We start from the raw sequence: 230,686 nt of genomic DNA on the forward strand, positions 1-230,686 counted from the left end.
AGTTGGGCAAGTCGCTAAATTTAAAAAATGATCAAAGCTAGCACAGCGTTCTGAAATATCTTCGCCGCGCATATTGCTATAACGTTGGGCGGCATTAAAGCCTGGGCGCTCAATTGCAATTATTAATTCTGGCGCTAGGTGAGTTAAGGCGTGCTGGGCTATATCGGTTAAGGCCTGATACTGATTTACCTCAAGTTGATAACAATGATAATCAGCTTCTAATTGGCTAAAAAGCGGATCACCACAAACAATAATAGGCTTGGCGCCTAGCTGTTGTAATAATTGATATAAGGCAATAGCGCCAACCGGACCATCGGTTTCAAAGGTGTCTAGTACCGGAAAACCCGTGCCAATTAATACCGCACCGCGGCATTGCACAATTAACTGAGCCGCGCGTAAGATATAGCCAGGTTTAAGTAAAGGTTGTAACTGGGCCATTCCGCGCAAATTTTTGCGCACTAATAGCCTTTCAATGTGCTGGCTTAAGGCTAAATGATTTTGGTTTAAGTTCTGAGGTAAAGTGTCCATTTAAGCTTGAGCCCAAGCTGCTGTGAGCCGCTTAAAATGGGCATCGGCTAAGCATAAAGCATTATGCGCTTGTTCAATAGAAATAGGTGTAAAATAAACTTTAGTGCCAGGGCTAGCTTGGGCGAGTAAAGCGCAATCTAAAGATAATACTGAGCCTATTTTTGGATAGCCGCCTAAAGTTTGGCGGTCATTAAGCAAGACAATAGGTTGGCCATCAGGCGGAATTTGTACCGCACCGTAACTAATACCTTCTGACAATAAGCTTTGTTGCTGGCAATGGATAGCGGCGCCGGTTAATTTGTAACCCATTCGATCCGACTGTGGCGTTACCGTATAAGGCTGTAGATAGAAGCGTTGTCGCTCAGACGTTGAAAATTGCTCAGCTTGATAACCTTCAACTAAACGCAGGGTTAAGCTGTTATTAAATTGCCGCCAATGCTGTTTAGCTAAACTATGCGACGTTGCACGACTGACACTAGTAATAGCTAAAGTATCGCCAGCTTGTAATTTATCGCCATTTAAACCGCCAATTTTTTCCCGTAATACAGTAGCGGTACTAGAAAATTGTGGTTTAACCTTAAAGCCTTGAGCAACTGCGACATAAGCGCGTAAACCGGCACTGGCCATACCTAGTTCAATAATATCTCCTGCACTAACGGCTAGACTCGTCCACATGGCTGCAGCTTGGCCGTTAATCGTTAAACTAAGTTCAGCGCCAGTAACCGCAATAAAGCTGGCGCAATGGGCTTCTAATTGTAAGCCGCCAATGCTGCACTCAATTAAGGTTGCGTTGCTATTATTATTTAATAGGGCGTTTGCCATCGCCGCAGAGTAGGGATCCGCCGGGCCACCCGTGGTTAAGCCTAAATGACTTTGGCCAAAACGACCGCGATCTTGCAATAAGCTAAGAATACCGGCAGAACGCACAGTAAAACTATTGCTATCACTAACACTAGCCATTTTGTGACTCATAGCTCACCACCTAAGCGGATAAATTCGGCTTTATCAATAGCGACAAATTGCACTTCATCGCCTACTGCAACTGGCATAGCGGGTGTTGCTTCTGGTGTAAACATGGGGCTTGGGCATAGGCCTATTAAATTCCAGCCACCAGGTGATGCAGCAGGGTAGATGGCAGTTTGTCTATCCGCAATCGCCACCGCACCTTTAGGCACCTTGGCTCTAGGAGAATTTAAGCGGGGCATCTGTAAAATGGGATCAATTTGGCCTAAATAAGCAAAGCCGGGGGCAAAGCCAATAGCATAAACCCGATATACTACAGCTTGGTGCAGTTGAATAACCTGACTAATGCTTATTTGTTTAGTTTTAGCAATTAAGGCTAAGTCGGGGCCACTTTCTTCACTGTAATAGACAGGAAGCTCAACTCGCTTGCCGCTGCGGCTTTGTGCGCTAAAAGGCTGAGCTAAACAGCGCTTAATGTTAGCGCTGACAATAAAGTGATTGGTTGTCAGCGGATTAAAAACAACTAATACAGAAGCATAAGAAGGTAAGAGATCAATTAAATCATCAGCTAAGGCAAGACGAATTTGCTCAGTGGCCCATTGTACTTGGCCTGATATCTCTGCTGACATTTGCTGCTGAAAATAGACTATAAACGCATTCTCACTGGCAATGTCTAATTGATACTCTAGCTGCTGCGGCTTCATAGTTGCTGACTCATAAAAACTGTCTGCTAGCAGTTATATCTATTTTCATACTAGTAGCTGACGTATTTTGGCTATTTGTAAAATAGCCGCAGAATTATCACCATGCACGCATAGCGTATCTGCTTTTAAGGCTAATTTTTGGCCAGACTGGGTGGTGACAGTGCCCGACTGCACGAGCTGTTGCACTTGTTGCAACATCTCAGTTTCTGATAGCACAGCACCGGCTTGGCTGCGTGGGGTTAGTTTGCCCTCGTCGGTATAGCGGCGATCAGCAAAAGCTTCAAATAATAAGCTAACGCCGGCTTGTTTTGCCAAGTGTTGATAATGATCCTGCTCAGCGGTAGCTAAAATCATTAATTTTAACGGCTGATGGTAACTGGCAATCGCTGTTAATACGGCATTAAAAATCTGCGGGTTACTCATCATATCGTTATACAAAGCACCGTGTGGCTTAACGTATTCAAGGGGTAAGCCTTGCGTTTTAGCCATGCCTTCTAAAGCGGCAATTTGATAATGGATAGCATTAATAATTTCACTATCAGATAAAACCATACTACGCCGACCAAAGCCCTGTAGATCAGGATAAGCAGGATGAGCACCAATGCTAACATGATATTGTTTAGCCAGTGCTAAGGTGCTGGCTATTACATCTGGATCACCGGCATGAAAACCACAAGCAATATTCGCCATATCGATATGAGGCATGGCGCTGGCATCTAAGCCCATTTGCCAACTGCCAAAACTTTCGCCTAAATCACAGTTTAATTTCATTTTTTTACCTTTTCCAAGCGAGACAAACAGTGTGCGATATGGCCGAAATTAAGTCCAGCCGATCTAGCTTATTGGCTTAGTATTTTGTCGTAATTGCTTAAAATTAATGATGGATGTTTAGATGGCTCTATATAGCTAATTTGAATTAATAAGCTTTATTTGTTACTTATTGTTATAGTTGATTCAGCCTAATATAGCTGTATTGATGATTAATGTTAGGTGGAAAAATGGCTCAATTAAATTTGCCGGTGTTAGATCTTAGCTTATGGTTCGCAAAAGGACAGTCTCGGCAGCGTTTCTTACAGCAGTTAGCAGAAGCATCACGCGAGGTCGGCTTTTTTTATTTAACCGGTCATGGCGTAGCAATAGAGCAGCAACAGCATATTCTAGACTTAGCAAAAACATTTTTTGCTTTACCCGATGCCGATAAGCAAGCAGTACAAATGGTTAAATCACCGCACTTTCGTGGTTATACCCGTTTAGGTGGCGAATTAACTCAAGGCCAAATTGATCAACGTGAGCAATTCGACATTATGAATGAGCAACAGGTATTGCCTGCGAGTACTGAAATGCCAGCTTGGCAAGGTTTAGTTGGGCCTAATCAATGGCCTGCGGCTTTACCTATGATGCAATCAACCTTACTTAACTGGCAGCAACAATTATCTGATCTTACTGTTACCTTGCTTGAAGCTTTTGCTGCGGTGTTACAGCAACCTGAAAATGCCTTTGCTGATACCGTAGCAGATGGCCCTTATACGCATATGAAACTGATTCGTTACCCAGGCTCTGATACAGCACAAAAGCAAGGAGTGGGTGCGCATAAAGATCCGGGTTATTTAACCTTAGTATTGCAAGATCAGCATTCTGGTTTAGAAGTATTAACCGATAAAGGCTGGGTAGGCGCGGCACCTTTAGCTGGGGCATTTGTGGTTAACATAGGTGAGCTGTTAGAATTAGCCTCAAATGGTTATTTAAAGGCTACCTTACATAGAGTTGTTAGCCCGCCTGCTGGTATAGAGCGATTATCCTGTGCTTTTTTTATGGCAGCCCAGCTTGATGCAACAGTGCCTTTATTAAACTTGCCTGAAGCTTTAGCAGCAGAGGCAAAAGGGCCGGCCAGTGATCCTAATAATCCATTATTTTATCAAGTGGGTGAAAATGTACTAAAAGGCCGCTTACGCTCACATCCGGATGTAGCCCAGCAGCATTACGCCACTTTAAAAAAGATAGCCTAACAGCGCGACGATAACGGAGCCCAAAGATGAAGTTTAAAACCCAATTGTTGCATAGCAACGGCGGTGCTGATGCGCAAACCGGCGCCTTAACTACCCCAATCTATCAAAGTAGTACTTTTACTTACGGTACGGCAGAACAAGGCCGGGCCCGTTTTGCCGGTGAACAACCTGGTTTTATTTATAGTCGTATGGGTAATCCAACAGTGCAAGCCTTAGAGCAGCAATTCGCTAAATTAGAAGGTGCTGATGAGGCTCTGGTTGTAGCCAGTGGTATGGCGGCAGTGAGCAGCATTTTTTATGCTTTAGCTAGCCAAGGTGATGAAATTGCATTTATTGATCCTGTCTATGGTGGTACAGCCGCTTTTTTAATTAATACCCTAACCCGAGCGGGCATTAAAGTAAGCCGTTATCAAAGCGATGATGATTTACTAGAGTATATTAATTCAGCCACCAAAGTTATTTTATTTGAGCCTATTACTAACCCTAATCTACGAGTGAATGATTATCGCAAAATTAAGGCCGCAGCAGAAAAATCTGGTGCTATTACCGTGTGTGATAATACCTTTTTAACCCCGTATTTATTTAAGCCTTTAGAGCATGGTATTGATATTGTTATGCACAGCGGTACTAAGTACCTAAGTGGTCATGGTGATATTATTGCTGGTGTAGTGGCGGGGCGCACTGAACTGATGCAACCTATTCGCACTATAGCGTTAAAGCATATAGGGGCGCCAATAGGGCCACAAGAAGCCTATTTGTTACAGCGCGGTATGCGAACACTGGCATTACGAATGGATGCGCATTTAGCTGGCGCAATGCAAGTGGCCGAGTTCTTAGCTAAGCATCCTAAGGTTGATAAGGTTATTTTCCCAGGCTTAGCCAGTGATGCCGGCCATTCGGTGTTAGCAGAAACTGTCGGCGCCTTTGGCGGCATGATAAGCATAGAGTTAGAAGGCGGTTTTAGCCGCGCTGCCCGCTTTTTAGATCAATTACAACTATTTACCCAAGCGGTGAGTTTAGGTGATTTAGAGAGTCTAGCTTGTCATCCTGCTAGTACAACGCATGCTGCCATGGATAAGCCTAGCCGCTTAGCCGCAGGTGTTACAGATGACTTAATTCGTTTTAGTATAGGTGTTGAAGATCCGGCCGATTTAATTGCTGATTTAAAACAGGCATTAGAATACTAAATAAGTCGCTAAGCCGTATTTAAAGCACTAGGGGCATGGCTAAATTAAACAGCTGCAGTAAGGTTAACAATTCTGTTAATAATAGCTGCAGCTGTTTATTGGCGTTAAAGCAGCGACAACTTACTATTGGCTAAATCGGTTACTAACATATAGCCTGGGCTATGGGTAATACAAATAGCTAATTTAGCGTTAGCAATTGCCACTTGCGGAGTCACGCCACAGGCCCAAAATACCGGGACTTCACCGGCTTTAATGCTAACAGCATCGCCAAAATCGGGTTTATTAATATCAGTAATACCAATAGCGGCCGGATCAGCAAAGTGCACCGGCGCACCATGCACTTGCGGAAAACGTGAACATATTTGGATAGCCCGTATTGCATCCGCTGGCTTCATAGGGCGCATACTTACAACCATGTTGCCAGAAAATACGCCTGCGGGCTGACAAGCAATATTAGTTTTATACATAGGCACATTAACCTGCTCGGTAATATTGCGAATTTCTAAGCCATCGGCAATTAACGCTTCCTCAAATGAAAATGAGCAACCAATAGCAAAGCTAACAAAATCATCCTGCCAAAAAGGCGTAATATCACTCACTTCTTCGGTTAATTGGCCTTGTTTAAATACCCGATATTTAGGGATATCGGTTCTAATATCTAAGTCTGCTGCCAGTTGCGGCATATCGACAGCACCTGCTGTAGCCGACATAGCTAACAGAGGGCAAGGTTTAGGATTAAAATGGCAAAACTGTAAAAAATCTGCCGCATATTGCTTGGGCATAATGGCTAAATTGGCTTGAACAAAGCCCGGTGCCTGGCCAGAGGTATGAGCGGTAAATTGATTTAAGCGAATTTGCTGGCGCAATTGTAATGGCGATAAGATCGGACTTGCAGACATAGCGACACCTTGATAATTAGTTGATGTTAAGCATTACCGTATATTTCTTTATTAGCCAGCCAGCGCTGAATTAAGGCTTCACATTTGCTTGGCTGCTGTTGCCACAGTGTAGTAGCAATTTGCTGCGCCTGAGGGATCAGCTCAGCGTCACGGCTTAAATCGGCAATTTTAAATTGTAATATGCCTGTTTGCCTTGTGCCAAGTAACTCGCCAGGGCCGCGTATTTCTAAATCACGCTGGGCAATAACAAAACCATCATTGCTGTCACGCAGCACGGCTAAGCGGGCTTGGGCCGTTTTTGATAAAGGCGCATGGTATAGCAAAACACAGTGCGATGCCGTGCTTCCTCTACCGACTCGACCTCGAAGTTGGTGCAGCTGGGCTAGGCCTAACCGCTCTGGGTTTTCAATAATCATTAAACTGGCATTAGGTACATCAACCCCGACTTCTATTACCGTAGTAGCCACTAGCAGATCTAATTTAGCTTGGCTAAATTGTTCCATTACAGCTTGTTTTTCTGCAGGTTTTAACCGGCCGTGAATTAAGCCCACTTTTAAATTAGGTAAAGCTTGTTGCAAGTTTTGCCAAGTATCTTCAGCAGCTTGGCATTGCAAGGTTTCCGACTCTTCAATTAAGGTGCATACCCAATAAGCTTGACGCTGTTCTTGGCTAACAACATGCTCAACCCGAGCGATAACATCATCACGCCGCGAGTCGGGTAGGGCAACAGTAGTAACGGGGGTTCGTCCCGGTGGTAGCTCATCAATAATAGAGGTATCTAAGTCGGCATAGGCTGTCATGGCTAAGGTGCGAGGAATAGGTGTCGCTGTCATCACGAGCTGATGCGGGTAAAGGTTTTTAATACCGCCTTTTTCGCGTAGCGCTAAGCGTTGATGAACACCAAAGCGGTGTTGCTCATCAATAATAATTAAACTTAAAGCATGAAATTCAACTTGTTGCTGAAATAAAGCATGGGTGCCCACCACCATTTGGGCGCTGCCATCGGCTATTGCCGCTAAGGTGCTTTGTCTTGCTTTACCTTTCGTTTTGCCTCCTAGCCATGCCACACTAATATTCAGCGGGGTAAACCAAGTAGCAAAGTTAGCGGCATGTTGCTCGGCCAGTAATTCAGTCGGGGCCATAAGTGCCACTTGATAGCCATTACTAATAGCGGTTAAAGCAGCAAAAGCAGCAACTAAAGTTTTACCTGAGCCAACATCACCTTGTACTAGCCTTAACATAGGTAAAGCTTTAGCCATATCATGGCTAATTTCAGCACTTACTCGTTGCTGTGCTTTAGTTGGCGTGAAAGGTAAAGCCGCTAAAAATTGCTGTAATAAATCTGGATTAATTTTAAGCGGTAAGCCCTGCTGCTGTTGGCTTTGGTTGCGCAGTTTAATCATACTTATTTGCTGGGCAACTAATTCTTCAATAATTAATCGTTGCTGGGCAGGGTGTTTGCCTTGCTCTAACAAGGCTAAGCTAGCGTCAGGTGGTGGTCGATGAATATAGTGTAAAGCTTCGCTTAGCGACCAAGTTTGGCTTAAGTTATTGCCGCATAATAACTCTTCTGGCGCTATTTGGTTTAAGTAACTTAATGCCGCATCGGTTAAATTACGCCAAGTGGCTTGGCGTAGACCTTCAGTTGTGGGGTACACCGCTGTTAGCGTTTCAGCAACTTCAATTATAGGTTGGTCAGCTTGTAAACGGTATTCAGGATGAAGCATTTCTAAACCGCGAGGGCCGCGTTTAGCTTCACCAAAACAGCGTATAATAGCGCCTGGTGTTACCGCATTTTTTTGCGCGGCACTAAAATGAAAAAAACGTAAGGTTAAAAAACCACTACTATCTTTTACTTTAACTAACCAGCTGCGTCTTTTACCAAATTGCACCTCACTAGACACAACTTCAGCAACAATAGTGGCATGCATTAAGGGCATAAGATCGGCAATGGCATAGATACGGGTGCGATCTTCATAGCGCAGTGGTAAGTGAAATAGAACATCTTGGATATTAAAGATATTTAATTTCGCTAGCTTTTCAGCTACTTTAGCGCCAACGCCTTTAATTGAGGCGATGGCAACTTGATGCAGTGCGGTGCTAGACATTAGTAAGTTGAGGGCACTTCCATAACACCATCAATTTCAACTTGGCTGGCTTTAGGTAAGGCGCTCACTTGAACGGCGGCTCGGGCAGGGTAAGGTTGAGTAAAATATTGACTCATAATCTCATTTACCGTAGCAAATTGGCTTAAGTCAATCATATAAATATTAACTTTAACCATATCGTTTAAAGTGCCGCCAGCCGCTTCACACACTGCTCGTAAATTTTTAAACACTTGATGGGTTTGCTCAGCAAAGTCTTCTGATACCATCTGCATAGTGCTAGGTACTAAAGGAATTTGCCCAGAAATATAAACTGTATTTTGAATCTTAACAGCTTGGCTATAAGTACCAATGGCAGCAGGTGCGGCCTCAGTGTTAATGATGACTTTTGACATGTCGCGCTATCTCCTTCTATAAACTTTTTGTACGTCTGGCATAACCCTAATTTTTCGCATAACGTTGGCTAAATGAACGCGGTCTCGCACTGACAGGGTAATTTTAATCACATATTCGCCAGTATCGCGATCGTCAGTAACTAGATTTTGAATATTGGAACCTTGAGCAGCAATAAGGGTAGTTAATTTGGCTAATAAGCCATGGCGATTTAAAATAAAAATTCGAATATCACATAAAAATTGCTGATCAACAGTTTTGTCCCATTTCACTGGGAAAAATTTACCCGGCTCTTTATCCCAGCTTTTTATGTTTCTGCAATCAGAGCGGTGTACGTACAGACCTTTACCTGGTGTAGCACTAGCTACTATTTCATCACCGTGAATAGGGCGACAGCACTTAGCAAAAGTGATAAGCATGCCATCAGAACCAACGATAAAAGCTTTACTCTTCAACTTGCTATCAGAGTTTTCGGTTTTAGCGCTTGAATTTGGCTCGGGTGAATCAAACTCACCTAGTAAGCGTCTTGCTACAGCTATAGCCAGTTGATTACCTAAGCCTATCTCGCTACATAATTCATCTAAACTTTGCTGTTTACTATTTTTTAAAACTGGCTCTAGGCGTTCAGGTGGAATATCTTCTAGTTTAATATCACCCAGCGCTGAGCTTAATAAGCGTTTACCTAAATTAACAGCTTCAGCTTGTTTTTGCTTTTTAAGGTAATTACGAATGCCCAATATAGCCCTGCTAGTTACCACATAATTTAGCCAGTTAGCATTTGGCTTACCGCCTGGGCTGGTAATAATTTCTACCGTTTGACCAGTTTCTAAAGGCTTGTTTAATGGATAAGGGCGACGATCTATTTTGGCACCAACACAACGATTACCAATGTCTGTATGCACTGCGTAAGCAAAATCGACAGGCGTTGCCCCTATTGGCAATTCAACAATGCGGCCTTTTGGCGAGAAGACATATAATTCATCAGGATAGAGTTCAGATTTAACATTCTCAACAAATTCAGCACTATTGCCAGCATGTTGTTGTAGCTCTAATAAACTTTGCATCCATCGCCGAGCGCGCACTTGGGCGGTAGTGTCTTGATGCTCACCATTGGCTTTATACATCCAATGGGCTGCAATGCCATTATCCGCTGTTTCATTCATCTCATGGGTACGCATTTGAATTTCGATTGGAATCCCGTGCGGGCCTATTAATGAAGTATGTAATGATTGGTAGCCATTTTGTTTTGGCATGGCTATATAATCTTTAAAGCGAATTTCAATCGGCTTATATAAGTTATGCACTACACCTAAGGTGCGATAGCATTGATCAATGCTATCAACCACAACTCTAAAAGCATAAATATCCATTACATCATTAAACATCAGCTCTTTATTTTTCATCTTGGTATAAATGCTATACAGATGTTTTTCGCGGCCTGTGACTTCAGCAATAATTCCCACTGTTGTTAGGCGATCGAGAATTTCATGTCTAATTTTTTCTAATAATTCTCGACGATTTCCTCGCGCTTGGCGTACTGCTGTGGATAAAGCGCGATAGCGCATGGGATATAAGGCTTGAAAACCGCAATCTTCTAATTCATTTTTTATATTGTGAATACCCAAACGATTAGCAATTGGCGCATAAAGCTCTAAAGTTTCTTTGGCTATGCGGCGGCGTTTTTCAGGTCTAAGTGCACCTAAAGTACGCATATTGTGGGTACGGTCAGCTAACTTAATTAATATCACTCTAATGTCTTGGGTCATGGCCATAAACATTTTTTGCAAGTTAGTGACTTCAAATTCGTGATAGTCTTTAAACTTTACTTTATCTAACTTACTTACGCCTTGAACTAGTTCGGCGACTGTCTCGCCAAAGAGTTCAGCTAAGTCTTTTTTATCATAAGGCGTGTCTTCAATAACATCGTGCAGCAAAGCGGCCATTAAGGTTTCATGGTCCATGCGCATTTCTGCCAAAATGCTACTGACTGCAACGGGGTGAGTAATATAAGGCTCGCCACTAGAGCGGGTTTGCGGGGCGTGTGCATCCCGTGCCACTACATAAGCTTGTTGCACTAAGGCAACTTGCTCGGGTGGTAGGTAAGCGCTAATTTGTTTTTTTAGACCTTCAAATAAATACACTGGTGCTCCCAAACGGTGACAGCAAACAATAAAACGCCGGAAAGCGCGGGATCTATTATGAATATACGTCTATTTTACGAAGTTGCCAACGGCTAATATACCGCTGGCATACAGATATGGGGAATTTTTATTGATCAGAGCCGATAATAGCAGCAACTGCGGCCATTTCTGTCGCTTCTTGCTGAATTTGATCACGACGTTCTTGCGCGTCTAACGAAGTGCTAGTGATCAAGCCTTTTTCAATTTCACGTAAAGCAATAACTGTTGGTTTATCATTTTCGATATCAACTAATGCTTCTTTACCCTCAACCGCTAACTGACGAGCACGACGAGATGCTACTAAAATCAAATCAAACCGGTTACCAATTTTATCTACTGCATCTTGAACTGTTACGCGAGCCATTTACCACTCCAGTGTGTTTTCACAAGACTAGACAGTTTACGCTATTTTGTTGCTTTGGCCAACAACTCTGTGAGTAAAGCTGGATGTTTACTCAATTGCGAGTCAAAGCTATTACGCTGTGCTAACACTATTTGGCTAAATTCACGCTGAGCCTGAGCAAAATCATCATTAATAATTAAATACTCGTACTCATTGGCATGGCTCATTTCGCTGTAGGCTTCCGCCATTCGCTTAGCAATAACTTCAGCACTATCTTGGCCACGATTAGTTAATCTATTCTCTAATTCTGCAAGACTTGGCGGTAGGATGAAAATACCAATAGCAGTATTAGTTTGCTGACGAATTTGCCGTGCACCTTGCCAATCGATATCTAAAAATACATCTATGCCTTGCTCTAAACTTTGTTGAATACTGTGTTTAGATGTACCGTAATAGTTACCAAAGACTTCAGCCCATTCAAAAAAAGCATCTTGTTTAATTAGCGCTTTAAACTCTTCAATACTAATGAAGTGATAGTGAACACCATCAACTTCACCTGGTCTAGGTGCTCTTGTAGTATGAGATATGCTGACCTGCATATCTTTATGTTGCTTTAAAAGCGCTTGGATCAGGCTAGATTTCCCCGCACCACTCGGTGCAGAGATAATAAATAGATTACCGCTAAGTTGCTGCATAGTTTTCAGTATTAAAGTAGCTAATAGACTGGCAGATTCTAATCGTTGTCATCGTTAGGTGCAAACCGCTAGCCTTTACGTTTTTTGGCTTTTACTGAGAGTGTTAAGGTAAATGTCGCCATAGCTTCAGAGCCATGTAAGCTAGGGCAAGTGACAACAACTGAAACTGGACGGTTAATTCGCTCGCCACTGGCTAATGACTCATCAATCATCTGGTCGATAATATCACCATCGTGGCTAGTAAAATGCACTTTAGCTTCAGGTCGCTTTAAAAATTGCCCTTGCACATCTTTAAATGCAAAGTTAGCGTTCACACCGCGGTTTTGAGCCTTAGTAAATACCAGAAAAGCACCGGCTAAGTCAGCGCCAATGGCTAAGGCGCCAAAATAGACACTGCCTAAATGGTTCTTGGTTCGCCAACCATGAGGGATAGTTACTTCAAGGGTTTTATTGTCCATATGAACAATTTTAGGTGAACAAAAACCTATTAATGGAATATAGCGCCAAGCAAAAAACTTTAAAGCCCAGTTAGCTTTACGTAATGATAATGCCATTTATTTAATTCCGTTTGATTACTTAATCAAAGCTTATACTGGTACGACCATTACTGCAAGGTGGCCGTTTAAGTATTAAAACAGACCGTTCGTCGGTGAAAATTTTTGTTTGTTAATCATTTTATAGTAGAGTCAGTACATAAAGAGAGCAAAGGTAGATCCTAATTGGCAAGATTTCAGTTAATTTTTTGGCTGCTTCTATTTAGTTGCTTTAGTGTGACGCAAGCTCAGGCTAGTTTAGATAAGCAAGAAGAATATTTATACCGCTTTTGGTCGGTAGAGGCTGGCCTTCCCCAGATTTCAGTTACTGCAATCGAACAAGATGATGCAGGCTATCTTTGGGTCGGTACGCAAAATGGTTTAGCTCGTTTTGATGGTGTAAATTTTACGGTTTTCAATACTGCGAATAGCCCTGCTTTTTCATCCAACTTTATTACAGCTATCCATTTTGATAAGCAACAGCGCTTATGGATCGGTACAGCTAATGGCCTTATTCGTTATCAAGATAATAAATTTTCTGCTTTAGACAAGGTGCGACTCCATAATGGTATTAGTGATATTGTCGAACAAGAAGATGGCGCTATTTATATAGGAGCGGGTGATTTATATCAATGGAATGAGCAGCTAGAGTCATTACAGCGGGTATTAGCTCATCAAGGAGTGGTCACTTCACTACTTAACCACCAAGATATTTTATATATTGGTGGTCAGTCAGGATTTGCAGTATTAAATCAAGATGGATATCAATGGTATACGGCACCAGATAATTTGGGTGAGTTGCAAGTTTTACAATTAGGTTTGCAAGAAGGAGATTTATATTTAGGCACCACAAATGGCTTGATACGCTGGCATAATCATCGGTGGTATCCTATGTCTTTGCCAGATCACCCTGATGGCAAGCAGCTCGAAATGTTCTATTCAGATCCAGAGCAGCGACTCTGGGTTGCTAGTTATAAAAACTTATATCAAATTTTTCAGCGTGAAGTCTTTACTGCCCAGCAAGTCCAAGGCAAATTCGAAGAGTTTTCTTGGATTGAAGCCATGCTGCGGGATAAGTTCGGTAACTTGTGGCTAGGTAGCCATGCTTATGGCTTAAAACGGCTACGCAAGCCACAAACCCAGAGGTACAGCACTAAACAAGGTATAGCGGATCCTTTTGTTTGGTCACTTCAGCCGTGGCGAGAGCATATGCTAGTGGGTACTAATAATGGTTTATCTTTATTGAATGATGGCCAGTTTGAAACAGTACCTGCTAATAAACACATACCTAACCCTTTAGTCTATAGCATGTTTTTGGATAGCAAACATAGGTTATGGCTTGGTTTACGCGGTGGTTTAAGCCGACTTGATGGCAATACTTTAGTGTGGCAACAAAATTATGATTCCATTTCGCATTTAATGGTCTCGTCTTTTGCGGAAGAAAATGAGCGGGTGTGGGTAGGCACAAATCGTGGATTATACTTTGTTAAAGAAAATAAGTTACAGCTACAACTAGAGCCAGAGGTATTACAAGAGGCTCAAGTGCGCACTGTGGCACTTGATAGTAAGCATCGATTATGGGTTGGAACCGAAAATGGTCTTTATTTACGAGAAGGAGATAGTTTTACTGAACTCAAGGACCTACCTATATCTGGTGGCTTTATCAGTGTGGTAAAAGAGTTTTCTGATGGCAATATACTGATTGGCAGCCTTAATTATGGTTTTGTTTTTGGCCAACCCGGAGAATGGTACTGGTTTAATCAAAATAATGGCTTGCCAGGTAATGGTATTATCTATGTTGAAAAAGTAGCAAATCACTTGATAGTTACTAATTTAGAAGGCGCTTATCGGCTGAATTATGCAGCGCTTAGCCAAGGTAAAGCTGAGCAAGTATATATGATGCTAGATGATCGTAGGCCTGAATCAGTGACTGACTCACGTCGATGTTGTAATGGCGCAGGTAGTAGCAAAGGTGCTTTATATGCTAACCAATTATGGTTCCCTACCTTAGATGGTGTACTGGCTTTTCCTGTCGAACAATTAGAGCAATATGGGCCTATACCTCAACCAGTATTAGAAAGTTTAACGGCAAGTGGTCAGCAGTACTTTAACCATAAAACAATATTGACACCTGAACAAAGAGACTGGCACTTCCGCTTTACCGCACCATTTTATACCTTGCCATCGTCTTTAATGTTTAGGTATCAGTTAGAAGGTTATGATAATAGCTGGATTGATGCCGGTAGTCGCCGCGAAGCCTTTTACACTAATTTACCACCAGGTCAGTACCGTTTTACTGTGCAATCCCGTTTAGCATCAGATTACCGCTGGAGTGATGCTGTGAGTATGGATATTAATTTACAGTATTATTGGTATGAAACAAACACAGCACGCATTGTAGTGTTATTGCTATTTATATTATTATTTTGGCTATTATATCGCTGGCGATTAATGAACTTAGCCAGTGCTAAGCAGAAACTAGAAATATTAGTACAAGAACGTACTAACGAGCTACATCAAGCTAACCAAAAGTTACAGCGTTTAAGTATGCAGGATGCGCTTACAGGATTGGCTAACCGGCACTATTTAGATACCAATATTAAACAAATAATTTCTCGTTCTGATCGTAGTAGCAGGCCACTGATTTGGGCTTTGCTTGATTTAGACCATTTTAAACAGATTAATGATACTTTTGGTCACCAAGTAGGTGACAATGTTATTAAAGTGGTAGCAGAGTTGTTGCAAACAAATAGTCGGCAGTCTGATCATATAATCCGTTGGGGTGGCGAAGAGTTTTTACTTTTGTTAGAACATAGTGCAGATGCTTTGTTAGTTTTAAAACGCATCCATCAAGCTATAGGTTGCTATCCATGGCAGCAAGAGATGGGTTTAAAGCAGCCGTTAACCTGTTCAATAGGCGCAATAACACAGCTAAAAGATTGGGATTGGCAGCATAGTTTACGTTTAGCTGACCACGCATTATATTGGGTAAAAGAGCATGGTCGTAATGGCTATATGTTATTGGAAGTAAGCTCGCCGCCCCAGAGTGAACTGTTGGCAGAAACCCTTAATATTAGCCAACTTTTGGTAGAAGGTAAGCTAAAGGCTAACACTAATCTAAAGTTTGCTAGTAATTAATAATTAAGTTAGTTAAATGAAAGGGATAGGTATAGAAGAGGATTTCTTAGGCTAGCTACAGTGAATTAGTAGCTTTTCTTTACATAATATGATTAATATAGTTTTATCACATTTTTGAGAAGAGTAACTATGAACGGAATTAAACAGCTGTCTATAAAACAAAAGTTTCTATTTAGCATAGCTTCAGTTATTACTATTTTATCCGTACTAACCTCTTGGTTTACAGTAAATCATATAAGTAACCTGACTCTTGATAGAGTAAAAACAGAAGTTAGCAGTAAAGTAGAAGCTGGTGCTATCGATGCATTAAAATTCTTTTCTGAATATGCTCAGGTATCACGTACCTTTATTGAAAGTCCGCAATTTATAAAGTGGTTTGCTGAGTATCCGGGCCGAGGTGTTGATCTAAGCACAGTGCCAGGCTATGACGATATTAATAATACCTTTAAAAGCATAAGTGAGCGAGATCCGGTAATTTTATCGGCATTTTTAGCTTTTGGCCCATCAGATGAATATTTCCGCGAAGATGAACGTACAGGAGTCGATACAGAAGGCCCAGATGCAGGTAAGTTGGATAAAGGCTACTTTGTAACAAGAAGACCTTGGTACCAAGAAATGATGAAAGAAACTACCTATGTCGTTCGCTCACCACACGAAGACTTTCAAACCGGTCGCATTTCAGGTGTAGTTCAAGGTCCAGTTTATCTACCCGATGGCACCTTAATGGGCTTTGGTGGGGTAGATTTATACATGAATAAAATAGGCGAGCAAGTTGACCGAGTGCAATATGAGGGTGAAGGTTTTGCTTTTTTACTCGATGAGCAAGGCAACTTAGTCCACTTAGCAACTCAAGCAGGTATTGAAGCTATAAAGGTTAATGATAGCTTTAGTAAATTAAATGACTTACCAGACTCCTCAGGATTTCATTTACTGGTTGAAGCGGCCAAAAATCAAACCTCAGGCTTTATTCCCGTTAAGCTGCAAGGTCAAAATTATTATGCTTCATTTCAGCCGGTAGCAGCGGATTTTCCTAAAATTGCTTGGTTAACCGGTTTGTTAGTGCCGGAATATATGATTGAAGAGCCTATTCAACAGGCTGCAAACTGGGCTATTGTCTTCACTATTATCTTTATTACTGCCATGGTTATCGTGGTGTTACTGTTAATCCGCATTATTCTAAAACCATTATCTGAATTAGAAATAGCGCTTCGTGGTATTGCTAGTGGTGATGGTGATTTAACTCGAACTATCCAAGTTAAAAACCAGGATGAAGTAGGAATATTAGCAAACCACTTTAATGCCTTTGTAGCTAAGCTTCGTCAGTCATTGCAAAACACTGCTAGCCAAGCTGATAAAGTTCAGTATTCTAGTCAGCATCTTACTGCAGTTGCAACTAACACTAACAATGAAATTCAAGCGAGCAAACAACAAATAGATTCTGTTTCAACAGCAGTAAATGAAATGGCCGCGACGGTACAGGAAATTAGCTACAATGCCCACGAAACTAGCGATGCCGCTATTATTGCTCAGCAGCAAGCAGATGAAGGTACTAAGCTGTCTAATCATTCTGTATCTGATATGGATATGTTAGCCCAAACAATGTTAGATAGTGTGGAAGTTATTGCAGGTTTGGCTAAAGAATCTGAGAATATAGGTACTGTTATTGATGTGATTGAATCCATTGCCGACCAAACTAACTTATTGGCACTTAATGCCGCTATAGAGGCAGCCCGAGCGGGGGACCAAGGCAGAGGCTTTGCTGTAGTAGCTGATGAAGTGAGATCGTTAGCGGGTCGTACTAGCGATAGCACTGAGCATATTCGAGTAATGGTAGAAAAGTTACAGAATATCGCTAAGCATGCAGAAAATAAAATGGAGCAGGGTAAAAAACAAACAGACCAAAGTGCTGATAGAGCCAAAGCTATCCAAAGTGCCTTAACTAAAATTAGTGCCGCTATTGATAAAGTGCAGCAGCAAAGTAGTGAAATTGCCGGAGCAACCTCACAGCAGCAAGTGGTGGCTGAAGATATTAATCAGCGCCTAACTGAAGTGAATGATCTAGTGAATAGTACTGCTAAACATGCGGATGCATTATCTTTAGAAGCTATTTCGTTAGATAAGTCAGCTACTGAACTTAATAAAATAGTTCAGCAATTTAAAATTTAATCCTACTTAAACCTAGATGCTGTTAACCGTTTTGGTTAGCAGCATCTAGCCGAAACTATTTTATTCTGGAGATCCTTCCATGCAAACAATAACTAAAGTTCTTAGCGTCTCTTTGTTAAGTGCACTAATATCCGCTTGTAGTTCTACTGTTACTAGCCCTGAACAGAGTAATATTGCTTTAGACCAAAAAATTCGCCAAACAGCACAAGCAAGTTTGCAAGCATTTAATATTCCAGGTATTGCCGTAGTTGCAGTACAAGATGGCAAAGTTGTTTTAGCTGAAGGTTTTGGTATTCGCGACCTTGCCAACCAAGAACTGGTAACGGCGGATACGTTGTTTGGTATTGCTTCCCATACTAAGGCCTTTACTGCTGCGGCTATCGGCCAACTGGTTGCACAAGGGAAAGTGAACTGGGATGATAAAGTTATTCAACATTTACCTGAATTTCGCTTAGCGGATGCAAGCTTAACGCAAAAAGTGACTATTAGAGATTTATTAAGTCATCGCACAGGCTTAGGCTTAGGTGCAGGTGACTTAATGATTTGGCCAAATACAGATAAAACCTCAGAGCAACTCTTAGCTGGTGTTGCCCACTTGCCGATAGAGCAAGATTTACGCCAAGGGTTTGCCTATAACAACCTAATGTTTGTAACCGCAGGGCTAGTAATAGAACGAGTAACCGGCATGCCTTATGCGCAGTATATTGCAGAGCACTTTTTCCAGCCGTTACAAATGGATAACAGCGTTGTAGGCTTTGATAACTTAAAGCCAGATAACAGCAATATCGCTATTGGTAATATCGACTATAAAGGCGAAGTACATCGCTTCCCGCTTGATTATTTACAAGATTTTGCAGCTGCAGGTGCCACCCTATCTAGTGTCGATGACATGGGGAACTGGCTATTGACGTTATTAAATGAAGGTAAAAGCCCAAGCGGTGCGCAAATAATAGCGCCTGAACAATTAGCGCAAATGTGGCAGCTAACTACACCATTGCCGGTGCGGCATAAGTCGGGCCAGCAAAGCACTCATTTTAGAGGCTACGGCATGGGCTGGTTTGTAAAAGACTATCATGGTGTAAAACATATCTCTCATAGCGGTGGTATCTTAGGCATGCTGTCGTTAACAACGCTAATTCCAGAGAAAAATTTCGCCATTACAGTGCTGTCTAATCAACAGGCTTTTCAAGGTTTAACAACAGTAACAGAAGAAGCCTTAGAGCAAGTGCTTAACTTGCCTGACACTGATTGGTTAGCATTGCAAACTAAACAATATCAAGAATTTATGCAGCATAAAAATAGCTTTGAGTTAAAGCCTGCTGATAATAAAACTGCTGCATTACCGTTAAAGCATTATGCCGGTAAATATCAAGACAATTGGTATGGTGAAGTGACCGTTCAGCAACAGGCTGAGCAATTGCATATTAGCTTTGACCATACTGAAATTCTAAAAGGAGTATTAGAGCACTATGATGGCAATACCTTTGTTGTACGCTGGAATGAACCTTTATTAGAAGCTGACGCTTTTATCCGCTTTACTGCGGCTGATAACGGTAAAATTAACAGCGCAACAATGGAAGCTATAGCCGACTTTACTGACTTTAGCTTTGATTTTCATAATTTAAACTTAGTTAAAAAGCAGTAACGAATAACGTATGCAGCGGCGTAAGTTTATCCAATACGCTCTTGCCGTTCCATTAGCAACCTTATTAGGTACTAAGGTTGTTGCTATGGTGCGGCATTATCCGTTATTTGATTTGCTGCAACAGCTTAAACGTTATCCAGCAAATAAGTTAATTAGCCACGGCGACTGGCCTGTCAGTCAGATATTGCAGCACTTAGCGCAAAGTGTCCGTTATTCTCGCCTTGGTTATCCTGAGCATAAATCAACCTTGTTTCATTATACTACTGGCAGCATTGCATTTAATGCTTTTGCTGCCAGCGGTAGCATGCATCATGCTTTAAATGAACCTATACCTGGAGCACCGAGTTTAGTGAACAAGGTGCCTAATGATGTCGCGTTGGCTGAGTTGATACAAGAGCTAGAAATATTTATTGCTTGGCAAGGCGATTTAGCGCCGCACTTTGCTTATGGCCACCTAACTAAACAGCAATATTATACTGCGCATTATTTGCATATTCAGGGGCATTTAATTGAGATCAGTCTCAGTTGATACCAATGCACTGAATGAAAAAATTGCTAGGCTTAATCAAGATGGCTGGATGGTAAAATCTATAACCCCAAATGCATCATTAATGGGTAATGTTATTTCTTATACCTTATTTATAGAATTAAAAGTCTAATGCACCAGTGATAAAGGCAGCCTTAGGTCAAGTATGAAACTAAAAAGCCCAAATTAGAAATTTCTGGTTTGGGCTTTTTAGTAGCCAGGGCTAACTAGCTTGCAAAACGTTGCTGTAAATATTCAAACACGGCACGAAGACCAAAGGCTTCACCGCCTATAGGCCGGCCAGGTAGGGCGCGATTATTCCAAGCCATTATATCAAAATGACTCCAGCTAATACCTTCGTCAACAAAAGCTTCTAGGTATAAAGCGGCTGTTATCGCCCCGCCAAAAGGTGTTTTGCCGCAGTTAGCTAAATCGGCGATATCACTGCCGGTTAAGTCATAATAAGGCTTATATAGCGGCATGCGCCAAACCGGATCTTCAACCTTTAAGCCCGCGGCGGTTATCTCTGCGGCAACGGTATCATCATTACTGAAAAAACCGGGTAATTCAGTGCCTAAGGCTACCCGCATAGCACCGGTTAAGGTCGCAAAATCAATCAGTAAGTCAGGCTTATCGTTACTGGCTTCTGCTAAGGCGTCACATAATACTAAGCGGCCTTCGGCGTCGGTATTATCTATTTCAACGGTTAAGCCTTTGCGCGTTTTAATTACATCGCCAGGCCTAAAGGCATTCGCCGACACCGCATTTTCAACCGCAGGCACTAATACCCGCAGGCGCACGGGGAGCTTTGCCGCCATAATCTGGTGAGCAAGGCCAATAACATGAGCAGCACCGCCCATGTCTTTTTTCATTAAGCGCATGCCAGAGCCCGGCTTTAAATCTAAACCGCCAGAGTCAAAGCAAACACCTTTACCTACTAGGGTGACTTTAGGTGCATTTTCATCGCCCCACGTTAGGTCAATTAAGCGCGGTAAATTATCACTAGCACGGCCAACCATATGAATAGTAGGGTAGTTTTGCTTTAATAAATCATCACCAACAATTTGCTGAACCTTGCCACCAAATTCGTCGGCTAATTGCTGCATAACCTCGGCTAAGTGTTGCGGCATCATGTCTGCTGCAGGCGTATTAACAAGATCACGTACTATCGACACCGAGCGAACTAATTGTAAAGTACTGGCTACGATATCGGCGTTATCAATAACCAGTTGCGGATACTGCTTATCGTTTTTCTTATAACGATCAAATTTATAAGCACCTAAAGCCCAACCAAAAGCAGCAACACGACACTGGGCATCACTGGCTGATAGTAAATATTGATTTGCTGGCAACTGATTAACAATATCACCACATACCCAATAAGCATCAGGCTTATCGGTAACATAAATAACTTGGCTAATTTGGCCATCGCTATCAGGAATAAGGCTTAAGCCTTTAGCTGAAAATTGAGTGGCCTTAAGCCAGTTTTGTAGCGAAGAGGCTTGTTTAGAAAGCCATTGCTCAAAGTCTTGCTTAGCAATAATAGTTAAAGGAATTCCGGCTGAGCCGTTAATAAGTAATGGGGTCATATAAAGTCAACTTTGTCTGATAGAAATAAAACTAACTAAGATTAGCATGAAGCGAAGATAAGATGAATCGAGCGACAGGAGACTCCTAGTTAAGTTGGTAACGAAGGGGCAAAGTATTTGCCCCTGTAGTGCAGTTATATACCAAAGTTAATAGTTAAATACGGTTGCAACACCTCTTGAGCGTGGATCGGCAACAGCTTCAACTTTACCCTTGGAGACTTTAATCGCCTGAATGTCCCCTAGGTTCCAGCTTTGGGTTACTAGCTTATAGCCTTTATCTTCTAATGCTTGCTGCACATCTTTTGGTGGCTGGGCATAGGGCTCCATAGTGATTTGATCTTTAGGTAATAGTTGGTGGTGAAAGCGGGGCGCCGCTACGGCGTCGGCTAAGGGCATTTTATAATCGTAGAGATTATTAATTACCTGAAAAATAGAAGTGAAAATGGTCGAGCCGCCGGGGGTGCCAATAACTAACTCTATTTGTTTGTCTTTAAGTAGTAAACTCGGTGCCATTGACGACAACATACGCTTACCTGGGGCTATGGCATTAGCGTCACTGCCTACCACGCCAAAGGCATTAGGCACACCTGCTTTGGCAGAGAAGTCATCCATTTCGTTATTTAGTAAAAAGCCAGCGCCTTCAACAACAACTCCGCTGCCAAAGTCTAGGTTTAAGGTGTAGGTATTAGATACCGCATTGCCGTCTTTATCTAAAATAGAAAAGTGCGTGGTGTGATAGCCTTCTAAGCCGGGTTTAACATCAGCTGTTACTGAGATGTGTTTTGGGTTTATTTCGTTGGCGCGTTTGTCTAAATAGCTGGGGGCAACTAATTGCGCTTGGGGGACTTCAGTAAAGCTAGGATCACCTAAGTAATCGGCTCTGTCGGCAAATACCCGTTTTTCAATTTCTGCGATTAAATGAACATATTGGCTGCTATTTAACGCCACGCCATCAAAATGACTCGCTAAACGCTGCTTTAGGCCTAGTAATTGGCTTAACGCAATGCCGCCCGAGCTAGGCGGTGGCGCTGTAACTACTTGATAGCCTTGCCAGTCGGTAATAACAGGCTGGCGCCATACGCTTTGGTAAGAGGCTAAATCGGCTAAGCTGATAAGGCCACCGCTGCGTTGCATTTGTGCCACTAACAACCTAGCGGTTTCACCTTGATAAAAGTCTTTCGGGCCTTCTTGTGCTATACGTTGCAAGGTTGCGGCAAGCTCGGGTTGTTTAAAGTTTGTGTTGGCAATCATATCGCTAAAGTACTGCGCAAAGTTGGTTTTACCTTCTAATTGCTGCAGTAAGTCTTCCCGATATTGAAACTGGTTTTCAGCAACGGTAAAGCCCATTTTAGCGTAGACAATGGCAGGCTGTATTAAGTCGGCCCAAGGTAAGTTGCCAAATTTCTGGTGCGCCTCCCATAAGCCCATTACTGTGCCGGGTACGCCACTGGCTTTAGCGCCAATTAAGCTTAAGTCGGCAATAACTTCTTTGTTCTCATCTAGATACATATCTTTATCTGCGGCAGCAGGGGCGGTTTCGCGGTAATCTAAAAAGTAGGCCTTGCCGTCAAACCAAATGGTCATAAAACCACCACCACCAATATTACCCGCTTCGGGATAAGTGACCGCTAGGGTAAAAGCGGTGGCTACAGCTGCATCTACCGCGTTGCCGCCTTTGCGCAGAATTTGTTCGGCAACAAGGGCACCGTATTGATCGGGGGAGGCGACTGCGCCGGTGTTGCTTGGTTTAACTGATTCTGCAGGTTTGGGTGAGCAGCCAAAGCTAACAATTAGGTATAAGCAGATAATGAATAAGCGAAAGACCATGATGTCAGTGTTCTCTAATAGCAATTTGCTGTAGTTTTAACTCTTAGTATCTGGAATTACAAGAGGTAAAAAAAGCGGTTTGAGATAAGTCAGTTACATAATATTCACCTTAATGTATAGTAAGCGGCTGTATTTGCACCAAAAGGAGTAAGGTGTTGCAAACAAATCAGTTACTTATTCAGTTGATGCTTTATGTTTATCTACCGCTATGGGGGATAGCCGGTTTTGTTGACTGGTGCTGCCATCGCGCTACTCGTATTGAACATACCTCTGGCTTGAAAGAATCATTAGTGCATTCATTAATGGGCATACAAATGGCTGTGCCTATTTTGTTGTGTCTGTTGTTTAAAGTGAATGTGCTTATTTTATTAATTTGCATCGCGGCTTGGCTGGCGCATGAGGCGGTTGCCCATTATGACGTGCATTATGCTGCGCCTAAACGGCATATTAGTGTTTGGGAAATGCATGCCCACAATTATTTAGCTACCTTGCCGTTATATATGCTGCTGTTAATTATTGTTATTAATTATCAGGTGTTTATAAAGCTGATTACCTTTAATTGGCAGGGCGAGTTTAGTTTAAACCGCATGCCTTATGCGCATGGCGGTGACGGTTATTTGCCTTATTATCTTGGTTTTATGGCCGTGGTATGTGTGTTGCCTTATATGGAAGAAAACTTACGCTGCTTAGTGGTGGCATTAAAGAATAAGACGAGTACAGCATGAGTGTGTTTATTACCAGTAGTGGCCGGCATTTGCCTGGGCCGCCAATTAACAACGAGCAAATAGAGCCTTTATTAGGCTTAGTGCATGGTAAGGCTAGCCGGTTAAAACGACGTATTTTGCAGTCTAACGGCATTCATACTCGGCATTATGCAATAGATGCTAATCATAATACGCTAATAACTAATAGTGCTATGGCTGCACAGGCGGCTGAACAGTGTTTACACGATAGCTTTTTAAACAAAAGACAAGTAAAGATGCTAAGTGCGGCCACTAGCCAAGGTGATATTGTGTTGCCGGGCTTTGGCTCTATGGTGCAAGCCGAATTAGGCTTAAGTGATATAGAGTTACATAGCAGTCATGGTATTTGCTCTAGTAGCATGATGGCATTAAAGACGGCTTATACCAATATAAAAGCCGGTGAGCAAAACAATGCCTTAGTGGTTGCCAGTGAGCTAACTTCGCGTTTATTTAAAGCCAGCCGTTATGAAGCCGCTGGCGCTGCAATAGATTTTAATGCTGAGTTTTTACGCTGGATGTTATCTGATGGTGCCGGTGCTTTATTGTTAGAGCAACAGCCGCGTGGCCAGTGTTTTCGTATCGATTGGATCCGCAGTTTTTCACATGCCGATGCTTATCCGGTATGTATGAGCGTCGGCTTCCCTAGCGAGCAAAATGGCGATAGAAGCTGGCAAGATTACCCCACTTACGCTGAGGCAGAAGCTGCTGGCGCCTTACTTATTCGCCAAGACGTTAGGTTATTAGAAAACATTGTTAAGTTAGGTGTTGATGGTTATTTGCGTCTTATCGCTGAAAGCCGAGTGCAGCCCGAGAAAGTAGACCATGTATTATGCCATTATTCGTCGCATTACTTTCGCGGTAAAATTTTCGACATGATGCAGCGTGCTGGAGTCGGTATTGCTGAAGAAAAGTGGTACAGCAATTTATACAGTCGGGGCAATACTGGCTGTGCCTCAATTTTTATTATGCTTGATGAGTTTAAGCGCACCCAATCTTATAAAACCGGTGACACTATTTTATGTATGGTGCCAGAAAGTGGCCGTTTTAATAATGCGTATATGCAGTTAACTGTGGTTGAAGCTTAGTTACACTCTTTGATGCCAAGGAAACAATTTAATGTCTGAAAATACATCTGAACATATTTTAACGCCGCAAGGCCAGCAGTGCTTGCAAGCCTTAATGAGAACCTGGTTTGAGTTTGAGCGTCAGTTAGGCCGAGTGCCATTAATTCAACGTTTAGAGCGTGGCCAATTTAGCCAAGCCGATTACCGCCAGTTACTGCTTAACTGGCGCCAGCAAGTTATTGAAGGGTCGCGCTGGATCAGCCGTTGTGCCTCTAGTTTCGACCGTGATTATAGTGATGTACGCTCTGTTATTATTGGCCATGCCCGTGAAGAGCACCGTGATTATGAAATGCTAGAGCAAGACTTCGTTGCCGCAGGGGGCGAGTTAACCGCTATTCAGCAAGCTAGCAGGAATGTGGGCACTGAAGCTTTGCATGGTTTTTTAATGTATCGCGCCAGCCAAACAAACCCAGCAGACTTAATAGGCGCTATGTGGATTATTGAAGGTTTAGGCCAAAAAATGGCCTCAAGCTGGGCCGAGCAAATTGATAAAAGTACTAAGAGCGATGGCAGCTTTACTCGGTTTATGCGCTATCACGGCGCTAATGATGATGACCATATGCAAAAGCTGTATCAGTTAATTGACCGTTTATGCCAAAGCCCAGATCAGCTTAGTGCCATAGTGCGCACGGCGCGCGTTACCGCTCGGTTGTATTGCCTGCAATTAGAAGAGGTAGACAATGAGTACTGATTTTAACAATGGCAATACTCATTCTAGCAAGCAAAGCGCTAACTCTAGTAAGGCTAGTGCTTATTTAAAGGCGATTGCTCAAGACAATTCGTTGCCAATAGAGCAGTCGGCGTTAGATTTATGGTTAAAAGACTTACAAAATCCCCTGCGCTGGGGCATTCGGCCATTGTTGCAGTTTATCTTTGCTGTATTACTGCACATTGTTTGGTTTTTTAAGCGACTGCCGTTACCGCAATTTAGTGCTCATGTTAGTTTACAAAAGCTTATTTGCTGGTTTTGCACCCATTTTGTTAGTCGTGAAGCTAACCTGCTGATATTGCGTCATTATGCGACGGAATCAAATATTCTTAACTTTTTAGCGGCTAATAGCCCTGATGCTAACTTTAAACCCGTGCAGCTATATCCTAAAAGTATCGCTCAAATGCAACAGGCAAGTTTTGTCGACCATGATCAAGAGCTATTTCGATTGTTCGCAGAGCTAGGGCCTTGGCATCATCCGGCCAAGCCATTAGCTAAAGCTGAGCTTAATTGGCAGCATTGGCAGCCTATAGATATGGCAGAGTTTCAGTTTACTGAAAAGCGCCGTCAGTGGCTTGATTTTGAAAGTGCCCACGCGTTATTTATGTGTTTATTCTGCTTGCTGTTAACTCGAGAAGAATATCGTGATGCCATTAATGGTTTTAATTTAGATCAGTCTATTGCTAAGCGTATTGGCGATTTGGTGGGCAATCCTAATTTAACCGAAATGGCTTATAACAAGTACCCTCATTATTTAGTCGGGCCATGGAACTTAGGTCAGCGCTTTTTAATGCACGGCTTTTTTACCGAGCATTTATACACTTATTTAGACCAGCTGCGACAAAGTAGTAAGGATAGTGGCGAAAAAGACACTAGTACCATTTAATTTTTGTTACATATTATTAATGTGCACCGACCCCATATTATATTTTACTACTTGCTTTCTTTAATACTTATGCTAGAAAAGTAAGGTCAAAATAATAATAAAAATGATAAAACAACAATAAAAAAAAGGTGATGAAACAAAGCAGCCTTCGGCTTATTTGGTGGAGCTAAATTCTCAGCCAACGAGTTATGCCTTATCAGGTAAAAGCTTTGACAGACAACGTGCTCAGCAGTTAACTATGCAAATAGAGCAGGCTCAGCAACAAGTCGCTGGCTATTTACAACAGCTAGATAAAGATGCCCAAGTTTTAACAACCACTAAGCATCTAGCCGTATCTCTAGTAGTTAAAGCCACGCCTGAGGCATTAGTTAAATTAGCAAAAAATCCTGCAGTTAAACAAATTCTTCCTGTATTTGATAGCAAGCCAATGGTCGCTGCTAGCCAGGAGTATATTAATGCGAAATCTGTTGTTGAGTCGGGTACGGCAACAGGTGCGGGTATTAAAGTTGCTATTTTAGACTCGGGTGTCGACTATACACATGCTGCCCTAGGTGGCGAGGGTACTGAAGAGGCTTATGCAGCAGCCTTCGCTAACCAAACAGCGGTTACCTGGCCGCAAGGTAAGGTAATTGGTGGTTATGATTTTATTAATGATGATCCAAACCCAATTGATCCTTTAAGTGGCGGCCATGGTACATCGGTTGCTAACTCGGTTAATGGTATTGCTCCTGAAGTTGAATTTTATGCCTATACAGTGTGTACTGGCACTTGTCCGGGTGTAGCACAAATTAATGCCTTAGAAAGTGCGATGGACCCAAATGGTGATGGCGATTTATCTGATCGTGTAGACGTTATTAATATGTCGCTAGGTGGCGATTTTGGCTCAACAAATGCCAGTGGTGGCGCGCCGTTTTTAATCCAAAATGCAGTAAACCTAGGGGTTAACGTTGTTATTTCTGCCGGTAATGATGGCCCGAATCCGTTTATCATTATCACCAGAAGTATCATTAACTGATGAAGCGGGCGAGATGTTAACTGAGTTAGCTCCTGGTCAATCAGGTATTTTAAACTGGAACACAACGTCAGGTTTTGTATTACTCTCTGATGTTGGTGATGGCATGGTAGTAGCTGATATAAATGCAGGTGATCAAGCGCCTGTAATTACAGCTAACCAGGTGTTTAGCGTTGAGGAAAACACGGCTAATGGCACTGTGATTGGTAAGGTAGATGCTGAAGTTGACTTCTTATCACCTGTGTCAGAGTTCTTGTTAGTAGGAAGTAGCTCAAATGCAGTATCAGTAGCAAGTAATGGTGATATTGTGGTTATGAATAGCAACTTGCTTGATTACGATGCGTGATTAACTTCAGTTCAGTTAGAAGTTATTGCGCTTGATATTCAAGGTAATACGTCAACTCCTGTTGAGGTGGTTGTTAATGTAGCTAATATTGCTGATGAAGCGCCTATGGTAACAGCAACAATGAGTAAAACCTCAGTTGATGTTGGTACTAATGGTGGCACAGTGCTTGGTACTGTTGCAGTTCAAGTGAAAGAAGCTGATGCTACTTTAGTTAGTGTAAGCACAAATAACTCACTATTTAATGTGGTTAATAACAATTTAGTGTTAACGCGTATGCCGACTAAAGCAGATGCTAAATCACACAGTGTTGTTATTACGGCTACTGACTCTTCTGGTATGACTGGAACATCAACAGTAACTGTAACGGTTAACAAAACATCAAGCGGTACTTTTGGCTGGTTTAGTTTATTAGCTTTACCCTTGTTGTTATTACGTCGTAAGCGTGATTAATAGCTAAGTTAATCGCAAAGTAAAACCATCTAAAAAGCAGAGCCTAGTGCTCTGCTTTTTTATTGCCTTAAAAGACATAGCAAGTTATTCAACTTAAATTTATTACACTAAGCCGATAGCCGTTTGCACCTGAGGCTTGAACATGGATAATCCAGATAAACATTTATATCTATTGCAATAAATTTAGATTGTTAAGTAAAAATAACCAGTTGAGAAAAGTATGAAAGCTATTTACCTATTAAGTGCTGTTGCGTTAAGCCTCAGCTTTAGTATTAAGGCCGATGAAGGTCAATGGCAGCCGCATCAAATGCCACAATTACAGCAGCAACTTACTGCTAAAGGTATCCAAATTTCAGGAAAGCAGTTAGCTGATTTAAGCCAATACCCAATGAATGCTATTGTCGGTTTAGGCTATTGCTCGGCCTCTTTTGTCTCTCCGCAAGGGTTAGTGGTGACAAATCATCATTGTGCTTATAACGCTATACAGAATAATTCCACTCAAGAGAATAACCTTATCACCAAAGGCTTTTTAGCTAAAACGTTGGCTGAGGAATTACCTGCAGGGCAGCAAGAACGCTTATATATTACTGAGTCGGTAACTGACGTGACGGCCAACGTGATTGGAGATTTAGCGGCGGATCTGTCAGGAGAGGCACGCTTTAGCGCTATTGAAGCTAACCGTAAAGCATTAATAAAAAACTGTGAGGCAGATCCTAATTACCGCTGCTCTGTAGTGAGCTTTCATCATGGATTAGAATATTTTCAAATTAAACAATTAATGTTACAAGATGTGCGCTTAGTCTATGCACCAGCAGAAGCTATTGGTAACTTTGGTGGTAGTATCGATAATTTTGAATACCCACGCCACACCGGCGACTATACTTTTTTACGTGCTTATGTCAGCAAAGAAGGTAAGCCAGCGCCTTATTCTATAGACAACGTGCCTTATCAAAGTAAAAACTATTTAAAAGTAAATGCCAGTGGCGTGCGGCAAAATGACGGCATTATCTTGGCAGGTTATCCAGGTAGTACTAGCCGCTACCGCTTAGCTGATGAAATAGCATTTGCTGCCAATTGGCAATATCCGGCGCAAGTAAAAACCTATCAACAGATTATTAGCACTATAAATCGTTTAAGTGAGCAAAACCCTGACTTACAAGTAAAGTATGCAGCAACGGTTAAAAGTTTAGATAATCGGATGAAAAAACTAGAAGGGTTACTAGATGGCTTTAAGGTTACGGATATTCATGGCATTAAATCTACAAGTGAACGGGAGTTATTAAACTGGATTAACACCGATAGCAGCCGTAAACAGTATCAACAAAGCATTAACTCATTGCAAAGCGTAATTGATGCTCAGCATGCCTTTAGTCAGCAAGTTTATTATTTTGAAACGGCGAAACGTAGTGACTTACTTAATACTGCTATTTTACTTTATCGGCTAGCTCAAGAAAGCCAAAAGCCTGATGCTGAAAGAGAAATGGGCTTTCAGCAGCGGGATATAAGCATGATAAAAAGTCGCTTAGCTAGGATGGAAAGAAGCTTTGATCCAAAAATGGATTTAGCTATTTGGTCCGAACAAGTGGCTGAGTACTTAGCTCAACTTGATGCAGTACGAGTGCCAGAATTAGATGCAGCCTTAGGCGTTAAGCCAGGTATGAGTCAAGCTGAAGTAAGTGCTAAACTTGCTGGTTTATATGTAAAAAGCCAGCTTACTAGTACTGCAGGGCGGGAAAGCTGGTTAGGGAAAACACCTGCAGATTTTGCTACTAGCCAAGAGCCCTTTATTCGTATTGCTCTTGCTATTGCTGATAAAAATAAAGCCCTAGAACAACAAGAGAAAGAATTAAAAGGCCAGTTACTGGCTGTACGGCCTGCGTATATGCAAGCGATTATTGCATATAATAAAACCTTAGGTAAGCCAGTGTACCCAGATGCTAATAGAACTTTGCGTATTACTTATGGCTCTGTTGATGGTTATCCGGCTAAAGATGGCGTTTATAAGACACCATTTACATCGGTACGAGGAATCATTGCTAAACATACTGGCAAAGAGCCATTTAATGCGCCACAGCCATTGATGGCAGCGTACCAAGCAGGGAAAACTAAAGGCTATTTTTATCAAGATTTGGCAGCTAAACCTCAGCAGCCGTGGTCATGTAAACTATTTAGCTGCCCTAAACCAGAAGTAAAAGCCTTTAACTCAGTGCCGGTTAACTTTTTATCCAGCGCTGATACTACAGGTGGCAATTCTGGTTCTGCGGTGATGAATGGTAAAGGCGAGTTAGTAGGCTTAAACTTTGACTCTACTTATGAATCTATTACCAAAGACTGGTATTTTAATCCAGAAATTACCCGTGCCATTCATGTCGATATCCGTTATGTATTATGGTTGATGCAATACGTAGACGGTGCACAGAACTTGCTTGCTGAAATGGACATCGTCCAATAGAATAGCCGGACAGGGCATTAACATTATAGACTTAATGCCCTATTCCTACCCTAACTGATAATTCGAGACAATATGCGCTGGTTTAGTCGTTTTGCTCTAGTGTGTTATTTGTGCCTACTGTGTACGCCGCAAGCTTTTGCCGTACAAGATTTGCGCTTATCGCCGTTAGCAGAAAATCAACTACAAGCACTGTTATCAAATGTTGCTAGTGCAAACCATGACCAGTCAACGCAAACGGATAATCAACCGCCAACTGGGTCACCAGCTAATGATTTAATTGTTTTAATACCAGCCTGTTATGGTAGCAGTATTGCACTAGTGCCATGCTATCAATTTATACCTTTTCAGCCGCAGCAAGCGCGTGCCCCACCTTTAACTACTTAACTTATTTAATTTCGAACTTATTGTAAATAAGTTGTTGATTTTTATGCTGTTGCGGCTGTGCTGTAGCAATATTAGTTTATAGATAACGGCTGTGCTTGGTTTAGGCTAAGCGCGGGCGAGGTAGTGTTATGCAAGTATTTAATTTTTCTCAACCATTAAATTTTATGGGTTATAAAGGGGTTGCCGTATCGTTATCGGCAGTATTAATAATAGCGGCATTATTATGTATTGCTATAAAAGGGGTAAATTGGGGTTTAGATTTTACCGGTGGTACTGTTATTGAAGTGAATTTTCAGCAAGCAGCCGATTTGCCGCAAGTTAGGCAAACATTGAGTCAGGCTGGCTATACGGATGCTATAGTGCAGCTATTTGGCACTAGCCGCGATGTGCTAATCCGTATTCCACTACAGCTAGATAAAGAGCAAGCAGAAGTTGGCCAAGCTATCTTAGCTGCGCTTAATGTAGATGGTGCAGCGCAAGTAGAAATGCGCCGGATTGAGTTTGTTGGCCCCAGTGTGGGTGATGAGCTAAAAAATGAAGGCGGCTTAGCCATGTTGATCGCGCTATTAGGTATTTTAGCTTATGTTGCTATGCGCTTTGAATGGCGGCTATCAGTAGGCGCAGTTGTAGCATTAATACACGATGTGATTTTAACAGTGGGTCTGTTCTCATGGTTACAAATAGAGTTCGATTTAACGGTTTTAGCGGCAATATTAGCTTTAATCGGCTATTCAATAAATGACACTATAGTGGTGTTTGATCGTATTAGAGAGCAGTTTCGTAAGTTACGTGATACCAGTCCTGCAGAAGTGATTAACGATGCCATAACTTCTACCTTAAATCGAACTGTAATAACGTCGTTAACAACGGCTTTAGTATTAGTGGTTTTATACTTTAAAGGCGGTGCTTTAATTCATGGTTTTGCCACCGCGCTTTTATTTGGCATTGCGGTAGGTACTTATTCTTCAATTTATATTGCCAGTGCTATAGCTTATATATTGGGTATAAGTCGTGAAGACATGTTGCCGCCGGCGATACCTAGTGATGAAGTAGATAATGATGGTGCTGTATTATAGTTTTCTTATGTAAATTTTAGGCTGTAACTAAGGCTGCAGCCTAAAATGTTAAATGAATTCAATATCTAAGTAAGCATTTAGCTATAAGCTAAGCTACAATAAGTTTATACCCACCTGTTTTAACTCAGTAAAAGGACATCTTTATGTCGCTAGATGCAACATTGCAGTTTGTTGGGGCAGCTCAGCAAGTTACCGGCTCTTGTTATCTTATCAAACATAACAATAAACAGATTTTACTCGATTGCGGCATGGTACAAGGCGGCGATCAGGTGCGGGAGTGGCATAGTTTTCAGTTTAGTTTTAAGCCCAAAGATATTGATATTGTTATCCTATCTCATGTGCACATCGACCATAGCGGTCTGTTACCTTTATTGGTTGCCCGTGGTTTTAATGGCAAAGTTTTCTGTACGCCTAGTTCGGCAGAGTTATTGCCTATTTTATTAAAAGATTCGGTCCATTTATATTTAAAAGATTTGGAGTGGAAAAATAAAAAGGCAGCAAGAGCAGGCAAGAAAATTCAACCAGCTCAATTAACGCTACAAGATGCTGAACGAGTTGAGAAGCTTTGCCAACCGGTTCCTTATAAAAAACGGCTAGTTCCTATGCCCGGTTTAGAGCTAGAATTTGCCGATGCCGGGCATATCTTAGGCTCGGCAATAGTACAACTATGGCTAAAAGGTCATAAGAGTATGCGTAAACTCGTATTTTCAGGCGACTTAGGTAACCCAACCACAGTATTAATGTACGATCCTGCTGAAATAGGTCTGGCCGATGTAGTCTTAATGGAAAGCACTTATGGTGATCGTGATCATAAGAATATTGAAAATACAGTCCAAGAATTGACCGACGTTTTAGCACAAGCCCATCGTGATGGTGGCAATGTGTTTATTCCTGCTTTTGCTTTAGGCCGCACCCAAGAAATATTATATTATTTAGCACTTTTACATCATCAAGGTAAATTGCCGCAGCGACTTATCTTTTTAGATAGCCCTATGGCTATTAGAGTGACAGAAGTTTACAACAAATATTTAACTCGGTTAGAGCAGAAAGATTTAGCCGCTATAGGCTTTAAACCAGGTATGCAGTTACAAGACTTACTGCCTATGCTGCGCCTGACTGAAAAAGTTGAGGATTCAATGGCAATTAATCGGATTAGCCAAGGCGCCATTATTATTGCTGGCAGTGGTATGTGTAATGGCGGTCGAATTGTTCATCACTTAAAGCATAATTTGTGGAAAAACTCGAATCACCTAATATTTGTTGGTTTTCAGGTTAATGGCACCTTAGGGCGACGACTAGTAAATGGTGAGAAGCGTATCAAGCTATTTGGTCAAGATATTGTAGTTAAAGCACAAATACACACTTTAGGTGGCTTTTCAGCTCATGCTGGGCAGTCTGAATTATTAGCATGGGCCAAAGCCATTGGTGGCCAACCACAGTTTTATTTAGTCCATGGTGAAATTGAAGCCCAACAAGCATTACAAGTTAAGTTAGAGGAGTTAGGAATATCAGCTGAGATCCCTGCTAAGGGTGATGTTATTACCTTATAGTTAGCCGAGGTTTCTTTTTCGAATTTTGTGCTTCGAAGTATCATACTTTATATTGTAGAAGGTAAAAAAACTGTTGCTAGGAGTTTAAATAGCCGTAGAATATGCAGCCTCTTGGCGTTAGGTAAAGATGACAACAAAACATGAAACTAACAAAAACTTGCCGTAAGCTTGATGGCTATACCCAAAAAGCAGTAGCACTGGTAGAGGAGCAAGCTAAGGTTAACATTGCTGGTTTTGTGTCACTGACTTATACCGCTAGCTTTAATAACTTTCCTGCAAGTTTACGGGTAGTTTGTCTTTTTACTGACGATATTGCATTAGGGGTTGCTAAAGCCGCTGGGGCAGAGCAACTATTACAAAAGCTGCTGCACAAACAAATGTTTAAAGTAGGCTTTATACTGAAAGATGCCCGTCACAATGTTATATTGCAAAGTGTCACGCCTGCAATTATTGCAAATTAAAATTTCTAAGTTGTCTGATGCTTAATATATATATAATTTATCGTGCTATGTTTGACGCTAAAGGTAACATGCACACCATTGGCGGTATTGAAAACTACCTATTAAATTTATGCGCTATCTTTAACAGCCAAGGCTGGCATTGTCATATTGTTCAGCCAGCTAAAAAAGCATTTTCACTAACTCAACATAACTTTACATTACACGGTGTTACTACTGGTTTATATCGAGGTAATTTAAAAAAATATGCATTAGCAAACTGGGTCCGAAAGCAGATTGATTGTGAAAACAGTAATCAAAATCGTAATAACTCTATTGTAATATTTGCTACCGACTCTTACTCAGTGAAAATGGTTAACTATAACAGTTTAGCTATTCAGCATGGCGTGTCTTGGGATAAGCCAACTAATTCAACACAATCTTTATCGCAATATTTTTTCTCGTCAATTAAACAGTATAAGTACTTATCATATATTAAAGCAGATAGTCGTTTAGTTTGTGTTGATCATAATTTTGTAAATTGGTATCGCACTTGGTTTAATACTGCAGGGCAAGATATAAAGGTTATTTATAATTTTTATGATAACAAAATTAGCGAAGCTGAGTTTGCAGAAAAATGGTCTGATACTAAGTCTATTACCAATATTATTATTGCTCGGCGCTTTGTTGACTATCGCGGTATTAAATTGATAGCCCCTATTATTAAGCAGCTATTACCTAAGTACAATATTCAAGTAAGTTTTGCTGGTGACGGGCCTTTAAAACCGTATTTGACTGAAATGTTTTCCCAGCAACCGCAGGTTAAACTTATCGAGTATGGTGTTGATGACAGTTTTAACGTCCATAAAAGCCAGCATATCGCTATTATTCCAACTTTAGGCTCTGAAGGTACTTCGCTGTCAATGATAGAAGCTATGGCAGCAGGTTGCCTAGTTATAAGTAGTAATGTCGGCGGTTTATCTAATATTATTATTGATGGCTGTAATGGTCGACTATTAATGCCAAGTAGCCAGCAATTTAGCCAAGCGCTAACTGCTAGTTTAAATAACCCTGAGCAAAGTAAAGCCATGGCTTATAACGGCTTAAAATCTATTGAACATTCTTGCTCAAAAGAAAACTGGACAAGGCAGTGGCTTGATACTATAAAAACATTGTCTGAAACTAGTTTATAACTATTTAGCCATTGTTTATTCTGTTAAGACTATGATGCAAAAAGCATTGCTTACTATGGCTATTAATTAAACCGCAGGCTTGTAAGTAAGCGTAGCAAATAGTAGAGCCAAAAAAGGTAAAGCCGCGCTGCTTTAAGTCGGCACTTATTTTATCTGATAGGGCAGAGGTCGCAGGGGCTACTGTTGTGTCATCAACCTGATTCATTATTGGTTTATTACCAACAAAATCCCAAATGTACTGGCTAAAACTGCCAAACTGCTGTTGAATGGCAATAAAAGCTTGCGCATTATTGATAGCGGCTTTTATTTTTGCTCTGTGGCGAATAATAGTGTCATTTTGCATTAGCTGTTCAACTTTAGCGGCATTAAATTGGGCAACTTGATTCACATCAAAATTAGCGAAAGCCTTCCTATAACCATCACGTCTTTTTAATATGGTGTACCAGTTTAAGCCGGCTTGGGCAGACTCTAGTATAATAAATTCAAACAGCTTGTGATCATCATAAACCGGTACTGCCCATTCTTCATCATGGTACTTAACGTAATCGGCTTTAGTGCAATCTAACCATGCGCAACGTGTAGGGCGAACAGAATTTATCGTCATAACGTTTTCCTTGTAAGGACTCTATTTAAGCATAGTAAAAGTTAGCTAACTAGTTTGCTAAACATAACGGCTGTTATATTTGCTTGCAATTGATTGATATCGCAAATTCACAAAAATGATAAGATAACAAAAAGTAAATAAATAGGGATTATCAATGCAGTTAATTGTTACCGCAATTAGTAAGGCTTACGCTACCGTTCAGGCGGTGCAGCAAGTCAGTTTTCAAATTAATAGTGGCGAAATATTTGCATTATTAGGGCCAAATGGCGCCGGTAAGTCATCCATTATTCGCATGTTAGTGGGAATGACCCAGCCTGATAGTGGCAGTATTATGATTAGCTACCAAGATCAGCATTATGATCATGTGCCACGGCGGTTGCTAGGTTATTTACCTGAGGATCGCGGGCTTTATGCGGATAAAAGTATTGAAAAAAATCTGCTGTATTTAGCGCAGCTACATGGCATCTCTAAGTCTGAAGCGCTTAACGAGATGGAGCAATGGCTAGAGGTGTTTGAATTAACCGATCGGCGCCATGATGAATTAAAGCAGCTGTCTAAAGGTAACCAACAAAAAGTGCAATTAATAGCGGCTGTGCTGCATAAGCCTGCACTAGTGATTTTAGATGAGCCTTTTTCCGGTTTAGATCCAGTTAATCAAGAAAAAGTGGTTGAGTTTTTACGCCAACTTAAAGCTCGAGGTATGACGGTTATTTTAAGTGCTCACCAAATGGCATTAGTTGAAAAACTGGCTGATCACATGCTGTTAATGGCGCAAGGCCAAGTTATTTTAGCCGGTACATTAGAGAAGATTAAAAGCCAAAGCCAAGAGCAAAAACAAATGAAAGTCGCCTTTAGTACAAAGGTCGCTCAAGAGCAGCTAGAAGCCTTATCTGCGGTAGAGCAGGTTGCCTCTATTAATGCTCAGCAATGGCTGCTAACCCTAAACCAAGCGGTTGGCGTATCTGACTGCCTAGAGCAGTTATTACAAGTTGCTGAATTAACGCAGGTGGAAATGGTTACGACTGACTTACATCAATTGTATTTAGCTGCCATGGCTAAGCATCAGCACTCTGGAACTGAGGGGGTAGTATGATTTCTCGGCAAAGTTTAGTTGTTGCACGTTGGGAGTTCTTGCGATTTTTCAAATGGAAACAGCAGCTTATCTCTTATTTGTTGATGTTAGGTATCTTTGCTGCTGTGGCATCATGGAGTTATTTCACTGATGAAAGTCGTCAGCAGTATCGCATAGCCGTGCCTGCCGATTTTGCTATTGAAAACACCGAGCAATTTCAGTTTCAGCGCCCTAGCATTGATTTTTCTGCTCAGTTAGAACAAATGCAAGCAGATGATTCTTGGCATGCCATTTTGACAAAGCAAGAAGATAAAGTGAGCATTCATACCTTAACCGGAAAAAAATGGTTAAGTCAGTTAGAGCAAGTGTTGTTGCAGCATTACCGTAAAGATACAGCCAATAAGTTAGGGCTTACAGCCGAGCAACTGCTGCAATTAGAACAGCCGATTAGCATTAAAACCGAATTTTTAGATCAATCTTATAAAGGCAAAGATGCACCTGAAAAAATGGTCGCTATTGGTATGCTGATTTTGCTGTTTGTAGGTTTAACCACCGTATTTGGTTATATGCTTACTAGTATAACGGCAGAAAAGCAGCAGCGGGTTACTGAACAGCTTTATGCCATATTAACACCACAACAATGGATGGATGGCAAGGTGTTAGGCCATAGCTTTAGTGCCTTAAAATCTATGCTGACGTCAGGCTTAATTATGTTAGTAAGCACGATTGTTATTAGCGTCTTTTCTAAAAATCAGTTTGATTTAAGCTGGCTAGATGTCAGTGTCATACTTTGGTTGTTGCCGTTTTCATTATTAGGTGTCGTGCTATGTGCAAGCTTTATGGGCGCTATTGCAGCCTCGATTGATGATCCTAATACCAGCGGTAAAAGTGCGGTGATGATGCTGACTTGGCTACCTATGGTATTTACCTTTTTTGTTATCGACAGCCCTGCAGGTTGGGCCATGACGCTATTGAGCTTTTTTCCTTTAACCTCATTTGCGGCTATGCCTGTAAAAATGACAATGGTAGATATCAGTTGGTGGCAGCCGCTGCTATCCTTAGTATTACTCTTTGCTTCAGTTTGGTGGATGCGTCGTGTTGCGGGGCGAGTATTTCTTCGAGGAATGCAGCTATATGGCAAAGAGCCAAGCTGGACAGAGATAGTGCGCTGGGCGCTTAGTAATAAAACCGATTAAGCGGTAAAGGCCGCTAGCTTGAGATTATTTTCAATGTCAGGCTAGCGGTGTGTTTCTTTGTAATTAACTTTCTGGCTCATACACTAAGATATCGCCGGGCTGGCAATTCAATACTTTGCATATCGCCGATAACGTACTAAAACGAATCGCTTTTACCTTGCCATTTTTAAGCAAAGATAAATTAGTCATTGATACATTAACCTGCATAGAGAGCTCGGTTAATGACATCTTGTTTTTAGCTAACTCTATATCAAGATTAATTCGAATAGACATTTGCAACGTACTCCGCTTTATTCTGCACTTAGCATGACTTAAACAAGGTCAATGCTATGGTCATTGCGAAAAAACTGGATAGCTAACAACACCAATAAGATAGGAAAAAGCACAATATTACTGGCCGCAAAAATAATGCTCAGCTGTAACAAGCACATTAATAACAAACCTATAGCGAAGGCTTTCATAATAGTGGTTAGCTCACTAAAGCGGGTTAACAGTAAAATGGCAAAGACGCCAGCAACAAGGCTGTATAAAACCAGTAAACTTATACCGATAATGCTGCCGCTAGTTATCCAGCTATCTATGGCAGTAGTCACTATTCCGGTTGCTAGCAGCACATCAATAACAACAGTGCTGTGAAACAGAGCAATTATCGCTGTCATTATTAATATCAGTATTGCTGCTGCACCGCCATTTAGCTGCTCACGGCATAACTGGTACAAGCCAAGATAGACCACAATCTCAAGCAAACCTATGATAACAAATAGCAGATCCCACGCATTCAGGGTGCTAAAGTCGGTAGCCATCAAGCTAATAGCATCTTCGCTAAAAACACCAGTAACAGCGTAAATCCAGTAAATGGGGAATAAAACAGCTAGGCATACTGCGGCCATACCTGATATTAGGTTTAATTTTATATTCATCACTTCTGTCCTTGTATGCACTAATAGATAAGGCTTATTAATTTAGCTGGTAAATTAGCTTTTATCAATAACTATTTTATGTTTATCATAAAATAGTTATTGATGAACATTGTTATAGATGAGTAGGTAACCCCCCGCCCGGCCGCTTGCTTTGCTGTCATAAATTTGTCATGAGCTGTAACTAAACTGCTTCGCAAATTAAGCTTTGTGGAAGTACTGTTTTGTCAAAGTTGAAAGGGTTGTCGAAGTTAAATATATCCAGTCGGATCTTGTTGCTGGGGGGCTTACCTGTATTAATGTTGTTATTAGTATTGGTAGCGGCTTATGGCTCTGCTCAGAAAAAAGATAAGTTGTTTAATCAGTTGTATGACAACCATTTAGCGGTATTGTCAGATGTGATGGCAGTACAGCAAATTTTACAGCAAAGTGTGCTGCAGAATGTGCGCAAGTATCGCACCGGTTGGATGTCAGCACAAAACACCGAGCAATTAATTAAGCAGCATTTAACAACAGCACAGCAACATTGGGCGGCCTTTGGGAAAATTCGGCCGCAGCAGCTAGAGCCAGAGTACTATACTGATCTAGACAACAGCTTTACCGCGGCCATAAAGCTTTATCAACAATGGCTAGAATATGCCGGCAGTGATGCCTTACAGGTTAAAATACTGAATGAGTCGACGGTAAATAACCAGGTTGAATTACATATTGCTCACTTTGTTCAGCTAACAGATACTTTTATTCAACAGCAATTAAGTGCTGCAGATACCGTGCGTGATACTGCACAAGATTTCACCAACAAATTAATCCGCACCTATTGGTTTGGCGGGGTATTTTTATTGCTGGTTACGGTGCTATTAATATGGGCAATACAGCGTTCGATACGGCTACCACTTTGGGCATTGCGCGATATGTTAAATAAAGTGTCAACCACCTCTGATTTAAGGTTACGTGCCGATGAAAATGGCAGTGATGAATTGTCACAAGCGGCAAAAGCGCTTAACCACATGCTGCAGCATTTTGAGCATTTGATCACTAAGCTTGGCATTAGCGCGGCTTCATTAAGCCAGCAAGCAGTGCAAGTGTATGATACGAGTGCTGCAGTGCAGCAAAGTGCTTCAGTACAAGCAAGCCAAGCACAGCGACTATCTACGGCAGCAGAGCAGATGAGCACCAGTGTGCAACAAGTGTCTTTCAATGCTAGTCAAGCAGCAGATGCGGCATTACAAGCTGAGAAACTTTGCACAAGTGGTTTAGGCGTCGCCAGCAGCAGTGCCCAAGGCATAACCGAATTAGCCTTACAGTTAGAGCAAAGTGCCAAGGTGGTGAGTTGCTTAGAGCAGGAGTCTGGGCAAATAACCACTGTGCTAGATGTAATACGTAAGATTTCTGATCAAACTAACTTGCTGGCCTTAAACGCAGCGATTGAAGCTGCCCGAGCGGGAGAAGCAGGGCGCGGTTTTTCTGTTGTAGCCGATGAAGTGCGAACACTGTCGTCGAATACTAAACAGGCTACTGAATCTATTCATACTATGATTAGTCAGTTGCAACAGCAAGCTGTCAGTGCTGTAGAGGCGATGCAGCAAGCACATAGCCAAGCAAATGCTAATGTGGCATTAGCTCAAGATACTGGAGCGCGTTTTCAGCAATTGGCAACGGCGGTAGAGCATATCAGTGTCTCAAATAGGCAAATTTATGCTGCTGCAGCGGAACAACAGCAAGTAGCTGAAAATATTAATCAGTCTATACAGCAGTTAAATGAAGAAGTTGCTCAGTTAAATCAAGGCGCTTCTTGTTCAGCTAAAGCGAGTGAACAATTAAGCGCCGTTGCTGTTCAGTTAGATGACGACTGTAAGGTATTTACTACTCGCTAGGGCCTAAAGTATTAGGCTAAACACCGTTTTAATTTAGGCCCTAGCGCAGAAGCAGACTGATTATTAGGGTGAATCTTCCCTTGCAGCTTAGGCCTCTTTATTGGCAAAAAGAGGCTGTTGTTTTAGCGCGCTTTCAAGGTTTTTCTCTTGCTGAGATGGCTGCATTAGCTTGCTGGTGATCACGCCTGATGTCATCGCACCTGATACGTTTAATGCGGTTCTGGCCATATCTATAAGTGGCTCTATCGATATTAACAAGGCCACTATTTCTATGGGTAGGCCCATTGTAGGCAGCACCACTAAAGCGGCAAAAGTAGCACCACCACCGACACCGGCAATACCAAAAGAGCTAATAACCACAATGCCAACTAAAGAGGCAATAAACTCGAATGTCATAGGGTCAATACCCACGCTAGGCGCCACCATCATAGCTAGCATAGCGGGGTAAATGCCGGCACAGCCGTTTTGGCCAATAGTGGCACCAAATGACGCCGATAAATTCGCAATAGCAGAAGGCACCTTTAGCTGATTAACTTGCACATTTATATTAAGCGGTATAGTGGCGGCTGAACTGCGCGAGCTAAAGGCAAAGGTTAATACTGGCCAAATCTTTTTAAAATAAGCTGTTGGGCTAACACCGGCTAAGCTTAGCAAGGCACCATGAACAATAAACATTAAGAATATCGCCACATAAGAGGCAACAATAAAGGCAAGTAAATTAACAATATCACTGCCGCTCGATTGCGCTATAACGTTTGCCATTAAGCCGGCAACGCCATAAGGCGTTAATGCAATAACCATTTTAACTAAACTCATTACAATGGCTTGTAAGGCATTAACACCATTGCGGATAGGTTCTGCTAGTTCAGCTTGTTCTAGCATTACCTTACGGGCGGCAATACCCACTAGCACACCAAAAATAACCACCGCTATAATTGAGCTAGAGCGCAGATTGCTTAAATCAGCAAAAGGGTTTTGCGGAATAAAACTTAGCAACATCTGAGGTACAGATAAGTCAGCCACGTTTGCGGCTTTATTTTGTAAAGTGCTTATTTGCGCGGCTTCACGAGTTCCTGCGATTAAGCCGTTAATATTTAAGTCAAAGCCATAAGTTACGGCAATAGCCACTAACGCTGAAAGGGCAGTGGTGAAAAGCAAAATAGAAATGCTGATAAAGGAAATTTTGCCTAACGAGCCTTGCTGCTCTAGCTTGACTACAGCGGCAATCATGAAAATAAACACCAACGGCATTATTAGCATTTTTAATAGGCCAACATAGCCTTTGCCTACTAGGGCAACCCAGCTTAAAACTTGGTTAATTACTTGCGGTTGCTCGGCAAATAAAAACTGTAGCAGCAAGCCAAAGGCGCTGCCTAGCACTAAACCCAAAAGCACTCGTTTAGATAAGGTGTTTTTCTGTTTCGAGTGTTGTTTGGAAAATAAATAAATCGCGAACAATAAGCCAACAAAAATTGCTAACATAAAATATGCAGCAACTGACGCTGTAACTGGCATAGTATCCTCATCAAAATAACTAGGTAGCAGGATACTCTAGCGCTTAGCGAAAATTTAAGACAATACGCTTTAGCTATGACTTAGATGAAATAGTTATGCTTATATAAAAGTTATCCATTTTATGGATAGTTGCTGTGTTATCACCTAGTACAGCAAGTTAACTGTGCTCGCGATAAAGTTTACTTACTTGATCGGACTCTGCAAAATCAATGCATTTCATTAGGTTGTTCTGTATTCCTGAGTGTGAGGCATAGTCTTTCTTTAGCCATAGCTGCATCGGAGCAATTAATGCTTCATATGCTTCTAGCGGCATTGCACCAAACTCACGGTAGCCATTTAAAGCAGTTACAGCCTGTTGATAGATGGCACCTTGTGTAAAAGCTGTGGCTACACAACTAGTCAGTGCATAGTGTTGATACAGCTTTAAATCATTCTTGTGCTTGAACGCCATATCAGCTTGAGCAGAACAAGCAGCCAAACTATAAACTGATATTGCTAATGTTATTATTTGCTTCATCTAATTTCCTTTTAGGCTAAATTTTTTATCTAATAATAGCGAGGTTAATCGTTTTAAGCCCTTGCCTTTATTGGTTAGTTTCCAAGCGAGATATAGATCTTCCGTTGGTCTTGGCTCAGTGAGTTCTATTATCACCAGCTCGCCCGAGCTTAGCTGATTTTGAATTAAATACTTTGGTAGATAGCCAATACCAATACCGGCGCTAATAGCGGCAACTTTCTGGCTGACAGAGCTAACAAAAAAATGCTGGCTGCCTTCGATAATATTAGCTGACCAGGGAATTTCATTTTTTGCAGAGTCATGCACTATGATGCTTCTATAGCAGCTTAACTCGCTTGGCTGCATAGTTTTGTTGATGCTAGCCAGTGGGTGCGATTTATGGGCAACTAAAACACTAGCAAGCTCGGTTAATTTAACGGCCCTTATGCCTTTTTGGTTAGGCACAGGCCCAGGGGCGCCGATAACTAAATCTACCTTATCTTCTATTAACACCTCCCAAGTTCCACTCATTACTTGTTCTTGAATATCTATTTCTACGTTTTGATGCTCAGTTAAAAACTGGTTTATCTGTTGCAACACCGGCTGTATATCAATTATGGCATCGCAGGCAATGCGAATTCGTGGCTCCCAACCATTAGCAATGGTCTGGGTTTGTTCAGACAGGGCGTTAATGGCATACAGAATTTTTCGGCCTTCGGCCAATAAATGTTTGCCAGCAGGGGTGAGCACGGCACGGCGACCTTGGCGTTGAAATAAGGTGACTTGCAGCTGCTCTTCTAACTTTTGCACCACATAAGATAGCGCTGACGGCACTTTATTTAATTGCTCTGCGGCTGCAGCGTAACTACCACGATACTCAATAGCGTCTAAAATCACTAAGGCTTCTATACTAATAAGGTTTTGAGTCATTACTGATCACCTAAAACAACTGTTCAAATTATTTGAACAAATTACGCAAATTTTAGGGGTTATTCAATAGCTAAGTAATGCTTACAATGGCTACATACTTAATTAATCACAAACTAAGGTGAACAAAATGACTATGAAGAACATTATCAATACAATCACAAAAACTGAACAGTCTGTAGCAGCCTTACCATTACGACTTGTTGCAGGTATTTTATTCGTTGCCCATGGTGCCCAAAAACTCTTTGCTTGGTTTGGTGGCTATGGTCTTGAAGGTACTGGCCAATGGATGGAATCAATAGGCTTAGCGCCAGGTTTTTTAATGGCATTAATGGCAGGTAGTGCAGAGTTTTTTGGTGGCTTACTATTAATTATTGGTTTTTTAACTAGACCAACCAGTTTTGTGCTAGCCATTACCATGATTGTTGCTATCTTTACGGTGCATATTAATAATGGCTTATTTATGAGCAACAACGGTTATGAGTTTGGTTTATCACTATTAGCTATTACTGTTGCTTTATTAGTGCAAGGTGGTGGTAAATTCTCTGTAGATAACCAAATTCAGCATGCTTTAAATACAAGTAAATAATTCACGTCTAACTTATTAAAGGACCATCAATGAATGGCCCTTTTTCTATGCTAAGGAGGCTGTAATGGGCTTAATAGTAAACGGTAAATGGGTTAACGAATGGTACGACACCAAAAAGAGCGACGGTAAGTTTGTACGCCAAGCTAGTGTATTTAAAAATCAAATTTCAGCAGAGGCTAATAGCAAGTTTACGCCAGAAGCGGGGCGTTACCATCTGTATATATCTTTAGCTTGTCCTTGGGCGCATCGTACTATGATATTTCGCAAGCTAAAGCAACTTGAAGACGTCATTTCTTATAGTGTAGTAAAGCCAGAGATGTTAGATAAGGGCTGGGAGTTTGGCGCTGATGGCGATCCTCTCTACCATTTAGATTATGCTTATCAATTGTATTTAAAAGCCGACCCTAGCTACGAGGGGCGAGTGACAGTGCCTATTTTGTGGGATAAAAAAACACAAACTATCGTGAATAACGAATCTGTTGATATTATTCGCATGTTTAATAGCGCCTTTAATGAATTAACCGGCAATAACGACGATTATTATCCAGCTGCACTGCAAGCTGAAATTGACCAGGTGAATGCACGTATTTACGATACGGTAAATAATGGCGTATATAAAGCCGGTTTCGCCACCTTACAAAGTGCCTATAATGAAGCCTACCTAGCCTTGTTCGATAGCTTAGATTGGTTAGAGCAGCGCTTATCTAAGCAACGTTATTTAGTTGGTGAGCAAATTACAGAAGCCGATTGGCGCTTATTTACCACTCTTATTCGCTTCGATGCTGTTTATCATGGTCATTTTAAATGTAATAGACAAAAACTTAGCGAGTTTCATAACCTAAGAAACTATGTAAACGAGCTATACCAAGTGCCTGGCATTAAAGAAACCGTGGATTTGGAATACACAAAAATTCATTACTACGCCAGCCATACCAGCATTAACCCAACCCAAATAGTGCCCCTAGGCTGTGATCAGCACTTCGACGCCCCACACGATCGTGATCGGCAATATAATTAAAAGAGTTTAGCGGTAACCAAAGCCTCGGAATGGGGCTTTTTAATCAGGGTTATGGCTAATAATGCAGGTGTGGGAGTCATTATTAAAAGCTATTTCAATAACTATTCAAAAGCTAAATAGAAAAAAGAAAAATATCAGCGCATGAAATTAGTAAGTATTGTTCAAGTCTAAGTATATAACCGTTTTGCAATCAGAGGCCGATGGCTAGTTACAAAGCTAGTTATCGGGGAATATATGGGGCAATTACTAGGTTTTAAGCTGTTAAGCAAAATCTGGAAAATCCAATTTAGCAATTTAGGTTAACATAGAACTCTGAGCGCCCTCTGGGATTCAGCTTTAGTGATTGTATTAAAAATACTTTCAGCTACAGCTTCAATCACTTTTACGCATACTGAATTCCCAAATTGCTTGTAAATTTGCCCCTGAGAAACAGCATCAACTATAAATTGCTCTGGAAATCCTTGAAGCCTTGCGCACTCTCTTGGTGTAAGTTTTCTTGGATTTTTATTTAAGTTAGATTGATCAATAAGAATTTCAGAACCATCTTTGTAATATCGAGCACTAATAGTATTTGTATATTCGCTATCTGCGTTAAATAGAGAGTAACCAAAGCCATTCCCTTTGTTCTGGTGCTCTAATTTTCGTTTTTGGTGACCTTCCCATAATTTATCTGAAATAGTAAATTTATCTTCTTCTGCTGGAATACTTGATAAATCTTCTAAAATATCTGCAACTTTAGTAGGTGACATTGGTGGAATAGGCCAATCATACAAATCTTCGAAATTAACTTTTGGGCCAAAGTAGTCTTTATCAAAACCCACAATAAACACTCTTTCTCTATTTTGCGGAACCCCAAAATCACCGGCTCTTAAGACGCGTACATCAACCCAATAATTTAATTTCTGTTCAAGTGCTGCACGTGACTTGTCATTCATAGGAATATCTTGAGGGATTTCTTGCTTATGCTCACCGCGCAAGATTTCCAGAATTGTTTTTAATGTGCGGCCTTTATCGTGGCCTTGTAGCTGCTTTACGTTTTCTAACAGAAAAGCTTTAGGACGTTTTTTTGTTAAAATTCTTTGGATTTCAAAAAACATTGTACCACGGGTGTCACTAAACCCCTGCTTTAATCCTGCTTGTGAAAATGCTTGGCATGGAAATCCAGCTAACAAAATATCGTGGTCAGGTATATTCAATTCATCAATTTTTGTAATATCGCCACTAGGCATTTCTCCAAAATTCGCTAAGTAAGTTTTTTGTGCAAACTTATCTATTTCAGAAGTAAAAACACATTTCCCACCAAGTTGTTGGAACGGTAGCCTTATGCCACCTACTCCAGCAAATAGGTCAATAAACTTAAACTTAGGCTGGATAGATTCATCATAAGCGAATGGTGCTTTTTTTCGATATGATTCTAGTGTGGCTTCCAGTTCTTCGAGCGCTTTCAGTTTAGATCTAGTTGGCTTTTTTTCACCGTCCTCCCAAGCAGTTATCGTGTCAACGGCAGCGCCATTCAAATTTATTAGATGCCCTAATTCAGCTTTATCTAAATTAAGTTTAGTTCTCACTGATTTTATGAAATCAGCAATTGAATCTATTTTTAAATTTTGTTGCACAATTCTTACCTAAGAATATAGTTTATTGCTGTATTTATACACAGTACTCTTAAGTAATTCAACTATAAATAGTAATTATGTATTGTTAAATTGCCCTAGGTAGAGATACCCTATTGATTAGTTTGGATATTTAAATAGGGAAAGTTTTATGGATGTAAATAAAAAAACTATTATAGAACGTTTTCGGGCTAACGTTAAAGGAAGAAAAAACGGAGCTGGGGGGAATGTTAGGCATGACGGTAGAGATGGCTATTGGTTAGAGCAGCAGATGGGAATACTTAATAACGGTAACAATGCCCCAGACTTGTTAGGTTACGAAATGAAAAACGTTACAACTTCTGGTAAGACAACTTTCGGCGATTGGTCACCCGATAAATCTTTGTGGGGACGGCAGAGAGTGGATCCAAGTATTCCAAAGTTAGACAAAGATAGTGAATTTCTTGAATGGTTTGGAACACCAAATCCAGCCAAGAATAATAGAAAGTCTTGGTCAGGTGCAGTGGTACCTAAAATTGGCGCTTTTAATCAATATGGCCAAAGGTTAGAAATAACAGCTAACGAAGATATTCAAGCTGTTTATTCTTTTCAACATGATCAAAGGCATGATAAAAATCAGCTAATACCACATTACCTTCAGAAAAGAGTTGTGTTAGGGCAGTGGTCTAAAAATGTTATTAAAAATAAGTTAGAGCGTAAATTTAATAATAAAGGTTGGTTTAAATGCTTAAAAGATTGCAATGGGTATTACAATGAAATAGTTTTTGGAGCACCAATTAATTATTCAACATGGCTTCCTTTGGTTAGAACTGGTGTAGTTTATTTTGACTGTGGTATGTATCAGACTAACCCGCGACCTTATTCTCAATGGCGTGCTAATAACATTTATTGGGATTCGTTAATTATAGATAGGTATTAATAAGTTAAATTGTGGCTAGTGGGCTTATTTCAAAAGTCCACTACTCTCTATTTATAGTTAAATAAGCTATCAGATAGCTTATGTTCCCCTTATCTGCATCAAACTGAGTGTCGATCATATAATAATTGGTATAACCAGCCTCTGGCTGGTAATATCCAGGTTCTGCTTTGCAGAGCCAAGCACTTTCTTCAGCCAGCCCTTTGTCAGAGTGCTTGAGGCACCAAGTAAATCAGAAATCAGCTTCTTCATATTGGCATTGCACTTCGTGCCAGCTTCAATCATATCTTCAACAACTGCAACTGTCTTTTCATTGAAGCCGCTTTTATAGGCTTTTATAGAGCTGTCTTCACCAATCATCGCGATGATGACTTCGTACAGCCGATCCTTTTCGTTAGTTTTTAGCATTTAATCCTCCTTTAATTAAACCAGTGAATTCCTTTTTGCTCATACCCATTGCATGAACAGTTAAAATAAAATCGGTGTTGGTGGGTTTAACCACAAAAGCCAAGCAGTTTGTTTCTTTGCATAAGCTGTATAGTTTCCCGCTATTGACGTCGTGTATTTCCAATGCTGAGAGGTCATAGCTGTAATTCACCTCCTCGCTACTATTCTCGAATAGCTTTGCAGTTTCGGGGGGGCAAGTTTGTCAGTGGGGTGCGTTTTAACAAGTAATCAGGATACTGCTGGATATTTAAACTCTGTGGCAGATTCTCTGAATCAACAGACAGCAACCTACCTGATATCAGTTGATTATTAGCAGTTTTTACGGATAACTCGTCGCTTGAGAACATCGTTGCTCCATCCATCAGCGACTGCCGTAGAGTGAGTTTAAAATCCGCGCCAAATGATAAAGTGGTATCAGCATTTGCTGAGCAAGCGCTCAATAGCACCGCCAGTATCCCTGTGATATATGTTTTCATAATGCATCCTTATCTGAATGCCTTATGATGCATTACAGTAAATTAAATGTAAACTTAATTCTGGCTTTTTTGGCTTGTTAGAAAACGAATGTCATTTTCGCCAGATTAGCCAGGATGAAACGCCTATAAACACAACAAAGGCAATACCAAACCAGGTGAAGTGCTGATGAAAGTCTTTATCAACAGTCACTGTGTTTTGTTTTGCTTCGTTAGACGGGTTAGAGGGGCGGTAGTATACACAGGCATTGTTTCATAGTGGGGCTGCTGTTGAATATCAATTGGGGTCATGAATATCAATTGGGGTCAGGTCCTGAGGGATCCCCACGAATTTAGCTCCAACACAATCCATACTCTGCGGTTTTCTGCCTGAAGTAAAGAACGCCGGATAGCCAATGTTTCAAGGTTATTGTCAACAACAATCCAATAGTGATCCACCCCAACAATTTAAAAGTGATCCACTACTCCTTGGGTTTATCCATTAATCCGGCTTGTTTCTTTTCCTTAATTCGGTAACTATCTCCTTTAATTTGTAAGATATGAGAGTGATGTAAAACTCTGTCTAACATGGCTGATGTAAGCGCAGTGTCATTTGCAAACACTTGTCCCCACTGACCAAAGGGTAAGTTGCTTGTTAATATTACTGAGCCTTTTTCATAGCGTTTTGCTATCACATCAAACAGCAATTTAGCTTCATGTGCATTGAACGGCAGATAACCGATTTCATCGATAATAAGCAATCTTGGCGCAATGACTGAGCGCTGCATAACCTGCTTATAGTTTTCTTGCCGCTGTGCTGTGGCAAGTTGCAGGATTAAATCTGATGCACTGATAAAGCGGGTTTTGATACCAGCTTGTACGGCTTTATAACCCAAGGCAATGGCGATATGCGTTTTGCCAACGCCTGATGGCCCCAGCATGACAACGTTCTCTTGTCGTTCAATAAAGGACAGCGAGGCTAATTCTGTTACCTGTTTTTTAGGTACACCGGTGGCGAAGCTAAAATCAAAGCCCTCTAATGTTTTGTTTCCAGGAAAACCGGCCATTCGAGTAAACATATGTTGTTTGCGTTGATGGCGTGAGCGCTTTTCACATAAAAGCGCTTGCTCTAAAAAGCTCAGATAATCCCACTCTTCTTTGGCGGCTTGCTGAGCTAAATCACAGGCATTAGTATCAATGCCGGCGAGTTGTAACTCTGCACTAAGCGCACTAATTCGCGATAATTGTAGGTTCATATGGCCTCCATCAGCTGGTCATAAACACTAAGGTCATGATGTAGTGGTTGCTGATTAAATACCCTTAGTGATGGCAAGGGGACGCTCGTATCCAGTGAAGCAACAAGGGGTAATATTAACGGCGGTAACGCCTGTAATACCTTGCGCTCTTCAATGAGCCGCTCAGCAGGTTTTTGTTTAGTGGTGTCATGAATACGCTGATGCGCCACCGTTTCAAGCCATATCACAACCTCTTCATTCGCACTCTGCACATCTAATGTTTGCCCTAATGCCATTAACTTTGTATTGAACGGCCTAAAAAAGTTATCACGGACATAACGTACCATTCGTTCAACTTTGCCCTTGGTTTGTGGTCGGTAGGTATGGCACAGTTTGGGAATAAACCCCATGCTTTTAGCAAACTGATAAAATGCCTGATTAAGCTTGTGCTGGCCTTCTCCATAGGCATTGCGCTCAACGACAACCGTTTTCATATTGTCGTACCATACTTCGCGGGGAATACCTTGGAAGTAGTCAAATGTTAAGCGATGACAATGTTCAAGTGTGTCGTAGCGCATGTTATCGGTGAAGACCACCATCATCGCACGACTAAAGCCTAAAACGGCGATAAACGCATGAATGGGCTGCTTGCCACCTCGCATTTGCCCCCAGTCTACCTGCATTTGTTTACCGACTTCGGTTTCAAACCGCACAACCGGCTCTGGTATGGGCTTACCACGGTATTGATATAAATATTGTCTCAATAAAGACAAACTACCGGTATAACCGAGTTCTTTGACTTCACGAAATAATACTTCACCAGAAAGGTGTACCGGTTTAGCTTGCGTAATACGCGAATGTAAGAATGATTTATAGGGTTCAAGCAATGAACGGCCTTTAGCTCGCGCTGTGTAAACGGGCGTATCTAATGCGGCTCGAAGGTAGCGCTTAACCGTGTTACGCGAGATGCCAAGTTGTTTAGCAATAGCACGTTGGGACAGGCCTTGTTGGTGCAAAATCTGAATTTTCATGAGCTCTTCTTTTGTGATCAAGGTGCCTCCGAAAAAGCACCATAGTGAAAACAAGTGGATCAGATTTCAATTGTTATAGTGGATCAGTTTTGCATTGTTGGTAACAATTCGCCAAAAGATTCCTTTTACAACCGATGGAGTACGCCTGAGGGCAAGTTGCTTTGCTTTATCTTTAATGTCAATAAAACTCATAATGAGCCTAACTAATATAAAAATCTTTTATGATTAGTAGCGTAAGAAGCTACACAAGCAGTGTTAAAGCTTTTCTTGGAAGAAAGATAAATATTTCGTTAGGATATCTGTAGCGTAGAGGTAGAATCGGGCTATCTTCAGAAAGTAGTTAAAGCGAAAAGCCTTTAAAAATGGTGGCCCCAGCTGGACTCGAACCAGCGACCGATCGATTATGAGTCGAGCGCTCTAACCAACTGAGCTATGGGGCCATGTGAAACTTTTGTAGCAGCTTTTTAGAAAGCGAGGGCAGTATAAAAACTTTTAACTGCTTTGTCATCTGCCTTGTGTGTTTAAAGTGGTTTGACTGCTTACTTTTTAAGCTTTTACGCTAAATAAATAATAAAGGCGCCTGTGGCGCCTTTATTTTAGCGGGTTTTATTCGTCTAAGAAGCTTTTTAAAACTTCTGAGCGTGAAGGGTGGCGGAGCTTACGCAGCGCTTTTGCTTCAATTTGACGAATACGTTCTCGGGTTACGTCGAATTGCTTACCTACTTCTTCTAAGGTGTGGTCGGTATTCATATCAATACCAAAACGCATACGTAGTACTTTAGCTTCACGCGGGGTTAAGCCGGCCAGTACTTCATTAGTGGCATTTTTTAAGCTTTCGATAGTTGCAGAGTCTAATGGTGACTCGCCACCTGAGTCTTCAATAAAGTCACCTAAGTGGGAATCATCGTCATCACCAATAGGGGTTTCCATTGAAATAGGCTCTTTAGCGATTTTTAACACTTTTAGGATCTTATCTTCTGGCATTAACATGCGTTCTGATAACTCTTCTGGTGTGGCTTCGCGTCCCATTTCTTGCAGCATTTGCCGTGAGATTCGGTTTAGCTTGTTAATAGTTTCAATCATATGCACTGGAATACGGATAGTGCGCGCTTGGTCTGCGATTGAGCGCGTAATAGCTTGGCGTATCCACCAGGTAGCATAAGTTGAGAACTTATAACCACGACGGTATTCAAATTTATCTACGGCCTTCATTAAGCCGATATTACCTTCTTGGATTAAATCTAAGAATTGTAAACCACGGTTAGTGTATTTTTTAGCGATAGAAATAACTAAACGTAAGTTGGCTTCAACCATTTCTTTTTTAGCACGGCGTGCTTTAGCTTCACCGATAGACATACGACGGTTGATATCTTTAATGCTAGCAATGCTTAAACCGGTTTCTTCTTCAACTTTTTTAAGTTTTTCGATACAACGAAACAGTTCTTCCTGCATTTCTTGCAATTTAGCTGAGTAAGGTTTACCCGCTGCAAGTTCAGCATCTAACCAAGCGGTTGATGATTCAGTGCCGGTAAAAGCTTTAACAAAGGCTTTTTTCGGCATTTTTGCATACTCAACACAATGCTTTAAGATTAACCGCTCTTGTACTCGAACATGGCCCATCATTTCGCGCATGCTTTTAACAAGACGATCAAACTGTTTAGGTACTAAACGGAAACAGCGGAATATTTCGCTTAAGGCTTCAATTTCAGTTTTAGTTGTTGGATGTTCACGGCCATTTTTTTCAATAGAATTTCTGGTTATCTCATATTGAGCGCGTAATTCCGTGAATTTTTCCCGAGCTAGCTCAGGATCTGGACCGGTATCAACTTCTTCCTCTTCTTCTTCCTCTTCGTCGTCGTCTTCGTCGTCGTCTTTATCTTTGTCGTCACGCTTGTTTTGTGGTACTTCTGAACCAATATTGGTGCCAATAACAGGCGCGTCTTCAATTTCATTAGGGTCAATAAAGCCGCTAACAATGTCACTTAAACGAATTTCTTCAGCTTCATACTTATCCCACTGCTCTAGTAAATAGGTAATCGCTTCTGGGTATTCTGCAACCGAAGACTGTACGGTATTAATACCTTCTTCAATACGTTTTGCGATAACGATTTCGCCTTCGCGGGTTAACAGTTCAACTGTGCCCATTTCACGCATGTACATTCGTACTGGGTCCGTTGTCCGACCCAATTCTTTATCAACGCTAACTAATGCTTGTGCGGCTTCTTCAACTGCATCTTCATCAGTATTAGCATCTGCCATGATTAAATCATCGGCATCAGGGGCGCTTTCAAATACTTGAATGCCCATATCGTTGATCATGCGGATGATATCTTCAATCTGATCCGAATCGATAATATCTTGTGGAAGGTGATCGTTAACTTCAGCAAAAGTTAGATAACCTTGCTCTTTACCTTTCACGATCAGGAGTTTTAACTGCGACTGAGGATTTTGATCCATAGAGACGTATCTTCCACCAATTTGATTAATGTAAAATTGCGAACTAGTGATTATAACAAACTGCGGCTTTTCTAGCCAGCAGCATTAATTCGCAAGCTTTGGTTTTTTGCTTTTCAGCGCTTGTAATAATAATTTATATTCATGCCACTCTACTTTTGATAGCTGTTCTAGCTTATCTTTACGCTCAAGGGCTTCAAGCCTTTGTTGTAGATATTGGTCTTCTATTGAATGGAACGTGTCGACAAATTCTTGCGACAATTGCTCCGGTTCAATTTGGTGTTGCCATGATGCAAGTTTTAGCAAAATATTATGCTCAGGTAAATCTCGCCAGCATTCTAGTAATTGTGCCGTGGTTTGTGACGGCTGCTGTTGTAACCTTTGTTGTAAAGCAAGTAAGAGGCCTATACCTGGTATATTGCTGTGTGCAAGCTCAGGTGCGTTAGGCATTATATTTACTAAGTTGGGGTACTGTAGCAATAAACCAATAGCTCTGCGCATTGGCGTGATTTTAATTTTAGCAGGTTTTAATTTATTCGCTGATTTAAAGCTGGTTTTTTTTTGCTGCTGTCTGGTTTGGCCTAGTAAATTTGCTAGCTTATCTAATAAAGTATCTCGGTAAAAATCACTGGGTATTTGTTTAATTAATTCCGTAGCTTGTACTGATAAAGCTGATTTCCCCGCGTCGGTTGCCGGGTTATGCTCTTGCATTAAACGCTGGAAAAAATATTGGGTTAATGGCACTGCATCTTGGATGCGTTGTAAAAAGGCTATTTTGCCTTCTTTTTGTACTAATGAGTCTGGGTCTTCACCTTCTGGTAAAAACACAAAGTTTAACTCTACGCCATCTTTTAACTTTGGCAGTGCGCTTTGCAGTGCTCGCCAAGCGGCATCTAACCCCGCGCGGTCGCCGTCATAACAACAAACTACTCGTGGTGTATAGCGAAATAGGGTGTGCATATGTTCGCTAGTTGTGGCTGTGCCTAAACAAGCAACAGCGAAGCGAATATCTTGCTCGGCTAAAGCGACAACATCCATATAGCCTTCAACCACTAATACTTGCTCTAAATGGCCAGGTTGCTGACGTGCTTCATATAAGCCATATAATTCACGGCCTTTATGAAACAAGCGACTTTCAGGTGAATTTAAATATTTAGGTGTGCCATCACCTAAAATTCGGCCACCAAAAGCAATAACACGACCACGACGATCACGAATAGGAAACATTAACCGCTGGCGGAAAAAGTCATATTCACGACCATTGTCGCTGCGATTAATTAACCGCAGTTCAATTAATTGTTCACGCAACGCTTTATTATTGCTAGGGCTTAGCCGTTTTAATAAGTTGTCCCAGCCATCTGGTGCATAGCCTATGGCAAAGTCGCTAATAGTTTGTTGGCTAAGACCACGCTTCGCTAAATAATCTTTCACGCTCGCACTGTTAGGGTGCTGTTGTAACTGTTGTTGATAAAAGTCTGTAGCTTGTTGCATTAGGCTGTAATCATCAGCTTGAGCAGTAGGGCGTTGCGGGTGCAAACTTTGCTCACGTGGCACTTCAAGATGATGAATTTGTGCAAGCTCTTCAATGCTTTCAACAAACTCTAGTTGTTCAAATTCCATTAAAAAAGTAATGGCATTGCCGTTAGCACCACAGCCAAAGCAATGATAAAATTGTTTATCAGGGCTTACCGTAAAAGAGGGGGATTTTTCATTATGAAAAGGACAACAGGCAGCATAATTTCTACCGGTTTTTTTTAACGGTACACGGCTATCTATAAGTTCGACTATATCGGTGCGGGCTAGTAAGTCATCGATAAATTGTCTGGGAATTTGTCCGGCCACCTTTTTCCTTCACAGTTATTCAGAAAAAGACAAACCGTGCCTTGCGAGCACGGTATGCAGATGTCGGCTTGTGCAATACTAACTTTTTCTTGCTAATGTATTAATAATAACTATTTAGCAGTATTAAGCTTATATAAGCTTAAATTTAGTAGGTACGCGCAGCTTTACTAGTGAAATCTTAGTAAAGCTTGATACGACGTGAGTTTTCGCGTGACAGTTTTTTAGCATGACGCTTAACTGCTGCTGCTTTCTTACGTTTACGGATCCAAGTAGGCTTCTCGTAGAATTCTTTTGCACGTACGTCTGCTAATACGCCAGCTTTTTCACATGAGCGTTTAAAGCGACGTAAGGCTACGTCAAAGGGTTCGTTCTCTTTTACTTTAACTACAGGCATTAAATTTCTCACCTCAGGCCAAATTGGTTATCATTGAACCAATAGTATTAAAAATGGTGCAGCATTTTACGCAAAAAGGTAGGCCGATGTAAAGCCATTCCGCGATCTAAATCTCATCTCTAGCTCTAGAGCCAGAGAAACGCTACAATATGCGGCTATTCTAACAAAATTGAGACGTAGATGCGAGTTTTAGGTATTGAGACTTCTTGTGATGAAACCGGTATTGCTATTTATGATGGTGAAAAAGGTTTACTCAGTCATGTGTTGTATAGCCAAATTCCTATTCATGCTGATTATGGCGGTGTAGTGCCAGAGCTGGCATCTCGTGATCATATTCGTAAAACAATTCCTTTAATCAAACAAGCATTAGCAGAAGCTAATTGTGATGCAGCTAGTATTGATGGCGTAGCTTACACGGCAGGCCCTGGCTTAGCTGGTGCCTTATTAGTGGGTGCGACTATAGGCCGTTCTTTAGCTATGGCGTGGCAAAAACCAGCATTAGCTGTGCACCATATGGAAGGGCATTTATTAGCCCCTATGCTAGAAGACAATGCGCCGCAGTTTCCGTTTTTAGCCTTGCTAGTGTCGGGGGGCCACACTCAGTTAGTAGCGGTAGAAGGTATAGGCCAGTATCAGTTATTAGGTGAGTCTATTGACGATGCTGCTGGCGAAGCCTTTGATAAAACAGCAAAATTAATGGGTTTAGATTATCCTGGTGGCCCTTTGTTAGCAAAATTAGCCCTGCAAGGTGATGCTAAAAAATATCGTTTTCCACGACCAATGACAGATCGTCCAGGTTTAGACTTTAGCTTTAGTGGTTTAAAAACCTCAGCGGCTAATGTGATTGCTAAAGAAGGCAACAGCCCAGAAGTACAAGCTAATATTGCAGCGTCATTTCAGCAAGCGGTAGTTGATACCTTAGTGATTAAGTGTAAACGTGCCTTAGAGCAAACGGGCTATAAGCGTCTGGTTATTGCCGGTGGTGTTAGTGCTAATACCTCTTTACGTGCGCAGTTAACGGTATTATTAAGGCGTTTTGGCGGTGAAGTGTTTTATCCGCGCAAAGAGTTTTGTACTGATAATGGCGCCATGATTGCTTATGCTGGTTATCAGCGACTAGCGGCTGGCCAGCAGCAAGATTTAACCATAGGTGTAACACCTCGTTGGCCAATGCAGGAATTACCGGCTATTTAGTTTTGTCCCACACTTTACTTTCTTTGCCGCGCCATAAGCGGACAATATTTTCATGATGGCGCAAAATAATTAACAGGCTAAGCATAGATACTGGCAAGGTATATAAAGGCTTAATAAACCAAGTAAATAATGGTGCTAAGCTAACAGTTACAATAGCCGCAAGCGAAGAGTAACCGGTTATTGCTACGAGTAACATCCAGCTAGCCAGTAATAAACCGCCTAGATCTAAGCCGATAGGCAGCATGGCACCAAAAGCGGTTGCTACTGCTTTGCCGCCTTGAAAGTTAAAGAAAATAGGGAAAATATGGCCAATACAGGCGCTAACGGCGATTAGTCCTAGGTATAAAGGTTCGATATTTAAAAAATATGAGCCCCAAACTGGAATAGTACCTTTAAGTAAATCAAAAACTAGAACAAGACTGGCGGGAAATTTACCGCCTAAGCGCAAAACATTAGTGGCACCAGGGTTGCAAGAACCGTGAGTTCTAGGATCAGGTAACCGGAATAGTTGACTAACCAGTACTGCAGATGAGATGGAACCGCACAGGTAAGCACTTAGCAGCATAATTCCTATTAGCAGGGTCATTAATTGCGGTTCCTCAACACCAGTTTTTACGTTAAGATTATACCTTGCTTTTCGGCTAGCACAGAACAGGGTTTTAACGCTTTTATCTACCCGACCAGCCTACCTGAAACCAGAAATAACGCAATGCGGATTAACCAAATGGACATAGTTTTTATAAAGCAGCTACAAATTAATACGGTAATTGGCGTTTATGAGTGGGAAAAAAGTATTCAACAGCGCTTGTTAATTGACTTAGAGCTAAGTACTGATATTCGTAGCGCAGCAGCGGATGATGATATTCGTCAGGCGTTAGATTATGCGGTTATTAGCCAGCGTGTACAGCAATTTATAACAGCTAAACCGATAGAATTAATTGAAACAGTAGCAGAGCAAGTTGCTGATTTGTTACTGACGGAGTTTGCGACTAGCTTAGTTAAAGTGACTGTGTGTAAACCAGATGCTTTAGCAAATGCAGAAACCGTAGGTGTTAGCATTATGCGCAGTAAAAACGGCCGAGGTAACAGCTAATGGCACTAATTTATATTAGTGTTGGCAGTAATATGGATCGTGACCGTCATATTCGTCAGGGTGTGAAGGCTTTAGAGCAACATTTAGGTGCTTTACAATTATCTTCTGTTTATGAAAGTGAAGCCGTCGGTTTTTGCGGAGATAGTTTTTATAACTTAGTGGTCGGTGCTAATACAGGCTTATCGATACTAGAATGTAAAAGTTTATTTAAGCAGATTGAAGATAAGTATGGCCGTGACCGAACAGCAGAGCGCTTTAGCGGACGAACCTTAGATTTAGATTTGCTAACTTATGATGATTTAATTTGCCAACAACCGGTACAATTACCGCGGGCAGAGATAACGGAAAATGCTTTTGTGCTATGGCCATTAGCTGAAATTGCCCCGCAGCAAATTCACCCTATAACTAAGAAAAGCTATGCTGAGTTATGGCGTAATTATGCAAAACAACAAAAGTTATGGCCAGTGCCGTTTGATTGGAGTTAATCTTAGTGAGTACAATTGAAGTTATTATCTTAGCTATTATTCAAGGCTTAACCGAGTTCTTACCTATTTCTTCGTCTGCTCATCTTATTTTGCCATCGGCAATTTTGGGTTGGCAAGATCAAGGTATCGTATTTGATGTCGCGGTTCATGTTGGGACCTTATTCGCGGTAATGTTGTATTTTCGTCAAGATATTGCCAATTTAACCTTAGGCTGGGTCAAGTCCTTAGCTGGCCAGCATAGTACCGAAAGCAAATTAGCGTGGTGGGTAATTTTAGCTACTATTCCAGCTGGGTTAGCTGGCTTGTTTGCAGCCGATTTAATTGAGCTTTATTTACGCTCACCTTATGTTATAGCGGTAACAACTATCGTCTTTGGCTTAGCCTTGTGGTTAGCGGATGCTAAAGCCAAGCAAATTCAAAGCATGGAAAGCATAACTTGGCGCCAAGCCTTGCTTATAGGCATAGCGCAAGCTGTAGCTTTAATTCCAGGTACTTCACGCTCTGGTATAACAATGACAGCGGCTTTAATGTTAGGCCTAGATCGGGTAAACGCCGCTAGGTTTTCATTTTTATTATCTATTCCTATTATTATTTTAAGCGGCGGCTACCAAGGCTTAAAGCTAGTATCAACGCCAACTAACTATGACGTAAATGCTATTTTACTAGGCACTGGACTATCTTTTGTTAGCGCTTTAATTTGTATTCACTTATTTTTAAAAGTTATTAATCGCATGGGCATGTTGCCCTTTGTTATTTATCGTTTAGTGTTAGGCGCTGTTCTTTTTATTGTCCTAAGCCAATCTGTCAGCTAAGTCGCCTGTATACTGCGAGTTATTGTAAATTTAACCATTTTTGTTTGGCGGTTGTTAATACATCTAAACGCCGCTGCTGTAAGGCGGCTTTAATGTCGGGACCACTAACCCCTTCTGCTATTACTTCTTGGGCATTAACTTGACGCGCAGCCTCAGCTAAACAGGTTAAATAGTCGGCTTGTGGATATTCTGCTTGCTCAAAGCCGGTGCGACCACGCATATCTGCAGTACAAGCAAGCAAGATGGCATTTAAGCGCTCTGGCTTGCGCCATAAATCAATGTTGTTAAACATTTTTAAGACAGTGGCCGGCTTTAGCTCAAAGGCCTGGTGAATTATTTGATGATACTGACAAACCAAAAGTGCTAAGTCTTTGCAGTCATTAGGTACACGTAGGCGCTGGCACAGTGCTTCTATTAACTTTAAACCACTATGGTCATGGCCATGATGGGCTGGCCAATTAATAGGATTAGTTGCGCCTTTACCTACATCATGCACTAAAGCGGCAAAGCGTATATCTAACCGCGGGCTTAATTTTGCCGCTTGTTCTAACACTAATAAGGTATGAATGCCGGTATCTATTTCTGGGTGCCACTTTTCAGGTTGCGGCACACCCCAGAGTGCCGCTACTTCAGGCATTAACTGGCTTAAAGCAGAGGTTTGCTGTAACAGCTGAATAAAAGCTTCCGGGTTACGTTCTTGTAGGGCTTTAGCAGTTTCAACCCAGATCCGCTCAGGGCTAATAGTGTTTAGCTCACCACTTTGGCTTATATCAGCCATTAAAGCTAAGGTTTCATCCGCAACGGTAAAACCTAAATGAGCATAACGAGCATAGAAGCGAGCAACCCGTAGCACACGCAGGGGATCTTCACTAAAGGCGGGGGAAACATGGCGCAATACTTTGTTTTTAATATCTTCAAGGCCAGAGAAAGGATCAACTAACTGGCCATTTTCGTGTTTAGCAATAGCATTGATTGTTAGATCTCTACGCATTAGATCTTGTTCTAGTGTAACATCGCTATCAGCATAAACGGCAAAACCGGTATAGCCTTGACCATTTTTACGCTCAGTACGAGCCAGTGCATATTCTTCTTTAGTTTTAGGGTGCAGAAACACAGGAAAGTCTTTACCAACTTGCTGGTAGCCTAAATCTAACAGTTGTTGCGGCGTCGCGCCTACTACCACCCAATCTCGTTCTGTAAAGGGGTAGTTTAAAAGTGTATCGCGTACTGCGCCACCAACTAGATAAATTTGCATTAGCTTTCCTGTTTGCTATTTTTTTGCCATTATAGCGCTGTTGTAACAAATTGCAGTGACTTAACCGCTAGGAAGCATCATGTATACCGGATTTTTCGGCTTAATCAGCGCACCTTTTTCAATTGCGCCTAACCCTGACTTTCTTTATTTAAGCCCGCGCCATGCTGAAGCTTTAGCACATTTGCGCTATGGCTTAGGTGATGCCGGTGGCTTTGTATTATTAACCGGTGAAGTAGGCACTGGTAAAACCACGGTATCTCGCTGCTTATTGCAAGAGTTAGACGAAAATGCCCAAGTGGCGTTTATATTAAACCCGACCTTGTCCGAGCTAGAACTATTGGCTGCTATTTGTGATGAATTAAAAATACGCTATAAAAAATCAGATGCGAGTCTCAAGCTGCTTGGTGATAAAATTAAGCAGCGTTTATTAAAAAATCATCAGCAAGGAAAACAAACCTTATTGATTATTGATGAGGCTCAGCACTTACAGCCTGCAGTGTTAGAGCAGTTACGTCTATTGACCAATTTAGAAACTAATACCCGAAAACTATTACAAGTTATTTTAATTGGCCAGCCAGAATTGCAGCAGTTGTTAAAACGTAATGATTTACGCCAGCTAGCTCAGCGTATTACGGCAAGATATCATTTGTTACCATTAAACCAGCATGAAGTGCAGCAATATTTAAGTTATAGGTTAAAAGTGGCAGGTTGCGAAAGGCCAATTTTTAATGCTGCCGCTATTAAAAAGCTGTATCAACTAAGTGGCGGTATTCCGCGGTTAGTTAACTTAATGGCAGACCGAGCATTGCTAGCGGCTTATAGTCAGCAACAAGCCTTAGTTAATGATAAATTAGTGTTACGTGCGGCGAGTGAGATTTTACCGCTGTCTGATAGCGCTAAAACAGCTACTTTACCTAGTTGGTTTTGGCCATTAGTTGGGACGGCGGCTGTAGTACTTGGTTTTAGTTTAGCCTTAATACTGATGACCATTCTGCAGTAATAGTTAAATACTGTTGATAAGCAAAAATAATAAAGCAGAGACCACTATGTCAATTTTAATGGATGCGTTAAAACAGCAGCAACCGGCTACAGTTGTACCGCCTAGCAGTAATATGTGGCGCAATATTGCTATTATATTAGGTGTGTTGTTAGCCTTACTAATAGGGGCAACAGTCGGCTATTTTTTACAACCAAAGTTAACCGCCAGCCCAGTCATAGTGAGTGAAGAGGTGAGTGTTAAAGCAAAACCAGAGCAAATACTGCTAGCACTTGATAGTGTAAAAGTAGTGCCAGAAACTAATAGCTTAGTAGAATTAGCACCAAAAGAACCGATAGCCGTTTTTACAGGACAGGATCCGGTTGTAACCGTAACTGTAACCGATAATCCAGCAGCAAGCGCAACTGTAACTGAGGAGTTGATTGAGGCTGAACGTGCAGTAAATGATAATATTGTTGAGACAACGCCGGTAGAGATTTCAGCCGAACTTCGAGATAAATTTGCCTCAGCACTACAAGCGACAGAGCATGCTAGCTCAGTACCGTCACGGCGAAGTAAAGAGGCTCCTGCGGCTGATATTAGTGAGTTAGCGCTAGAAATTAGGCAAACTATACCTCGTATAAGTTTTGAAGCTCATGTGTATGCTACTTCGTCTGCACAGCGCTGGGTGAAGGTGAATGGTAAAACTTTACAAGAAAACCAGTGGCTAACCGCAGATATTAAAATTAAACAGATTACGGCACAATTTGTGTTACTAGATTATAACAACACCTTATTTAGTATGGCTGCTTTATCAAGCTGGACGCCTAATTAAAGGTAGTTTTTAATATCTAAACCATAACTACTTAGGTTGATGCAGGCATCTATGCTTTCTTCGTGCTGTTTAGCTAAATCTAGTATTTTTACTGGAATATGATGCTGATGAACACTGTGATAAAACAGCTTAACTTTAGGTAATAAAGGCTTTTTAACATTGTTTTCTAACACTAAGGCTAGCTTGCCACTACTTAATTTGACCACTGAGCCTGGTGGGTAGATGCCTATACATTTAATAAACTGCTGCAATAGTGTTTCATCTAATTGTTTAGGTGCCAGTTGTAACAATTGCCTAGAAGCGGCTAAGGGGTCTAACTTACCTTGCTGGGTCGAAGTCAGCTTCTCATAATTATTAACAATAGCTAACATTCTGCTGCCAGGGTCAATGTGCAAAGCCGTAATTTTGGGGTAACCTGAACCATCTATATGGGCACAATGCTGACCAATCCATAATGAGATCCCGCCTGCCAGTTGAGGATGTTTGTGTAATAACTTTAAACTTGCAGAAACACTAAGGTGATCGGCTTGTTGCATAGGATCCGCAAAATTGGCTTTAGCAATGTCATGCAGTAATGCTGCAGTGATTAGGGCTTGAATTTTATCTATAGGTAAATTGAGATAACGAGCAAAAGCAGCAATGTAAATAGCACAATTAATACTATGTTGTAACAAGGCGTCACTTTGTTCTGCTATGCGCATTAAAAATAATAATACGTCTTGATTGCGGGTAATAGAATCTGATATCCCAGCACTAACTTCATGCACTAGGCTAAGATCTATCTTTTTTTCATGCTGAGCAGCATCCAATATATGACGTTGTACTTGATGTGCCTGCTTAATGATTCGCTCTGCTCGAGGTTGCTCATCGGCAAACAATACCGGCTCAACCACAGCTTCTTTACTGGGAGAAGCTTCAGCATCAGTTTTGGCCTGTTCTGCAGGCATAAGGTGCTTACTGGGGTCAACAAGAACAACTTGTACCCCTTTACTTCGTAACAGCTCAATAGCAGAGTTTGTTCTTACCCAGCCTGCGTGTTTTACCGCAATATCACCACTTTGCTCTAAAACTTGCACCACAAAGCTACCGGGTGATAATTCAGAAATAGTAACGGGTGTAAATGCCATAGACCGCCTAAAAGCAGATTGATTATAAGATAACTATATAACGGTAGTGACCGTTTAATTTAACATCATTCTAACTTCTTTAGTTATGAAATGCCATATTAAGAATAATTCAGAGCAGGAATAGATATAATTATAGCGCTAAATTAGGCGGAGAAAGGTGTTATTAGAAAATAAAGCTGCCAGCCGCAATAAAGTAGGCTGGCAGCTTTATATAGACTTAGCCTAGGCTAAGTTGTCTTCCATGGTCATTAAGGTTGCATTACCGCCTGCAGCCGTAGTGTTAATGGTGATAGTTTTTTCAGTTACTAAGCGTTGTAATAAGCGAGGACCTGCTGGTGACGTTATTAAAGGTAATATAGCCCCTTCACGGCTTGCTAGTAACTCAGCACATAAAGGCTTAACTGCGCTACTTACTTCCACCATGGCCCCTGCTAAATCAACATGAGCTAATAAGGTAGTTAAGCAGTCTATGCGAACAGCAGCCACTAAATGCATAGGCATGCCGGCTTGAATTAGGGCTTTTATACAGGCTTCGGCTTCTAGTAAGTCTTGCTCTTCTACGGCTGTTATTACGGCATTACCTGTTGCTAAAGCGGTAATAATAGCTAATAACCAATGTTGAAATGAACTGGTTTCATCACGAATTAAAGCCACAGTACCACGGGGATCTAAGGTTAATTGATTAGATTCACCTGTTGGCCCTGGTAAGGTGATCGGCTTTTGTAATTCACGTTCAACACGTTGAAGCTTTTTCTGTGCTAGGGTTAAAATCTTTTCTAGGTCTGGTTCATTTTTATTCACTACAGTATTAGAGGCGAGTAAAGCTAAAAACTGCCTTAATACAGAAGTGCGCTGATTAATATTAATTTGTGACCATTGCTGTTGTGCTATAGCGGCAACAGGCATAGCATAAGCAACGGCACTACTGGTTGTTTCGCTTAATAAACGTAGCCTAGTCTCAGGTGCTAACTCAGGGCAATCTGTATTATCGTTATCTTTAACTAAACGAGTGATATACAGCGGGCCACCTGCTTTGGGGCCTGTACCTGATAAAGCCCGACCACCAAAAGGTTGGACACCTACAACAGCACCAATCATATTACGGTTAACGTAAATATTACCTGCTTTAATATCGCGAGTAATTTGCTTAGTAAACTGATCAATACGGCTATGAACACCCATAGTTAAGCCATAACCAGTAGCGTTAATTTGCTGAATAACCTTATCTACTTCTTCAGCTTTAAAACGAATGATATGTACTACAGGGCCAAAAACTTCGCGCTCTAGCACTGTTAAATCGCTGATCTCATATAGATGAGGGGCAAAGAAATAATGATTATCACCTGCGGGTATTTCACAGCTGTAATGTAAAGTTGCTTTATCATGCAAGTACTGAACATGGCTGGTTAAACGCTCGTGCGCTTTAGCATCAATTACTGGGCCAAGGTCGGTGTCTAAGTAAGCAGGATCAGCTACTTTTAGCTCAGCCATGGCACCTTTAAGCATAGTAATAATGTTGTCAGCGACATCTTCTTGTAAAAAAAGCACTCTAAGAGCAGAACAGCGTTGGCCGGCACTTTGGAAGCCTGAAGAAATAACATCATCAACCACTTGTTCTGGTAAAGCCGTAGAGTCAACTATCATGCAGTTTTGACCGCCAGTTTCTGCAATCAAAGGTACTGGTTCGCCACCGCGCTCAGCTAGCTTGCGGGCAATCCAACACCCTGTTTCGGTTGAGCCGGTAAACATGACGCCTTGAATGCGCAAATCAGGCACAATATGTTCACCTACGGCACGGCCAGGTGCAATAACGAGTTGTACTACATGTTCTGGCATGCTGCACTCAAGCATAAGCTCTAAAGTGCGCATAGCGACTAAACTTGTTTGCTCTGCTGGCTTAGCAACAACAGTGTTACCTACAACTATAGCTGCAGCTACTTGGCCTAAGAAAATAGCTAAAGGGAAGTTCCAAGGGCTTATGCATAAAAATACGCCGCGGGCTTGCTGTGGTTCAGCAAATAGCAGCTCAGCACGGGCGGCATAATAGCGACAAAAGTCGATAGCTTCTCGTACTTCAGCAATACTGTCTAATGCTGTTTTACCGGCTTCTTTGATACATAGTGCTAAAAGCTCATCACGGTGTTGTTCTAGAGAATCACCGACGCGGCGTAATAGATTGGCTCGCTCAGTAACCTCTGTCTGTGACCAGTCCTGAAAAGCTGCATCAGCTTGGCTAATAATTTGCTGCATCTCTTCTGCATCTGCATGGCGGATATAGCCAATAACTTCATCTAAATTAGCAGGATTCGTTACAGCAGTGGCATTTTCTTGCACAGGCATATTATGTAAGGTGGGTAGCCATTGATCCATAACGTTTTTTACAGCCGTTATTTCATCAACATCAGTAAGATCTAAACCGTTGGAGTTTAAACGTTCTGCACCATATAAATGGGCGGCTTGTGGAATACTTTTATTCGCTTTATGTTGCCAACCAGACACTACTTCAACCGGATCGGTCAGGAGAGACTCAACCGGAATTGTCTCATCAATAATGTTATTAACAAAAGAGCTATTTGCACCATTTTCTAATAAGCGACGAACTAAATAAGCTAATAAATCAGCATGTTCACCCACAGGAGCATAGATACGACAAGGAATTTTATCATCATTTACAATAGTGTCGTATAAAGCATCGCCCATACCGTGTAAACACTGGAACTCAAAGCCTGTATAGTCTTTGGTCATTTCCATAATGGTGGCAACAGTGTAAGCATTATGGGTGGCAAATTGTGGATAAATAGTATCGCGATATTCTAATAATTTTTTAGCACAAGCCTGATATGACACATCGGTAGAAGGTTTACGAGTGAAGACCGGGAAACCAGCAAAGCCTTCAACTTGGCAAACTTTAATTTCGCTATCCCAATAGGCACCTTTAACTAGGCGAACCATCATCTTACGGCCAACACGAACAGTTAAGTCACGTAGCCATTCAATAACGTGGAAACCTCGCTTTTGGTATGCCTGTACAGCTAAACCAAAGCCTTGCCAATCGCCTAAATCTGGATCACTAAATACCGCTTCAATAATATCTAAAGAAAAATCTAGCCGGTCGGCTTCTTCGGCATCGATAGTAAAATTAATATCATAAGCCTTTGCTGCTAGCACTAAAGATTTTAAACGTGGCACTAGTTCAGCCATTACACGATCGCGTTTGGCAAACTCATAGCGGGGATGAATAGCTGATAATTTTACTGAGATGCCAGGGCTACTAAAAGGACCACGACCTCTTGCAGCTTTACCAATAGTGTCAATGGCGTTCATATAGCTGGCAAAATAGCGGTCGGCATCGGCCATAGTACGAGCGCCTTCGCCTAACATATCATAAGAATAACGGAAGCCTTTGCTTTCTAATTTGGTTGCTCGCTCTAGTGCCGCAGTAATGTTAGTACCCATAACAAACTGCTCGCCCATTATCTGCATAGCATAACGTACAGCTTGGCGAATGACCGGCTCACCTAAACGGCCACAAGTACGTTTAAGGACGTTAAATTGCTGCTTTTTGTCTTCATCACTGTAATTAACTAACTTACCAGTTAGTAGTAGACCCCAAGCAGAGATATTAACAAAAATAGATTTACTATTGCCGATATGGGCGCCCCAGTCACCGTTAGCTAACTTATCTCGGATCAGGCGATCTGCGGTAATATTATCTGGAACCCGCAATAGTGCTTCGGCTAAGCACATTAGTACTAAGCCTTCTTCAGTAGAGAGTGAAAACTCATTTAATAATGCATCAACGCCACCTTTACCCACCTGGGCTTGGCGAATACCCAGTACTAGCTGGCGTGCGCGCTCCCAAGCCCGGCTACGAGCATTAACACCAATATTAGCGATAGGCAGTAAAAACTCTAGCACCTTATCTTCATCGGCACGGTAATTATTACGAATTGTTTGACGCAGCGGTTGGGTAGCAACCAGGGAACCATTAAACATCATAGTACTAAGCTTCCTGACATTGGGTAAGAATGCGGCATTCTATTGAAAACTCCGCAGTATAGGGTAGTTATTTTTGTTGTTTAACGCTATAAAATGCTGTTAAATGCATTAAAAACCATAAAAGTAACGGCCATGACAGTTTCAGTTAAAACTAAAATTCTTGATCGCATTGATATTAACATACTTGAGACCTTACAACGCGATGGCAGAATCTCTAATGTTGAGCTAGCAAAAAAAGTAAATTTAAGCGCTAGCCCTTGTATAGATCGTGTTAAACGGCTGGAAAAAGAAGGTTACATTGATGGCTATGGTGCCCGACTTAATGCCGCTAAACTAGGTTGTGGTACCGCAGTTTTTATCCAAGTGACCTTAGATAGAACTACTAGCGATGTTTTTAATCAATTTCGTGACGCAGTTGTTAAAATCCCTCAAGTTGCTGAGTGCCATATGGTCGCAGGTGGCTTTGATTATTTATTAAAATTGAGACTAGCTAATATGGACGCTTATCGCAGTATGCTGGCTAAGATTGTTGACTTACCAGGCGTTGCGCAAACTCATACTTATGTGGTGATTGAAGCGGTTAAGCAAGATCAAGGTTTACCACTTAAGCCAACTGGTGAAAATCCAGTTGGCTAGAGCTAGTTATTATACCATGATACTCAAAGCCCTATTACATCCAGCGATCTTTGTTTTTGCGACTAGGTATAATAATAGGCAATAATAAGCCAAAAATTAATCCTATTATTAAAATTAAAGAACCAAGTACCATAGGTTGTTGCCAAATAGAACTTTGGGTAGTATCTAAACGTTCTTTTAATAAAGTATAAGTATGTTGAGTTTGCTCAAGTTGCTCTTGGGCTAGTTGTCGCTCGTTAATAGCAATACTTAATTCAGCACTTAGGCTATCGCGCTGCTGCTGTAACTTTGCGACAATATCACTATGATTGGCATAGTCAGTTTTTAGCTGTTCTAACTGGTTAGCTAAACTTGGTGTAAAGCTAACGTATTCTTTAGGTAACCACGCAGTTTTATCATCATCGTACTTAATTTGTGCATAGCCTGATTCATCATCTTGTTTAATGTAAGTTATACTTTTACCGGCATTTATAGTGCCGACAATACGATATTGCTTACCTGGTCCTGAGTGGATATAAGCAAATAATGAATCACTAATAAAAGCCGATGTACCTGCTTGGTTATCAGCTGTTTGCTGTGAAAATACAGAGAATGGCAATAAAAATAATACCAGCAATATGCTTTTATTTAATGTGAACATAGGTATCCTGAGCTAGTTTACGAAGGCAGTTTTGCAACCGATGTTTTCGATGATAGGCAGTTGTGCTGTATTTGACAAGACCTAATCTTCGAGTCTGCTGTGATTATCCGTTAGCAATATTAGAGAGTAAAGCATGACAACTGAACTGGAACTGAAATTTTCAATCTCAACTGAGGCCGCAGAACAGTTACCTGCTTTAGCGTCAGAAATAGCAACAATAGTGCAAACAGATGAAGCTAAGTTAGTTAATGCGTATTTTGATACGAAAGAAAACTGGTTTCGCCAACATGATTTTGGCTTACGCACTCGTAAAAAAAATGCTAACTATGAGCAAACCATTAAATTAGCTGGCAAGCATCATGGCGCTTTACAAATGAGGCCAGAATATAACTTAGCTTGTTCCGGAGTGATACCTCAATTAGCCGCATTTCCAATAGAAGTGTGGCCTGAAGAGACAGCTAATAAGACGGCTATTGCTCAATTACAACAGAGTTTAATTAAACTATTTAGTACTAACTTTATTCGTAAGCGATGGTTATTACAGCTAGATGATAATACTAAAGTTGAATTAGTTTTTGATCTAGGAGAGGTCATCGCTGAGGGTAAAAGCCAACCTATTTCGGAAGTAGAACTAGAGCTTATTTCTGGTGAGGCTAAACATTTATTTATTATCGCTCGGTATTTAATGCGTCACTTAGCTATGCGAACGGGCTGGTTAAGTAAAGCGGCTCGTGGTTATTTGCTATATCAGGATCAAGCGCTAACTTTACCTACCACTATTGGTAATAGCTTATTGCAACAAATCACTGCTTTGCAGCAAGCAGAAGCTTGTTTTTTACAGTTGCAATCAAGCTCAGCGCTGCAGTTTATTCAACAAGCATTAACGGCAGTAGCAGGTTCAGTGCATAATATTAAAGCGTTACAGCAATGGTATGACGTGGCAATGGCTTTAGCCAAGATGGTGCAGGATGATGCAAGTGTTTTAGAGAGTAAGCAGTATAATTTATTGCTTTTAGCGATAAGTGAGTACTTATTTACTAACGCTTAATTGGAGAGGGCTATGATTGAGAGTGGCATGACAGATAAAGGAATTAATACTAGCACTGGTGTAACTTTGTCATCTCAAGCTTTAGCTAATTTAACTAAATTAACTGCGGCTAGCACTTTTATTCAACAGATACTGCAACAGCAGCCTGCTTTGCTGACAACTTTAACCGATACTGCTGCTTTGCAGCAGTATATTGAACTAGGCCTTAAATCTATAACCTTGACCTCTAGTGATGAAACTGAGGTGTTTAAGCAACTACGGCAGCAGCGCAATGCCATGTTAAGTGCCATTTTAGCCGCCGATATTTTGCAGCTGCAAGACATTACAGCTAGCTTAGCTCAAGTATCTGCCTTGGCTGATAGTTTAATTAACACAGCTTATGACTGGGCTTATCAGCAACTAGCGTTGCAATGGGGCACACCACAAGATAAAGATGGTAAAGCCTTACCGCTATTAATACTTGGTATGGGTAAACTAGGCGGTAAAGAGCTTAACTTTTCGTCGGATATCGATCTTATTTTTACCTATCCATGCCATGGCGAAACAGCTGGGGCTAAGCGCAGCATTGAAAACCAACTGTTTTTTACTAAATTAGGCCAAAAACTAATAGCTGTATTGCACCAAGTAACAGCTGATGGGTTTGTCTATCGCGTTGATATGCGCTTACGCCCTTTTGGTGATAGCGGGCCTTTGGTACTTAGCTTTGCTGCTATGGAGGATTATTATCAAGAGCAAGGCCGGGAGTGGGAACGCTATGCCATGCTTAAGGCTAGAGTAATTAATGCTGATAGCTATTATACACCTGAGCTACAGCAGTTATTACGGCCTTTTATTTATCGGCGTTACATAGATTTTTCTGCTATTGAATCATTGCGGCGCATGAAACAGCAGATTGAGCAAGAAAATCGGCGTTTAAATCGTAAACATAATATTAAACTTGGTGTCGGTGGTATTAGAGAGGTTGAATTTGTTGTTCAAACGTTGCAGTTAATTCGTGGTGGCAGGATCCCAGCATTACAGCAAACCTCGTTATTAACCGCCTTAGCTGCTTTAGTCAGTGAAGACATACTCACTAAGCAAGAAGCGGCAGAGCTGCAAGCTGATTACTTATTTTTACGCAAGGTTGAGCAAGCATTGCAAGGTATTAATGATCAGCAAACTCAAACTTTGCCACAAGAGCAAGCTATACAACAGCAATTGTTAGCATCCTTATCTGTGGCCGACTGGTCAAGCCTGACTGTAGCAATAGAGCAAGCTATGCAACGGGTGCATCAGCATTTTTGTCAAGTAATAGATATAGAAGAAGATGTAGAAGAGCAGGATATTACACTTGGCCGCTTACTTTGGGATAGCGATCAGGATGCGGCTGAACTTGCAGAGTTAATAGATTGGCTTGAGCCGGCAGATGCCAAGCAGACCATAGTGTTATTGCAGCACTTTAAACAGGATTGTCAAAAACGTAGTTTAGGCGTTCGTGGTCGACAATATCTGGCTAAGTTAATGCCACATTTATTATTTATGTTACAGCAACAACAATCCGCGCCAGTAGTATTAGAGCAAGTGTTAGTGGTGTTTAAACAAATAGTTACGCGAACGGCTTATTTAGAATTATTGTATGAAAACTTAGCAGCCTTGCAACAGTTAGTCACTTTATGTACCGAAAGTGGCTGGTTAGCACGCCATTTATCGCGGTTTCCGATGTTGTTAGATGAACTTATTGATCCAGCGCAGTTATATCAAGTATCTAGCAAAAAAGATTACGCCGACCGTTTACGACAGCTATTACTGCGGGTACCAACAGATGATCTTGAACTGTTAATGGAAACCTTGCGTCAGTATAAACAAACTCAGCAACTGCGGATTGCCGCAGCGGATATTCGTGGTGTCTTGCCATTAATGCAAGTTAGTGATCACTTAACTTGGTTGGCTGAGGTAATTCTAGAGCAAGTGGTAGATATTGCTTGGCAGCAAATGGCTGCGCGTTATGGTGAGCCAGACGGCTTTACTGCACAAGACAAAGGCTTAGCTGTTATTGCATATGGTAAGCTTGGAGGCATAGAGTTAGGTTATGGCTCAGATCTAGATGTGGTTTTTGTCCATCAATGTCAGAGTCAGGCTGCGACTAGTGGCCAACGGCAAATAGACTCTAGGCAGTTCTATTTAAAGTTGGTGCAACGGATATTGCATTTATGCAGCACTAGAACCAATAGTGGTGTCTTGTATGAGGTAGACACTAGGCTTAGACCCTCAGGTAATTCAGGGCTATTGGCTATTCATATTAATACTTATGCTGAATATTTGTTACAACAAGCTTGGACATGGGAGCATCAAGCTTTAGTGCGAGCTAGGCTGGTGTATTCTAGTGGCAACTTAACGGAGAAGTTTAGTCAAATACGGCAGCAAATTTTAACCTTGCCGCGTGACCAAAATAAGCTAGCAGCAGAAGTACAGCAAATGCGCCAGAAATTGCGCCAACACCATAATGCCGAGCGGTTCGACTTAAAGCATAGTGTGGGCGGTATTATTGATTTAGAGTTTATTAGCCAGTATCTCGTCTTAGCCTATGCCGCGCGCTACCCTGAATTATATCGTTATAGTGATAATATCCGTATTTTAGATGCCGTGGCTGCAGTGGGTTTATTATCAGCGCCACAAGTGGAAGCATTACAGCAAGCCTATCAAACATTAAGAAATATGGGGCATAGACAAACTTTATTGCCGGCAACTTTACCGCTTGTAGATGCCGCAGAGCAAGCACTGCAGCAAGTGGCTGAAGTTTGGTTGCAACTATTTAAAACAGACATTTAAAACAGTTAATTTAAGCTCAATCTAGCTGTCTAGAAAGAGCTATCTTGTTGCATAAGTATGCAACGTTGTTGCACGTAATTATTGGCTTTATCGGTGATAACAGCTGCTCGCTCATGTGGGCAAAAATAAGCTAATACGGGTGAAGCAAAATCAGGCGCTATGGCTCGGCTGATATCATAGATAGTACCAATTAAACTGCTATTAGTTTGAAAGTAGTTCTTTACCACATAGTCGCGAGGCAAGGTCCAATATAATTGAACATCTTGCTCAGAAGCATAGCGTTCTAAAACTGTTTTTACTGTTTCGCCATCACGAAAGCGGCGGTCTGTAACTTGGCCGCGCCAATTTGTTTCCAAAGGCATGACTGTTACTACACGCTGTTGTAATTGCGAGGTTAAATCTGCACTTGTATCTGGTAGTGTTAATTTAAATTTAGATAACTTATTAGCGCTGTTACTAATAGAACTACGAATACTACTATAAAAATTACTAAAACCTTCAGCTGCTTGGTTGGTTCTGCTAGAAAAATCTACTAAATCAGGCCGTACTAATAAGACATAGCCAATACTACTTAAAATTAGCAATAAGACGGTGTTTCTTATCCAAAACCACATGTGATACCTCTTGACAGCTATTAGGCTATACACTTATTTATATAATGAAGCATCCTCAGGCTTAGGTCGAGTTTTAAACCGTCTATGTAGCCACATATATTGTTCAGGGTTTTGTAATACAACTTGCTCTACCCATTGGTTCACTCGAGTAACATCCGCTTTATTATCTCCAGAAGGGAAAGATTGTAGTGCGGGTAAAATACGTATTTCATAGCCTTTATTATTAGGCAAACGGCTAGGGATTACCGGTATAACAACACAATTGGCAGCATTAGCAAATAATAAAGTACCAGTGGTAGTGGCGGTGTGCTGTACGGCAAAGAAAGGTACAAATTCCGCGCGTTGTCGGCCATAGTCTTGATCTGGTAAGTAGAAACAGACTTCTGCTTGATTTAACGCCGCAATTAAACCTTTTACATCACGCTTGCCTATCATATATTTATTCGCTCGGCTGCGACCATGATACTGCAAGTAATCTAGCAGAGGATTGTTGTTAGGCCGATAGAAACCGATGCTGGGATGAGTTAAGCCAAAAATACGCCCTGCAGCCTCTAAGTGTAATACATGAGGGGCTAGCATTAAGATGCCTTTACCTTCAGCAATGGCTGCTGCAACATGCTCATAACCGTGAATATGGGCTAATTTACGTAAACGCCAACTAGGCCACCACCAGCCAATAACGGTATCAAATAAAGCTCGCCCTGTTTCAACCGCATTTTTCTGCACCAGTTGTTGCTGTTCATTCGCGGGCATATCAGGAAAACAGAGTTGAATATTGCGTAAGGCTACTTTGCGGCGCGACTTAAGCAACTTAAACAGTAATTTACCAAAGCCAGCACCTAACCACATTAAAACAGAATAGGGCAGCCAGCTGATTAACCATAATAATCCAGCGCCGAGCCAGAGTAACCAATACTTAGGCCGTAAAAAGTACCAGCTAAATTGAGGGGCGTTAACCACAGCATAACCTCAGTAATTAATAATGGGATAATGTACTAAAACATGAGTATAAGCGACTAAAGGGCTACCAGCTTCAGATTGAAGCTGGTATTTATAGCAGATTATTGATTGGTTAGCGCTTGATTAATAGCTAATAAATCTTGCTCAGATAAACTTCCTGCAGCCTGCTTTAATTGCAGCATAGTAACAATGTAGTTATAACGAGCACCGGATAAATTACGGCGAGCTTCAAATAGATTACGGGTGCTTAGTAGCACGTCAACAATAGTACGAGTACCGACTTCAAAGCCAGCTTCAGTGGCATTAAGTGCACTTTCAGCAGAGACAACGGCTTGCTCTAAGGCTTTAATCGACGATATTTGCGCATTTACACCGTTAAATGAGTTACGTACTTGGCGGATAACTGCACGATGATTTAACTCTAAAGTTTGGCTAACTTCAACGTAGTTTGATTGGGCTACGGCAACGCCAGCTTGCACACCACCACCGCTATAAATAGGTACGTCTAGGTTAATACCAATAGAGCTATCATCATTTCTATCAAAACCAGAGGTTTTGTTGACACCAAGCCTAGCGGTTAAGTTTAACGTTGGGTAATGGCCGGCTTTAGCTAAATCGATATCTTGATTAGCAATGTCTAGTAAGACTCTTTGGCTTTTTAGCACTAAGTTGTCTTGTTGGGCTAAGTTAACCCAATCTTGCACTTTTTCAGGGCTTGGCAGACCAGGTGCAAATTTGTCGGTATTAAGTTCAGCTAAATCTTGGTGGTATTGGCCAGTTATTTCACGCAGAAACTCGCGCATGTTTTCTAGTTTATTAACGGCGCCAATTTCACGAGCTACGGCACTGTCAAACTGAGCTTGCGCTTCATGAACGTCGGTAATAGCGGTTAAACCGACGGCAAAGCGTTGTTTAGTTTGCTCTAATTGGCGTTCTATAGAACGTTTTTCTGCTTGAGCAAAGCCTAAGTCGTCAGAGGCACCTAATACATTAAAATAGGCTTCAGTCACCCTAACAATTAAATTTTGTACTTCACTGTCATAAGCGGTTTGCACTTGAAGTGCTACTTTTTCGGCGCGATCAAGCTTGCCCCAATTAGACCAACTAAATAAACTTTGATTCAAAGTCACGTTAGCCGACAAAGTGTTAGGGCCATCAAAGTCAAAGCTGTCTTGGCTGCTGCGATTAAAACCAGCGCGACCAGTAACACTTGGTAATAAAGCTGCACGTGATACATCAATGCTAGCTACAGCACGGTCACGCGATGCAGCAGAACGCAATACCGTTGGATCTTTTTGCGTTGCTAACTGATAAATATCTTGTAAGTCATTAGCAGCGAATGTTTGCCAGCTAAGTAAGCCTATCGTTGAGGCTAATAAAGTGCTTAATAACGTTTTTTTCATTTTACCAATTCCTAGCCAGATAAATGGAGACTGCACAAATGATACTCTGATACGGTAAACTAAGTAATCATTAAAAAGTAAAGTTACGCTCAATAGTGTAACAGAATGTGAGTATAACTATGTCAAATTCTAATGCTGCACAGTATCCCTCATTTAACAGCAAAGATCTCGAAATACTCGATAAAACTACGGTTTTTCAAGGCTTTTTTCGTATTGAACTCTATACTTTACGCCACAGGTTATTTGCTGGTGGCTGGAGTGAGCCTATGCAGCGAGAAATATTTGAACGCGGCCATGCAGCAGCAGTCTTGCCATATAATCCTGTAACCGATGAGGTGGTTTTAATAGAGCAAATCCGAATCGGCGCTGCTGCGTCAAGTGCTAGCCCTTGGCTATTAGAAATTATCGCCGGTATGATTGATACAAATGAAACGGCCATGCAAGTTGCTATTCGTGAAGCGGAAGAGGAAGCCGGCATTGTCCTAACTGAACTATTGCCAATGTTAAATTACTTGTCTAGCCCAGGTGGAACGACTGAGCGGATCCAGCTTTATGTTGGCAAGTTAACTCAAGCCGTAACAAGCGGTGTTTTTGGTTTGGCCCAAGAGCATGAAGATATTAAAGTTCATGTTATGCCGCGGACTAAGGCGTTACAATTACTTGCAGAGCAAAAAATAGACAATGCGGCAACGGTAATTGCGTTACAATGGTTGGCGCTAAATCTAGATAAGGTTAAACAAGCTTGGGTTAATAATTAATGGATTATGTTTTTCCAGCACAACGGCAGTATAGACTTGCGCAAATTACGGATTGTCATTTACTGCCTACGGTTGATCAATATTATCAGCAGATCCAACCGGCGAAATATTTACAAGCTATAGTGGCGCAGTTATGTCTTGAATTACCGGATGCGGTAATTTTAACCGGTGATTTAGTGCAAAATGCCAGTGCAGCTTCTTATCAGTTGTTAGCGGAAATTTGTCAGCCCTTAGCTTGCCCGGTTTTTTACTTGCCTGGCAACCATGATGATTTACAGCAGCTAGAGTTATTAAATAAAATTGCACCGTTTCAAGCGGCTAAAAGTTTACGTTTAGCAAGTTGGCAGCTGCTGTTGCTTAATACTAAAGGCGAAACGCCTAGCGGTGTTTTTGGCGTTGAGCAACAACATTGGCTGCAACAGCAGTTAAAGCAAAGTGACGCTACAGCAGTTTGGTTATTTTGCCATCATCATCCGCGGCCTATAGGTAGTTCTATTGATAATCATGGCCAACTTGATGCCGCTATATTATGGCAGCACATTTTTGCTGAGCCAAGGATCCAAGGCATTGGCCATGGCCATAGTCATTATGCTTATAGTGGCCAGTTTGGTAAGGTAAATATAGTGGGCTGTCCAGCAAGCTCAGTGCAGTTTTTACCAACGCCAGAGTGGCAGACAATTGATCAAGGGCCGCAGTGGTGTGATTGGCTATTTAATGCTGACCAAACAGTGCAATGGCAGTTTAGAGTAATTGATTGGGATCTGAATGACTAAAACAGTAGTATATTTACATGGCTTTGCCAGTTCATCACTATCAGAAAAAGCTCAGCTAACCCAGACTTACTTTAGACATCATTACCCACAGTTAGACTTTACTGCGTTAGATGTACCTTACGAACCTGTTGCAGCCTTGGCGACAATAAAGCAACATTTAGAGCAAAGAGATATTACTACTGACAATGCAAAGGCGAAGCAGCTGGTATTAATAGGTAGTTCTTTAGGTGGGTTTTTAGCAACCTGTATTGCCGAGCAGTACGGCTGTCGCGCTTGCCTAATTAACCCAGCTGTTGCACCGCACTTAGTATTATCTGCACATCTAGGTGAGTATTTTCATCCGGTTTTACAACAAACTTATCAGGTAACGCTTGATCATATGGCAAGCCTTAAACAGCTGATGCCCAAGACTTTGCGCCAACCAGAGAATTATTTAGTGTTATTGCAAACAGGTGATGAAGTGTTAGATTACCGTTTAGCAGTAGATTATTATCAAGGCGCCACCCTGATAATTGAGCAAGGTGGTAATCATAGCTTTGTTGATTATCAGCAACAATTAAGCACTATTACTGAATTTTGCCAACTTAACTAGCGTTTTGGTAACCTACTTAATATCGTACTGAAATTAAGTATAAATACGCTGACGTTTTCCGCTAAAGACTGAGACTATGACGACACAAATATATAATGCCGATTCAATTGAAGTTTTAACAGGTTTAGAACCGGTACAACGCCGTCCAGGTATGTATACCGACACTACTAGGCCTAATCACTTAGCCCAAGAGGTGATCGACAATAGTGTAGACGAAGCTTTAGCCGGTCATGCCGATAAAGTGCAGGTAATATTGCATAACGATCAGTCATTAGAGGTGATAGATAATGGCCGTGGTATGCCGGTTGATATCCACCCAGAAGAAGGCGTAAGTGGTGTAGAGCTAATTTTTTGTCGCCTTCATGCTGGTGGTAAGTTTTCTAATAAAAACTATCAATTTTCAGGTGGCTTACACGGGGTAGGTATTTCAGTGGTGAATGCCTTATCCAGCAGAGTTGATGTGACAGTTCGTCGTGATAGTAATATATATGAAATGGCGTTTGAGCATGGCGAAAAAGTGAGTGAGCTCACCATTACCGGTACTGTAGGTAAACGTAATACCGGCACCCGAGTGCGTTTTTGGCCAACGGCCACCTATTTTGATTCAGCCAAGTTTTCCGTTAGTCGCTTATTGCATGTGTTAAAAGCTAAAGCTGTTCTGTGCCCAGGGTTAACGGTAAGTTTTGATGACCAAGTTAATAAACAGCAATATGAGTGGTGCTATCAGGCTGGGATTGAAGATTATTTAATTGAAGCAGTGCAAGGCTATGTTTGCTTACCAGAAACGCCTTTTGTTGGTAAATTTGCCGCCAGTAATGAAGCGGTTGAATGGGCACTATTGTGGTTACCTGAAGGCGGCGACTTAGTAACAGAGAGCTATGTCAATTTAATTCCAACTCCGCAAGGCGGTACTCATGTTAATGGTTTACGTCAAGGTTTATTAGAAGCTTTACGTGAATTTTGTGAGTTCAGAAATCTATTACCGCGCGGGGTTAAATTATCAGCAGATGATATCTGGGATCGTTGTGGCTATATTTTATCGACTAAAATGCAAGATCCGCAATTTGCCGGCCAAATTAAAGAACGCTTATCGTCTCGCCAGTCGGTGGCTTTTGTTAGTGGTGTAGTAAAAGATGCCTTTAGCTTATGGCTAAACGAGCATACAGTAGTGGCTGAGCAGTTAGCAGAGTTTTGTATTAATAATGCCCAAAAACGCTTAAAAGCAGCTAAAAAAGTAGTTAGGAAAAAAGTGACTTCTGGTCCTGCTTTACCCGGTAAACTAGCCGACTGTTCTGCTCAAGATTTAAAACAAACCGAACTATTTTTAGTAGAAGGGGACTCAGCAGGTGGTAGTGCTAAACAAGCACGAGATCGTGAGTTTCAAGCCGTGATGCCACTAAGAGGTAAAATTCTTAATACTTGGGAAGTAGATTCAGGGCAAATATTAGCATCGCAAGAAGTCCACGATATTTCAGTTGCTATTGGCATCGACCCTGATAGCGAAGATTTAACAGCATTACGTTATGGTAAAATATGTATTTTAGCCGATGCTGACTCAGATGGCTTACACATTGCTACCTTATTATGCGCGCTATTTTTACGTCACTTTCGCAGCTTAGTGGCTGCCGGCCATGTTTATGTGGCCATGCCACCTTTATATCGTATAGATATAGGCAAAGATGTTTATTATGCCTTAGATGAAACAGAAAAAGATGCGGTCTTAGATAGAATAGAAGCGGAAAAAAAGCGCGGTAAAGTCAATGTCCAACGGTTTAAAGGTTTGGGTGAAATGAATCCGTTGCAATTACGCGAAACCACTATGGACCCAAATACCCGTCGTTTAGTGCAGTTAACTATAGATGATAACGAACAGACCTTTGAGCTAATGGATATGTTATTGGCTAAAAAGCGGGCATCTGATAGACGCGCTTGGTTAGAGTTAAAAGGTGATAAAGCGGTTGTTGCTTAACTAGCATAAAACAATGTCGGTTAATGGTACAAACAGTTAACAGGAATAAGCATGACAGAAACGGTAATTTCTCAAGACGGCATTGAACAACTGCCATTAAGACGTTTTACAGAAGACGCCTACTTGAACTATTCAATGTACGTGATTATGGATCGTGCATTACCGCATATTGGCGATGGTTTAAAACCGGTGCAAAGACGAATTATTTATGCCATGTCTGAATTAGGCCTATCGCATTTAGCTAAATATAAAAAGTCAGCCCGTACTGTGGGTGATGTATTAGGTAAGTTTCATCCTCATGGTGACTCTGCCTGTTATGAAGCTATGGTATTAATGGCCCAGCCGTTTTCATATCGATATCCGTTAGTTGACGGTCAAGGTAACTGGGGTGCACCTGATGATCCTAAGTCTTTTGCCGCTATGCGTTATACCGAGTCAAAGCTATCGCGTTTTGCTGAAGTATTATTATCTGAGCTAGGAGCCGGTACAACAGATTGGCTACCTAACTTTGATGGCACTATGGAAGAGCCTAAGGTATTGCCAGCCCGGCTACCACATATATTACTTAATGGTATTACTGGCATTGCGGTAGGTATGGCGACAGATATACCGCCACATAATGCCCGTGAGGTGGCGCAAGCCTGTGCTTTATTGTTAGATAAACCAAAGAGTACAGTCAGTGATTTAATGCAGTATATTAAAGGCCCTGATTACCCAACAGATGCCGAAATAATTAGCCCCAGCCATGAGCTTGCTGCTATTTATGAAACTGGGCGTGGCAGTGTAAGAATGCGGGCACTATATCAACTTGAAGATGGCGATATTGTTATTACCGCTTTACCGCACCAAACATCTGGCTCTAAGGTATTAGAGCAAATTGCTAGCCAAATGCAGGCAAAAAAGTTGCCTATGGTAACTGATTTGCGTGATGAATCGGATCATGAAAGCCCCACACGCATAGTAATAGTGCCGCGCTCTAATCGCGTGGACATTGAGCAGTTAATGCAGCATTTGTTTGCTACAACTGATCTTGAAAAAAGTTATAGAGTGAATATAAACATTTTAGGACTGGATCAGCGACCACGAGTGAAAAACTTAGTTGAAATATTAACGGAATGGTTAGCATTTCGCCGTGATACTGTCCGCCGTCGCTTGCAGCACCGTTTAGACAAAGTTCTAGATAGATTGCATGTATTAGAAGGCTTATTAATCGCTTTTCTAAACATTGATGAAGTTATTCGGATTGTTCGTAATTCTGACAAACCAAAACCAGAATTAATGGCTGCTTTTAATATTACTGATCGCCAAGCTGAAGCTATTTTAGAGTTAAAATTACGTCAGCTAGCTAAATTAGAAGAAATTAAAATTCGTGCCGAGCTAGATGAATTGAGTAAAGAGCGAGATAAGTTGCAGGCAATTTTAGCTTCAGAGAAAAAATTAACAAAATTAATTCGTGATGAATTATTAGCTGATGCTGAAAAATATGGTGATGATCGCCGCAGCCCAATAGTACAACGCGGTGAAGCTAAAGCGCTAAGTGAAAGAGAATTGTTACCCAGCGAGCCAGTAACGGTAGTGTTGTCGGAAAAAGGCTGGGTACGTTGCGCAAAAGGTCATGATGTTGATGGTAATGCCTTAAGTTATCGAGCAGGTGATGCCTTTAAGGCTATGGTCAGTGGCCGTTCCAATCAGCAAACTGTATTTATTGATTCATCAGGCCGTAGCTATGCTACTGAAGCTCATGAACTGCCTTCTGCACGAGGCCAAGGTGAGCCCTTAAGTGGTCGTTTTGGTATAGTTGCAGGTGAAAGTTTTGAACATATATTGATGGGTGAAGATAAAGAAGCGCTGCTATTAGCCTCAGATGCGGGCTATGGCTTTGTAGCCGAGTTTGCCGACTTACTTAGCCGCAATAAAGCAGGTAAAGCAGTCTTAAACCTACCAAAAGGTTCGAAAGTATTAGCCCCTGTGGTAGTTAATCAGCCTGAAACTGACTTAGTGTTATCCATCTCTAATGAAGGCCGGATGTTAGTCTTTCCTGTAGCAGATTTACCCAAACTGAGTAAAGGTAAAGGTAATAAGATTATGTCTATTCCTACTGCTAGAGCAGCCAGCCGTGAAGAGTTTATTTGCCAATTAACTATAGTACCAGTTGATGGAAGCGTGACACTGATAGCGGGTAAGCGTAAACTGACCTTAAAACCAGATGATTTACAGCATTATCATGGTGAACGAGGTCGTCGCGGCAATAAATTACCAAGAGGCTTACAGCGAATTGACGCTGTGCAGCTAAATAGTGATCCAACCAGCACAGATAGTTAGACTCGTTATACTAGGCGCCTTTTCGGCGCTTTTTTAATTCGCTTGTAGTGTCAAGGGAGAATGTAGTGATAGCGGTTTTACGAATAATATTATTAATTTTGTTTTTTTTCTTTAGCACCATAGCCGGTTTGTTAATTTGTATAGTGCGGCCATTTCATGCTGATAACGTGCGTATATTTTCACATTGGTATGGTAGTGTATCCAAAATATTAGGTATTAAAGTTGAAGTGCGCGGCCTTGAGCATATTGATTATACTCAGCCTTATGTTTATGTGGCTAATCATCAAAATAATTTAGACTTATTTACTATTAGTAATGCGGTGCAACCTAGAACCGTAACCTTAGGTAAAAAGAGTTTAAAGTATGTGCCTTTTTTTGGTCAGCTGTATTGGCTTAGCGGCAATATTTTAATTGATCGCACTAATAGAACTCGGGCTTTATCCACTATGCTCGCCGCGGCACAGCGCATTAGCCGTGAGAATATTTCTGTGTGGATGTTTCCTGAAGGCACCCGCAGTTATGGCAGAGGCTTACTGCCTTTTAAAGCCGGTGCTTTTCATATTGCCTTAGAAGCAAAAGTGCCCTTAATGCCCGTATGTATGAGTACGACACATCAGCAGTTTAAGTTAAATCGCTGGAATAACGGCAAAGTAATTATTCAAATATTAGCGCCTATTAGCTTACCTGAAACTAAACCTAATATCCGCCAATTTTCTGAAAATTTACATCAGAAGATGGCAGAGCAAATTATGATGCTTGATACCGAACTTAGCAAAGATTACACTGCAGACAAAATTACCGCTGAGGGGTAGAGCTATGGAAAACTGGCAAGAATTTACTGAAGAAACAATTAATGCGTTATTAGAGGACGGTAGCGATCCTGATGCGGAATATACCATTGAACATCACTTTTATGATAAAGATTTTGCTAAATTAGAAAAGCTGGCTGTGGCGTTATTTAAACTAGGCTATGAAGTTACAGATGCTGAGGAAGTTGAGTTTGAAGAAGGTGATAGCGCATGGGTTTTTGACGCTATACGTGAGCAATCACTGGTAACAGAAACTATTATTGCCGATGCTATAAAACTAGAAGCTTTAGCTAAAAAGTATGGGGTTGAATATGATGGCTGGGGCACTTACTTTGAGGGTGACGCAGCTGATTATAATGACGATGATATGGATGACAACGACGAAGACTTCATCAGTCATTAACTAGGTATCTTAAAAATAGTCTGCTAGACCTAAAACCAGTTGCTAATCACAACTGGTTTTTTAATTACTGTATTAGTTGTAAAGTTTTATGGCGGCTATTAATTCAGTAAAAATAATTAACATGTTCTGCCCTTTTATTAAGGCATGATGCTATTATTTAGAGATTCCACTTTAATCGGCTTAAGTAAAGATGGGGTTCTTAAAGGCAATAGCGTCAATACTAAAAGGTTGTAGATGATTGACAGTAATGAAAAAGGCCAGAGCAAAACTAAAGTAACTAGCAGGCAATTATTGCAATACTTTTTCACTTTACTGGCAATCGTAAGTTTGACTTCAGCTGGCCTTTTGCTTTGGCAGCTGCCTGCATTAGCGACTAACTTTTCTTGGTTATTTTTTTTCCCTGCCATTATTGCTATTAGCTTGTATGCCGGTTTTTATGCAGGAATAATTACCACAATACTCGCCTGTTTAACTGTTATGTTTTTATGGCCATTATTACTTAACTTGCCATATATAAATAATGACATTGAGCTTTTAAAGATAGTGATCTTTGTCGTGACTAGCTGTTTGCTTTCTTATTATATTGAGTCTATGCAGCAGTTCCAAAAAACGCTTACTCAGGCTAACTCCATCGCGGCGGCTAGTAATAAGACTGAGCAGTTTATACACTCCATTATTGATAACACACCTAATATGATGGGGTATTGGGATAGAGACTTGCGTTGTTGTTATGCTAATCGTGCTTATAGTGAGTGGTTTGGTATGCCAGCCTCAGAAATTATTGGTATGACTTTTCAGCAATTAGTAGGTGAGCAATTATTTAAGTTAAACGAACCTTATATTAAAAAAGCACTAGCGGGTGAAGCACAGCGTTTTGAACGTACATTACGCAAAGCTAATGCTAATGTTGGTTATATTATTGGCCACTACATTCCTGACTTTGATGATAATGGTGTGGTTAAAGGCTTTTCTATTCAAGCTAATGAAGTTACACAATTAAAAGAAACAGAAGCTAAGCTAAAACTGGCTGCTTGTGTTTTTGACAACACCTTAGACGGGGTGTTAATAACCGATGCTGAAGGGGTAATTTTATCGGTCAATCCTAGCTTTACCGATATAACAGGTTTTAGCAAGCAAGAGGCCTTAGGGCAAACCCCGCGTATTTTACAATCAAAGCAGCATGACCAAGCTTTCTATGCTTTGATGTGGCACGAGTTAACTACAAAAAGTCGTTGGCATGGTGAAATATGGAATAGACGAAAAGATGGTACCCTTTATTTGCAGCGCATGCATATTAGCATGGTGCGTAATGACGAGGGTGAAGCGGTGCGATATGTTTCAGTATTTAGCGATATTACAGAGTTTAGGCGTAAAGACGAGCAGATCAAGCATTTGGCTTTTCATGATGCCTTAACAGACTTACCCAATAGAACCTTGCTAATGGATAGAATTAGTCAAAAGTTACTTAATTTTAATCGTGATCAATGCAAGTTAGCATTAATGTTTTTGGATTTAGACGGTTTTAAACAAGTTAATGATCAATTTGGCCATAATGTAGGGGATATACTGTTAAAGGAGATGGCAAAGAGATTAGTGGCACTAGTGCGGCAGTCTGACACTGTTGCCAGAGTCGGCGGTGATGAGTTTATTTTTATCTTAAATAACCCTTTAAATAAAATTGAAATAAGTGAAGTAGCAGAGCGCATAATTAACTCTATCAACCAACCTTTAGTGATTCAAAATAATGAGTTTAAAGTAGGTGTTTCTGTAGGTGTAGCTATGTTCCCTGAAGATGCTAACTCTGCTGAAGGTTTAATTAGAAATGCCGATACTGCTATGTATATGGCAAAAAGTTTAGGTAAAAATAAAGCCTATTTTTACAACTCTGCAGATACGGTAATAAAAGTGTAATAATAAGGCCGTTAGTGTTTATCTAAAACGGCCTTATCATTTTACTCACAACTAATTTCCGCTGCCTAATTTATTCTTTAACCGATCTTTTAGTTTATCTTTTGCTTGGTCTTTAATATCATCTAGCTTAGCGGCTAACAACTGCTCTACATTACCACTAGCATCTTCCGTGCTAGTAAGCTGCTGGTTTAATAATGCCGACCAATCTTCTTGCCCTGCTAAGCCAGACTGCAATTGGCCATCTAGTTTAGTTTTTAAATCAGACTGTAAAGCGGCTATTTTTTGTTTAGCTTCGCCTAATAAGGCATCACCTAATACCTGATCTAAAGATGAACGAATGCTTACATTAGGTGCACTAATTAAGCCGCTGGCATCAATAGTCAATGGAATACTGCTTTGCTGATTTAGAATGTCGGCTAATTGTTGCAAATACTTATTACCTATACTTGTAAAGTTAGCTTTATTTAAGGCTAAACTAGCATGCTGCATTAGTTGTTTATTAGTTAAGCTTACTTTACCGCTAGAGCTAACTAAGCTACTTGCTAGGGTGAGTGCGTTATCCCCTTTACCTAACAAGACTTCTTCTACTTTTAAGCCATCTAATTGCCAATTAAGGTTAGTGATCATCTGCTGTAAAATAGCAAAATCACCTTTAAGGTTAATTTGTTTTAATTGCGGCAAATCAGTTGCAGCTAAAGCAAACTTAGTTGCCTTATTAATAATGCTATGTTGAGCAGTAATATCTTGTAGTGACATGGCAACATTACCGCCGCCGATTAACCAATTAACTTGAGCGTTTTTCACCCAAAAATTAGGGTAAGGTTGGCTGGGTAAGGGCAATACTCTATTTGGTAATCTAATCTGGGTTTCAGCTGCAGTCTCAGATTTTTCTGGAATGTATGGCTTGATAAACTCATACAGATCATTAAGTTGGCTTAAACGATCTGCCCATTCTTGGCCAAGTAAAATTTGGCTAATACCGGCTAAACCACCGTCAGATAAATTAGCCAATTGTTGGGCTTTTTGCCAGTCGGCTTTACTAGCTTGTTGTAAGTCAGTTACGGCAATTTGCAGTTTGTCTTTACTTTGTTCTAGTTGATTTTTTACTTGCTCTATCCGCTCTTTTTCTAGCATTAACTGCTGTTTTAGTTGCTGTAGTTGGCCAGTTTTTGTTGCCAAATCTGCGGCATTTTCAATCTTACTATCAGTGAGGGCTTTAATATCAGCTTGATATTTAGCTAAAGTGGCTTTATTGGGTAATTGCTCAGGTAGCTTTTTCAGCGCAATTTGCTCGCTAGCGGCTAGCTTTTGTAAAGCTTCGGCTTTGGCTGGGCTTTGTAAATCGACTCTGGCTAACAGCTCATCTGCTGAGGGTAACTCCGATTTTAATAAGTCGGCTAGTGAAGCTTCTTCACCCTCAACATTAGGCAGGCGATAAACCTGACCCGTTTTAGCGCGTTTAGTGCCGTAAGCGGCATCATTAACTTCTAAGTCATTAATAACGTAATAGCCAAGCATAGCGGGCCAGACCTCTATAGCTGCAATGGCGTAATTAAAGCTAAAACTATTATATTCAGGAGCAGCAGGATCTGTTAGCTCAAGTTTATTAATTTTTACAGCTAAAGGTGCTAGTTGTACTGAGACTTTAGCAATATTAACTTCAGCGCCAGTCACTTTTTCTAAGCTATAGATCATGCCAATACGCAATGCTGGCCCTATAAATAAGTAGATTAAAGCTAAGAGTGCAGCACTAATAGCAATGAAAATAAGCCAACCCGATTTACGAATCATAGTCTGCTCCTTATTGAATTTTTTGATACAAAGAAAATAACTTACTGGCTTTTAGCATTTGAGTTAGTTTCCATTTTTCAACTTTGCTCATTACTTTAGCCCGATATTGCTTAACTAGGCTGCTACTTAACCATGCCACAGGCACCAGTAAGATTAAGCCGAGAACAAAGCTGCCTAGGGTTAAGGTATGGTGTAAGTGTAATAACTGTAAGGTTTCACCTTCTGCTAATAACTGTAGTAACTGTTTGTTTTGGGCCAGTTGCCAAGTAAGGTTTTCTAGTGGGGTGGCAAACAGCAGCATCAGGCCTTTTGTTAAGCCCCAAGTAACCAAAAAGATGGAGAGATTGACGGTAAATAAGCAGACTATCAATAGTAAAATAAAAGTTAATAAACCTAAGGGTAAAATACCAATAAATAATCCTAATGCAACTGCCCAACCAATTTGCCAAGTTGAAGTTTGCGAATTAAGCACTTTGAGGATCTTTGCTAGTAACGTCAACATTATGCTCACCTAAATATTGAATGATTTTAATGCATTAAGGTTACCAGCGAATGAACCATTTGTCAGGAAAAAATGAGTTTTTACTAAGGATGCAAGTTAAGGTTAAAGGAAGATTAGTAGAGTAGTAAGCCAACACCGACTAATGCTAAGGCTGTCCACCGCCAACTACCACTTGGGATAGGCTCTTTAGCTAGCTTAGCTAGTAATAAAGATAAAATAACACTGGTTGCCAGTAAGGTTTGCACTACTGCCGCTTTAGCATAGCTAAAAGCAACCATTTGTAAATATAAAGAAGCGGTAGTGCCAATTAGTGTTGCGATTAATAGCAATAGCCAAGGCTTGATACTATTAGTCGCCTGAGGCAGCCAACGACTGCGTTTACATAGCATTAAAATAATGATTAATACCATGCCACCGAGTAAGCGCCAACTACTAGCACTAAGCGCGTCCATTTGGCTGTTAACCAACACATCGCGACTAATAACGGCACCCAGGGCCTGACATAAGGCGGCTAAGGCAGCAAAACTAATCCCGCTAAGCTCTTGCTTAACTGGCGGTATAGACGAGCTGCGATGGCCCAGCATAAAGCAGTGGTTAATGCGGCGATAATGCCTATCATAATAGCCTATATAAGATAGGCGTTAACCAAAGGCTAACGCCATAGTCGCAATAACAGTAAAGTATTATGCGATAACTATAAAACCAACAAAAGCTAAGGTTGCGGCTATTAAGGCGTAAGGCAACTGAGTAATAGCATGTGACACTAAGTTACAGCCTGAGCCTTGGGCTGCAAGCACGGTTGAGTCGCTATAAAAACAGGCCTGACTACCAAAAGAGCTGGCTGACATTAAAGCGCCAATTATTAGCGGAATATTAGCATCAACTGCATAAGCTAATGGCATCACAATAGGAATACTAACTGCAAAAATACCCCAACTAGAGCCAGTTGCAAAAGCTAATATCGCCATAGATAAAAACACCATGGCCGGTAATAATTGTGCTGTCATATAAGGTGCTAAGTTGTTGATAATATATTGTGGTAGCATCAACTTGTCACAGACATCTTTAAAAATAAAGGCGGCAATAACAGTGCCAATAGCAGGTAGCATGGTTTTAAAGCCATTAATCATGGTTTCCATCATGTCAGCTAAAGACATTAATCGTTGAATAGCATAAAACGGTAAGGTGATTAATAAGGTCACTATTAAGCCTTTCCAGACATCAATATCAAAATAAACTGTAAATAGCACCAACATAACCATTGGGATTAAAAAGTTATGTAAGCGACCTTTAGTTTGGGCATCATCGAACTCTTCCTCAAAGGCTTTTACTGCATATTTGTCTGCGGCTAAGTTATCTGGGTGAGTATCGGCAAAGCTAACTGCTTCTGGTTGATGCTGTGCTGCAGCTAATTCGGCTTTTTTCATCGGGCCAAATGCTGGGATCACGCCAATAATAACCAAGAACACTACTAACAGTGCTAGCCATGCATATAGCATGTAAGGAATAGCTTGCATATAAACATGAATACCTTCGCCAACACCAGCCACATTGTTATTTTCTAGTAGGCCACCAAAAAAGATAGCCCAAGTTGATAGTGGTACTAATACGCAGACTGGTGCGGCGGTAGAGTCAACTACATAGGCTAACATTTCCCGCGATACTTTAAATTTGTCGGTGACACGTTGCATAGTTTCACCCACGCTTAAGGCGTTAAGGTAGTCATCAACAAAAATCACTAAACCTAGGATAAAGGTCATAAATAATGATGACTTTTTACCTTTAGCAAACCGCTGTGCTTTAATGCCAAAAGCTAAAGCACCGCCGGTATGAACTAAAAGCCCAATTAAAGCACCAAAGCCACCACAGACTAAGATAAGCCAGCCTATGGTTTCATCTTGCATCACTTTTAGCGAGGTATCGGCAAAATTCTCTAACGCATTGTGTGGGGCATAGAGCAATAAGCCGACAGTAGCACCGATAATGAGTGCTAATATTGGTCGTTTTAACCAAATAGCTAAGGTTATAACAACTAAGGGTGGAATTAAACTAAGTGCGGTAGGAGACGCTGCGGCCGCTTCGGCCGCAGCCGCAACAGGTTCGGCGATCTCAACTAAGCTATCTGCTGACATCATGTTTAATACTCTTCTGTTTTCCGATGAGCCGGAATAAGGTTATTGGAACCGTTGCAGCAGATAAGCCAACTCAACGGTACGCTTGTGCTTGTGACAGTTGGCGGTAGCGCCTTAAAAAAATTAAGGCTAAACCATTAGCTGAATAGCCTGAATAAGCTATGCAAGCATTATTTCAGCATTATTCTGTAGAAGAGTGCTGAAATAGCGCGCAATAATAGCAAAACTATTTTAATTAACAACTGTATTATGAGACTGAAGAATTAACATTATAGTAGAGGAAGCAGCTGGGTAATTAGTTGTAAATAACATCAAGCCAAGAGTTACCTTGGCTTGATGTTTTATACTGGTTACTGTTAGCGAAAACTATAGCGCGGTAATTTCAGCTTGTTGCTGCTGTAGTTTCAGTAGTCCTTGTTCTAGTTCGGCTTGTTTGGCTTGCTCTTTAGCTAATACAGCTTCAGGGGCTTTAGCTACAAAACCTGGGTTAGCAAGCTTGCCAGAGACACGAGCTAATTCTTGTTGAGTTTTTTCTAATTGCTTACCAATACGGCTTAACTCCGCATCTTTATCAATCAAACCGGCCATAGGGATTAATAAATCCATACTACCAATTGATTGAATGGCGCTGACAGGTGCGATTTGGTCGTTAGCTAAAATATTAATACTATCTAGCTTAGCTAAGTTTTGTAAAAAGTTTTGGTTTTCACTTAATCGGCGCTGCTCTTGAGCGTTAAGATTACGCAGTAAGATATTTAAGCCTTTACTAGGGGCAATGTTCATTTCGCCGCGAATATTACGAATAGCTGTGATAACGGCTTTTAACCATTCTAAGTCTGCGGTGGCAGTTTCGTTGATTAAAGCGCTGTTATGCTCTGGGTAAGGCTGCAACATAATGCTGTCTGCTGCAATACCGGCTATTGGCTTAACAGATTGCCAGATGGTCTCAGTAATATACGGCATAATAGGGTGCATTAAGCGTAATAAGCTTTCTAGCACAGTAATTAAGGTATGACGAGTGCCACGTTGTTCTGCTTCTGTGCCTTTAAATAGCACAGGTTTAGTTAGCTCTAAATACCAGTCACAGAACTGATTCCACGTAAACTCATATAAGGTTGAAGCCGCTAAATCAAAGCGATAGCTGTCGAAATACTGGCGAACCTGAGTAACGGTTTGTTGATACTGAGCTAGGATCCATTTATCTGCTAAAGATAATTGGCGTTGCTCGGCGCTGTCGTTAAAACCGCAGTCTTTATCTTCAGTATGCATTAACACGTAGCGGCTAGCATTCCATAATTTATTACAGAAGTTGCGATAGCCTTCTAAGCGTTTCATATCCCAGTTAATATCACGACCGGTTGAAGCTAAAGCGGCGAGGGTAAAGCGCACCGCATCAGTACCACTGGCACTAATACCTTCTGGGAATTGTTCTTTAGTGGCATTAGCAATTTTTTCAGCCAATTTAGGCTGCATCATATTACTAGTACGTTTAGCCAGTAAGTCCTCTAAACTAATGCCGTCAATCATGTCTAAAGGATCGACCACATTACCTTTAGATTTTGACATTTTATCGCCGTTTTCGTCACGGATAAGGCCGGTAACATAAACAGTTTTAAAGGGCACTTGTGGCTTGCCGTTTTCATCTTTAATAAAGTGCATGGTCATCATGATCATGCGGGCAACCCAGAAGAAGATAATATCAAAGCCGGTCACTAAGACATCAGTAGGATGAAAAGTGCGTAGCTCTTGGGTATCTTCAGGCCAGCCTAAGGTTGAGAAAGTCCAAAGCGCAGAGCTAAACCAGGTATCAAGTACGTCATCGTCTTGGCGTAAGCTAACATCATTAGCTAAAGCATATTTAGTGCGTACTTCTGCTTCATCACGGCCAACATAGACTTTACCGTCATTGTCATACCATGCAGGAATGCGGTGCCCCCACCAAAGTTGCCGTGAAATACACCAATCTTGAATATCACGCATCCAGCTGTAATACATGTTTTCGTATTGCTTAGGTACAAATTCAATTTGGCCGCTTTCAACAGCTTCAGTTGCTGTTTTAGCCAAAGGGGCAACCCGAACATACCATTGGTCGGTTAAAAACGGTTCAATAACAACACCGCTACGATCGCCATAAGGTACTTTTAATTCATGATCATCAATTTTTTCTAATAAACCTGCTTGATCAAAGGCGGCTACAATGGCTTTACGGGCTGCAAAGCGTTCCATGCCAGCGAATTCGGCTGGTAATTGATTGTTTAATTCGTTGTTAGCGCTACCATCGATATTATAAATTTCGGCAGTGGCTAATATTATGGCGTCATACGATAAAATATTGTACAACGGCAGCTGATGACGTTTACCCATTTCATAGTCATTAAAATCATGGGCTGGAGTAATTTTAACGCAACCAGTACCAAACTCTTTATCTACATACTTATCTGCAATAATAGGAATGCGTCTGTTAACTAAGGGTAATTGAATAAATTTACCAATTAAAGCTTGATACCGCTCGTCATCAGGATCAACAGCAACAGCGCTATCGCCAAGCATAGTTTCTGGCCTAGTGGTAGCAACCACTAAATAGTCTTTGCCTTCTGCCGTTTTAGCGCCATCTGCTAATGGGTAGCGTAAATACCACAAGTGACCTTTTTGTTCTTTGTTTTCTACTTCAAGATCAGAAATCGCTGTGTGTAATTTTGGATCCCAGTTAACTAAGCGTTTACCACGGTAAATTAAGTCGTCTTCATATAAGCGAACAAAAACCTCTTGCACTGCGGCAGATAAACCTTCGTCCATGGTGAAGCGTTCGCGGGTCCAATCCACTGAGTTGCCTAAGCGGCGCATTTGGTCTGAAATAGTGCCGCCAGATTCTTCTTTCCATTGCCAAATTTTATCAATAAAAGCATCACGGCCAAGCTGATGGCGGTTAGGTGAGTTCTCAGCCGCTAGCTTGCGTTCAACTACCATCTGGGTAGCAATACCGGCATGGTCACTACCAACTTGCCATAAAGTGTTTTTGCCTTGCATCCGCTTATAACGGGTTAGGGCATCCATAATAGTTTGCTGAAAGGCATGCCCCATATGGAGGCTGCCAGTAACATTTGGCGGTGGGATCATAATGCAATAATTGCCGTTACTTTGATCACCGCTGGGCTGAAAATAGCCTTTGGCTTCCCATGCGTTATACATGGCTTGTTCAATTTCGCTAGGATTAAAGGTTTTTTCCATGATAGTACCTGTTTGTCAGTCGATGGTTATCGTGCTTGGCGTGATACCATGCTGACGATATTGCTTATATCGTTCTCTGGCTTGGGCTTTTAAGTGCTCTTCTGCAGGAACGAATTCGATAATTTGTTTAAAGCGTTGTGCAAAGTCTGGCACTTGCTCGGTTAGGTTAATTAATACTGGACGGTTCTGCTTTGGTGTTTGCCAGCCAATCTCTACGGCAGCGCCATAGCTTGGGCCTTCACCGCTTAAGTTATGGGGGACAAAGCGCTCGGCATCAAATTGCCACAGCTGCTGGTCAAATGCTTCAGCTTGTTCTTGGTCGGCAGTATAAACGAAAACCCGTTGCTTTGCCCGATACAGATCGGCACAAAGCTGACAGGCTAAACCAAAATGAGCTGGCGAAGTGCGCAGCTCATTTTGGTTGCTTGGCAAAGCAGTTAATATATAAAAAGTAACTGCCATTAACTTTCCTGTTGTTGGTTAGCGCGGTTAATTAAAAACTGCGTTAACATGGGTACAGGCCGCCCAGTTGCCCCTTTATCTTTACCACCACTGCGCCAGGCAGTCCCAGCAATATCTAAATGGGCCCAGTTATATTTACGGGTAAAGCGAGACAAGAAACAGGCTGCGGTAATAGTGCCAGCGGCACGGCCACCTAAGTTACTAAAGTCTGCAAAAGGGCTTTCTAATTGGTCTTGATAATCGTCCCATAAGGGTAAGCGCCATGCCCGATCGCCGCTTTGATCTGAGGCATTTAATATTTCGTGCGCTAAAGGGTTATGGTTACTGAGTAAACCAGTGGCATGTTTACCTAAGGCAACAACGCAAGCGCCAGTTAAGGTGGCGACATCAATAACGAGCTCAGGATCAAAACGTTCCACATAAGTTAAGGCATCACATAATACTAAGCGGCCTTCGGCATCGGTGTTTAATACTTCTACGGTTTGTCCTGACATAGTCGTTAAGATATCACCAGGCCGATAAGCGTTAGCATCTGGCATGTTTTCAGCTGCAGCAAGTACTACAATAAGATTAATAGGTAATTGTAGCTCTAACACAGCACGCATAGTGCCAAGTACTGAAGCTGCACCACACATGTCGTATTTCATTTCGTCCATGGCTTCGCCAGGCTTAATACTAATACCGCCAGAGTCAAAGGTTAAGCCTTTGCCCACTAATACTACAGGTGCTGAGTCATTATCGGCACCGCGATAATTAATCACTGACATTCGCGGGCCGTTAACAGAGCCACGGCCAACTGCTAAATAAGAATGCATACCTAGCTTGTCTAGCTCTTCTGGGCCTAAAATCTCAACACTTACTTTGTTAGATAGCTGACATAGCGCTTGGGCTTGCTCGGCTAAGTATTGCGGAGTACAAATATTAGGTGGCATATTGCCGACATCTTTAGTTAATTTGCTACCGGTAGCGATAGCTAAACCGTGCTCAACCGCTTTTTCGCCAATAGGCAGGTCACGGCGTGTTGGTACGTTAAATACCATTTTACGAAGTGGCCGACGGGTTTCATCTTTTTTGCTTTTTAGTTGATCAAATACATATAAGCTATCTAAAGTTGTTTCTACCGCTTGGCGTACTTTCCAATAGGTATCACGGCCTTTAACATGTAGTTCAGATAAAAAGCATACTGCTTCCATAGAGCCGGTTTCATTTAAAGTACTAATAGCTTTGGCAATAATCTGTTTATATTGACGCTCATCTAATTCGCGCTCTTTACCGCAGCCAACAAGTAGAACTCGCTCACTTAAAATATTAGGCACGTGATGTAATAACAGCATTTGCCCCGATTTACCTTCTAAATCGCCGCGGCGTAATAAGTTGCTAAGGTAGCCATCACTAATCTTATCTAGTTGCTCGGCAACTGCAGATAAGCGTCTAGGTTCATATACACCAACAACAATACAAGCACTGCGTTGTTTTTCGGGACTGCCACTTTTTACACTGAACTCCATGCTTACTCCTGATTCTAACAGACGGTATAAACGTCACGTGGTACATTAATAACCAAATTCTACCGTGAATATATAAAAAAGCTCGGTTTTCTGTGTCGTTTAGTCGATAATAATTACTATAGGCATTAAGTTTACTGAAAAATCGCCAAGCTTCCAGTAAAAAGGTCGGTTTTAGGGGGCGTATTGATCATTTTTCGTTATTTGTTAGGTGAAGTCTTAAAATCTCAGCTAACAGTATTTGTTATTTTGATGACCATAATTATAAGCCAGCGCTTTGTAAAAATTTTGGCTGATGCCTCAGAGGGCGAATTACCAGGTCAATTAGTGATGAGTATAGTGGCACTTAAATTACCGCAATTAGCGGTAATTATATTGCCGTTAAGTGCTTTTGTTGGCGTTTTGGTGGCCTATGGCCGAATTTATGCTGACAGTGAGATGACAGTGCTGCACTCTACTGGTGTTAGTGAGTGGTATGTTGCGCGAATAACGATAATATTATCGTTATTGTTAGCTATGTTAGCTGGAACTGTCACCCTTTATATTAGCCCTTGGGCAACAGAGCAAGAGTATCAGTTATTAGAAAAAGCCGATGCTAGCGCGGGGCTATTCTCATTAATGCCTGGCCGTTTTCAGCATACATCAAATGAAAAAGCAGTTATTTTTGTTCATGATATCAACCGCACTGGTGAATTAAGTAAGGTATTTGTTGCACAAAACAATAGTCAAAGCGGTCAAGATACTAACCCAACCCATGCTATTGTTTATGCACAACTTGGTAAAGTTACCGAAGACGCTACAGGCGCACAGCAATTAGAATTAGCGCAAGGGCGCCGTTATGCGGGTGAAGGTAAAACAGCTGCCTTTGAAATTACTGAGTTTGGCCGTTATCAAATTCAAATACGTGAACAAGAAGTCGAGCAGCGACGCCGCAAACTAGGCAGTTTAGCAACAGCAGAGCTAATCCAGCTAGATAGCAGTGAAGCCTTAGCCGAGTGGCATTGGCGTATTGCTATTCCCTTGTCTATTCCGCTGTTGACGCTAATAGCGGTGCCGCTAAGTCGAGTGAATCCACGCCAAGGTAAGTTTGGTCGATTAATGCCAGCCTTGCTATTGTATTTAGGCTATTACGCTATGCTGATTATTGCTCGTTCTGCCCTAGAAGATGAAACTATCCCAGCCATCTTAGGCATGTGGTGGATCCATGGCTCAGCTTTATTACTAGGCATGGTTTTAATTATGCGCAATAGAACAGGTGCGCAACGGTTCCAAGCTTGGCTTGTGGGGCGCAGTTAAGATGTTAAAAATAGTAGATATTTATATAGGCCGCACTATTTTAAGCACATCAATGCTTACCTTAAGCGTGTTATTGGTCATATCGGCCATGTTTAAGTTTATAGACCAAATGCGCTCTATAGGCCGTGGTTATTACGATATGGTTCATGCTGCACTTTATACGCTGTATACAGTACCTGGTGATTTAGTAACCTTTTTTCCTATGGCGGTGTTAATAGGCGGCTTAATTGGTTTAGGTATGTTAGCCAGTAATAGTGAGCTAGTGGTAATGCAGGCGGCAGGTATGTCCCGCTTCAATATAGTTAGTTCAGTTATGAAAACCGCTGTTGTAATGGTGCTAATTGTTATGGCGGTTGCTGAGTGGGGAGCGCCTATTAGCGATAGAGTAGCCCGCGAGCTGCGAATAAAAGCTATTTCAGATGGTAATTTATTTGCATCACAGCAAGGTGTATGGGCTAAAGATGCTGATCAATTTGTTAATATTAAACAAGTTGATGACTTTGGTAATTTAAATAATATTATTATTTATCAATTTGATGATGATTTAAAGCTAGTGTCTATTGTTAATGCTGAAACTGCAGTATTTAAGAATGACGCTTGGTTGTTACAACAAGTACAGCAACAGCAATTTACCGAACAAAAAATTGACCAGCAACAGCTAACAAGACTGCGTTGGCGCTCTTCATTAACGCCGGAAAAGCTAGGTGTGGTGACCATTAAGCCTGAAATGCTGTCTATTACAGGACTGGCAGATTATGTCGATTATTTAGAACAGAATGGCCAAGATGCTAGCCGGTATCAGTTAGCTTTTTGGCGTAAAGTATTACAGCCATTAACCATCATTGCTATGCTATTAATGGCGTTGTCTTTTATTTTTGGGCCGCTACGTAGTGTTACTATGGGCGCCAGAGTCTTAATGGGTATTTTAACTGGCTTTGCATTTTACATGAGCAATGAAGTCTTTGGCCCTATAGCATTGGTCTATCAACTGCCATCTATTGCTGGCGCGGCATTACCCAGTGTATTATTTATAGTGTTATCTATATATTTGATGCGTAAAAAGGTATAAGCCTGCTTATACCTTAGCCAGTTAGTCGGGGTTGTAGTTAGGCAAGTTTAAACACTCTAAATGAAAGGTGATTTTGCGCAGTTGCTTTTGCTCGCTTTGCAAATAAGCAGCTAATAAGCTTTGTTGTTCTAACCAATTGGTTTCTATATACAACTGTAATTGTTGCTCACTGCCACTAATGCGAATATCAGGCAAAAAGTTGTCACGACGTTTTTGATTAAGCAAGACAGCAAGTCTTAATAAGACTATTAAATTAACCACTTGTGATAGCTGATATAAGCTAAAGTGTGGGATCTCTTCCGCTCGAATTTTTCGCCGATGAAAACGAACTAAAGTTGCAACTAGCAGTTGTTGCTCTTGGTTAAAACCAGGTAGATTAGCGTGCTGTAAAATATAGGCAGAGTGTTTTTGCACACTTGACGAATTAATATGTAAACCCACTTCAAATAAGTTTGCTGCCCAGATTAAAGCTTTGCCATGTTCAGGTTCTAATTGCCAGCTAGCACTGACTTGGTTAAATAAGGCTAAGGCAGTACTGCTAACACGGTTTGCCTGTGCGATATCAATATCATAACGGCGTTGCATACTAGCTACGCTTTGTTGGCGAATATCATGATGCTGTAAGCGGTCGCTCATTTCATAGAGTATGCCTTCACGTAAAGCGGCATCTATATAAGAAAGCTGTTGGATTTGCAGCTGTTTAAAAGCGGCTATTAATATCGCTAAACCAGAACAAATAAGCAGTTTACGATCTTCATTTAAGCCAGGGATAACTAATTCACTGCAATTTTCAAATTGTAATAAGTAGCTTTTTAAGGTTTCTAGATGACAAGCTTCGATGCTGTCGTTACTAAAACCTAAAGCAACAATAATATCGCGTACAGCTTTAACAGTGCCAGATGTGCCAAGTGCTTTTTGCCAGCCAATATTTTTAAAGTTATTAGCAATATGCTCTAATTCTTGTTCGGCATGTAAAATCGCTCTATTAAAACGTTTTGCACTAATACGACCTTGGCTAAAATAATCTTTGCCATAACTAACACAGCCTATATTACGACTGCTAAGGCAAAGAGGCTGTTGACCGCAGCCAATAACAAACTCAGTGCTACCGCCACCTATATCAATAACTAATCTTTTATCGTCAAAATGTTCATAGTGGGCGACGCCTTGATAAATTATTCGCGCTTCTTCTTGACCTGAGACTACTTCTATTGGAAAAGGAAAAACCGCTTTAGCACGGCGAATAAAGGTGGCTGCATTTTTAGCTCGGCGTAAAGTGAAAGTAGCAATAACCCGTACAGAACCTAGTGCAAAAGGGGCTAATGTATCAGAAAACTGTGCTAAGGCTTTTAAACCGCGCTCTATAGCCTCTTCACTGAGTATAAAATGATCATTTAAACCTTGAGCTAAATGAACTTTTTGCTTTTCACGATGCAGTAGCTGAATGTCGCCATCGATGATCCGTGCAACTACGAGGTGAAAGGAGTTTGAGCCTAAATCAACAGCAGCTATATAAGGTTGATGTTCTGTTTGCTCGAGCTTTGATCGAGAAGAGTTCATTCAGTTTCAGTGTCTAGTTGCGGCCGCGCTTGGCGAGCCCAATAATTATAAATCTGCTGCTGCGAGCGGATCTTACGTTTATTGCCACGTTTAACATAAGCGTTATCATGGCAAGGGCCAATAATACGTGCCTTTACGTTGTCGCGCCACTGAATATCTAAAATGTCTAACATATTTTGTTTTAATCGAGGGTCTAAGATTGGTACGCCGACTTCAACCCGCTGATCAATATTGCGGGTCATCCAGTCGGCAGAAGATAAATAGACTTCGGTATCGCCAGCGTTATGAAAGACATAGATGCGGGCATGTTCTAAAAAGCGGTCTAAAATACTAATCACTTTTATATTGTCACTTTTACCTGGAATACCGGAAACTAATGAGCACATACCACGGACAATTAAGCGTATTTTCACCCCAGCTTGGCTAGCAAGATAGAGTAAATTAATAATTTCATCATCAGCTAAGTTATTTACCTTAAGTAGGATCTCAGACTTTTTACCCGAGTTAGCTAGATCAATTTCGCGTTGAATTAATTGCAATAATTTAGGCCTAGCCCAAGTTGGTGAGACAATTAAGTGCTTAAATATATAAGGGCGGTAGCTATGTTCAATAAACTCAAATACTTGCTCTAGTTCGGTGGTAATCTCAGACTGACAAGTAAATAAGCTAAAGTCGGTGTAGACTAAGGCTGTTTTTTCATTAAAGTTGCCTGTTCCTATATGGCCATAATGTACAGCTTTGCCTTTTTCCTGCCGGGTAATCAGACACAATTTAGCGTGCACTTTTAAACTGGTTAAGCCAAAGATAACCTGAATGCCGCCTTCGGTCATTTTTCGGGCCCAGTTAATATTGTTTTCCTCATCGAATCGAGCTTTTAACTCCATAACAACGCTAACTTTTTTACCGTTACGAACGGCATCTAGTAAAGAATGAATAACCCGCGAATGCTTAGCTACCCGATACATTGTAATTCTGATCTGGCTGACTTTAGGATCAAAAGATGCTTGGCGTACCCACTCAGTAAAGTAATTAAAGCTATGATAGGGGTAATGCAACAAGATATCGCTATGGTTAATAGCATCAAAACTAGTGGTGTGACGTTCAAATGCTGCACTAGCTAAGGTAGTTAATGGTGGGAAGGCTAAACTAGCATGACCAAAGTTAGGAAAATTAATAAAGTCTTTAAAGTTACGGTAACGGCCGCCAGAAACTAAAGAGTCGTTGGAGCTGGTGCCTAATTGTTTATTTAGCACTTTGAGCATTTGCTCTGGCATAGCTGCATCATAAACTAAGCGGACAGGTTCTGATTGTAAGCGCTGGCGAATACCTTTAGACATTTTATCTATCAAGCTTTGGTCTAAAGTGTCACTAATATTATATTCCGCATCACGAGTAAGTTTTAATGAATAGGCTTGAATTTGTTCAAACTGAAAAAAACCACTGAATAAATCAGCGATGCAGTGCACGATGACATCGTCCAATAATAAAATTTGCCGCCGATAGTGACCATTTTTCTTACGGGTATTTAAGTCTAGCGGTAATTCTATAAAACGTGACAGTTCTGCGGTTGGTACTTGGACTATGGCATATTCTGGTTTACTGTTACCTAACATTTCAACCATTAGGTAAGTGGTATTATCTTCTAAAGCTTTAGTTAATTTAACCTCATCACCGGATAAAATCATCGGCGAAATATGCTTAAGCACATTTTGCCTAAAGTACTGTTTTACCCAGTCGCTTTGCAACTCGGTTAATTTGAAATGATCTATTAACTCAATATTATGTTTACGCAGCTCTAGCTGGATCTCTAAGTAAATAGCATTAAAGCGTTGGCCTAGTTGCTGTACTTGTTGTTGAATTTTAGTTAGCAGTTCTTCGGCATCTTCTTGTTCACTAGTCTGGTATTTTTTTAACAGGATCCGTCGTTTAACATCAGCAACGCGGACTCGAAAGAACTCATCCATATTGTTGGAGTAAATACCAAGAAAACGTAATCGCTCTATAGCCGGATTACGTTCATCAGCTGCTTCTTGTAGCACTCTGCCATTAAAGTCTAGCCAACTTAATTCTCGAGGATAGCAGGGAAAGTCTAGGTTATTAGTTAAGCTGTGCTGCGGCATTGTATTACTACTCCAAACACGAATAGGCATCAGCATAAGTTGTAATAATGAAGTCTAACTGAATTCAGCGGCAAATTACCGCTATATTCAGTTAAAAAATAGTTTAAACATCAGTATCAATATCAACAACAATATCTGTAGCTATAGCCTCTAATGCTTTTACAACCTCACTACGGCTAACATTAGCAGGCAGCTCAACTGTAGCTACTGCGGTAAATAGCGGCACGCCCCAATTAGGTGCACCTTGTTTACTACTTTCAAAATGAATAATGTTAGTGCCTTTATGTTTAATAACAGATGATAACTCGCGGACAATACCTGGCCTATCATTACCTGTTATCACAAAGCGTAAATGTTGTTGTTCATTTAAAGTATGCTCAATACCATGCTGAATTTTGACTTCTAGATCGCTCATTTGCTCAAGCGCTTGGGTTAATTTGGGTAAGTCTTGCTCTGAAACCTCAAGTTGTAAGATACCGGCAAAGTAACCGGCTAAATGACTTAAATTACTGGCTGTCCAGTTACCATTGTTTTCATTAACTACAGTGGCAAGATTATCGACTAATCCAGGCTTATCTTGTCCTATTAGCGTAAGTACTAACTGCTTCATTATGTATTCCTATTCAGAGCTACTGTTAAAGCTAGGCTAACGACTAGTTGTTGTTGCCAAGCTAATGCAATTTAATTTTAATCTATTATCAGTGTAGCGCTATGTTTTTACTTTGGAAAATATAACAGTAAAAATTAATATTTAAACAAGGTTTGTGCCTTGCTTAGCTCATTAGTAAAACAGGTGTTTAATGCTTTAACTCATTGAGTTGGCAGTTTTATACCAGTACTAAATTTAATATTTTAACCACTTCAGTTAAATATAGAACTGAACAAATGATTACTAGCAGGTGATTTTTTTATAGAAAACGGTAAAATTCAACTCCATATGCAGTCTTTTAGCTTAAAAGCACAGTGCAGAATATGTAAAGCCAGAGACTAAAACCAAATTATGACCTAAAGTGACTACGTAATGACTACAAATAAAGCTTTTTTAGGGTTATTTTCATTTTGTGTTCACTTTTCATTTTTCTTGCGCTTTGAATATCGTTACAATGCGCCCCGACTACCGTCAAATAAATATACGAGGCCAGGCTATGCCAGCTAGTACTTTTTTATCCGTGTTTGCTAAATCACCTATTAAGCCGATAGAGGAACATATCCGCAAGGTGCATGAAACAAGCGAACAGTTATTGCCATTTTTTGAAGCTGTGTACCAAAAAGATTGGGCCATGGCGACAGAAGTGCGGAAGAAAATCGTTATGTTGGAAAAGGAAGCTGACATTTTAAAGCGGGAAATTAGGGTTAATTTACCCCGAGGTTTATTTTTACCTGTCGATCGTGCCGATATTCTGGAGCTGGTTTCACAGCAAGATAAAATTGCCAATAAGACCAAAGATATTTCTGGGCGTATTTTAGGCCGAGAACTATTAATCCCGGCTGAGTTACAACAAGACTTTAAACAATATGTTCAGCGCTGTATTGATGCTACTCAATTAGCTAGCGATGTGATAAATGAGTTTGAAGAACTGCTGGAAACTGGCTTCCGAGGCCGTGCAGTAGATCTGGTTGTTAAAATGATTGGACGCTTAGACCGGATTGAAAAAGATACCGATGACATGCAAATAAAATTACGTAGAGCTTTACGTTTATTGGAGCAAGATTTAAATCCAATTGATGTTATGTTTTTATACCGTACGTTAGAGTGGGTTGGCGACTTAGCCGATATCGCGCTGCGAGTGGGTTCACGGCTCGAAATAATGCTAGGTCGCTAAAAAAGGTTTATTCTGATGGATATTATACAATCGTACGGTTTAATTTTAATTTTTATTGCAGTAGTGTTTGGTTTTTTAATGGCTTATGGCGTTGGTGCAAATGATGTTGCCAATGCGATGGGCACTTCTGTTGGTTCTAAAGCGTTAAGTATTAAACAAGCGATATTTATTGCAGCAATCTTTGAGTTTGCTGGTGCTTACCTCGCAGGTGGCTCTGTTACATCAACAATACGGGGAGGGATTACTGATCCTTCCTTCTTTATAGATGCACCTGAGCTGATGGCCTACGGCATGATTGCAGCATTATTAGCTGCAGCAACTTGGTTAATAGTGGCTTCTTATTTTGGTTGGCCAGTATCAACCACTCACTCTATAGTTGGTGCTATTATTGGCTTTGCCGCAGTTGGTGTAGGGGTAGACTCAGTAAACTGGGGTAAGGTTGGCGGTATAGTGGGCAGTTGGGTTATTACACCCATTCTAGCCGGTGTCTTGGCTTATATGTTCTTTATGAGCGCGCAAAAACTAATATTTAATACTGAACAGCCGTTAGAAAATGCCAAGAAATATGTCCCTTTCTATATGGCATTTGCTGCTTTTATGATGTCTTTAGTGACTATTCAAAAAGGTTTAAAGCACGTTGGTTTAGGCCTAGGCAGCACTGCTAATGGTTATTATTTAGCCATTGCCATCGCCATTGTGGTTGGCGTCATAGGTAAAGTTGTTATTTCACGCTTAAAGTTTGATCCAGCCGCAGATAAACGGATGCAGTTTAATAATGTAGAGCGTATTTTTGGTATATTAATGATAACAACAGCTTGCTGTATGGCATTTGCTCATGGCTCTAACGATGTAGCTAACGCCATAGGCCCATTAGCAGCAGTAGTTAGCGTTGTCACTTCAGGTGGTGAAATTAATAGTACAGCAGCCTTAGCTTGGTGGATTTTACCTCTAGGTGCTATTGGTATTGTAATTGGTTTAGCCACTTTAGGGGCAAGAGTTATTAGAACCGTGGGTACAGCTATCACCCATTTGACACCAAGTCGTGGTTTTGCTGCAGAACTATCAGCAGCTTCTACAGTGGTAATAGCCTCGGGTACAGGCTTACCTATTTCAACCACACAAACCTTAGTTGGGGCTGTGTTAGGAGTAGGCTTAGCACGCGGTATTGCAGCGCTTAACTTAGGGGTTGTACGTAATATCTTTATTTCTTGGATTATTACCTTACCTGTTGGTGCAGGGCTAGCTATAGTGTTATTTTATATTTTAAAGCTGATTTTTGGTTGATTTGAACTAGCTTAAAGGTCACTAAAACTGCTATCGATTGCTGATAACAGCCGATGGCGGTTTTGCATTTTATTCCTACTATGTTTGATTGAAGACTTGGAAATTGTTATGAAACACTTGCCTAGTTTAAAGCAGTTACAATATTTATTAGCTTTGCATGAGCATCAGCATTTTGGTCGAGCAGCTGAAGCCTGTTATATCGGCCAATCCACACTAAGTGCTGCTGTGGCAAACTTGGAGCAAACCTTAGATGCTCAGTTATTAGAACGAGATCATAAAACCTTTATTTTTACAGCTGTTGGCGAAGAGGTTGTGCGTCAAGCCAGACATATTGTTAGTCAATGCGAATCTTTAGCAGACTTTGCCCGTTATCAGGGTAAACCTATGGCTGGTCCTTTTCGGCTAGGGTGTATTCCTACCATAGCACCTTTTGTGTTAAGTGAAGTGATGCAAGCCTGTCGGCAACAGTATCCTGAATTAAAATTACTGCTGCGCGAAGACACCTCAGATAATTCACTTCAAGCTTTAGCAGACGGCCGTTTAGATATGGTGTTGTTAGCACTACCTTATGAAACCTTAGGCATGCATAGCCGTACCTTAGCGCAAGATCCGTTTAAACTGGTCTTACATAAAGACTGGGAAAAGCGCGGTTATAATCAAGATGTCAGTCAGTGGCCAGACGAAAGTATTTTTTTATTAGAGCGGGAACATTGTTTAACAGGGCACGCTGTTACTGCTTGCGAACTTGCTGATAGCCGTAAAGTAAACCCATTTTTTGCCACTAGCTTACATACCTTAACCCAGATGGTGAATAATAAACTAGGGGTAACCTTTATGCCGCAAATGGCCATTAATAGTGGCTTATTAACGGGTACAGAGTTAATTGTTAAAACACCCGCAGCAGAAAATGCTTATAGAGAAATTGGCGTAGTTTGGCGGCCAACATCCAATAAAATAGCAAGTTATCAGTTAATGGCAGATTTAATTGCAACCGTTTTACAGCAAAAATGCCAATAATTGCTGGTTTCTGCTAATATCGCCGCTGTTTTCAGCTTTGCGCCTTGTGTCGGTAAAGTGTGGTCGGTAAAGCCAACTAGGATCTTAGTTATGCAAGTGAGTGATTTTTCTTTTCAACTACCCGAGCAACTTATTGCTCGTCATCCTAAAGCAGAACGTTCATCTAGCCGTTTGTTAGCTATGAATAAGAAAAATGGTGCTTTAAGTCATCATATTTTTAAACAAATTATCGACTTTATTCATCCTGATGACTTAGTGGTATTTAATAACACTAAAGTTATTCCCGCGCGTTTGTTCGGTCAAAAAGCCTCTGGTGGTAAAGTTGAGGTATTAGTAGAGCGAGTATTAGATCAAAAACGATTTTTAGCCCATGTTCGCGCCAGTAAAGCCCCTAAGCCAGGTACAAAGTTAATTTTAGAGCAATCGGCTGAAGTTGAAATGCTGCAACGCCATGATGAGCTGTTTGAATTGGCGGTGTGTTCTACTGAGCCCGTATTAGAGATGTTAGAGCGTTTAGGCCATATGCCTTTACCCCCTTATATTGACCGCCCAGATACAGCAGAGGACAAAGCCCGTTATCAAACAGTATATAGCGAAACTCCTGGTGCCGTAGCCGCACCGACAGCTGGCTTACACTTTGATGCCCCTTTGTTACAGCAGTTAACCGATAAAGGTGTCGAGTTTGCTTATGTCACTTTGCATGTTGGGGCAGGTACCTTTCAACCAGTACGAGTTGATAATGTGTTAGAGCATAAAATGCATGCCGAATATATAGATATACCGCAGAGCACAGTTGATGCCATTGCTGCTTGTAAAGCTCGGGGTGGCAGGGTTATAGCCGTTGGTACTACGTCGGTTCGTTCATTAGAATCTGCTGCTCAACAAGGTAATGGCGAATTAATTGCTTATAAAGGTGATACCCAAATATTTATTTATCCAGGCTATGAATTTAAAGTAGTAGATGCCTTAATTACCAACTTTCATTTGCCGGAATCAACCTTAATTATGTTGGTGTCTGCTTTTAGCCAGCGTGAATATGTAATGCAAGCTTATGCCACGGCAATAGCAGAGCAATACCGATTCTATTCCTATGGCGATGCTATGTTTATTAGTTAGGCTATATTAGCAGGTGTTTATTGCTTAGCTTTGGCGCATTTGCTGTTATAATCGCGACGAAAATTAGCCAGACTGTTTATCTGGCGTATAAAGGATAACAATGAAATTTGAATTAGATACAACTGATGGTAAGGCACGGCGCGGCAGGTTGATTTTTGAGCGAGGGGTAGTTGAAACGCCCGCTTTTATGCCTGTAGGCACTTATGGCACGGTAAAAGGCATGACGCCAGAAGAGTTAGAAGCAACTGGCGCTCAAATATGTTTAGGCAATACCTTTCATTTAATGTTACGCCCAGGCACAGAGATTATTTGCAAGCACGGTGATTTGCATGATTTTATGCATTGGCATAAACCTATTTTAACCGACTCTGGTGGCTTTCAAGTTTTTAGTTTAGGTGAGCTGCGTAAAATTACAGAAGAAGGCGTTAAGTTTCGTTCACCACTAAATGGTGAGCGCATTATGTTAACTCCAGAGCGCTCTATGGAAGTGCAACGCGCTTTAGGCTCTGACATTGTCATGATTTTTGATGAATGCACGCCTTACCCCGCCACTGAACAGCAAGCTAAAAAATCAATGGAATTGTCATTGCGTTGGGCTAAGCGCAGTAAAGATGCTCATGGTGATAACCCGTCGGCATTGTTTGGTATTATTCAAGGTGGCATGTACCCGAACTTACGCGATGTATCGTTGCAAGGCCTTGAAGAAATTGGCTTTGATGGTTATGCCATTGGCGGCTTATCAGTAGGTGAGCCTAAAGATGATATGATCAATATTTTAAACCATACCACAGATCAAATGCCGGCTTTTAAACCGCGTTATTTAATGGGCGTAGGTAAGCCGGAAGATATAGTTGAAGCGGTGCGCCGTGGAATTGATATGTTTGACTGTGTTATGCCAACTCGAAATGCTCGTAACGGCCATTTATTTGTAAGTACAGGTGTAGTGAAAATTCGCAATGCGAAATACAAAGACGATATTACGCCATTAGACCCAGAATGTGATTGTTACACTTGTAAAAATTATTCTCGGTCATATCTACATCATCTAGACCGTTGTAATGAAATTTTAGGTGCTAGGCTAAATACCATGCATAATTTGCGACATTACCAAGTGTTAATGCAAGGATTGCGTGACGCTATCGCTGCTGGTAACTTGGAGCAGTTTGTTGAACAGTTTTATACCAAGCGCGATTTACCAGTACCAACATTAGAAACTTCGCTAATCAAGACAGAACAAAATTAATTATAATTAAGGGGATATCCATGAGTTTATTTATAAATAAAGCATACGCAGACGTAGCAGGCCAAGCTACACCACAAGGTGGTGGTTGGGATTTGATTATTATGCTAGTGGCGTTTGGTTTGATTTTTTACTTTTTAATTTATCGCCCTCAAGCGAAAAGAGTAAAAGAACACCGTAATTTAATGTCGGCTTTGGGCAAAGGCGATGAAGTCTTAACTCAAGGCGGTATTGTTGGTCGAATTAATAAAATTGCTGATGATAAAGACTATGTAGTAGTAGCGATTAACGATAATACAGAAGTAACGCTACAAAAGTCTGCTATTAGCGCAGTATTACCAAAAGGCACGCTTAAATCGCTGTAAGCCGACAGAAAGGATAAACAGGTGTTAAATAAAAACCCTTTATGGCGATATTTGCTAGTTATTGGCGTGCTGTTACTGGCGCTAGTCTATGCTTTGCCAAATTTGTACCCGGAAGATCCGGCATTAAATATTAGCGCTACCCGAGGTGGTGTTGTTTCTGAGCAAGCTCGTGCTGAATTAGAACGCAGCTTTGACCAAGCCAATATAAGTGCGAAATCAGTAGTGCTTGAAGAAGGCCAAGTATTAGCGCGTTTTAATACTACAGAAGACCAACTACAAGCCCGTGAAATTGCAGCTGAAAAGTTAGGCGCTAATTATGTTACCGCTTTAAATTTAGCCCCAGCAACGCCGGCTTGGCTAAATGCTATAGGCGCGTCACCAATGAAGTTGGGCTTAGACTTACGCGGCGGGGTGCATTTTTTAATGGCGGTTGATATGAAAGCTGCCTTAAACAAAAACCTAAACGATATGGAAGAAACGTTCCGAGCTGATTTGCGTGAGGATAGAGTTCGCTACCGTAATATACAAGCGGATCTCGCTAAAGGTTATGTAACTATTACTATGCGTAGTGCTGAAGATGTGGCCGCAGCCCAAGCAGCATTAAAGAAGCGGGATCGTGAACTAGTCTTTAGCCCAGGTGCTGAAGAGTTTAGCTTTAATACTAGTATCAGCGAACTGCGTTTAAAAGAAATTCAAGAATATGCTTTAGAACAAAATATTACGATTATTCGTAATAGGGTCAATGAAATTGGTGTTGCTGAGCCTATAGTGCAACGCCAAGGAGCAGATCGCATAGTGGTGCAATTGCCAGGTGTGCAAGATACCGCTAAAGCCAAAGAAATTTTAGGCGCAACGGCAACCTTAGAGTTTAGGTTAGTTGATACGGATGCTGACTTAGCAGCAGCCCTAGAAGGCAGAATACCACCAGGCACAGAGTTGTTTTATAGTCGCGATGGGCGCCCTGTGCTGCTGGAAAAGAAAATCATGTTAACCGGTGAGCATATTACTGGTGCTAGCTCTAGCTTTGATGAGTATAGCCGGCCACAAGTGAGCATTAAACTGGATGCTAAAGGCGGTAATAAGCTATCTGAGTCTACCCGCACCGCCATAGGTCGTCGCATGGCATCAGTGTTTATTGAATATAAACCAAGCGAAGAGTTAGATGAGAAAGGTAATCCTATCTTAGTTAAAAACCAAGAAGTGATTAACGATGCGACTATTCAAGCTAGGTTAGGCCGTGATTTTCGTATCACCGGTATAGACTCGCCAGGTGAAGCACAAAATTTAGCCACCTTGCTGCGAGCGGGTGCCTTATTAGCACCTATTCAAATTATTGAAGAGCGCACTATAGGCCCAAGCTTAGGTAAAGAGAATATTCAGCTAGGTACCACAGCAATTATGTGGGGTATGGTAACAGTATTAATCTTTATGGTTATTTACTATAAAGCCTTTGGTTTAGTGGCTAACTTAGCATTGGTTGCCAATCTAGTCTTAATTGTCGGCGTAATGTCTATGATACCAGGGGCAACGTTAACCTTACCAGGTATGGCAGGTATTGTATTAACCGTAGGTATGGCAGTTGATGCTAACGTACTCATATTTGAACGTATTCGTGAAGAATTAGCTGATGGCCGCTCGGTGCAGCAAGCTATACATCATGGTTATGATCGTGCCTTTGCCACTATTACCGACTCTAATATTACCACCTTATTAGTAGCGTTAATTTTATTTGGTATAGGTACAGGGCCAGTAAAAGGTTTTGCGGTTACTTTAGCTATTGGTATTTTAACCTCAATATTCACTGCTGTAGTAGGTACGCGTTTATTGGTCAATTTATTCTGGGGTGGCCGCCGCGTGCAGTCATTACCAATATAAGGATTACGGCATGCAAATTTTTAATTTTAAACAGCCGTTAAACTTTATGCGGTTAAAGTGGGCAGCGATAATACTGTCTTCAATTATGCTAATTGCCTCAGTGGCATCTATTAGCATTAAAGGTATTAACTGGGGCTTAGATTTTACTGGTGGTACTGTTATAGAGGCAGGTTTTGCCCAGCCGGCCGATTTACCGGCAGTGAGACAAACATTAGCTGTGGCGGGTTATTCAGATGCTGTAGTGCAGCTGTTTGGTACCAGCCGAGATGTATTAATTCGTATACCTTTACGTGAAGATATAGAGCAAGCTACCTTAGGTGATGAGGTAATGGCTATCTTAAATCAAAACAATGCCAATGGCGTAACTATGCGCCGGATTGAGTTTGTAGGGCCAAGCGTTGGTGAAGAGTTAAAACAAGATGGTGGCCTTGCTATGCTAGTGGCATTAATTGGTATTTTACTTTATGTCACTATGCGCTTTGAATGGCGATTATCGGTAGGTGCAGTAATTTCATTGGCGCATGATGCGATAATTACTATGGGGTTATTTTCAATTCTAGGTTTAGAGTTTGATTTAACGGTATTAGCGGCAATTCTAGCCCTAATAGGTTACTCGATAAACGATACTATAGTGGTCTTTGACCGTATCCGTGAGAGCTTCCGTAAGTTACGTGATACAAGTGTTACAGAAACGATTAATGATGCTATTACGTCAACACTCAACCGGACCGTTATCACCTCCTTAACTACAGTATTAGTGTTAATAGTGCTGTTTTATATGGGTGGGGCACTTATTCATGGCTTTGCCACAGCCTTATTGTTTGGCGTTGCTATAGGTACCTATTCTTCTATTTATGTTGCCAGCTCAGTGGCAGAAATTCTCGGCATTAGCCGTGAAGACATGCTACCGCCGCCACCGATAGAAAAAGAAGGCGAAAATACCGAAGCCTTACTGTAATTTAGATTAAATAGTGTTAATAATGCCAGTCAATGACTGGCATTTTATTTAGGGAGTTCTGCTTATGACACAGCATGCACCTGCATTTTTAGCCTTAGTAAATAAGGTTAAATTACGGATTAAAGAAATCACTATTCCTGAATTACAGCTACTGCAACAGCCGTATCTGTTACTGGATATACGTGAGGATCATGAATGGCAAAAAGGCCATCTTCCGCATGCTCAGCACTTAGGTAAAGGCATTATAGAGCGAGATATAGAGCAACTAGTGCCTGATAAAACGCAGGTGATTATCTTATATTGTGGTGGTGGTTACCGCTCTGCTTTAGCTGCCGACAACTTACAGCTGATGGGCTACAGCCAAGTTTTTAGCTTAGATGGTGGCTATAGAGATTGGTGTCAACGTGGGCTAGACGTAGCCGCTTCTGACAGCTAGTACAGAGTGTAGTTAATAATAGCAAAGGGATATTTAAAGATGATTCGTCGTGTTTTATTGGTTATTTTATTACTTATTTGCGGTAGCGCTTTTGCACAAACTTCGGTGTTTGAAGTAAGTAAAGGTGAGCATAAACTTTATATAGCTGGCACTGTGCATATATTACCGAGTTCGGCATTTCCGTTACCAGAAGCCTTTAATTATGCCTATGACAATAGCAGTATTGTGGTATTTGAAGCGGATATCAGGCAGCTAGAAACAGCTGCGGGTATGCAATTATTAATGCAGCATGCTAGGTATCAAGATGGTAATAGCTTAACAAAAGTATTAAGCCCTGCCAGTTATAAAGCTCTATGCCAATATGCTGCTAGTTTAGGCTTAAGTGTATTAGGTTTAGATAGCTTTAAACCGGATTTTGTTATTGTTAATTTAATGCAACTAGCACTCACAAAAGCAAACTTAGCTGGTACAGGTGTGGATAAATTCTATTTAGATAAAGCCCAGCAAGATAAGCGAGAATTAGCATTTTTAGAAACTATTGAGCAACAGTTAGCGCTATTATTTAATGTATCGACGGGTAATGAAGACTTTTTTATTGAGCAATCTTTAAAAGATTTACAACGTATTGAAGCTCAGTTGACCAGCATTATAAAAGCGTGGCGAGAGGGCAACTTAAACAGTTTAGCTGAGTTAGCTATGGAACATGCAGATACGGCTATAGGCAAGCAGTTTTACGATAAGATGTTAACGCAGCGCAATAAAGCTTGGCTACCACAGTTAGAAGCTATGTTAGCCACAGCAGAAGTTGAGATGGTATTAGTTGGAGCTTTACATTTAGCCGGTGAACATAATCTATTACAGTTACTGCAACAGCAAGGCTATCAAATTACTCAATTATAAGCTTTATCGTTAAACAAAAATAAAGCCCTTTGGTCGCTTTATAAATTACAAAGCGACTAAAGGGCGGTAAGCCTGCTGGCTTAACGGGAAAGGCTATCGGTTAAATGTGGCCGAATATGCTTAAGCATACCTGCTAGCACTTTCGGGCTAGCGGCAACGATATTGCCGCTGCGAAGTTGATTATTACCACCGACAAAATCACTGACTAAGCCACCAGCTTCGCGAATAATTAACTCGCCTGCTGCTATATCCCAAGGCTTTAAGCCAATTTCAAAAAAACCATCAAAACGACCTGCGGCTACATAGGCTAAGTCTAAAGCGGCAGAGCCTGTGCGGCGTATGTCTGCTGCATCATTAAATATTGAGCTTAACATGCCTGTATAAGCTGGCATATGGGTTTTGTTTTTAAATGGAAAACCGGTAGCGATAATACTACCAGACATATCTGGTAAATTAACAACCCGAATACGAGTGCCATTTAACTGGGCGCCACGGCCGCGTGATGCGGTAAATAGTTCACCGCGCAGGGGATCAAAGATCACTGCTTGGTCTAATTTACCTTGATGTTTTAATGCAATAGAAACGGCAAAATGAGGGATGCCTTTAATAAAGTTGGCAGTACCATCAAGCGGGTCAATTATCCATTGAAACTCGCTATCGTTATTGCCGTAATCACCATGCTCTTCACCGACAATACCATGATTGGGAAATGATTTTTGTAATATATGAACAATGGCTTGTTCGGCTTCTTTGTCGACATTAGTGACAAAGTCATTAGTGCCTTTTTGGAGTTTCTGGACCATATCAAGTTGGCCACAGGCACGAGCGATCACGTTACCCGCACTGCGAGCAGCACGAACCGCGATGTTTAACATCGGATGCATAGCGATTACCTTATTTTAAAAAGAGCAGTATAAATATTGTTCAAAACAGCGGCGCAAATTATAACGACTAAGCTAGGAAAGTAAAGTAAAAACTAGTCCGTTTGCTGCTAGGCAATGCTTTGAGCTAAACTTAATAGCTGTAATAGGATATTGCTGTGGTCTTGTCTGTATTCATTAATGGTTCAGGCATAAGCACTAAATTAGCTGCAATAACCGAAAGTGGGGGAGTAAAATGAATAAGCTTACCAGTCTAGTAGTGTTAGGGTTAGTGATTGCTTTGGGCGGCTGTGGTGCTTTACATACTTCAGTGGCAAAACGTAATTTAGATGTCCAAACCAAGATGAGTTCAAGTATTTTCCTTGACCCGGTGGATCCTGAATTCAGAACTATTTTTGTTGATATTCGTAATACCTCAGATAAGCCAGAGTTTGATTTAAAACCACAAGTTATTGCTAGTTTAATTAGCCGTGGTTATCAAGTCATAGACAGTCCTAGCCGTGCCCATTATTGGTTGCAAGCTAATGTGTTGCAAGTGGGGCGTACTAATGGCCGTGATGTTAATACAGCTATGCGTATGGGGCATGGAGTAGCAGGTGGTGCCGTTTCGGGCTATGCTTTGCACAGAGCAACTGGTGGCTCTTCAGGTGGTGCTGCAGTGGGAGCAGCGGTGGGCGGGGCTATAGTCGGCACTGTAGTAGATGCTTTAGTTGAAGATGTTTATTATAGCGTTATTACTGATATTCAGATCATGGAACGCTTTGACGGCACTGTGCGTGAGAGTTCGCAGCATCAATTGTTACAAGGTGACAGTGGTAGTACAACCTCCAGCTATAATCGCAATACCGATATGCGGAAATACCAAACCCGTGTGGTCAGTTATGCTAATCAGGCCAACTTAAAATGGTATGAAGCCGAGCCAACCTTAACCCAAGGTTTAACCCGTGCTGTAGCAGGCTTATTTTAGATGCGTATTTGGCTGCTTTTGATATTAGTCTGTTTAACGGGTTGCTCGGCGATACATACATCGGTAGCCAAGCGGCAGTTAGATGTGCAAACTCGGATCAGCCAAACGGTTTACCTTGATCCTGTAGAGCCAGAGCAGCGTAGTATTTTTCTTGATATACGCAATACCAGTGCGAAATATCAGCTGCCGCTGGCGCAGGATCTGCGTAGCTTTTTATTTAGCCGAGGCTACAATATAGTGGACTCACCCTTACAAGCCCAGTATTGGCTACAAGTGAATGTTCGTGCAGTATTAAAAGAAAAACCAGCAAAAGTATTAGCCCAAGAATATGGTATGACAGCACAAGAAACCCATGCCTTATTACATCCGGATAGAGCACCATTAGTTAACACTGAATATAAGCCTCACTATACAACTAGGAATAGTGCTGTTTATGTTGATGCTGGCGTGACAACGCATGTTGACGGTAAAGATATTGTTAGAGGCTTAGTGGTGCTTGCGGCATTTGCTGGTGCTGAATATGTTGGTAATCAGCTAGTTAAAGATAAATATTATACTATGCTAACGGATATTCAAATTGCTGAGCGGATAAACCCAGACTCAATAGCGTTAGTTCATGAAACTAGCCGTCATCAATTAATTCAAGGAGATAGCGGTAGTTTTGAGCAATTGTGGCAGCGTGATACGGATATGCGAAAATATCAAATTAAAGTAGTCAGTTTTGCTAATAAGTCTAATCTTAAATGGCAAGAGGCAGAGTTGCCTTTACACCAAGGCCTGTTGCGATCTTTAGCTGGTATATTTTAAGCGAGTAATTTTTACTAACGTTTTAGTTGAAATTCAAGCACTAAGCCTCCATATAGCTGCTATATTATCTCTTATCTTCAATTAAGCTTAGCTGTGTCGTTAGATTTAAGCTAAGTATGAGAATCATCCATGTTTATTATTGACCACATTATTTTGTTGGCTGCGGTGTTGATCTTACTGGGCATAATGTCGAGTAAATTATCGGCTAGATTAGGCTTACCGGTATTAGTACTATTTTTATTAGTCGGTATGCTAGCCGGTGAAGATGGCCCTGGCGGTATAGTGTTTGACAACGCAGGTGCGGCTCATGCTCTAGGTACCTTAGCCTTAGCCATGATCTTATTTGATGGTGGTTTACAAACGCCCTTACGCGCTATTAAAAAAGTGTGGCGACCCGCTGCTACTTTAGCCACAGTTGGTGTTCTAATTACAGCTACAGTAACAGGGGTAGCAGCGGCTTATATACTTGAGATCCCTTTATTACAAGGCATGTTACTAGGGGCTATTGTTGGCTCTACCGATGCAGCTGCTGTTTTTTCTTTATTAAGAAATGCCGGTATTCATTTAAATAAAAAGTTAAAAGCGACCTTAGAGATTGAAAGTGCTTCTAATGATCCTATGGCAATATTTTTAACCGTAGGCTTGTTAGAAATTTTAATGCATGACATGCAACCCGGAACTGGGTTGTTAATGATGTTTGTGTCGCAAATGGGTTTAGGGGCTTTAGTTGGTTTAGCGGTAGGCTGGTTATCAGTCAAAATGATTAATAAAATTCAACTCGTTGCTTCAGGGCTTTATCCAGTTATGGTAGCAGCTTGTGGTTTATTATCTTTTGGTATTACGGCTAATATTGGCGGCAGTGGCTTTTTAGCTATTTTTATTACCGGCGTGGTAATAGGCAACAGCCGTTTTGTTTTTCAGCGCAGTACATTTTTATTTCATGATGGCTTAGCTTGGTTAAGCCAAATTGCCATGTTTGTGGTGTTGGGCTTATTGATTAACCCATCCTCTTTAATGGATGTATGGTTTGAAGGCTTGTTGATTGCGTTAGTTTTAACCTTTGTGGCTCGGCCTTTAGCGGTTGTACCATTTTTAGCTTTATTTGGCTTTAACCGGCGCGAAATCACCTTAGTATCTTGGGTGGGATTACGAGGCTCAGTACCTATAATTTTAGCTATTTTCCCTTTGTTATTTGAGTTACCAGGTGCTGCGCTAATTTTTAATGTAGTATTTTTTGTGGTACTAATATCTGCCACTATTCAAGGTTCTACTTTGCCTTGGGCTGCCAGAAAACTAAAGCTAACTATAGCACCACCGGCCTCACCGGCAGCTACTCTGGAAATAACAGCTTTAGGTGAAGTGGATGCTGATATTGTTGAATATACCTTAGGCGCAACATCACGGGCTGTAGGTCGGCGGTTATCACAAATGGCGTTACCTGACACAACAGTGGTTGCCATGATAACGCGTGCCAGTACTGTTATTACACCCCGCGGCTCAACCTTGCTTTGTGCAGATGATCATTTATTTATAGTGCTAAAGCCAGGTACTCGTAGCTTTGTTGATTGTGTGTTTTCGGCAACAGTTGATGATTATGAGAGTAATGAGTTGCCAATGCGCGAGCTGACAATTAAAGGTAATACTAGAGTTGCAGATTTAGAGCGCTCTTATGGGATTAAATTAGCTGCAGATAATGATGACAGTTTAGAGCAAGTATTAAGAAAGGCCCTAAACTCGACACCACAGCTTGATGCTAAGGTAGAGTTGGGTGATGTTCAGTTATATGTACGTGAAATGGTGGGCCAGCGTATTATAACGGTAGGTGTAATGCTGTTAATTGACGATGATTACGATAGCACTGACGGTTAAGCTAAGCTTTTAGCTAACTTAAGCGTTAATACCTACAAGGTTAGCGGTATTAACGCTAGTTGGTTATTACTTCCAATATTGTTCAACCGTAATATTGCCTGGTTTACGGCGTAAATTTTTTATTAAGCCTAAGGCTTCAAGTTGGGCTCTAGTGTCAGTAATCATAGCTGGATTGCCACAGAGCATAACCTGTGAGCGATTATCAAGCTTTTGCTTACAGGCTGCTTGTAATTCACCTGTACGGATAAGCTCGGGTATGCGCTTACTAAGCGCACCACTATGAGCTTCACGGGTTACTATAGGCTGGTAGTGCAGCATGCCGGGGTATTGTGCTTGCTTTTGCTCTATAAAGTCTCGATAGACTAAGTCGGCGACAGTACGCACGCTATGCACTAAAACAATATGCTCAAAACGTTGCCAAAGATTATGGGTGCCTAACATAGATAAATAAGGGCCTATGCCGGTTCCGCTAGAAATAAGCCATAAATTATCGCCATCTGGTATTTCATCTAAGATAAAAAAGCCTGAAGCCGGTTGGCTAACTTGCAGCGTATCGCCCATAGTTAGCTGTTGTAAAAGTGGCGACAAGCTGCCATCAGGTACAGTGTTTATTAAAAACTCTTGTTCGGTTACCCCAGGGCTATTAACTATTGAATAGGCACGTTGTTTACGACCATCTGCGGTATCCATAGCTAAGCGTACAAACTGGCCGGCGATAAAATCAAAAGCAGCGGTTTTAACTTTTAAACTAAATAAGTTAGGGTGCCAGTGTTTGTTTTCTAAAACTGTCGCGTCCAACCAATTTGCCATTTGTATATCTCCAAATTAGTAATATACCTCAGCCATACTACGTAAAGTTGCTGTTAAACACGCTTTATTGCAGTTAGGCAAACCCACTCTTCTTGTTCAGTGATAGGGTTAAAAGTGAACTCGTCGGCATAAGCTGCGATAACACTCTGGGCTTGACTTGTTAAGATGCCCGATAATGCCAATAAGCCGCCTGGTTTAACATAACCACTGATAACTGTTTTTAACTCTGCTAAAGGCCCGGCTAAAATATTAGCAACCACCACATCGGCTGTTAAGCTAGGTTGGTCTTTAGGTAAGTATAGCTCTATTTGTCCGGCCACATTATTACGTTTAGCATTATTAGTACTGGCTTCAATTGCTTGCGGGTCGATATCTATACCAATAACGCGTTTAGCGCCAAGTTTAAGCGCTGCTATACCTAAAATGCCTGAACCACAGCCAAAATCAACCACAGTTTGATCCGGCTGAATTACCTGATCTAGCCATTGCATACATAAAGCTGTGGTAGGGTGAGTGCCAGTACCAAAGGCTAAGCCAGGATCTAGCATTACATTGACAGCAGATGGGTCGGGAATATCCCGCCAGCTTGGGCATACCCACAGCCTGTTACCAAATTTAATGGGATGAAAGTTATCCATCCACTCCCGTTCCCAATCTTTGTCTTCTAACTGTTCTAATTTATATTCTAAGCTATTTTTAAAAAAGGAAACATTTTGTAATTGGCTAATAACCTCTGCCATTGGATGCTCAGCATCAAATAAACCTACCACTATAGTATTAGTCCAATAAATCACCTCACCAGGCATAGGTTCGTATATAGGGGTGTCATGGGCATCAACAAAGCTAACGGCTTGTGCGCCCCAACCCATAAGCATATCACTGACTTGCTCAGCTTTTTCTTCGGTAGTGTTAACGCGCAGTTGGATCCAAGGCATAATGTGTCTCGTGGCTATTTATAATTTGCGTATTATAACAAAAAGGCCGCAAATAGCGGCCTTTAATCTTACAAGAAACTTAGTTATGACAACCCCAGCTTTTTCTCTAAATAGTGGATGTTAGTTCCACCTTTACAGAATTCAGCATCATTCATAATAATTTTATGTAAATCAATATTAGTTTTTATACCTTCGATTAATAACTCATCTAAGGCATTGCGCATTCTGGCTAAAGCAATTTCGCGGTTTTCACCATAAGTAATTAACTTACCTATCATAGAGTCGTAATTTGGTGGAACCGTATAGTTGGAATAGATATGAGAATCCCAACGAATACCATTACCACCTGGCGGGTGAAAACGAGTAATAGTGCCAGGTGAAGGCATAAAGGTTTTTGCATCTTCAGCATTAATACGGCATTCAATAGAATGGCCACGAATAACAATGTCTTGTTGTTTAATGCTTAATGGCATGCCAGAGGCAATGCGTAGTTGCTCTTTGATTAAATCAACACCGGTAATCATTTCGGTAATAGGGTGTTCTACTTGGATCCGGGTGTTCATCTCGATAAAGAAGAACTCACCGTTTTCAAATAAAAACTCAAAGGTACCGGCGCCGCGATAATTCATCACTTTACAGGCCGCCACACAACGCTCACCAATAAAGCTACGTAACTCTTCAGTTATACCAGGCGCGGGTGCTTCTTCTACTACTTTCTGATGACGACGTTGCATGGAGCAATCGCGCTCACCTAAGTGGATAGCGTTACCTTGACCATCAGCTAAAATTTGAATCTCAATATGGCGAGGGTTTTCTAAAAACTTCTCCATATAGACCATATCGTTACCAAATACAGCTTTGGCTTCGTTTTTAGTAGCGGCAATAGAGTCTACTAAGTCTTCTTCGCTGCGCACTACGCGCATACCGCGACCACCGCCGCCGCCAGATGCTTTAACAATAAGCGGGTAACCAATACGTTTAGCTATAGCTATATTAGTTTCGGCGTCATCGCCGACAGCGCCATCAGAGCCTGGTACACAAGGAACGCCAGACATTTTCATCGCTTCAATAGCAGCAACTTTATCACCCATAGTGCGGATAGAGTCTGCACGAGGACCAATAAACACTAAACCACTTTCTTCTACTTGCTGGGCAAAGTCTGCACGCTCAGCTAAAAAACCATAGCCAGGGTGAATAGCTTGGGCATTAGTGACTTCGGCTGCAGCAATTAAAGCTGGAATATTTAAATAGCTTAGTGGCGACGGTCCAGGACCAATACAAATGGTTTCGTCGGCCAGTAAAACGTGCTTTAAGTTGCGATCCACTGTGGAGTGTACCGCTACCGTTTTTATGCCAAGCTCTTTGCAAGCACGTAATATACGTAGTGCAATTTCGCCACGGTTGGCAATCAGTACTTTTTCTAGCATCAGTCTGCCTTTTGTATTATTCGATCACAAAGAGGGGTTGATCAAACTCAACCGGCTCGCCGTTTTGCAGTAAAATTTCTTTAACCACGCCCGCTTTATCAGATTGGATTTGGTTCATCATTTTCATCGCTTCAACAATACATAAAGTATCACCTACTTGTACGGTTTGGCCTATTTCTACAAAAGCTTTAGCGGTTGGTGATGAGGCGCAATAAAAAGAACCCACCATAGGAGATTTAACAACATGGCCACTGCTAGCTTTAGGTGCTTCTGCTGCTGGTGCGGCTGCAGGAGTAGGGGCCAAAGGGTGCTGTTGTTGCTGAGGTTGCGCTGGTGCATATTGCACAGGTGCATGTTGTGGAGCTGCAGCATGGCGGCTAATACGAACCGACTCTTCACCTTCAGTGATTTCAAGCTCAGAGATACCAGAGTCCTCTAGTAGCTCGATAAGTTTTTTGATTTTTCTAATATCCATTTCATTTGCCTGATTTTAGTTATGACTATTTGGTTGTGTTTAACAGTGATACTGCTGCGTCTAGTGCGTAGTGATAACCTTTGGCACCAAGGCCACAAATTACCCCTTTTGCAATATCAGATAAATATGAATGCTGACGAAAATTTTCACGAGCATGCACATTAGATAAATGAATCTCAATAAACGGCACTGCAACAGCGAGTAAAGCATCACGTAAGGCAATGCTTGTATGGGTATAAGCACCAGGATTAAACAAAATAAAATCTTGTTGGCCCAGGCTTTGCTGAATAGCAGTAACTAATTCATGCTCTGCATTTGACTGCATATGGGTCAGTTTGACACCAAGCACGCTCGCCCGTTCCATCAGGTCGTTGATAATTTCTGTTAAGGTTGCGCTGCCATACACTGCTGGCTCACGAACACCAAGCATGTTTAAGTTAGGCCCATTTAAAACTAATATATTAAATTGTGCTGCCCTTGATTCTAGTGGCATAGCTGCGACTTTCCCGCTTATTTTTATTTGACACCATTTTGCCAAAACTTGGTTGCAATTGCATCTATTGTCAATTGGCTTAGCAAAAATGACGTCTGAACGGTGCAGTTAGCTTAACAATAGCGCCTTATTATAGTGAATTCGTAACAAATGGCAGCAAAATACTGGTCTTATCAGCCAGAACTTAGCTAGAAGTAGGCGGCGTTGCAAATAAAACACCACCTAAACTTTAGTTTTGTATTTGCTGCAAGTGGCTAGCGAACTCGGCTGCAGCCATAAAACCGGTTACCCGAGCTTGGCTTAGCTCTTGCTCATCAGGGGCAAAAAATAAAATTGTTGGCAAGCCTAAAACATTGAATTTATCTAGCACAGCTTGGTCTTTTCGGGTCATTTTTGTGACATCTACCTTAATTAATTGCATTTTTTGCATTTGTTGCTGCACTTCAGGCTTAGGGAAAGTAAGGTGCTCAAACTCTTTACAGGCAATACACCAATCGGCATATAAATCTACCATAGTGTAGCGACCATCAGCTTGCTTAAGTTGCTGCTGCAGCTCCTCTAAGGTTGCTACTGTTATAAATTCGCTGCTGCTTTGGCTGCTAGCATTGGCTGTAACTGCTGTTGCTGGCCACCAATATTGAATATTTAACCATAAGCCGGCTATAAGTAAGCCTTGTCCTATCAGCAGTAAAATAGCTTTAGCGTTAACACTGTTTAAGCTAAACATAACCCGATAAATATAAATTAAAAAGCCTAGGGTTAAAATTGAGCCTGCAATCAGAACATAACTAAACGGCAGCATTCGCTCTAATAATACTAAAGGTACCGCTAATAATAAAAAACCAAAGCTAGTTTTAACGGCATTCATCCACTGACCCGCTTTAGGTAATAAAGTACCACCTGAACTGCCTAATAATAAAAGAGGTAAGCCCATGCCTAAACTTAATACATATAAAGTAATAGCCCCAACCAATAGATCACCACTTTGCGCGACATACAACAGAGCGGCGGACAAAGGGGCTGTGGTACAAGGTGAGGCAATTAAACCAGATAAGGCACCCATAACAAAAGCGCCTTTTAAAGAACCGCCTTTTTGTTTATTGCTAATACTGCTTACTTTCTCTTGCCAGCTAGCGGGTAAGGTTAAATTAAATAGGCCAAACATAGATAAGGCTAATAATACAAAGATAATACTAGCAACAATTAATACCGCAGGGTGCTGCATATAACCTTGAAACTTTACACCTAAACTAGCAATAACTAAGCCTAAAGCTGAGTAAGTGATGGCCATACCTTGGACATAGGAAAAAGATAAACTAAAAGCGCGTTTATTAGAGAGCTGTTTGCCCTGCCCGACGATAATACTGGTTAAAATAGGGTACATAGGAAAGACGCAAGGCGTAAAAGCTAAGCCCAAACCAAGCAAAAAGAAGCCAAACAGGGTGGCTAAACTGGCGCCGTCTGTCAGTTTGTCTGCTAGCGTATTTTGGCTAGAAACTGGCGTTTGCTTAGCATCATTAGTCAGTGCCTTGCTTATATCTGCACTGCTACCATTTTTAGCCATTGAAATAGGCAGTTCTTTAGTTACCGGTGGGTAGCACAAACCTGCTTCAGCACAGCCTTGGTATTGAATTTTAAATACGGCATCTTCACTAATATCAGCCAAGGGAATACGTAAAATTAACTGATGGAAATAAACATCAGTTACTCCAAAAAACTCATCTTCAATTTGGATGCTAGCTGGATAAGAAGGATGGGAAAAGCTAACGGCAATACCGCCCAGTTTTATTTTGTCTTTATATAGATAGTAGCCATCGGCAATAGTCCAGCTAACAATAAGCTGCTCATCTTGCTGATTAAAGTCAAACTCAAATGCTTGCTCAACGGGTAAAAATGTTTCTTGAGTATTAAACAAACTATCTAGAACAAAACTATTACTTTGGGCTTGCAATAATCCACACCAAAGAATGAATGGCAGTAAAAACAGCTTATACATAGCTTACAACTTCCTATATATCGTAGAGGGTTGCCATTAAGACCTGTGCATACCCAATCCTATTTCAAGGTAATGGTTTAAGTCTATCAGGCTTTAACTAAAAGATGCCTAGTTAATTTTAAGCAACGCGATGAAGCTGGATAAAAATGCGCTTGAAGAATTTTTTAGCCTTAAGCCTTGGGTTTTATCTTAACTTGCCCCATATACAGCTCAGTCAATTTAACAGCCTTGTTAAACAACAATAACTCGCTTTAGGAGATAGAGCATGAATATTCGTCCATTACATGACCGTGTGATTATTAAACGTTTAGAAGCTGAAACAAAATCAGCTGGTGGCATTGTGCTTACAGGTGCTTCAGCCGAAAAATCTACACGCGGTGAAGTTGTCGCTGTTGGCAATGGTCGTTTGTTAGATAACGGAAATGTAAAACCATTAGATGTAAAAGTAGGTGATAAGGTGTTGTTCGGCAGTTATGTAGAACGCACTGAAAAAATTGAAGGTCAAGAATATGTAATTACTAAAGAAGACAATATCTTAGGCGTCATTATAGACTAATTACAGCAACAATTTATTATTTTGATACTAGATTAACTACTTTAATAAGGATTAGATAACATGGCAGCAAAAGACGTACGTTTTGGTGATGATGCACGCAATAAAATGCTAAAAGGTGTTAATACTTTAGCAAATGCAGTGCGCGTAACTTTAGGCCCGAAAGGCCGTAACGTAATTTTAGATAAATCTTACGGCGCTCCTATGATCACCAAAGATGGTGTTTCAGTAGCTAAAGAAATTGAGTTAGAAGATAAATTTGAAAACATGGGCGCACAAATGGTGAAAGAGGTTGCCTCTAAAGCCAATGATGAAGCCGGTGATGGTACTACTACTGCTACTGTTTTAGCGCAGAATATTATTGCTGAAGGCGTGAAAGCTGTTGCTGCTGGTATGAACCCAATGGATTTAAAGCGCGGTATCGATAAAGCGGTTCAGGCTGCAGTTGAAGGCTTAAAGTCTTTATCACAACCTTGTGCCGACAGCAAAGCTATTGCTCAAGTAGGTACTATTTCAGCTAACTCTGACGAAGAGATTGGTAATATTATTGCCGAAGCTATGGGTAAAGTGGGTAAAGAAGGCGTTATTACTGTTGAAGAAGGCCAAGGCTTAGCCAACGAGCTAGATGTAGTTGAAGGTATGCAGTTTGACCGTGGTTACTTATCACCATACTTTATTACTAACCAAGAAGCTGGCCAAGTAGAATTAGACAGCCCGTATATCTTGGCTATTGATAAGAAAATCACTAATATCCGTGAGTTATTACCAGTATTAGAAGCAGTAGCTAAATCAGGTAAGCCATTGTTTATTATTGCTGAAGATGTTGAAGGCGAAGCCTTAGCTACTTTAGTAGTAAACAATATGCGCGGTATCGTTAAAGTATCAGCGGTTAAAGCCCCAGGCTTTGGTGACCGTCGTAAAGCTATGTTGCAAGACATTGCTACATTAACAGGTGCTACTGTTATTTCTGAAGAAATTGGCATGGAATTAGAAAAAGCCGGTTTAGAAGAATTAGGTACAGCTAAGCGCGTGGTTATCACTAAAGATAACACTACTATTATTGACGGTGCTGGCGAACAAGATGCTATTAATGGTCGCGTTAATCAAATTCGTCAACAAGTTGAAGAAGCAACTTCAGATTACGACAAAGAAAAACTGCAAGAGCGTTTAGCTAAGTTATCTGGCGGTGTTGCTGTAATTAAAGTAGGCGCTTCAACTGAAATTGAAATGAAAGAGAAAAAAGCTCGGGTTGAAGATGCTTTACATGCAACTCGTGCCGCAGTTGAAGAAGGTGTAGTACCTGGTGGTGGTGTTGCTTTAGTTCGCGTTGCAGCTAGCTTAGCTGATTTAAAAGGCGCTAATGAAGATCAAACCCACGGTATTAAAATTGCCCTGCGCGCAATGGAATCACCACTGCGTCAAATTGTTGAAAACGCAGGCGAAGAAGGCTCTGTCGTTATCAATAAGGTTAAAGAAGGCAAAGGTAACTACGGTTACAACGCAGCAACTGATGTCTACGGCGATATGTTAGAAATGGGTATTTTAGATCCAACTAAAGTAACGCGTTCAGCATTACAGTTTGCAGCTTCTATAGGCTCATTAATGATCACAACAGAAGCTATGATCACTGATAAACCAGCCCCAGAATCAGCACCAGCAATGCCTGATATGGGCGGCATGGGCGGAATGGGCGGCATGATGTAATATGTCGACATAAAGTTATAAGGCTTTATCAAGAGTAAAACAAAAGCCCCAGAAATTTATTTCTGGGGCTTTTGTTTTTAAAGGGGTCTATAAACGGAGCGGATATAAGTTATAATTATTTATTTAGCCGTCTAAATGGCTATATTTAATTGGTTGTTTTAGTATGAGCTCATTGACAATAATTAACCTACACATAATAAAGGAAACCTTATGAGCTCTTATATATTAGAAGTTGCTGCCCACAGTGAATGGCAATCAGGCGTACAAACCCATAGCCAAATTCGTGATTTTAAACCGGTGATCATGGATGAACCTGCTATTTTAGGTGGCGCGAATCAAGGCCCAAATCCTTTAGAATATTTAGTTGCTTCGCTTAATGGTTGTAAAGGCGTTATGATTCCACTAATAGCAAAAGAATTGAGTTTTCAATTTACAGCGTTATCTTTTGCTACTAAAGGAGTAATTGATCTACGAGGATTATTAGGTCAGCCAGAGGTGTCCACGCATTTTCAAAGTTTGCACTTTACTGTAACGATACAAACAGAAGAATCTGCAGAGAGGTTACAAGAGTTGCAAGATACCGTTTCTCGGCGTTGCCCTATTTACAACTTGTTGCAAGAGGCAAAGGTTAATTTACATAGCCAATGGCTGCGGCAGTAAAGGCAAGGCAGTGCAGCAAGGGTAAAGCAGGGATAAAGTAGACTTGCTACAAATTTAAACAATTTATTGCATTATATAATCTACAATAGCGTTATAGTAACTTAGTCGCTCCCTAATGGAGTGGCTATAATTAAGTTTAAATAGTTAAGTTTAAACTAACTTAGACCAGGAGATAAAGTATGCGTAAATTTGCGTTAGTCTGTAGTCTGGCTAGTTTAGCCTGTATTGGCAGCAGTGCTTTTGCAGCTGAAGTAGAAGTAAATTGGCATCAACCAGAAAAATTTACTGATATTAAGCCTGCGAATGAATCTCACAAGGCTTATCGGGAACGAGTATTAAAACACTTTGATGGCCTCTTTGCTGATTTAGCAAACAAGTTGCCAGAAGGTTATAGCTGGACAGTCACTGTTAATGACTTAGATTTAGCAGGTGATATTGATCCTTTTGCTGGCAGATCGGGCCAAGGTATAAGAATAGTGAAAGAGCTCTATTCACCGGCAATAAAGTTTCACCATATTCTTCAAGATAAGTATGGTGAGCAAATTATTAATCAAGATGAACAGTTACGCGATCTGGGGTTTATGCAAACAATTCACAGCCCTCAGATTAATAAAGAGTTTTATTATGAACAGCAGATGCTAGAGCAATGGTTTGAACGAAATGTGCTACCAAAGGTTGCCGCCGCACAATCTGCAGCAGCAAAAGTTAGTTCTAATTAATAAGCAACAGTACTAGCAATAAAGGCTGTTAACTCGCCTTAACCGCTTGGCGGAAATCGGCTAAGGTTTTATGTAATAGTTGCAATTGCTTTACAACACGCTCTAAGGTAGCAGTATTAAATTGCTGGCTTAAGCGCATAGCGGCAACTTGCTCTGCTGTTTCGGTAAGATAGGGCATAAAGCGATTGCTGGTGCTTTGAAAAGTGCTGTTATCAACAAAGATACGCTGATGTTTTGCATGCCCTTGTTGGCTTAATTGCTCAAGCATGGCGTCAGCGTCTACCGCTTTACGATAGAGCTCTTTTAAGTTGCCATCGAGTTGATCTAATAACTTATCCATAACTACTGCCTATAAAACGATTGCTAACAATTAAATTTGTATTATTATGCCACACTCTTCAGTGATTCGCTGCTGGCATAGCGTAGGATTAATTTATTTTCGTTGTAGCATTCCTATCCTAATTGATTTGTTATATTATATCGTTTCATCAATTTTAGTGTGAGAATTATCACAGTGTTAGCTAGTTTTAGAAGTATATTTGATAAGGTCGGTATCACTATAACGTCGTTATGTGCCATCCATTGCATTATGTTGCCTGTGTTATTGCCGGTATTACCTTTGTTTGGTTTAAGTGCAATGCATAATCATGCTTTTGAACGTATCGTTCTATTAACGACTATGGTATTAGGTTTTATTACGCTATTTATCGGCTTTCATCGTTACCATCGCAAGTTGTACCCATTTTACTCACTTTTTTTGGGTGGTTTTATTTATTGGCAAAAAGATGCGTGGGGCACAGAGCATGAACACGTTATTTTAATTATAGGTGCCTCTTTAGTGGTATTGGCTCATTTAATGAATATGCGTTTGTGTAGTCAGTGCACTAGCTGTGAAGACGAACACTAGTGCTTGTTTATTGCAATACTTTAGGCTTACTTTGAGCTTAAAGTGCGACTTTTTGCCGGATAATTAGTAAAAATACCGTCCACCCCATACTGAGCCATTTGCGCTATATCATCTGCTTGATCAACAGTATAAACATAAACTTTCAAATTACGCTTTTTAGCATCATCGACAAAAGCTTGGTTAATAAAGTTAACATCACAGTTTACAGCATAGGCATTTAGGGCACTAGCAAAAGCAGCATAGTGCTTTGGCAAGCTTGCTGTTAAAGCTGCTAGCTTGATATTTGGCCGTTTAAGGGCTAGCTCTGTTAACAGATGATGGTTAAAAGATGAGATAAGTAAGCGGTTACAATCAAACTGTAACTCTTGCTCAGCACGAGTTAACAACTCAATTAAAGGTCTAACAGTGTCGGCACCTTTTAATTCAATATTTAGCCACAGTGAACTTGACTGCAGTAGTTGCAATACTTGCCATAGTGTTGGGATGGTTTGACCAAGGCCGGCATCGAACTGTTGTAATTGGGCTAAGCTATACTGATAAATACTGCCTTTACCATTAGTAGTGCGCTCTAGATGATGGTCATGAATAACAATTAATTGGCCGTCAACAGCAAAGACATCAATTTCTATAGCGTCAGCTGCCTGCTTTATAGCTTGCTCTAAAGCTAATAAAGTGTTTTCAGGAAACTCACCGCTAGCGCCGCGGTGAGCTATTATTTCTAGTTTAGTATTAGTCTGCATCTTGTTGGTATCGTGTAGCAAAAGGTGCGCCCATGCGAGTTACACTGCCTGGCTCTAGTTCTGGTAAAAATTGTAATGCATTGGCAGCAAAGGCTAGTACTACAGTAGAGCCTAGCTTAAAGCGGCCCATTTCTTGGCCTTTTTCAAGCTTGATAGCAGTTTTACCATGAGCAGGATAAGACCAACGGAAAATATGTTTACCCGCTGGTGGCGTGACTGTACCGGCCCAAACGGTTTCTATACTAGCGACGATAGTGGCGCCAACTAACACTAGTGCCATAGGGCCAAGAACGGTATCAAAGATAGTGACTACGCGCTCGTTACGGGCAAATAAACCAGGCACATTAGCTGCTGTTAAAGGGTTAACTGAAAATAGTTCGCCTGGAACATAAATCATTTGCCGTAAAGTGCCGGCAACGGGCATATGAATGCGGTGATAGTCTTTAGGTGCTAAGTAAATAGTGGCAAAATCACCGCCCATAAAAGGTAGCGCCTCATGAATATCGCCACCAAGTAAGTTTTGTAATGAATAGTTATGATTTTTAGCTTGTACCAACTGGCCATCAACTATAGGCCCCAGTTGGCTGATGCAGCCATCTACAGGGTGGGCAATAACATCTTCATCTGTCGCTAGAGGTCTAATGCCTTCTTTTAATGGCCGAGTAAAAAACTCGTTAAAACTGGCATAATCTTTCGCATGTTCAAACTTGGCCTCTTGCATATTAATCTTATAAGCACTAATAAAGCGATTGATTAAAAAGTGGCTAAACCAGCCTAGTTTTGCAGCAGCAAGTTTGCCGATTAACCGTGATACTAAATGCTTAGGCAGCAAATATTGCAAAGATATTTTCAAGTTATCCATATGACACTCAATAAAAGTTAAAAATGATTAGGTTTGTCTTGGGCCATGCTGACCAGAATTTTTAAGTAACTATCATAACGTTCTGCGCTGATCTGGCCAATTTCAACAGCATGCTGAATTGCACAGCCAGGATCGCTAATATGTTTACAGTCACGAAACTTACAACGACCTAGCCAAGGAATAAATTCATTAAAGCCGCGAGTGACTTCTTCGGCTGTTAAATGCCATAAAGCAAATTCACGAATACCAGGCGAATCTATTAAGTTACCACCATCTGCTAGATGATATAAGCGCGATACGGTGGTTGTATGCTGACCTAGGCCAGAATTAGTTGATACATCTTGGGTTTGTACATCTAAACCTGGCATTAAGGTGTTCATTAAAGAAGATTTACCCACACCTGATTGACCGACAAAGATGCTAGTACCACTTTGAATATAAGCTAATAGTTCAGTCATGCCTTGGTTAGTTTTAGCGCTTACCAGTAAATATGGATAACCTAGGTTTTGGTATATCGCCAATTTACGTGCAATGGCTGCTTGTTCATCAGTTGTTAATAAGTCTATTTTATTAATGACTAATAGTGGTTTAATGCCCGTGATTTCGGCTGCGACTAAATAGCGATCAATAATATTAAGTGATAGAGTGGGCAAAATGGCAGAGACAATAATCATTAAATCAATATTAGCCGCAACAGGTTTTAAGCCATCATAAAAGTCAGGCCGCAATAATACCGAACTTCTTGATTCAACGGCATCTATAACACCATCAATACCGCCAGTAGGTTGTAAGGCTCGCCGCCAAATCACCTTATCGCCGGTTACTAATGAAGCGATAGACCGGCGCATATTACAGCGTACGACTTGGCCATCGCTAGCTTCAACATCAGCATGTTGGCCAAACCGGCTTAATATTAAGCCGGTTTCTGCACCGGCAAAAGCGTCATCATCAACACTCTCTAGTTGCTTATTTTTATGTTGGCGTAGCCGTTTTTCAGCGTTATCAGAAATACGCTGTTTTTGGCGTTGGGTTAAATGTTTTTTCTTTGTCACTTATTTTTAGTCACTGTTTTAATCACTGCTTTATTAACTAGGGTTTGCATTGTAAAGCTAAAGTTGGCTATCAATCTTTAGCTTTAGCCGTGTATGATACCTGTATTCTGCGAATGAACAAAGAGACAACGATGATAGGGGCAACTAATGAATGTAAATGATAATAATTTAATTTGGTTAGATTTAGAAATGACCGGATTAGAGCCTAAAACTGATGTGATTTTAGAAATTGCGACTATTGTTACGGACAGCCAATTAAATATTTTGGCAGAAGGCCCAGTATTTGCCATTAAGCAACCAGATGACGTTTTAGATAATATGGACCCTTGGTGTGTAGAGCAGCATGGTAAAAGTGGTTTAACAGCACGCTGTCGTGCCAGCACTGTAAGTTTAGCTGAAGCTGAAAAACAAACTATAGCTTTTTTACAAGGCTATAGTGCTGCAGGTAAGTCGCCAATGTGTGGCAATAGTATTGGTCAAGATAGACGCTTTTTAGCGGAATACGCGCCCAGTTTAGAGGCTTTTTTTCATTACCGTAATATTGATGTTAGTACCGTTAAAGAGTTAGCAAAACGTTGGAACCCTGAAGTCGCTACTTTAGTTAAAAAATCGGGCACACACTTAGCTTTGGATGATATTCGAGAGTCAATTGCTGAATTAGTAGTCTATCAGCATAATTTTTTCAAAATATCGTAAAAAGTACTTGCAATAGTAAGCCGATTTTGTAAAATGCGCGCCATCACCACGAAAGATTGTTGGTCGATGCGAGTATAGCTCAGTTGGTAGAGCGCTACCTTGCCAAGGTCGAGGTCACGAGTTCGAATCTCGTTACTCGCTCCAAATTAACAAAAAAGCCGCTTTTATAGCGGCTTTTTTGTGTCTGTTATTTTTATATATAAGTTCCTGTTCTATGCTTACTATAGGTTCAACAAGATTAGCTAGCACCGCAGTTTTAGGGCTGTACTGGTTAAGTTAGAAATAGGCCTATTATGTTAAAGTCACCCTGTGTTAGAAACTGTTGCTTAGATCAGCAGGATTGTTGCCTTGGCTGTGGCAGGATATTGTCAGAAATAACCGGCTGGGCAGCGGCGAGTGACCAGCAACAACAAATTTTAGTGCTAGCAAAAATGCGTAAGCAGCAAAGAGAAGCACGACTTAATTTAAGCGTCTCTAGGCAGGCCTTTTTCAATAATACGGACTAAGCGAGCTGTTTGCCGCGGTAGTATAGATTGTTGTTGCCAACCTTTTTGTTTTTGCTGCTGTAACGCCCATTGAATATGTTCAGCTACTAAAGCGCTTGCATTTGTTAGCTGCTGTTGTAAAGCGGCTATAACAGCTTCGCTATAGGGGGCATTGCCTAAGGCAACCGCAATGTTACGTTGCCAGCGCTGAAAGCCAATTCGTCTTATAGCACTGCCTTCAGTATTATTTAAAAACTCTTGTTCTGACCAAGCAAATAAGGCGAGCAAGGATTGATCTTGCCATTGTTTGCGGCGTTGAAAGTCATTTTCTTGACTAAGCGGGGCTTGGCGGTTTTCAGGGCAAACTAGCTGGCAGTCATCGCAGCCATAAATTCTATTACCTAGCAAGCTGCGAAATTCTTCTGGGATCGCATCTTTTAGCTCAATAGTTAAATAAGAAATACAGCGCCGTGCATCTACAATATAAGGGGCAACAATAGCACCGGTTGGACAGCTGGTGATGCAGGCTACGCAGCTACCGCAGTCACCTTGATGTGGTTGATCAATAGGTAGTGGAATATCAACTAGTAATTCGCCTAGAAAAAACCATGAGCCTTGCTCTGAGTTTAGCAGTAAGCTATGTTTACCCACCCAGCCTAATCCAGCTTTTTGGGCTAAAGGGCGCTCTAATATAGGGGCAGAATCAACAAAAGGTCTAAAGCCCAGGGCGCTCACCTGCTGTTTAATTTTCTCACCTAATTGCTTAAGCCTATTACGCATTAACTTATGATAATCACGACCTAAGGCATAGCGACTGATATAAGCTAGGTTAGGGTCGGCTAAGTTAGTGGCAAAAGCCGCTGCAGTTGGTAAGTAGTTTAAGCGGACACTTAATACTCTTAAGGTACCAGGAAGCAACTCAGCAGGGCGCGCTCGCATCATGCCATGGCTAGCCATATAATCCATTTCGCCATGAAAACCTGCGTCTAACCAACGCTGTAAATGCGGCTCTGCATCTGCTAGGTCAACGTCAGTAATGCCGAGCTCGGCAAAACCTAATTCTTTGGCCCATTGTTTAATTTGTTGGGCTAAATGTTGATAATCAATGTCCATAAGCGCTGCCGATGAGAAACACCTGCGTAATTTAGCATAAATGTTAACATAACAACTAGCCGAGATTAAATTGAGCCTAATCATGATATTCTGAGATAGCTTGTAGTTTAACTGGTTACCTTTGGCGTTAATTTGTTAATATAGTTGGCTTGTTAGCCTAAACAGAGAGTATAAATTGTGGCAATATTTTACGCAGAGCTAAAAGATGAAGCAGCAACACTACAATTAGCAGCTAAGATTGCCCAGTATGTGCGTGGTGGCCAAACACTATTTTTACAAGGGACTCTTGGTGCAGGTAAAACGACTTTTAGTCGAGGTGTGCTGCAAGCTTTAGGGCATAATGGCAATGTTAAAAGCCCTACCTATACTTTAGTAGAGCCATATCAGTTAGCTGGGTTAGCAATATATCACTTTGACTTATATAGGCTTAACGATGCAGAAGAGTTAGAGTTTATGGGGATACGTGATTATTTTCGTTCCGATAGCTTATGTTTAATTGAATGGCCAGAGCGAGGTCATGACTGTTTACCTGCGCCTGATCTCGACATACACTTAATTTATGTAGATCAACAGCGTCGTGTAGAAATACGAGCGGCCACTTCAGCCGGACAGACTATAATAAATGCGCTAAATGATAATGAAAAATAATAACATCTTATGCAAATTGTTTATTTTATGCTTAGCTTGGTTGGCCTTACCACTATTTGCAGCTAATCAAGTGCAAGGTATTCGTATCTGGCCATCCCCTGATAGCACTAGGGTAGTGTTTGATTTAAAAGAGCCAGCCGATCACAAAAGCTTTAGTTTAGATAATCCCGATCGTTTAGTTATAGATTTAACTAATACTAGCGGCGGTAGCCAATTACCAAACATAGTAGGTGATTCTGCTTTAATTAAAGCTATTCGTAGTAGTGGTGATAACAATAGCATGCGTGTTGTGCTTGACTTGACAAAAGCGAGTAAGGCCAATGTGTTTACTTTGCCTCCCACAGCGCCTTATGGCCATCGCTTAGTGGTAGATTTGCCTGATAGCCTAGCCGCTGAGTTTGTGCCACCGCCAGCAATCCGCGCTGCTCGCGATATTATTATTGCCATTGACGCAGGGCATGGTGGTGAAGATCCGGGCTCTATAGGACCTAGTGGTTTTTATGAAAAAAATATTACCTTGCCCATAGCACAGCGGTTATTAACACTTATCAATCAACAAGACGGCATGCAGGCTATGCTAGTGCGAACCAATGATTATTATGTTCATGTTAATAGGCGTACTGAAATAGCTCGAAGCCAAAAAGCAGATTTATTGATTTCAGTTCATGCTGATGCCTTTACTTCTGCCCAGCCACGAGGAGCCTCAGTCTGGGTATTATCGCAAAAGCGCGCTACTACTGAAGTGGGCCGTATGTTAGAGCAAACCGAGCGTCATTCAGAATTATTAGGTGGGGTAGCTGAAATTATAAAAGATTCAGCCAATGAGCGTTATTTAGCGCAAACGGTATTAGATTTATCGATGCATCATTCTATGACTACCGCGCACCAAGTAGCTGATCATGTATTAGCAGAGTTAGGTAAAGTGGCGCACTTGCATCAGTCTAAACCACAAAAAGCCAGTTTAGGGGTGTTAAAGGCGACAGATATTCCTTCAATTTTAGTTGAAGTGGGTTTTATCTCTAATCCGCAAGAAGAAAAGCTTCTGCGCTCATCTTCACATCAATCTAAACTAGCTAAAGCAATGTTTAATGCTGTAAATAGTTACTTTAGACAATCACCTCCGGCAGATTCAAAATATGCCCTCTATAGGGCTAAAGAGCATAAAGTTAGCGTTGGAGAGTCTTTGTCTGTGCTAGCACAACGCTACAAAGTGTCAGTGGCTGATTTGCGTCAATATAATCAGCTAAGTAGTGATAATATTCATGTTGGCCAGGTGTTACGGATCCCATAATCATGTCTATCCAAATCTTATCACCGCAGCTGGCTAATCAGATTGCTGCCGGTGAGGTAGTGGAGCGGCCGGCTTCTGTTGTTAAAGAGTTGGTGGAAAACAGTCTTGATGCTGGCGCTTTACATATTGAAATTGATATTGAAAAAGGTGGCAGTAAGTTAATCCGAGTGCGTGATAACGGCAGTGGTATTGCAGAGCACGATTTAGTGTTAGCACTTAGTCGCCATGCCACTAGTAAAATTACTAACTTAGATGATTTAGAAGCCATTAGCAGCTTAGGTTTTCGTGGTGAGGCCTTAGCGAGTATTAGCTCTGTATCACGTCTAACCTTAACTTCACGTACCGAGCAACAAACGGCTGCTTGGCAAGCTAGTGCAGCCGGTCGGGATATGCAGGTAGATATTCGTCCAGCAGCGCATCCAGTTGGTACCAGCATAGAAGTAGTAGATTTATTTTTTAATACGCCAGCTAGGCGTAAATTCTTACGGACTGATAAAACAGAATTTGGCCATATTGATGAGCTAATTAAACGTTTAGCCTTAAGTCGATACGATGTTAGTTGGTTATTAACTCATAATGGTCAACGTATTAGGCAATTAAAACCTGCGCTAACAGCAGAACAAAGGCAACAAAGAGTAGCCGCTTTATGTAGTAAGGCCTTTGCTGAACATGCTGCAGAAATTGAAAATAGCTATCAAGGCATCAAGCTGTGGGGCTGGATTTTGCACCCAGATGCCTGTCAGCCACAATTAAACTGTCAATATAGTTATGTTAATGGCCGGATGATGCGGGATAAATTGCTTAACCATGCTATTAGGCAAGCTTATGGTGAGCGTTTAAGTGATGATAAAGTGCCGGCTTTTGTGTTGTATTTAGAAATAGATCCACGTCAAGTTGATGTTAACGTCCATCCAGCAAAGCATGAAGTTCGTTTTCATCAATCACGGTTAATTCATGATTTTGTAGTTTCAGCTTTAGCTGATGCACTTAGGCAATTAGAACCAGAGCAACAATCTATCACCAGTTGGCCACAAAGGGATAAAGCAACTGCAGCACAAATGCAGCCAAGTTATTCAGCTAGCGAGACTAGGCTTACAGAAGCTAATGAGGCTCAACCACAAACTAGAGCCAGCCGTTCTTATTCATATGCTATGCCTACTTATGCTAAAGCAAAACCAGGCATAGCTCAGTTACAGCAACAGCATCATTATTTATCCTCAACAGCAGAAACAGCTGCAGCAAGCTTATCCACAATGACTGCAGAACTGATAGCAGATAACCGCTATTGGATACGTCAGCATCAAGGACAGATTATGCTGATAGACTTGCTAATAACTTTGATTGATAACCATGGCTTAACTCAGGCTAAAACAGCTAATCTGTTATTGCCATTACGTTTTAATATTACTGATGAGCAAATTGCTATTTTGACTACAAATGCTACTGCCATTAAGCAATATGGTTTTGATAGCGTCATAACTGACAAATTATTAATTATTAAAGCGGTGCCAGTATGGCTAAGGCATACTAATATCAATCAATGGTTTCCTGAGATTTTGCAGCAGTTGGCTGAAGATGAAAGATTATCTGCGACCGATAGTCAAAGTAAAAGCAATAATAGCCTTGGTTATAACTTGTTGTTTATGTTGCTAGATGGCGATTGGTTGGATGCCAAAGTATTGTTAGAAAATTTTTCGATACAGCTTAATAAGCCTGAACTATGGCATGCTGTACCTTTACAACTACAAGACAGCATAAAGCTGTTATCGAAGCAGAATACATGACTATAAATTCTAGTTTAGCTAAAAATAGCGTCATCTTTTTGATGGGCCCAACCGCATCGGGTAAAACTGCTTTAGCCTCTGCATTGTGCCAACAATTACCGGTGGAGTTAATTAGTGTTGATAGCGCTTTAATATACCGTGGTATGGATATTGGCACAGCCAAACCAACCACATTAGAGTTAAGCCAAGCGCCGCACTTTTTAATTGATATTTTAGACCCTGTGCAAAGTTATTCTGCCGCAGATTTCCGTCATGATGCGTTACAGCTAATTACCGAGATCCAACAGCGTGGTAATATTCCGTTATTAGTTGGTGGTACTATGTTGTATTTTAAAGCCTTACTAGAAGGAATTTCTCCCTTACCTGAAGCTGATGCCGCTATAAGGTTGCAACTAGAGCAAGAGGCAGCAGAGAAAGGTTGGCAACACTTACATGCTGAATTAGCGATAGTTGATCCAGTTGCAGCAGCACGTATTCATGCTAATGATCCACAACGAATTAACCGTGCACTTGAGGTATTTCGTCTTACCGGTAGTACCATGACAGAATTAACTGCAATAAAAGGTGAACCTTTACCTTTTTCTGTACACCAATTTGCTATAGCGCCAAGTGATCGAGCGTTATTACATCAGCGTATAGCAATAAGGTTTGAGAAAATGTTAGCTGATGGTTTTGCCGCAGAGGTTACTAAGTTAATGCAAAGAGCAGATTTGCATCTTGACTTGCCCTCTATGCGTTGCGTGGGGTATCGACAAATGTGGCAGTATTTAAGTGGCGATTGCAGCGAAAGTGAAATGAAAGAGCGTGCTATTGCAGCTACTAGGCAATTAGCTAAACGGCAGTTAACCTGGTTAAGAAGTTGGCCAAATTTACAGCGTTTAGATAGCGAGCAAGATCTTGCTAAAAATATTCAAGCAGTGTTATCGACACTAAGCTAAACTTTACAGTAATTTATTAACTTAATTAATTAATACAGCTTGAAATACAAAAACCTAGACCAATATAAGACATACTAATAACAAAAGGAAAGCGGCACATGGCAAAGGGCCAATCACTACAAGATCCATTTTTAAATACCTTAAGACGGGAGCGGATCCCAGTTTCAATTTATTTAGTGAATGGAATTAAATTGCAAGGTCAAATAGAATCATTTGATCAATTCGTTATTTTGTTAAAAAACACTGTGAGCCAGATGGTCTATAAACATGCCATTTCTACTGTAGTACCAGCACGAGCGGTAAATACCAGTATGCATCACAGTGCAACACAAGATGACCAAGAGGATGTAGAATAATCGCTGGAGGTTGTTCGCTTGTCTGAAATAAACTTAAGTCTTGAACAAGCAATACTTGTTCATGTGAATTTTCCACAGCAGCATAATAGTGAAGATTTAACAGAGTTACAGCTATTGGTTTCATCTGCTGGAGTTCAGGCATTACAGACGATTAGCCTTAATCGTAGTGCCCCCGACACTAAGTATTTTGTCGGTACAGGTAAGGCGGCTGAAATTGCCGGTTTGATTGAACAAGCACAAGCTAATCTTGTGATTTTTAATCATGCCTTAACGCCAGCCCAAACCCGAAATCTAGAGCGGTTATGCCAAACCCGAGTAATAGATCGTACCACCCTTATTTTAGATATTTTTGCTCAGCGTGCTCGTACTTACGAAGGTAAATTGCAAGTCGAATTAGCACAACTGCAACATTTAGCATCGCGATTAGTTCGAGGCTGGGATGGTTTAGATAGGCAAAAAGGTGGTATTGGTATGCGCGGGCCAGGTGAAGCGCAGCTAGAAACAGATCGCCGTTTATTGCGGGCACGAGTTAAAGCGTTACAAGCTAGATTAGAAAAGCTAACAGTGCAGCGTGAACAAAGTCGGCGAGCAAGACAAAAAGCGGCAACACCGGTTATCTCATTAGTGGGCTACACTAATGCTGGCAAATCTAGTTTATTTAATCGTATGACCGATTCTGATGTCTATGCTGCTGATAAATTATTTGCTACCCTTGACCCTACATTACGGCAATTAAATTTACCTCTAGTTGGCAAAGTAGTGCTAGCTGATACGGTTGGTTTTATTCGCCATTTACCGCATAACTTAGTTGCTGCGTTTAAATCTACCTTGCAAGAAACCCGAGAAGCCGATTTACAATTACATGTTGTTGATGCGGCAGATCCGCGTAAAACAGATAATATGCAGCAAGTTGCTGCCGTATTAGAAGAAATAGCTGCAGACCAAATTGTACAGTTAACAGTGTATAATAAAATTGATCTGTTAGACCAGGCGCCAAGAATAGAATATAACGAATATGATTTACCTGTAGCAGTTTATGTTTCTGCCAACACAGGACAGGGCATAGACCTGCTAATTAAAGCTATAGCACAGCTTTTATCGCAAAAGCATTTATATCTAAAATTGGCGCTACCACCTGAGCAAGCAGTATGGCGTGCCCGTTGCCATGAGCAGCATTGTATTGAAGATGAATACTTTGATGATGACGGTAATTGTCATTTAACTCTCAGTATTGCTGAGGCAGTTTGGCAGCGTTGGTTAAAGCAAAGTAATGGTGAATTAGAAAACTATGTCGTCAACACCGCAGATATTTGATACATTAACCCTCAACAAGTAACTTTTAACGGAGTACAGCATGGCTTGGAATGAGCCGGGTAACAATGGTAAAAAAAACGATCCTTGGAAACAAGGCGGTCGTGACCAGGGCCCACCAGATTTAGATGAAGTGTTTCGCAACTTTGGTAAAAAGTTTGGCGGGATCTTTGGCGGCGGTAAGTCGTCTAATAATAACTCAGGCGGCGCATATGCGGCCTTACTTTTAATTGTAGTAGTAGCTGCGATAGTTTGGGCGCTAAGTGGTTTTTATACCATTAAAGAATCAGAGCGCGGGGTAGTGTTGCGTTTTGGTCAGTACAATAGTGAAGTTGAGCCAGGTATCCATTGGAAGCCAACCTTCATTGACCAAATTATCCCAGTTGATATTACCAGCGTGCGTTCATTACGTACTGATGGCTTTATGTTAACTCAAGATCAAAATTTAGTTCGGGTTACATTTGAAGTTCAATATCGGGTATATAATGCACGGGACTACAAGTTCTCGGTAGTGGATGCTGATCGCAGTTTACATGAAGCGACAGATGCAGCATTACGTTACGTAATAGGTCATTCAATAATGGATGATGTATTAACCCGTGGCCGTGAAGTGGTTAGACAAGATACACGCCAAGAACTGGAATCTATCATTGAACCTTATAAATTAGGTTTAGCCATAGTTGATGTTAACTTCCGTGATGCAAGGCCGCCAGAAGAAGTACGAGATGCCTTTGATGATGCGATAAAAGCCCAAGAAGACCAAGAACGCTTTATTAAAGAAGCAGAAGCCTATGCCCTTGAAATAGAGCCTCGTGCCCGTGGTCAAGTTAACCGTATCATGCAAGAAGCTGACGCTTATAAACAACAAATTGTGTTAAAAGCACAAGGTGAAGTTGCTCGCTTTGAAAAACTATTGCCAGAGTATATAGCGGCACCAAAAGTAACGCGTGATCGTATGTATATAGAAACAATGGAATATGTTTATAGTAATACGTCTAAAGTTATGGTTGATGTTAAAAATGGTAATAACATTATGTACTTACCGCTTGATAAAATGATTAATTCATCATCTTCTACAACTAGAGATACTGGCTCTGCTAGTGGTATGCCAGTAATACCAGCACGTAGTCGCTCAGATAGCCAAGCAGCACAAGATCGTAGAGATCCGATACGCAGTACATCAACACGCAGTAGTGGCCGGGGGTAAATGATGAAAAACTTATTAGTAGCCATAATTGCGGTAGCAGCTTTTATATTAATTTCTGCTCTGTTTGTAGTACCAGAAGGCCAGCGCGGTATAGTTATACAGTTTGGTAAAATTCAACGTGATGCAGATCAGCAAGTGGTTGTGTATGAGCCAGGCTTGCACTTGAAAATTCCATTTATCGAATCAGTGCGTAAACTTGATGCGCGGATCCAAACTTTAGACGATGCAGCCGATCGTTTTGTAACAGCTGAGAAAAAAGACTTATTAGTGGATAGTTATGTTAAGTGGCGAATTAAAGATTTTGCTGCTTACTTTTTATCTACAGGTGGTAATACTGCTCAAGCTGAGGTTTTATTAAAGCAGTATATTAATAACGGTTTGCGCACCGAGTTTGGTACTCGCACTATCCAAGAGATAGTTTCAGGTGAGCGTACCGAGCTAATGGAGCGGGCACTGCAGCAAGCCGGCGAAGCAGCTAAAGAGCTAGGTATAGGTGTGGTTGACGTGCGAGTTAAGCAAATAAACCTACCCGACGAAGTCAGCAGCTCTATCTTTGCTCGAATGGAAGCAGAGCGTCATGCTGTGGCTCGTGAGCATCGCTCTAAAGGTCGTGAGAAGGCGGAAGTTATTAAAGCTGATGTAGATGCTAGAGTAACTGTTATGGTAGCTGATGCCGAGCGTAACTCGCGTACTGTTCGCGGTGATGGTGATGCATTAGCTGCAAAAGTCTATGCTGATGCTTACAACAAGAACGCAGAGTTTTTCTCTTTTGTTCGGAGTATGGAAGCCTACCGTAATAGCTTTAATAGTAAAGATGATATATTAGTTGTGCAGCCAGATAATGATTTCTTTAAATATATGAAGTCAGACAAGGTACAAAACTAATAACAAATCTTATCTAAAAAAGGCCCGAAAGGGCCTTTTTTATAGCAAAATAAGGGTGGCAGCATGTATAAACAATTCTATCAACGTTTTTTAAGCGCAAACCAAGGCAAGCAGCACTTTGCCTGTCATTCACATCATTATTGGCCAGATATAACCCGTGATGCCATGTTAGAGTATTGGGATGACAGCGCCCGCTTGGTTGATGATAAATGGCGCTATATTTTTAGCGAGAAACTACCCGAAACCCAACAGTTAATTGCTGACATTCTGCAACTGCCCCAACCTGAGCAATTGGTATTTGCGCCTAATACTCATGAATTAGTGATGCGTTTAATCAGTTGTTTTGATCTACGTCAGTCGCTTAAAATTTTAAGTTCTGATAGTGAGTTTTATAGCTTTAGCCGTCAAGTTAAGCGTTTAGCTGAATACGACAATGTGCAAGTAGACAGCATTGAAACAGAGCCTTTTGCTAGTTTTGAGCAAAGGTTTATCCAAGCCGCAGCGGCAGAGCAGTACGATATGATTTTTGTTAGTCAGGTGTTTTTTAATTCTGGCTATGCTATTGCGGATCTAGGCAAATTTGTCCAGCAATTAGCAGCGCAAACTCAGGCTATGATTGTTATTGATGGCTATCATGGCTTTATGGCGTTACCAACAGATTTGTCTAGTATTGCCGAGCGGATATTTTATGTTGCCGGCAGCTATAAGTATGCTCAAGGCGGCGAAGGATGCTGCTTTATGGCGGTACCGTTAAGCAGCGAGCATAGACCTATGTATACCGGTTGGTTTGCAGAGTTTGGAACTTTAACTGCTGAAAGGTCAGCAGCAGCTTTGTACAGTGAAGATGGTTTTCGCTTTGCGGGTTCAACTATGGATTTTAGCGGCCTATATCGTTTAAATGCCGTGTTACGTTTTTTTAAACAACAAGGTATTAGTGTGGGCCGTAGCCATAAATATGTTCAAGAGCTGCAGCAAGTATTTTTAGCTAAGCTCGATGCTCTAGCTCATGAAAAACTCAATAGAACCAACTTATTACAGCATGATTTAAACCATCATGGTCATTTTTTTACCTTTATTTTAAACAGTACCGCTGAAGCAGCAGAGCTAGCCAGCCAGTTAAAGCGAGCGGGTATTGAAACAGATTATCGCGGCGAACGGTTACGGTTTGGCTTTGGACTTTACCATAATAGTGCTGATTACGATTTAAGTTGCTTAAATCAAAATGATTAAATGTTGTTGTTTATCAATACGTTATTAAATATACGGTTTTTTTTCGTCGGGATGGCTGAAACTTAGGAAACGATTTGGTAGAATTCTCACCTAATTTTTTCCATGATGTAGGAACCATGGCCAAAAACGTTGTAGTGCTCGGCACCCAATGGGGTGACGAAGGAAAAGGTAAAATCGTTGACTTACTAACAGAGAAAGCTAGCTATGTGGTGCGCTATCAAGGCGGGCACAATGCGGGGCATACTCTAGTGATAGACGGTGAAAAAACTGTATTGCATTTGATCCCATCAGGTATTTTGCGTGCAAATGTAAAATGCGTAATAGGAAATGGTGTTGTGCTGTCGCCAGAGGCGTTCTTAAAAGAAATGACCATGCTAGAACAGCGTGGCGTTCCAGTTAAAGAACGTTTACTACTTAGCGAAGCGTGTCCTTTGATCCTGCCATTTCATGTTGAGCTAGATAAAGCACGAGAACTAGCACGTGGTGATAAGCCAATAGGTACAACCGGTCGCGGCATAGGCCCAGCCTATGAAGATAAAGTTGCCCGTCGTGGTCTACGCGTTGGTGACTTATTTAATCCAGAGCGATTTGCTAAAAAACTGAAAGAAGTAATGGAGTTACATAACTTCACTTTAACTCAGTTTTATAAAGTGCCGGCTGTTGATTACCAAAAAACCTTAGATGATGCTTTAGCAATCGCGGATATTTTAAAGCCACTGATTGTTGATGTCACTGACTTACTGGATCGTGCACGTTTAGCGGGTAAAAAGATCATGTTTGAAGGTGCTCAAGGCACCCTATTAGATATTGATCACGGTACTTACCCTTATGTCACCTCGTCTAATACAACAGCGGGTGGTGTTGCGACAGGCACGGGTTTTGGCCCGCGTCATTTAGACTATATTTTAGGTATAGTTAAAGCCTATACAACACGGGTGGGTGAAGGCCCATTCCCAACAGAGCTAAGCTGTGCAGCTGGTGAACACTTAGGTGTTAAAGGTCATGAGTTTGGTGCCACTACAGGTCGTAAGCGTCGTACGGGTTGGTTTGATGCGGTTGCTGTAAAGCGTGCCGTTCAACTTAATAGTATTTCAGGTTTTTGTTTAACTAAGCTAGATGTGTTAGATGGCTTGGATAGTATAAAAATTTGTATTGGCTATAAAGATGCTGCAGGTAACATCAGTGATGTGCCGCCGTTAGCAGCTGAATGCTATGATATTGTTACTCCTGTATATGAAGAAATGCCAGGTTGGACCGATGTTACTTATGGTGTACAGCAAGTAGATAAGCTACCAGCAGCCGCTCGTAACTATATCGCTAGGTTAGAGCAATTAACGGGTGTGCCTATTGATATTATTTCAACTGGCCCTGATCGTAATGAAACCATAGTGTTACGAGATCCATTTGACGCTTAAAAGCTCAATACAATACTATATTGAAAAACGCTACCATTTGGTGGCGTTTTTTATTATGTAGTTACTAATAAAATCAAAGCAACGTTTTAGTTTATAACAATAAGACGACAGTAGTACCTTTATGCGGGTTAGTTGCTTGAGTGGTAAAGCATATTTCACAAGCCTTAGCCTTGTGTTAATGTTAAGCATCTTGTAAAAAACATTATCACAACGATAAAGTTACTATAGAATAACTAGGCTTGGCCGATAACAGGTAATGTCGCAATATTTAGGCGTTGTCATGATAAAACTGCGTATTTTTTTTCTATTTTTCTTACTCCTAGTCCCTACATTTGCTGTTAGCCAAGAGCTGGAAGCGGTACAGTTATATACCCAAGATGAGTTATTAGGTTTAATTCGCACTAATAGTCATTTGCAGCGGGTATTAAAAGACGATTGTCAGTTAGTCAAAGATATTGAAGCTCGAGCTGATATTATGCAGTTACCGGCTTATCAGTACTTGTTTGGCGATATGTTAGCCTATGCTATTTGTGTACCGCGTAATGTTGAGCGAGGCTGGGATTTAATGTTGCAGTCTGCTGCCCAAGGCTTACCTGAAGGACTAGAGCAAGTAGGCCGTTATTACCATATAGGCCGTTTTGTGCAACCCGATACCGATAAAGCTATTATTTATTTACGTGAAGCTGCAGCTTTGGGTAATTTAAAAGCCCAGTTGCGTTTAGCGCAATTATTAATATCTGGTAAAGGTAGCCCAGTAGATTTTGAGCAAAGCTATCGCTGGTTACATTATGCGGTTACGGCCGATCCGGCACAGCATAATCAAATTAAACAAACACTCGCCAAGTTAGCCAGTAAAATGCCACCAAGCGTGGTAGCAAGAGCTAAACGGCCAATTAAATGAATACAGACAATAGATACGCAATATTGTGTATCACTGTTACACTTAACATAATTTAGGAAGACAAAGATAACTTAATGACGGTAAATGATCCGCATCTTGCGCGTGAGCAGGAAAAATATGAAAACCCTATCCCAAGTCGCGAATTTATTCTGCAACATATTGAAAAGCGTAATGAACCTGCCTATTTTGAAGAATTAGTCCAAGAGTTAGGTTTAGCGGATGATGAGGCTATTTTCGCACTAAAAAAACGGTTACGCGCTATGGAGCGTGATGGCCAGCTTATTTTCACTAGAAACCGACGTTACGGTTTAGTGGATAATATGGATTTGGTAAAAGGCACAGTGTTAGGGCATCGTGATGGCTTTGGTTTTTTAAAGCTAGACCAAGGTGGCCCAGATTGGTTTTTGCCGCAGTTTGAAATGCGTCGGCTTTTGCCCGGTGATAAAGTGCTAGCTACGGCACAAAATATAAAAAGTAAAGATAAGATCGAAGCTAGGATAGTACGAATTTTAGATGCACGACCTGAGCCTATAGTGGGCCGCTACTTTAAAGACTTTGCTTTAGGTGTAGTGGTTCCTGAAGACCCACGTATTACCCAAGATATTGTTATACCTGATGGTGAGCAAGGCGCAGCTCGACATGGTCAAGTTGTCTTAGTTGAAGTGACAAAGCGGCCATCGAAACGGGTTAATGCTATAGGTAAAATAACTGAAGTATTAGGTGAGCATTTAGCGCCTGGTATGGAAATTGAAGTAGCCATTCGTAATCATCAAATCCCCCATGAGTTCTCTAATGCTGTGCTTGAACAAGTAGCCGTCTATGGTGAAGAGGTTTCAGAGCAGTCAAAGCAAGGCCGAGTTGATTTAACTAAACTAGGCTTAATTACTATTGACGGTGAAGATGCCCGTGACTTTGATGATGCTGTTTATGCTGAAACTAAAAAGGGTGGAGGCTGGCGCTTATATGTGGCTATTGCCGACGTTAGTGCTTATGTGCAACCTAATACTGCTCTAGATGCTAGCGCCCTAGAGCGAGGTAACTCGGTCTATTTCCCAGATCATGTAGTGCCTATGTTGCCAGAAGCTTTATCTAATGGCTTATGTTCGTTAAATCCCCATGTCGATCGCTTATGTTTAGTCGCCGATATGCATATCAATAGTAGTGGTGAATTAGAGAGTTATCAGTTTTATCAAGCTGTAATGAATTCTAGTGCCCGCTTAACTTATAATCGGGTGCATAAAATTATTCAGGGTGATGAAGAACTTCGCCAGCAATATGCAGCAAACCTAAGCAATATTACTGCTTTGCAGCAGTTGTATACTAAGTTAGCTGAAGTGCGAACTAAACGCGGCGCTCTAGAGTTTGATACGGTAGAAACACGCTTTATTTTTAATAGTCACCGTAAAATTGAACAAATAGTACCAGTGCATCGCGTAGAGTCACATAAGCTCATTGAAGAATGTATGATAATGGCCAACGTGGCAGCCGCTCGTTTTATTGAAAAACACCAAGCTCATGCCTTGTTCCGGGTTCACGAGCGGCCAGATGCCGACCGATTTGCCAATTTTCGTCGCTTTTTAGCTGAACTTGGCATAGAGGCTAATTTATCAGCCGAACCTTCACCTTTAGAATTAACCCAAGCTTTAGCCAGCCTGGGTGACCGACCAGATCGTGAGCTAATTGAAACCACTATGCTGCGCTCAATGAAGCAAGCTGTGTATCAAGGTGACAATCAAGGCCATTTTGGCTTAGCCCTTGAAGCTTATGCCCATTTTACATCACCAATACGGCGTTATCCTGATTTAGTGTTACATCGCAGTATTAAAGCTATTTTAGCTAAGCAAGGCCAACAGGTAACAGGTTCTCGCTATTACAGTGCAGAAGAAATAGTCCCTTTAGGTGAGCAATGCTCTATGACAGAGCGTCGAGCCGATGATGCTACTCGTGAAGTAGCTGACTGGCTGAAGTGTGAATATATGCAAGATCATATAGGTGCCGAGTTTGCTGGTGTAGTGGCAACGGTAACTAACTTTGGTTTATTTGTTCGCTTAACCGAGCTGTATATTGAAGGCTTAGTGCATATTTCGTCATTAAAAAATGATTACTATCATTATGATGCCGAGCGCCAAGCGTTAATTGGTAAGCAGGGTAATAATAGTTACCGTATGGGCGATGTATTAAGGGTAAAAGTAGCAGCGGTAAACTTAGAAGCTCGTAAAATTGATTTAGTCTTAGCGGATGCGGGCCAAGATAGAGTTAGAAAAAAGCCCAGTAAAAAGAGTAAAGGCGTTAGTGCGGATAAAAAGTTAGGGACTAAGCCAGCAAAAGCTAAAGGTGCCCGCAATATTACGGCAGCCAAAAAGCCTAAAGCTAAACCTAAGGCTAAAAAAGTAAAAAAAGCGAAAAAGAGCACTTGATTGCTTTAACCATGAATAATAAAACATATAGTGTAAAAGGTGTTAAATGAGTGCAGATTTAGTATTTGGTATCCATGCCGTTACTGCTTTATTACAGCGAGCGCCACAAGATGTGCTGGAACTGTTTGTAATGAAAGAGCGAGAAGATAAGCGGATGCAGCCAATTGTCCAGCAAGCACGACAGCATGGTATATCAGTGCAGTTTTGTAATCGTAAAACCTTAGATAATCTGGTTAATGGCCAACATCAGGGCGTGGTCGCCAAAGCGCGGCCACAAAGTACCGGCACAGAAGCTGATTTAGATGACATTATTGCTAAACAAGCTAAGCCTTTTATCTTAGTCTTAGATGGTGTAACCGATCCGCATAACCTTGGCGCTATTTTACGCAGTGCCGATGCAGCAGGGGTGCATGCAGTTGTTTCACCTAAAGATCGCTCTGTTAAGCTAACCTCAGTAGTACGCAAGGTAGCTTGTGGTGCCGCTGAAACAGTGCCTTTTATTACTGTGACTAACTTGGCACGAACTTTACGTCAGTTACAGGATGCAGGTTTATGGATAGTAGGCACGGCTGGAGAAACAGATACCTTGCTTTATGAGGCAGACCTTAAAGGGCCAATTGCTTTAGTGTTAGGGGCTGAAGGTGAAGGTATGCGGCGGTTAACGCGTGAAACCTGTGACAGTTTAGTCAAAATACCCATGCTGGGCAGTGTTTCTAGCTTAAATGTCTCGGTAGCCGCTGGAATTTGTTTATTTGAAACGGTTCGGCAACGGCAATAAAATAATTAACTAAATTCAATTCTACTCATAAAAACCCCAAGCTATCTTGGGGTTTTTATTAAGTTCTATTTAGTCATTAAAGATCTTTTGGCTGCTCTAAAGGCAGTGCGGCACTAGCCTCTGCATCTGCTTGTGGGCTAGCTAAGGTTGCTTGGTCAGGGCTGACAGGCATAGCACGAGATTGCTGGTTAATTTGATGAATTTGATTAGTGTTCGCCAAGTCTTGTTCATTCTTAATGCTGGCTATAGTTTCCCTATCAGAAAAGAAGCTACGAATATCATCAATAATAGACTGCATTTCTTGCGGGTTTTCTTTCATCTCTAAAATATGTCTTGGGTGCTCAACATTTTTAGCGCCACTGTCGGCAAAAGTACTGGTCATAATACGTGAGCTAATAATCCAAGGCGTTAACGATGAGCGCATCACATAGTTTTCAGAAGCTGTGGAATCGTAAATACCTTTACCCGTAGTTAATTTACTCTCGGTATAAGTACCTTCACATTTTAAATAAACTAATAGCGAATTAAAGTTAAGCTCACCCCAAAAGGTGTGGCTATAGTTCTGTAATAAACGGCCAAAACTATGACAAATTAGCCAGCTAAATAATAAGCTTATTATAAACTGGCTTTCATTGAACAGTTGTACTGCTAGCTGCTGGGCTGCTGCGCTGTTGTCTAAGCTATTAGAAAAGCTAGTAATTAAGGTTATAACTTCTTTAGCTTCAAACATTAAGTAGAATAAAATAATTGGCCCTACTAATAGCAATACTTGGCCAAGGGCGGTTGCAATAATACGTAATTGCTTAAATAACGGGGTATGGGCTAAAGGTGCATATTCGGGTTGAGTTTCAATCATTACCTCACCGCTAAAATTACCTTTGCTTTCTGATTGTTCGTTTAAGTTTGGATTTAACTCTCGATAAACGCGGTTAGGGATCTCTTTATAGCGTCGATTAGCCATAACAATATTATCAATATTAACAAACAGTTCCCGAGGGTGAATATTTTCTTGCCAATTAGCTCGGTACTCGGCAACTTTGGTCTGCGCCTGTACTTGTGCTGTTCTTTGCTTTAAAAGAATAAAAATGATGCTGCCGCTAATTATTGCAAACACTAGTACTAACAGTAATTGTGGCAGTACGGCGAAGCTTTCTAAATTAGAATGTTCCAGTTCTGCTACAAACTGAGCAATATCTCGCTGTTGTAATAAGTAATTAATAATTAGGCCTAAGATTACGGGTGCTAAAATTGCAAAGGTCATTATTTTTGCAAGTTTTAAAGTACCTTGAGTTTCAATAGTGCGCTCAGCATGGCGATAAACTGTACTAGCTGCACGCCAAGTTAAAATTAAATATACTACTAAAACAAATGAAAAAATGGGCAATAAAATATCGCCTGTTGTGCCAACTAAACCCGTTAAGCAAACAAAAGCAGTTAAGGCATAAGCAATTAATGCAACTAAGGTAGCAATAAGAGCACCAGAAAAGCGTTGGGCAAGATTTCGCAGTGGGTATGGTAAGAAGATTAATTTAGTGACTAAAGTATGAACAAAGCGAGAAATAAAACCATCAGGTTCAACAAAGGTTTTATTTTTACGGCCCATCAGCATTTCTTCTAAATCAATGCTTTTATAATGCGGCCTTTCAAGTTTAGCCGTTTCACGTTCAGACTTACTGAAGTTAGGTGCCAGCGAAGTAGGGACGCTGCGACCAACAAAGAAGCGCAGCATTTGAAAAACTCCACCACCTAAAGCGCGCAAGCCACCGGCTAATAAAATAAAACCCACAGCGGCAAAGATCCAAGCTAGTGTTTTATCTTCTTGTACTAAGCTTACTACTTGTAAAAGCGGGTATATGCCCAGTAAAGTTACCAGTAAGCCTCTAATGGCTCTAAAAAGTCCTTCTACTTTAAAAGGGTTACGGATCCCTAAAGATTCACTGCCATAATCATAGGCCATTACTGCTTCCTTATGTATTTAACTAATCGTTTAGTATTTTGCCGTAATGGACTCATATTGCAATAATTTTTGTTAACGATGAATCGTATCAATTTAGAAAAGCAGCAATTTTATCCGCAACCATAAGAACGCGGCGGAAGCTGCAATTTCATCAATTAGCCTGCTGCTGTAAGTCGGCAATAACCACCTGATGTTGTTGCTTAGCAAAATGCTCTGCAATGGCAAAGCCTATACCACCGGTACCACCGGTCACTACTATGCGCATAAGAGGCTCCAATTATTATATCAATGTAAATAAACTATGCTAGGTGGGTCTTAATGCAACAGCAACGCTACTTTAGTGCTATGCGGTGTGGTTGAAAATTAAGCCAATTAACTAAGTCGATTAAAATAGTAAGCTGCTTTTTATCGTTATTTCAGCTGTATTGCTCTCACTAATAGCTAAAAATAGCCTTTGGAAGCTTTTTAGCGTTAGTAATTTATGCTAAGTTGCGGTCGCTTAAAAATTACCTAGGTTTAAAGGTATTTAACATTTAAAGGAAATAACATGTCCGAACATCAGAATAACCAGGTGGCTAACGGCAAAAGAAGTGGTTTTACCCGCTTTTTAGATACCGTTGAGTGGCTAGGTAACTTATTGCCCCATCCTGTCACTTTATTTGCCATGTTTGCTGTTGCAGTGGTTTTAGGTAGTGGTATAGCAGCCTATTTTGATGTTAATGCGATTGACCCTCGCCCAGAAGGCGCAGCAGGCCGTGCCGCTGACGGCGTTATCCGCGTGGTTAATTTAGTTAGTGTGGATGGTTTACAGCGCATAATATCCAATTTAGTGACAAATTTTACTAATTTCCCTCCCTTAGGTGTGGTGCTGGTGGCTTTATTAGGGGTCAGTATAGCTGAGCATTCGGGTTTAATTTCTGCCGCTATGCGGGGCTTAGTTATGGGGGCATCAAAACGTGCTGTTACTATTACTATAGTCTTTGCCGGTATTATTTCTAACACAGCATCAGAGTTAGGCTATGTGGTATTAATTCCGATGGCGGCAGTAATATTCCATTCTTTAGGTCGGCACCCTCTAGCTGGTTTAGCCGCTGCCTTTGCTGGTGTTTCAGGTGGCTATAGCGCTAACTTATTTATTGGTACTGTCGATCCCTTATTAGCCGGCTTTACACAGCAAGCTGCAAACTTAATTGACCCCAATTATACCGTAGGTCCAGAAGCAAACTGGTTTTTTATGATTGCCAGTACTTTTGTTATTTCAATCTTAGGCGCTTTTGTCACTGAAAAACTAGTTGAACCTAAGCTAGGTAAATACAATGTTAATGAAGCAGCTATAGATTTGGGCAGTCCAACCTTAGACCCGCTTACTAAGGCTGAAAAGTTTGGCTTGAAAATGGCAGGCTTAGCTTTTGTTGGTTTAGGTATTTTACTGGTATTAAGCGTATTGCCAGAGTGGGGGCCATTACGCCATCCAGAAACAGGAGAAGTTGCGGGGTCACCATTTTTAAAAGGTATAGTAGTGTTTATTTTTATTACCTTTGCTATCCCAGGTTTTGTTTATGGCCGCATTGTCGGCACTATGCGCACTGATCGTGATGTGATTGACGCTATGGCTAAAAGTATCAGCTCTATGGGCTTATATATCGTTTTAGTCTTTTTTGCTGCTCAGTTTGTGGCCTTTTTTGGTTGGTCAAATTTAGGGGCTATAATTGCTGTCAATGGAGCCACTGCGCTACAAAATGTTGGTTTAACCGGCCCTGAGTTATTTTTCTTCTTTATTGCTATGTGTGCCATTATTAATTTGTCACTAGGTTCGGCATCCGCACAGTGGGCTATTTTTGCGCCTATTTTTGTACCTATGCTAATGATAGTGGGGTATTCACCAGAAGTGATTCAAGCGGCTTATCGCATAGGAGATTCAGTGACTAACTTAATTACGCCTATGATGAGTTATTTTGGTTTGATTTTAGCGGTTGCAGCTCGGTATAAAAAAGATTTAGGTATAGGCACTTTAATAGCCACTATGCTGCCTTATACCCTAGTATTCTTTATTGGTTGGACTGCTCTATTCTATATCTGGGTCTTTTTGCTCGGTTTACCTGTAGGCCCAGGCTCACCAACTTACTATCAGTTTACCGGTTAAAAATAAAGATGTTTTGATGTTAGCTAGGGAGTTGATCCGCTAGCTGACTTAGCGCATGATAAGTGCGAACTGTGGCATAAAACTAAAGTGCCAGCCTAATTTAATGAAAGTAAAAGAGCTATTTTATGACTTCAACTCCAAAAATGATGCCGTTAAACAAAGAGATACATGGCGCATTAAAAATAAATAATGATAATGCTTATGCTCATATAGCTGATGAGCATTTATTACCTCTTACCGTCCATGAGTTTGTATTTGCAGGGGCTGAATACCCAATCATTTTCATTAAAAATGAAAAGGAAAACATTTATCAATCTGTATTAATGCTAGGATTAACGCAAAAACAAAACTTATTTGTAAAAGATGGTAATTGGCAGGGTAGTTATATTCCTGTATCTGCACGTAATTATCCGCTGGCATTAGTAAAAGAAAGCCTTGAAAGTGACCGCTTACTGATTGCAATTGACGAGGCCTCTTCACGGGTTGGCACTGAGACAGGTGAGCCTTTATTTAATGAAGATGGCTCTGAAAGTGAGCATCTAGCTAAGCGTAAAGAACATATGGCTGAGTATTTAGAACTGGGCCAAGTTACAGTAAAATTTATTGAAAAGCTGCAAAGTTTAGATTTGCTTAAACAACAAGTTTTAACCTTAGAAATACAAGGTGAAGAACTGCGAATTAATGGTATTTATATCGTTGACGAGCAAAAGTTAAATGAAATAGATGAGGCAGTATTGGTAGATTTGCATAAAAATGGCTATTTAAAAGTGATTTATGCTCACTTATTGTCACTACAGCAAACGCCAAGATTAGTGCGAAGAGCTGAGCAAGAAGCTAGCTAAAACAATTATTGAGTTATGTTTAGTACTGTCTTTAACAAAACCAGCTAAAGTTACTTTAGCTGGTTTTGTTTTTAGCACTAGATAAATTTAATTGGCCATTTTACACTGACCAATTAGGTTGCAGTCGACCGAAGATTAACATCTGTATAGTCAGCAGTTGGGTGTGAGAACGCACGGTAGGTGCAAATATTCATAAGATAAGGTAGTAAATGAATCACAGTACTATTATGGCAATGGAAGCTAGAGAAGCACCTAGTCGCATTAAAGAACAGTTAATGGCAAATGCAGAAAAAGTACAACAAGTTGTCGGGGTTATTAACACTAAAAAACCTAAATTTGTTTATATTGTTGGCCGGGGTTCATCTGGCCATGCTGGTATTTTTGCTAAATATCTAATTGAAATTGAAATTGGCTTGCCTGTGGTGTCTGCGGCGCCTTCTGTTGCTAGTATTTATCACAAGTCATTACAGTTAGCAGATGCTTTCGTTATTGTTATTTCACAATCGGGACGTAGCCCAGATCTGTTAGCGCAAGCTGATATGGCCAAAAAAAGTGGTGCTGTGGTGTTGGCTCTAGTTAATGATATTAGCTCTCCTTTAGCAAGCATGGCGGACTATAGTTTACCGCTAAATGTTGGTGAAGAAAAAGCTGTAGCTGCCACTAAAAGTTACTTAGCCACCTTAAGCGCAATTTTGCATTTAGTCTCTGTTTGGTCAGCTAAGCCTTCGTTGATGGATGCTGTGCAACAATTACCAGCATTGATGCAGCAAGCTGTTGATTTACCGGTGCAACTGAATACTGCCGCCTTAATTAATGTTAAGCACCTAGTCGTTTTAGGTCGAGGTTTAGGTTATGCCGTATCGCGTGAAATTGCTTTAAAGCTTAAAGAAGTCTGTGGCATTCAGGCCGAAGCTTTTTCCAGTGCTGAGTTTTTACACGGCCCCGTGACCTTAATTAAAGATAGCTTTACTATCATTGATGTCAGTATTAATGATGAAACTATTGCTGCTCATAGCCAACAAATTACCGACACAACAAGTCGTGGCGCTGCCGTTTTACAATTGCATCACCAGCCAATTGTCGCACATCAACGGTTATTACCCTTATTAGTATTGCAACGCTTTTATATAGATGTAGAAGTAGTAGCACGAGATTTAGGAATTGATCCAGATGCGCCTGTAGGTCTAAATAAAGTAACAAAAACACTATAGCGCAATCAGAACACAAAAGTAGGGGACTCGTTATGACAGAGCAAATAAGCGTAAGCAGGTTATTTGATGGTACCTATTGGTTAGAAAATATTACAGTCACTATTGCTGAAGGTATCATTCAAGCTATTACCCCAGCAAGAGCTGACATTACAGATGGCATCTTAGTACCAGGCTTTATTGATGTTCAAGTCAATGGCGGTGGTGGTGTTTTATTTAATACGGCACCTAACTTACAAACCTTAGCAACTATGCAGCAGGCGCATGCTCGCTTTGGTACTACTGCTTTTTTACCAACGGTCATTACAGATAACCTAGAGTTGATGCAGCAAGCAGCAGAAACTGTGGCGCAAGCAGTAGCCACGGAGCACTCAGGTGTGCTTGGTATTCATTTTGAAGGGCCGCACTTAGCGGTAGCTAAAAAAGGTATCCATTCAGAACAGTATATTCGGCCTATATCTGCAGCTGAAATGGCTATTTATAGTCGGACAGATTTAGGTATTAAATTACTAACAGTAGCGCCTGAAACAGTTAGCCCAGAGCAAATTGCTGAGCTTGTCGCTTTAAATGTGATTGTTTGTTTAGGTCACTCTAATGCTGATGTCGAAACTGTTCAGGCCGCCTTAGCCGCTGGAGCAAGTGGCTTTACCCATTTATATAATGCTATGTCAGGCTTAGCTTCTCGTGCTCCAGGCATGGTAGGTGCTGCTTTGGCTGATGAGAACTCATGGTGTGGCCTAATTTTAGATGGTCAGCATTTGCATCCGGTTGCGGCTAAAGTTGCATTAGCAGCTAAGCCAAAAGGGAAGGTTTTTTTAGTCACAGATGCCATGTCACCTGTGGGGAGTGCAGAAACTGAGTTCACTTTTTTTGCAGATTTAATTAGCCGTGAGGGTAATAAGCTTAGTAACACTCAAGGTCAACTTGCAGGTTCAGTGCTGGATATGATTTCAGCGGTCAATTATGCAATTAATGTTTTAGGGTTATCAAAAGAAGAAGCGCTAAATATGGCTTCTCTTTATCCAGCACAATTGCTACAAAGCCAGCAGCATGGTCGAATTGAAGTAGGCTATCGGGCTGACTTATTATTAATTGATGAGAAAAATACCGTGTTAACCAACTGGGTAGGTGGCAAGGTGGTATATCAGCACAGCTCAAGCTAAGCGGTGTTATTAAGTATGCTTAGCTGCGAGTGTTAAGCTTAATTTTTTGCTTGCAGTAAGCGTGCTTTCAGGGCAATTTCAACATGTGAAGGAACAAAACTAGACACATCACCGCCATGACGACAAACTTCTTTGACTAAGGTAGAAGAAATAAAAGTGTTTTTCTCTGATGGCGTCATAAATAAGCTATCTAATGCTGGGTTCAGTTGGCGGTTCATACTAGCAAGTTGAAATTCGTACTCAAAATCTGCCACTGCGCGGACACCCCGTAATAATACTTGGGCATTTTGTTCATGTGCAAACTGGGCTAATAAGCCAGAAAAGCCAATTACAGCTACATTTTTAATATCAACAAATTCTTGTTTCGCTAAAGCGACACGGTCTTCTAAGCTAAAAAGTGGCTGTTTGCTAGGGTTAGAGGCAACACCAACAATAACTTGATCAAACATACGGGCGGCTCGTTGCACAATATCAATATGGCCATTAGTTAAAGGATCAAAAGTGCCGGGATAAATTGCTTTTATTTTCATAAAGGGTCGCTTTTTAGTTTAAGCTTTAGCATCAGCTATATTCTGGTACTAGAGTTTATAGTCTATTTAGCGGTACTATAACAAAATTGTAATCCAATAAGTAAGCCTGTTGAGCCGATGGAAAAAAAGTTAAGAACCAAAGATAAGATATTGCACGCTAGTATTGAATTGTTTAATCAAGTTGGCGAGCGGCAAGTCACCACTAATCATATAGCGGCTCATCTTGGTATTAGCCCAGGTAACCTTTATTATCACTTTCGCAATAAAGAAGATATTGTTCGGCAAATATTCAAAGAATATACCAAACTATTAGAAAGTCGTATTCAACCACCGTTAGCAGATGAATCTGCACTAGACTCTTTAGCTTCCTATTTAGATGTGGTGTTTGAGTTGATGTGGCGTTTTCATTTTTTTTATGCCAATTTGCCAGACATTTTGGCACGCGACCCCGCACTACAACAAGATTATATGCGGGTGCAGCAAGGTGTGTTAGCCAAAGTTACAGTTGTACTGACAGCGTTAAAAAAGTCAGGTGTCATTGCAATAGAAGATAACGATATTAACAGTTTGGCGCATAACATTAAATTATTAGTTACCTTTTGGATTAGCTATTTAAAAACACAAGCACCAGCTAAAACTATTGATAAAGCTAGTGTTTATGAAGGGGTATTGAAAGTTATTTCTTTATTTAAACCTTATGCAACAGCAGCAGCGCTGAATAAAATTCAACATTTAGAGCAGCAATATCAAGTCTTAGCCAGTGAGGTAAGCTAGCTTAGTAAGCTTATTTTTATAATTTAAGCTGTTAGAAGCAGTTATCATATTAAAAAGCACAGCAGTAGTGACTTATAAGCATTACAATAAGTCACTTTGTAATTCCCGTCATTTTTGCTTTAGGAGGCGTTATGCGCAGCAACCGTTTTTTGCAACATATCCAACAACAAATAGATGAAGTTAAAGCCGAGGGCTTATATAAGGCAGAGCGAGTTATTACGTCGCAGCAGCAAACAGATGTCACTGTTGCTGGTGAGCAAGTCATAAACTTTTGTGCTAATAACTATCTTGGCTTAGCAAATCATCCTGATTTAATTGCAGCTGCTCAGCAAGGTTTAGACAGCCATGGTTTTGGTGTGGCGTCGGTGCGTTTTATTTGTGGTACTCAAGATATTCATAAAACCTTAGAGCAAAAGCTTAGTAAGTTCTTAGGCACAGAAGACACAATTTTATATTCTTCTTGTTTTGATGCTAATACCGGTTTATTTGAAACCTTATTAGGCGCAGAAGATGCCATTATTTCTGATGAATTAAATCATGCATCTATTATTGATGGTGTTCGCTTATGTAAAGCTAAGCGTTATCGTTATGCTAATAATGATATGGCAGCATTAGAAGCTCAATTAAAGCAAGCTGATGCTGATGGTGCACGCTTTAAGTTAATTGCAACTGATGGTGTGTTTTCAATGGACGGCGTTATTGCCGATTTAAAAGGTATTTGTGACTTAGCCGATAAATACGATGCTATGGTAATGGTTGATGATAGCCATGCTGTCGGCTTTGTGGGTAAAGACGGTCGCGGTACCCATGAGTATTGTGATGTTATTGAAAGAGTCGACATTATAACCGGTACCTTAGGTAAAGCTTTAGGTGGTGCGTCAGGGGGTTATACCTCAGGTAAGAAAGAAGTTATTGAATGGCTACGTCAGCGCTCACGGCCTTACTTGTTTTCAAACTCTTTAGCGCCTTCAATTGTTGCCGCGTCTATCAGTGTGTTAGATAAGTTACAAAATGGCGGTGAGTTAAGAGCCAAGTTATGGCAGAACGCCAGTTATTTCAGAGAAAAGATGACCGCAGCAGGCTTTACGCTAGCCGGTAATGATCATGCTATTATTCCTGTCATGCTAGGCGATGCTAAAGTGGCAGCAGAAATGGCGAAACGTATGTTAGCTGAAGGTATTTATGTTATTGGTTTCTCTTTTCCTGTGGTGCCTAAAGGCCAAGCTAGAATTAGAACTCAAATTTCAGCAGCTCATACAACAGAGCAATTAGATAAAGCTATTGCCGCCTTTATTCGTATTGGTAAAGACATGGGCGTGATTGCATAGTTTTAAACTAGCATTAAACCCGATTATAGCGAGTGTTAAGCGAGAGCAGAAATGAAAGCATTAGCAAAACTTAAAGCGGAACCAGGAATTTGGCAAACTGAAGTTGAAAAGCCAGAAGTAGGTCCGAATGATGTATTAATCCGAATTAAAAAAACTGCCATTTGTGGTACTGATGTCCATATTTATAAATGGGACGATTGGGCTAAAGAGACTATTCCGCATGGCATGGTAGTTGGTCATGAATATGTCGGTATTATTGAAGGCATGGGTTCAGAGGTTAAAGGCTTTAAAGTTGGTGATCGTGTCTCTGGAGAGGGGCATATCACCTGTGGCCACTGCCGGAACTGTCGTGCTGGTCGGGTGCATTTATGCCGTAATACCTTTGGCGTTGGTGTTAACCGAGCTGGAGCTTTTGCTGAGTATTTAGTGATCCCTGCCTACAATGCTTTTAAAATTGCAGATAATATTCCAGATAATATTGCTGCTATTTTCGACCCATTCGGTAACGCTGTTCATACTGCTTTATCTTTTGACTTAGTGGGGGAAGATGTCTTAATTACTGGTGCTGGACCTATTGGCATTATGGCTGCAGCGGTAGCGCGCCATGTCGGAGCCCGCCATGTTGTGATAACAGACGTTAACCCTTATCGTTTAGAGCTTGCTTTAAAAATGGGCGCAACTCGTGCAGTAGATGTTAGTAAGCAAGATTTAAAACAAGTGATGAAAGAACTTGGCATGACTGAAGGCTTTGATGTCGGCTTAGAAATGTCAGGTGTACCAGCGGCCTTTAATAGTATGCTAGAAACCATTAACCATGGTGGCAAAATTGCTATGCTAGGTATACCACCTAGTGATATGGCAGTAGATTGGAATAAAGTTATTTTTAAAGGCCTAATAATAAAAGGCATTTATGGTCGTGAAATGTTTGAAACCTGGTACAAAATGGCCAGTTTAATTCAATCAGGCCTAGATTTAACGCCAATGATCACTCATGAAATGCCGGTAGATCAATTCCAAGCGGGCTTTGATATTATGTGCTCAGGTCAATCGGGTAAAGTGATCTTAAACTGGTCTTAGTACTAAAACTTTAAATAAACATTAATTAATAGCTGTATTTTTAATGAAATTAGGCAAGTTTTTATTGCCAATTATCATTTTAAGTACAGCTTTTTTATTTGTGTTGGCTACTTTTCAGTCTAATTTTGTTAAAGGTGTCAGCTAATTTAACACTATTAACCTTAAAAGCTATTCTCTCTCTACTGTTTTACCCTAACTTATTGAAATTATTTATTTAACTTTAATGGTTCACTTAATGCATAGTCCGATTCGTGCAAGTAGTTGCACCTAAAAATATAAATAATAATAATTTGGGGTTTAATATGATTCAAAAGTCTATTTTTATCTTAATGCTAACGATATTTAGTTTTGCATTAATGCCGCAAAGTGCTCAAGCAGGGCCAATTTTAAGTCAAGAGTTACTTATTGATGATCCTGATGGTCCTGTTTCTATTGGTTTTTTATCAATAGATATTGATCATATTATCGACGGTGAAGTAATGCAGTGGCAAACGTTTAATCTGTTTGGCATAGATATAGTTAATAGTTTTGGTTTTTTTGCTGATTATAATGAGTTTGACCTTAATACTGGGTTTACTTTTTTAAACTTTGATGTTAGCGATTTTTCTAACTCTATTGCATTCCAAGGCTTTTGGGATCTAGATCTTGGTTTAGGCTTTCTTGATGTCTTTACAGCAGATGCTGACTTTTTATTTGCCGATTCGTTTTTCTTAGGCCCTGTAACAGCTGCATCGCCAGTTTCTGAGCCGGCAACAGCTTTTTTATTCCTAATTGCTGCTGGTGGCTTATTAATGCGTCGTCGCTTTAACTCATAAGTGTCAGGTTTTTATACAACAAAGTTAACGTTAACTTAACGGTAAGTTAAATTTATTAACTTGGGTGATTAGCGTTAAGCACTAATAAAATAAAAATATAATAAAATGGAGACACCTATGCGTTTTAATAGATTTATTTCCCCAACCGCTTTAGCGGTTGCTTTAGCAATTGGTAACGCACAAGCAGCGTTAGTACCAAGCCAACACGAAGTTGACATTGACTTGTCGTTATTGCAATTGGCTGCAGATGACCAACAGCTACACACTTACATTGTAGAGATTAAAGGTAAGACTGGGATTGAAAAGGCTGCAGAGTTGGGGGAGCTATTACCGGCTCGACAAAATGTTACTCAAGGCTTAAATCGTTACAATTCAACTTCTGCCAACTTACAGCAGTACACTAATAAATTAACTGAATTTCATCAGCAGTTAGCTAACCAAGCTGGCAGCGAGAAAGTACTTTATTCTTATACTCATACTTTTAATGGTTTTTCTGCCAAAATGACTGCGTATCAAGCAGAGATGTTAAAGCATCATGCTAATGTGGTAGGAGTATGGCGTGACGAAGCGCAGCAATTAACGACAGCTAATACACCTGCATTTTTGGGATTAACTGGGCCAGAAGGTCAGCACACCTTAGGTATTAAAGGTGATGATGTTGTTATTGGTATTGTTGATAGCGGTATTTGGCCTGAACATCCTAGCTTTGCCGATGATGGTAGCTATGCGCCATTAGCCGGTTGGAGTGGTGCTTGTGATGCGGGTGAAGATGCGGCTTTTAGCTGTAACAATAAACTCATTGGTGCTCGCTATTTTAAAAATAGCTTTGAATCTACTTATACCATTCAACCTGGCGAGTTTATTTCACCACGTGATGCTGACAATCATGGTACCCATACAGCATCTACAGCTGGTGGTAATGAAAATGTTACGGCAATCTTTAATGGTGTGCCAGTAGCCACTATATCTGGTATTGCTCCGCGCGCACGTATAGCTGCTTATAAAGCCTGTTGGAACAGTAGCTATGTTAGCCCAGAAGGCGCTAATGAGCGTGGTTGTTTTTACGGCGACACTATGGCCGCGATAGATCAAGCCGTTGCAGATGGTGTTGACGTATTAAACTATTCGATTGGTGGTAGCTTAACCGATTTAACAACTGTAGCAGCTGCAGCTAAATTACGCGCTGCACAAGCGGGTGTCTTTGTTGCTGTATCAGCTGGCAACAGTGGTCCTACGGCCGAAACTGTAGGTACACCTGCACCTTGGGTAACGACTGTTGCTGCTTCTTCTTACACCGGTTTTAGCATTACCAATGGTATTGAGGTTACATCAGGACCGCTTAGCGGCGTGTACCGTGCAGTTGAAGGTGCGCAATCAAGGCCTTTAAGCGTAACAGGAGATATCACTGCTAATGTGGCGATAGGTGTGCCGCTTGATGGTTGTACAGCGTTAACTAACGCTACGGAAATTAGTGGCCAGTTTGCACTAATTCAACGTGGTACTTGTAGCTTTGATATTAAACTCACTAACGCCCAAGCTGCAGGCGCGGTAGGTGTTATTGTTTATAATAACTCTGATGTTGCACCTAGCATTATGGGCGGTTCAGTAACAGACCTTGTTATTCCTGCTGTTATGATTACTCAAGCTACAGGGAACGCCATCAATAGTGCAGTGTCGGCAGGCGGTACGGTCGAAATGAAAATGAGTCCGAACGTTTTTGTTGATGATGTGCCTGAAGTTGGTAACATTATGGCAAGCTTTTCATCACGCGGGCCTAACCAAGCCAGCTACGATGTTATTAAGCCAGATATTACTGCGCCAGGTATGAAAATATTGGCAGGTGCGTCGTCAAAACCTATGCTTACTCCTCCTGGACGTGACTTTATGTACTTACAAGGTACCTCAATGTCTAGTCCGCATATTGCTGGTATGGCAGCTTTACTAAAAGGCGAGCATAACGATTGGACACCCGCGATGATTAAATCAGCGTTGATGACCACGGCAAGACAAAACGTCACTAAAGAGAATGGTACTACACCAGCGGATCCTTTTGATTTTGGTGCCGGTCATGCGGTTCCTGGGCAAGCGAATAATCCAGGTTTAACTTATGATATTGAAAACTTAGATTACTATGCTTTCTTATGTGGTCTTGGTAAAAATAGTTTTGTGCAAAATGCCAGTGGTATTAGTTGTGCAACGTATGAGTCCTCAGGTTATTTAACTGATCCTAGTCAGCTAAACTTACCATCCATTGCTATTTCAGAGTTAGCGGCGGCAAAAGTTATCTATCGTACAGTAACTGATGTTAGTGGTTCGGCATCTAGTTATACGGTGTCAGTTAATGCTCCAGCTGGTACTACAGTATCAGTACTGACTGAAGACGGTAGTGGTAATTTAGTGCCAGGTTCACTGATGAATATTGCTGCAAATGGTAAGGCTAATTATGCTTTAGTATTTAAACCTGTATCGGGTGCAACATTAGAGCAGTGGAGTTTTGGCTCAGTGACCTTAAGCAATGGGATTAATAATGTTCGCAGCCCTATAGCAATCAAAATGATAGCGCCAGAGCTAATTACAGCGCCGGCAAATGTAGCGGGTACTTTAAAAGCTAATCGTGGTCGTTATACTTTCCCTGTGTTAATGAATTACACAGGCAGTACTAGCACCAGTATTGCCGGCTTAAGTGCCCCATATGGCTCTAACGGTACTGTTACTCAGGATCCAGATGGTACCTTTAGCTTTAATGAAGCCGGTATGGGTGCTCATAGGTTAGCGATACCAGAAGGCGTGAGCGCAGTACGCTTTAGTCTAAAATCAGCGTTAAGCAGTGTGCCAGAAGCTGACTTAGACTTATATGTGTACCGTTGTATTGCCTTATCTTGTACCCAAGTAGGAATCTCGTTACGAGTAGGTGGTAATGAAGAAGTAACTTTACTTAACCCGTTACCGGCAAATGATGCAGCTGCAGGTAGCTTTTATATGGTATGGGTACATGGTTATAATCTAAAAGGTGCTGCTTCAGCTGACTATATACTGCCATATTGGATAGTATCAGGTGATGAAGCTAATACGCGTATTGCTGCTAGTAGTCGTGCCATTGAAACTCGTTATAACAATATAACGATAACAAGCAATGGTTTAACTGCAAGCCCATTCCCATATCTTGGTGTCGTTAAATTCCATGATAATGAAGGTACAGAGCAAGCTACAACTTTAGTTGAATTAACGGCAAACTAAGTTTGCTATCTAAAAAGCTCAGTCTTTAGGCTGAGCTTTTTTTTATAGTATGGTTTATTGCAAATTGTCATATCAGTGTCATAAACCCCTAGCATACTGTAGGTGTTACTTCATTAACAGTTGGAAACTTGATATGACATTGCAAACACTTTCTAAAATAGCTTTAGCCGCTTCACTTGTTGTTGGCATTAATACGGCACAGGCAGCAAGCCGCGATACCATTCAAATTGCTGGTTCATCAACCGTATTGCCTTTTTCATCAATAGTGGCTGAGGAGTTTGGCCAAAGCTTTGCTCAGTTTCGTACTCCGGTAGTGGGTTCGGGGGGATCATCAGGTGGTTTACGCCAGTTTTGCCAAGGAGTAGGGGCTAATACCATTGATATTGCAAACTCTTCACGAAAAATTCGTTCAAGCGAAATTAGCGCTTGTCATAGCAATGGCGTGAAGCAAATTATTGAAGTGAAAATTGGCTATGACGGCATTGTTTTCGCCTCTCGTAACGATGCAGCAATTTTTGCTTTACAGCCTTTACATGTGTTTTTAGCTCAAGCAGCAAAAGTGCCTGTAAACGGTAAAATGATAGCTAACCCTTATAGCCGTTGGTCACAAATTGATAAAGCCTTACCCGATCAAGAAATTTTATTAGCGATACCGGGTTCTAACCATGGTACTCGTGAAGTGTATGAAGAAAAAGTTGTATTACCAGGCTGTAAAACCTTACCTATTGTAAAAGCCTTAGCAAAATCAGAGCAAAAAAGTTTTTGTACCGCTATGCGCACTGATGGCAAGGTAGTAGAAATTGCTGGGGATTACACTGAAACCTTAGCCAGATTAACTGCGCAAAAAGATGCACTAGGTGTCTTTGGTTTAAGTTTCTATGAAGCCAACCGTGACCGGATTAAAGTGGCAACGGTATCAGGGGTTGAGCCTAATTTAGAGAGTATTCTAAGCGGGGAGTATCCGGTATCAAGGCCTTTATACTTCTATATTAAAGGCGAGCATATAGGGATTATTCCAGGCTTAGAGGAATTTGCTCAGTACTTTGTCAGTGATGCTGTCTCTGGTTTTGATAGCCAATTAGAACAAGCAGGCTTGATACCCTTATCTGAAGAAGAGCGAAGTACTATTAGCCGCAACATTAGACAAAAAGTGGCGTTATAACCACCATTTTAATGAGTTGCACTAACTATACAGGCTCAGCATTATGCTGGGCCTGTATAGTTATAACACAAGTAAAGCAAGGTGCCGTAGTATAAAATGTAGCATTAAAAAACACTGTCATAAAACTGAAATAATCGGGCTTTATACTGCAGCAATAAACAACTAAACAGGCGCAGAGTTTTAGCACTGGCCATGCAAACAAGCAGTAACCACTTAGGTACCCCTGCTAAGGAACCAGAATATTAATGAGTAACCTTACACTACTTACGCTGTTGTTAATCTTGATGGCAATAGGCTACCAGCTGGGTATAAGCCGCAGTCGCAAAGTAGCTAGCCTAGATCAAAGGCAAAAAATGTCTGCTCGTCATCATCATTATGGTGTCATGGTGGGGCTATGGGCTGTACTACCGGCTTTTTTATTACTGTTGTTGTGGTTGTGGCTTGCCCCTTTGGCAATAAATGGCCTAATGCTGGCGCAGTTGCCTGCCGAAATTGCCAGCTTACCGGCTGATCAGCTAAAGGTGGTGTCGCAGCGCATTAGCAATTTAGCCAGCAACTTTGCTATTGCCGGTGATGCTCAAGAATGGGAGCTAAAGGCTGCTAGCCATTTACAGCAATTGCGCACCAATAGCGCCTTGGTTCTAACTGCCCTTATTGCGGTTATTGCCGCTATGGGCTTATTGCTTAGCTTATATAAAATAACACCTAGATTACAGGCGAGGCAGCAAGTTGAGTCTGTGGTTAAAGTGTTACTTATTTTGTGCTCGGCCGTAGCGGTATTAACTACCATAGGCATAGTGTTATCTATGGTGGGTGAAACCCTTAAATTCTTTAGCTTTATTAATCCGGTCGACTTCTTCTTTGGTACTACTTGGAACCCGCGCTTCTCTACTGTGGGCTCGGCTGATCAAGGCAGCTTTGGTATTTTACCGTTATTATCGGGCACTTTTTTAATCGCTATTATTGCCATGTTAGTGGCTATTCCATTGGGCTTATTGGTCGCGGTGTATTTAGCTGAATATGCGCCCTTAAAGTTACGCAATACAGCTAAACCGTTAATCGAGGTGTTAGCGGGGATCCCTACTATTGTTTATGGCTTTTTTGCCTTAGTAACCGTAGGGCCATTTTTAAACCAATTTGGTACCTTGGTAGGCTTAGATATTCGTGCAACCTCAGCTCTGACTGCAGGTGTGGTGATGGGGATTATGATTATTCCGTTTATTTCATCACTTACCGACGACATTATTGTGCAAATACCGAAATCTTTGCGCGATGCCTCTTTAGGCTTAGGCGCAACTAAGTCTGAAACTATTATTAAGGTTGTTCTGCCCGCGGCCTTGCCAGGCATTGTTGGTGCTGTGTTGTTAGCTGCCAGTCGTGCCATTGGCGAAACGATGATAGTAGTACTAGCGGCGGGTAATAGCCCAGCGTTAACGGCAGATCCTTTTCAAGCTGTCTCCACCGTGACTGTGACTATTGTTAACCAGTTAACCGGCGATAATGACTTCTCTAGCCCGCAATCGTTAGTTGCCTTCGCCTTAGGTTTAACCCTATTTGTGATTACGCTACTACTAAATATCTTCGCCTTAATTATTGTGCGTAAGTACCGTGAACAATACGAGTAAGCTATGACTATGCCTTCAGCCAATACTACAGCCGCAAGCAGCAATGCTGCTAAACAGCAGCAACAGAAGCAATTAAAAGCGCAGCAGCTTGTGCAGCAAAAAATACAAGCTTCGTTAGCCAAACGGCATTTTAAAGAAAAGCTATTTCGCCGCTTAGGTTTATCAGCGGTGCTTATTAGCCTAGCCTTAGTGGCGATTTTATTTATTAATATTTTTGCTAAAGGCTTACCGGCTTTTTGGCAATCTAGTATTACCTTAGATATCTACTTTGATCCTGCCATTGTAAACATTAGCAAAATGCCAGAGCGGCAAAAAGAGGAAACAGAGCAAGCCTTTGCTCAGCGTTATCTAGAATGGCAAACAGAGCTGGGTTTTATTAACTTTAATCGGTTAATTACCAATAGCTTAAAGCAAGTGCTGCCCGATGCGAATAAGCACAGACGAGAACTCAGTCGCATTGTGACGTCGGGTGAGCGTTATGCACTGCGTGACTTAGTAATGGCCGATCCCTCTATAATAGGCCAAACCAAACAGCTTAACCTATTAACCGATGCCAATATTGATGTCTGGTTAAAGGGCAATATTGACCGCAGCTTACCTGATGAGCAGCAACAGCTAAGCCCAGTATTACAGCGTTGGGCCGAGCAGCTAGCAGAGCAGGGCATTATTGAAAATCGTTTTAGTTTTGCCTTATTTATGAACCCAGACTCACGCAGCTCTTTGGCTTCAGCCGGTTTAGCCGGTGCTTTTATGGGGTCGTTTTATATGCTGTTAGTGGTGATATTACTGGCAGTCCCCATGGGCGTAGCCGCGGCGATTTATTTAGAAGAGTTTGCGCCGCAAAACCGCTTTACCGACTTAGTTGAAGTGAATATTAATAACTTAGCCGCCGTACCTTCTATTGTATTTGGCTTGCTTGGCGCATCGGTATTAATAGGTTGGTTTAACCTGCCTATGTCGGCACCGATTGTCGGCGGTATTGTATTGTCATTAATGACCTTGCCCACGGTCATCATTGCTACGCGCTCTACCTTAAAAGCCATTCCGGCTTCTATTAGGCAAGCAGCGCTTGGGTTAGGTGCCTCAAAAATGCAGTCGGTGTTTCATCATGTGCTGCCCTTGGCTATTCCAGGCATTTTAACTGGCGCTATTTTAGGTGTTGCCCAAGCCTTAGGTGAAACCGCGCCCTTGTTATTAATTGGTATGAAGTCGTTTGTCGCTTCGGTGCCTGCCTCACCTTTTGAACAGTCGACTGCACTGCCAGTGCAAATTTTCTTATGGCAAGGTAATGAGCTGCGTAACTTTTTTGAAGCCCGAACCTCTGCTGCCATTATAGTGTTGTTAGTGATGATGCTAAGTTTAAACGGCATTGCGATTTACTTACGAAAAAAATTCCAACGCAATTGGTAATGTTTTACCAAGACGCAGTTAATTGTAAAAATGGATAGCCTAATGATTAAAAATGCACTTAAAAACGAAGATAAGCCCGCTAACGTAAAAATAGCCACTAAAGGCGTTAAAGTGTTTTATGGCCAAAACCAAGTGCTGCATGGCATTGATATGGATATTTATGCCAACGAGGTTATTTCGTTTATTGGCCCTTCAGGTTGCGGTAAGTCGAGCTTTTTACGTTGTATGAACCGAATGAATGACACTATTGAGCATTGCCGTGTTGAAGGGCAAATTATGCTAGAGCAGCGTGATATTAATGCCGCCAACATTGATGTGGTGCAATTAAGAGCCCAAGTGGGCATGGTGTTTCAAAAGCCCAATCCTTTTCCTAAGTCTATTTACGAAAATATTGCTTATGGCCCTAAGTTGCATGGTTTGGCCGAGCGTAAAGCCGACTTAGACGATATTGTTGAATCTAGCCTACGTCGCGCAGGTTTATGGGATGAAGTAAAAGATCGCTTAGATCAACCCGGCACTGGCTTATCTGGCGGCCAACAACAACGCTTGTGTATTGCTCGCAGTATTGCCGTTAGCCCAGAAGTGATTTTAATGGATGAACCATGCTCGGCGCTGGACCCCATTGCTACCGCTATTATTGAAGAGCTAATTGATGAGTTAAAACAAAATTTCACTATTGTTATTGTTACCCACAATATGCAGCAAGCAGCACGAGTCTCTGATCGCACAGCATTTTTTCATTTAGGCCAAGTGGTAGAGCTAGGCTATACCAATGAGTTATTTGCTAACCCTAAGCAAAAACGAACGGAAGACTATATAACGGGTAGGTATGGTTAATGGGCTATTTTAGTGCCGTGAAATTCATTTTTATCTAATACCGATAGGAGCGTCAGATTATGTCTAATAAAATTGGTGGCCATTACTCACAGGCTTTTGATGCAGAGTTACAACAAGCAGTTGATCGCTTACTACAAATGGCTGCTTTAACTCAGCAACAATTAACTGATGCTATAGCCGCTTTTGTAGAAGCAGATTATCAGCGTGCTGAACTAGTGGTAGCAAGTGACTTTCGAGTTAATGACTTCGAAGTTGATATAGACGAGCACTGTTTAGATATTCTGGTGCGCCGTCAGCCAGCAGCTAGTGATTTACGTTTAGTATTAACTATATTAAAAAGCATTAACGATATTGAACGTATTGGTGATTTAGCAAAAAGAGTGGCTAAAACTTTATTACAGCAACCGGCAACACAGCGGCCTACTCAGGCGCAAATAGATGATATAGATGTGATGGGCCACCGGGTATTACAAATGTTGCAAAGTGCTATTGCCAGTTTTGAACGGATGGATGCAAGTGAAGCGCTTAAGGTATTACGAACAGATATCGCTATAGATCAAGATTATGATCGTATTGTAGGCCAAAGTATAAGTATAATGAGCGCTGACAGTAGCCAAGTAGGGCCTAGCATGCTGCTATTTGTTATTGCTAGGGCGTTAGAGCGAATTGGTGATCACAGTCGCAATATTTGTCAGCATGTTATTTTTCTGTGTAAAGGCCGTAATGTTGCTCACTTTACTGATGCAGAATTACAACAAATAATCGAAAAATAGCACGGAAGGTTTAAGATTACCGTTTCATAAAACTGTCACATTATGCAGCGATACTAAGCCGTAACACAGTAATACCGTAACAGTATTACCGTAACAGAATTTAAGACTATTTGAGGACGCTAATGTCTAGACGTGTATTGATTGTTGAAGATGAAGCTGCAATTCGTGATATGTTAAGTTTTGTGTTAGAGCAAAATGGCTTTCAAGTCATTATGGCGGCCGATTACCCAGCAGCACTAGAGGCCTTAGTTGAACCTTACCCCGATTTAATCTTACTAGATTGGATGCTGCCAGGCGGCAGCGGTATTCAAATCGCTAAAAAAATGAAGCAACACGACATTACCCGTAATATTCCTATTATTATGCTGACCGCTCGCGGTGAAGAAGAAGATAAAATTCGCGGCTTAGATGTAGGGGCTGATGATTATGTTACCAAGCCATTTTCACCTAAAGAACTAATGGCCAGAATTAAAGCTGTGATTCGCAGAGTGTCACCAACCAGCTTAGACGACATTATAGACATTCAAGGTTTAAATTTAGATCCAGTAAGCCATCGTGTAACTGCGAATGGTAAAGCACTAGAGATGGGGCCAACTGAGTTTAGGCTGTTACATTTTTTTATGACCCATACCGAGCGGGTTTACAGCCGTGAACAATTATTAGATCATGTATGGGGCACTAATGTTTATGTAGAAGATAGAACCGTAGACGTGCATATTCGCCGTTTGCGCTTAGCTATTTCGCATGGCGGGCATGATAAACTCATTCAAACCGTACGGGGCTCAGGTTACCGTTTTTCAGTTAAATAAGGTTAATTACCAGCATGCGCCAATTGCTGTCTAAAAAGAAAGTGTACAGCAAAATAGCATTATTATTTTGTGTTATGGCTGTAGTTGGTTTCATTTCTAATAGCCTCTTGCCAGCATTACTTATTTTAAGTGTGGCACTTTTGCTGTGGCACTATCATCACTTATTTATTTTAGATAAATGGCTCTGGCAAGATAGAAAGTTATCGCCTCCTTTAACCGAAGGAATATGGGGTAAGTTATTTGAAGCTATTTATTATCAGCAACGCAAAGAGCGGCGCAAACAAGCCCAGCTATACCAAGTAATAAGGCGCTTTCGTGATGGTGCCGAAGCCTTGTCACAAGCGATTATAGTGCTTAATAAAGACTGGAGCTTGGTGTGGAGCAATAAACTGGCACAACATTTTATTGGCATAAGTTGGCCCCAAGATGAAGGCCAGCGCCTACATAATTTAATCCGCCATCCTAATTTTTTACTCTTTATACAACAGCACAACTTTACTAAGACCTTAGAGCTAGTCTCGCCAGTTAATGAACAGTTGATGCTAGAGTTTACTGTTAGCGCTTATGGTACAGAGCAGTATTTATTAACAATACGCGATATCAGCCAGATAAAGCTGTTAGAGCAAGTGCGTAAAGACTTTGTGGCTAATGTTTCTCATGAATTACGTACACCATTAACAGTGCTGCGCGGCTATTTAGAGTTAATGGACGATAATAGCGCAACCAACACCAAAGTATGGCAGCAAGCGCAGAGTGTTATGCTAGAACAAACCAAACGGATGGATGGCTTAGTACAGCAATTATTAACCTTGTCGCAAATAGAAGCGACAACTAAAGTCCAATTTGAACCTAAAGTAGATGTACCGGCTATGCTAGCGCAATTAAAGCTAGAAGCGACTAGCTTAAATAGTGAAAAACAGCATAAGCTTAGTTTTAGCATTGATAATAGTTTAATGGTGATGGCAATTAGCGAAGAGCTACGCAGTGCTTTTGCTAATTTGGTCAGTAACGCCATTAAATACACCCCAGCCGGCGGTGATATTCAGGTGAGTTGGCAACGAGATAATTTAAGTGCCACTTTTAGTGTTATCGATAATGGTGAAGGCATAGCACCACAACATGTAAAACGTTTAACCGAGCGCTTTTATCGAGTAGATCAAGCAAGAGCAAGAAACACTGGCGGTACAGGGCTAGGGCTAGCTATTGTTAAACATATTTTATCACGCCACAAGAGCCGGTTAATTATTGCCAGCGAGCGCGGTAAAGGTAGCTGCTTTAGTTTTACCTTACCGGCTGAGTTAGTTTTGAGTGATTAGTGCTTAATGGTGAGTGTTAAATGCTTAATGTTGAGTTTTTAGTGAAGTTAACAACTTAACATTCATAACTAAACACTCAACATTAAAAATGTTTAGTTCGCTCATCTGGCATTTCTATAGAGGTTTAAGGCGCTACTTTGTTGCTTGGTTAATACAATCACCTGAGTCTTGCTTAGTTGATCTTGCAAGGCTAAGTCTTTACCCCAGCGTATTAATAGCCATAAATTACCTAAGCCTAGTAATGCTGTACTGGCGCGAATAGCGGCTTGTTTTAAGGTTATCGGTTTACCATTTTGTTGCACTAATAAAATACGCCAGCTACGCATGCCCAAGGTTTGGCCTCCTTTGCACCAAAAATACAAATAAAAGCCAATAAATAAGGCTAAAGAATACAGCTGAAACCAAATTTTATGAGCAGCAATATAAGCTGCAGGATCAGCATAGCCAGCAAAAGAAATCAGCCCCGCGCTATTAAGTAATGCCACTACGCCTAGGCCTAAAGCCATGGCTAGCATCCATAAGGCAATTAAAATTAACCAATCATAAAATAAAGCCGCTAAACGGCGCCATAAACCGGCCTGTGGCGCTGTAGCAAATTCAGAACTAGGCTGTGAAAGTGATTCAGAGTTAGACATAGCAAAATCCATATTAAAAGGCGCGGCAAGTGTAACACTAAGCCCGCATATTTCGAAGCTGCTGTAATTTTATGCAAATAAAAAAATAAGCCAATAAATTATCTTGCGCTACAGCATATGCATCGTATAATGCCAGCGTTTACTGCAAAAAATCCCTCAATGCCTGGGTGGCGAAATTGGTAGACGCAGTGGATTCAAAATCCACCGTTGGCGACAACGTGCCGGTTCGAGTCCGGCCCTAGGCACCATAATTAAATTAGCATTATTTTCTAATATAAATCTTTATTCTCAATGATGTCTGACGTCAAAATTTGACCCTTTGGGCCTTGTTATCTCTCAAAAATCTGCTGTACCTATAACTTATTGTATAAAATAATGAACCGTTGTAACCTTCTAAATATTAAGTTTACAAAGGTGGAAAGGCCGAATTTAACTATGAATTACTCTGCCTAATAAGCGTTATGTGAAAAAGCTACTCAAGGTAAATTATGGAGTATATTGATTGGGCTGACTTTCAAAAAGTCGATATCCGTGTTGGAACTATTGTTGAGGTTGAAGACTTCCCAGAGGCTCGTCGACCAGCTTACAAACTAAAGGTAGATTTTGGACAAGAAATCGGTATTAAAAAGTCTAGCGCTCAAATCACTGATTTATATGCGAAAGAACAACTTCTCGGTAAGCAGGTGCTAGCAGTAGTGAATTTCCCCGCAAAACAAATTGGTCCTATTATGTCAGAGTGTTTAGTCACTGGTCTGCATCGGCCTGACGGTTCTGTAGTGCTATCAACTGTGGATATGGAACTACCCAATGGAACACGGCTGGCATAACATATATGAGCCATCTCGGAGCAATAGGTAAAACCGTTCTTTTTACCGAGTTATCGGCCTGATTCCCCTGCTAGGTTAAGAAAGTACGGTTAATTTATTGAGTAATAATTGTTGTTGCTCAGGAACGGCTTTTATTCAGCCTTATGAGGTGACAAGGGGGATATTCTGAATGTTATGAGTGGCAGGTGTTTGTTTTAGGAGCGCTTATTATCGAATTTGCAGAAGAGTTTTCAAAAGTAGAGAAAGTAAAAAGAGTTATCCTCTACGTTTTATTAGGTGCTTTCATTGTGATTAGCCATCAAAAGTGGTTGCTTCCTTATATTAGTTGGTATGCGAATACAGCATATTGTCATACACCTTTTGGTTATTCTGGGGTAACGGTACTTTGGTATGGGCTATTTGTTGGCTTACCTATATTTTGTGCAATATTAGTGGCTGCCTATTCAGTTCCAAATGGGATTAAAGGGCTCAGGGATGGTCAATTTCCTCCCAAAGGAGTGAAAGTATATAAGCCAACTAAAATAATAAGAGGACGGCCGTCAAAAGTTAAATCATTAGGCCATTTAATTGCACCGTTATTATTTGTTGTAATTGGAATATGGGGGAGTTTTCAAGTGGAGAATTTACCAAATGATCCTGATAGTTTTGATTACAGTGTCTGTGAAAGTGAATAAGCAGCTAGCTATTTAAATGATGCTTTTGGGCTCTTGCTACATTATTGATAATAATGTAGCAAGAGCCTAATTGACTAAAGCAGAGGGAGTTATTGATTTACCGGTGACCAGTTTGGTAATGCGGGTTCTATAGGTGTATATAACTCTGGGTAACTGGCTTTATTGGCAAATTTCACCTTGCCATCAACTACCGTTAACTCTGATTTTGTTTGTAATACAGTAGTTATAACAATAGTCATTCTACATCTTTTTGTGAATAGCTGCTGCTCTATTCAAGACGAATCAAGACGAATATTAAGCTAGTAGCTTGCGAATACATCATTACCTCTAACAGTCGGTCCATTTAACTGCTTTTCAGTTAATCATTTGATTTTATTATGGTTAAAACTGCTGATTACCTGTCAGGTAATTTTACACTCTATAAGATTAAATCATAATTTATGATTTATTAATCAAATGCTTAATCTTTGGCTTAATCTGTGCTTAAGCCTGCCCGCTAAAAATAATATAACTATAATATTTAAAAGGAAGTGGGATGAAGCAGTTTTTAGTTAATGTAACCTTGAGTAGCGCGTTAATGTTTAGCGCCGTTTCAAATGCCGCTATTATTGACTTTGCCGGTGGCACTGCACATTTAGCCAACGGTGGAGCTTGTGCAGCATCAGATACAAGTTCGTGTGGTAATGTTGATTATTATGAAGAAGATGGCTTTATTTTCGACTTTATAGGCAGTAATGAGTTTATTGGTAATTATTACGGGGCATCAAATGCAGTTGTGCATGCTCACTGGAATCGCGGCTTATCGGCGATGGAAATTAAAAAAGCTGGTGGTGGCTTATTTGATTTAAATTATTTTATTTTAACCAGTAATACTATCGTTGGTGGCGGTTGGGCTTCAGGTGTTGAAGAAACTTACGTTGAAGCTTGGAATGGCGGCGTGCTGCTAGAGCGGATGTTATTAACGCCAGATTCTTGGGGTTTTGTTGGCATTAATAACGTAGGAAGCCCATTACAAAATGATCCGCAAATATTCTTAAGCGCAAATTTTGATGCTGTAGATACTGTTAAATTTACATCAGCTAGCACTGTTCATGGCCAACCTGGCCATGTCCATGATGCATATTGCTTTGGTATGGATATGTTTTATATAGACCAAGCAGCTCCTATCGCAGAAGGCGTGCCAGCTCCTGCCACACTCGCACTATTTGGCTTAGGGTTTATGGGCTTATTTAGTCGTGTTTTTCGTAAAGGCTAAGCTATTTACGTTAGTGTTAACCCCAAGTGCAGTAACAAGTGCTTGGGGTTTTTAATAGTTACAGTTTTTAAACTAATCTACCTGATATAAATCTCTGCTTAATATTACTCTTCCTTTTACAGTTAACTGGTTTATGCTTAATTCATTACAACACATTGTGCTTTAAAAGCTGATGGAGAAAATATGAAACCATTAACTATGACTTTCTTGCTGCTAAGTCTTGGCCTAATAAGCTTAACGAGCCATGCCGACTCGGATATCCTTAAAACCCGCTGGGCGGATGTTAAAGTAGACACAGTCACCAGTGGCCTTAACCACCCTTGGGGTTTGGCTTTTTTAGGCGATGGCCGAATGCTGGTAACTGAACGCGCGGGTAATTTACGTATTGTTGCAGCGGATGGCACTATTGGCGAGCCAATTAGTGGCTTACCAGAAATAAAAGTACGTGGTCAAGGTGGCTTGTTTGATCTTAGGCTCAGCCCTAATTTTAGCCAAGATAACATAATTTATTTTTCTTACTCTGAACCCGAAACTGCCGGCAGCGAAATAACCAGTACGGCAGTTGCAAGAGCTCGGCTTGAGAATAATAAGCTACATGATCTTAAAGTAATTTTTAGTCAGCAGCCAAAAGTAATGGGCGGTCGTCATTATGGTGGTCGACTAGCATTTTCTGCCGATGGTGAGTTTTTGTTTATCGGCTTAGGTGACCACGGCCATCGCCAAGAGGATGTACAAAATTTAAGTAACCACACTGGTAAATTAGTGCGTATTCATCCAGATGGCAGCGTGCCAAAAACTAACCCGTTTGTTCATCAAGCGGATGCAAAGCCAGAGATTTGGTCGTATGGTCATCGTAATATTCAAGGTATGGATATTCAACCGACAACAGGAAAACTGTGGACAGTAGAACATGGCCCACAGGGGGGGGATGAAGTTAACATGCCACAACCCGGTCTTAACTATGGTTGGCCCGTGATTACTCATGGCGAGCAATATGGTGGTGGCGAAGTGGGTATTGGCTTTAAAAAAGACGGTATGGAACAACCTATTTGGCACTGGACGCCGTCTATTGCCGTATCTGGGGTTGCGTTTTATCAGGGTGACCAGTTTCCACAATGGCAAGGTAACTTATTAGCTACCGGGCTTAAAGGTCAACAAGTTGCACGGTTAGAAGTGAATGGTGATCATGTTATTCATCAAGAAACATTGAACCTAGAACGACGGATACGTGAGGTTAAAATTGCCTCAGACGGCAGTATTTATTTGCTAACAGATGAACCCAAAGGCGCAATTTTACGTCTTTTAGCAGCCAAATAAGTGCAACGTAAAACGACGTTTAGGCTCGCGCTTTTAGCGAGCCTTTTTATTACCGCCAGTCTTACGAAAGTAAGTGCTTCAAGCCCCGATTTAACAAATACAGCAAGCCAAGCCGAACTTGATACTCATGCTGCTCAAACAGAGGCAGAATTGATAGAGCGTATTGTTGTTACTGCCACTCGCACTGAACAACCTTGGCTTTCTAGCCCTGCGTCTATAGACACTCTATTAGTAACCGAGCAGCAACCAGGCATGCGAACGGACATGGCTGAAATATTAGCCGGTATTCCGGGTGTGCAAATAGACACCCGTTATAACTTTGCTCAAGATACTCGGATTATTTTACGCGGTTTTGGTGCTCGGGCGGCATTTGGGGTGCGGGGCATTCTAATGCGCTTAGATGGTGTGCCGTTATCCATGCCTGACGGCCAAGCTCAAACCTCGAGTATCTTTATTGATGAACCTAGCCAGGTTGAAGTATTGCGCGGGCCTATCGCCGCCGTTTATGGTAATGCCGCCGGTGGCATTATTAACCTACAAAGCCAACCCGCCGCCAGCAGCTATATGGCGTTAAGCCATGCCATAGGTGCTAATGATCGTCAACGCAGTCGTTTAGATGCCGCTATGGTCAAAGATACATTTAGTGTAAGTGGCCACTATGCGCGCTTTAGAACGGACGGTGATCGAGATCATGCTAGTGCCGAGCGCGATCAGTATGCACTGCGTGGCACTTATCAGCTGGCTAATAATATCGAATTAATTGCCCGCGTAGATGACAACAACGCACCTTTATTACAAGATCCAGGATCATTAACCTCAGAGCAATGGCAACAAAACAGCGAACAAACATTTGCTGGTGCCAGTAAATTTAATACCCGCAAAAGTATTCGCCATCGGCAACAATCACTGACGGTTAATCAGCAATTAAGCCACTCTGATTGGCAAATGGCGGCATGGAGCGGCGTGCGTGCAATAGAACAATTTTTGCCTTTTCGAGGTAATGATGTCACGTCATCGGGTGGCGTTATTGATTTAAAGCGTGACTTTCATGGTGTGCATGGTCAATTTAATTGGCGACCGCAAGCTTTTGCATCGCGTTGGCAGCTAAGTTTAGGCACGGATATTGAGCGACAAAAAGATACACGGCAAGGCTTTGTCAATAACTTCGGTGCAGCAGGTGAGCTACGCCGTGATGAAACCGGTCGGGTTGAAAAAAATGATATTTATACTTTAAGCACTTTAGCACTAACAGATAAATTAACCTGGTTAGCAGGTTTACGCTTATCTCATTTATCGTTTAATGTTAGCGACCGCTACATTATACAAGGCGTTGTGCCAGACGATAGCGGCCAAACTAGCTACCAAGAAACCTCTTGGACTAGCGGTTTAAATTATCAATTAACCAGCCAATGGGCGCTATTTACTGCTGTTGGTAATGGCTTTGAAACGCCTACGTTAACAGAGCTGGCTTATCGCAACCAAGGCACTGGCTTAAACCCCAATCTTGGGCCAGCGTTGATCTCCCAATACGAAGCAGGTGTTAAATGGCTCAGTGTTAATGGTAATGGCCAAGCGCAATTAAGCCTGTTTCGAATAGATAGCAATAATGAAATTGTGGTTGATCAATCTATTGATGGCCGTACAACTTATCGTAATGCAGCACAAACGGAACGAGAAGGGGCAGAGTTAAGTTGGCGTTATCAGTTGCATCCCGCGCTACAGCTACGTGGTGCTGCAACACTGATGAAAGCCCGCTATCGCGATGAAGAGCTGAATTATTCACTCAACGGACTGCGTATACCGGGTATCGCTGACAGCAATGTGTTTATACAAGCTAATTATCGGCCTTGGCATAACGACAAAATACAGGCTTCAATCGTGGTCCAATATCGCTCACGCGTGGCCACATCCGATAGCAATGATGAGTTTGCGCCAGCTTATATGCTGTGGCATGCCAGCCTAGATGCTAAGCAAAAAAGCGCCGATTGGCATTTCAGTCAGTGGTTACGGCTAGATAATATATTAGATAAAAACTACGTTGGTTCGGTAGTGGTTAACCAATCGAATGGCCGCTCGTTTGAACCCGCACCCGGTCGACAGCTTAGCGCAGGCATAGGGGTAGAGCGTCGTTTCTAATATAGTATGCAGTTTGTCACCGCACTATCAACTTGGTTAAAAACGTCATACTTAACACCTTTTGTTATCGTTATTTCATACTAGCAGGCCTGTTTAAGCAGCTTCAAACATACACGGCTATCTCAAAATTTCACAATTTATTCTCTAACTAGTTAACTTATAAGCTTATTCTTATCAGCGATACAATATTCCAATTTTAAATATAGACGTCTAGACATTTAGCTGTCTTTAATTATTTTTGCATGCTAGTATCCCTTTCCTACGCAAAATATTGTTTTTATATTCAACTGATGAATATGTAATGAGGCTTAACATGAGATCGAAGAAGAATATCCCTGCATTCGTTTTAGCACCTATTAGTGTTTTTTTAAGCACGGTATTGTTCGCTCAAGAATCGCAGCAACTGGAAAAGGTTGAACGAATTGCAGTAACAGGTTCACACATAAAACGGATACATAATGAAGATGCCACACCGGTTTTGCAGGTAACAGCTGAAGAAATTGCTGTTAGCGGTAAGGTGACATTAACGGAAGTATTGCGCGATCTGACTATTAACACTGGCAATAGTCATAACGAACAAGCGACTAACAGTTTTTCTGCAGGTTCTGCATCAATTGGCTTGCGTGGTTTAAGCCCAAAAAACACCTTAGTTCTGGTTAATGGTCAGCGTATTTCTAATAATGGTTTTGCCCAAAATACCCAAGATACTTTTGTTGATTTGAATGCCTTACCATTAAGTGCAGTAGAGCGAATAGAAGTTTTAAAAGACGGTGCATCTTCGGTTTATGGTTCTGATGCTATTGCCGGCGTAGTTAATATTATTTTACGTCGCGGATATCAAGGTACAGAGGTTAAGTTATCAGCAGGTGATGCTACTGAAGGCGGCCTGAAGCAAGTGGGCGCGGGTTTAGTAACAGGGATCGGTGATATTTACCGTGATGGCTATAACATTACTGCCTCAGTAGACTATTTTCACCGTGAAAGACTAGATGCTAATGAGCGAAAATTAACCCGTTCGGGTGACTTTAGACACTTACCTGGTGGCAAACTATCAGGTTGGAGTTCACAGGGTGGTAATTATTTAGCTGCAGCTAATAATCCGCAAGCATTTGAAAACTGCCCTACCGGTTCTGAATTACGTGCCGGTAGCGACTTTAATGCCGGCTACAGCAATGATGTATGTGCCTTTAATACTCAAGAGTATACTACGCTGCAGCCAGAAATTACTCGACGTCAGTTCTCGTTATTAGGCACTTATCAGCTAACTGAAAAACTGCAAAGTAGAGCAGAATTTTTGTATAGCTATAATGATGCGTCTCAGATTTTTGGAACACCGTTAACGGTCGGTGCTGGTTTAAGAGCTTATGATCAAACCAGCGGTGGCTTAGTGGATATTCCAGTGCGGTTTCCAGTAGGGCATCCGAATAACCCGACTGCTGAAGCCTTACCGTTTGAAGTGACACTATTTGAATTAGGTCCACGTTTAAAAGACAGTAATCAAATTTTTAAGCGTGTAATAGGTAGCTTTAATTATGAAGGTGATAATTGGGATTGGAACTTTACAGCGCTAAATTCTTCAAGTAAACAGCGCGAGGAAGTCGATAATTTTGTCAATCGTTATGTTTTTGAGCGAGTGTTAGCAGACGGTAGCTATGATTTTGTGAATGGTAATAATCCACAAAGTTTAGTTGATGAATTACGTATTCAAACATTGCGTCCTGGCAGCTATGAAATTTCTGCCGCAAACTTCACTGCAAGTACCATTTTAGCTAACTTAAGCAGTGGTGAATTAGCTGTTGCTGGTGGGGTTGATTTTCGTCATGAAAAAATGAACGCGGGTACTTCAGAGCAAGTGCTATCCGGTACCGAATTAAGGCCCGCTATTAATCTGGTTGATGGTAAGCGTGCAGTATGGGCTGCATTTGCCGAATTGTCCGTGCCAATTATTGACAATTTAACCGCAGATTTAGCCGGTCGATATGATCATTATGATGATTTTGGTAGCGCTTTTTCGCCTAAATTGGGTGTGCATTACGTGTTTAATGATGAATGGTTATTACGAGGCTCTTGGTCAAGAGGTTTTCGTGCACCGTCATTACCAGAAATTGCTAATAGTAATACTGTAAGTTATGCCAGTGCCAATGATCCTGATGATCCGGTAAATGCAGGTAGACGTGTCGGTTTTACTCAGTTTCGTGCTGGCAACCCAGATTTACAAGCTGAGCGCTCAAAGAATATTAATGCCGGCATAATCTGGTCGCCTAGCCGTCGGTTGAGTTTAGGCTTTGATGTTTATCGTATTGAACAAGACAAAATAATTGCCTCAGATAATGTGCAGTTTATTCTTGATAACCCACAGTTGTATGGTGATCGAATTATTCGTGATGCAGAAGGAAGATTGCAGATAATCACTAACCAATTTCGTAACCAAGGCGTGCGTTCAACATCTGGGTTTGATTTAGATTATAGCTATAATATAGAGTTAGGCGACGGTCATCAGATCCATTTTAATAGCATATTATCTCATTTATTAAGCTATAAACAGGCACTCGTTGTAGGCCAGCATAAAGTAGACGGCGCAGGCAATAACCAGTTTGGTGTGTTACCAGAATGGAAAAATAATACCAGTATCAGCTGGCGCTATAATGATTGGCAAACAGTAGTAAGCGGCGCTTTTACGAGTGGTTATAAACAAAAAATTGCTAACCAGACCAGTAATCCAGGCTTAAACAGTAAAATAGCCAGTAATTTTAGAGTTAACTCGCAGTTAAGTTATGCTGGTTTTGCTAATACTCGAATTGCATTATCGGTAAATAACTTACTAGATAGAGACCCGCCATTTGATCCTAATGCTGGTGCAACTTATGCTAACATTTCTCAATATAATGTTATAGGCAGGACAATTAGTTTGTCTGTTAGCTATCAGTTATAATTGATTAACTGACTACCGGTGGGCAACTGGTAGTCAGTTTTATCCATACTGAAACTGCAAAATATCAATGATTATTAATAGCCAGTATTTATGTTCAGTATTATCCTCGCCATTTTACGACATCTTTATCGCCATCTTTTAATGCTTGTGTACTCTTGTCTGCGAGGTGTGGATAGCATTATACTGGTTAATTGTTAACAGCAGAGCATAGCCGGTTTATTTCAAGCTATCATATTACAGGACTGTTTTATGACAACTCCACATTCTTGGTCATTCTCGCGCATAGGCGGTTTTGATCAGGTTTTACTAACAAGCGCAGCAGACTTATTAAACTTAGATCAATTAGATCCAAAATTGTGGACAGCATTAGCTTGTCCAACAACAGGATTACATTTTGATAAGAAAACACTACAACTGATTGATAAAGATAACGATGGCCGTGTTAGAGTGCCTGAAGTACTTGATGCAGTGCGTTGGGCTAGCACTATTCTTAAAAATCCTGAATTATTATTAGAACCAGCAAGCTTTTTGCCGTTGGCTGAATTTAATACCAAAACGACAGAAGGCGCAGCCTTACATTATGCAGCGCAATGTTTATTGGCATTATTAAATAAACCAGAAGCTGACCACGTATCGTTGGAAGATGTAACTAACCAACAACAAGCTTTAGCAAGTGCCCGCTTTAATGGTGATGGCATTATCACCCCAGAAACAATAGATGCTGCTGACCGTGACGTTATTGATAAGGTAATGAGCGGGGTAACGGCTGTTATTGACGCTTCGGGTAAAGCAGGCATTAATCAAGCGGGTGTTAGTGCTTTTTATGACGCGATAGCGGCTAGAAAAAATTGGTTAGCTAGCGCAGAAACAGCCTGGCTGCCAGACGGTGTCGACGGTGCAGCGGTTGCAGGCTCATTGGCTGCTGTTCGGACTAAAATTGATGATTACTTTAGCCGTTGCCGTGCCAGTCAGTATGACTTACGTGCTGCAGAGCAGTTAAATCGCTCAGTAGATGATTGGCAAGCGATAAACAGCAGTATTTTGTCTGCTGATTGCGCGGAAATAGCTGACTTCCCGTTAGCGATGATTAGCCCTGAAGCTGAATTACCATTAACAAAAGATTTAAACCCAGCGTGGGAAAGTCGGATTAATACTCTGTATACGGCAGTGATTAAGCCAGTTTGTGGTGAAACCGACACGTTAACTTACCCAGTATGGCAACAGTTAAAAGCTCGTTTTGATGACTATCATGGTTGGTTAACAGCTGAAGCCGGTAAAAATGTGGCGCATTTAAGCCCTGAGCAACTCGATAGCATACTAACTGATGGCAGCAGAGACAAACTAGAGGCTTTAATCGCAGAAGATTTAGCGCTTAAGCCCCAAGTGGATTCTTTGGTTCAAGTTGAAACAATACTACGTTACCGTATGTATTTAAAAACGCTGCTTAATAACTTTGTAAACCTGACTGATTTCTACTCACCCGATATCCGCTCAATTTTTGAAGCGGGTACCCTGTATTTAGACGGCAGAGCTTGCGAATTATGTATTGAAGTACATGATATGGCTAAACATGCGACTTTAGCTGGGTTGAGTAAATGCTTTTTAGCCTACTGTTTGTGTACCCGTAAAGATGGCGCTAAGAAAACGATTGTCGCGGCCTTTACTGGCGGCTCACAAGATTATTTATTGGTCGGGCGGAACGGGGTTTTTTATGATCGTGATGGTCTAGATTGGGATGTGACTATTACTAAATTGGTAGAAAACCCTATTAGTATTCCGCAGGCATTCTTTTCGCCTTACAAACGTTTGGTGCGTTTTTTAGAAGAACAAGCAGCAAAAAGTGCAGCGGCTGCTGAAGCATCTAGTCAATCATCATTAGAAAATAAAACTTCAGAAACACTGGCTAATCGTGAAACTGAAGCGAGTAAAGTAACCTCTAAACCTAAGTTTGATATTAGCATTATTGCTGCTATGGGTGTTGCTGTCGGTGGTATTGCTACAGCTATGGGTATGTTATTACAAGCATTTTTTGGGCTGGGTTGGTTGATGCCAGTGGGTATGTTTGCGTTAGTGCTGTTAGTCAGTGGCCCATCAATGTTTATTGCATGGTTAAAATTACGCCAACGTAATCTAGGTCCTATTTTAGATGCGTCGGGGTGGGCGATTAATGGTCAAGTGAAAATTAATGTGCCCTTTGGTAGTAAGTTAACCCAAATTGCTAAACTGCCTACAGGGTCTCGTCGTAGTTTAAAGGATCCTTATCAACAGCGTTCTATTTGGCCTAAAGTTATTACCATTAGCTTACTTGTAGTGGCTATAGCAGCGGGTTACCTATACTGGAAAAATAAATCAGACGATTCTAGCCAACCTATCATTATAGAATCAGCTACTGTGATAGAGGTACCAGAGCAAAAATAGGGCCAAAGTAAAGCTAAAGCTCTGCTATACCAGCAATAGATAAAATACACTGCCAATGAACAGCGAGTTTATTGGCAGTGTTAGCTATTGATAGGCATGTTCAACATTTTATTAAGCGGGTGAAAATAGTCATTTAACCTGGCTCGCCTCTCTCAAGTGACCATTCCAGATATTTTACCCGTTCAAACTAAGCAAAGGCCCAGCAAGTGCTAAGACACGGATAGGATTATCGTTGCATTGCCTAGCTTAGTCGGCCTGAATATGCTCGGCACCTGTTTGTGACCAACCAGCGGGATAGCGCATTAGAATAGAACAAGCACCATCTTCAGGGTTACGACTGAGCATTTTGTACTCAACATTAGGCCTAGCTAAGCCACCACCAATACGCTGCCACGGCAATTGCTGTGACTGAATAAATTCAATATAACCGCGTTGTGGCATAATATATGTCCCTAATAAATTACTGACAATTTAGTGTACAAGTAACTAAGGTAGTTTCATTGATAAGAATCAAATAAGTTATATTTAACTAAGTGAATTTCTCTATTGGCCGATTAGCAGAGCGTTTAAACGTAATGAATTTAATAAGATAAGAATGTAAAAAGAAATACCTCAATATTAACGCGGATATTTCTTTTTATAGTTGATTAGGGGTGGCTATTCTGCATTTTTGCTATCATTTTGCGGTGGATTGGCTGCCAGCTCTAACATTTTTTCACGAAAGCTACTTAGACCTTTCATCACTAAACCATAGGTTTTGTCTACGCCGCTTTCAACTTCGCCTTCATAGACTTGTAAGCCTTTTAGAATATCTTTTGCATCGGCAAAACCTTTTTCAATGCCACCGCCAATAACTTTCAAAAAGTTATCTAGATTTTCTTCTTCAGATTTGCCCGGGTTTTGCTCTTTATATTTGCCATAAAATGCAGTAGCAAAGCCAACAATACGCTCTGCCGTGGCTTCGGGTGAAGTATCAATGCCAGAGTCATATATTTTTTGCGCAGCATTAGGCCCCAATATCGGTTCAAGTTCAGCATTAATACCTTCTAATGCTGTTTTGTATAACAAGCTTAATGAGTCGTTGTTACTACTTAATGATACTTTTTCAGCTGCACGCATTATTCCTAGGTTATTAGCCTGTTTTAATTGATCAGCTTGATATTTAATTTGTTTGTTTTCATCGGCTTTAACGGGGGTTGCGTTAGGTTTTGTTGCGCCGATAGTGGATGTATTACTACCTGAAGTAATAGACATAATTTAGCTCCTGCAAAGCCGAGATTAGTTTAGTATTAATCAGGTTATCGGTTGCATGAAATAAAACTTTAATTTTTATTTAGATTAATTTTCATTAAATCACCCATCATTCACATTTATTCCACTAAGCTATTAATTGAGTAGACTAAATATACAGTGCTTATATAAATTCTAGCCAATTAAAAATTAAAAAAAGAGGAACTCATCATGGATAAAGTTTTATTAATTGTACTGGCACTTTTATTGCCACCGGTTGCTGTTTTATTAAAGGAAGGCGTTGGTAAGCAACTCTTAATTAATATTGTTTTGTGCCTGCTATTTCTGTTTCCAGGAATAGTGCATGCGCTTTGGGTCACAACAAAATAGTCTTAATTGACCAAAATTAAAAAGTAAACGAAAGGTCTGATATCGAGAATTTTTTAGCGCTTAAATTCATCCTTGTTAATGTATCTAGCCCTATACTAGGGCTAGTGTTTGCCTATTACGTTTAAAGTTATGGTTCAAATTAGCGTACAGGTGAGGCGTGTGCTGCTCCTCGGAAAATAGCGTTTAACAATAAAACAAATTGGCCATGTTGGTAAGCGCGTAAATTTGGCTCCTGAGTAAAGCTAATGACTAGTCCTTTATGTTCTGGTTGAACCAATAAGTATGGACGACCTGCCAATTGCTGACGATTTTCTGCCCATAAATGACCGCTAGCGACTAAGTTATCTGCATCAGCAAAGTTAATAACATTACGTCCTTTAGAGATAGGCAAAGCGGCATAAGTCTCTGTGCCAATATAGTTGGTGAAAAGTTGCTCTGGTACACCTGCAGTTAGCCAATGTTCTTGATCTACCGTGCTGCGTGCAATGATGCCAGGCACGCGATCAAAAGTGTTTTCTTTAGCTTCGTTTAGGGTGCTGATTAAGCTACTTTGTAACAAAGGTTTTTTACCTGACACGGCGAAGCCGGTTGCATTGCCAAGGGTAATGATTACACCACCTTTTTTCACCCAATCCCGCAGGTTTTCTCGGCCTGGTTCGCCTAATGCTTTTTCATAGGCTCCAGCTTGATTCGTTGCTGGCAAAATAATGACTTGATAAGCCGATAAGTCTGCATTTTGTAGCTGACTAGAGCGAATAGCGGTTGTTGGGTAGTTAAATTCACGCTCGATAATGAAACGTGTGCTGCCGGCACTAAGAACACTCGTGGGCTCATCCCATAAAACGGCCACTTTAGGAGCCAATACTGGAGTAAATGCACGCGAGCCAATACTAGGTCCGCTTGTAATCCAGCTATTCGCTAATGGCTCGATATTAGCGCCAGACTGTTCTGCTAACTTGGTTAAGCGCTCGGTTAAATTTGCCGGATTTGCGGCTCGTGAAAACACTAATGTGCCGGCTGGGAATTCTCTGCCGTCTTGGTGTTTAAAGCTACTGTCCGCGCTGCGTAATGACAAACCTTCGCGTAAGGCTGCGGTTAATAACCGACCAGCATTCATATCGCCCCAACGAACAATATAACCATAAGTTGCATCACCTGGTTGAATAGTGCCCGACAGAATACGTTTGCTACCTACTAAATCAGCACTAACACTCACGGTTTTGGTGCAGGTTACTAAATCTAAGTTATACAAATGCGGTAATGACCAAGCGGTAACATCGTAAATTTGTGGCCGTAAGTTATTCGCTCGCAAACGCTCTTGTTCAGCCAAAAATTTAGGATCTAAAGGTACGTCTGCATCAAGTAACGCGCGTACTAAGTGATGGCTTGGTTGAGCGGCGTCAATAACATAAGCACCGGCTTGGTATTGTTTGCCGCAGGCTTGGAAATCTTTACTGGTCTGGCGTACTTCAATGCCTTGCTCGGTTAAAATGGCGGCTAAACGCTGGTGCCCAGCAGCATCACGCTGATTCGGTAAGATGTAAGACTGTACGGCTTGACGTTGACCACCTTTATCTAACGCGCTACGGCGATAGTCATAAAAGTTTTCTAATAATGCTTGGCGATTATTGGCAACATTTTCAATACTGGATAAATAAGCAACGAAATTACGTTGTACGCCATCAGCATAAGTTAAAACATCACCTCTTTGGGTGGTAAAGTGATGGCCCCGCGCCGACGCCATTTCATAAGTAGTAGCTAAACTGCCAGAGTAGTTTGGCCAGTTGCCACCATAGCCTGGATAAAACAGATCAAAAATTTCCGCGGTAAAGTAATCATAGCCAAAGCGATCAAACCAACGGCCATTATTCTTACCTAACCTAGTTAAACTATTGCGTTGATTGGGAGTAACCAGCGGATTTAAAGGCTCGGCTGATGGAGCAAAAAAGAAAGTGGAGTCGCCACCCATTTCATGTGAATCAATAAAGTGTAAAGGTAAGGCTTTTAGAAAAGCAGCGACTTTGCCACGCGTTTCTGGTTGGGTTAATGCAAACCAATCACGGTTTAAATCAAATAAATAATGGTTAGTACGGCCATTGGGCCAAGCTTCATTATGCTCTGCTGATAAGCGGTCAGATGAAGGTTCTATTCCTACTGTTGAATAATAACGGCTAACAAAGCGGGCGCGGCCATCGGGATTTTGCAGTGGGTCTAGATAAATAAGAGTATTGTTTAATAACTGCTGGTTTTCTGTTGCTTGGCTAGCCAGTAAATGCCAAGCCGTCACTAAAGTGGCTTCTGCTGGTGAAATTTCATTACCATGAACACTGGCACCAATCCAAATGCTACCTGGTAACTCTGTAATTAGCTTTTTCGCTGTACTTGCGTTAGTCACTCTAGGATCGGCTAATGCGGCTATTGATTGTTGATGGTCAGCAAGTTTTGCGATGTTGTCTGCAGAAGAAATTACCGCATAAAATAAACGCCGACCTTCCCATGTTTTACCATAATCAAACAGCTTAATTTTATCAGGATGAGCCGCAGCTAAGCTTTCAAAATAGGTGACGATTTGTTCAGGGCTACTGACACGGCTCGCTGCTGGATAGCCTAATATATCTTCTACAGTTGGCGTAGAGTCATATTGTGTGTGCGGCCAATGTGGCACTTCAAGTTGAGGCGTGATTGCCGAATTGTCAGCAAGTGCCAAGTAACTTGTTGACAATAAAGCCAACGTTACTAAAGTGACACTAAAAAACTTACTACCTTGCATATTATTTCCCTTATAAATTTTAAAAAACTAATTGAGCGCCTAGACGTCTAGATGGATGTATCTCATAAAGTAGTAATAAAAGCAAGCAAGTTTATTAAACTTGTCTAGGTCAAAGTGCTTTATGGGCTTTTTAAAAGCTTATTAAATAATCGGTAGTTAATTAATAGGTTAATGGAATAATGACTGTTAACTTATAGCCTAAGACCTAAGTAGAACACTGTTGTTGATTTATTGTTTAGGTTTGGCTTTTATAATAAGTGTTGGTACGGATCAAATGTACTGGATAAAGACTATGTCGGCTCGGTAGTGGTAAATCAGGCAAACGGCCGCTCTTTTGAACCAGCAGCTGGCCGTCAACTTAATTTAGGCTTTAGTGTAGAGCGTTATTTTTAGCCTAAGTTACTGTCTTCTTGTCCAGACTTAGCTGCTTGCTCTAACATTTTTTCTCTGAAACTTGCTAAACCATCCATGACTAAGCCATAGGTTTTATCTACGCCGCTTTCTACTTCACCTTCATAAACTTGCAAGCCTTTAAGAATATTTTTGGCATCAGCAAAGCCTTTTTCAATGCCGCCACCTATCACTTTTAAAAAGCTCTCTAGATTTTCTTCTTCTGATTTACCCGGATTTTGCTCTTTGTATTTACCGTAAAATGCAGTAGCAAAGCTAACGATACGCTCAGCAGTTGCTTCTGGCGAAGTATCAATGCCAGAATCATATATTTTTTGTGCTGCGTTAGTGCCCATTATTGGTTCAAGTTCAGCATTAATACCTTCTAATGCTGTTTTGTATAACAAGCTTAAAGAGTCATTATTACTACTTAACGATACCTTCTCTGCAGCGCGCAAGATCCCCAAATTGTTAGCTTGCTTTAATTCTGCCGCTTGATTTTTAATTGTTTGGCCATTATCAGCTTTATTAGGGGGGGTAGTCTGTTTAGTTACGCCAGTTATTGGTGTATTGCCTGTTGTTATTGCCATAATTTGCTCCTGAAAATCTGATATTAGTATCATACTAGTCATGTTATCGGTTGCTGTGGCTGAAACTTTAATTGTTTATTTTTCGTGCAAATAAAATAATCATGTACACTCGTTAAAACACTAGGTTGTTAGCGTTATTATTAATGTAGGAATAAGATGAATAAATCAGTTAAAGCCCTATTATTATCGGCTTTTTTGTATCCAGGCGCTGGCCACTTTTTTCTTAAAAAATATGTTATGTCAGCAATTTTTGTAGTAGCTTTTTCAATACCCTTGCTGTTTATCTTCAGCAGTATTATAAGTAAAGCCCAACAGATTGCTGAGCAATTGAGCAGTGGGCAAATTCCTTTTGACAGTGCAGCCATTGTCGCGGCCGCAACAGATGCCACAACAGAGCTGGTTAGCAAAGAATTAAGCTTTAATCTGTATATGTTAATAATAATATGGGTTATAGCTATTATTGATGCCTATAGACTTGGCAGCAAAGAAATGAAAAAGCATGCATAAAGTAGGTTAAGTTAATAATGATCAAAAAAGCCTTAGCAACAGAGTGGTGTTTACTACAAAACCAATACGATAGTTATGAAAAACACTCATTATATATAAAAATGCTTAGCATAGTGGTGATGCTAGTGGCTGTGACATTACAGGCTTCAAGTTTTTTTATCGTGCTACTGTTACTGGTATTGTGGTTACAAGACGCGATATGGAAAACCTTTCAGTCAAGAATAGAGCCACGTTTGTTACAGTTGGAACTTTATCTTAAGCTGCCAAGTGAATTAGAACCTAGCCAATTATCAACTAAGGCAGTTTGTGTATTTCAATTTAATAGTGAATACCAAAAAGTTAAGTTAACCGGTTTATTACTTATTAAAGAGTATATTGCTCAATCTGTTCGACCAACAGTGGCTTTTCCTCACTTAGTGTTAATATTACTTTTACTGATTACAAGTGTGTTTTAGCCAAAATAAATTAACTACGGAGCCTTTCATTGAGTGTTGTCATTACAGAAATTAGCCCACAATATGACGCTAAAATTGCTGAGGTAATTAAGCAGGTAGGTGCCGAGTTTGGTGCTATAGGCGAGGGGTTTGGCCCTTCAGATCCGGAAGTAGAAGCCATGAGTCAGCATTATCATGCTTATGATGCTAGCCGCTATTTTATTGCTTTAGTTAATAACAAGGTTGTTGGCGGTAGTGGTATTGCCCCGTTTAATGGCAGCAGTGAAGTATGTGAATTGCGTAAATTGTTTTTACTACCACAGAGCAGAGGGCTAGGTATAGGTAAAACACTGACCGAAAAGTGCCTAGAGTATGCAAAAAGTAGCGGTTATAGCCAGTGCTACTTAGATACTTTACACAGCATGACAACCGCTATAGCCTTATATGAACTGTTAGGATTTAAACATCTACAGCAGCCATTAGCGGGCACTATCCACAACGGCTGTGATGTTTGGATGCTCAAGCAGTTATAATTATATAAATACTAATAATGAGATCAGCTATGAAGGTTACAAGGAAGGTGCTAGGTGATGCTGTTGAGAAGAAAATTATTTCATCTGAACAAGCTGACTCGCTGTTTGTATTTTTACAGAGTCAATCCCAAGATAGCGCAAGGTTTACTTTTACTCATGTCCTGTATTACTTAGGCGGCCTTATTGCTATTGGTGCTATGACACTATTTATGGGGATAGGTTGGGAATCCTTTGGTGGAGGGGGAATTGTATTAATCTCATTGCTTTATGCCGTTATAGGTCTGGTTTTGACTCATATTTTTGCCGCTAAAAATTTAGCTATCCCAGCGGGAATTTGCGCCACTTTTGTGGTCTGCTTAACGCCCTTAGTAATTTATGGTTTACAGCATTGGCTAGGCGTATGGCCAGACCATAGCCAGTATCAAGATTATCATCGCTACGTTCAGTGGCATTGGCTTTATATGGAGCTGGGCACCTTAATTGTTGCTGTTATTGTAGCTTGGAAATATAAGTATCCATTTTTAATCATGCCAATTGCAGTAACGCTATGGTATTTAACCATGGATATTTCGGTAATGATTGCTGGCGATGATTTTTCATGGCAAATACGGCAATTAGTCTCCCTTTATACGGGATTATTAATGATAGGCTTGGCATTTTGGGTAGATATTCGTTCACGTTATAAAGCTGATTATGCGTTTTGGCTATACTTGTTTGGTGTTATTGCTTTCTGGGGCGGTTTGTCTTGGCAGCATTCGGACGATGAGCTATCTAAGTTTTTCTACTTCTGCATTAACTTATTTATGATAGGTATAGGGGTAGTGTTAGTACGGCGAGTTTTTGTTATTTTTGGTGCTATAGGCTGTTGTGGTTACATTAGCTATTTAGCTTATAATGTTTTCAACGATAGTTGGCTATTTCCAATGGTATTAACAGCTATTGGCTTACTGATTATATACTTAGGCATCCTTTGGCAAAAACATGAAAAAGCCATCACAGTTAGGTCGCGTAAATTACTGCCTAGCCCATTAAGAGAGTTATTAGAAAGTAAGCCTTAGCCGTAACTTAAGCATTTCTTAAAGCAGTAAAAGTAATAACTTTTCTGCTTTACTCTGAGAACTCTTGAACAAATATAGCTTGTAGCTGAGACTTATTATCACTGACTAAGTCTGCGACTGTGTATTTACTTAAATGCTCATAAAACAAAACTTTACCTTGTTCTACTATGCCATTTAATTTGCATGCAGGCAGGGCGACACAGCGAGGAGAGTTGCAATCAATCCATTCTTCATCACCTTCTAACTGGCGAATAACAAAGTCTAACTTAATGCTATTTAATGGTTTAGCCAGTGTGAAACCACCATTTTTACCGCGCTTGGTATCAATTAGTTCTAACTTAGCCAAATGATGGACAACCTTATTTACATGGTTGGCTGATAAGTTAAACACTTCACAAATAATGCGTACATTAGTCATGGTTTGCTTTGGTTGGCATGCCAGATACATTAAAACTCGCAGCCCATAGTCGGTATATTTTTTTAATTGCATAGCTTTCTCTGTCTTAGGCTAAAAATTAATCTAAATAACTCTTGAATTTTATCTAATATACATTAATAATGCGCATTATAAATACACATTAGGAATGCGCATTATGAATCCAAGAAAATTACTCGTTACTGCCAATAGTGCCATGGTGATTACCTTAGTGTTATTTTGTGCGGCAGCCTACCTAGCCTGGTTTCAAGATCAAATATTACCACTACGCATTGTCGCTGTGATGCATATGCTACAAATTGTCTTTGCAGGCTTATTTAAATTATCTTATGTATTACGTTTAATTGCCCAAAATCAATTGGGCCAAGTTTTACGTTAAAGCCTAACATTAAACTCAATGCTTTAGGCTATTTTGCTAAGAATAACACGTCATTAGTAATGAGTTGCAGCTAGTTAGCCTGTTTGTTAATAGCTGTAATTTAACTCTAGCTATTAATCTAGGGTTCAGCTATTAACATATGTAACTTATTGTTTTTAATAATTTTTACTATGTAAAAACTACATACTAATAAGCCGACTCTACATACTTATTCTTTATTTTTAACTATAGGGTTATTTAAAAGAAGACAACTAACTATCTGAAATAAATAGGTTAATGGCTATGAATTAGAGCTTGGCATAAAGCTTGTAGTAGCTAAGGTGACACGTTAAGCGATAGCTTGTTACTTATTAATTATATTTCGGAGTTTATAATGAAAAAGTCATATTTAGCTACTCTGGCTGCTGCATCTTTACTGACTACTTCTGGTTTTGCTGCTGCAAATAGTTTTGTAGATAACATGGGCCCTTATGTTGGTGCGAGTTACAGTTTATTAAAAGCAGACGGTGACGAAGATTTTGATAAAGAAGATAATGCGACTAAGTTATTTGTCGGCGCGCAATTTCACCAAATTTTTGCTTTAGAAGCCGGTTATATTGATTTTGGTAATTACGGAAACAGTGTTTTTAATACTGATTTAGACGGATATACATTAGCTATTAAAGCCGGCATTCCATTAGGTGAGCGTTTTACCCTATATGCTCAAGGTGGTAATTTATGGTGGAATGCTGATATAAATGCAACCGATGAAAGTTCTGATGCCGATGGCTCTGACTTTTTCTATGGTGCCGGTATGGCGTTTGCTATATCAGAAAGCTGGCAATTATTACTAGAATACACTCGTGTTGACGTTAAGTTTGATCGCGATGAGATTGGTATTCTTGCTGAAATTGATAGTTTTGATACTAAATTTGATCAAGCCAGTTTAGGGATTAAATATACCTTTTAATCTGTTTTTGCCATAACCATCTTGCTTACAATTAGAACAGGCTGCTTAATAATTAAGTAGCCTGCTTTATTTTAATAGCTAGCTTTTAATTAAGTGTAACAACAAAGTGCATAGTTTGTTTATTATCATAATAGTGTAATTTTCTTTTCGCTTTATTACTAAATTCATTCTAAATTGAACACTTAACTGTAAATATAGCTATATTTATGAGTAAGTTGTTTGTAGTGTAGATATGCATGCACTATTAGATTTATGAACTAAGGTAAAGTTATGCAAGTACCGCCGCTTCCAGAAAATGAACAAGAGCGTTTAAAGGCGTTACGGCGATCAGGTTTATTAGATAGTGCTGCAGAGCAGCGGTTTGACCGTATTACCGCTTTGGTTAAAAGCTTATTTGATTGCGATATTGTTTTAATTTCTCTGGTTGATTCTGATCGGCAGTGGTTTAAGTCTAAACAAGGGTTGGCGTTGGAAGAAACGGAGCGTTGCTTTTCCTTGTGTGCTTATGCCATTTTAAGCAATGATTTAATGTTGATCCCCGATGCGACGAAAGATCCACGCTTTTCAGATAACCCCTTGGTTGTGAACTCTCCCTTTATTCGCTTTTATGCTGGTGTGCCTTTGCAGTCGCCTGATGGTTATAATTTAGGCACTTTATGTTTAATAGATGCTAAATCTAAACAACTAGATAAACAACAGCAATAGGTACTTAAGCAATTTGGTCAATTAGTAGAAAGTGAAATAAAACAAAGCTTTACGATTAGACGAAATTTTGAGCTTGATAATGAACTCAAAGGCATTCTTGCTACAGAAGATAAGTTAAACGCTATTATTGAAACCAATCAACTTGCGACATGGAAGTATAATGTTAAGACTGGGGCAACTATTTTTAATTCGCGTTGGGCTGAAATTGTTGGCTATGATTTAGAAGCATTACAGCCAACTACGGTAAATACCTGGTTGGCTTTATTACATCCTGATGACTATCAGCGCTCAACAGAAGCCTTAGCTAATCATTTTTCCCACAATACTGATTTTTATGACTGTGAAGTGAGGATCCGGCACAAGCTAGGGCACTGGGTATGGGTAAGAGAGCGCGGTAAAGTTATTACTTGGGATGAAAATAAAAAGCCGTTAATTGCCTTTGGTACTTTAGAAGATATTTCAGAACAAAAACAACAACAGTTAGCGCTGCAACTACAGCAAAAGCTTACTGCATTTCAGGCTAGTATTTTATCGTCTAAACAAATTTTTTCTGCTGATCAAGCTTCATGGGCTTATTTTTGTCAGCAAATTTCACAGGAATTACAAGTAGATCGTGTTAGCATTTGGTTACAGCAAGGGGCTAGTAGTTCGTTGGCTTGTCAATTCTTGCAACTTGAAAATGAAACTGGCCACCTTGATCATATTCTTTTATCTAAAGAAGCCTTCCCAGATTATTTTAATGCCCTTGAAACTAATACCTTAGTTGCGGTTACTGACGCTAAACAAAGTGCTGATATGGCCGAGTTAGTCGCCCCTTACCTTATACCCGAAAATATCACTTCTAAATTGGACTGTATTATTATGTCTGATACCGGCGTGGCTGGTATTTTATCGGTGGAAACCACACAGCGACAGCGGCAATGGCATAGTGAAGAGCAGCGCTTTATGCTAACAATGAGCTCTATTGCTAGAACCATTTTGTCTTTTATTACATTAAAACAGTTAAATGATGCCTATCAGCATACTCATACTTTATTAGCGCGAACATCTGAATTAGCTACCATAGGCTTATGGGAACTATCTTTACCTAACTTTGATATTCATTGGGATAAAGTCACGCGGCAAATTCATGAGGTAGACGATGTATTTTCGCCTGAAGCAAGCACGGCGATAGAGTTTTATGTCGCAGGTGAAAACAGAACTCGCATTCAGCAATTACTTGAGCAAAGCATTAATAACAATATTTCATTTGATGACAGCTTTGAAATTATAACTGCTAAGGGGAATAGAAAGTGGGTAAGATCAGTGGGTGAAGCTGATTTTGTCAATGGAGAGTGCCGGCGTGTGTATGGTTTATTTCAAGATATTACCGTGGCAAAACAGTCTTATCAGGCCTTGCATCAGGCCAATACAAATTTAAGCTTAACTCAAGAAAGATTAGATATTGCCTGTCAAAATGCTCGTTTAGGTTTTTGGCAAGCTTGGCCTGAAACAGGTGAACTATGGTGGTCATCTGTAGTGTATCAAATATTTGGTTTTGATGAGGCTACTACTAAGCCTAGCATAGAGTTATTTGAGCAAGCTGTTCATCCAGATGACATTCATATCTTGAAGGCAAGTGAACAAAAAGCTGAAGAGTCAGGTGTGCATGATATAGTTCATCGGATAATTTTACCTAATGGCGAGGTACGCTGGGTACACGAATTGGCTAAATTAGTGGCACAATCAGACAAAGGCTTACCTACTCTTGTTGGCTCGGTGCAAGATATTACGGCAAAAATTATTGCTGATCAGGCCCATCATCGGCTGACATCCTTATTGCAAACAGTGTTAGATGCCGCATCTGAGGTGTCTATCATTGCTATCGATACAGCAGGTGTTATCCAGCTAGCCAATAAAGGCGCTGTGACTATGCTAGGCTATCAAGCTGATGAGCTTATACAGCAGCAATCATTAACTATTTTGCATGACAAAACTGAAGTGACTAATCGCTCTGTAGAGTTAACACAGAAGTATGGCGAGCCTGTATTAGGTGTGGATGTTTTTACTATTGAAGCTAGGCGTTATGGTTTTGAACGTCGCCGTTGGATATATAAATGTAAAGATAGTAGCGAGTTATTGGTGCAGGTTATCGTCACGCCTATGCGTGATGAGCAAGGTAATATCAGCGGTTACCTTTGCTTAGGCCATGATATTACTATGCAAGAGCAGATGAGCTTTGAGCTCAATCAGTTTTTTAATTTATCGCAAAGTTTATTGTGTATCGCCAGCCCTAGCGGCTTTTTTGCTCGGGTTAATAAGGCGTTTACTCAAGTACTAGGCCATAGTGAAGCTGAACTGCTTAGCCAGCCCATTCTCAGCTTTGTTCATCCAGATGATATAACGAAAACCCAAGTAGAATTTGCCAATATTGAGCAAGGTACAGTCTCGGCTAAGTTTAGTAATAGACTACGGCATAAAGATGGCCATCATGTATCCTTAGAATGGTTTACAGCTATAGATCCTGACTCGGGCAAATTATACTCCGCAGCTCAAGATGTAACAGAGCGTTTAAAGCTAGAGCAGTTAAAAAGTGAATTTATATCTACGGTTAGCCATGAGCTGCGAACACCTATTACCTCGATAAGCGGAGCCTTAAGTTTAGTGCTTTCCGGTGTCGTCGGCGAGGTGACAGAGGAGTCGAAAAAGTTATTAAACATTGCTAATAGCAACTGTAAACGGTTAGCCAATTTAATTAATGATTTACTGGATATTGAAAAACTACACGCCGGTAAAATGCAGGTAGAGCTAAAAACACACTGTTTAACTGCACTGTTACAGCGGGCTGTTGAGGAGAATCAAACCTATAGCAAAAAGCAGTCGCTTAAATTGAGCTTACAATTGCCAGCTGAAGCACAAGGCTGGCAGGTGCGTGTTGATGAGTTTCGTTTCTTGCAAATTATGGCCAATTTAATTTCTAATGCGGTTAAGTTTTCTGAAGAAAACAGTGAAGTGATTATTAGTGCTACTTTGCAGCAATCAATGCTAACTATCGCTGTAACTGACTTTGGCTCAGGTATTGCCGAGCAATTTAAAGGCCAGATCTTTGAAAAGTTTTCGCAAGCAGATGCCAGTGATGCTAGAGAAAAAGGCGGTACCGGCTTAGGCTTAGCCTTAAGTAAGCAACTCGCTGAGGCCATGTCGGGTACGCTTAGTTTTGACTCAACCTTCGGTGAAGGTAGCACTTTTTATGTCCATTTTCCGATTGCCAATAAGCAATAACCAAAAATTAAAAAGCAATAAAAATAAAAGAGGTTATTAGCAGCCTAGGCTTAAACCCAAACAGCGTGTTAAGTTGCTGTTTGGGCTAGGCAAAAACGAAATTATCTTAAGGTAACAAATTCTTCAGCGCTAGTGGGGTGTAAGGCCACAGTGGCATCAAAGTCGGCTTTTGTTGCGCCCATTTTCATCGCAACCGCAAAACCTTGCAGCACTTCATCCATACCTTCGCCTATACCGTGTAAACCAACTACTTTTTCGTTATCGCCAGCACAAATTAATTTAAAGCGGCTTAAGGCGCGGTATGCGGTTATCGCGTTATACATGGCGGCAAAATTAGAGCGATACACCTTAATATTAGCCTCACCGTATTCTGCCTTGGCTTCCTCTTCGGTTAAACCAATAGTGCCAATAGTCGGATGACTAAAGACAACAGTAGGAATTAAGCTGTAATCCATATGCGCATTAGGCATATCTTTATTAAATAAGCGCTCTGCAAGTAAGCGGCCGGCTTTGACGGCAACCGGGGTAAGTTGGGCTTCACCGGTAATATCGCCCACAGCATAAATACCATTAACATTGGTATTTTGGAATTTATCGGTACGAATGTAGCCTTCTTTATCGGTGTTAACACCCGCAGCGCTAAGGTTCAGTTTATCGGTGGCTGGCTCACGGCCAATTGCCCAAATTAAGCAATCAACATCGCTAAAGCTAGTACCACTTTCAGTATAAACAGTTAAAGTGCCATCAGCAGCTTTTTCTATCTTAGAAACATTAGTCTGTTTATGTAAATTAAATTTATCTTGAGTCATGCGCTCAAGTAGCATGTCTGTAATGTCTGAATCAAAATTACGTAAGGGTCTGTCGCCGCGTACTAATAAGTGGGTGTCGGTGCCAAGTGCATGTAAAACACCCGCAAGCTCAACCGCAATATAGCCCGCGCCTATTACTAGGGCTTTTTTAGGTTGCTTAGTTAAAGCGAAAAAGCCATCTGAGTCTATACCATGCTCAGAGCCCGGAATATCTGGACGAGTAGGTCGGCCACCAACGGCAATAGTAATATGATCTGCCGTAATACGCTCGCCGTTTACTTCAACAGTATTAGCATCAATAAAAGTAGCAAAACCTTCGATAAATTCGACATTGTTACTGGCGAAGCCTTTATGGTAGCTAGCATGAATACGCTGAATATAAGCTTCACGATTTTTAACTAAGGTAGCCCATGAAAAGTTATTTTGGCTAATATCAAAGCCATAATCACGGCTGTACTTTAAGGCTTCGGCAATATGGGCACCGTACCACATTACTTTTTTAGGTACGCAACCGACATTAACGCAGGTACCACCGACTGCTTTAGCTTCAATTACAGCTGCGCTAGCGCCACGCATAGCGGCACGGTTTGCACTGGCAATACCACCACTACCACCACCGATAGCGAGATAATTAAAATGACGGCTCATATATAGATTCCTTAACGTTAAGATTATCCTTTATTTATAAGGGCTAACAGGGCGCTTTACAAGGTCATGCCCTGAACAAGGCGTAACTCAGGCTATTGATATTAAGCGGTTTCGCCCCAAGATAATGGCGATACATATTTAAATTAAGTTAAATTAATAAGGTTATTCATGTCCAATAGCGAAAATGTTCTTCTGTCTTTTACCGGCTTACCGCCGTTTTCAACCATTAGCGCAGATCAAATCCAGCCTGCAGTTGAGCATGCTATTGCCCAGGCTAAAGCAGCAGTAGAGGCTGCGGTAGCCAAACCGCAAGTGAGTTGGCAAAGTTTAATTACTCAGTTAGATGAAGATACCGACCGTTTAGGTAAATTATGGTCACCGGTATCGCATTTAAACTCTGTGCTTAATAGTGCCGAGTTACGTGAGGCCTATGACAATTGCTTACCGTTATTATCTGAATTTAGTACTTGGCTGGGGCAGCATGAAGGCTTATATCAAGCGTATCAAGCGCTGGCGCAAAGCGACGAATATGCCAGCTTAACTGAGGCGCAAAAGAAAGTAATTGAAAACGCATTGCGCGACTTTAGCTTGTCGGGCATTGGTTTATCGGCAGATAAAAAACAGCGCTACGGTGAGATCCAAAGTGAACTGGCAGATTTAAGCTCTCAATTTGCTAATAATACTTTAGATGCCACTCAAGCTTGGTTTAAGCATGTTACTAATGAAGCTGATTTAGCCGGCTTACCAGACGATGCCAAATTAGCAGCCGCAGAAGAAGCACAAAGCCGCAAATTAGAAGGCTGGGTATTTACTTTAGAGTTCCCAAGCTATATTGCCGTGATGACCTATGCTGATAGCCGTGCTTTGCGCGAGGAGCTATATAGCGCCTATTGCACCCGAGCTTCTGATCAAGGCCCAACAGCGGGTCAGTTTGATAATAGCCATATTATTGAGCAAACCTTGGCTTTAAAACATGAGCTAGCCCAGTTGCTTAACTTTAATAATGCGGCAGAGCAGTCGTTAGCGACTAAGATGGCGCAAACGACTAACCAGGTGTTAGATTTCTTACAGGATTTAGCTAAGCGAGCTAAACCGCAAGCCGAAGCTGACTTAGCAGAGTTAAAAGTCTTTATGGCCAAAGAGTTTAAGCAAACTGAACTGGCAGCTTGGGATCTGGCTTATTATGCCGAAAAGCTAAAGCAAGCTAAGTACGCCATTTCTGATGAGCAACTACGACCTTACTTTCCAGAGCATAAGGTTATTTCAGGCTTATTTAGCGTATTAAATAAATTGTTTGGCATCCAAGTAAAACGCCGTCAAGGCGTTGATGTTTGGCATCCGGATGTTAGTTTTTACGATATTTTTGACCAAGAAAACCAGTTACGAGGTAGTTTTTATTTAGATTTATATGCCCGCGGCCAAAAGCGTGGCGGAGCTTGGATGGATGATTGCCAAGGCCGTCGTATTAAAGCTGATGGCAGTGTGCAAACTCCGGTTGCCTATTTAACTTGCAACTTTAATAAGCCTATCGGCGGTAAGCCTGCTTTATTCACTCATGATGAAGTGGTCACGCTATTTCATGAATTTGGTCATGGCTTACACCATATGCTAACTAAGGTTGATGCGTCAGCGGTAGCGGGTATTAATGGTGTTCCTTGGGATGCGGTAGAGTTACCTAGCCAGTTTTTAGAAAATTGGTGCTGGCAACCTGAAGCCCTAGCTATTATATCGGGGCACTATGAAACCGGTGAGCCCTTACCGCAAGCGATGCTAGATAAAATGCTAGCGGCTAAAAACTTCCAATCCGCTATGTTTTTAGTGCGGCAATTAGAGTTTGCCTTGTTTGACTTTAGGCTGCATGCTGAATATGACCCAGCTAGCGGTGGTAGGGTGCAACAAATTTTAGATCAAGTTCGCAGCGAAGTATCAGTTATGATCCCGCCTAGATTTAACCGCTTTCAGCATGGTTTTAGCCATATTTTTGCTGGTGGTTATGCGGCCGGTTACTACAGTTATTTGTGGGCAGAAGTGTTATCGGCTGATGCTTTTAGCCGGTTTGAAGAAGACGGTGTATTTAATGCAAACACGGGCCGTGACTTTTTAAATTGGATTTTAGAGCGAGGCGGTAGCGCTGAGCCTATGGCTTTATTTACCGGTTTTCGTGGTCGCGAGCCGTCTAATGAAGCCTTATTGCGCCACATGGGTATTAATGGTTAATTAAGTGTTGCTAAGATAACAAGCCTCTGCCAAGCTAAATATAACAAATGCTAGTCTACAAAAGGGATAGGTATGCCAAGAACAATATTTAAGCTAAGCGTGACTGTAGCCGTATTATTCGCTAGTACGACCTTAATGGGTTGTCAGCAAGGTACTGCAGATGAGCCAAAAGCCGAGCAGTTAACACCTGCAGCACTAGTAGAGCCAATTGATCCACAAACAAATCCAATTGGAGCAAGCAAAGCAAGGAAAACTCAAATGGCCAAAGATAGTGAATTAACTGCCCAGTTAACCGAGTTGAGACAGGAAGTTTTAGCGTTAATTGGTGATGCAAGGGCTGATAATGTTCAGCAATGTCGAGTAATTGGTTTTGGTGCTAAACCTTGTGGTGGACCAGCGGGTTATATTGCCGCTTCAGTCAAAGATATTGATGAAGCAACTTTAATGGCAAAAGTAGAAGCTTATAATGCTGTTAATGTTGAAAATAATAATAGATTAGGCTTGATGTCTGATTGCGCTGTAGAACCTAGACCAGAAGTAAAATTAGAGCAGGGTGTTTGTCGTTTAGTAACTGCAAAGCAAAACCAGCAGTTTTAATATTATAGCTATACACTAGTAAAAGTGTTTTAAGGCAGCCTGTTTAGAGCTGCCTTTTCTTTTAGGAAAAACCGTGAATTCAGCAGAATCTTTTAATCATATTTACCAGCGTGCTTGTGAGCGTAAAGGGGGAGTGGCTGCGTTAGCAGCTTTACTTAGCTTGCCGGCTGCAGCTGCCGATATTAAAGCCATTCCAGATAACATATGTTTAGCTGAGCTAACAAAAAAAGTATTTCAGTCAGGCTTTGTTTGGCGTGTGGTTAAACAAAAATGGCCAGGTTTTTGCGAAGTGTTTTTTGATTTTGACATTGAAAAAATGCTGTTGATGAGTGATGAAATGCTGGAAAATAAAGCTCAAGACACACGTATTATTCGTAATGCTAAAAAAGTTTTTACTATTCGTGAGAATGCACAAATGATTGCCGATATTCAGCATAAACACGGTAGCTTTGCTGGCTTTATTGCCGAGTGGCCAACAGACGATATTATTGGTTTATGGGCCTATTTAAAGCAGTACGGTGCGCGTTTAGGGGGCAATACCGGTCCTTATGCTTTGCGTGCAATTGGTAAAGATACTTTTATTCTAAGTACTGATGTTGAAGCCTATTTGCGAGCGACTAACGTATTTGATGGTGGTATCAGTAGTAAACGCAGCTTGGCGCAAATTCAACAGCAATTTAATCTATGGCAACAGCAGTCAGGGCGAAGCCTAACTGAGATAAGCCAGATTATAGCCTTGAGTACTGGGGATAATTATGTGGGCATGCAGCAATGAGCCTATTGTTAATTAATCCGCAAATAGATCCTGAATATCAAGCTAAATTATGTGACAAATTCTCACTTGCTCTAGTAAATGACGTTAGCGGTTGGCATTTAGCATGGCATAACAATGCCTTAGTACTTAGAAATAGCAACTTGCCTAAGCAAGGCGATATTTTAGTCGACTTTGACAGTGGCGCTTCAAGTTATCGCCGACAGCATGGTGGTGGTAAAAATGAAGCCATAGCTAAAGCTTGTGGCTTAAATAAAAAGCGTGATTTAACTATTCTTGATGCCACCGCAGGCTTAGGCCGTGATGCCTTTGTTTTAGCAAGTTTAGGTGCTAAGGTCACTTTAGTTGAACGTAACCCTGCGGTAGCTGCCTTATTATATGATGGGCTTCGTCGTGCGGCAGCTCAGCCCGAGCTACAATGGGTTAATGAGCGTATGAACTTGCTACATAGTTCAGGGTTGCAGGCATTACAAAGTTACCAGTCAGTAGATGTGGTCTATTTAGATCCTATGTTCCCACCGCGGGATAAAAGTGCTTTGGTAAAAAAAGAAATGCGTGCTTTTCATGATGTAGTTGGCAGTGATACTGACGCCGATGCTTTATTAGCACCGGCATTGAAGCTAGCGCTAAAGCGTGTAGTGGTAAAACGGCCAGGTTATGCTGATGCGTTGGCTCAGCAAGAACCTACCATGGCGGTAACAGGCAAAAACAATCGTTTTGATGTATATATTAATGCAGCGATTTAACTCTTATCTAAAACTATAAACAGGGGAATAAAATGATTAAAGTAGGTGATAAATTACCAGAAGTAAGCTTTTCGCAGTTAACTAAAGAAGGGGTGATGAATCCAACCACTAGCCAAGTCTTTGCCAATAAGAAAGTAGTGCTATTTGCAGTGCCAGGCGCCTTTACGCCTACTTGCTCAGCTGCACATTTACCTGGCTATATTACATTAGCAGATGAAATTAAAGCTAAAGGTGTGGATGCTATTGTTTGTACTGCTATGAATGATGCTTTTGTAATGAGTGCCTGGGCTAAGAGCCAGAATGCAGATGAGATTACGTTTTTAGCTGATGGCGGTGGTGCTTTTCATAAAGCCATAGGTTTGACTATGGATACGGAAGACTTTGGAGGCTTGCGCTCACAACGTTACGCCATGATTGTTGAAAATGGTGTGGTAACTACCCTAAATGTTGAAGCGCCAAAAAGCTTTGAAGTAAGTAATGCAGAAACATTATTAGCAGCACTTTAATGGTATTAAGCGTAAGCATCTAGCGGTGTTTACGCTTTTTTAAACCTTTTAACTGGTATTTTTTGTAGCCTAACTCTTTACCCCCATCTAGCTCTACAACATAATCTAGCAGAACTTGCAGCTATCTTTGGAATATCCGCGTTAACTTTGGCATTATAGCCAATATCCGCCATGGGCTAGCAGTAGCATTTTGCTAGCAAAGTTGCCTTGTTGTACTGTATTTTATTAATTATGGGACTAAATCATGCCCGTTTGGTGTTCTCGTTTACTGTATCAATTGGTTCTATATTGTTCGATACCACTAGTGTTGCTGTATTTTTGTTATCGCTCGTTGAAAGATGTTGCCTACCGACAACGTTTTAGTGAACGTTTTGCTTGGCAATCTGTACCAGCTGAAGCTGTAGGCGGTATTGTTGTGCATGCGGTATCAGTGGGTGAAGTAGTAGCAGCAACGCCTTTAATAAAACGCTTATTACAGCAGTATCCTAAGTTACCTATTATTGTTACTTGCACTACACCAACGGGTTCTGAGCGAATTAAGCAGACTTTTGGTACTAGTGTTTTTCATTGTTACTTACCTTTAGATACCAAAGGAGCAGTAAAGCGCTTTTTAACGAAATACCAGCCAACGGCGCTGATTATATTAGAAACAGAACTTTGGCCAAACCTATTACAGCAAAGCCATAAGGCGCTTATTCCGAGTATTATTGTTAATGCTCGTTTATCTAAACGTTCAGCAAAAGGCTATCGTCGTGGCTATTGCTTTAGTCAGCTATTGTTGCCCAATATCAGTTTGTTGCTTAGCCAAGATCGCGCAACCCTACGTCGCTTTAGAGCCTTAGGCTATCAAGGCGCAGCACAAGTATGCGGTAATATTAAATATGATATGGCGATCCCAGAGCCAATAGCGGCATTAGTACAGCAGATAGCACCACAACTTAAAGGGCGTCCAGTTTGGGTGGCAGGTAGTACCCATGCGGGCGAAGACCAACTATTAATTAATGCCTGTAAGCTATTAAAACAACGGTTTGAGAATATATTACTCATTATTGTACCTCGCCACCTAGAGCGTTTTGAGCAGGTAGCAGAGCTAATTCAACGTAGTAATTTATCAATGCAAAGGCGCAGCTCAGGTGAGGCAATCCAAGCAGAAACGACAGTGTTACTGGGTGATACTATGGGCGAGCTACTAGCTTGGTATCAACTGGCCAATGTAGTATTTATTGGCGGCAGTTTAATTGAGCGTGGTGGCCATAATCCGTTAGAGGCTATGTGTTTTGCTAAGCCCGTTCAAGCCGGCCCTTATGTGTTTAATTTTACTCAAGCCTATCAATGGCTGGCGCAACGTAAGGCGATTAACTGGTTAACAGACGAAGCTAGTATAGTCGCTAATACTCAGTTGTTACTAGAGCAGCCTGCTTTAGCGCAGCAGCAAGGTGATGCTGGTTTGGCGCTATATCAACAGCATAGTGGAGCTTGTCAACGAATTATGCTGGCAATGACTACATTTTTGCCAACAGACTTAGCGCACTTTCGGCAACAGCAGCTTGCTAAACAACATGTTTGGTATCAAAGCAATATATTCAGTAGCTGGCAGTCAGAGTATTTTAAGCCTGAGTATTGGCAGCAACAACAAGCTGTTATTGGTCAGTCTAAAGGTCGTAATACCGCTTGGTTTATTCAGTATCAACAAACAAAGTTAGTTTTACGTCACTACTATCGTGGCGGCTTAGTGGGTAAGTTATTGTCAGATCAGTTCTTTATCACTCCAGTTAATCATAGCCGGGCAATGCAAGAGTTTACGTTATTACGACGGATGCATGGTATGGGATTACCCGTACCTAGGCCTGTAGCAGCGAGTTATCAGCAACAAGGTTTAATTTATCGTGCATCTATTATAATTGAGTTAGTTCCTTATTCCCAAGACCTAGCAACAGTAATGAGCCAACGACAACTTACAGCGCAAGAATGGCAAAATGTTGGCCAAACTATTGCTAAGTTTCATCAACAAGGGGTTTATCATTCTGATTTAAATTGTCGCAATATTTTACTCGATGATAATGGTAAAGTGTGGCTGATAGACTTTGATAAATGTGAACTACGCCAAGCTGGTGCTTGGCAGCAGCAAAATTTACAACGTTTACAGCGTTCATTATTAAAAGAGCAAGGTTTAAGCAACCAATTTTATTGGCAGCAACAGCAATGGCAAGATCTTGAACAAGGCTACAAACTGCAAAAAAAGACCTAAACAGCTAAAATACCTGCTTAATCGTGAATTTTAGCGCCATTTTCTTCAATGACTACCTATATTATCTTGTCAGGATACTTGGTGTCTTGCTGAATATTTGATATAACAAGTTAGCAGGGGAGGTGCAATGTATGCGGCTAAATAAAATAATAACAATCCTTATGGCAGCTAGCTTTATTGTAGCTGCTGAACCGCAACAACAATTAGCGCAAGCCAAAGCGGCTTATGCTGAAGGCGATTATCAAACAGCAGCACAAATATTCCAAAATTTAGCCATAGAAGGTAATGCTGATGCGCAAATGGAGTTGGCCAAATTATACTCGCTTGGTCATGGTGTCGAGCGTGATGCCTTGCAAGCGTCATATTGGTTAGAGCAGTCAGCATCCAAAAGTACTGACTATGCAGAGACAGCGCAGGCTCAACAAGATATTAAACAAGCTATAACGCAACAGCGAGAGAAGAGCAAAGCAGCAGAGACTACTGCAGCTAGTACTATGCCAGCTGCAACTGTAGTAGTTGCATCGAGTACGCAATTAGAAAATACACCCAAATCAGTTACCACAGCTAAGCCAATGGTTAAAGAACCAGTAAAGCCAATGTCAGTTGCGACTAGGATAGAGCAACCCAGCTTGCCTGTTAAAACTCTGGCCGATGCTAGATTTGAAGTTGGCATGCGTGCATTTCAGCGCGAAAACTATAGTGAAGCTTATAGCCATTGGTACCCTTTAGCGGTTAATAATCTTGTTGATGCACAGTTTAATTTAGCCGCTATGTATGCTAGCGGTTTAGGAGTTGATGTTGATTTATTAACTGCAGCACATTGGTTTAGTGCAGCAGCAGAACAAGGCTTTGCCGATGCTCAATACTATTTAGCTCTTTCTTATGCGCAAGGCCGAGGCTTGGCTCAAGATGATAGCTTAGCCATTTATTGGTATAAGCAAGCTGCTGGCCAAAAACATTTATTAGCCGAATATAATCTAGGCTTTATGTATGCTAATGGGCGTGGCGTAGAACTAGATGAAAACCAAGCTTTATTTTGGTTTGAAAAGGCAGCAAATCAAGGTGATGTTGATGGACAATATGTTGTAGCCAGTCGTTATTTACAAGGACGTGGCACTGAGGTTAACTTTGGTAAAGCAAGAGAATGGTACCAGAAAGCTAATGAGCAAGGCCATGCCAATGCTGGATTTCAATTAGGGTTACTTTATTTAAACGGTAGCGGTGTTGCACAAAGTGATAGCCGAGCTTTTGAATACTTTTCTCGTGCGGCTAACCAAGGCATAGTGGAGGCACAACGGGAAGTCGGTATTAGCTACTCGTTAGGCCGAGGTACACGTAATAGTGACAACCGAGCTGTAGAATGGCTAGAGCGAGCTTGTACAGCAAATGATTTAAGTGCTTGTTACTATTTTGCAGTACATTTAAGCGAAGGTCGCGGGGTGCGAGCCGATCCGGGTCGTGCTATGCAGTTGTTTACCCAGTCAGCGAAAGACGGTAATAAAGAAGCTCAATATCGTTTAGGTTTAATTTATGCTAATGGTGAAGGAGTGGCTGTTAATGATCAACAAGCCTTTAGTTGGTTATTAAAAGCAGCGGAACAAGGGTTAGCGGCGGCACAATATTTAGTTGGTGTTCGTTATGCTAATGGTACCGGGACTGCGGCGGATGATAAAGCGGCCGTTAAGTGGTATCAGCGGGCAGCAGATCAAGGTGAAGCTTATGCTCAATATAATTTAGGTTATATGTACGCTAATGGGCGTGGTGTAGCAGCTGATCAGCAGAAAGCTTTATACTGGTATACTAAAGTGGCCGCCGAAGGTGATGCTGATGCCCAGTTCAATTTAGGATTGCGTTACGAAACCGGTAATGGTGTAGAGCAAAACGATAAAAGTGCTGTTGAGTGGTATGAAAAAGCAGCCGCTCAAAATCATGCTCGTGCCATAGCGCACTTAGGGTTTATGTATGAAAAAGGCTACGGGGTAATGATGGATGAGCGTAAAGCTTTTCAGCTATACCAACAGGCTTTACCGGCAAAAGTACCAAGAGCGTTAACTGCACTGGGGTTATTTTATAAAAATGGCCGTCAAGTTAAAGCAGACGATAGCATAGCGGTTGATCTATTTCGTCAAGCAGCTGAACAAGGTTACGCAAATGCTCAATATAACTTAGGTTGGATGTATGAGTATGGTCGTGGGGTGCGTAAAGATTTAGTTAAAGCCCGTGATTACTATCAATTGGCAGCAGAGCAAAATGAACCTCTTGCTCAAAGCCAACTTAATAGATTACTGAATCATTAAGCTTAAATTTTAAGCTAAGCCTGACTTTCCTATTAAGCTAGAAGTAATTACTTCTAGCTTTTTTTATACTTTAAACTAGTAAAGATAATTAATTTTATTATTTAATTTGTGAAGCTGACTAAGCAAATGAAAAGGCCAGCATAAAGCTGGCCTTGTTAGATTGCATAATCTTTACGGATTGTATTCAGCGTTTAGTGTTACACCGCTAAAGGTACGGTATGAACGAATACTGATATGCCAAACATCTGCTTGTGGGTTAGTGAAGCTACAGCTTTCATTGTTACCTGTTCTATATGGGCGACAATCATAGCTTGTAGTTGTAGGGCGTGAACCACGACGTACGTATAAATCGCCGTCACCAGTACCGCTAGAGGTTGTGATATTCAGTGTACGCATGCCAGCAGGAACATTTAAGGTGTAATGTAACCAATCACCACTATTAGCAGATAAATTATCTAATCTAGCACTACCGCCAGTATTGCCGCCACCGGTTACTGGAGTGTAGTCGGCAACGAGTGAAACACCTGAGTGAGCTCTATACGAACTTATCATTACGTGGTAAGTACCAGCTTGAGTGGTGGGGAAAGAGCAGCTTTCATTATTACCTGTTCTGTACGGGCGACAATCATAGCTGGAGCTTGTTGGTGCGCTACCAAACTTAACATATAAGTCTGCATCACCGGTTCCGCCGGACATATTAAAGGTTAGATCTGTTGCTCCTTGTGGCACAGTAAAGGTATAGAAAGTATTGCTACCGCTAGCACCAGATATGTTGGTTTTAGCCACTGCTTTTTGTAATACACTACCGCCTGTAGGAGGTGGTGGTGTACCACCGCCAGAGCCCATAGCGTTTAATACAGCAGCATTAGCATCAACAATACCGGTACCACAACCTGAACAACTAGCAGGGAAGCTACGAGCAGTTGATTTTAAAATTTGCTCTATTTGATCTGGTGTTGCTGATGGTTTAACTTGCTTAATTAAAGCTGCAACACCGGCCACATGAGGTGCGGCCATAGAAGTACCCTGCATCGAGCTATAAGAATCAGAACTTGGCGTAGTAGAACCGGTATTATGAGTAGATAAAACTCCATCAGCGTTACTACCCATAGCACCACCAGGGGCCGCTACATCTACTGAAGTACCGTAGTTTGAATAGTAAGCACGACCACCGTTACGGCCTGTTGCTGCTACGTTTACTACGCCAGGGCAGCTACCTGGGTTAAAGTTGTTGGCATTAGTATTATCATTACCAGCAGCAACAATAATTACCGAGCCATTATTTCGGGCAATATTAATGGCATTTTGCGTGGTTGATGAACAAGAACCACCACCGCCTAGACTCATATTAATAACATCAGCAGGGTTAGGGTTGCTAGGTACACCAGAAACAGTGCCACCAGATGCCCAAATAATACCGTCTGCAATATCAGAGGTATAGCCACCGCACTTACCTAGTACCCGAACTGGTACAATTTTGGCGTTATAAGCTACACCTGCCACGCCTCTATTATTATTTGAGACAGCTGCAATAGTGCCGGCAACATGAGTACCATGCCAGCTTGAACCCCGGAATTGTGAAGGATTACCATTGCCACACTCACCTGGATTTAACCAGTCACCTGGATCGCGGGCATCGCTGTCACGACCGTTACCATCGTTACCCATAAAACTATCAGAAACCATATCATAGCCTGGCAGTATATTGGCGTTTAGGTCGATATGCGGACGGTAACCAGTATCTAATACAGCAACAACTACGCCGCTACCAGAAGCATTATCCCATGCACCTGGCGCACGTAAACCACCCACAGACTCATAATAATGCCATTGATCATTGTAGCTAGGATCATTAGGTGTAGCAGTTGCTTGCATTAATATATCTTCTTCAATCATTTCGATTGAATCGTCTTGAGCTAACAACTCCATCATTCGCTTAGTGTCGCGCGCAGATAATCTACGTTCAGCACTGAATAGAGCATGCTTTTCTAAGTTTAGCTGGCGTACATAATGTAAGCTTTCGCCAGAAAAAGAGCTAAAACGTTGAGCTTTTTCTGTCATGCTTTGTTTTTGTAGCTTTTGCGACATAGCTTGAGGTAAAGCTTGCATGATGCCCTCATTAGGGGCTTCTTTATATTTAATAATAAAACGTGTTGGTGGACCATCTGATGCAAAACTTAGGTCATTTGCAAAAGCTTGAGTTGAAAGAAGTACTGCTGGTAAACAAAGTGCTGCAAGTGCTGTGCGCTTGAATGAAATGGGTTTCATAGTGATTTTACCTTGGATTTTATAATTATTTTTATTGTGCGACTTATTTACTTCGCCGCTGCCTAATTCTTAACCGCTTTGCTAGGCAAAGTAAATCTATTTTTTTTAACAGCAGTCGAGCAAAAAGGAACAAAAATATTAAATGTTTCTAAAAAAGGGGTATTTGTCGTATAAAAAACACACAAAAATGTCATGAAACTGTGATTAATACTGCAATTGTGAGTAATAACAGTTTAGAGTTATTGGATATATGTTATAGCTAAAAAGAATATGCGAGTTAGATTAAAAAAGATGCTTTATCACAAAGTTGACCATTGCATACTGCAAGAGGGTACAAGACAATAGTGGTTATTAATGAATATAGGCAAATGCAATGCAGCATTATGATGTGATAGTAGTAGGGGCCGGAGCTGCCGGTTTAATGTGTGCAATTGAAGCAGGTAAGCGCGGTAGAAAGGTTCTAGTACTAGATAATGGTAAGCGTGTAGGCCGCAAAATCTTAATGTCTGGCGGTGGCCGCTGTAATTTTACTAATATGTACACCAGCCCAGATAACTTTTTATCGCAAAACCGCCATTTTTGTAAGTCTGCTTTAAGCCGTTATACGCAGTGGGATTTTTTAGCCTTAGTGCAAAAACATCAGCTCCCGTACCATGAAAAAACCTTAGGTCAGTTATTTTGTGATGACAGCGCTAAAGACATAGTGCAAATGTTAGTGACAGAAGCTAAAACTGCTGGCGTTGAAATAGCCTTACAGCAGCATATTCAACAGGTTAGAAAAACAAATGCTGGCTTTATTGTTGACACCCCAGATGCTAGTAGAGCATGCTACAGCTTAGTGGTAGCAAGCGGTGGCTTAAGCTTACCAAATTTAGGCGCTACCGCTTTTGGCTATCAACTTGCAGAGCAATTTGGCCTTAATGTACTCCCTTTACGTGCGGCTTTAGTGCCGGTAACCTGGCAACCGGCAGATAAAGCTATTTTCGAAGAAATTAGCGGCGTATCACTGCCTGTAACTGCCGAAGCAAACGGAAAGGTTTTTCCGGAAGATATGCTATTTACTCACCGTGGGTTAAGTGGCCCAGCTATATTACAGGTTTCTAGCTACTGGCAACCCGGTGATGATATTAAAGTAAACTTATCACCAGAAACCGATATCCATGCTTTTTTAACCAGCCAACAACAAAGTCACCCTGAGCAAGAGTTAAAGACAGCTTTAAGCAAATTGCTGCCAAAACGTCTGGTTGAAAAACTGCTAGCCTTAAATGTGATAACTAACCAGCCCTTAAAGGCGTTAAATAGTAAAAGTAGCCAAACCATAGCGAATAGTTTACATGGTTATATTTTCAAGCCCAATGGTACTGAAGGTTACCGAACAGCAGAAGTGACTTTAGGCGGCGTAGACACCAACGACTTGTCATCTAAAACCATGGCAGCTAAAGAACACGATAACTTATATTTTATTGGTGAAGTCGTCGACGTTACCGGTTGGCTAGGTGGCTACAACTTCCAATGGGCCTGGGCCAGCGGCTGGGTAGCAGGGCAGTATTGTTAGTCATTAAAGGCAAACAGTTATAGTGTGCTAATGTTCGCTATAGTTCCATAATAATTAATTAGATAAACCTATTAAGTTAAGGTTCTAAATGCATAATCATCATAGTCACGGACATAGCCATCATCACGCTAGCGGCAGCGATGCGTCAAGGCGCATTGGTTGGGCGTTTTTTCTTAATGTTAGCTTTACTATTATCGAGTTTATAGGTGGCTGGTTAACCAACAGTACGGCAATTATGGCTGATGCCGTGCATGATCTAGGCGATAGCTTATCTATTGGCTCCGCTTGGTTGTTAAATAAGCTTAGCGACAAAGGTGCTAACAGTACTTTTTCTTATGGCTATAAGCGTTTTTCGTTACTAGGTGCTTTAATTAATGGCACAGTGTTAACAATTGGCTCTATTTGGATTTTATTAACGGCTATTCCGCGTATATTTGATCCTGTTATGCCCCATGCTGAAGGCATGTTAGTTTTGGCTATTTTCGGCATGGCAGTAAATGGCTTTGCAGCTTATAAACTTAGTGCCGGTAAAACCTTAAATGAGCGGGTGCTAAATTGGCATTTGTTAGAAGACGTACTTGGCTGGGTTGCCGTGTTTATCGTGTCTATTGTCTTGATGTTTAAGCCTTGGCCTATTCTTGACCCCATTCTATCGATTGGTTTTACCTTATTTATTCTATTTAATGTGCTGCGCAACCTTAAACTTACTGTTATGTTATTTTTACAAGCCGCGCCAGATAAAGAGGTCGTTAAACAGGTAAGGCAAGTGTTGCTGGCAAGGCCACAAGTTGCCGCCTTGCATCATTTTCATATTTGGTCTTTAGATGGCGAACACAGTGTGATGTCGGTGCATCTTGAATTAAAATCAAACATTACAATTGCTGATATGAAGCAGTTAAAACAACAGCTAGATCAAGAATTAGCTGAATTTGAATTTGCTCATACTACTATAGAATTAGAATTCGCCGATGAAGCCTGTCGAGATGAGTTACCTTGAGATGCTGCTATACATGAAAATAAAAATTTAACTATTTAAATTAAGCAGTTAAAAACAAATAATATATAGCATTCAAAGAAATAATTTTTATTCTGTAATCTTTCTATCTTATTTTTAGCCCCTCAGCTACTAATGGTAAGGTAATTTTGACAATGTTTTCGGCCCAACCTCAAAAGTAATAAAATTTTGTTTTGTAATTAATAGATAGAGTGTCAAAGGCACTTCAATGTTTCTTTAGTTAATTAGATGTTTATTTTTGTGGCTCTTTAGTTTATTTTATTGCTCTATTTATTTAGTGTTACGAGTATTTTTTATTGAAAAGTTCGAATTTTCATGGAGATCACCAACTTAATATAAGGATTTAAGTATGAGTAAATGCCCAGCGATAGTCGGTATAGTTTTTGATTCTGCTAGTTTAGATGCTATAGAAAAAATTAATGAACTTCATAAGTTAGAAAAATCTGCCAAGTTCTTTATCAGTTTAGGAAGCTTAATTAATATTTTTGGAGGCAATGCAGTTAAAGGAGCTGGAAGTTCAGGCTTAACAAGTGCAATCTCTGCAGTTCCGGTTAATGGGAGCTTGCAAAAAGTTAGAGATGTTAGTGTAGCAATAGGTAAGAGCGTTTCATCAGATGCTGGACAAACAGCATGGAATATAACACAAGCTAATTGGGAATATTACTTTAGATCTTATAGTGCGTTAGATTCTATAAAATTGCGTCAAATTGATTACATTGCAACGCAGCAAGCACTGCACCATGTTGCGGATAAAAAGCAATACCGTTTTTGGAAAGCTATAGCTGATGGGTGTAAGTTATGAATAAGCTTTTAATTTTAATTTTAATTTTTTTACCAACATTTTCTTACGCTAATGCCAGCATAGAGGAAAAATTATTTGTTGAAGTAAATGATGCAATTTTTATTTTAGGTCAAAGAGTTAAAGTTTGTAAAGAAATTGAGTCGCAAAATAAGCCTAATAATAAAACTATAGAATTTGTAAAAAACAGACTAGAAAAGTTGGCACCAATATTAGCTTATCTAAACTATTTAGCTATTGAGCGTTGTAGTTTTAGTGAAAAAACTAACTTAGCATATAGTTTGTTAATAGCAAAAAATAATACTCAACGCCTAACGACACTGGAGCTTATAAAGGCTACCGAAAAGTTGAACTTTGTTCTAGATAAAGCATCTCAGAGCAGGTTTGATGCTCTAAATCCGGAACTTAAAGAATACTTGTTAAAATCTGCTTTCTTCTCTAAACCTTTTAATGTATTAGAGCTGTATGAGCTAGCTAGTACTATGTAGTTTTTGTACAGTCAAAAGGCAATTACAGCTTTCATAAGGTATCAGTTCGATAGGGAATAGCACTGTTGCAGATGCTTCATGCCGCTGTTAATGACTTGTTTTTGTAAATTTAAGCTCAGCGTTTTACACAAACAAAGAGGGCGTTACCTGAGTCTGTTTGATATTGTTGAATACTGTCGTAATTATGCTCTAGCATATACACTTCAAACCATGGTAATAGTAGCTGCTGTAGTTGGTCAAAACTTACTGCTACCATAGCGTGTTGGTCTTGCCAATGCTTAGCTAGATTTGCATTGGTTTTAGTTATGTTAAGTTTTAGTGCTTGGGTGTCGCCTTGGCCTGAGTAATACCAAGCTGATTCAAAATCAAATAGCTTATTATCATATATAGTACTGTGGCGTACCGCTGAATTATTACAAATTAGATTTTTATCAACCGCATTAAAGCAAAGTAATCCGGCTGGGGTTAGTGCATGATAAGCTTGCTGGATACATTGTTGTAAGTCAGCAATGCTAGGGTTGTAGTGCAATGAGTATAAAAAGCAGGTAATTAAATCAACTGGTTGTGCTAGCGTAAAATTATTCATGTTTTGCAACATAAACTCAGCTTCAGGGCAGCGAGCCTTAGCAATATCTAGCATAGGTTGATTTAAATCTAATCCACAACTTTGATAACCGGCATCAATAAAATGGCGAATATGCGGACCTGTACCACAGGCTAGATCGAGATGATTTTTACCGCCATTACCGAATAAATCATTTAACCGCATAACAGCGCGGCTTTGTTGCTGATAATCAATATCGCAACACATTAAATCATAGTAGTGAGACAAATCAGTATAGAGCATAGTTGATGACGACATAGTGCATGCAGACAACAAAAATTAAGGTGCCGCATCATATAGCAGTTCATCAGTTAAGCGAAGCCTTTAGCGGTTAAACTAGGCTATTAAAGTTCAGGATAGACGCGTAAAAAACGAGCAAAGCGGGGTAAGCCATGTTTAGTTAGTCCATTATAACGATAGGTGATTATAGTCCCTATCTCAGGTGGTGTTTGACGTAACTCATCAGTTAAGCCACTGCCAATGGCAAATTCTTTACCTTCAGCCGTTTTAACAATTAAAGCTCCAATCATGTCTTGGTATTTGCCTTTACCCGCTCGGTAGCCAATAACTTTGGCTTCAGTATCTAAATAGCTTTTTAGTTTAAGTAAGTCTTGGCTTCTGCCGGTTTTATACAGCGCATCTTGGTGATGCAACATTAAGCCTTCTGCACCATCTGTTTCTAGCTGATTAAGTTTAGCCATCAGTTGCTGTTTGCTGTTAAGGCGAAACTGTGGAATAAGCTGTAAGTAAGCCGAGTTTTGCTGCTTAACAATAGCTTGCATAGTGTTTAACCGCTGGCTAAAAGTGCCAATTGCATTAGGCAGTTCAAAAATATAATAGCCAATTTGCTGCCACTCAGTATCGATTGGACTATCTTTACTAATAATGCTTAAGGTAGTAGCGAATTGACCTCGGCCTAACCATAGCTCGCCATCTAGCTCAGTATTAGGAAAATTAGCCGTAAACCAAGCAGGTGCTGAAATTAGCTTGCCACCGCGGGATATTAACTGTTGGCCATCCCAATAAGCCCGCACCCCATCTAGCTTTTCACTAATCCAGTATTGCCGAACATCAATAGTATCATGGTATATTTCCGCCAATAACAGATCGGGCTTAGAGCTGGCCGTGAGGTGAAAACAGCATAACGATAAAATTAAAGTTAACAATTTCCTCATTATTTTGCATCCTTTAATTTAAAATTAGAAGTATAGTAATGAGCGCTGTTTTCGCAAGGTTAAAGTGGCTTACATAAAATGCTGTTAGGCTTAGCATGATAATTTAAACGTGCTAGCCTAAGCTTGATAACTGATCTGGTTGATGGTCCAATTTTGCGAGCCGGTAGGCGTTTGTACTATAACTTCGCTATCAACGGTTTGCTTAAGTAAGGCTCGTGCCATGGGCGAATCTATGGAGATATAATCGTTACGGCCATATATTTCATCTGGGCCGACAATGCGTAGCTTTTTTATTTCACCGGCATCATTTTCTATTTCTACCCAAGCGCCAAAAAACACTCGACCTTCTTGTTGCGGTGAGTATTCAACAATTTTTAATGCTTCGATTCTTTTACGTAAAAAGCGTACTTTAGAGTCTATTTGCCGTAATAAACGCTTATTTTCAGTATAGTCAGCGTTATCTGATCTATCCCCTAAGCTGGCTGCCCAAGCAACTTTCTTAGTAATTTCTGGTCGAAATTCGCGCCATAAATAGTTTAATTCTTGATTAAGTTTGTTATAGCCTTCAGCAGTAATTAAATTAGTTCTCACTTAAGCTGCCTATAAATATTAAATAGATGCGCTAGATCCTACTGCGCTTAAATTTAACAGCAAGTGCCAGGGGATATTTTAAACTTGGCACAAATAAAAAAGCCGCTGTTGCGGCTTTTTATCAGGCTAACTATTTAGTTACTTAGCTAGTTACTTAGCACCTTAGCGACTTAATGACGGAAGTGTCTAACGCCAGTAAATACCATTGCCATGCCGTGCTCATCCGCAGCGGCAACCACTTCGGCATCGCGCATTGAACCACCAGGTTGAATTACCGCAGTAATACCGGCGGCTGCTGCTGCGTCTATGCCATCACGGAATGGGAAGAAAGCATCAGAGGCCATTACTGAACCTTTAACTTCTAGGTTTTCATCCGCGGCTTTAATTCCAGCAATTTTAGCACTATATACGCGGCTCATTTGACCGGCGCCAACACCTATGGTCATGCTATCTTTAACATAAACAATAGCATTTGATTTAACATATTTAGCTACTTTCCAGCAGAATAGTAAGTCGGTTAACTCTTGCTCTGTTGGTTGGCGCTTACTCACTACAGTTAAGTCGTCAGCGCTGATCTTAGCTTGATCGCGGTCTTGTAATAAGATGCCGCCATTAACTTGCTTAATATCAACTGCTGTTGTTGTTTGGTTAAATTCACCACAAACTAATAAGCGCACATTTGGCTTAGTGCCTACTGCGGTAACTGCTGCTTCTGTTGCAGAAGGAGCGATAATCACTTCAACAAATTGCTGGCTAATAATAGCGTTAGCTGTGGTTTCGTCTAGTTCACGGTTAAAAGCAATAATGCCGCCAAAAGCAGATGTTGGGTCTGTTTTATAAGCACGGCTATAAGCCTCTAAAATAGACTCACCAATGGCGACTCCACAAGGGTTTGCATGTTTAACAATAACGCAAGCTGGCTCGGCAAATTCTTTAACGCACTCTAAAGCTGCATCAGTGTCGGCAATGTTATTATATGATAAAGCTTTACCTTGTAGCTGTGTTGCGCTTGAAACTGAGGCAGTTTGGGTGTTGCTATCAACATAAAATGCAGCTTGCTGATGGCTGTTTTCGCCATAGCGTAAATCTTGCTTTTTAACAAACTGAGCGTTGTAGGTGCGCGGGAACTTGTTACCAGTTTCTGAAGGAGTAGAGTAGGCTGGTAATTTAGTGCCAAAGTAGTTAGCTATCATACCGTCATACTGAGCCGTATGCTCAAAGGCACTAATGGCTAAACTAAAACGAGTACAGTGGTTAGTTGCCCCGTTATTTTGCTGCATTTCTGCAATAACCTTGTCGTAATCACTGGCATTAACAACGATAGTGACATCTTTATGGTTCTTTGCTGCTGCGCGTACCATAGTTGGGCCGCCGATATCGATATTTTCGATGGCATCTTCTAAAGTACAGCCTGGTTTGGCAACAGTACTGGCAAATGGGTATAAATTAACAACAACTAAATCAATGTGGCTGATGTTGTTTTCGGCCATTACATCTTCATCGATACCGCGACGGGCTAAAATACCACCGTGAACTTTAGGGTGCAGAGTTTTAACTCTGCCACCCATAATTTCAGCGTGGCCGGTGTAATCAGAGACTTCTATTACATTAATGCCTTGCTCGGTAAGTAATTTAGCGGTACCGCCGGTAGAAAGAATTTCAACATTTAAAGCCGCTAAAGAGCGGGCAAATTCTACAATACCAGTTTTGTCAGATACGCTTAATAATGCGCGGCGGATAGGGCGTAGTGTGGTCATGTTTAAAATCTCATTTCGCGTTTAGAAATTGGCTATAGCTAATAATAAAAAAGCACCCGAAGGTGCTTAAATCGCAGGACAAACTGCCCTGCGTTGGTATTAACCCATACCGTATTGCTTTAATTTCTTGCGAAGCGTACCACGGTTGATACCCATTAAGTTTGCGGCGCGGGTTTGGTTGCCGCGAGTATACTTCATAACTTCTTCCAGTAACGGGCGCTCTAGTTCAGATAAGACCAACTCGTACAAATCATCAACGTCCTGACCGTTTAATTGCTGCAGGTAGTTAGCAACAGCTTTTTGGGCTGCACTGCGTAAAGCCTGTGGCTTTTCCTGCGTTTGTACGTGGGCGTTAGTTATAAATGGCGAAGTAACGTTCGAATTAAACATTGCTTTTCTCTTTTACGTTAGGTTGCTGCTAGTTTATGAAAATAGTCATTTAAGGCATTAAGCTGGGTTTGAGCCTGCTCAATACCATTGAATTCACTACGAAACACACCGAGTTTGTCATGCTCGGCTAAATACCAGCCCACATGTTTGCGGGCAATGCGAGAACCGGCGAGCTCACCATAAAGCTGGTGTAAACCCTGCACGTGCTCTAGCATAATTTGTCGTACCTCAGCAATGCTGGGTGCGTCTAGTTTCTCGCCAGTAGCCAGATAATGCACTACTTCGCGGAAAATCCAGGGTCTTCCTTGCGCGGCTCGTCCAATCATAATGGCATCAGCACCGGTGTAATCCAGCACGAAACGCGCTTTTTCTGGGCTTGTTATGTCACCGTTAGCGATAACCGGTATCGACACTGCATTCTTGATTGATCGAATAGTGTCGTATTCGGCCTCACCTTTGTACATACAAGCCCGAGTCCTGCCGTGTACAGCAAGCGCTTGAATACCATTATCTTGGGCAATCTGCGCAATCTGAATACCGTTTATATTATCTTGATCCCATCCAGTACGTATTTTTAACGTGACAGGAACCTTTACTGCATTTACCACTGCACGAACAATGTCTTGCACCAGATCGGGATATTGTAGCAAAGCCGATCCGGCTAATTTTTTGTTCACTTTTTTTGCTGGGCAGCCCATATTAATGTCGATAATGTCTGCGCCATTGTCGACATTATAACATGCTGCTTCAGCCATTTGCTGTGGATCTGCTCCGGCTATTTGAATTGAACAAATACCCGACTCTAACCGATGGCCCATGCGGAGCTGTGATTTATCACTTTGCCACACCAGAGGATTACTCGACATCATTTCAGATACAGCTAAAGCTGCGCCAAAACGCCTGCAAAGTTCCCGAAAAGTATGATCCGTTACTCCTGCCATAGGAGCGCAAATTACTTGGTTCGTTAACTGATATGGACCTATACGCACCACTGAATCCACGGCTTAACCCTTAAGGGGCGCTAAGTTTACGGATTTTTTGCTGCAAAGCAAAGGTTATTATTTAAACAAATTGATAAATTTACTAGGGGTTGCCATCTTGACTTTCGCTAAACGGCTGAAAAACAGTATTTTGTAACGCAGATTAAACAGCTAGCAGCCAAATGCTTGCACTAACATTATCGAGTTGATTATTTATTGTACAATAATGATTAGCCTAATTTCTTGTTACTAAGCAAAATTAGGCGCCCAGCCAATCAACTTGACCGCGAGCTTGACGGCGTTTAATCATCAAGTCTTCAACTAAAGGGGTTAAAATTAACTCCATGGCTAAGGCCATTTTACCACCTGGTACAACTAGGGTGTTAACCCGAGACATAAAAGAGCCATTAATCATCCGCAAATAATAGGGAAAATCGACATGCTTAATGCCACGAAAACGTATAACAACAAAGCTTTCATCTAAAGATGGAATATCCTTAGCGCTAAAGGGGTTTGAGGTATCAACTGTAGGTACGCGCTGAAAGTTAATATGAGTACGAGAGAACTGCGGCGTGATATGGTTAATGTAATCATCCATACTGCCTACTATACTGGCTTGCACAGCTTCACGGCTATGACCTCGCTCAGAGGTGTCACGGATAATTTTTTGGATCCACTCTAAGTTAACAATAGGCACCATGCCAATAAGCAAATCGACATGCTGGGCAATATTGTTTTGCTCGGTAACAGCGCCACCGTGTAAGCCTTCGTAAAATAATAAATCGGTGTTTTCACCTATACTTTGCCAAGGGGTAAAGGTGCCGGGTAACTGGTTGTAAGGCACAGCTTCATCAAAAGTATGTAGATAATGGCGTACTTTGCCGCAGCCAGTTTCAGCATAACTAGTAAAAAAAGTTTCTAATGCAGCAAAATCATTAGCCTCAGGGCCAAAATAACTAATGTAACGGCCTTGCTCTTTAGCTTTACGCACAGCTACTTCCATTTCAGGACGACTAAAACGATGAAAACAGTCACCTTCAACAAAAGCAGCATTAATACCTAAAGTGCGAAATATATGTTTAAAAGCAGTACTTGTCGTTGTTGTGCCTGCGCCAGATGAGCCGGTAATGGCTATAATAGGGTTTTTATGTGACATAAATAACAGCACCGTTAACTATAAGACCGAATACCTTAATGCAAAATCTTGGCTTAGTGCAACATTTTAAAATTTAGGCTGTCGAGTTGGCATTGTTTTGTTACTAAAACAAAAACCAGCTAAGCCGCTGTGCAACTTAGCCGGTTAATAAGCTAAGGTTAGAATCTAACCTTAGCTTTGCTCGCGAGCTATAGCTCGATAACCAATATCACTACGATAGAACATAGCATCCCAACTAATTTTATTAGCTAATTGATAAGCTGCTTGTTGGGCTAAGCTCACGCTATCGCCTAAAGCCGTAGCGCATAAAACTCTACCACCACTGGTAACGACTTGGTTATCAACTAGTGCAGTACCAGCATGGAATACTTTAGCTGTGTTGCTGTCAATACCAGATAAGCCGTTAATAACTAAACCTTTAGCATAATCGTCTGGATAGCCGCCAGCGGCTAACACTACACCAACAGCAGCTTTGGGGCTAAACTTGATGCTTTGCCCTGCTAGGTTAGTGTTACAAGCATCTAAGCAAAGTTGAACTAAATCAGACTCTAAACGCATCATAATCGGCTGCGTTTCAGGGTCGCCAAAACGGCAGTTAAATTCTAGTACCTTAGCGCTGCCATCGGCTGCTATCATTAAACCAGCATATAAGAAACCGGTAAAAACAATGCCTTCATCAGCCATGCCGTTAACAGTTGGGTAAATTACTTTTTCCATTACCCAGTTATGTACTTCTGGTGTGACAACAGGCGCTGGAGAATAAGCACCCATACCGCCGGTATTTGGGCCTAAGTCGCCATTATCACGGGCTTTATGATCTTGCGATGAAGCAAAAGGTAAAGCCGTTTTACCGTCAACCATGACAATAAAAGATGCTTCTTCCCCGGTTAAAAACTCTTCTATTACTACGCGACTACCAGCAGAGCCAAATTTATTACCAGCTAACATATCGTCGATGGCGGCATAAGCTTCAGCTGCGGTTTGAGCAATAATAACGCCTTTACCAGCAGCAAGACCGTCGGCTTTAATCACTATAGGGGTGCCTAACTTATCAACAAAAGCTTTAGCGGGCGCTATTTCTGTAAAGGTTTGATAAGCGGCAGTTGGGATCTTATGCCGAGCTAAAAAGTCTTTTGCAAAGGCTTTAGAGCTTTCTAATTGGGCAGCCGCTTGGCTGGGGCCAAAAATAGCGAGACCAGCAGCATTAAAAACATCAACAACACCTTTAGCTAGTGGGGCTTCAGGGCCAACAATGGTTAAATCAATCTGTTGTTGCTTAGCAAAGTCCAAAAGGGCGTTAATATCATCAGCTGCAATAGCGACATTTTGTAAGTTAGGCTCTTTTGCCGTACCTGCATTGCCTGGTGCAACAAAGACTTCAGTAGCTAAACTTGATTGAGCCGCTTTCCATGCCAGGGCATGCTCACGGCCACCGCCGCCAATTACCAATACTTTCATTAATATATCCGTCGTTAAAATTATGGAGTTAAAGGTTTACGAAATTTTAAAGTCATTCGATTACTTTCGCCAATAGCTAAATACTTAGCTCGATCTTGCTCTTTTAAGCGTAAAGAGGGCGGCAAAGTCCAGACGCCGTGTACATAATCTGCGCTATCTTTAGGGTTAGCATTAATATCGCTACTTGCTTCAAAGATAAAACCCGCTTGTTTAGCTAATTTAATCGTCAAGTCTTCAGGTACATAACCACTTTTTAACCAGTCAGAGTCTTTTTGCGCGGCGGGCAAACTATGTTCTACTACGCCTAAGATACCACCTGGTTTTAAGGCAGTATAAAACTGCTTAAAAGCGGCAACTAAGGCTTCATCGCGGCCTTGACTATACCAGTTATGTAAATTACGAAAGGTTAATACTACATCTGCACTGGCAGCAGGCGCAATTTCCTCAGCGTCACTTACCGCAAATTCAGTCAACACTACACGATTATAAATAGGGTTAGCAGCTAACTTTTTAATAAAAGCCGCTCTATTAGTTTTGTAGTATTCAGAGTTACTGTTAGCTGGGAAGTGGGCTGCATACAACTTACCATGAGCGGCTAATAACGGGGCTAAAATCTCTGTATACCAACCGCCACCGGGTGAGATTTCAACCACAGTGCTGCTTGGTGTTAACTCAAAAAAGCTTAAGGTTTCAACTGGATGTCGATATTGGTCTCGTTGAATATTCTCACTACTGCGACTATTGTGCTCAACGGCTAACTGTATTGATTCTAGGTTATTATTTGCGCTGCTTAGCGTGCTAAATAACAAAGTAGATAAAGCTAATGCTAATGAAACTTTTTTCATGGCGCATATCCTTTGAGGGTAAAATTGGCTTTAGTGTAGCAAAGCCAAGGTAAAAATACAGAAATTCGTGGTCAATAAATTAGGCTTTAGCTATAGATAGAGCGACTCTTTTTCATAAACAAACGTTTTTGCCTATGCTAGAATGCTGGCCATTTTACCTAGGGCGCCTTTAATGTTAGAACAGATTAGAATTGTATTAGTTGGCACTACCCATACTGGCAACATTGGGTCGGTTGCGCGAGCAATGAAAACAATGGGCTTATCTAGCCTGTACTTAGTTGCGCCCAAAGAACAGCCAGATGGTCAAGCTTATGCCTTAGCAGCAGGCGCAAGTGATATTTTAGCTCAAGCAAAAAGTTTTGATTCTTTAGCGCCTGCTATAGCTGATTGTGGCTTAGTAGTGGGCAGTAGTGCGCGGTCTCGCACTCTCAGTTGGCCCATGTTAGAACCAAGAGAATGCGGTCTAAAAGCGGTGGCTGAAGCTAAACAGCAGCCTGTTGCTATAGTGTTTGGCCGTGAAAACAGCGGTTTATCTAACGAAGAACTACAACTGTGTAACTATCATGTCTGTATTAATGCTAATCCAGAGTACAGCTCATTAAATTTAGCTATGGCGGTACAGCTACTTTGTTATGAAGTACGGATGGCATGGCTTGGCCAAGTTGGCCAAGCTGAAATAGAAGATACAGCTAATTATCCAACAAATGAGCAAATGAATAGTTTTTATCAGCATTTAGAGCAAACGCTAGATGATACGGGCTTTATTATTAAGCAGCACCCTGGTGTGGTGATGACGAAATTAAAACGTTTATTTAGCCGAGCCCGCCCAGAAGAGGCTGAGTATAATATTTTGCGTGGCGTTTTAACGTCAATTCAACGCTTTAGTTCTGCAGCAAAGCAGGCCAAGGAGTAATAGCATGTTTGCAGGTATCCGCGAAGATATAAAAAGTGTCTTTGATCGCGACCCAGCGGCACGTAATACATTTGAAGTACTTACCACTTACCCAGGTTTACATGCAATTTGGTGGCATCGGCTTAGCCATAGACTATGGCGAGCAAACTGGACTTGGCTAGCACGTTTTATTAGCACTTTTGCCCGTTGGATTACAGGGGTAGAAATTCACCCCGGTGCTAAAATTGGCCGCCGCTGCTTTATCGACCATGGCATGGGGGTGGTGATAGGTGAAACTGCCGAGATAGGTGATGATTGTACTTTATATCATGGTGTGACCTTAGGTGGCACTAGCTGGAGTGCAGGCAAACGCCATCCAACTTTAGGTAATGGTGTTGTTATTGGCGCTGGCGCTAAAGTATTAGGGCCATTAAATGTAGGTGAAAATGCCCGTATTGGCTCTAATGCTGTGGTGGTTAAAGATGTACCAACAGGGGCAACTGTTATTGGCATACCTGGTCGCATTGTCGCCAGAGCAGATGTAAAGCTAAGTGATGAGCGTAAACATATGGCTAAAAGGTTTGGTTTCGATGCCTATGCAGTGGCAGCGGATAACCCCGATCCTGTAGCTAATGCTATTGGTCGGATGCTCGATCATATTCAAATGCTAGATACTAAAGTTGAAGAACTCTGCCATGGCGTAAATGAACTCGGCGGTGATGTCTGTAGTATTATGCCAACAGTAGATATTGAAGAAGAAGACTTTTTGCAAGCAGAACAACGGGCTGCAGAGGCTAGAGCGAAGGATATAGCTGCTTTTGATCCAGAGATATAAGGGCTAATTTTAGGCTAATACCTGACTGTTTTACTCAGCTTAATACTTGACTAAATTAGTCAAGTATGTAGAATGGAGCTATAATTATCAGGGAGCAGACTATGAGATTAACATCCAAAGGCCGTTATGCAGTAACCGCTATGTTAGATGTAGCTTTACACAAAGCGACTGGCCCTGTGTCTCTGGCTGACATTTCAGAACGGCAAGGTATTTCGCTGTCTTATCTTGAGCAGTTATTTGCTCGCCTTCGTAAGTATGGGCTAGTAACCAGTGTCCGCGGGCCGGGTGGTGGTTATTTGCTAAGCCGAGAGGCCGCTTTAATTAGTGTGTCTGAGGTTATAGCAGCAGTAGACGAAAGTGTTGACGCTACCCGTTGCCAAGGTAAGTCAGATTGCCAAGGGGGTATGCGCTGCTTAACGCATACTTTGTGGAGTGATTTAAGTCACAGAATTGAAGATTTTTTAACCAGCATATCGTTGGGTGAGCTGGTAAACCAGCAAGATGTAAAAACTGTAGCAAAGCGACAACTTAGTCGCAATGCAAAAAATACGGCAACGAATAATATTGTTGTCAGTTGAAAGTAAAACACGGAGCAAATAATGAAGCTACCTATTTATCTTGACTACGCTGCAACTTCTCCTGTTGATAAACGCGTTGCAGAAAAAATGATGCAGTTTATGACGATGGACGGTGAGTTTGGTAATCCCGCATCGCGTTCGCATCGTTTTGGTTGGCAAGCCGAAGAAGCGGTAGAAATTGCTCGTAGCCAAGTGGCCGATTTAATTAACGCTGATCCGCGTGAAATCGTTTTCACCTCAGGCGCAACTGAGTCAGACAACTTAGCGATTAAAGGTGCAGCAAACTTTTACCATAAAAAAGGTAAACACTTAATTACGGTAAAAACTGAACATAAAGCGGTATTAGATACCATGCGTCAATTAGAGCGCGAAGGTTACGAAGTTACCTATTTAGAACCACAAACAGATGGTTTATTAACTCTTGAGCAAATTGAAGCAGCAGTACGCCCAGACACAACATTAATTAGTGTGATGTTTGTTAATAATGAAATTGGTGTAGTGCAAGACATAGCTGCAATTGGCGAGTTTTGTCGTAGTAAAAATATTCTATTCCATGTTGATGCCGCACAAGCGCCAGGTAAAGTTGAGATTGACTTACAAAAACTTAAAGTCGATTTAATGTCGTTTTCTGGCCATAAAGCTTACGGACCAAAAGGCATAGGCGCTTTATATGTTCGCCGTAAACCTCGTATCCGTTTAGAAGCACAAATGCATGGTGGTGGTCACGAGCGCGGTATGCGTTCAGGCACGTTAGCAACTCACCAAATTGTTGGTATGGGTGAAGCCTTTGCGGTAATGAAGCAAGAAATGGCCGCAGAAAACCAACGTATTACTGCTTTGCGCGACCGGTTATTAAAAGGCGTGGAAGGCATGGAGCAAGTGTTTTTAAACGGTAACGCAAAACAGCGGGTACCGCATATTACTAATATTAGCTTTAACTATGTTGAAGGCGAGTCGCTAATAATGGCGTTAAAGGATGTTGCAGTGTCATCGGGTTCTGCTTGTACTTCTGCTAGCTTAGAGCCATCTTATGTATTACGTGCTTTAGGTATGAGCGATGAGCTCGCGCATAGTTCTATTCGTTTTAGTATTGGTCGTTATACAACAGAGCAAGAAATTGATCACACTATTAAGATTGTGCATCAAGCAATAGACAGACTTCGTGCAATGTCACCGCTTTGGGATATGTACAAAGACGGTATCGATTTAAACACTGTGGCTTGGACTGCGCATTAAGCGTAGCTCACCACCAGAGAGGTAATTATCATGGCATACAGCGATAAAGTAATAGATCACTATGAAAATCCACGTAACGTGGGTTCATTTGAAGATGGTGATGACAACGTAGCAACAGGTATGGTTGGCGCACCTGCTTGTGGTGACGTAATGAAACTACAAATTAAAGTTAGTGCAGACGGCATTATTGAAGATGCTAAGTTTAAAACTTACGGTTGTGGTAGTGCTATTGCATCTAGCTCATTAGTAACCGAATGGGTTAAGGGTAAAAGCTTAGCCGAAGCCCAAGAAATTAAAAATACCGATATTGCTAATGAATTAGCTTTACCACCGGTAAAGATTCACTGCTCTATTTTAGCAGAAGACGCGATTAAAGCCGCTATTGCTAACTATAAGCAAAAGCGAGGAGAGTAATTGGTATGGCGATTTCGATGACTGAAGCTGCAGCAGACAGAGTGCGGAACTTTTTACATAATCGTGGCAAGGGTATTGGCTTGCGGGTCGGTGTAAAAACAACGGGCTGTTCTGGGTTAGCCTATGTGCTAGAGTTTGTCGATACGCTAAACGAAGATGACCAAGTATTTGAACATGACGATTTAAAATTAGTCGTCGATGGTAAAAGCTTGGTTTATATCGATGGTACCCAGCTTGATTTTGTCAAAGAAGGCCTGAACGAAGGTTTTCAATTTAACAACCCTAATGTCGATGGCGAATGTGGTTGTGGTGAAAGCTTTACTGTTTAACGTTTAGGGTTCTGATGAATTATTTTCAGCTGTTTAATTTACCTGCTCAGTTCGAACTTGATCTTGCTGAGCTAAACTCGCGCTATCTTAAGCTACAACGTCAGTTTCATCCCGATAAACACTCGGCAGGATCTGAGCGTGACCGGCTAATGGCTGTCCAGCAAACCGCTAATATTAATGATGCCTATCGTAGTCTGAAGCAGCCTTTGCTTCGGGCTGAACACTTATTGGCATTACGTGGTTTACTTATTGATGATGAACAACGCAGTTTTAATGAACCGATGTTTTTAATGCAGCAAATGACGTTGCGTGAGCAATTGGCAGAGATTAAAACTGCAGCCGATCCTGATGCGGTTATTGATCATGTTGAAACCGAGTTACAGCAAGCTAAAAAGCAATTATTAGTGCAGTTAGCCGATGCGCTTAGACAGGCCAAGCCTGAGCAAGATCAGCAAGCAGCTGACTTAATTCGAAAACTTAAATTTTTCTATAAATTACAACATGAGTTAGAGTTTATAGAACAGCAACTAAAAGATTAAACTTTACTATGGCATTATTACAGATCGCAGAGCCTGGCCAAAGTACTGCCCCACATCAGCATAAGCTGGCTGTAGGTATTGACCTTGGTACAACCAATTCATTAGTCGCAACTGTACGTAGTGGTGAAGCAACAACCTTGTTTAATATACAGGGCCAAGATATGTTGCCATCGGTGGTGCGCTATACGCCAGAGCAAGTCATTGTTGGCCAAGCAGCCATGCAAGCAGCTATAACAGATGCTGATAATACTATTGTTTCAGTGAAGCGGCTTATGGGTAAAGGCTACACTGAAATTGCCCAGTTAAATGAAAAAGTACCTTATCGCTTAATTGATCAACATGGCTTAGTCGCCATAGATACCGCACAAGGGGTAAAAAATCCTGTTGAAGTTTCAGCTGCAATTTTATCCAGCTTAGCTAGCACAGCAACAGAGGCCTTAGGCGGCGAATTAACCGGTGTTGTTATCACTGTGCCAGCCTATTTTGATGATGCCCAGCGCCAAGCAACTAAAGATGCGGCTACCTTAGCCGGACTTAACGTTTTACGCTTATTAAATGAACCTACTGCAGCGGCACTTGCTTATGGTTTAGATTCCGGCCAAGAAGGTGTAGTGGCTGTGTACGATTTAGGCGGTGGAACTTTTGATATTTCTATCTTACGTTTACGCCGCGGCATATTTGAAGTACTAGCCACTGGCGGTGATGCTGCACTGGGCGGTGACGATTTTGACCATGCTATAGTCGCATGGCTACAGCAGCAAACCGGCGAAATTAGCTTAAATCACCAAGCCATGCGCCAGTACTTAACCACAGCACGTAGTGTTAAAGAGCAATTAACGGATACTGATGTAGTTGAGTTTAGTTTACCTACAGCTAGCGGTAATTTTAGTGCTAGTTTAAGTCGTACTGATTTTGACCAGCTCGTCTTAGCACTAGTTAAAAAAACAACCCGCACTTGCCGTCAAGTATTGCGCGATGCTGGTGTAACGGCCGATGAAGTAGTAAAAGTGGTGATGGTAGGTGGCAGTACTCGGGTACCTTGTGTCCGCGCTGGTGTAGCCAGCTTCTTTAATACAGAACCTTTAACCAGTATTGATCCAGATAAAGTTGTTGCTATAGGTGCAGCCATTCAAGCTAATGTACTGGTAGGGAATAAGGCAGATGAAGATACCTTATTATTAGATGTTATCCCATTGTCATTAGGCCTAGAGACTATGGGTGGTTTAACCGAGAAAATTATCCCTCGAAATACTGTTATTCCAGTAGCTAGGGCGCAGGAGTTTACTACCTTTAAAGATGGCCAAACTGCTATGGCCTTACATGTAGTTCAAGGTGAACGTGAACTAGTTGCTGATTGTCGCTCATTAGCAAAGTTTGAATTGAGAAATATACCGGCTATGCCTGCTGGTGGCGCCCATATTCGCGTTACCTTTCAAGTGGATGCTGATGGTTTATTAAGTGTAAATGCTGAAGAAAAATCGACAGGTGTTAAATCGAGCATTCAAGTTAAACCTTCCTATGGTTTAACTGATGATCAAGTTGCAACTATGCTAAAAAGCTCGATGCAATACGCTCGTGAAGATATGCAATTGCGTTTATTACGCGAGCAACAAGTTGAAGCAGAGCGAGTGTTAGAGGCTATTACTCAAGCACTAGCGGCTGATGCTGCATTATTAAATGCCGAGGAATTACAGCAGATTGAACAAGCTTTGCTGGCATTAGTACAAGTAAAATCAAGCGACGACACCGCAGCCATTAAAGCTGCAATTGAACACACCAATACATTGACTGACGACTTTGCTGCGCGCCGAATGGATACTTCTATCCGCTTAGCGTTACAAGGTCATAACGTGGACGAGGTATAGCAAATGCCACAAATAGTATTTTTACCCCATGCAGAACTATGCCCTGAAGGTGCAGCCTTAGATGCAAAAGTCGGCGAGACAGTGTTAGATGTAGCACTGCGAAATGGCATTTCTATTGAGCATGCTTGTGAGAAGTCTTGTGCTTGTACAACTTGTCACGTCATAGTGCGTGAAGGCTTTTATTCATTAAACGAAAGCGATGAATTAGAAGACGATATGTTAGATAAAGCTTGGGGCTTAGAGCCTGAGTCGCGGTTAGGTTGCCAAGCTAAAGTTGCTGATGAAGATTTAATTGTTGAAATACCTAAATACACTATTAACATGGTGAGTGAAGGCTAAGCAGCTTACTGCCAAGCCCTAGAGTACAATTACATTAACCTTATCGTTTTCGATAAGGTTTTATTGTTTTTATACTAGCGACTATTTTGCAGCTATTTTGCTTTATTGGTTATAAAATCGGCTTATTTGCGGCAACAAATAGGTTTTTTTCTACTTATAGCGTATAATTTGCCGCCTTAAATTTATCAATCTATTTATTCATTAACTTTAATCAGGAGCCTATGATGGCGTTAGAACGTACTTTTTCAATTATTAAACCAGATGCCGTTGCTAAAAATGTAATTGGTGCTATCTACAATCGTTTTGAAACTGCTGGTTTACGTATTGTTGCTGCAAAAATGGTTCACTTAAGCAAAGAACAAGCAGAAGGCTTTTATGCTGAACATAAAGAGCGTCCATTTTTTAATGCTTTAGTGTCATTTATGATCTCTGGTCCAGTTATGGTTCAGGTTTTAGAAGGCGAAAATGCTGTTTTAAAAAATCGTGAAATAATGGGTGCAACTAACCCAGCTGAAGCCTTAGCCGGTACTTTACGTGCTGACTATGCTGCAAGCATCGATGAGAATGCGGTTCACGGTTCTGATGCTGCTGCATCAGCTGCACGCGAAATTGCTTACTTCTTCACAGAAGCAGAGCTTTGCGCACGCACTCGTTAAGAAGTTGTTCTTAACCTTGCTGAACTAAGGGGGCGTAAGCCCCCTTAATCTATATAGCTAGTAGGTCCCTATATAGAAAGTGCAGTATTTTATAGCTATTGTTTATTGTGGTAAGGAGTGCTCTAGATATGACTGAGCAACAAAAAAAAATTAATTTACTTGATTTATCGCGCAGCGAAATTCAGCAGCTTTTTGTTGATATGGGCGAAAAGAAATTTCGTGCCGATCAGGTAATGAAATGGATATACCACTATTGTGTTGATGATTTCGACCAAATGACTAATATCAATAAAGTATTGCGCGAAAAATTAAAAAGTCGCTGTGTTATTTCTGCGCCAGAAGTGGTGATGCAACAAGAGAGTAGTGACGGTACTATTAAGTTTATTATGGCGGTAAGTGGTGGCCAAGAAGTTGAAACTGTATGGATCCCTGAAAAAGATCGCCGTACACTATGTG

Annotated in this window: 210 protein-coding genes and 3 tRNA genes (2 of these 213 cut by a window edge); 134 read left to right on the forward strand and 79 right to left on the reverse strand. The window is 41.1% G+C overall.

All coding sequences use genetic code 11. The features are described from left to right. The 4 genes in view from RDV63_RS03590 to RDV63_RS03605 are tightly spaced (at most 45 nt apart) and all read right to left on the reverse strand, a layout consistent with a single transcriptional unit that may run on beyond the window. On the reverse strand, positions 1-528 hold the 5' portion of the coding sequence (locus RDV63_RS03590) for a DUF4392 domain-containing protein (RefSeq protein ID WP_313908135.1). It extends 339 nt beyond the left edge of the window; 528 of the gene's 867 nt are visible here — the first part of the coding sequence; it begins with the start codon at positions 526-528; its stop codon lies off the left edge, out of view. Next, on the reverse strand, positions 529-1,500 hold the full coding sequence (locus RDV63_RS03595) for a biotin-dependent carboxyltransferase family protein (protein ID WP_313908136.1): 972 nt from the start codon (positions 1,498-1,500) through the stop codon (positions 529-531). It abuts the gene before it with no gap. Continuing rightward, positions 1,497-2,195, reverse strand: coding sequence for a 5-oxoprolinase subunit PxpB (gene pxpB, locus RDV63_RS03600; protein WP_313908137.1), 699 nt, complete (start codon positions 2,193-2,195; stop codon positions 1,497-1,499). The genes RDV63_RS03595 and pxpB overlap by 4 nt, the downstream gene beginning before the upstream one ends. 45 nt (positions 2,196-2,240) lie before the next feature. Further along, entirely contained in the window at positions 2,241-2,966 is a 726-nt protein-coding gene (locus RDV63_RS03605) for a 5-oxoprolinase subunit PxpA (RefSeq protein WP_313908138.1), read from the reverse strand. Between the two features lie 227 nt (positions 2,967-3,193). Here RDV63_RS03605 and RDV63_RS03610 point away from each other — a divergent pair, with 227 nt between their 5' ends. Together RDV63_RS03610 and RDV63_RS03615 are read left to right on the forward strand one after the other, a co-directional pair. Further along, positions 3,194-4,201 (forward strand): isopenicillin N synthase family dioxygenase, encoded by a 1,008-nt coding sequence (locus RDV63_RS03610; RefSeq protein WP_313908139.1) that lies wholly within the window; start codon positions 3,194-3,196, stop codon positions 4,199-4,201. Between the two features lie 26 nt (positions 4,202-4,227). Continuing rightward, on the forward strand, positions 4,228-5,388 hold the full coding sequence (locus RDV63_RS03615; RefSeq protein ID WP_313908140.1) for a PLP-dependent aspartate aminotransferase family protein: 1,161 nt from the start codon (positions 4,228-4,230) through the stop codon (positions 5,386-5,388). Positions 5,389-5,492: 104 nt separating this feature from the next. Here RDV63_RS03615 and RDV63_RS03620 read toward each other — a convergent pair whose 3' ends face one another. The 7 genes from RDV63_RS03620 to RDV63_RS03650 form a co-directional block, all read right to left on the reverse strand. Further along, a complete protein-coding gene (locus RDV63_RS03620; protein WP_313908141.1) occupies positions 5,493-6,287 on the reverse strand; it encodes a putative hydro-lyase in 795 nt (264 codons plus the stop codon). A 26-nt stretch (positions 6,288-6,313) separates the two neighbouring features. Then, the gene (gene recG, locus RDV63_RS03625; protein ID WP_313908142.1) at positions 6,314-8,395 is read right to left on the reverse strand and encodes an ATP-dependent DNA helicase RecG; all 2,082 of its coding nucleotides are present in this window, start codon (positions 8,393-8,395) and stop codon (positions 6,314-6,316) included. Continuing rightward, positions 8,395-8,787, reverse strand: a complete 393-nt coding sequence (locus RDV63_RS03630; protein ID WP_313908143.1) for a RidA family protein — start codon at positions 8,785-8,787, stop codon at positions 8,395-8,397. The genes recG and RDV63_RS03630 overlap by 1 nt, the downstream gene beginning before the upstream one ends. Before the next feature lie 6 nt (positions 8,788-8,793). Further along, positions 8,794-10,926 carry a bifunctional GTP diphosphokinase/guanosine-3',5'-bis pyrophosphate 3'-pyrophosphohydrolase gene (spoT, locus tag RDV63_RS03635; protein ID WP_313908144.1) on the reverse strand — a complete coding sequence of 711 codons (2,133 nt, stop codon included), beginning with the start codon at positions 10,924-10,926 and terminating at the stop codon, positions 8,794-8,796. Between the two features lie 127 nt (positions 10,927-11,053). Continuing rightward, entirely contained in the window at positions 11,054-11,329 is a 276-nt protein-coding gene (rpoZ, locus tag RDV63_RS03640) for a DNA-directed RNA polymerase subunit omega (protein ID WP_313908145.1), read from the reverse strand. A 41-nt stretch (positions 11,330-11,370) separates the two neighbouring features. Beyond that, on the reverse strand, positions 11,371-12,003 hold the full coding sequence (gmk, locus tag RDV63_RS03645; RefSeq protein WP_313908146.1) for a guanylate kinase: 633 nt from the start codon (positions 12,001-12,003) through the stop codon (positions 11,371-11,373). 68 nt (positions 12,004-12,071) lie between these two features. Next, positions 12,072-12,557 carry a DUF4442 domain-containing protein gene (locus RDV63_RS03650; protein ID WP_313908148.1) on the reverse strand — a complete coding sequence of 162 codons (486 nt, stop codon included), beginning with the start codon at positions 12,555-12,557 and terminating at the stop codon, positions 12,072-12,074. Positions 12,558-12,773: 216 nt separating this feature from the next. Between RDV63_RS03650 and RDV63_RS03655 the strand changes: the two genes are divergently transcribed. The 5 genes from RDV63_RS03655 to RDV63_RS03675 all read left to right on the forward strand — a co-directional run bounded on the left by RDV63_RS03655 (position 12,774) and on the right by RDV63_RS03675 (position 20,144). Beyond that, positions 12,774-15,674 carry a diguanylate cyclase gene (locus RDV63_RS03655; protein ID WP_313908149.1) on the forward strand — a complete coding sequence of 967 codons (2,901 nt, stop codon included), beginning with the start codon at positions 12,774-12,776 and terminating at the stop codon, positions 15,672-15,674. Positions 15,675-15,803: 129 nt separating this feature from the next. Next, positions 15,804-17,840 carry a methyl-accepting chemotaxis protein gene (locus tag RDV63_RS03660; RefSeq protein ID WP_313908150.1) on the forward strand — a complete coding sequence of 679 codons (2,037 nt, stop codon included), beginning with the start codon at positions 15,804-15,806 and terminating at the stop codon, positions 17,838-17,840. Positions 17,841-17,919: 79 nt separating this feature from the next. Further along, positions 17,920-19,485 carry a serine hydrolase gene (locus RDV63_RS03665; protein WP_313908151.1) on the forward strand — a complete coding sequence of 522 codons (1,566 nt, stop codon included), beginning with the start codon at positions 17,920-17,922 and terminating at the stop codon, positions 19,483-19,485. 10 nt (positions 19,486-19,495) lie between these two features. Further along, positions 19,496-20,014 carry a DUF1569 domain-containing protein gene (locus RDV63_RS03670; RefSeq protein ID WP_313908152.1) on the forward strand — a complete coding sequence of 173 codons (519 nt, stop codon included), beginning with the start codon at positions 19,496-19,498 and terminating at the stop codon, positions 20,012-20,014. Then, positions 19,995-20,144: a hypothetical protein gene (locus RDV63_RS03675; protein WP_313908153.1), complete on the forward strand. Its 150-nt coding sequence runs from the start codon at positions 19,995-19,997 to the stop codon at positions 20,142-20,144. The genes RDV63_RS03670 and RDV63_RS03675 overlap by 20 nt, the downstream gene beginning before the upstream one ends. 94 nt (positions 20,145-20,238) lie before the next feature. Here the strand turns inward: RDV63_RS03675 and RDV63_RS03680 are convergent, their stop codons facing one another. Beyond that, positions 20,239-21,600 carry a leucyl aminopeptidase family protein gene (locus RDV63_RS03680; protein WP_313908154.1) on the reverse strand — a complete coding sequence of 454 codons (1,362 nt, stop codon included), beginning with the start codon at positions 21,598-21,600 and terminating at the stop codon, positions 20,239-20,241. A gap of 147 nt (positions 21,601-21,747) precedes the next feature. Further along, the gene (ggt, locus tag RDV63_RS03685; protein WP_313908156.1) at positions 21,748-23,427 is read right to left on the reverse strand and encodes a gamma-glutamyltransferase; all 1,680 of its coding nucleotides are present in this window, start codon (positions 23,425-23,427) and stop codon (positions 21,748-21,750) included. A 152-nt stretch (positions 23,428-23,579) separates the two neighbouring features. On the opposite strand from ggt, the gene RDV63_RS03690 reads away from it, so the two are divergent. From RDV63_RS03690 to RDV63_RS03750, 13 genes are all read left to right on the forward strand, one after another. After that, positions 23,580-24,152 (forward strand): diguanylate cyclase, encoded by a 573-nt coding sequence (locus RDV63_RS03690; RefSeq protein ID WP_313908158.1) that lies wholly within the window; start codon positions 23,580-23,582, stop codon positions 24,150-24,152. Further along, positions 24,149-25,255 carry a beta-ketoacyl-ACP synthase III gene (locus RDV63_RS03695; RefSeq protein ID WP_313908160.1) on the forward strand — a complete coding sequence of 369 codons (1,107 nt, stop codon included), beginning with the start codon at positions 24,149-24,151 and terminating at the stop codon, positions 25,253-25,255. Before RDV63_RS03690 ends, RDV63_RS03695 begins: the two co-directional genes overlap by 4 nt. 31 nt (positions 25,256-25,286) lie before the next feature. After that, positions 25,287-25,985, forward strand: a complete 699-nt coding sequence (locus RDV63_RS03700; RefSeq protein WP_313908162.1) for an iron-containing redox enzyme family protein — start codon at positions 25,287-25,289, stop codon at positions 25,983-25,985. After that, positions 25,975-26,889 carry a DUF6999 family protein gene (locus RDV63_RS03705; RefSeq protein WP_313908164.1) on the forward strand — a complete coding sequence of 305 codons (915 nt, stop codon included), beginning with the start codon at positions 25,975-25,977 and terminating at the stop codon, positions 26,887-26,889. The genes RDV63_RS03700 and RDV63_RS03705 overlap by 11 nt, the downstream gene beginning before the upstream one ends. 160 nt (positions 26,890-27,049) lie before the next feature. Next, positions 27,050-27,904 (forward strand): S8 family serine peptidase, encoded by an 855-nt coding sequence (locus RDV63_RS03710; protein WP_313908166.1) that lies wholly within the window; start codon positions 27,050-27,052, stop codon positions 27,902-27,904. Beyond that, positions 27,837-28,247: a hypothetical protein gene (locus RDV63_RS03715; RefSeq protein WP_313908167.1), complete on the forward strand. Its 411-nt coding sequence runs from the start codon at positions 27,837-27,839 to the stop codon at positions 28,245-28,247. The genes RDV63_RS03710 and RDV63_RS03715 overlap by 68 nt, the downstream gene beginning before the upstream one ends. A gap of 105 nt (positions 28,248-28,352) precedes the next feature. Continuing rightward, positions 28,353-28,697: a GlyGly-CTERM sorting domain-containing protein gene (locus RDV63_RS03720; RefSeq protein ID WP_313908168.1), complete on the forward strand. Its 345-nt coding sequence runs from the start codon at positions 28,353-28,355 to the stop codon at positions 28,695-28,697. Positions 28,698-28,917: 220 nt separating this feature from the next. Beyond that, complete coding sequence (locus RDV63_RS03725; RefSeq protein WP_313908169.1) at positions 28,918-31,149, forward strand: S46 family peptidase; 2,232 nt, start codon at positions 28,918-28,920, stop codon at positions 31,147-31,149. 72 nt (positions 31,150-31,221) lie between these two features. Next, positions 31,222-31,533, forward strand: a complete 312-nt coding sequence (locus RDV63_RS03730) for a hypothetical protein (RefSeq protein WP_313908170.1) — start codon at positions 31,222-31,224, stop codon at positions 31,531-31,533. Between the two features lie 128 nt (positions 31,534-31,661). Then, positions 31,662-32,609: a protein translocase subunit SecF gene (gene secF, locus RDV63_RS03735; protein WP_313908171.1), complete on the forward strand. Its 948-nt coding sequence runs from the start codon at positions 31,662-31,664 to the stop codon at positions 32,607-32,609. Positions 32,610-32,752: 143 nt separating this feature from the next. After that, positions 32,753-34,159, forward strand: a complete 1,407-nt coding sequence (locus RDV63_RS03740; protein ID WP_313908172.1) for an MBL fold metallo-hydrolase — start codon at positions 32,753-32,755, stop codon at positions 34,157-34,159. Positions 34,160-34,299: 140 nt separating this feature from the next. Then, the gene (locus tag RDV63_RS03745) at positions 34,300-34,620 is read left to right on the forward strand and encodes a hypothetical protein (RefSeq protein WP_313908173.1); all 321 of its coding nucleotides are present in this window, start codon (positions 34,300-34,302) and stop codon (positions 34,618-34,620) included. Positions 34,621-34,637: 17 nt separating this feature from the next. Further along, positions 34,638-35,789: a glycosyltransferase family 4 protein gene (locus RDV63_RS03750; protein ID WP_313908174.1), complete on the forward strand. Its 1,152-nt coding sequence runs from the start codon at positions 34,638-34,640 to the stop codon at positions 35,787-35,789. Between the two features lie 4 nt (positions 35,790-35,793). On the opposite strand, the gene RDV63_RS03755 is transcribed toward RDV63_RS03750, so the two are convergent. After that, positions 35,794-36,393, reverse strand: coding sequence for a DNA-3-methyladenine glycosylase I (locus RDV63_RS03755; RefSeq protein WP_313908175.1), 600 nt, complete (start codon positions 36,391-36,393; stop codon positions 35,794-35,796). A gap of 154 nt (positions 36,394-36,547) precedes the next feature. Between RDV63_RS03755 and RDV63_RS03760 the strand changes: the two genes are divergently transcribed. After that, positions 36,548-37,486, forward strand: a complete 939-nt coding sequence (locus RDV63_RS03760) for an ABC transporter ATP-binding protein (protein WP_313908176.1) — start codon at positions 36,548-36,550, stop codon at positions 37,484-37,486. Then, complete coding sequence (locus tag RDV63_RS03765) at positions 37,483-38,661, forward strand: ABC transporter permease (protein WP_313908177.1); 1,179 nt, start codon at positions 37,483-37,485, stop codon at positions 38,659-38,661. Before RDV63_RS03760 ends, RDV63_RS03765 begins: the two co-directional genes overlap by 4 nt. Before the next feature lie 63 nt (positions 38,662-38,724). Here RDV63_RS03765 and RDV63_RS03770 read toward each other — a convergent pair whose 3' ends face one another. Both RDV63_RS03770 and RDV63_RS03775 read right to left on the reverse strand, forming a co-directional pair. Beyond that, positions 38,725-38,934: a helix-turn-helix transcriptional regulator gene (locus RDV63_RS03770; RefSeq protein ID WP_313908178.1), complete on the reverse strand. Its 210-nt coding sequence runs from the start codon at positions 38,932-38,934 to the stop codon at positions 38,725-38,727. A 38-nt stretch (positions 38,935-38,972) separates the two neighbouring features. Beyond that, positions 38,973-39,581, reverse strand: coding sequence for a hypothetical protein (locus RDV63_RS03775; RefSeq protein WP_313908179.1), 609 nt, complete (start codon positions 39,579-39,581; stop codon positions 38,973-38,975). Between the two features lie 239 nt (positions 39,582-39,820). Here RDV63_RS03775 and RDV63_RS03780 point away from each other — a divergent pair, with 239 nt between their 5' ends. Next, entirely contained in the window at positions 39,821-41,452 is a 1,632-nt protein-coding gene (locus RDV63_RS03780; protein WP_313908180.1) for a methyl-accepting chemotaxis protein, read from the forward strand. An 87-nt stretch (positions 41,453-41,539) separates the two neighbouring features. On the opposite strand, the gene RDV63_RS03785 is transcribed toward RDV63_RS03780, so the two are convergent. The 3 genes from RDV63_RS03785 to RDV63_RS03795 form a co-directional block, all read right to left on the reverse strand. Beyond that, positions 41,540-42,967, reverse strand: coding sequence for an L-cystine transporter (locus tag RDV63_RS03785; RefSeq protein ID WP_313908181.1), 1,428 nt, complete (start codon positions 42,965-42,967; stop codon positions 41,540-41,542). 157 nt (positions 42,968-43,124) lie between these two features. Next, positions 43,125-43,484: a T6SS amidase immunity protein Tai4 family protein gene (locus tag RDV63_RS03790; protein WP_313908182.1), complete on the reverse strand. Its 360-nt coding sequence runs from the start codon at positions 43,482-43,484 to the stop codon at positions 43,125-43,127. After that, positions 43,485-44,393, reverse strand: coding sequence for a LysR substrate-binding domain-containing protein (locus RDV63_RS03795; RefSeq protein ID WP_313908183.1), 909 nt, complete (start codon positions 44,391-44,393; stop codon positions 43,485-43,487). It abuts the gene before it with no gap. A gap of 133 nt (positions 44,394-44,526) precedes the next feature. Between RDV63_RS03795 and RDV63_RS03800 the strand changes: the two genes are divergently transcribed. Both RDV63_RS03800 and RDV63_RS03805 read left to right on the forward strand, forming a co-directional pair. Continuing rightward, complete coding sequence (locus tag RDV63_RS03800; RefSeq protein ID WP_313910380.1) at positions 44,527-44,979, forward strand: DoxX family protein; 453 nt, start codon at positions 44,527-44,529, stop codon at positions 44,977-44,979. A 64-nt stretch (positions 44,980-45,043) separates the two neighbouring features. Continuing rightward, on the forward strand, positions 45,044-45,997 hold the full coding sequence (locus RDV63_RS03805; RefSeq protein ID WP_313908184.1) for a glutathione S-transferase family protein: 954 nt from the start codon (positions 45,044-45,046) through the stop codon (positions 45,995-45,997). A 299-nt stretch (positions 45,998-46,296) separates the two neighbouring features. Here RDV63_RS03805 and dcm read toward each other — a convergent pair whose 3' ends face one another. Further along, positions 46,297-47,613, reverse strand: a complete 1,317-nt coding sequence (gene dcm, locus RDV63_RS03810) for a DNA (cytosine-5-)-methyltransferase (protein WP_313908185.1) — start codon at positions 47,611-47,613, stop codon at positions 46,297-46,299. Positions 47,614-47,761: 148 nt separating this feature from the next. Between dcm and RDV63_RS03815 the strand changes: the two genes are divergently transcribed. After that, on the forward strand, positions 47,762-48,529 hold the full coding sequence (locus tag RDV63_RS03815) for an LlaMI family restriction endonuclease (protein ID WP_313908186.1): 768 nt from the start codon (positions 47,762-47,764) through the stop codon (positions 48,527-48,529). Positions 48,530-48,643: 114 nt separating this feature from the next. Here RDV63_RS03815 and RDV63_RS03820 read toward each other — a convergent pair whose 3' ends face one another. The 8 genes from RDV63_RS03820 to rpsU form a co-directional block, all read right to left on the reverse strand. After that, positions 48,644-48,934 carry a hypothetical protein gene (locus tag RDV63_RS03820; protein WP_313908187.1) on the reverse strand — a complete coding sequence of 97 codons (291 nt, stop codon included), beginning with the start codon at positions 48,932-48,934 and terminating at the stop codon, positions 48,644-48,646. Between the two features lie 200 nt (positions 48,935-49,134). Then, positions 49,135-49,449 (reverse strand): hypothetical protein, encoded by a 315-nt coding sequence (locus tag RDV63_RS03825; protein WP_313908188.1) that lies wholly within the window; start codon positions 49,447-49,449, stop codon positions 49,135-49,137. A 458-nt stretch (positions 49,450-49,907) separates the two neighbouring features. After that, complete coding sequence (istB, locus tag RDV63_RS03830; RefSeq protein WP_070049612.1) at positions 49,908-50,681, reverse strand: IS21-like element helper ATPase IstB; 774 nt, start codon at positions 50,679-50,681, stop codon at positions 49,908-49,910. Further along, a complete protein-coding gene (gene istA, locus RDV63_RS03835; protein WP_313908190.1) occupies positions 50,678-51,712 on the reverse strand; it encodes an IS21 family transposase in 1,035 nt (344 codons plus the stop codon). The genes istB and istA overlap by 4 nt, the downstream gene beginning before the upstream one ends. Before the next feature lie 342 nt (positions 51,713-52,054). Next, positions 52,055-52,131 (reverse strand) — tRNA-Ile (locus tag RDV63_RS03840). 166 nt (positions 52,132-52,297) lie between these two features. Beyond that, positions 52,298-54,148 (reverse strand): RNA polymerase sigma factor RpoD, encoded by a 1,851-nt coding sequence (rpoD, locus tag RDV63_RS03845; RefSeq protein ID WP_313908191.1) that lies wholly within the window; start codon positions 54,146-54,148, stop codon positions 52,298-52,300. An 84-nt stretch (positions 54,149-54,232) separates the two neighbouring features. Next, complete coding sequence (dnaG, locus tag RDV63_RS03850) at positions 54,233-55,987, reverse strand: DNA primase (RefSeq protein ID WP_313908192.1); 1,755 nt, start codon at positions 55,985-55,987, stop codon at positions 54,233-54,235. A 178-nt stretch (positions 55,988-56,165) separates the two neighbouring features. Further along, positions 56,166-56,381, reverse strand: coding sequence for a 30S ribosomal protein S21 (gene rpsU, locus RDV63_RS03855; RefSeq protein WP_313908193.1), 216 nt, complete (start codon positions 56,379-56,381; stop codon positions 56,166-56,168). A gap of 180 nt (positions 56,382-56,561) precedes the next feature. On the opposite strand from rpsU, the gene tsaD reads away from it, so the two are divergent. Further along, a complete protein-coding gene (gene tsaD / locus RDV63_RS03860) occupies positions 56,562-57,575 on the forward strand; it encodes a tRNA (adenosine(37)-N6)-threonylcarbamoyltransferase complex transferase subunit TsaD (protein WP_313908194.1) in 1,014 nt (337 codons plus the stop codon). On the opposite strand, the gene plsY is transcribed toward tsaD, so the two are convergent. Next, positions 57,568-58,161 (reverse strand): glycerol-3-phosphate 1-O-acyltransferase PlsY, encoded by a 594-nt coding sequence (gene plsY, locus RDV63_RS03865; RefSeq protein ID WP_313908196.1) that lies wholly within the window; start codon positions 58,159-58,161, stop codon positions 57,568-57,570. The genes tsaD and plsY overlap by 8 nt on opposite strands. Positions 58,162-58,299: 138 nt before the next feature. Here plsY and folB point away from each other — a divergent pair, with 138 nt between their 5' ends. Genes folB through RDV63_RS03880 form a run of 3 tightly spaced genes read left to right on the forward strand, consistent with a single transcriptional unit; the run spans position 58,300 to position 59,965 of the window. After that, entirely contained in the window at positions 58,300-58,668 is a 369-nt protein-coding gene (gene folB / locus RDV63_RS03870) for a dihydroneopterin aldolase (RefSeq protein ID WP_313908197.1), read from the forward strand. After that, positions 58,668-59,153 (forward strand): 2-amino-4-hydroxy-6-hydroxymethyldihydropteridine diphosphokinase, encoded by a 486-nt coding sequence (folK, locus tag RDV63_RS03875; protein WP_313908198.1) that lies wholly within the window; start codon positions 58,668-58,670, stop codon positions 59,151-59,153. Before folB ends, folK begins: the two co-directional genes overlap by 1 nt. Before the next feature lie 5 nt (positions 59,154-59,158). Further along, on the forward strand, positions 59,159-59,965 hold the full coding sequence (locus RDV63_RS03880; protein WP_313908199.1) for an undecaprenyl-diphosphate phosphatase: 807 nt from the start codon (positions 59,159-59,161) through the stop codon (positions 59,963-59,965). Positions 59,966-59,984: 19 nt separating this feature from the next. On the opposite strand, the gene RDV63_RS03885 is transcribed toward RDV63_RS03880, so the two are convergent. Next, on the reverse strand, positions 59,985-61,220 hold the full coding sequence (locus tag RDV63_RS03885) for a multifunctional CCA addition/repair protein (protein WP_313908201.1): 1,236 nt from the start codon (positions 61,218-61,220) through the stop codon (positions 59,985-59,987). Positions 61,221-61,299: 79 nt separating this feature from the next. Between RDV63_RS03885 and RDV63_RS03890 the strand changes: the two genes are divergently transcribed. Both RDV63_RS03890 and RDV63_RS03895 read left to right on the forward strand, forming a co-directional pair. Continuing rightward, positions 61,300-62,220 (forward strand): ExeA family protein, encoded by a 921-nt coding sequence (locus tag RDV63_RS03890; protein ID WP_313908203.1) that lies wholly within the window; start codon positions 61,300-61,302, stop codon positions 62,218-62,220. A 46-nt stretch (positions 62,221-62,266) separates the two neighbouring features. After that, on the forward strand, positions 62,267-63,031 hold the full coding sequence (locus RDV63_RS03895) for a general secretion pathway protein GspB (protein WP_313908205.1): 765 nt from the start codon (positions 62,267-62,269) through the stop codon (positions 63,029-63,031). Here the strand turns inward: RDV63_RS03895 and RDV63_RS03900 are convergent. Beyond that, entirely contained in the window at positions 63,028-64,158 is a 1,131-nt protein-coding gene (locus tag RDV63_RS03900) for an HD-GYP domain-containing protein (RefSeq protein ID WP_313908207.1), read from the reverse strand. The genes RDV63_RS03895 and RDV63_RS03900 overlap by 4 nt on opposite strands. Positions 64,159-64,380: 222 nt before the next feature. Next, positions 64,381-68,157: a bifunctional proline dehydrogenase/L-glutamate gamma-semialdehyde dehydrogenase PutA gene (gene putA, locus RDV63_RS03905; RefSeq protein ID WP_313908209.1), complete on the reverse strand. Its 3,777-nt coding sequence runs from the start codon at positions 68,155-68,157 to the stop codon at positions 64,381-64,383. A gap of 132 nt (positions 68,158-68,289) precedes the next feature. Here putA and RDV63_RS03910 point away from each other — a divergent pair, with 132 nt between their 5' ends. Beyond that, positions 68,290-68,793 carry a winged helix-turn-helix transcriptional regulator gene (locus RDV63_RS03910; protein ID WP_313908211.1) on the forward strand — a complete coding sequence of 168 codons (504 nt, stop codon included), beginning with the start codon at positions 68,290-68,292 and terminating at the stop codon, positions 68,791-68,793. Between the two features lie 34 nt (positions 68,794-68,827). Here the strand turns inward: RDV63_RS03910 and RDV63_RS03915 are convergent, their stop codons facing one another. Beyond that, on the reverse strand, positions 68,828-69,433 hold the full coding sequence (locus RDV63_RS03915; RefSeq protein WP_313908212.1) for a TIGR04211 family SH3 domain-containing protein: 606 nt from the start codon (positions 69,431-69,433) through the stop codon (positions 68,828-68,830). Positions 69,434-69,566: 133 nt separating this feature from the next. Between RDV63_RS03915 and RDV63_RS03920 the strand changes: the two genes are divergently transcribed. Next, positions 69,567-70,481, forward strand: coding sequence for a CYTH domain-containing protein (locus RDV63_RS03920; protein WP_313908213.1), 915 nt, complete (start codon positions 69,567-69,569; stop codon positions 70,479-70,481). A 12-nt stretch (positions 70,482-70,493) separates the two neighbouring features. Next, entirely contained in the window at positions 70,494-73,289 is a 2,796-nt protein-coding gene (gene glnE / locus RDV63_RS03925) for a bifunctional [glutamate--ammonia ligase]-adenylyl-L-tyrosine phosphorylase/[glutamate--ammonia-ligase] adenylyltransferase (RefSeq protein ID WP_313908214.1), read from the forward strand. A gap of 29 nt (positions 73,290-73,318) precedes the next feature. On the opposite strand, the gene RDV63_RS03930 is transcribed toward glnE, so the two are convergent. From RDV63_RS03930 to tolC, 3 genes are all read right to left on the reverse strand, one after another. Then, on the reverse strand, positions 73,319-73,903 hold the full coding sequence (locus tag RDV63_RS03930) for a TcpQ domain-containing protein (RefSeq protein WP_313908215.1): 585 nt from the start codon (positions 73,901-73,903) through the stop codon (positions 73,319-73,321). A gap of 33 nt (positions 73,904-73,936) precedes the next feature. Further along, positions 73,937-74,863 carry an LpxL/LpxP family Kdo(2)-lipid IV(A) lauroyl/palmitoleoyl acyltransferase gene (gene lpxL, locus RDV63_RS03935; protein WP_313908216.1) on the reverse strand — a complete coding sequence of 309 codons (927 nt, stop codon included), beginning with the start codon at positions 74,861-74,863 and terminating at the stop codon, positions 73,937-73,939. 101 nt (positions 74,864-74,964) lie between these two features. Continuing rightward, the gene (gene tolC, locus RDV63_RS03940) at positions 74,965-76,266 is read right to left on the reverse strand and encodes an outer membrane channel protein TolC (protein WP_313908217.1); all 1,302 of its coding nucleotides are present in this window, start codon (positions 76,264-76,266) and stop codon (positions 74,965-74,967) included. Positions 76,267-76,385: 119 nt separating this feature from the next. On the opposite strand from tolC, the gene nudF reads away from it, so the two are divergent. From nudF to RDV63_RS03980, 8 genes are all read left to right on the forward strand, one after another. Next, entirely contained in the window at positions 76,386-77,024 is a 639-nt protein-coding gene (gene nudF / locus RDV63_RS03945; RefSeq protein WP_313908218.1) for an ADP-ribose diphosphatase, read from the forward strand. Then, positions 77,024-77,797, forward strand: a complete 774-nt coding sequence (locus RDV63_RS03950) for a metallophosphoesterase family protein (protein ID WP_313908219.1) — start codon at positions 77,024-77,026, stop codon at positions 77,795-77,797. The genes nudF and RDV63_RS03950 overlap by 1 nt, the downstream gene beginning before the upstream one ends. Then, entirely contained in the window at positions 77,790-78,389 is a 600-nt protein-coding gene (locus tag RDV63_RS03955) for a YqiA/YcfP family alpha/beta fold hydrolase (protein ID WP_313908220.1), read from the forward strand. Before RDV63_RS03950 ends, RDV63_RS03955 begins: the two co-directional genes overlap by 8 nt. Before the next feature lie 76 nt (positions 78,390-78,465). Continuing rightward, positions 78,466-80,358, forward strand: a complete 1,893-nt coding sequence (gene parE, locus RDV63_RS03960) for a DNA topoisomerase IV subunit B (protein ID WP_313908221.1) — start codon at positions 78,466-78,468, stop codon at positions 80,356-80,358. 51 nt (positions 80,359-80,409) lie between these two features. Continuing rightward, positions 80,410-82,680, forward strand: a complete 2,271-nt coding sequence (gene parC, locus RDV63_RS03965) for a DNA topoisomerase IV subunit A (RefSeq protein ID WP_313908222.1) — start codon at positions 80,410-80,412, stop codon at positions 82,678-82,680. A gap of 65 nt (positions 82,681-82,745) precedes the next feature. Continuing rightward, complete coding sequence (locus tag RDV63_RS03970; RefSeq protein WP_313908223.1) at positions 82,746-83,492, forward strand: 1-acylglycerol-3-phosphate O-acyltransferase; 747 nt, start codon at positions 82,746-82,748, stop codon at positions 83,490-83,492. Between the two features lie 4 nt (positions 83,493-83,496). Next, positions 83,497-83,892 carry a ribonuclease E inhibitor RraB gene (gene rraB, locus RDV63_RS03975; protein WP_313908224.1) on the forward strand — a complete coding sequence of 132 codons (396 nt, stop codon included), beginning with the start codon at positions 83,497-83,499 and terminating at the stop codon, positions 83,890-83,892. Positions 83,893-84,126: 234 nt separating this feature from the next. Next, on the forward strand, positions 84,127-85,803 hold the full coding sequence (locus RDV63_RS03980) for a sensor domain-containing diguanylate cyclase (protein ID WP_313908225.1): 1,677 nt from the start codon (positions 84,127-84,129) through the stop codon (positions 85,801-85,803). Positions 85,804-85,854: 51 nt separating this feature from the next. On the opposite strand, the gene RDV63_RS03985 is transcribed toward RDV63_RS03980, so the two are convergent. The 7 genes from RDV63_RS03985 to pepA form a co-directional block, all read right to left on the reverse strand. Then, positions 85,855-87,594 (reverse strand): TIGR03545 family protein, encoded by a 1,740-nt coding sequence (locus RDV63_RS03985; RefSeq protein WP_313908226.1) that lies wholly within the window; start codon positions 87,592-87,594, stop codon positions 85,855-85,857. Positions 87,595-87,604: 10 nt separating this feature from the next. Then, the gene (locus RDV63_RS03990) at positions 87,605-88,096 is read right to left on the reverse strand and encodes a TIGR03546 family protein (RefSeq protein WP_313908227.1); all 492 of its coding nucleotides are present in this window, start codon (positions 88,094-88,096) and stop codon (positions 87,605-87,607) included. Between the two features lie 113 nt (positions 88,097-88,209). Further along, complete coding sequence (locus RDV63_RS03995) at positions 88,210-88,680, reverse strand: EamA family transporter (RefSeq protein WP_313908228.1); 471 nt, start codon at positions 88,678-88,680, stop codon at positions 88,210-88,212. Between the two features lie 99 nt (positions 88,681-88,779). Then, positions 88,780-90,231, reverse strand: coding sequence for a Na+/H+ antiporter NhaC family protein (locus RDV63_RS04000; RefSeq protein WP_313908229.1), 1,452 nt, complete (start codon positions 90,229-90,231; stop codon positions 88,780-88,782). A gap of 363 nt (positions 90,232-90,594) precedes the next feature. Next, positions 90,595-93,456, reverse strand: coding sequence for a valine--tRNA ligase (locus RDV63_RS04005; protein WP_313908230.1), 2,862 nt, complete (start codon positions 93,454-93,456; stop codon positions 90,595-90,597). Positions 93,457-93,471: 15 nt separating this feature from the next. After that, positions 93,472-93,918 carry a DNA polymerase III subunit chi gene (locus RDV63_RS04010; protein WP_313908231.1) on the reverse strand — a complete coding sequence of 149 codons (447 nt, stop codon included), beginning with the start codon at positions 93,916-93,918 and terminating at the stop codon, positions 93,472-93,474. After that, positions 93,918-95,426 (reverse strand): leucyl aminopeptidase, encoded by a 1,509-nt coding sequence (gene pepA / locus RDV63_RS04015; protein ID WP_313908232.1) that lies wholly within the window; start codon positions 95,424-95,426, stop codon positions 93,918-93,920. Before pepA ends, RDV63_RS04010 begins: the two co-directional genes overlap by 1 nt. Positions 95,427-95,609: 183 nt before the next feature. Between pepA and lptF the strand changes: the two genes are divergently transcribed. Next, positions 95,610-96,719, forward strand: coding sequence for an LPS export ABC transporter permease LptF (gene lptF / locus RDV63_RS04020; protein WP_313908233.1), 1,110 nt, complete (start codon positions 95,610-95,612; stop codon positions 96,717-96,719). Between the two features lies 1 nt (position 96,720). After that, entirely contained in the window at positions 96,721-97,788 is a 1,068-nt protein-coding gene (gene lptG, locus RDV63_RS04025; RefSeq protein WP_313908234.1) for an LPS export ABC transporter permease LptG, read from the forward strand. Between the two features lie 21 nt (positions 97,789-97,809). Here lptG and RDV63_RS04030 read toward each other — a convergent pair whose 3' ends face one another. The 3 genes from RDV63_RS04030 to RDV63_RS04040 form a co-directional block, all read right to left on the reverse strand. Beyond that, positions 97,810-99,348, reverse strand: a complete 1,539-nt coding sequence (locus RDV63_RS04030) for an exopolyphosphatase (protein WP_313908235.1) — start codon at positions 99,346-99,348, stop codon at positions 97,810-97,812. Next, the gene (gene ppk1 / locus RDV63_RS04035; protein ID WP_313908236.1) at positions 99,345-101,468 is read right to left on the reverse strand and encodes a polyphosphate kinase 1; all 2,124 of its coding nucleotides are present in this window, start codon (positions 101,466-101,468) and stop codon (positions 99,345-99,347) included. Before ppk1 ends, RDV63_RS04030 begins: the two co-directional genes overlap by 4 nt. Before the next feature lie 103 nt (positions 101,469-101,571). Continuing rightward, positions 101,572-102,078 (reverse strand): glycine cleavage system protein R, encoded by a 507-nt coding sequence (locus RDV63_RS04040; RefSeq protein ID WP_313908237.1) that lies wholly within the window; start codon positions 102,076-102,078, stop codon positions 101,572-101,574. Positions 102,079-102,613: 535 nt separating this feature from the next. Between RDV63_RS04040 and RDV63_RS04045 the strand changes: the two genes are divergently transcribed. From RDV63_RS04045 to RDV63_RS04090, 10 genes are all read left to right on the forward strand, one after another. Beyond that, complete coding sequence (locus tag RDV63_RS04045) at positions 102,614-103,291, forward strand: TIGR00153 family protein (RefSeq protein WP_313908238.1); 678 nt, start codon at positions 102,614-102,616, stop codon at positions 103,289-103,291. A gap of 15 nt (positions 103,292-103,306) precedes the next feature. After that, positions 103,307-104,575: an anion permease gene (locus tag RDV63_RS04050; protein ID WP_313908239.1), complete on the forward strand. Its 1,269-nt coding sequence runs from the start codon at positions 103,307-103,309 to the stop codon at positions 104,573-104,575. A 108-nt stretch (positions 104,576-104,683) separates the two neighbouring features. Then, entirely contained in the window at positions 104,684-105,592 is a 909-nt protein-coding gene (locus RDV63_RS04055; protein WP_313908240.1) for a hydrogen peroxide-inducible genes activator, read from the forward strand. A gap of 90 nt (positions 105,593-105,682) precedes the next feature. Further along, a complete protein-coding gene (queA, locus tag RDV63_RS04060) occupies positions 105,683-106,708 on the forward strand; it encodes a tRNA preQ1(34) S-adenosylmethionine ribosyltransferase-isomerase QueA (RefSeq protein ID WP_313908241.1) in 1,026 nt (341 codons plus the stop codon). 100 nt (positions 106,709-106,808) lie between these two features. After that, a complete protein-coding gene (tgt, locus tag RDV63_RS04065; protein ID WP_313908242.1) occupies positions 106,809-107,951 on the forward strand; it encodes a tRNA guanosine(34) transglycosylase Tgt in 1,143 nt (380 codons plus the stop codon). A gap of 20 nt (positions 107,952-107,971) precedes the next feature. Then, on the forward strand, positions 107,972-108,313 hold the full coding sequence (yajC, locus tag RDV63_RS04070; protein WP_313908243.1) for a preprotein translocase subunit YajC: 342 nt from the start codon (positions 107,972-107,974) through the stop codon (positions 108,311-108,313). Between the two features lie 21 nt (positions 108,314-108,334). Continuing rightward, the gene (gene secD, locus RDV63_RS04075) at positions 108,335-110,188 is read left to right on the forward strand and encodes a protein translocase subunit SecD (RefSeq protein WP_313908244.1); all 1,854 of its coding nucleotides are present in this window, start codon (positions 108,335-108,337) and stop codon (positions 110,186-110,188) included. Between the two features lie 10 nt (positions 110,189-110,198). Next, positions 110,199-111,146: a protein translocase subunit SecF gene (gene secF, locus RDV63_RS04080; RefSeq protein ID WP_313908245.1), complete on the forward strand. Its 948-nt coding sequence runs from the start codon at positions 110,199-110,201 to the stop codon at positions 111,144-111,146. Positions 111,147-111,210: 64 nt separating this feature from the next. After that, positions 111,211-111,582: a rhodanese-like domain-containing protein gene (locus tag RDV63_RS04085; RefSeq protein ID WP_313908246.1), complete on the forward strand. Its 372-nt coding sequence runs from the start codon at positions 111,211-111,213 to the stop codon at positions 111,580-111,582. 39 nt (positions 111,583-111,621) lie between these two features. Then, complete coding sequence (locus tag RDV63_RS04090) at positions 111,622-112,482, forward strand: TraB/GumN family protein (RefSeq protein ID WP_313908247.1); 861 nt, start codon at positions 111,622-111,624, stop codon at positions 112,480-112,482. A gap of 80 nt (positions 112,483-112,562) precedes the next feature. On the opposite strand, the gene suhB is transcribed toward RDV63_RS04090, so the two are convergent. Next, positions 112,563-113,366, reverse strand: a complete 804-nt coding sequence (gene suhB / locus RDV63_RS04095) for an inositol-1-monophosphatase (protein WP_313908248.1) — start codon at positions 113,364-113,366, stop codon at positions 112,563-112,565. Between the two features lie 232 nt (positions 113,367-113,598). Here suhB and RDV63_RS04100 point away from each other — a divergent pair, with 232 nt between their 5' ends. From RDV63_RS04100 to RDV63_RS04110, 3 genes are all read left to right on the forward strand, one after another. Further along, the gene (locus RDV63_RS04100) at positions 113,599-114,330 is read left to right on the forward strand and encodes a complement resistance protein TraT (RefSeq protein WP_313908249.1); all 732 of its coding nucleotides are present in this window, start codon (positions 113,599-113,601) and stop codon (positions 114,328-114,330) included. Further along, positions 114,331-115,137 (forward strand): complement resistance protein TraT, encoded by an 807-nt coding sequence (locus RDV63_RS04105; RefSeq protein ID WP_313908250.1) that lies wholly within the window; start codon positions 114,331-114,333, stop codon positions 115,135-115,137. A gap of 129 nt (positions 115,138-115,266) precedes the next feature. Continuing rightward, on the forward strand, positions 115,267-117,006 hold the full coding sequence (locus tag RDV63_RS04110; RefSeq protein WP_313908251.1) for a potassium/proton antiporter: 1,740 nt from the start codon (positions 115,267-115,269) through the stop codon (positions 117,004-117,006). 66 nt (positions 117,007-117,072) lie between these two features. Here the strand turns inward: RDV63_RS04110 and RDV63_RS04115 are convergent, their stop codons facing one another. From RDV63_RS04115 to RDV63_RS04140, 6 genes are all read right to left on the reverse strand, one after another. Continuing rightward, positions 117,073-117,816, reverse strand: coding sequence for a ferredoxin--NADP reductase (locus RDV63_RS04115; RefSeq protein WP_313908252.1), 744 nt, complete (start codon positions 117,814-117,816; stop codon positions 117,073-117,075). 53 nt (positions 117,817-117,869) lie between these two features. Then, positions 117,870-118,751, reverse strand: a complete 882-nt coding sequence (gene prmA / locus RDV63_RS04120; protein ID WP_313908253.1) for a 50S ribosomal protein L11 methyltransferase — start codon at positions 118,749-118,751, stop codon at positions 117,870-117,872. An 83-nt stretch (positions 118,752-118,834) separates the two neighbouring features. Continuing rightward, positions 118,835-120,178, reverse strand: a complete 1,344-nt coding sequence (accC, locus tag RDV63_RS04125) for an acetyl-CoA carboxylase biotin carboxylase subunit (RefSeq protein WP_313908254.1) — start codon at positions 120,176-120,178, stop codon at positions 118,835-118,837. 16 nt (positions 120,179-120,194) lie between these two features. After that, the gene (accB, locus tag RDV63_RS04130) at positions 120,195-120,653 is read right to left on the reverse strand and encodes an acetyl-CoA carboxylase biotin carboxyl carrier protein (protein ID WP_313908255.1); all 459 of its coding nucleotides are present in this window, start codon (positions 120,651-120,653) and stop codon (positions 120,195-120,197) included. A 25-nt stretch (positions 120,654-120,678) separates the two neighbouring features. Beyond that, positions 120,679-121,146: a type II 3-dehydroquinate dehydratase gene (gene aroQ / locus RDV63_RS04135; RefSeq protein WP_313908256.1), complete on the reverse strand. Its 468-nt coding sequence runs from the start codon at positions 121,144-121,146 to the stop codon at positions 120,679-120,681. A 229-nt stretch (positions 121,147-121,375) separates the two neighbouring features. Further along, complete coding sequence (locus tag RDV63_RS04140; protein ID WP_313908257.1) at positions 121,376-123,142, reverse strand: protein-disulfide reductase DsbD; 1,767 nt, start codon at positions 123,140-123,142, stop codon at positions 121,376-121,378. Positions 123,143-123,407: 265 nt separating this feature from the next. On the opposite strand from RDV63_RS04140, the gene RDV63_RS04145 reads away from it, so the two are divergent. The 4 genes from RDV63_RS04145 (at position 123,408) to RDV63_RS04160 (ending at position 126,778) form a co-directional block, all read left to right on the forward strand. Continuing rightward, positions 123,408-123,698 carry a co-chaperone GroES gene (locus RDV63_RS04145; RefSeq protein ID WP_313908258.1) on the forward strand — a complete coding sequence of 97 codons (291 nt, stop codon included), beginning with the start codon at positions 123,408-123,410 and terminating at the stop codon, positions 123,696-123,698. Between the two features lie 60 nt (positions 123,699-123,758). Next, positions 123,759-125,399, forward strand: a complete 1,641-nt coding sequence (gene groL, locus RDV63_RS04150) for a chaperonin GroEL (protein ID WP_313908259.1) — start codon at positions 123,759-123,761, stop codon at positions 125,397-125,399. A 210-nt stretch (positions 125,400-125,609) separates the two neighbouring features. Beyond that, positions 125,610-126,059: an OsmC family protein gene (locus tag RDV63_RS04155; protein ID WP_313908260.1), complete on the forward strand. Its 450-nt coding sequence runs from the start codon at positions 125,610-125,612 to the stop codon at positions 126,057-126,059. Positions 126,060-126,238: 179 nt separating this feature from the next. Further along, the gene (locus tag RDV63_RS04160) at positions 126,239-126,778 is read left to right on the forward strand and encodes a DUF3016 domain-containing protein (RefSeq protein ID WP_313908261.1); all 540 of its coding nucleotides are present in this window, start codon (positions 126,239-126,241) and stop codon (positions 126,776-126,778) included. A gap of 28 nt (positions 126,779-126,806) precedes the next feature. On the opposite strand, the gene RDV63_RS04165 is transcribed toward RDV63_RS04160, so the two are convergent. Next, complete coding sequence (locus RDV63_RS04165; RefSeq protein ID WP_313908262.1) at positions 126,807-127,118, reverse strand: prephenate dehydrogenase; 312 nt, start codon at positions 127,116-127,118, stop codon at positions 126,807-126,809. Positions 127,119-127,277: 159 nt separating this feature from the next. Between RDV63_RS04165 and RDV63_RS04170 the strand changes: the two genes are divergently transcribed. Beyond that, positions 127,278-127,685 (forward strand): MerC domain-containing protein, encoded by a 408-nt coding sequence (locus tag RDV63_RS04170; protein WP_313908263.1) that lies wholly within the window; start codon positions 127,278-127,280, stop codon positions 127,683-127,685. A gap of 26 nt (positions 127,686-127,711) precedes the next feature. On the opposite strand, the gene RDV63_RS04175 is transcribed toward RDV63_RS04170, so the two are convergent. Genes RDV63_RS04175 through rsgA form a run of 3 tightly spaced genes read right to left on the reverse strand, consistent with a single transcriptional unit; the run spans position 127,712 to position 130,339 of the window. After that, positions 127,712-128,425 (reverse strand): glycerophosphodiester phosphodiesterase, encoded by a 714-nt coding sequence (locus RDV63_RS04175; protein ID WP_313908264.1) that lies wholly within the window; start codon positions 128,423-128,425, stop codon positions 127,712-127,714. Continuing rightward, entirely contained in the window at positions 128,415-129,287 is an 873-nt protein-coding gene (gene asd, locus RDV63_RS04180) for an archaetidylserine decarboxylase (protein WP_313908265.1), read from the reverse strand. The genes RDV63_RS04175 and asd overlap by 11 nt, the downstream gene beginning before the upstream one ends. A gap of 17 nt (positions 129,288-129,304) precedes the next feature. Then, a complete protein-coding gene (gene rsgA / locus RDV63_RS04185) occupies positions 129,305-130,339 on the reverse strand; it encodes a small ribosomal subunit biogenesis GTPase RsgA (RefSeq protein WP_313908266.1) in 1,035 nt (344 codons plus the stop codon). A gap of 147 nt (positions 130,340-130,486) precedes the next feature. On the opposite strand from rsgA, the gene orn reads away from it, so the two are divergent. From orn to RDV63_RS04200, 3 genes are all read left to right on the forward strand, one after another. After that, positions 130,487-131,035 carry an oligoribonuclease gene (gene orn, locus RDV63_RS04190; RefSeq protein ID WP_313908267.1) on the forward strand — a complete coding sequence of 183 codons (549 nt, stop codon included), beginning with the start codon at positions 130,487-130,489 and terminating at the stop codon, positions 131,033-131,035. Positions 131,036-131,103: 68 nt separating this feature from the next. Beyond that, a tRNA-Gly gene (locus RDV63_RS04195) sits at positions 131,104-131,179 on the forward strand. 149 nt (positions 131,180-131,328) lie between these two features. Beyond that, on the forward strand, positions 131,329-131,541 hold the full coding sequence (locus RDV63_RS04200; protein ID WP_313908268.1) for a DUF1289 domain-containing protein: 213 nt from the start codon (positions 131,329-131,331) through the stop codon (positions 131,539-131,541). Here the strand turns inward: RDV63_RS04200 and queG are convergent. Then, positions 131,500-132,633: a tRNA epoxyqueuosine(34) reductase QueG gene (gene queG, locus RDV63_RS04205; RefSeq protein ID WP_313908270.1), complete on the reverse strand. Its 1,134-nt coding sequence runs from the start codon at positions 132,631-132,633 to the stop codon at positions 131,500-131,502. The genes RDV63_RS04200 and queG overlap by 42 nt on opposite strands. A gap of 177 nt (positions 132,634-132,810) precedes the next feature. On the opposite strand from queG, the gene tsaE reads away from it, so the two are divergent. From tsaE to rlmB, 13 genes are all read left to right on the forward strand, one after another. Next, positions 132,811-133,281 (forward strand): tRNA (adenosine(37)-N6)-threonylcarbamoyltransferase complex ATPase subunit type 1 TsaE, encoded by a 471-nt coding sequence (gene tsaE / locus RDV63_RS04210; RefSeq protein ID WP_313908271.1) that lies wholly within the window; start codon positions 132,811-132,813, stop codon positions 133,279-133,281. Continuing rightward, positions 133,271-134,572: an N-acetylmuramoyl-L-alanine amidase gene (locus RDV63_RS04215; RefSeq protein WP_313908272.1), complete on the forward strand. Its 1,302-nt coding sequence runs from the start codon at positions 133,271-133,273 to the stop codon at positions 134,570-134,572. The genes tsaE and RDV63_RS04215 overlap by 11 nt, the downstream gene beginning before the upstream one ends. A gap of 2 nt (positions 134,573-134,574) precedes the next feature. After that, a complete protein-coding gene (mutL, locus tag RDV63_RS04220; protein WP_313908273.1) occupies positions 134,575-136,356 on the forward strand; it encodes a DNA mismatch repair endonuclease MutL in 1,782 nt (593 codons plus the stop codon). Continuing rightward, positions 136,353-137,294 (forward strand): tRNA (adenosine(37)-N6)-dimethylallyltransferase MiaA, encoded by a 942-nt coding sequence (miaA, locus tag RDV63_RS04225; protein WP_313908275.1) that lies wholly within the window; start codon positions 136,353-136,355, stop codon positions 137,292-137,294. The genes mutL and miaA overlap by 4 nt, the downstream gene beginning before the upstream one ends. Positions 137,295-137,392: 98 nt before the next feature. Beyond that, positions 137,393-137,650 (forward strand): RNA chaperone Hfq, encoded by a 258-nt coding sequence (gene hfq, locus RDV63_RS04230; RefSeq protein WP_313908276.1) that lies wholly within the window; start codon positions 137,393-137,395, stop codon positions 137,648-137,650. An 18-nt stretch (positions 137,651-137,668) separates the two neighbouring features. Further along, positions 137,669-138,964, forward strand: coding sequence for a ribosome rescue GTPase HflX (hflX, locus tag RDV63_RS04235; RefSeq protein WP_313908277.1), 1,296 nt, complete (start codon positions 137,669-137,671; stop codon positions 138,962-138,964). A gap of 40 nt (positions 138,965-139,004) precedes the next feature. Continuing rightward, positions 139,005-140,168, forward strand: a complete 1,164-nt coding sequence (gene hflK / locus RDV63_RS04240; protein WP_313908278.1) for an FtsH protease activity modulator HflK — start codon at positions 139,005-139,007, stop codon at positions 140,166-140,168. A gap of 3 nt (positions 140,169-140,171) precedes the next feature. Continuing rightward, complete coding sequence (hflC, locus tag RDV63_RS04245; protein WP_313908280.1) at positions 140,172-141,053, forward strand: protease modulator HflC; 882 nt, start codon at positions 140,172-140,174, stop codon at positions 141,051-141,053. 63 nt (positions 141,054-141,116) lie between these two features. After that, positions 141,117-142,283, forward strand: a complete 1,167-nt coding sequence (locus RDV63_RS04250) for an aminotransferase class V-fold PLP-dependent enzyme (RefSeq protein WP_313908281.1) — start codon at positions 141,117-141,119, stop codon at positions 142,281-142,283. A gap of 116 nt (positions 142,284-142,399) precedes the next feature. Further along, positions 142,400-143,698 carry an adenylosuccinate synthase gene (locus RDV63_RS04255; RefSeq protein ID WP_313910382.1) on the forward strand — a complete coding sequence of 433 codons (1,299 nt, stop codon included), beginning with the start codon at positions 142,400-142,402 and terminating at the stop codon, positions 143,696-143,698. A gap of 280 nt (positions 143,699-143,978) precedes the next feature. Beyond that, positions 143,979-144,599: a tetratricopeptide repeat protein gene (locus tag RDV63_RS04260; protein ID WP_313908282.1), complete on the forward strand. Its 621-nt coding sequence runs from the start codon at positions 143,979-143,981 to the stop codon at positions 144,597-144,599. A gap of 74 nt (positions 144,600-144,673) precedes the next feature. Beyond that, the gene (rnr, locus tag RDV63_RS04265) at positions 144,674-147,016 is read left to right on the forward strand and encodes a ribonuclease R (protein ID WP_313908283.1); all 2,343 of its coding nucleotides are present in this window, start codon (positions 144,674-144,676) and stop codon (positions 147,014-147,016) included. Positions 147,017-147,062: 46 nt separating this feature from the next. Further along, entirely contained in the window at positions 147,063-147,794 is a 732-nt protein-coding gene (gene rlmB, locus RDV63_RS04270) for a 23S rRNA (guanosine(2251)-2'-O)-methyltransferase RlmB (protein WP_313908284.1), read from the forward strand. 76 nt (positions 147,795-147,870) lie between these two features. Here the strand turns inward: rlmB and RDV63_RS04275 are convergent, their stop codons facing one another. Beyond that, positions 147,871-149,751 (reverse strand): hypothetical protein, encoded by a 1,881-nt coding sequence (locus RDV63_RS04275; protein ID WP_313908285.1) that lies wholly within the window; start codon positions 149,749-149,751, stop codon positions 147,871-147,873. 151 nt (positions 149,752-149,902) lie between these two features. Beyond that, on the reverse strand, positions 149,903-150,016 hold the full coding sequence (locus RDV63_RS04280; RefSeq protein WP_313908286.1) for an SDR family NAD(P)-dependent oxidoreductase: 114 nt from the start codon (positions 150,014-150,016) through the stop codon (positions 149,903-149,905). Between the two features lie 282 nt (positions 150,017-150,298). On the opposite strand from RDV63_RS04280, the gene RDV63_RS04285 reads away from it, so the two are divergent. The 4 genes from RDV63_RS04285 (at position 150,299) to nagA (ending at position 155,107) form a co-directional block, all read left to right on the forward strand. Next, positions 150,299-151,894 carry an AbgT family transporter gene (locus tag RDV63_RS04285; RefSeq protein ID WP_313908287.1) on the forward strand — a complete coding sequence of 532 codons (1,596 nt, stop codon included), beginning with the start codon at positions 150,299-150,301 and terminating at the stop codon, positions 151,892-151,894. Between the two features lie 125 nt (positions 151,895-152,019). Beyond that, positions 152,020-152,736: a SapC family protein gene (locus tag RDV63_RS04290; RefSeq protein WP_313908288.1), complete on the forward strand. Its 717-nt coding sequence runs from the start codon at positions 152,020-152,022 to the stop codon at positions 152,734-152,736. A gap of 209 nt (positions 152,737-152,945) precedes the next feature. After that, the gene (gene nagB-II / locus RDV63_RS04295; protein WP_313908289.1) at positions 152,946-153,947 is read left to right on the forward strand and encodes a glucosamine-6-phosphate deaminase NagB-II; all 1,002 of its coding nucleotides are present in this window, start codon (positions 152,946-152,948) and stop codon (positions 153,945-153,947) included. 32 nt (positions 153,948-153,979) lie between these two features. Beyond that, positions 153,980-155,107, forward strand: coding sequence for an N-acetylglucosamine-6-phosphate deacetylase (gene nagA / locus RDV63_RS04300; protein WP_313908290.1), 1,128 nt, complete (start codon positions 153,980-153,982; stop codon positions 155,105-155,107). Positions 155,108-155,145: 38 nt separating this feature from the next. Here nagA and coaD read toward each other — a convergent pair whose 3' ends face one another. After that, complete coding sequence (gene coaD / locus RDV63_RS04305; RefSeq protein ID WP_313908291.1) at positions 155,146-155,637, reverse strand: pantetheine-phosphate adenylyltransferase; 492 nt, start codon at positions 155,635-155,637, stop codon at positions 155,146-155,148. Positions 155,638-155,754: 117 nt separating this feature from the next. Between coaD and RDV63_RS04310 the strand changes: the two genes are divergently transcribed. The 12 genes from RDV63_RS04310 (at position 155,755) to phoR (ending at position 170,800) form a co-directional block, all read left to right on the forward strand. Beyond that, positions 155,755-156,411, forward strand: coding sequence for a TetR/AcrR family transcriptional regulator (locus RDV63_RS04310; protein ID WP_313908292.1), 657 nt, complete (start codon positions 155,755-155,757; stop codon positions 156,409-156,411). A gap of 131 nt (positions 156,412-156,542) precedes the next feature. Further along, entirely contained in the window at positions 156,543-157,739 is a 1,197-nt protein-coding gene (locus RDV63_RS04315) for a glycine C-acetyltransferase (RefSeq protein ID WP_313908293.1), read from the forward strand. Between the two features lie 51 nt (positions 157,740-157,790). Continuing rightward, positions 157,791-158,816, forward strand: coding sequence for an L-threonine 3-dehydrogenase (tdh, locus tag RDV63_RS04320; RefSeq protein WP_313908294.1), 1,026 nt, complete (start codon positions 157,791-157,793; stop codon positions 158,814-158,816). 302 nt (positions 158,817-159,118) lie between these two features. Continuing rightward, the gene (locus RDV63_RS04325) at positions 159,119-159,631 is read left to right on the forward strand and encodes a PEP-CTERM sorting domain-containing protein (RefSeq protein WP_313908295.1); all 513 of its coding nucleotides are present in this window, start codon (positions 159,119-159,121) and stop codon (positions 159,629-159,631) included. A gap of 117 nt (positions 159,632-159,748) precedes the next feature. After that, positions 159,749-162,868, forward strand: a complete 3,120-nt coding sequence (locus RDV63_RS04330) for a S8 family serine peptidase (protein WP_313908296.1) — start codon at positions 159,749-159,751, stop codon at positions 162,866-162,868. Positions 162,869-163,001: 133 nt separating this feature from the next. After that, a complete protein-coding gene (locus RDV63_RS04335) occupies positions 163,002-164,030 on the forward strand; it encodes a substrate-binding domain-containing protein (RefSeq protein WP_313908297.1) in 1,029 nt (342 codons plus the stop codon). Positions 164,031-164,275: 245 nt separating this feature from the next. Then, positions 164,276-165,655, forward strand: coding sequence for a phosphate ABC transporter permease subunit PstC (pstC, locus tag RDV63_RS04340; protein WP_313908298.1), 1,380 nt, complete (start codon positions 164,276-164,278; stop codon positions 165,653-165,655). 3 nt (positions 165,656-165,658) lie between these two features. Next, positions 165,659-167,065: a phosphate ABC transporter permease PstA gene (pstA, locus tag RDV63_RS04345; protein ID WP_313908299.1), complete on the forward strand. Its 1,407-nt coding sequence runs from the start codon at positions 165,659-165,661 to the stop codon at positions 167,063-167,065. 42 nt (positions 167,066-167,107) lie between these two features. Next, a complete protein-coding gene (gene pstB, locus RDV63_RS04350) occupies positions 167,108-167,902 on the forward strand; it encodes a phosphate ABC transporter ATP-binding protein PstB (RefSeq protein ID WP_313908300.1) in 795 nt (264 codons plus the stop codon). A gap of 59 nt (positions 167,903-167,961) precedes the next feature. Then, complete coding sequence (gene phoU, locus RDV63_RS04355; protein WP_313908301.1) at positions 167,962-168,675, forward strand: phosphate signaling complex protein PhoU; 714 nt, start codon at positions 167,962-167,964, stop codon at positions 168,673-168,675. 122 nt (positions 168,676-168,797) lie between these two features. After that, entirely contained in the window at positions 168,798-169,484 is a 687-nt protein-coding gene (gene phoB, locus RDV63_RS04360) for a phosphate regulon transcriptional regulator PhoB (protein ID WP_313908302.1), read from the forward strand. A 14-nt stretch (positions 169,485-169,498) separates the two neighbouring features. Next, positions 169,499-170,800, forward strand: coding sequence for a phosphate regulon sensor histidine kinase PhoR (phoR, locus tag RDV63_RS04365; protein ID WP_313908303.1), 1,302 nt, complete (start codon positions 169,499-169,501; stop codon positions 170,798-170,800). A 101-nt stretch (positions 170,801-170,901) separates the two neighbouring features. Here phoR and RDV63_RS04370 read toward each other — a convergent pair whose 3' ends face one another. Further along, positions 170,902-171,435, reverse strand: a complete 534-nt coding sequence (locus tag RDV63_RS04370; protein ID WP_313908304.1) for an RDD family protein — start codon at positions 171,433-171,435, stop codon at positions 170,902-170,904. A gap of 161 nt (positions 171,436-171,596) precedes the next feature. Between RDV63_RS04370 and RDV63_RS04375 the strand changes: the two genes are divergently transcribed. The 3 genes from RDV63_RS04375 (at position 171,597) to RDV63_RS04385 (ending at position 172,936) form a co-directional block, all read left to right on the forward strand. Then, positions 171,597-171,683: transfer RNA gene (locus tag RDV63_RS04375), tRNA-Leu, on the forward strand. A gap of 240 nt (positions 171,684-171,923) precedes the next feature. Further along, the gene (locus RDV63_RS04380; RefSeq protein WP_313908305.1) at positions 171,924-172,262 is read left to right on the forward strand and encodes a tRNA-binding protein; all 339 of its coding nucleotides are present in this window, start codon (positions 171,924-171,926) and stop codon (positions 172,260-172,262) included. Between the two features lie 185 nt (positions 172,263-172,447). Then, entirely contained in the window at positions 172,448-172,936 is a 489-nt protein-coding gene (locus tag RDV63_RS04385; RefSeq protein WP_313908307.1) for a hypothetical protein, read from the forward strand. A gap of 89 nt (positions 172,937-173,025) precedes the next feature. On the opposite strand, the gene RDV63_RS04390 is transcribed toward RDV63_RS04385, so the two are convergent. Further along, the gene (locus RDV63_RS04390; RefSeq protein ID WP_313908308.1) at positions 173,026-173,175 is read right to left on the reverse strand and encodes a hypothetical protein; all 150 of its coding nucleotides are present in this window, start codon (positions 173,173-173,175) and stop codon (positions 173,026-173,028) included. A gap of 296 nt (positions 173,176-173,471) precedes the next feature. Between RDV63_RS04390 and RDV63_RS04395 the strand changes: the two genes are divergently transcribed. From RDV63_RS04395 to RDV63_RS04415, 5 genes are all read left to right on the forward strand, one after another. Continuing rightward, positions 173,472-174,191 carry a PEP-CTERM sorting domain-containing protein gene (locus tag RDV63_RS04395; protein ID WP_313908309.1) on the forward strand — a complete coding sequence of 240 codons (720 nt, stop codon included), beginning with the start codon at positions 173,472-173,474 and terminating at the stop codon, positions 174,189-174,191. Between the two features lie 183 nt (positions 174,192-174,374). Then, positions 174,375-175,508, forward strand: a complete 1,134-nt coding sequence (locus tag RDV63_RS04400) for a PQQ-dependent sugar dehydrogenase (RefSeq protein ID WP_313908310.1) — start codon at positions 174,375-174,377, stop codon at positions 175,506-175,508. Next, positions 175,509-177,644, forward strand: a complete 2,136-nt coding sequence (locus RDV63_RS04405) for a TonB-dependent receptor family protein (protein ID WP_313908311.1) — start codon at positions 175,509-175,511, stop codon at positions 177,642-177,644. Positions 177,645-177,957: 313 nt separating this feature from the next. Beyond that, positions 177,958-180,576, forward strand: a complete 2,619-nt coding sequence (locus RDV63_RS04410) for a TonB-dependent receptor (protein WP_313908312.1) — start codon at positions 177,958-177,960, stop codon at positions 180,574-180,576. 249 nt (positions 180,577-180,825) lie between these two features. Beyond that, positions 180,826-182,994 (forward strand): hypothetical protein, encoded by a 2,169-nt coding sequence (locus RDV63_RS04415; protein ID WP_313908313.1) that lies wholly within the window; start codon positions 180,826-180,828, stop codon positions 182,992-182,994. A gap of 246 nt (positions 182,995-183,240) precedes the next feature. Here the strand turns inward: RDV63_RS04415 and RDV63_RS04420 are convergent, their stop codons facing one another. After that, a complete protein-coding gene (locus tag RDV63_RS04420) occupies positions 183,241-183,435 on the reverse strand; it encodes a hypothetical protein (protein WP_313908314.1) in 195 nt (64 codons plus the stop codon). 216 nt (positions 183,436-183,651) lie between these two features. Then, positions 183,652-184,248 (reverse strand): DUF5610 domain-containing protein, encoded by a 597-nt coding sequence (locus RDV63_RS04425; RefSeq protein WP_313908315.1) that lies wholly within the window; start codon positions 184,246-184,248, stop codon positions 183,652-183,654. 207 nt (positions 184,249-184,455) lie between these two features. Here RDV63_RS04425 and RDV63_RS04430 point away from each other — a divergent pair, with 207 nt between their 5' ends. Next, the gene (locus RDV63_RS04430; RefSeq protein ID WP_313908316.1) at positions 184,456-184,614 is read left to right on the forward strand and encodes a YqaE/Pmp3 family membrane protein; all 159 of its coding nucleotides are present in this window, start codon (positions 184,456-184,458) and stop codon (positions 184,612-184,614) included. A gap of 139 nt (positions 184,615-184,753) precedes the next feature. On the opposite strand, the gene RDV63_RS04435 is transcribed toward RDV63_RS04430, so the two are convergent. Beyond that, entirely contained in the window at positions 184,754-187,384 is a 2,631-nt protein-coding gene (locus RDV63_RS04435; protein ID WP_313908317.1) for a M14 family zinc carboxypeptidase, read from the reverse strand. A 389-nt stretch (positions 187,385-187,773) separates the two neighbouring features. After that, positions 187,774-188,364 (reverse strand): DUF5610 domain-containing protein, encoded by a 591-nt coding sequence (locus RDV63_RS04440; RefSeq protein ID WP_313908318.1) that lies wholly within the window; start codon positions 188,362-188,364, stop codon positions 187,774-187,776. A gap of 156 nt (positions 188,365-188,520) precedes the next feature. On the opposite strand from RDV63_RS04440, the gene RDV63_RS04445 reads away from it, so the two are divergent. Genes RDV63_RS04445 through RDV63_RS04460 form a run of 4 tightly spaced genes read left to right on the forward strand, consistent with a single transcriptional unit; the run spans position 188,521 to position 190,896 of the window. After that, a complete protein-coding gene (locus tag RDV63_RS04445) occupies positions 188,521-188,871 on the forward strand; it encodes a DUF6677 family protein (protein ID WP_313908319.1) in 351 nt (116 codons plus the stop codon). Between the two features lie 17 nt (positions 188,872-188,888). Next, positions 188,889-189,326 carry a hypothetical protein gene (locus RDV63_RS04450; protein ID WP_313908320.1) on the forward strand — a complete coding sequence of 146 codons (438 nt, stop codon included), beginning with the start codon at positions 188,889-188,891 and terminating at the stop codon, positions 189,324-189,326. A 29-nt stretch (positions 189,327-189,355) separates the two neighbouring features. Continuing rightward, positions 189,356-189,838, forward strand: coding sequence for a GNAT family N-acetyltransferase (locus RDV63_RS04455; RefSeq protein ID WP_313908321.1), 483 nt, complete (start codon positions 189,356-189,358; stop codon positions 189,836-189,838). 29 nt (positions 189,839-189,867) lie between these two features. Next, a complete protein-coding gene (locus RDV63_RS04460) occupies positions 189,868-190,896 on the forward strand; it encodes a DUF2157 domain-containing protein (RefSeq protein WP_313908322.1) in 1,029 nt (342 codons plus the stop codon). 49 nt (positions 190,897-190,945) lie between these two features. On the opposite strand, the gene RDV63_RS04465 is transcribed toward RDV63_RS04460, so the two are convergent. Continuing rightward, on the reverse strand, positions 190,946-191,386 hold the full coding sequence (locus RDV63_RS04465; protein ID WP_313908323.1) for an Rrf2 family transcriptional regulator: 441 nt from the start codon (positions 191,384-191,386) through the stop codon (positions 190,946-190,948). Positions 191,387-191,489: 103 nt separating this feature from the next. Between RDV63_RS04465 and RDV63_RS04470 the strand changes: the two genes are divergently transcribed. The 4 genes from RDV63_RS04470 (at position 191,490) to RDV63_RS04485 (ending at position 196,626) form a co-directional block, all read left to right on the forward strand. Beyond that, positions 191,490-191,711, forward strand: coding sequence for a hypothetical protein (locus RDV63_RS04470; protein WP_313908324.1), 222 nt, complete (start codon positions 191,490-191,492; stop codon positions 191,709-191,711). Positions 191,712-192,084: 373 nt separating this feature from the next. Continuing rightward, a complete protein-coding gene (locus tag RDV63_RS04475; RefSeq protein ID WP_313908325.1) occupies positions 192,085-192,660 on the forward strand; it encodes a porin family protein in 576 nt (191 codons plus the stop codon). 270 nt (positions 192,661-192,930) lie between these two features. Continuing rightward, positions 192,931-193,365, forward strand: coding sequence for a GAF domain-containing protein (locus RDV63_RS04480; RefSeq protein WP_313908326.1), 435 nt, complete (start codon positions 192,931-192,933; stop codon positions 193,363-193,365). Positions 193,366-193,458: 93 nt separating this feature from the next. Continuing rightward, positions 193,459-196,626, forward strand: coding sequence for a PAS domain-containing protein (locus RDV63_RS04485; protein WP_313910383.1), 3,168 nt, complete (start codon positions 193,459-193,461; stop codon positions 196,624-196,626). Between the two features lie 101 nt (positions 196,627-196,727). Here RDV63_RS04485 and gorA read toward each other — a convergent pair whose 3' ends face one another. Further along, on the reverse strand, positions 196,728-198,083 hold the full coding sequence (gorA, locus tag RDV63_RS04490) for a glutathione-disulfide reductase (protein WP_313908327.1): 1,356 nt from the start codon (positions 198,081-198,083) through the stop codon (positions 196,728-196,730). A gap of 168 nt (positions 198,084-198,251) precedes the next feature. Here gorA and prlC point away from each other — a divergent pair, with 168 nt between their 5' ends. The 7 genes from prlC (at position 198,252) to RDV63_RS04525 (ending at position 207,466) form a co-directional block, all read left to right on the forward strand. Further along, positions 198,252-200,300: an oligopeptidase A gene (gene prlC, locus RDV63_RS04495; RefSeq protein ID WP_313908328.1), complete on the forward strand. Its 2,049-nt coding sequence runs from the start codon at positions 198,252-198,254 to the stop codon at positions 200,298-200,300. Positions 200,301-200,372: 72 nt separating this feature from the next. Next, positions 200,373-200,897, forward strand: a complete 525-nt coding sequence (locus RDV63_RS04500; protein WP_313908329.1) for a hypothetical protein — start codon at positions 200,373-200,375, stop codon at positions 200,895-200,897. Positions 200,898-200,970: 73 nt separating this feature from the next. Continuing rightward, positions 200,971-201,672 carry a DNA-3-methyladenine glycosylase I gene (locus RDV63_RS04505; protein ID WP_313908330.1) on the forward strand — a complete coding sequence of 234 codons (702 nt, stop codon included), beginning with the start codon at positions 200,971-200,973 and terminating at the stop codon, positions 201,670-201,672. Further along, positions 201,669-202,415 (forward strand): class I SAM-dependent methyltransferase, encoded by a 747-nt coding sequence (locus tag RDV63_RS04510; protein ID WP_313908331.1) that lies wholly within the window; start codon positions 201,669-201,671, stop codon positions 202,413-202,415. The genes RDV63_RS04505 and RDV63_RS04510 overlap by 4 nt, the downstream gene beginning before the upstream one ends. A 32-nt stretch (positions 202,416-202,447) precedes the next feature. Further along, positions 202,448-202,921: a peroxiredoxin gene (locus RDV63_RS04515; RefSeq protein ID WP_313908332.1), complete on the forward strand. Its 474-nt coding sequence runs from the start codon at positions 202,448-202,450 to the stop codon at positions 202,919-202,921. Between the two features lie 244 nt (positions 202,922-203,165). Further along, positions 203,166-205,169, forward strand: a complete 2,004-nt coding sequence (gene waaA, locus RDV63_RS04520) for a lipid IV(A) 3-deoxy-D-manno-octulosonic acid transferase (protein ID WP_313908333.1) — start codon at positions 203,166-203,168, stop codon at positions 205,167-205,169. A gap of 131 nt (positions 205,170-205,300) precedes the next feature. Continuing rightward, positions 205,301-207,466 (forward strand): SEL1-like repeat protein, encoded by a 2,166-nt coding sequence (locus RDV63_RS04525; RefSeq protein ID WP_313908334.1) that lies wholly within the window; start codon positions 205,301-205,303, stop codon positions 207,464-207,466. A gap of 171 nt (positions 207,467-207,637) precedes the next feature. Here the strand turns inward: RDV63_RS04525 and RDV63_RS04530 are convergent, their stop codons facing one another. Continuing rightward, entirely contained in the window at positions 207,638-209,734 is a 2,097-nt protein-coding gene (locus tag RDV63_RS04530) for a S8 family peptidase (RefSeq protein ID WP_313908335.1), read from the reverse strand. Positions 209,735-210,107: 373 nt separating this feature from the next. Here RDV63_RS04530 and RDV63_RS04535 point away from each other — a divergent pair, with 373 nt between their 5' ends. From RDV63_RS04535 to RDV63_RS04550, 4 genes are all read left to right on the forward strand, one after another. Then, positions 210,108-211,289 (forward strand): NAD(P)/FAD-dependent oxidoreductase, encoded by a 1,182-nt coding sequence (locus RDV63_RS04535; RefSeq protein WP_313908336.1) that lies wholly within the window; start codon positions 210,108-210,110, stop codon positions 211,287-211,289. A gap of 88 nt (positions 211,290-211,377) precedes the next feature. Next, entirely contained in the window at positions 211,378-212,286 is a 909-nt protein-coding gene (locus tag RDV63_RS04540) for a cation diffusion facilitator family transporter (protein ID WP_313908337.1), read from the forward strand. Between the two features lie 367 nt (positions 212,287-212,653). Beyond that, positions 212,654-213,106 (forward strand): hypothetical protein, encoded by a 453-nt coding sequence (locus RDV63_RS04545; RefSeq protein ID WP_313908338.1) that lies wholly within the window; start codon positions 212,654-212,656, stop codon positions 213,104-213,106. After that, on the forward strand, positions 213,103-213,591 hold the full coding sequence (locus RDV63_RS04550; protein ID WP_313908339.1) for a hypothetical protein: 489 nt from the start codon (positions 213,103-213,105) through the stop codon (positions 213,589-213,591). The genes RDV63_RS04545 and RDV63_RS04550 overlap by 4 nt, the downstream gene beginning before the upstream one ends. A gap of 115 nt (positions 213,592-213,706) precedes the next feature. On the opposite strand, the gene RDV63_RS04555 is transcribed toward RDV63_RS04550, so the two are convergent. The 9 genes from RDV63_RS04555 to RDV63_RS04595 form a co-directional block, all read right to left on the reverse strand. Next, positions 213,707-214,453: a class I SAM-dependent methyltransferase gene (locus RDV63_RS04555; RefSeq protein WP_313908340.1), complete on the reverse strand. Its 747-nt coding sequence runs from the start codon at positions 214,451-214,453 to the stop codon at positions 213,707-213,709. 86 nt (positions 214,454-214,539) lie between these two features. After that, positions 214,540-215,370 carry a DNA ligase gene (locus tag RDV63_RS04560; protein WP_313908342.1) on the reverse strand — a complete coding sequence of 277 codons (831 nt, stop codon included), beginning with the start codon at positions 215,368-215,370 and terminating at the stop codon, positions 214,540-214,542. A gap of 117 nt (positions 215,371-215,487) precedes the next feature. Continuing rightward, positions 215,488-215,961: a transcription elongation factor GreB gene (greB, locus tag RDV63_RS04565; RefSeq protein ID WP_313908343.1), complete on the reverse strand. Its 474-nt coding sequence runs from the start codon at positions 215,959-215,961 to the stop codon at positions 215,488-215,490. 170 nt (positions 215,962-216,131) lie between these two features. After that, positions 216,132-217,718 (reverse strand): bifunctional phosphoribosylaminoimidazolecarboxamide formyltransferase/IMP cyclohydrolase, encoded by a 1,587-nt coding sequence (gene purH, locus RDV63_RS04570; protein WP_313908344.1) that lies wholly within the window; start codon positions 217,716-217,718, stop codon positions 216,132-216,134. A gap of 99 nt (positions 217,719-217,817) precedes the next feature. After that, entirely contained in the window at positions 217,818-218,108 is a 291-nt protein-coding gene (gene fis, locus RDV63_RS04575) for a DNA-binding transcriptional regulator Fis (RefSeq protein WP_070048402.1), read from the reverse strand. Between the two features lie 17 nt (positions 218,109-218,125). After that, a complete protein-coding gene (dusB, locus tag RDV63_RS04580) occupies positions 218,126-219,109 on the reverse strand; it encodes a tRNA dihydrouridine synthase DusB (RefSeq protein WP_409934818.1) in 984 nt (327 codons plus the stop codon). 238 nt (positions 219,110-219,347) lie between these two features. Next, a complete protein-coding gene (locus tag RDV63_RS04585) occupies positions 219,348-220,244 on the reverse strand; it encodes a phosphoribulokinase (RefSeq protein WP_313908347.1) in 897 nt (298 codons plus the stop codon). A 171-nt stretch (positions 220,245-220,415) separates the two neighbouring features. Then, on the reverse strand, positions 220,416-221,702 hold the full coding sequence (gene purD, locus RDV63_RS04590) for a phosphoribosylamine--glycine ligase (RefSeq protein WP_313908348.1): 1,287 nt from the start codon (positions 221,700-221,702) through the stop codon (positions 220,416-220,418). Positions 221,703-221,722: 20 nt separating this feature from the next. After that, positions 221,723-222,547, reverse strand: coding sequence for a class I SAM-dependent methyltransferase (locus RDV63_RS04595; RefSeq protein WP_313908349.1), 825 nt, complete (start codon positions 222,545-222,547; stop codon positions 221,723-221,725). A gap of 172 nt (positions 222,548-222,719) precedes the next feature. Here RDV63_RS04595 and trmJ point away from each other — a divergent pair, with 172 nt between their 5' ends. From trmJ to RDV63_RS04650, 11 genes are all read left to right on the forward strand, one after another. Next, positions 222,720-223,460, forward strand: a complete 741-nt coding sequence (trmJ, locus tag RDV63_RS04600; RefSeq protein ID WP_313908350.1) for a tRNA (cytosine(32)/uridine(32)-2'-O)-methyltransferase TrmJ — start codon at positions 222,720-222,722, stop codon at positions 223,458-223,460. A 4-nt stretch (positions 223,461-223,464) separates the two neighbouring features. Beyond that, on the forward strand, positions 223,465-224,274 hold the full coding sequence (gene cysE, locus RDV63_RS04605) for a serine O-acetyltransferase (RefSeq protein ID WP_313908351.1): 810 nt from the start codon (positions 223,465-223,467) through the stop codon (positions 224,272-224,274). Positions 224,275-224,375: 101 nt separating this feature from the next. Next, the gene (gene iscR / locus RDV63_RS04610) at positions 224,376-224,852 is read left to right on the forward strand and encodes a Fe-S cluster assembly transcriptional regulator IscR (protein ID WP_313908352.1); all 477 of its coding nucleotides are present in this window, start codon (positions 224,376-224,378) and stop codon (positions 224,850-224,852) included. A 21-nt stretch (positions 224,853-224,873) separates the two neighbouring features. Next, positions 224,874-226,088 carry an IscS subfamily cysteine desulfurase gene (locus tag RDV63_RS04615; protein ID WP_313908353.1) on the forward strand — a complete coding sequence of 405 codons (1,215 nt, stop codon included), beginning with the start codon at positions 224,874-224,876 and terminating at the stop codon, positions 226,086-226,088. A gap of 30 nt (positions 226,089-226,118) precedes the next feature. Further along, entirely contained in the window at positions 226,119-226,502 is a 384-nt protein-coding gene (gene iscU / locus RDV63_RS04620) for a Fe-S cluster assembly scaffold IscU (RefSeq protein ID WP_313908354.1), read from the forward strand. A 5-nt stretch (positions 226,503-226,507) separates the two neighbouring features. Next, positions 226,508-226,831, forward strand: a complete 324-nt coding sequence (gene iscA / locus RDV63_RS04625) for an iron-sulfur cluster assembly protein IscA (RefSeq protein ID WP_313908355.1) — start codon at positions 226,508-226,510, stop codon at positions 226,829-226,831. Between the two features lie 14 nt (positions 226,832-226,845). Next, positions 226,846-227,370, forward strand: a complete 525-nt coding sequence (hscB, locus tag RDV63_RS04630) for a co-chaperone HscB (RefSeq protein WP_313908356.1) — start codon at positions 226,846-226,848, stop codon at positions 227,368-227,370. A gap of 8 nt (positions 227,371-227,378) precedes the next feature. Continuing rightward, positions 227,379-229,235 carry a Fe-S protein assembly chaperone HscA gene (hscA, locus tag RDV63_RS04635; protein ID WP_313908358.1) on the forward strand — a complete coding sequence of 619 codons (1,857 nt, stop codon included), beginning with the start codon at positions 227,379-227,381 and terminating at the stop codon, positions 229,233-229,235. 3 nt (positions 229,236-229,238) lie between these two features. Next, entirely contained in the window at positions 229,239-229,574 is a 336-nt protein-coding gene (gene fdx / locus RDV63_RS04640) for an ISC system 2Fe-2S type ferredoxin (RefSeq protein ID WP_313908360.1), read from the forward strand. Between the two features lie 224 nt (positions 229,575-229,798). Beyond that, positions 229,799-230,230, forward strand: a complete 432-nt coding sequence (ndk, locus tag RDV63_RS04645; RefSeq protein WP_313908362.1) for a nucleoside-diphosphate kinase — start codon at positions 229,799-229,801, stop codon at positions 230,228-230,230. 128 nt (positions 230,231-230,358) lie between these two features. After that, positions 230,359-230,686, forward strand: partial view of a bifunctional tRNA (adenosine(37)-C2)-methyltransferase TrmG/ribosomal RNA large subunit methyltransferase RlmN gene (locus tag RDV63_RS04650; protein ID WP_313908363.1) — the start only. The gene runs 797 nt beyond the window's last position; the window shows 328 of its 1,125 coding nt (coding positions 1-328); its start codon is at positions 230,359-230,361; its stop codon lies off the right edge, out of view.

This window comes from Rheinheimera sp. MMS21-TC3, assembly GCF_032229285.1.
In the GTDB taxonomy this organism is placed as follows: Bacteria; Pseudomonadota; Gammaproteobacteria; order Enterobacterales; family Alteromonadaceae; genus Alishewanella.

Excerpts from the sequence above, each read along its gene's own strand:
- RDV63_RS03595 (WP_313908136.1), bottom strand. The coding sequence starts at position 1,500 with ATGAGTCACAAAATGGCTAGTGTTAGTGATAGCAATAGTTTTACTGTG.
- pxpB (WP_313908137.1), bottom strand. The coding sequence starts at position 2,195 with ATGAAGCCGCAGCAGCTAGAGTATCAATTAGACATTGCCAGTGAGAAT.
- RDV63_RS03605 (WP_313908138.1), bottom strand. The coding sequence starts at position 2,966 with ATGAAATTAAACTGTGATTTAGGCGAAAGTTTTGGCAGTTGGCAAATG.
- RDV63_RS03610 (WP_313908139.1), top strand. The coding sequence starts at position 3,194 with ATGGCTCAATTAAATTTGCCGGTGTTAGATCTTAGCTTATGGTTCGCA.
- RDV63_RS03615 (WP_313908140.1), top strand. The coding sequence starts at position 4,228 with ATGAAGTTTAAAACCCAATTGTTGCATAGCAACGGCGGTGCTGATGCG.
- RDV63_RS03620 (WP_313908141.1), bottom strand. The coding sequence starts at position 6,287 with ATGTCTGCAAGTCCGATCTTATCGCCATTACAATTGCGCCAGCAAATT.
- recG (WP_313908142.1), bottom strand. The coding sequence starts at position 8,395 with ATGTCTAGCACCGCACTGCATCAAGTTGCCATCGCCTCAATTAAAGGC.
- RDV63_RS03630 (WP_313908143.1), bottom strand. The coding sequence starts at position 8,787 with ATGTCAAAAGTCATCATTAACACTGAGGCCGCACCTGCTGCCATTGGT.
- rpoZ (WP_313908145.1), bottom strand. The coding sequence starts at position 11,329 with ATGGCTCGCGTAACAGTTCAAGATGCAGTAGATAAAATTGGTAACCGG.
- gmk (WP_313908146.1), bottom strand. The coding sequence starts at position 12,003 with ATGCAGCAACTTAGCGGTAATCTATTTATTATCTCTGCACCGAGTGGT.
- RDV63_RS03650 (WP_313908148.1), bottom strand. The coding sequence starts at position 12,557 with ATGGCATTATCATTACGTAAAGCTAACTGGGCTTTAAAGTTTTTTGCT.
- RDV63_RS03660 (WP_313908150.1), top strand. The coding sequence starts at position 15,804 with ATGAACGGAATTAAACAGCTGTCTATAAAACAAAAGTTTCTATTTAGC.
- RDV63_RS03665 (WP_313908151.1), top strand. The coding sequence starts at position 17,920 with ATGCAAACAATAACTAAAGTTCTTAGCGTCTCTTTGTTAAGTGCACTA.
- RDV63_RS03670 (WP_313908152.1), top strand. The coding sequence starts at position 19,496 with ATGCAGCGGCGTAAGTTTATCCAATACGCTCTTGCCGTTCCATTAGCA.
- RDV63_RS03680 (WP_313908154.1), bottom strand. The coding sequence starts at position 21,600 with ATGACCCCATTACTTATTAACGGCTCAGCCGGAATTCCTTTAACTATT.
- ggt (WP_313908156.1), bottom strand. The coding sequence starts at position 23,427 with ATGGTCTTTCGCTTATTCATTATCTGCTTATACCTAATTGTTAGCTTT.
- RDV63_RS03695 (WP_313908160.1), top strand. The coding sequence starts at position 24,149 with ATGAGTGTGTTTATTACCAGTAGTGGCCGGCATTTGCCTGGGCCGCCA.
- RDV63_RS03700 (WP_313908162.1), top strand. The coding sequence starts at position 25,287 with ATGTCTGAAAATACATCTGAACATATTTTAACGCCGCAAGGCCAGCAG.
- RDV63_RS03705 (WP_313908164.1), top strand. The coding sequence starts at position 25,975 with ATGAGTACTGATTTTAACAATGGCAATACTCATTCTAGCAAGCAAAGC.
- RDV63_RS03720 (WP_313908168.1), top strand. The coding sequence starts at position 28,353 with ATGGTAACAGCAACAATGAGTAAAACCTCAGTTGATGTTGGTACTAAT.
- RDV63_RS03725 (WP_313908169.1), top strand. The coding sequence starts at position 28,918 with ATGAAAGCTATTTACCTATTAAGTGCTGTTGCGTTAAGCCTCAGCTTT.
- RDV63_RS03730 (WP_313908170.1), top strand. The coding sequence starts at position 31,222 with ATGCGCTGGTTTAGTCGTTTTGCTCTAGTGTGTTATTTGTGCCTACTG.
- secF (WP_313908171.1), top strand. The coding sequence starts at position 31,662 with ATGCAAGTATTTAATTTTTCTCAACCATTAAATTTTATGGGTTATAAA.
- RDV63_RS03740 (WP_313908172.1), top strand. The coding sequence starts at position 32,753 with ATGTCGCTAGATGCAACATTGCAGTTTGTTGGGGCAGCTCAGCAAGTT.
- RDV63_RS03745 (WP_313908173.1), top strand. The coding sequence starts at position 34,300 with ATGAAACTAACAAAAACTTGCCGTAAGCTTGATGGCTATACCCAAAAA.
- RDV63_RS03750 (WP_313908174.1), top strand. The coding sequence starts at position 34,638 with ATGCTTAATATATATATAATTTATCGTGCTATGTTTGACGCTAAAGGT.
- RDV63_RS03755 (WP_313908175.1), bottom strand. The coding sequence starts at position 36,393 with ATGACGATAAATTCTGTTCGCCCTACACGTTGCGCATGGTTAGATTGC.
- RDV63_RS03760 (WP_313908176.1), top strand. The coding sequence starts at position 36,548 with ATGCAGTTAATTGTTACCGCAATTAGTAAGGCTTACGCTACCGTTCAG.
- RDV63_RS03765 (WP_313908177.1), top strand. The coding sequence starts at position 37,483 with ATGATTTCTCGGCAAAGTTTAGTTGTTGCACGTTGGGAGTTCTTGCGA.
- RDV63_RS03770 (WP_313908178.1), bottom strand. The coding sequence starts at position 38,934 with ATGTCTATTCGAATTAATCTTGATATAGAGTTAGCTAAAAACAAGATG.
- RDV63_RS03775 (WP_313908179.1), bottom strand. The coding sequence starts at position 39,581 with ATGAATATAAAATTAAACCTAATATCAGGTATGGCCGCAGTATGCCTA.
- RDV63_RS03785 (WP_313908181.1), bottom strand. The coding sequence starts at position 42,967 with ATGCCAGTTACAGCGTCAGTTGCTGCATATTTTATGTTAGCAATTTTT.
- RDV63_RS03790 (WP_313908182.1), bottom strand. The coding sequence starts at position 43,484 with ATGAAGCAAATAATAACATTAGCAATATCAGTTTATAGTTTGGCTGCT.
- RDV63_RS03795 (WP_313908183.1), bottom strand. The coding sequence starts at position 44,393 with ATGACTCAAAACCTTATTAGTATAGAAGCCTTAGTGATTTTAGACGCT.
- RDV63_RS03800 (WP_313910380.1), top strand. The coding sequence starts at position 44,527 with ATGAAGAACATTATCAATACAATCACAAAAACTGAACAGTCTGTAGCA.
- RDV63_RS03805 (WP_313908184.1), top strand. The coding sequence starts at position 45,044 with ATGGGCTTAATAGTAAACGGTAAATGGGTTAACGAATGGTACGACACC.
- RDV63_RS03815 (WP_313908186.1), top strand. The coding sequence starts at position 47,762 with ATGGATGTAAATAAAAAAACTATTATAGAACGTTTTCGGGCTAACGTT.
- RDV63_RS03820 (WP_313908187.1), bottom strand. The coding sequence starts at position 48,934 with ATGCTAAAAACTAACGAAAAGGATCGGCTGTACGAAGTCATCATCGCG.
- RDV63_RS03825 (WP_313908188.1), bottom strand. The coding sequence starts at position 49,449 with ATGAAAACATATATCACAGGGATACTGGCGGTGCTATTGAGCGCTTGC.
- istB (WP_070049612.1), bottom strand. The coding sequence starts at position 50,681 with ATGAACCTACAATTATCGCGAATTAGTGCGCTTAGTGCAGAGTTACAA.
- rpoD (WP_313908191.1), bottom strand. The coding sequence starts at position 54,148 with ATGGATCAAAATCCTCAGTCGCAGTTAAAACTCCTGATCGTGAAAGGT.
- rpsU (WP_313908193.1), bottom strand. The coding sequence starts at position 56,381 with ATGCCTGTAGTTAAAGTAAAAGAGAACGAACCCTTTGACGTAGCCTTA.
- tsaD (WP_313908194.1), top strand. The coding sequence starts at position 56,562 with ATGCGAGTTTTAGGTATTGAGACTTCTTGTGATGAAACCGGTATTGCT.
- plsY (WP_313908196.1), bottom strand. The coding sequence starts at position 58,161 with ATGACCCTGCTAATAGGAATTATGCTGCTAAGTGCTTACCTGTGCGGT.
- folB (WP_313908197.1), top strand. The coding sequence starts at position 58,300 with ATGGACATAGTTTTTATAAAGCAGCTACAAATTAATACGGTAATTGGC.
- folK (WP_313908198.1), top strand. The coding sequence starts at position 58,668 with ATGGCACTAATTTATATTAGTGTTGGCAGTAATATGGATCGTGACCGT.
- RDV63_RS03885 (WP_313908201.1), bottom strand. The coding sequence starts at position 61,220 with ATGCAAATTTATCTAGTTGGTGGCGCAGTACGCGATACACTTTTAAAC.
- RDV63_RS03890 (WP_313908203.1), top strand. The coding sequence starts at position 61,300 with ATGTATACCGGATTTTTCGGCTTAATCAGCGCACCTTTTTCAATTGCG.
- RDV63_RS03895 (WP_313908205.1), top strand. The coding sequence starts at position 62,267 with ATGTCAATTTTAATGGATGCGTTAAAACAGCAGCAACCGGCTACAGTT.
- RDV63_RS03900 (WP_313908207.1), bottom strand. The coding sequence starts at position 64,158 with ATGGCATTTACACCCGTTACTATTTCTGAATTATCACCCGGTAGCTTT.
- putA (WP_313908209.1), bottom strand. The coding sequence starts at position 68,157 with ATGATGTTTAATGGTTCCCTGGTTGCTACCCAACCGCTGCGTCAAACA.
- RDV63_RS03910 (WP_313908211.1), top strand. The coding sequence starts at position 68,290 with ATGACAGTTTCAGTTAAAACTAAAATTCTTGATCGCATTGATATTAAC.
- RDV63_RS03915 (WP_313908212.1), bottom strand. The coding sequence starts at position 69,433 with ATGTTCACATTAAATAAAAGCATATTGCTGGTATTATTTTTATTGCCA.
- RDV63_RS03920 (WP_313908213.1), top strand. The coding sequence starts at position 69,567 with ATGACAACTGAACTGGAACTGAAATTTTCAATCTCAACTGAGGCCGCA.
- glnE (WP_313908214.1), top strand. The coding sequence starts at position 70,494 with ATGATTGAGAGTGGCATGACAGATAAAGGAATTAATACTAGCACTGGT.
- RDV63_RS03930 (WP_313908215.1), bottom strand. The coding sequence starts at position 73,903 with ATGTGGTTTTGGATAAGAAACACCGTCTTATTGCTAATTTTAAGTAGT.
- tolC (WP_313908217.1), bottom strand. The coding sequence starts at position 76,266 with ATGAAAAAAACGTTATTAAGCACTTTATTAGCCTCAACGATAGGCTTA.
- nudF (WP_313908218.1), top strand. The coding sequence starts at position 76,386 with ATGTCAAATTCTAATGCTGCACAGTATCCCTCATTTAACAGCAAAGAT.
- RDV63_RS03950 (WP_313908219.1), top strand. The coding sequence starts at position 77,024 with ATGGATTATGTTTTTCCAGCACAACGGCAGTATAGACTTGCGCAAATT.
- RDV63_RS03955 (WP_313908220.1), top strand. The coding sequence starts at position 77,790 with ATGACTAAAACAGTAGTATATTTACATGGCTTTGCCAGTTCATCACTA.
- parE (WP_313908221.1), top strand. The coding sequence starts at position 78,466 with ATGACGACACAAATATATAATGCCGATTCAATTGAAGTTTTAACAGGT.
- parC (WP_313908222.1), top strand. The coding sequence starts at position 80,410 with ATGACAGAAACGGTAATTTCTCAAGACGGCATTGAACAACTGCCATTA.
- rraB (WP_313908224.1), top strand. The coding sequence starts at position 83,497 with ATGGAAAACTGGCAAGAATTTACTGAAGAAACAATTAATGCGTTATTA.
- RDV63_RS03980 (WP_313908225.1), top strand. The coding sequence starts at position 84,127 with ATGATTGACAGTAATGAAAAAGGCCAGAGCAAAACTAAAGTAACTAGC.
- RDV63_RS03985 (WP_313908226.1), bottom strand. The coding sequence starts at position 87,594 with ATGATTCGTAAATCGGGTTGGCTTATTTTCATTGCTATTAGTGCTGCA.
- RDV63_RS03990 (WP_313908227.1), bottom strand. The coding sequence starts at position 88,096 with ATGTTGACGTTACTAGCAAAGATCCTCAAAGTGCTTAATTCGCAAACT.
- RDV63_RS03995 (WP_313908228.1), bottom strand. The coding sequence starts at position 88,680 with ATGCTGGGCCATCGCAGCTCGTCTATACCGCCAGTTAAGCAAGAGCTT.
- RDV63_RS04000 (WP_313908229.1), bottom strand. The coding sequence starts at position 90,231 with ATGATGTCAGCAGATAGCTTAGTTGAGATCGCCGAACCTGTTGCGGCT.
- RDV63_RS04005 (WP_313908230.1), bottom strand. The coding sequence starts at position 93,456 with ATGGAAAAAACCTTTAATCCTAGCGAAATTGAACAAGCCATGTATAAC.
- RDV63_RS04010 (WP_313908231.1), bottom strand. The coding sequence starts at position 93,918 with ATGGCAGTTACTTTTTATATATTAACTGCTTTGCCAAGCAACCAAAAT.
- pepA (WP_313908232.1), bottom strand. The coding sequence starts at position 95,426 with ATGGAGTTCAGTGTAAAAAGTGGCAGTCCCGAAAAACAACGCAGTGCT.
- lptG (WP_313908234.1), top strand. The coding sequence starts at position 96,721 with ATGTTAAAAATAGTAGATATTTATATAGGCCGCACTATTTTAAGCACA.
- RDV63_RS04030 (WP_313908235.1), bottom strand. The coding sequence starts at position 99,348 with ATGAACTCTTCTCGATCAAAGCTCGAGCAAACAGAACATCAACCTTAT.
- ppk1 (WP_313908236.1), bottom strand. The coding sequence starts at position 101,468 with ATGCCGCAGCACAGCTTAACTAATAACCTAGACTTTCCCTGCTATCCT.
- RDV63_RS04040 (WP_313908237.1), bottom strand. The coding sequence starts at position 102,078 with ATGAAGCAGTTAGTACTTACGCTAATAGGACAAGATAAGCCTGGATTA.
- RDV63_RS04045 (WP_313908238.1), top strand. The coding sequence starts at position 102,614 with ATGCCAGCTAGTACTTTTTTATCCGTGTTTGCTAAATCACCTATTAAG.
- RDV63_RS04050 (WP_313908239.1), top strand. The coding sequence starts at position 103,307 with ATGGATATTATACAATCGTACGGTTTAATTTTAATTTTTATTGCAGTA.
- RDV63_RS04055 (WP_313908240.1), top strand. The coding sequence starts at position 104,684 with ATGAAACACTTGCCTAGTTTAAAGCAGTTACAATATTTATTAGCTTTG.
- queA (WP_313908241.1), top strand. The coding sequence starts at position 105,683 with ATGCAAGTGAGTGATTTTTCTTTTCAACTACCCGAGCAACTTATTGCT.
- tgt (WP_313908242.1), top strand. The coding sequence starts at position 106,809 with ATGAAATTTGAATTAGATACAACTGATGGTAAGGCACGGCGCGGCAGG.
- yajC (WP_313908243.1), top strand. The coding sequence starts at position 107,972 with ATGAGTTTATTTATAAATAAAGCATACGCAGACGTAGCAGGCCAAGCT.
- secF (WP_313908245.1), top strand. The coding sequence starts at position 110,199 with ATGCAAATTTTTAATTTTAAACAGCCGTTAAACTTTATGCGGTTAAAG.
- RDV63_RS04085 (WP_313908246.1), top strand. The coding sequence starts at position 111,211 with ATGACACAGCATGCACCTGCATTTTTAGCCTTAGTAAATAAGGTTAAA.
- RDV63_RS04090 (WP_313908247.1), top strand. The coding sequence starts at position 111,622 with ATGATTCGTCGTGTTTTATTGGTTATTTTATTACTTATTTGCGGTAGC.
- suhB (WP_313908248.1), bottom strand. The coding sequence starts at position 113,366 with ATGCATCCGATGTTAAACATCGCGGTTCGTGCTGCTCGCAGTGCGGGT.
- RDV63_RS04100 (WP_313908249.1), top strand. The coding sequence starts at position 113,599 with ATGAATAAGCTTACCAGTCTAGTAGTGTTAGGGTTAGTGATTGCTTTG.
- RDV63_RS04105 (WP_313908250.1), top strand. The coding sequence starts at position 114,331 with ATGCGTATTTGGCTGCTTTTGATATTAGTCTGTTTAACGGGTTGCTCG.
- RDV63_RS04110 (WP_313908251.1), top strand. The coding sequence starts at position 115,267 with ATGTTTATTATTGACCACATTATTTTGTTGGCTGCGGTGTTGATCTTA.
- RDV63_RS04115 (WP_313908252.1), bottom strand. The coding sequence starts at position 117,816 with ATGGCAAATTGGTTGGACGCGACAGTTTTAGAAAACAAACACTGGCAC.
- prmA (WP_313908253.1), bottom strand. The coding sequence starts at position 118,751 with ATGCCTTGGATCCAACTGCGCGTTAACACTACCGAAGAAAAAGCTGAG.
- accC (WP_313908254.1), bottom strand. The coding sequence starts at position 120,178 with ATGCTAGAAAAAGTACTGATTGCCAACCGTGGCGAAATTGCACTACGT.
- accB (WP_313908255.1), bottom strand. The coding sequence starts at position 120,653 with ATGGATATTAGAAAAATCAAAAAACTTATCGAGCTACTAGAGGACTCT.
- aroQ (WP_313908256.1), bottom strand. The coding sequence starts at position 121,146 with ATGCCACTAGAATCAAGGGCAGCACAATTTAATATATTAGTTTTAAAT.
- RDV63_RS04140 (WP_313908257.1), bottom strand. The coding sequence starts at position 123,142 with ATGTATAAGCTGTTTTTACTGCCATTCATTCTTTGGTGTGGATTATTG.
- RDV63_RS04145 (WP_313908258.1), top strand. The coding sequence starts at position 123,408 with ATGAATATTCGTCCATTACATGACCGTGTGATTATTAAACGTTTAGAA.
- groL (WP_313908259.1), top strand. The coding sequence starts at position 123,759 with ATGGCAGCAAAAGACGTACGTTTTGGTGATGATGCACGCAATAAAATG.
- RDV63_RS04155 (WP_313908260.1), top strand. The coding sequence starts at position 125,610 with ATGAGCTCTTATATATTAGAAGTTGCTGCCCACAGTGAATGGCAATCA.
- RDV63_RS04160 (WP_313908261.1), top strand. The coding sequence starts at position 126,239 with ATGCGTAAATTTGCGTTAGTCTGTAGTCTGGCTAGTTTAGCCTGTATT.
- RDV63_RS04165 (WP_313908262.1), bottom strand. The coding sequence starts at position 127,118 with ATGGATAAGTTATTAGATCAACTCGATGGCAACTTAAAAGAGCTCTAT.
- RDV63_RS04175 (WP_313908264.1), bottom strand. The coding sequence starts at position 128,425 with ATGCAGACTAATACTAAACTAGAAATAATAGCTCACCGCGGCGCTAGC.
- asd (WP_313908265.1), bottom strand. The coding sequence starts at position 129,287 with ATGGATAACTTGAAAATATCTTTGCAATATTTGCTGCCTAAGCATTTA.
- orn (WP_313908267.1), top strand. The coding sequence starts at position 130,487 with ATGAATGTAAATGATAATAATTTAATTTGGTTAGATTTAGAAATGACC.
- RDV63_RS04200 (WP_313908268.1), top strand. The coding sequence starts at position 131,329 with ATGTTAAAGTCACCCTGTGTTAGAAACTGTTGCTTAGATCAGCAGGAT.
- queG (WP_313908270.1), bottom strand. The coding sequence starts at position 132,633 with ATGGACATTGATTATCAACATTTAGCCCAACAAATTAAACAATGGGCC.
- RDV63_RS04215 (WP_313908272.1), top strand. The coding sequence starts at position 133,271 with ATGAAAAATAATAACATCTTATGCAAATTGTTTATTTTATGCTTAGCT.
- mutL (WP_313908273.1), top strand. The coding sequence starts at position 134,575 with ATGTCTATCCAAATCTTATCACCGCAGCTGGCTAATCAGATTGCTGCC.
- miaA (WP_313908275.1), top strand. The coding sequence starts at position 136,353 with ATGACTATAAATTCTAGTTTAGCTAAAAATAGCGTCATCTTTTTGATG.
- hfq (WP_313908276.1), top strand. The coding sequence starts at position 137,393 with ATGGCAAAGGGCCAATCACTACAAGATCCATTTTTAAATACCTTAAGA.
- hflK (WP_313908278.1), top strand. The coding sequence starts at position 139,005 with ATGGCTTGGAATGAGCCGGGTAACAATGGTAAAAAAAACGATCCTTGG.
- hflC (WP_313908280.1), top strand. The coding sequence starts at position 140,172 with ATGAAAAACTTATTAGTAGCCATAATTGCGGTAGCAGCTTTTATATTA.
- RDV63_RS04250 (WP_313908281.1), top strand. The coding sequence starts at position 141,117 with ATGTATAAACAATTCTATCAACGTTTTTTAAGCGCAAACCAAGGCAAG.
- RDV63_RS04255 (WP_313910382.1), top strand. The coding sequence starts at position 142,400 with ATGGCCAAAAACGTTGTAGTGCTCGGCACCCAATGGGGTGACGAAGGA.
- RDV63_RS04260 (WP_313908282.1), top strand. The coding sequence starts at position 143,979 with ATGATAAAACTGCGTATTTTTTTTCTATTTTTCTTACTCCTAGTCCCT.
- rnr (WP_313908283.1), top strand. The coding sequence starts at position 144,674 with ATGACGGTAAATGATCCGCATCTTGCGCGTGAGCAGGAAAAATATGAA.
- rlmB (WP_313908284.1), top strand. The coding sequence starts at position 147,063 with ATGAGTGCAGATTTAGTATTTGGTATCCATGCCGTTACTGCTTTATTA.
- RDV63_RS04275 (WP_313908285.1), bottom strand. The coding sequence starts at position 149,751 with ATGGCCTATGATTATGGCAGTGAATCTTTAGGGATCCGTAACCCTTTT.
- RDV63_RS04280 (WP_313908286.1), bottom strand. The coding sequence starts at position 150,016 with ATGCGCATAGTAGTGACCGGTGGTACCGGTGGTATAGGCTTTGCCATT.
- RDV63_RS04285 (WP_313908287.1), top strand. The coding sequence starts at position 150,299 with ATGTCCGAACATCAGAATAACCAGGTGGCTAACGGCAAAAGAAGTGGT.
- RDV63_RS04290 (WP_313908288.1), top strand. The coding sequence starts at position 152,020 with ATGACTTCAACTCCAAAAATGATGCCGTTAAACAAAGAGATACATGGC.
- nagB-II (WP_313908289.1), top strand. The coding sequence starts at position 152,946 with ATGAATCACAGTACTATTATGGCAATGGAAGCTAGAGAAGCACCTAGT.
- nagA (WP_313908290.1), top strand. The coding sequence starts at position 153,980 with ATGACAGAGCAAATAAGCGTAAGCAGGTTATTTGATGGTACCTATTGG.
- coaD (WP_313908291.1), bottom strand. The coding sequence starts at position 155,637 with ATGAAAATAAAAGCAATTTATCCCGGCACTTTTGATCCTTTAACTAAT.
- RDV63_RS04310 (WP_313908292.1), top strand. The coding sequence starts at position 155,755 with ATGGAAAAAAAGTTAAGAACCAAAGATAAGATATTGCACGCTAGTATT.
- RDV63_RS04315 (WP_313908293.1), top strand. The coding sequence starts at position 156,543 with ATGCGCAGCAACCGTTTTTTGCAACATATCCAACAACAAATAGATGAA.
- tdh (WP_313908294.1), top strand. The coding sequence starts at position 157,791 with ATGAAAGCATTAGCAAAACTTAAAGCGGAACCAGGAATTTGGCAAACT.
- RDV63_RS04325 (WP_313908295.1), top strand. The coding sequence starts at position 159,119 with ATGATTCAAAAGTCTATTTTTATCTTAATGCTAACGATATTTAGTTTT.
- RDV63_RS04330 (WP_313908296.1), top strand. The coding sequence starts at position 159,749 with ATGCGTTTTAATAGATTTATTTCCCCAACCGCTTTAGCGGTTGCTTTA.
- RDV63_RS04335 (WP_313908297.1), top strand. The coding sequence starts at position 163,002 with ATGACATTGCAAACACTTTCTAAAATAGCTTTAGCCGCTTCACTTGTT.
- pstC (WP_313908298.1), top strand. The coding sequence starts at position 164,276 with ATGAGTAACCTTACACTACTTACGCTGTTGTTAATCTTGATGGCAATA.
- pstA (WP_313908299.1), top strand. The coding sequence starts at position 165,659 with ATGACTATGCCTTCAGCCAATACTACAGCCGCAAGCAGCAATGCTGCT.
- pstB (WP_313908300.1), top strand. The coding sequence starts at position 167,108 with ATGATTAAAAATGCACTTAAAAACGAAGATAAGCCCGCTAACGTAAAA.
- phoU (WP_313908301.1), top strand. The coding sequence starts at position 167,962 with ATGTCTAATAAAATTGGTGGCCATTACTCACAGGCTTTTGATGCAGAG.
- phoB (WP_313908302.1), top strand. The coding sequence starts at position 168,798 with ATGTCTAGACGTGTATTGATTGTTGAAGATGAAGCTGCAATTCGTGAT.
- phoR (WP_313908303.1), top strand. The coding sequence starts at position 169,499 with ATGCGCCAATTGCTGTCTAAAAAGAAAGTGTACAGCAAAATAGCATTA.
- RDV63_RS04370 (WP_313908304.1), bottom strand. The coding sequence starts at position 171,435 with ATGTCTAACTCTGAATCACTTTCACAGCCTAGTTCTGAATTTGCTACA.
- RDV63_RS04380 (WP_313908305.1), top strand. The coding sequence starts at position 171,924 with ATGGAGTATATTGATTGGGCTGACTTTCAAAAAGTCGATATCCGTGTT.
- RDV63_RS04390 (WP_313908308.1), bottom strand. The coding sequence starts at position 173,175 with ATGACTATTGTTATAACTACTGTATTACAAACAAAATCAGAGTTAACG.
- RDV63_RS04395 (WP_313908309.1), top strand. The coding sequence starts at position 173,472 with ATGAAGCAGTTTTTAGTTAATGTAACCTTGAGTAGCGCGTTAATGTTT.
- RDV63_RS04400 (WP_313908310.1), top strand. The coding sequence starts at position 174,375 with ATGAAACCATTAACTATGACTTTCTTGCTGCTAAGTCTTGGCCTAATA.
- RDV63_RS04410 (WP_313908312.1), top strand. The coding sequence starts at position 177,958 with ATGAGATCGAAGAAGAATATCCCTGCATTCGTTTTAGCACCTATTAGT.
- RDV63_RS04415 (WP_313908313.1), top strand. The coding sequence starts at position 180,826 with ATGACAACTCCACATTCTTGGTCATTCTCGCGCATAGGCGGTTTTGAT.
- RDV63_RS04420 (WP_313908314.1), bottom strand. The coding sequence starts at position 183,435 with ATGCCACAACGCGGTTATATTGAATTTATTCAGTCACAGCAATTGCCG.
- RDV63_RS04425 (WP_313908315.1), bottom strand. The coding sequence starts at position 184,248 with ATGTCTATTACTTCAGGTAGTAATACATCCACTATCGGCGCAACAAAA.
- RDV63_RS04430 (WP_313908316.1), top strand. The coding sequence starts at position 184,456 with ATGGATAAAGTTTTATTAATTGTACTGGCACTTTTATTGCCACCGGTT.
- RDV63_RS04435 (WP_313908317.1), bottom strand. The coding sequence starts at position 187,384 with ATGCAAGGTAGTAAGTTTTTTAGTGTCACTTTAGTAACGTTGGCTTTA.
- RDV63_RS04440 (WP_313908318.1), bottom strand. The coding sequence starts at position 188,364 with ATGGCAATAACAACAGGCAATACACCAATAACTGGCGTAACTAAACAG.
- RDV63_RS04445 (WP_313908319.1), top strand. The coding sequence starts at position 188,521 with ATGAATAAATCAGTTAAAGCCCTATTATTATCGGCTTTTTTGTATCCA.
- RDV63_RS04450 (WP_313908320.1), top strand. The coding sequence starts at position 188,889 with ATGATCAAAAAAGCCTTAGCAACAGAGTGGTGTTTACTACAAAACCAA.
- RDV63_RS04460 (WP_313908322.1), top strand. The coding sequence starts at position 189,868 with ATGAAGGTTACAAGGAAGGTGCTAGGTGATGCTGTTGAGAAGAAAATT.
- RDV63_RS04465 (WP_313908323.1), bottom strand. The coding sequence starts at position 191,386 with ATGCAATTAAAAAAATATACCGACTATGGGCTGCGAGTTTTAATGTAT.
- RDV63_RS04470 (WP_313908324.1), top strand. The coding sequence starts at position 191,490 with ATGAATCCAAGAAAATTACTCGTTACTGCCAATAGTGCCATGGTGATT.
- RDV63_RS04475 (WP_313908325.1), top strand. The coding sequence starts at position 192,085 with ATGAAAAAGTCATATTTAGCTACTCTGGCTGCTGCATCTTTACTGACT.
- RDV63_RS04480 (WP_313908326.1), top strand. The coding sequence starts at position 192,931 with ATGCAAGTACCGCCGCTTCCAGAAAATGAACAAGAGCGTTTAAAGGCG.
- gorA (WP_313908327.1), bottom strand. The coding sequence starts at position 198,083 with ATGAGCCGTCATTTTAATTATCTCGCTATCGGTGGTGGTAGTGGTGGT.
- prlC (WP_313908328.1), top strand. The coding sequence starts at position 198,252 with ATGTCCAATAGCGAAAATGTTCTTCTGTCTTTTACCGGCTTACCGCCG.
- RDV63_RS04500 (WP_313908329.1), top strand. The coding sequence starts at position 200,373 with ATGCCAAGAACAATATTTAAGCTAAGCGTGACTGTAGCCGTATTATTC.
- RDV63_RS04510 (WP_313908331.1), top strand. The coding sequence starts at position 201,669 with ATGAGCCTATTGTTAATTAATCCGCAAATAGATCCTGAATATCAAGCT.
- RDV63_RS04515 (WP_313908332.1), top strand. The coding sequence starts at position 202,448 with ATGATTAAAGTAGGTGATAAATTACCAGAAGTAAGCTTTTCGCAGTTA.
- waaA (WP_313908333.1), top strand. The coding sequence starts at position 203,166 with ATGCCCGTTTGGTGTTCTCGTTTACTGTATCAATTGGTTCTATATTGT.
- RDV63_RS04525 (WP_313908334.1), top strand. The coding sequence starts at position 205,301 with ATGCGGCTAAATAAAATAATAACAATCCTTATGGCAGCTAGCTTTATT.
- RDV63_RS04530 (WP_313908335.1), bottom strand. The coding sequence starts at position 209,734 with ATGAAACCCATTTCATTCAAGCGCACAGCACTTGCAGCACTTTGTTTA.
- RDV63_RS04535 (WP_313908336.1), top strand. The coding sequence starts at position 210,108 with ATGCAGCATTATGATGTGATAGTAGTAGGGGCCGGAGCTGCCGGTTTA.
- RDV63_RS04540 (WP_313908337.1), top strand. The coding sequence starts at position 211,378 with ATGCATAATCATCATAGTCACGGACATAGCCATCATCACGCTAGCGGC.
- RDV63_RS04545 (WP_313908338.1), top strand. The coding sequence starts at position 212,654 with ATGAGTAAATGCCCAGCGATAGTCGGTATAGTTTTTGATTCTGCTAGT.
- RDV63_RS04550 (WP_313908339.1), top strand. The coding sequence starts at position 213,103 with ATGAATAAGCTTTTAATTTTAATTTTAATTTTTTTACCAACATTTTCT.
- RDV63_RS04555 (WP_313908340.1), bottom strand. The coding sequence starts at position 214,453 with ATGTCGTCATCAACTATGCTCTATACTGATTTGTCTCACTACTATGAT.
- RDV63_RS04560 (WP_313908342.1), bottom strand. The coding sequence starts at position 215,370 with ATGAGGAAATTGTTAACTTTAATTTTATCGTTATGCTGTTTTCACCTC.
- purH (WP_313908344.1), bottom strand. The coding sequence starts at position 217,718 with ATGACCACACTACGCCCTATCCGCCGCGCATTATTAAGCGTATCTGAC.
- fis (WP_070048402.1), bottom strand. The coding sequence starts at position 218,108 with ATGTTTAATTCGAACGTTACTTCGCCATTTATAACTAACGCCCACGTA.
- RDV63_RS04585 (WP_313908347.1), bottom strand. The coding sequence starts at position 220,244 with ATGTCACATAAAAACCCTATTATAGCCATTACCGGCTCATCTGGCGCA.
- purD (WP_313908348.1), bottom strand. The coding sequence starts at position 221,702 with ATGAAAGTATTGGTAATTGGCGGCGGTGGCCGTGAGCATGCCCTGGCA.
- RDV63_RS04595 (WP_313908349.1), bottom strand. The coding sequence starts at position 222,547 with ATGAAAAAAGTTTCATTAGCATTAGCTTTATCTACTTTGTTATTTAGC.
- trmJ (WP_313908350.1), top strand. The coding sequence starts at position 222,720 with ATGTTAGAACAGATTAGAATTGTATTAGTTGGCACTACCCATACTGGC.
- cysE (WP_313908351.1), top strand. The coding sequence starts at position 223,465 with ATGTTTGCAGGTATCCGCGAAGATATAAAAAGTGTCTTTGATCGCGAC.
- iscR (WP_313908352.1), top strand. The coding sequence starts at position 224,376 with ATGAGATTAACATCCAAAGGCCGTTATGCAGTAACCGCTATGTTAGAT.
- RDV63_RS04615 (WP_313908353.1), top strand. The coding sequence starts at position 224,874 with ATGAAGCTACCTATTTATCTTGACTACGCTGCAACTTCTCCTGTTGAT.
- iscU (WP_313908354.1), top strand. The coding sequence starts at position 226,119 with ATGGCATACAGCGATAAAGTAATAGATCACTATGAAAATCCACGTAAC.
- iscA (WP_313908355.1), top strand. The coding sequence starts at position 226,508 with ATGGCGATTTCGATGACTGAAGCTGCAGCAGACAGAGTGCGGAACTTT.
- hscB (WP_313908356.1), top strand. The coding sequence starts at position 226,846 with ATGAATTATTTTCAGCTGTTTAATTTACCTGCTCAGTTCGAACTTGAT.
- hscA (WP_313908358.1), top strand. The coding sequence starts at position 227,379 with ATGGCATTATTACAGATCGCAGAGCCTGGCCAAAGTACTGCCCCACAT.
- fdx (WP_313908360.1), top strand. The coding sequence starts at position 229,239 with ATGCCACAAATAGTATTTTTACCCCATGCAGAACTATGCCCTGAAGGT.
- ndk (WP_313908362.1), top strand. The coding sequence starts at position 229,799 with ATGGCGTTAGAACGTACTTTTTCAATTATTAAACCAGATGCCGTTGCT.